218 protein-coding genes, 1 tRNA gene and 1 riboswitch (2 of these 220 cut by a window edge) are annotated in these 223,733 nt (G+C 67.3%); of the genes, 113 read left to right on the top strand and 106 right to left on the bottom strand.

Translation table 11 applies throughout. The annotated features are described in order from the left end of the window. The 3 genes from HNP52_RS18940 to HNP52_RS18930 all read right to left on the bottom strand — a co-directional run. Positions 1–768: the 5' portion of an inorganic phosphate transporter gene (locus HNP52_RS18940; RefSeq protein ID WP_184169155.1), read on the bottom strand. It extends 246 nt beyond the left edge of the window; only the first 768 of its 1,014 coding nucleotides appear in the window; its start codon is at positions 766–768; the stop codon falls past the left edge of the window. Between the two features lie 14 nt (positions 769–782). Further along, entirely contained in the window at positions 783–1,838 is a 1,056-nt protein-coding gene (locus tag HNP52_RS18935; protein ID WP_311768518.1) for a DUF47 family protein, read from the bottom strand. A gap of 346 nt (positions 1,839–2,184) precedes the next feature. Then, a complete protein-coding gene (locus tag HNP52_RS18930) occupies positions 2,185–3,063 on the bottom strand; it encodes a hypothetical protein (protein WP_184169154.1) in 879 nt (292 codons plus the stop codon). Positions 3,064–3,378: 315 nt separating this feature from the next. Here HNP52_RS18930 and HNP52_RS18925 point away from each other — a divergent pair, with 315 nt between their 5' ends. The 3 genes from HNP52_RS18925 (at position 3,379) to HNP52_RS18915 (ending at position 5,478) form a co-directional block, all read left to right on the top strand. After that, the gene (locus HNP52_RS18925) at positions 3,379–4,410 is read left to right on the top strand and encodes a hypothetical protein (RefSeq protein WP_184169153.1); all 1,032 of its coding nucleotides are present in this window, start codon (positions 3,379–3,381) and stop codon (positions 4,408–4,410) included. 91 nt (positions 4,411–4,501) lie between these two features. Then, a complete protein-coding gene (locus HNP52_RS18920) occupies positions 4,502–4,999 on the top strand; it encodes a superoxide dismutase family protein (protein WP_260396214.1) in 498 nt (165 codons plus the stop codon). Positions 5,000–5,016: 17 nt separating this feature from the next. Beyond that, positions 5,017–5,478: a low molecular weight protein-tyrosine-phosphatase gene (locus tag HNP52_RS18915; protein WP_184169151.1), complete on the top strand. Its 462-nt coding sequence runs from the start codon at positions 5,017–5,019 to the stop codon at positions 5,476–5,478. 3 nt (positions 5,479–5,481) lie between these two features. On the opposite strand, the gene HNP52_RS18910 is transcribed toward HNP52_RS18915, so the two are convergent. Beyond that, positions 5,482–6,213, bottom strand: a complete 732-nt coding sequence (locus HNP52_RS18910; RefSeq protein WP_184169150.1) for a DUF6683 family protein — start codon at positions 6,211–6,213, stop codon at positions 5,482–5,484. A gap of 330 nt (positions 6,214–6,543) precedes the next feature. Here HNP52_RS18910 and HNP52_RS18905 point away from each other — a divergent pair, with 330 nt between their 5' ends. Next, positions 6,544–7,923 (top strand): Ig-like domain-containing protein, encoded by a 1,380-nt coding sequence (locus HNP52_RS18905; protein WP_184169328.1) that lies wholly within the window; start codon positions 6,544–6,546, stop codon positions 7,921–7,923. Here HNP52_RS18905 and HNP52_RS18900 read toward each other — a convergent pair. After that, positions 7,920–8,774 carry a DUF2306 domain-containing protein gene (locus HNP52_RS18900; protein ID WP_184169149.1) on the bottom strand — a complete coding sequence of 285 codons (855 nt, stop codon included), beginning with the start codon at positions 8,772–8,774 and terminating at the stop codon, positions 7,920–7,922. The two genes, HNP52_RS18905 and HNP52_RS18900, sit on opposite strands and share 4 nt — an antisense overlap. A 146-nt stretch (positions 8,775–8,920) precedes the next feature. Between HNP52_RS18900 and HNP52_RS18895 the strand changes: the two genes are divergently transcribed. Continuing rightward, on the top strand, positions 8,921–11,224 hold the full coding sequence (locus tag HNP52_RS18895) for an ATP-binding protein (RefSeq protein ID WP_184169148.1): 2,304 nt from the start codon (positions 8,921–8,923) through the stop codon (positions 11,222–11,224). Positions 11,225–11,364: 140 nt separating this feature from the next. Here the strand turns inward: HNP52_RS18895 and thpR are convergent, their stop codons facing one another. After that, positions 11,365–11,901, bottom strand: a complete 537-nt coding sequence (gene thpR / locus HNP52_RS18890; RefSeq protein WP_184169147.1) for an RNA 2',3'-cyclic phosphodiesterase — start codon at positions 11,899–11,901, stop codon at positions 11,365–11,367. Between the two features lie 95 nt (positions 11,902–11,996). Here thpR and HNP52_RS18885 point away from each other — a divergent pair, with 95 nt between their 5' ends. From HNP52_RS18885 to HNP52_RS18855, 7 genes are all read left to right on the top strand, one after another. Then, complete coding sequence (locus HNP52_RS18885; protein ID WP_184169146.1) at positions 11,997–12,755, top strand: Bax inhibitor-1/YccA family protein; 759 nt, start codon at positions 11,997–11,999, stop codon at positions 12,753–12,755. A gap of 141 nt (positions 12,756–12,896) precedes the next feature. After that, entirely contained in the window at positions 12,897–13,247 is a 351-nt protein-coding gene (locus HNP52_RS18880) for a hypothetical protein (protein WP_184169145.1), read from the top strand. Positions 13,248–13,256: 9 nt separating this feature from the next. Continuing rightward, positions 13,257–14,207 (top strand): cation diffusion facilitator family transporter, encoded by a 951-nt coding sequence (locus HNP52_RS18875; RefSeq protein WP_184169144.1) that lies wholly within the window; start codon positions 13,257–13,259, stop codon positions 14,205–14,207. A gap of 172 nt (positions 14,208–14,379) precedes the next feature. Beyond that, positions 14,380–14,553, top strand: a complete 174-nt coding sequence (locus HNP52_RS18870; RefSeq protein WP_184169143.1) for a hypothetical protein — start codon at positions 14,380–14,382, stop codon at positions 14,551–14,553. Then, entirely contained in the window at positions 14,550–14,834 is a 285-nt protein-coding gene (locus HNP52_RS18865; RefSeq protein ID WP_184169142.1) for an antitoxin Xre/MbcA/ParS toxin-binding domain-containing protein, read from the top strand. Before HNP52_RS18870 ends, HNP52_RS18865 begins: the two co-directional genes overlap by 4 nt. After that, positions 14,828–15,037, top strand: a complete 210-nt coding sequence (locus tag HNP52_RS18860; RefSeq protein WP_184169141.1) for a cold-shock protein — start codon at positions 14,828–14,830, stop codon at positions 15,035–15,037. The genes HNP52_RS18865 and HNP52_RS18860 overlap by 7 nt, the downstream gene beginning before the upstream one ends. Continuing rightward, positions 15,034–15,627, top strand: coding sequence for a hypothetical protein (locus HNP52_RS18855; protein ID WP_184169140.1), 594 nt, complete (start codon positions 15,034–15,036; stop codon positions 15,625–15,627). The genes HNP52_RS18860 and HNP52_RS18855 overlap by 4 nt, the downstream gene beginning before the upstream one ends. Here the strand turns inward: HNP52_RS18855 and HNP52_RS18850 are convergent. Next, positions 15,542–16,417 carry a LysR family transcriptional regulator gene (locus tag HNP52_RS18850; RefSeq protein ID WP_184169139.1) on the bottom strand — a complete coding sequence of 292 codons (876 nt, stop codon included), beginning with the start codon at positions 16,415–16,417 and terminating at the stop codon, positions 15,542–15,544. The genes HNP52_RS18855 and HNP52_RS18850 overlap by 86 nt on opposite strands. A 66-nt stretch (positions 16,418–16,483) precedes the next feature. Between HNP52_RS18850 and HNP52_RS18845 the strand changes: the two genes are divergently transcribed. From HNP52_RS18845 to dmeF, 4 genes are read left to right on the top strand one after another with little or no spacing between them, the layout of a single operon-like run. Next, positions 16,484–16,762, top strand: a complete 279-nt coding sequence (locus HNP52_RS18845; RefSeq protein WP_184169138.1) for a DUF1294 domain-containing protein — start codon at positions 16,484–16,486, stop codon at positions 16,760–16,762. A gap of 55 nt (positions 16,763–16,817) precedes the next feature. After that, the gene (locus HNP52_RS18840) at positions 16,818–17,219 is read left to right on the top strand and encodes a hemerythrin domain-containing protein (protein ID WP_184169137.1); all 402 of its coding nucleotides are present in this window, start codon (positions 16,818–16,820) and stop codon (positions 17,217–17,219) included. Between the two features lie 48 nt (positions 17,220–17,267). After that, on the top strand, positions 17,268–17,543 hold the full coding sequence (locus HNP52_RS18835) for a metal/formaldehyde-sensitive transcriptional repressor (protein ID WP_184169136.1): 276 nt from the start codon (positions 17,268–17,270) through the stop codon (positions 17,541–17,543). Between the two features lie 8 nt (positions 17,544–17,551). Beyond that, positions 17,552–18,475, top strand: a complete 924-nt coding sequence (gene dmeF / locus HNP52_RS18830; protein ID WP_184169135.1) for a CDF family Co(II)/Ni(II) efflux transporter DmeF — start codon at positions 17,552–17,554, stop codon at positions 18,473–18,475. Between the two features lie 7 nt (positions 18,476–18,482). On the opposite strand, the gene HNP52_RS18825 is transcribed toward dmeF, so the two are convergent. From HNP52_RS18825 to HNP52_RS18815, 3 genes are all read right to left on the bottom strand, one after another. Beyond that, a complete protein-coding gene (locus tag HNP52_RS18825; protein ID WP_184169134.1) occupies positions 18,483–18,803 on the bottom strand; it encodes a multidrug efflux SMR transporter in 321 nt (106 codons plus the stop codon). Between the two features lie 117 nt (positions 18,804–18,920). After that, positions 18,921–19,307 (bottom strand): NAD(+)--rifampin ADP-ribosyltransferase, encoded by a 387-nt coding sequence (gene arr, locus HNP52_RS18820; RefSeq protein WP_184169133.1) that lies wholly within the window; start codon positions 19,305–19,307, stop codon positions 18,921–18,923. A 200-nt stretch (positions 19,308–19,507) separates the two neighbouring features. Further along, a complete protein-coding gene (locus HNP52_RS18815) occupies positions 19,508–20,815 on the bottom strand; it encodes an amidohydrolase (protein ID WP_184169132.1) in 1,308 nt (435 codons plus the stop codon). Between the two features lie 85 nt (positions 20,816–20,900). On the opposite strand from HNP52_RS18815, the gene HNP52_RS18810 reads away from it, so the two are divergent. Then, a complete protein-coding gene (locus tag HNP52_RS18810) occupies positions 20,901–21,440 on the top strand; it encodes a hypothetical protein (RefSeq protein ID WP_184169131.1) in 540 nt (179 codons plus the stop codon). Here the strand turns inward: HNP52_RS18810 and HNP52_RS18805 are convergent. From HNP52_RS18805 to HNP52_RS18795, 3 genes are read right to left on the bottom strand one after another with little or no spacing between them, the layout of a single operon-like run. Continuing rightward, positions 21,437–22,066 (bottom strand): DUF4893 domain-containing protein, encoded by a 630-nt coding sequence (locus HNP52_RS18805; RefSeq protein WP_184169130.1) that lies wholly within the window; start codon positions 22,064–22,066, stop codon positions 21,437–21,439. The genes HNP52_RS18810 and HNP52_RS18805 overlap by 4 nt on opposite strands. A 31-nt stretch (positions 22,067–22,097) precedes the next feature. After that, the gene (locus HNP52_RS18800; protein WP_184169129.1) at positions 22,098–22,883 is read right to left on the bottom strand and encodes a 3-hydroxybutyrate dehydrogenase; all 786 of its coding nucleotides are present in this window, start codon (positions 22,881–22,883) and stop codon (positions 22,098–22,100) included. Positions 22,884–22,892: 9 nt separating this feature from the next. Beyond that, a complete protein-coding gene (locus HNP52_RS18795; protein WP_184169128.1) occupies positions 22,893–24,032 on the bottom strand; it encodes a patatin-like phospholipase family protein in 1,140 nt (379 codons plus the stop codon). Between the two features lie 117 nt (positions 24,033–24,149). Here HNP52_RS18795 and HNP52_RS18790 point away from each other — a divergent pair, with 117 nt between their 5' ends. The 8 genes from HNP52_RS18790 to HNP52_RS18755 all read left to right on the top strand — a co-directional run bounded on the left by HNP52_RS18790 (position 24,150) and on the right by HNP52_RS18755 (position 29,971). Continuing rightward, positions 24,150–25,046, top strand: a complete 897-nt coding sequence (locus tag HNP52_RS18790) for a neutral zinc metallopeptidase (RefSeq protein ID WP_184169127.1) — start codon at positions 24,150–24,152, stop codon at positions 25,044–25,046. Positions 25,047–25,254: 208 nt separating this feature from the next. Then, on the top strand, positions 25,255–25,989 hold the full coding sequence (locus HNP52_RS18785; protein WP_184169126.1) for an alpha/beta hydrolase: 735 nt from the start codon (positions 25,255–25,257) through the stop codon (positions 25,987–25,989). Beyond that, complete coding sequence (locus HNP52_RS18780; RefSeq protein WP_184169125.1) at positions 25,974–26,729, top strand: tetratricopeptide repeat protein; 756 nt, start codon at positions 25,974–25,976, stop codon at positions 26,727–26,729. Before HNP52_RS18785 ends, HNP52_RS18780 begins: the two co-directional genes overlap by 16 nt. Positions 26,730–26,832: 103 nt before the next feature. Further along, the gene (locus HNP52_RS18775) at positions 26,833–27,288 is read left to right on the top strand and encodes a VOC family protein (protein WP_184169124.1); all 456 of its coding nucleotides are present in this window, start codon (positions 26,833–26,835) and stop codon (positions 27,286–27,288) included. Then, positions 27,282–28,310, top strand: coding sequence for a nitronate monooxygenase family protein (locus HNP52_RS18770; RefSeq protein WP_221416491.1), 1,029 nt, complete (start codon positions 27,282–27,284; stop codon positions 28,308–28,310). Before HNP52_RS18775 ends, HNP52_RS18770 begins: the two co-directional genes overlap by 7 nt. A gap of 81 nt (positions 28,311–28,391) precedes the next feature. After that, positions 28,392–29,117 carry a hydroxyacylglutathione hydrolase gene (gene gloB, locus HNP52_RS18765; RefSeq protein ID WP_184169123.1) on the top strand — a complete coding sequence of 242 codons (726 nt, stop codon included), beginning with the start codon at positions 28,392–28,394 and terminating at the stop codon, positions 29,115–29,117. A 51-nt stretch (positions 29,118–29,168) separates the two neighbouring features. After that, positions 29,169–29,558 carry a hypothetical protein gene (locus HNP52_RS18760; protein WP_184169122.1) on the top strand — a complete coding sequence of 130 codons (390 nt, stop codon included), beginning with the start codon at positions 29,169–29,171 and terminating at the stop codon, positions 29,556–29,558. A gap of 11 nt (positions 29,559–29,569) precedes the next feature. Beyond that, on the top strand, positions 29,570–29,971 hold the full coding sequence (locus HNP52_RS18755) for a DUF6491 family protein (protein ID WP_221416489.1): 402 nt from the start codon (positions 29,570–29,572) through the stop codon (positions 29,969–29,971). A gap of 45 nt (positions 29,972–30,016) precedes the next feature. Here HNP52_RS18755 and hslU read toward each other — a convergent pair whose 3' ends face one another. The 3 genes from hslU to HNP52_RS18740 all read right to left on the bottom strand — a co-directional run bounded on the left by hslU (position 30,017) and on the right by HNP52_RS18740 (position 33,564). Next, positions 30,017–31,309: an ATP-dependent protease ATPase subunit HslU gene (gene hslU / locus HNP52_RS18750; RefSeq protein WP_184169121.1), complete on the bottom strand. Its 1,293-nt coding sequence runs from the start codon at positions 31,307–31,309 to the stop codon at positions 30,017–30,019. Between the two features lie 61 nt (positions 31,310–31,370). After that, positions 31,371–32,495, bottom strand: a complete 1,125-nt coding sequence (locus HNP52_RS18745; protein WP_184169120.1) for an FAD-dependent oxidoreductase — start codon at positions 32,493–32,495, stop codon at positions 31,371–31,373. A gap of 244 nt (positions 32,496–32,739) precedes the next feature. Further along, complete coding sequence (locus tag HNP52_RS18740; protein ID WP_184169119.1) at positions 32,740–33,564, bottom strand: 23S rRNA (adenine(2030)-N(6))-methyltransferase RlmJ; 825 nt, start codon at positions 33,562–33,564, stop codon at positions 32,740–32,742. Positions 33,565–33,680: 116 nt separating this feature from the next. On the opposite strand from HNP52_RS18740, the gene HNP52_RS18735 reads away from it, so the two are divergent. Further along, on the top strand, positions 33,681–34,001 hold the full coding sequence (locus HNP52_RS18735; protein WP_184169118.1) for a hypothetical protein: 321 nt from the start codon (positions 33,681–33,683) through the stop codon (positions 33,999–34,001). Positions 34,002–34,077: 76 nt separating this feature from the next. On the opposite strand, the gene HNP52_RS18730 is transcribed toward HNP52_RS18735, so the two are convergent. Together HNP52_RS18730 and hslV are read right to left on the bottom strand one after the other, a co-directional pair. Continuing rightward, positions 34,078–34,446, bottom strand: coding sequence for a hypothetical protein (locus HNP52_RS18730; RefSeq protein WP_184169117.1), 369 nt, complete (start codon positions 34,444–34,446; stop codon positions 34,078–34,080). Between the two features lie 19 nt (positions 34,447–34,465). Continuing rightward, a complete protein-coding gene (gene hslV, locus HNP52_RS18725) occupies positions 34,466–35,017 on the bottom strand; it encodes an ATP-dependent protease subunit HslV (RefSeq protein WP_184169116.1) in 552 nt (183 codons plus the stop codon). 260 nt (positions 35,018–35,277) lie between these two features. Here hslV and HNP52_RS18720 point away from each other — a divergent pair, with 260 nt between their 5' ends. After that, positions 35,278–38,217, top strand: a complete 2,940-nt coding sequence (locus HNP52_RS18720) for a TonB-dependent receptor domain-containing protein (protein ID WP_311768515.1) — start codon at positions 35,278–35,280, stop codon at positions 38,215–38,217. Between the two features lie 77 nt (positions 38,218–38,294). Continuing rightward, positions 38,295–40,100: a family 43 glycosylhydrolase gene (locus HNP52_RS18715; protein ID WP_184169115.1), complete on the top strand. Its 1,806-nt coding sequence runs from the start codon at positions 38,295–38,297 to the stop codon at positions 40,098–40,100. 152 nt (positions 40,101–40,252) lie between these two features. Here HNP52_RS18715 and HNP52_RS18710 read toward each other — a convergent pair whose 3' ends face one another. Together HNP52_RS18710 and HNP52_RS18705 are read right to left on the bottom strand one after the other, a co-directional pair. After that, positions 40,253–41,686, bottom strand: a complete 1,434-nt coding sequence (locus HNP52_RS18710) for a glucoamylase family protein (protein WP_184169114.1) — start codon at positions 41,684–41,686, stop codon at positions 40,253–40,255. 171 nt (positions 41,687–41,857) lie between these two features. Continuing rightward, the gene (locus tag HNP52_RS18705) at positions 41,858–42,874 is read right to left on the bottom strand and encodes a LacI family DNA-binding transcriptional regulator (protein ID WP_184169113.1); all 1,017 of its coding nucleotides are present in this window, start codon (positions 42,872–42,874) and stop codon (positions 41,858–41,860) included. A 206-nt stretch (positions 42,875–43,080) separates the two neighbouring features. On the opposite strand from HNP52_RS18705, the gene HNP52_RS18700 reads away from it, so the two are divergent. Further along, entirely contained in the window at positions 43,081–45,366 is a 2,286-nt protein-coding gene (locus HNP52_RS18700; RefSeq protein WP_184169112.1) for a glycoside hydrolase family 3 N-terminal domain-containing protein, read from the top strand. 39 nt (positions 45,367–45,405) lie between these two features. On the opposite strand, the gene HNP52_RS18695 is transcribed toward HNP52_RS18700, so the two are convergent. After that, positions 45,406–46,755 (bottom strand): MFS transporter, encoded by a 1,350-nt coding sequence (locus HNP52_RS18695; RefSeq protein WP_184169111.1) that lies wholly within the window; start codon positions 46,753–46,755, stop codon positions 45,406–45,408. A gap of 171 nt (positions 46,756–46,926) precedes the next feature. On the opposite strand from HNP52_RS18695, the gene HNP52_RS18690 reads away from it, so the two are divergent. Further along, positions 46,927–48,315: an exopolysaccharide biosynthesis polyprenyl glycosylphosphotransferase gene (locus HNP52_RS18690; protein WP_184169110.1), complete on the top strand. Its 1,389-nt coding sequence runs from the start codon at positions 46,927–46,929 to the stop codon at positions 48,313–48,315. 282 nt (positions 48,316–48,597) lie between these two features. On the opposite strand, the gene HNP52_RS18685 is transcribed toward HNP52_RS18690, so the two are convergent. From HNP52_RS18685 to HNP52_RS18665, 5 genes are read right to left on the bottom strand one after another with little or no spacing between them, the layout of a single operon-like run. Then, entirely contained in the window at positions 48,598–49,992 is a 1,395-nt protein-coding gene (locus tag HNP52_RS18685; protein WP_184169109.1) for an HlyD family type I secretion periplasmic adaptor subunit, read from the bottom strand. Further along, positions 49,989–52,142: a type I secretion system permease/ATPase gene (locus HNP52_RS18680; protein ID WP_184169108.1), complete on the bottom strand. Its 2,154-nt coding sequence runs from the start codon at positions 52,140–52,142 to the stop codon at positions 49,989–49,991. Before HNP52_RS18680 ends, HNP52_RS18685 begins: the two co-directional genes overlap by 4 nt. Positions 52,143–52,162: 20 nt before the next feature. Further along, positions 52,163–53,164, bottom strand: a complete 1,002-nt coding sequence (locus HNP52_RS18675; protein ID WP_184169107.1) for a polysaccharide pyruvyl transferase family protein — start codon at positions 53,162–53,164, stop codon at positions 52,163–52,165. Further along, the gene (locus HNP52_RS18670) at positions 53,161–54,642 is read right to left on the bottom strand and encodes a lipopolysaccharide biosynthesis protein (protein ID WP_184169106.1); all 1,482 of its coding nucleotides are present in this window, start codon (positions 54,640–54,642) and stop codon (positions 53,161–53,163) included. Before HNP52_RS18670 ends, HNP52_RS18675 begins: the two co-directional genes overlap by 4 nt. Next, complete coding sequence (locus HNP52_RS18665; protein WP_184169105.1) at positions 54,632–55,393, bottom strand: glycosyltransferase family 25 protein; 762 nt, start codon at positions 55,391–55,393, stop codon at positions 54,632–54,634. Before HNP52_RS18665 ends, HNP52_RS18670 begins: the two co-directional genes overlap by 11 nt. Positions 55,394–55,617: 224 nt before the next feature. Here HNP52_RS18665 and HNP52_RS18660 point away from each other — a divergent pair, with 224 nt between their 5' ends. From HNP52_RS18660 to HNP52_RS18640, 5 genes are read left to right on the top strand one after another with little or no spacing between them, the layout of a single operon-like run. After that, complete coding sequence (locus HNP52_RS18660) at positions 55,618–56,487, top strand: glycosyltransferase family 2 protein (RefSeq protein WP_184169104.1); 870 nt, start codon at positions 55,618–55,620, stop codon at positions 56,485–56,487. Then, positions 56,487–57,440: a glycosyltransferase family A protein gene (locus HNP52_RS18655; RefSeq protein ID WP_184169103.1), complete on the top strand. Its 954-nt coding sequence runs from the start codon at positions 56,487–56,489 to the stop codon at positions 57,438–57,440. The genes HNP52_RS18660 and HNP52_RS18655 overlap by 1 nt, the downstream gene beginning before the upstream one ends. Beyond that, complete coding sequence (locus tag HNP52_RS18650) at positions 57,437–58,354, top strand: endonuclease/exonuclease/phosphatase family protein (protein ID WP_184169102.1); 918 nt, start codon at positions 57,437–57,439, stop codon at positions 58,352–58,354. The genes HNP52_RS18655 and HNP52_RS18650 overlap by 4 nt, the downstream gene beginning before the upstream one ends. Beyond that, positions 58,351–59,649: an outer membrane beta-barrel protein gene (locus HNP52_RS18645; protein ID WP_184169101.1), complete on the top strand. Its 1,299-nt coding sequence runs from the start codon at positions 58,351–58,353 to the stop codon at positions 59,647–59,649. The genes HNP52_RS18650 and HNP52_RS18645 overlap by 4 nt, the downstream gene beginning before the upstream one ends. 13 nt (positions 59,650–59,662) lie before the next feature. Further along, positions 59,663–64,459, top strand: coding sequence for a hypothetical protein (locus HNP52_RS18640; RefSeq protein ID WP_184169100.1), 4,797 nt, complete (start codon positions 59,663–59,665; stop codon positions 64,457–64,459). On the opposite strand, the gene HNP52_RS18635 is transcribed toward HNP52_RS18640, so the two are convergent. Genes HNP52_RS18635 through HNP52_RS18625 form a run of 3 tightly spaced genes read right to left on the bottom strand, consistent with a single transcriptional unit; the run spans position 64,435 to position 66,925 of the window. Next, positions 64,435–65,172, bottom strand: coding sequence for a serine O-acetyltransferase (locus tag HNP52_RS18635; RefSeq protein ID WP_260396211.1), 738 nt, complete (start codon positions 65,170–65,172; stop codon positions 64,435–64,437). The two genes, HNP52_RS18640 and HNP52_RS18635, sit on opposite strands and share 25 nt — an antisense overlap. Then, a complete protein-coding gene (locus HNP52_RS18630; protein WP_184169099.1) occupies positions 65,172–65,735 on the bottom strand; it encodes a polysaccharide biosynthesis/export family protein in 564 nt (187 codons plus the stop codon). The genes HNP52_RS18635 and HNP52_RS18630 overlap by 1 nt, the downstream gene beginning before the upstream one ends. Then, positions 65,732–66,925: a glycosyltransferase gene (locus HNP52_RS18625; protein ID WP_184169098.1), complete on the bottom strand. Its 1,194-nt coding sequence runs from the start codon at positions 66,923–66,925 to the stop codon at positions 65,732–65,734. The genes HNP52_RS18630 and HNP52_RS18625 overlap by 4 nt, the downstream gene beginning before the upstream one ends. Positions 66,926–67,123: 198 nt before the next feature. Between HNP52_RS18625 and HNP52_RS18620 the strand changes: the two genes are divergently transcribed. Further along, the gene (locus HNP52_RS18620; RefSeq protein ID WP_184169097.1) at positions 67,124–68,293 is read left to right on the top strand and encodes an acyltransferase; all 1,170 of its coding nucleotides are present in this window, start codon (positions 67,124–67,126) and stop codon (positions 68,291–68,293) included. A 116-nt stretch (positions 68,294–68,409) separates the two neighbouring features. Here the strand turns inward: HNP52_RS18620 and HNP52_RS23320 are convergent, their stop codons facing one another. The 4 genes from HNP52_RS23320 to HNP52_RS18600 all read right to left on the bottom strand — a co-directional run bounded on the left by HNP52_RS23320 (position 68,410) and on the right by HNP52_RS18600 (position 74,676). After that, positions 68,410–70,596 carry a calcium-binding protein gene (locus HNP52_RS23320; RefSeq protein ID WP_184169096.1) on the bottom strand — a complete coding sequence of 729 codons (2,187 nt, stop codon included), beginning with the start codon at positions 70,594–70,596 and terminating at the stop codon, positions 68,410–68,412. Positions 70,597–71,093: 497 nt separating this feature from the next. Beyond that, on the bottom strand, positions 71,094–72,236 hold the full coding sequence (locus HNP52_RS18610) for a glycosyltransferase family 4 protein (protein WP_184169095.1): 1,143 nt from the start codon (positions 72,234–72,236) through the stop codon (positions 71,094–71,096). Between the two features lie 77 nt (positions 72,237–72,313). Further along, positions 72,314–73,327, bottom strand: coding sequence for an NAD-dependent epimerase/dehydratase family protein (locus HNP52_RS18605; RefSeq protein ID WP_184169094.1), 1,014 nt, complete (start codon positions 73,325–73,327; stop codon positions 72,314–72,316). Beyond that, a complete protein-coding gene (locus tag HNP52_RS18600) occupies positions 73,324–74,676 on the bottom strand; it encodes a UDP-glucose/GDP-mannose dehydrogenase family protein (RefSeq protein ID WP_184169093.1) in 1,353 nt (450 codons plus the stop codon). Before HNP52_RS18600 ends, HNP52_RS18605 begins: the two co-directional genes overlap by 4 nt. 312 nt (positions 74,677–74,988) lie before the next feature. Between HNP52_RS18600 and HNP52_RS18595 the strand changes: the two genes are divergently transcribed. The 5 genes from HNP52_RS18595 (at position 74,989) to HNP52_RS18575 (ending at position 82,067) form a co-directional block, all read left to right on the top strand. Continuing rightward, positions 74,989–76,269, top strand: coding sequence for an aldehyde dehydrogenase family protein (locus tag HNP52_RS18595; protein WP_184169092.1), 1,281 nt, complete (start codon positions 74,989–74,991; stop codon positions 76,267–76,269). Positions 76,270–76,337: 68 nt separating this feature from the next. Further along, complete coding sequence (locus HNP52_RS18590) at positions 76,338–77,273, top strand: hypothetical protein (protein WP_184169091.1); 936 nt, start codon at positions 76,338–76,340, stop codon at positions 77,271–77,273. A 398-nt stretch (positions 77,274–77,671) separates the two neighbouring features. Then, positions 77,672–78,529 (top strand): UTP--glucose-1-phosphate uridylyltransferase GalU, encoded by an 858-nt coding sequence (gene galU / locus HNP52_RS18585; RefSeq protein ID WP_184169090.1) that lies wholly within the window; start codon positions 77,672–77,674, stop codon positions 78,527–78,529. Position 78,530: 1 nt separating this feature from the next. Then, positions 78,531–80,714 (top strand): polysaccharide biosynthesis tyrosine autokinase, encoded by a 2,184-nt coding sequence (locus tag HNP52_RS18580; protein WP_184169089.1) that lies wholly within the window; start codon positions 78,531–78,533, stop codon positions 80,712–80,714. 12 nt (positions 80,715–80,726) lie between these two features. Beyond that, positions 80,727–82,067 carry a hypothetical protein gene (locus HNP52_RS18575; RefSeq protein WP_184169088.1) on the top strand — a complete coding sequence of 447 codons (1,341 nt, stop codon included), beginning with the start codon at positions 80,727–80,729 and terminating at the stop codon, positions 82,065–82,067. Positions 82,068–82,093: 26 nt separating this feature from the next. Here the strand turns inward: HNP52_RS18575 and HNP52_RS18570 are convergent. Beyond that, positions 82,094–82,170: transfer RNA gene (locus HNP52_RS18570), tRNA-Pro, on the bottom strand. A gap of 144 nt (positions 82,171–82,314) precedes the next feature. Between HNP52_RS18570 and yajC the strand changes: the two genes are divergently transcribed. The 5 genes from yajC (at position 82,315) to HNP52_RS18545 (ending at position 86,846) form a co-directional block, all read left to right on the top strand. Continuing rightward, positions 82,315–82,656 (top strand): preprotein translocase subunit YajC, encoded by a 342-nt coding sequence (yajC, locus tag HNP52_RS18565; protein WP_184169087.1) that lies wholly within the window; start codon positions 82,315–82,317, stop codon positions 82,654–82,656. Then, positions 82,656–84,248, top strand: a complete 1,593-nt coding sequence (secD, locus tag HNP52_RS18560) for a protein translocase subunit SecD (protein ID WP_184169086.1) — start codon at positions 82,656–82,658, stop codon at positions 84,246–84,248. The genes yajC and secD overlap by 1 nt, the downstream gene beginning before the upstream one ends. A gap of 14 nt (positions 84,249–84,262) precedes the next feature. Further along, positions 84,263–85,213, top strand: a complete 951-nt coding sequence (secF, locus tag HNP52_RS18555; protein ID WP_184169085.1) for a protein translocase subunit SecF — start codon at positions 84,263–84,265, stop codon at positions 85,211–85,213. A 4-nt stretch (positions 85,214–85,217) separates the two neighbouring features. Next, positions 85,218–85,589, top strand: a complete 372-nt coding sequence (locus tag HNP52_RS18550) for an Mth938-like domain-containing protein (protein ID WP_184169084.1) — start codon at positions 85,218–85,220, stop codon at positions 85,587–85,589. Between the two features lie 138 nt (positions 85,590–85,727). Further along, on the top strand, positions 85,728–86,846 hold the full coding sequence (locus HNP52_RS18545; RefSeq protein WP_221416487.1) for a DUF3089 domain-containing protein: 1,119 nt from the start codon (positions 85,728–85,730) through the stop codon (positions 86,844–86,846). A gap of 3 nt (positions 86,847–86,849) precedes the next feature. On the opposite strand, the gene HNP52_RS18540 is transcribed toward HNP52_RS18545, so the two are convergent. From HNP52_RS18540 to HNP52_RS18520, 5 genes are all read right to left on the bottom strand, one after another. Further along, positions 86,850–87,476, bottom strand: coding sequence for a TMEM175 family protein (locus HNP52_RS18540; RefSeq protein WP_184169083.1), 627 nt, complete (start codon positions 87,474–87,476; stop codon positions 86,850–86,852). A gap of 41 nt (positions 87,477–87,517) precedes the next feature. Continuing rightward, positions 87,518–88,213: a hypothetical protein gene (locus HNP52_RS18535; RefSeq protein WP_184169082.1), complete on the bottom strand. Its 696-nt coding sequence runs from the start codon at positions 88,211–88,213 to the stop codon at positions 87,518–87,520. Positions 88,214–88,290: 77 nt separating this feature from the next. Beyond that, on the bottom strand, positions 88,291–88,449 hold the full coding sequence (locus HNP52_RS18530; protein ID WP_184169081.1) for a hypothetical protein: 159 nt from the start codon (positions 88,447–88,449) through the stop codon (positions 88,291–88,293). A 62-nt stretch (positions 88,450–88,511) separates the two neighbouring features. Continuing rightward, positions 88,512–89,687: a glycosyltransferase gene (locus HNP52_RS18525; RefSeq protein ID WP_184169080.1), complete on the bottom strand. Its 1,176-nt coding sequence runs from the start codon at positions 89,685–89,687 to the stop codon at positions 88,512–88,514. Positions 89,688–89,788: 101 nt separating this feature from the next. Continuing rightward, positions 89,789–90,148: a glycine zipper 2TM domain-containing protein gene (locus tag HNP52_RS18520; RefSeq protein ID WP_184169079.1), complete on the bottom strand. Its 360-nt coding sequence runs from the start codon at positions 90,146–90,148 to the stop codon at positions 89,789–89,791. Positions 90,149–90,254: 106 nt separating this feature from the next. Here HNP52_RS18520 and HNP52_RS18515 point away from each other — a divergent pair, with 106 nt between their 5' ends. Beyond that, the gene (locus HNP52_RS18515) at positions 90,255–90,692 is read left to right on the top strand and encodes a cupin domain-containing protein (RefSeq protein WP_184169078.1); all 438 of its coding nucleotides are present in this window, start codon (positions 90,255–90,257) and stop codon (positions 90,690–90,692) included. A gap of 1,121 nt (positions 90,693–91,813) precedes the next feature. On the opposite strand, the gene HNP52_RS18510 is transcribed toward HNP52_RS18515, so the two are convergent. The 11 genes from HNP52_RS18510 to HNP52_RS18460 all read right to left on the bottom strand — a co-directional run bounded on the left by HNP52_RS18510 (position 91,814) and on the right by HNP52_RS18460 (position 97,051). Continuing rightward, a complete protein-coding gene (locus tag HNP52_RS18510; RefSeq protein WP_184169077.1) occupies positions 91,814–92,239 on the bottom strand; it encodes an OsmC family protein in 426 nt (141 codons plus the stop codon). A 77-nt stretch (positions 92,240–92,316) separates the two neighbouring features. Beyond that, positions 92,317–92,721 carry a glycine zipper 2TM domain-containing protein gene (locus HNP52_RS18505; RefSeq protein WP_184169076.1) on the bottom strand — a complete coding sequence of 135 codons (405 nt, stop codon included), beginning with the start codon at positions 92,719–92,721 and terminating at the stop codon, positions 92,317–92,319. Positions 92,722–92,788: 67 nt separating this feature from the next. After that, a complete protein-coding gene (locus HNP52_RS18500) occupies positions 92,789–93,199 on the bottom strand; it encodes a hypothetical protein (protein ID WP_184169075.1) in 411 nt (136 codons plus the stop codon). A gap of 92 nt (positions 93,200–93,291) precedes the next feature. Then, a complete protein-coding gene (locus tag HNP52_RS18495) occupies positions 93,292–93,825 on the bottom strand; it encodes a DUF3617 domain-containing protein (RefSeq protein WP_184169074.1) in 534 nt (177 codons plus the stop codon). 181 nt (positions 93,826–94,006) lie between these two features. Next, a complete protein-coding gene (locus HNP52_RS18490) occupies positions 94,007–94,162 on the bottom strand; it encodes a hypothetical protein (protein ID WP_184169073.1) in 156 nt (51 codons plus the stop codon). Beyond that, complete coding sequence (locus HNP52_RS18485; protein ID WP_184169072.1) at positions 94,159–94,368, bottom strand: hypothetical protein; 210 nt, start codon at positions 94,366–94,368, stop codon at positions 94,159–94,161. The genes HNP52_RS18490 and HNP52_RS18485 overlap by 4 nt, the downstream gene beginning before the upstream one ends. A gap of 98 nt (positions 94,369–94,466) precedes the next feature. Next, on the bottom strand, positions 94,467–94,679 hold the full coding sequence (locus tag HNP52_RS18480) for a cold-shock protein (protein WP_184169071.1): 213 nt from the start codon (positions 94,677–94,679) through the stop codon (positions 94,467–94,469). A 180-nt stretch (positions 94,680–94,859) separates the two neighbouring features. Continuing rightward, complete coding sequence (locus HNP52_RS18475) at positions 94,860–95,306, bottom strand: hypothetical protein (RefSeq protein WP_184169070.1); 447 nt, start codon at positions 95,304–95,306, stop codon at positions 94,860–94,862. Continuing rightward, complete coding sequence (locus HNP52_RS18470; RefSeq protein WP_184169069.1) at positions 95,291–96,397, bottom strand: hypothetical protein; 1,107 nt, start codon at positions 96,395–96,397, stop codon at positions 95,291–95,293. The genes HNP52_RS18475 and HNP52_RS18470 overlap by 16 nt, the downstream gene beginning before the upstream one ends. Positions 96,398–96,606: 209 nt before the next feature. Continuing rightward, positions 96,607–96,756 (bottom strand): type II toxin-antitoxin system RelE/ParE family toxin, encoded by a 150-nt coding sequence (locus HNP52_RS23165; protein WP_260396264.1) that lies wholly within the window; start codon positions 96,754–96,756, stop codon positions 96,607–96,609. A 124-nt stretch (positions 96,757–96,880) separates the two neighbouring features. Beyond that, entirely contained in the window at positions 96,881–97,051 is a 171-nt protein-coding gene (locus tag HNP52_RS18460; protein ID WP_184169068.1) for a stability determinant, read from the bottom strand. A 239-nt stretch (positions 97,052–97,290) separates the two neighbouring features. Here HNP52_RS18460 and HNP52_RS18455 point away from each other — a divergent pair, with 239 nt between their 5' ends. Together HNP52_RS18455 and HNP52_RS18450 are read left to right on the top strand one after the other, a co-directional pair. Then, positions 97,291–98,295, top strand: a complete 1,005-nt coding sequence (locus tag HNP52_RS18455; RefSeq protein WP_184169067.1) for a hypothetical protein — start codon at positions 97,291–97,293, stop codon at positions 98,293–98,295. Beyond that, positions 98,292–98,972, top strand: a complete 681-nt coding sequence (locus HNP52_RS18450) for a hypothetical protein (RefSeq protein WP_184169066.1) — start codon at positions 98,292–98,294, stop codon at positions 98,970–98,972. The genes HNP52_RS18455 and HNP52_RS18450 overlap by 4 nt, the downstream gene beginning before the upstream one ends. A gap of 152 nt (positions 98,973–99,124) precedes the next feature. On the opposite strand, the gene uvrA is transcribed toward HNP52_RS18450, so the two are convergent. Beyond that, positions 99,125–102,079 carry an excinuclease ABC subunit UvrA gene (gene uvrA, locus HNP52_RS18445; RefSeq protein ID WP_184169065.1) on the bottom strand — a complete coding sequence of 985 codons (2,955 nt, stop codon included), beginning with the start codon at positions 102,077–102,079 and terminating at the stop codon, positions 99,125–99,127. A gap of 222 nt (positions 102,080–102,301) precedes the next feature. On the opposite strand from uvrA, the gene HNP52_RS18440 reads away from it, so the two are divergent. Then, the gene (locus HNP52_RS18440; RefSeq protein WP_184169064.1) at positions 102,302–103,993 is read left to right on the top strand and encodes a hypothetical protein; all 1,692 of its coding nucleotides are present in this window, start codon (positions 102,302–102,304) and stop codon (positions 103,991–103,993) included. On the opposite strand, the gene HNP52_RS18435 is transcribed toward HNP52_RS18440, so the two are convergent. Both HNP52_RS18435 and HNP52_RS18430 read right to left on the bottom strand, forming a co-directional pair. Further along, positions 103,990–104,442, bottom strand: a complete 453-nt coding sequence (locus HNP52_RS18435; protein ID WP_184169063.1) for a vgr related protein — start codon at positions 104,440–104,442, stop codon at positions 103,990–103,992. The genes HNP52_RS18440 and HNP52_RS18435 overlap by 4 nt on opposite strands. 31 nt (positions 104,443–104,473) lie before the next feature. Further along, positions 104,474–105,112, bottom strand: a complete 639-nt coding sequence (locus HNP52_RS18430) for a hypothetical protein (protein ID WP_184169062.1) — start codon at positions 105,110–105,112, stop codon at positions 104,474–104,476. Between the two features lie 157 nt (positions 105,113–105,269). On the opposite strand from HNP52_RS18430, the gene HNP52_RS18425 reads away from it, so the two are divergent. Together HNP52_RS18425 and HNP52_RS18420 are read left to right on the top strand one after the other, a co-directional pair. Next, on the top strand, positions 105,270–106,844 hold the full coding sequence (locus tag HNP52_RS18425) for an ABC-F family ATP-binding cassette domain-containing protein (protein WP_184169061.1): 1,575 nt from the start codon (positions 105,270–105,272) through the stop codon (positions 106,842–106,844). Between the two features lie 81 nt (positions 106,845–106,925). After that, the gene (locus HNP52_RS18420; protein WP_260396210.1) at positions 106,926–107,603 is read left to right on the top strand and encodes a CDP-alcohol phosphatidyltransferase family protein; all 678 of its coding nucleotides are present in this window, start codon (positions 106,926–106,928) and stop codon (positions 107,601–107,603) included. A 38-nt stretch (positions 107,604–107,641) separates the two neighbouring features. Here the strand turns inward: HNP52_RS18420 and HNP52_RS18415 are convergent, their stop codons facing one another. The 5 genes from HNP52_RS18415 to HNP52_RS18395 all read right to left on the bottom strand — a co-directional run bounded on the left by HNP52_RS18415 (position 107,642) and on the right by HNP52_RS18395 (position 112,131). After that, positions 107,642–108,178: a PH domain-containing protein gene (locus HNP52_RS18415; RefSeq protein WP_184169060.1), complete on the bottom strand. Its 537-nt coding sequence runs from the start codon at positions 108,176–108,178 to the stop codon at positions 107,642–107,644. A gap of 198 nt (positions 108,179–108,376) precedes the next feature. Next, positions 108,377–109,096, bottom strand: a complete 720-nt coding sequence (locus HNP52_RS18410) for a TadE/TadG family type IV pilus assembly protein (protein WP_184169059.1) — start codon at positions 109,094–109,096, stop codon at positions 108,377–108,379. Further along, a complete protein-coding gene (locus tag HNP52_RS18405) occupies positions 109,093–109,692 on the bottom strand; it encodes a TadE/TadG family type IV pilus assembly protein (protein WP_311768514.1) in 600 nt (199 codons plus the stop codon). Before HNP52_RS18405 ends, HNP52_RS18410 begins: the two co-directional genes overlap by 4 nt. Further along, positions 109,689–111,416 (bottom strand): TadE/TadG family type IV pilus assembly protein, encoded by a 1,728-nt coding sequence (locus tag HNP52_RS18400; RefSeq protein WP_184169058.1) that lies wholly within the window; start codon positions 111,414–111,416, stop codon positions 109,689–109,691. The genes HNP52_RS18405 and HNP52_RS18400 overlap by 4 nt, the downstream gene beginning before the upstream one ends. A gap of 274 nt (positions 111,417–111,690) precedes the next feature. Then, positions 111,691–112,131, bottom strand: coding sequence for a copper chaperone PCu(A)C (locus tag HNP52_RS18395; protein WP_184169057.1), 441 nt, complete (start codon positions 112,129–112,131; stop codon positions 111,691–111,693). Positions 112,132–112,292: 161 nt separating this feature from the next. On the opposite strand from HNP52_RS18395, the gene dnaK reads away from it, so the two are divergent. Then, the gene (gene dnaK / locus HNP52_RS18390) at positions 112,293–114,203 is read left to right on the top strand and encodes a molecular chaperone DnaK (RefSeq protein ID WP_184169056.1); all 1,911 of its coding nucleotides are present in this window, start codon (positions 112,293–112,295) and stop codon (positions 114,201–114,203) included. Positions 114,204–114,275: 72 nt separating this feature from the next. After that, the gene (dnaJ, locus tag HNP52_RS18385; protein ID WP_184169055.1) at positions 114,276–115,397 is read left to right on the top strand and encodes a molecular chaperone DnaJ; all 1,122 of its coding nucleotides are present in this window, start codon (positions 114,276–114,278) and stop codon (positions 115,395–115,397) included. Between the two features lie 67 nt (positions 115,398–115,464). On the opposite strand, the gene HNP52_RS18380 is transcribed toward dnaJ, so the two are convergent. Continuing rightward, the gene (locus HNP52_RS18380) at positions 115,465–116,328 is read right to left on the bottom strand and encodes a hypothetical protein (RefSeq protein ID WP_184169054.1); all 864 of its coding nucleotides are present in this window, start codon (positions 116,326–116,328) and stop codon (positions 115,465–115,467) included. Positions 116,329–116,594: 266 nt separating this feature from the next. On the opposite strand from HNP52_RS18380, the gene HNP52_RS18375 reads away from it, so the two are divergent. Continuing rightward, positions 116,595–116,984: a glycine zipper 2TM domain-containing protein gene (locus HNP52_RS18375; RefSeq protein ID WP_184169053.1), complete on the top strand. Its 390-nt coding sequence runs from the start codon at positions 116,595–116,597 to the stop codon at positions 116,982–116,984. Positions 116,985–117,057: 73 nt separating this feature from the next. On the opposite strand, the gene HNP52_RS18370 is transcribed toward HNP52_RS18375, so the two are convergent. Continuing rightward, a complete protein-coding gene (locus tag HNP52_RS18370; RefSeq protein ID WP_221416483.1) occupies positions 117,058–117,633 on the bottom strand; it encodes an NADPH-dependent FMN reductase in 576 nt (191 codons plus the stop codon). A 158-nt stretch (positions 117,634–117,791) separates the two neighbouring features. Here HNP52_RS18370 and HNP52_RS18365 point away from each other — a divergent pair, with 158 nt between their 5' ends. Continuing rightward, positions 117,792–118,115 carry a helix-turn-helix domain-containing protein gene (locus HNP52_RS18365; protein ID WP_184169052.1) on the top strand — a complete coding sequence of 108 codons (324 nt, stop codon included), beginning with the start codon at positions 117,792–117,794 and terminating at the stop codon, positions 118,113–118,115. A gap of 1 nt (position 118,116) precedes the next feature. On the opposite strand, the gene HNP52_RS18360 is transcribed toward HNP52_RS18365, so the two are convergent. From HNP52_RS18360 to purB, 3 genes are all read right to left on the bottom strand, one after another. Further along, positions 118,117–118,923: a hypothetical protein gene (locus HNP52_RS18360; RefSeq protein ID WP_184169051.1), complete on the bottom strand. Its 807-nt coding sequence runs from the start codon at positions 118,921–118,923 to the stop codon at positions 118,117–118,119. Between the two features lie 168 nt (positions 118,924–119,091). Continuing rightward, positions 119,092–121,644: an HWE histidine kinase domain-containing protein gene (locus tag HNP52_RS18355; RefSeq protein ID WP_184169050.1), complete on the bottom strand. Its 2,553-nt coding sequence runs from the start codon at positions 121,642–121,644 to the stop codon at positions 119,092–119,094. A gap of 240 nt (positions 121,645–121,884) precedes the next feature. After that, positions 121,885–123,195 carry an adenylosuccinate lyase gene (purB, locus tag HNP52_RS18350; protein ID WP_184169049.1) on the bottom strand — a complete coding sequence of 437 codons (1,311 nt, stop codon included), beginning with the start codon at positions 123,193–123,195 and terminating at the stop codon, positions 121,885–121,887. 244 nt (positions 123,196–123,439) lie between these two features. Here purB and HNP52_RS18345 point away from each other — a divergent pair, with 244 nt between their 5' ends. Both HNP52_RS18345 and HNP52_RS18340 read left to right on the top strand, forming a co-directional pair. Further along, the gene (locus tag HNP52_RS18345) at positions 123,440–123,988 is read left to right on the top strand and encodes a calcium-binding protein (RefSeq protein ID WP_184169048.1); all 549 of its coding nucleotides are present in this window, start codon (positions 123,440–123,442) and stop codon (positions 123,986–123,988) included. Between the two features lie 229 nt (positions 123,989–124,217). Next, a complete protein-coding gene (locus tag HNP52_RS18340; protein WP_184169047.1) occupies positions 124,218–125,012 on the top strand; it encodes an OmpA family protein in 795 nt (264 codons plus the stop codon). Between the two features lie 63 nt (positions 125,013–125,075). Here the strand turns inward: HNP52_RS18340 and radC are convergent, their stop codons facing one another. After that, positions 125,076–125,756: a RadC family protein gene (gene radC / locus HNP52_RS18335; protein ID WP_184169046.1), complete on the bottom strand. Its 681-nt coding sequence runs from the start codon at positions 125,754–125,756 to the stop codon at positions 125,076–125,078. A 174-nt stretch (positions 125,757–125,930) separates the two neighbouring features. On the opposite strand from radC, the gene HNP52_RS18330 reads away from it, so the two are divergent. The 6 genes from HNP52_RS18330 (at position 125,931) to HNP52_RS18305 (ending at position 130,254) form a co-directional block, all read left to right on the top strand. Then, entirely contained in the window at positions 125,931–126,233 is a 303-nt protein-coding gene (locus HNP52_RS18330; RefSeq protein WP_409372648.1) for an AtpZ/AtpI family protein, read from the top strand. Next, entirely contained in the window at positions 126,230–127,003 is a 774-nt protein-coding gene (locus HNP52_RS18325; RefSeq protein WP_184169045.1) for a F0F1 ATP synthase subunit A, read from the top strand. Before HNP52_RS18330 ends, HNP52_RS18325 begins: the two co-directional genes overlap by 4 nt. Before the next feature lie 63 nt (positions 127,004–127,066). Continuing rightward, positions 127,067–127,282, top strand: a complete 216-nt coding sequence (locus HNP52_RS18320) for a F0F1 ATP synthase subunit C (protein WP_086130767.1) — start codon at positions 127,067–127,069, stop codon at positions 127,280–127,282. An 18-nt stretch (positions 127,283–127,300) separates the two neighbouring features. After that, positions 127,301–127,795: an ATPase gene (locus tag HNP52_RS18315; protein ID WP_184169044.1), complete on the top strand. Its 495-nt coding sequence runs from the start codon at positions 127,301–127,303 to the stop codon at positions 127,793–127,795. Further along, a complete protein-coding gene (locus tag HNP52_RS18310) occupies positions 127,788–128,339 on the top strand; it encodes a hypothetical protein (protein ID WP_184169043.1) in 552 nt (183 codons plus the stop codon). Before HNP52_RS18315 ends, HNP52_RS18310 begins: the two co-directional genes overlap by 8 nt. A gap of 55 nt (positions 128,340–128,394) precedes the next feature. Continuing rightward, on the top strand, positions 128,395–130,254 hold the full coding sequence (locus tag HNP52_RS18305) for a CHASE3 domain-containing protein (RefSeq protein WP_184169042.1): 1,860 nt from the start codon (positions 128,395–128,397) through the stop codon (positions 130,252–130,254). Between the two features lie 27 nt (positions 130,255–130,281). Here HNP52_RS18305 and HNP52_RS18300 read toward each other — a convergent pair whose 3' ends face one another. Next, positions 130,282–130,737, bottom strand: a complete 456-nt coding sequence (locus HNP52_RS18300; protein ID WP_184169041.1) for a surface-adhesin E family protein — start codon at positions 130,735–130,737, stop codon at positions 130,282–130,284. Positions 130,738–130,808: 71 nt separating this feature from the next. Between HNP52_RS18300 and HNP52_RS18295 the strand changes: the two genes are divergently transcribed. Beyond that, the gene (locus HNP52_RS18295) at positions 130,809–131,000 is read left to right on the top strand and encodes a hypothetical protein (protein WP_184169040.1); all 192 of its coding nucleotides are present in this window, start codon (positions 130,809–130,811) and stop codon (positions 130,998–131,000) included. A gap of 113 nt (positions 131,001–131,113) precedes the next feature. On the opposite strand, the gene HNP52_RS18290 is transcribed toward HNP52_RS18295, so the two are convergent. Next, a complete protein-coding gene (locus HNP52_RS18290) occupies positions 131,114–131,863 on the bottom strand; it encodes a class I SAM-dependent methyltransferase (RefSeq protein ID WP_184169039.1) in 750 nt (249 codons plus the stop codon). A 98-nt stretch (positions 131,864–131,961) separates the two neighbouring features. Between HNP52_RS18290 and uvrC the strand changes: the two genes are divergently transcribed. The 7 genes from uvrC (at position 131,962) to HNP52_RS18255 (ending at position 141,866) form a co-directional block, all read left to right on the top strand. After that, positions 131,962–133,884, top strand: a complete 1,923-nt coding sequence (uvrC, locus tag HNP52_RS18285; protein WP_184169038.1) for an excinuclease ABC subunit UvrC — start codon at positions 131,962–131,964, stop codon at positions 133,882–133,884. A gap of 104 nt (positions 133,885–133,988) precedes the next feature. After that, a complete protein-coding gene (locus HNP52_RS18280) occupies positions 133,989–136,778 on the top strand; it encodes a DUF3857 domain-containing protein (protein ID WP_221416481.1) in 2,790 nt (929 codons plus the stop codon). A gap of 62 nt (positions 136,779–136,840) precedes the next feature. Then, complete coding sequence (locus tag HNP52_RS18275; RefSeq protein WP_184169037.1) at positions 136,841–137,797, top strand: polysaccharide deacetylase family protein; 957 nt, start codon at positions 136,841–136,843, stop codon at positions 137,795–137,797. Between the two features lie 5 nt (positions 137,798–137,802). After that, entirely contained in the window at positions 137,803–138,744 is a 942-nt protein-coding gene (locus HNP52_RS18270; RefSeq protein ID WP_260396262.1) for a GNAT family N-acetyltransferase, read from the top strand. A gap of 190 nt (positions 138,745–138,934) precedes the next feature. Continuing rightward, entirely contained in the window at positions 138,935–139,666 is a 732-nt protein-coding gene (gene recO, locus HNP52_RS18265; protein ID WP_184169036.1) for a DNA repair protein RecO, read from the top strand. A 47-nt stretch (positions 139,667–139,713) separates the two neighbouring features. Further along, positions 139,714–140,766, top strand: a complete 1,053-nt coding sequence (leuB, locus tag HNP52_RS18260; protein ID WP_184169035.1) for a 3-isopropylmalate dehydrogenase — start codon at positions 139,714–139,716, stop codon at positions 140,764–140,766. Continuing rightward, positions 140,766–141,866: a glycosyltransferase family 2 protein gene (locus HNP52_RS18255; protein ID WP_184169299.1), complete on the top strand. Its 1,101-nt coding sequence runs from the start codon at positions 140,766–140,768 to the stop codon at positions 141,864–141,866. Before leuB ends, HNP52_RS18255 begins: the two co-directional genes overlap by 1 nt. A 65-nt stretch (positions 141,867–141,931) precedes the next feature. Here HNP52_RS18255 and HNP52_RS18250 read toward each other — a convergent pair whose 3' ends face one another. Continuing rightward, positions 141,932–143,233, bottom strand: coding sequence for a phospholipid carrier-dependent glycosyltransferase (locus HNP52_RS18250; protein ID WP_184169034.1), 1,302 nt, complete (start codon positions 143,231–143,233; stop codon positions 141,932–141,934). 237 nt (positions 143,234–143,470) lie between these two features. Between HNP52_RS18250 and HNP52_RS18245 the strand changes: the two genes are divergently transcribed. Genes HNP52_RS18245 through HNP52_RS18230 form a run of 4 tightly spaced genes read left to right on the top strand, consistent with a single transcriptional unit; the run spans position 143,471 to position 146,413 of the window. Beyond that, positions 143,471–144,679 carry a PLP-dependent aspartate aminotransferase family protein gene (locus tag HNP52_RS18245; protein WP_184169033.1) on the top strand — a complete coding sequence of 403 codons (1,209 nt, stop codon included), beginning with the start codon at positions 143,471–143,473 and terminating at the stop codon, positions 144,677–144,679. Then, positions 144,679–145,077, top strand: a complete 399-nt coding sequence (gene apaG, locus HNP52_RS18240) for a Co2+/Mg2+ efflux protein ApaG (protein ID WP_184169032.1) — start codon at positions 144,679–144,681, stop codon at positions 145,075–145,077. Before HNP52_RS18245 ends, apaG begins: the two co-directional genes overlap by 1 nt. Continuing rightward, positions 145,074–145,865 (top strand): LysR family transcriptional regulator, encoded by a 792-nt coding sequence (locus tag HNP52_RS18235; protein ID WP_184169031.1) that lies wholly within the window; start codon positions 145,074–145,076, stop codon positions 145,863–145,865. The genes apaG and HNP52_RS18235 overlap by 4 nt, the downstream gene beginning before the upstream one ends. Further along, the gene (locus HNP52_RS18230) at positions 145,862–146,413 is read left to right on the top strand and encodes a GNAT family protein (RefSeq protein WP_311768513.1); all 552 of its coding nucleotides are present in this window, start codon (positions 145,862–145,864) and stop codon (positions 146,411–146,413) included. Before HNP52_RS18235 ends, HNP52_RS18230 begins: the two co-directional genes overlap by 4 nt. A 4-nt stretch (positions 146,414–146,417) precedes the next feature. On the opposite strand, the gene HNP52_RS18225 is transcribed toward HNP52_RS18230, so the two are convergent. Next, on the bottom strand, positions 146,418–147,608 hold the full coding sequence (locus HNP52_RS18225; RefSeq protein WP_184169030.1) for a hypothetical protein: 1,191 nt from the start codon (positions 147,606–147,608) through the stop codon (positions 146,418–146,420). 104 nt (positions 147,609–147,712) lie between these two features. Here HNP52_RS18225 and HNP52_RS18220 point away from each other — a divergent pair, with 104 nt between their 5' ends. Both HNP52_RS18220 and HNP52_RS18215 read left to right on the top strand, forming a co-directional pair. Further along, on the top strand, positions 147,713–148,546 hold the full coding sequence (locus HNP52_RS18220) for a TIGR00266 family protein (protein WP_184169029.1): 834 nt from the start codon (positions 147,713–147,715) through the stop codon (positions 148,544–148,546). Further along, positions 148,543–148,806, top strand: a complete 264-nt coding sequence (locus HNP52_RS18215) for a hypothetical protein (RefSeq protein WP_184169028.1) — start codon at positions 148,543–148,545, stop codon at positions 148,804–148,806. The genes HNP52_RS18220 and HNP52_RS18215 overlap by 4 nt, the downstream gene beginning before the upstream one ends. Positions 148,807–148,920: 114 nt before the next feature. Here HNP52_RS18215 and HNP52_RS18210 read toward each other — a convergent pair whose 3' ends face one another. The 4 genes from HNP52_RS18210 to HNP52_RS18195 form a co-directional block, all read right to left on the bottom strand. Continuing rightward, complete coding sequence (locus HNP52_RS18210; RefSeq protein ID WP_184169027.1) at positions 148,921–150,249, bottom strand: serine hydrolase; 1,329 nt, start codon at positions 150,247–150,249, stop codon at positions 148,921–148,923. A gap of 160 nt (positions 150,250–150,409) precedes the next feature. After that, the gene (gene parE, locus HNP52_RS18205; RefSeq protein ID WP_184169026.1) at positions 150,410–152,392 is read right to left on the bottom strand and encodes a DNA topoisomerase IV subunit B; all 1,983 of its coding nucleotides are present in this window, start codon (positions 152,390–152,392) and stop codon (positions 150,410–150,412) included. Positions 152,393–152,579: 187 nt separating this feature from the next. Then, complete coding sequence (locus HNP52_RS23315; RefSeq protein ID WP_184169025.1) at positions 152,580–154,106, bottom strand: methyl-accepting chemotaxis protein; 1,527 nt, start codon at positions 154,104–154,106, stop codon at positions 152,580–152,582. Next, complete coding sequence (locus tag HNP52_RS18195; RefSeq protein ID WP_260396208.1) at positions 154,103–154,417, bottom strand: hypothetical protein; 315 nt, start codon at positions 154,415–154,417, stop codon at positions 154,103–154,105. The genes HNP52_RS23315 and HNP52_RS18195 overlap by 4 nt, the downstream gene beginning before the upstream one ends. 262 nt (positions 154,418–154,679) lie before the next feature. Between HNP52_RS18195 and HNP52_RS18190 the strand changes: the two genes are divergently transcribed. Next, positions 154,680–156,413 carry a phospholipase D-like domain-containing protein gene (locus tag HNP52_RS18190; protein ID WP_184169024.1) on the top strand — a complete coding sequence of 578 codons (1,734 nt, stop codon included), beginning with the start codon at positions 154,680–154,682 and terminating at the stop codon, positions 156,411–156,413. Positions 156,414–156,580: 167 nt separating this feature from the next. Here HNP52_RS18190 and HNP52_RS18185 read toward each other — a convergent pair whose 3' ends face one another. Next, positions 156,581–157,252, bottom strand: a complete 672-nt coding sequence (locus HNP52_RS18185) for a GcrA family cell cycle regulator (RefSeq protein WP_184169023.1) — start codon at positions 157,250–157,252, stop codon at positions 156,581–156,583. 55 nt (positions 157,253–157,307) lie between these two features. Between HNP52_RS18185 and HNP52_RS18180 the strand changes: the two genes are divergently transcribed. From HNP52_RS18180 to queE, 9 genes are all read left to right on the top strand, one after another. Next, complete coding sequence (locus HNP52_RS18180) at positions 157,308–158,147, top strand: ABC transporter permease (RefSeq protein WP_184169022.1); 840 nt, start codon at positions 157,308–157,310, stop codon at positions 158,145–158,147. Positions 158,148–158,457: 310 nt separating this feature from the next. Beyond that, complete coding sequence (locus HNP52_RS18175; RefSeq protein ID WP_184169021.1) at positions 158,458–159,654, top strand: aspartate aminotransferase family protein; 1,197 nt, start codon at positions 158,458–158,460, stop codon at positions 159,652–159,654. Next, positions 159,647–159,871 carry a hypothetical protein gene (locus tag HNP52_RS18170; RefSeq protein WP_184169020.1) on the top strand — a complete coding sequence of 75 codons (225 nt, stop codon included), beginning with the start codon at positions 159,647–159,649 and terminating at the stop codon, positions 159,869–159,871. Before HNP52_RS18175 ends, HNP52_RS18170 begins: the two co-directional genes overlap by 8 nt. Further along, a complete protein-coding gene (gene argF / locus HNP52_RS18165) occupies positions 159,868–160,788 on the top strand; it encodes an ornithine carbamoyltransferase (RefSeq protein WP_184169019.1) in 921 nt (306 codons plus the stop codon). Before HNP52_RS18170 ends, argF begins: the two co-directional genes overlap by 4 nt. 10 nt (positions 160,789–160,798) lie before the next feature. Next, a complete protein-coding gene (locus tag HNP52_RS18160; RefSeq protein ID WP_184169018.1) occupies positions 160,799–161,212 on the top strand; it encodes a hypothetical protein in 414 nt (137 codons plus the stop codon). 100 nt (positions 161,213–161,312) lie between these two features. Next, the gene (locus HNP52_RS18155) at positions 161,313–162,239 is read left to right on the top strand and encodes an Hsp33 family molecular chaperone HslO (protein ID WP_184169017.1); all 927 of its coding nucleotides are present in this window, start codon (positions 161,313–161,315) and stop codon (positions 162,237–162,239) included. A 69-nt stretch (positions 162,240–162,308) separates the two neighbouring features. Then, positions 162,309–162,719, top strand: coding sequence for a hypothetical protein (locus HNP52_RS18150; protein WP_184169016.1), 411 nt, complete (start codon positions 162,309–162,311; stop codon positions 162,717–162,719). Between the two features lie 163 nt (positions 162,720–162,882). After that, the gene (queC, locus tag HNP52_RS18145) at positions 162,883–163,566 is read left to right on the top strand and encodes a 7-cyano-7-deazaguanine synthase QueC (RefSeq protein WP_184169015.1); all 684 of its coding nucleotides are present in this window, start codon (positions 162,883–162,885) and stop codon (positions 163,564–163,566) included. Position 163,567: 1 nt separating this feature from the next. Continuing rightward, positions 163,568–164,200: a 7-carboxy-7-deazaguanine synthase gene (gene queE, locus HNP52_RS18140; RefSeq protein WP_184169014.1), complete on the top strand. Its 633-nt coding sequence runs from the start codon at positions 163,568–163,570 to the stop codon at positions 164,198–164,200. 179 nt (positions 164,201–164,379) lie between these two features. Here the strand turns inward: queE and HNP52_RS18135 are convergent, their stop codons facing one another. The 3 genes from HNP52_RS18135 to lipB all read right to left on the bottom strand — a co-directional run bounded on the left by HNP52_RS18135 (position 164,380) and on the right by lipB (position 166,248). Further along, the gene (locus HNP52_RS18135) at positions 164,380–165,060 is read right to left on the bottom strand and encodes a hypothetical protein (protein ID WP_184169013.1); all 681 of its coding nucleotides are present in this window, start codon (positions 165,058–165,060) and stop codon (positions 164,380–164,382) included. A gap of 192 nt (positions 165,061–165,252) precedes the next feature. Next, positions 165,253–165,489 (bottom strand): hypothetical protein, encoded by a 237-nt coding sequence (locus HNP52_RS18130; RefSeq protein ID WP_086131019.1) that lies wholly within the window; start codon positions 165,487–165,489, stop codon positions 165,253–165,255. Positions 165,490–165,603: 114 nt separating this feature from the next. Next, positions 165,604–166,248, bottom strand: coding sequence for a lipoyl(octanoyl) transferase LipB (lipB, locus tag HNP52_RS18125; RefSeq protein ID WP_184169012.1), 645 nt, complete (start codon positions 166,246–166,248; stop codon positions 165,604–165,606). Positions 166,249–166,341: 93 nt separating this feature from the next. On the opposite strand from lipB, the gene HNP52_RS18120 reads away from it, so the two are divergent. Together HNP52_RS18120 and HNP52_RS18115 are read left to right on the top strand one after the other, a co-directional pair. Beyond that, on the top strand, positions 166,342–167,175 hold the full coding sequence (locus tag HNP52_RS18120) for a glycerophosphoryl diester phosphodiesterase membrane domain-containing protein (RefSeq protein WP_184169011.1): 834 nt from the start codon (positions 166,342–166,344) through the stop codon (positions 167,173–167,175). Further along, positions 167,172–167,912: a hypothetical protein gene (locus HNP52_RS18115; RefSeq protein ID WP_184169010.1), complete on the top strand. Its 741-nt coding sequence runs from the start codon at positions 167,172–167,174 to the stop codon at positions 167,910–167,912. Before HNP52_RS18120 ends, HNP52_RS18115 begins: the two co-directional genes overlap by 4 nt. Here the strand turns inward: HNP52_RS18115 and HNP52_RS18110 are convergent. The 3 genes from HNP52_RS18110 to HNP52_RS18100 all read right to left on the bottom strand — a co-directional run bounded on the left by HNP52_RS18110 (position 167,876) and on the right by HNP52_RS18100 (position 169,909). Beyond that, positions 167,876–168,475: a GNAT family N-acetyltransferase gene (locus HNP52_RS18110; protein WP_184169009.1), complete on the bottom strand. Its 600-nt coding sequence runs from the start codon at positions 168,473–168,475 to the stop codon at positions 167,876–167,878. The two genes, HNP52_RS18115 and HNP52_RS18110, sit on opposite strands and share 37 nt — an antisense overlap. A gap of 142 nt (positions 168,476–168,617) precedes the next feature. Further along, positions 168,618–169,460 carry an oxygen-dependent coproporphyrinogen oxidase gene (gene hemF, locus HNP52_RS18105; protein ID WP_184169008.1) on the bottom strand — a complete coding sequence of 281 codons (843 nt, stop codon included), beginning with the start codon at positions 169,458–169,460 and terminating at the stop codon, positions 168,618–168,620. Continuing rightward, on the bottom strand, positions 169,457–169,909 hold the full coding sequence (locus HNP52_RS18100; protein ID WP_184169007.1) for a tRNA (cytidine(34)-2'-O)-methyltransferase: 453 nt from the start codon (positions 169,907–169,909) through the stop codon (positions 169,457–169,459). The genes hemF and HNP52_RS18100 overlap by 4 nt, the downstream gene beginning before the upstream one ends. A 202-nt stretch (positions 169,910–170,111) precedes the next feature. Between HNP52_RS18100 and petA the strand changes: the two genes are divergently transcribed. The 4 genes from petA (at position 170,112) to HNP52_RS18080 (ending at position 173,414) form a co-directional block, all read left to right on the top strand. Beyond that, positions 170,112–170,660, top strand: coding sequence for a ubiquinol-cytochrome c reductase iron-sulfur subunit (gene petA, locus HNP52_RS18095; protein WP_184169006.1), 549 nt, complete (start codon positions 170,112–170,114; stop codon positions 170,658–170,660). A 12-nt stretch (positions 170,661–170,672) separates the two neighbouring features. Then, entirely contained in the window at positions 170,673–171,932 is a 1,260-nt protein-coding gene (locus tag HNP52_RS18090) for a cytochrome b/b6 (protein WP_184169005.1), read from the top strand. A gap of 15 nt (positions 171,933–171,947) precedes the next feature. Then, on the top strand, positions 171,948–172,784 hold the full coding sequence (locus tag HNP52_RS18085) for a cytochrome c1 (protein ID WP_184169004.1): 837 nt from the start codon (positions 171,948–171,950) through the stop codon (positions 172,782–172,784). Between the two features lie 99 nt (positions 172,785–172,883). Further along, on the top strand, positions 172,884–173,414 hold the full coding sequence (locus tag HNP52_RS18080) for an adenine phosphoribosyltransferase (RefSeq protein ID WP_184169003.1): 531 nt from the start codon (positions 172,884–172,886) through the stop codon (positions 173,412–173,414). Positions 173,415–173,463: 49 nt separating this feature from the next. Here HNP52_RS18080 and HNP52_RS18075 read toward each other — a convergent pair whose 3' ends face one another. Both HNP52_RS18075 and HNP52_RS18070 read right to left on the bottom strand, forming a co-directional pair. After that, positions 173,464–173,913, bottom strand: coding sequence for a MaoC family dehydratase (locus tag HNP52_RS18075; RefSeq protein ID WP_184169002.1), 450 nt, complete (start codon positions 173,911–173,913; stop codon positions 173,464–173,466). A gap of 173 nt (positions 173,914–174,086) precedes the next feature. After that, positions 174,087–175,385, bottom strand: coding sequence for an ectonucleotide pyrophosphatase/phosphodiesterase (locus HNP52_RS18070; protein WP_184169001.1), 1,299 nt, complete (start codon positions 175,383–175,385; stop codon positions 174,087–174,089). Between the two features lie 129 nt (positions 175,386–175,514). Between HNP52_RS18070 and HNP52_RS18065 the strand changes: the two genes are divergently transcribed. Continuing rightward, a complete protein-coding gene (locus tag HNP52_RS18065; protein ID WP_184169000.1) occupies positions 175,515–176,969 on the top strand; it encodes an alpha/beta hydrolase in 1,455 nt (484 codons plus the stop codon). On the opposite strand, the gene HNP52_RS18060 is transcribed toward HNP52_RS18065, so the two are convergent. Next, positions 176,938–177,552 (bottom strand): hypothetical protein, encoded by a 615-nt coding sequence (locus tag HNP52_RS18060; RefSeq protein WP_184168999.1) that lies wholly within the window; start codon positions 177,550–177,552, stop codon positions 176,938–176,940. The two genes, HNP52_RS18065 and HNP52_RS18060, sit on opposite strands and share 32 nt — an antisense overlap. Positions 177,553–177,676: 124 nt before the next feature. On the opposite strand from HNP52_RS18060, the gene HNP52_RS18055 reads away from it, so the two are divergent. Continuing rightward, on the top strand, positions 177,677–178,996 hold the full coding sequence (locus tag HNP52_RS18055; protein ID WP_184168998.1) for an acetamidase/formamidase family protein: 1,320 nt from the start codon (positions 177,677–177,679) through the stop codon (positions 178,994–178,996). A gap of 41 nt (positions 178,997–179,037) precedes the next feature. On the opposite strand, the gene ychF is transcribed toward HNP52_RS18055, so the two are convergent. Then, positions 179,038–180,135, bottom strand: a complete 1,098-nt coding sequence (gene ychF, locus HNP52_RS18050; RefSeq protein WP_184168997.1) for a redox-regulated ATPase YchF — start codon at positions 180,133–180,135, stop codon at positions 179,038–179,040. 269 nt (positions 180,136–180,404) lie between these two features. Here ychF and HNP52_RS18045 point away from each other — a divergent pair, with 269 nt between their 5' ends. From HNP52_RS18045 to HNP52_RS18035, 3 genes are all read left to right on the top strand, one after another. Further along, complete coding sequence (locus HNP52_RS18045) at positions 180,405–181,430, top strand: transferrin-binding protein-like solute binding protein (protein WP_184168996.1); 1,026 nt, start codon at positions 180,405–180,407, stop codon at positions 181,428–181,430. 170 nt (positions 181,431–181,600) lie between these two features. Further along, positions 181,601–182,788: a JmjC domain-containing protein gene (locus tag HNP52_RS18040; RefSeq protein ID WP_184168995.1), complete on the top strand. Its 1,188-nt coding sequence runs from the start codon at positions 181,601–181,603 to the stop codon at positions 182,786–182,788. Between the two features lie 61 nt (positions 182,789–182,849). Then, positions 182,850–183,245, top strand: a complete 396-nt coding sequence (locus tag HNP52_RS18035; RefSeq protein ID WP_184168994.1) for a hypothetical protein — start codon at positions 182,850–182,852, stop codon at positions 183,243–183,245. Positions 183,246–183,304: 59 nt separating this feature from the next. On the opposite strand, the gene pth is transcribed toward HNP52_RS18035, so the two are convergent. The 5 genes from pth to HNP52_RS18010 form a co-directional block, all read right to left on the bottom strand. Further along, entirely contained in the window at positions 183,305–183,874 is a 570-nt protein-coding gene (gene pth / locus HNP52_RS18030) for an aminoacyl-tRNA hydrolase (RefSeq protein WP_184168993.1), read from the bottom strand. Between the two features lie 81 nt (positions 183,875–183,955). After that, a complete protein-coding gene (locus HNP52_RS18025; protein WP_184168992.1) occupies positions 183,956–184,573 on the bottom strand; it encodes a 50S ribosomal protein L25/general stress protein Ctc in 618 nt (205 codons plus the stop codon). Positions 184,574–184,822: 249 nt separating this feature from the next. Beyond that, positions 184,823–185,299: an SRPBCC domain-containing protein gene (locus HNP52_RS18020; RefSeq protein WP_184168991.1), complete on the bottom strand. Its 477-nt coding sequence runs from the start codon at positions 185,297–185,299 to the stop codon at positions 184,823–184,825. After that, entirely contained in the window at positions 185,296–185,625 is a 330-nt protein-coding gene (locus HNP52_RS18015; protein WP_184168990.1) for a helix-turn-helix transcriptional regulator, read from the bottom strand. Before HNP52_RS18015 ends, HNP52_RS18020 begins: the two co-directional genes overlap by 4 nt. 191 nt (positions 185,626–185,816) lie before the next feature. Further along, the gene (locus HNP52_RS18010) at positions 185,817–186,716 is read right to left on the bottom strand and encodes a TraB/GumN family protein (protein WP_260396206.1); all 900 of its coding nucleotides are present in this window, start codon (positions 186,714–186,716) and stop codon (positions 185,817–185,819) included. Between the two features lie 81 nt (positions 186,717–186,797). Between HNP52_RS18010 and HNP52_RS18005 the strand changes: the two genes are divergently transcribed. The 3 genes from HNP52_RS18005 to ppdK all read left to right on the top strand — a co-directional run bounded on the left by HNP52_RS18005 (position 186,798) and on the right by ppdK (position 192,986). Then, the gene (locus HNP52_RS18005) at positions 186,798–187,691 is read left to right on the top strand and encodes a glycine--tRNA ligase subunit alpha (RefSeq protein WP_184168989.1); all 894 of its coding nucleotides are present in this window, start codon (positions 186,798–186,800) and stop codon (positions 187,689–187,691) included. Continuing rightward, on the top strand, positions 187,688–190,039 hold the full coding sequence (gene glyS, locus HNP52_RS18000; RefSeq protein ID WP_184168988.1) for a glycine--tRNA ligase subunit beta: 2,352 nt from the start codon (positions 187,688–187,690) through the stop codon (positions 190,037–190,039). The genes HNP52_RS18005 and glyS overlap by 4 nt, the downstream gene beginning before the upstream one ends. Positions 190,040–190,319: 280 nt before the next feature. Beyond that, positions 190,320–192,986, top strand: a complete 2,667-nt coding sequence (gene ppdK / locus HNP52_RS17995) for a pyruvate, phosphate dikinase (protein WP_184168987.1) — start codon at positions 190,320–190,322, stop codon at positions 192,984–192,986. Positions 192,987–193,001: 15 nt separating this feature from the next. On the opposite strand, the gene HNP52_RS17990 is transcribed toward ppdK, so the two are convergent. The 10 genes from HNP52_RS17990 to HNP52_RS17945 all read right to left on the bottom strand — a co-directional run bounded on the left by HNP52_RS17990 (position 193,002) and on the right by HNP52_RS17945 (position 202,898). Further along, positions 193,002–194,234 (bottom strand): serine hydrolase domain-containing protein, encoded by a 1,233-nt coding sequence (locus HNP52_RS17990; protein WP_184168986.1) that lies wholly within the window; start codon positions 194,232–194,234, stop codon positions 193,002–193,004. A gap of 219 nt (positions 194,235–194,453) precedes the next feature. Next, positions 194,454–194,963 carry a hypothetical protein gene (locus HNP52_RS17985; protein WP_184168985.1) on the bottom strand — a complete coding sequence of 170 codons (510 nt, stop codon included), beginning with the start codon at positions 194,961–194,963 and terminating at the stop codon, positions 194,454–194,456. A gap of 12 nt (positions 194,964–194,975) precedes the next feature. After that, positions 194,976–195,551, bottom strand: a complete 576-nt coding sequence (locus HNP52_RS17980) for a hypothetical protein (RefSeq protein ID WP_184168984.1) — start codon at positions 195,549–195,551, stop codon at positions 194,976–194,978. 67 nt (positions 195,552–195,618) lie between these two features. Further along, the gene (locus HNP52_RS17975) at positions 195,619–196,626 is read right to left on the bottom strand and encodes a type II secretion system F family protein (RefSeq protein ID WP_184168983.1); all 1,008 of its coding nucleotides are present in this window, start codon (positions 196,624–196,626) and stop codon (positions 195,619–195,621) included. 4 nt (positions 196,627–196,630) lie between these two features. After that, positions 196,631–197,611, bottom strand: coding sequence for a type II secretion system F family protein (locus tag HNP52_RS17970; protein WP_184168982.1), 981 nt, complete (start codon positions 197,609–197,611; stop codon positions 196,631–196,633). Between the two features lie 51 nt (positions 197,612–197,662). Continuing rightward, positions 197,663–198,955: a pilus assembly protein CpaE gene (locus tag HNP52_RS17965; RefSeq protein ID WP_184168981.1), complete on the bottom strand. Its 1,293-nt coding sequence runs from the start codon at positions 198,953–198,955 to the stop codon at positions 197,663–197,665. Further along, positions 198,952–199,578 carry a CpaD family pilus assembly lipoprotein gene (locus tag HNP52_RS17960; RefSeq protein WP_311768512.1) on the bottom strand — a complete coding sequence of 209 codons (627 nt, stop codon included), beginning with the start codon at positions 199,576–199,578 and terminating at the stop codon, positions 198,952–198,954. The genes HNP52_RS17965 and HNP52_RS17960 overlap by 4 nt, the downstream gene beginning before the upstream one ends. Positions 199,579–199,607: 29 nt before the next feature. Beyond that, complete coding sequence (locus HNP52_RS17955; protein WP_184168979.1) at positions 199,608–201,329, bottom strand: type II and III secretion system protein family protein; 1,722 nt, start codon at positions 201,327–201,329, stop codon at positions 199,608–199,610. 1 nt (position 201,330) lies between these two features. Beyond that, entirely contained in the window at positions 201,331–202,362 is a 1,032-nt protein-coding gene (cpaB, locus tag HNP52_RS17950) for a Flp pilus assembly protein CpaB (protein ID WP_184168978.1), read from the bottom strand. Positions 202,363–202,424: 62 nt separating this feature from the next. Further along, positions 202,425–202,898, bottom strand: a complete 474-nt coding sequence (locus HNP52_RS17945; protein ID WP_184168977.1) for a prepilin peptidase — start codon at positions 202,896–202,898, stop codon at positions 202,425–202,427. Between the two features lie 49 nt (positions 202,899–202,947). On the opposite strand from HNP52_RS17945, the gene HNP52_RS17940 reads away from it, so the two are divergent. The 3 genes from HNP52_RS17940 to HNP52_RS17930 are packed head-to-tail and all read left to right on the top strand — an operon-like array spanning position 202,948 to position 205,185. Further along, positions 202,948–203,892 (top strand): alpha/beta fold hydrolase, encoded by a 945-nt coding sequence (locus HNP52_RS17940; protein WP_184168976.1) that lies wholly within the window; start codon positions 202,948–202,950, stop codon positions 203,890–203,892. Further along, positions 203,892–204,977, top strand: coding sequence for an FAD-binding oxidoreductase (locus tag HNP52_RS17935; RefSeq protein ID WP_184168975.1), 1,086 nt, complete (start codon positions 203,892–203,894; stop codon positions 204,975–204,977). Before HNP52_RS17940 ends, HNP52_RS17935 begins: the two co-directional genes overlap by 1 nt. Before the next feature lie 34 nt (positions 204,978–205,011). Beyond that, positions 205,012–205,185, top strand: coding sequence for a DUF1508 domain-containing protein (locus HNP52_RS17930; RefSeq protein WP_184168974.1), 174 nt, complete (start codon positions 205,012–205,014; stop codon positions 205,183–205,185). A gap of 268 nt (positions 205,186–205,453) precedes the next feature. Here the strand turns inward: HNP52_RS17930 and manD are convergent, their stop codons facing one another. Then, on the bottom strand, positions 205,454–206,665 hold the full coding sequence (gene manD / locus HNP52_RS17925; protein ID WP_184168973.1) for a D-mannonate dehydratase ManD: 1,212 nt from the start codon (positions 206,663–206,665) through the stop codon (positions 205,454–205,456). An 87-nt stretch (positions 206,666–206,752) separates the two neighbouring features. On the opposite strand from manD, the gene HNP52_RS17920 reads away from it, so the two are divergent. The 4 genes from HNP52_RS17920 (at position 206,753) to HNP52_RS17905 (ending at position 213,807) form a co-directional block, all read left to right on the top strand. Then, entirely contained in the window at positions 206,753–207,523 is a 771-nt protein-coding gene (locus HNP52_RS17920) for a FadR/GntR family transcriptional regulator (protein WP_184168972.1), read from the top strand. Positions 207,524–207,593: 70 nt separating this feature from the next. Continuing rightward, positions 207,594–209,471: a hypothetical protein gene (locus tag HNP52_RS17915; protein WP_221416473.1), complete on the top strand. Its 1,878-nt coding sequence runs from the start codon at positions 207,594–207,596 to the stop codon at positions 209,469–209,471. Between the two features lie 114 nt (positions 209,472–209,585). Continuing rightward, on the top strand, positions 209,586–212,504 hold the full coding sequence (locus tag HNP52_RS17910) for a TonB-dependent receptor (protein ID WP_184168971.1): 2,919 nt from the start codon (positions 209,586–209,588) through the stop codon (positions 212,502–212,504). A gap of 181 nt (positions 212,505–212,685) precedes the next feature. After that, a complete protein-coding gene (locus HNP52_RS17905; RefSeq protein WP_260396205.1) occupies positions 212,686–213,807 on the top strand; it encodes an alginate lyase family protein in 1,122 nt (373 codons plus the stop codon). Positions 213,808–213,851: 44 nt separating this feature from the next. Here the strand turns inward: HNP52_RS17905 and HNP52_RS17900 are convergent, their stop codons facing one another. From HNP52_RS17900 to HNP52_RS17890, 3 genes are all read right to left on the bottom strand, one after another. Then, complete coding sequence (locus HNP52_RS17900) at positions 213,852–214,793, bottom strand: DUF4861 family protein (RefSeq protein WP_184168969.1); 942 nt, start codon at positions 214,791–214,793, stop codon at positions 213,852–213,854. A 9-nt stretch (positions 214,794–214,802) separates the two neighbouring features. Beyond that, positions 214,803–215,978: a glycoside hydrolase family 105 protein gene (locus HNP52_RS17895; protein WP_184168968.1), complete on the bottom strand. Its 1,176-nt coding sequence runs from the start codon at positions 215,976–215,978 to the stop codon at positions 214,803–214,805. Between the two features lie 87 nt (positions 215,979–216,065). After that, positions 216,066–216,764 (bottom strand): hypothetical protein, encoded by a 699-nt coding sequence (locus HNP52_RS17890; RefSeq protein ID WP_184168967.1) that lies wholly within the window; start codon positions 216,762–216,764, stop codon positions 216,066–216,068. A 179-nt stretch (positions 216,765–216,943) separates the two neighbouring features. Between HNP52_RS17890 and HNP52_RS17885 the strand changes: the two genes are divergently transcribed. Then, a complete protein-coding gene (locus HNP52_RS17885; protein WP_184168966.1) occupies positions 216,944–217,354 on the top strand; it encodes a thioesterase family protein in 411 nt (136 codons plus the stop codon). A gap of 102 nt (positions 217,355–217,456) precedes the next feature. After that, positions 217,457–217,813: an STAS/SEC14 domain-containing protein gene (locus HNP52_RS17880; RefSeq protein WP_184168965.1), complete on the top strand. Its 357-nt coding sequence runs from the start codon at positions 217,457–217,459 to the stop codon at positions 217,811–217,813. A gap of 31 nt (positions 217,814–217,844) precedes the next feature. Here HNP52_RS17880 and HNP52_RS17875 read toward each other — a convergent pair whose 3' ends face one another. The 4 genes from HNP52_RS17875 to ispH form a co-directional block, all read right to left on the bottom strand. After that, complete coding sequence (locus tag HNP52_RS17875) at positions 217,845–219,203, bottom strand: 50S ribosomal protein L11 methyltransferase (protein ID WP_311768511.1); 1,359 nt, start codon at positions 219,201–219,203, stop codon at positions 217,845–217,847. Positions 219,204–219,267: 64 nt separating this feature from the next. Further along, positions 219,268–219,708 (bottom strand): ribonuclease HI, encoded by a 441-nt coding sequence (gene rnhA / locus HNP52_RS17870; RefSeq protein WP_184168964.1) that lies wholly within the window; start codon positions 219,706–219,708, stop codon positions 219,268–219,270. Further along, positions 219,705–220,661: a homoserine kinase gene (gene thrB / locus HNP52_RS17865; protein WP_184168963.1), complete on the bottom strand. Its 957-nt coding sequence runs from the start codon at positions 220,659–220,661 to the stop codon at positions 219,705–219,707. The genes rnhA and thrB overlap by 4 nt, the downstream gene beginning before the upstream one ends. A gap of 82 nt (positions 220,662–220,743) precedes the next feature. Continuing rightward, positions 220,744–221,697 carry a 4-hydroxy-3-methylbut-2-enyl diphosphate reductase gene (ispH, locus tag HNP52_RS17860; protein WP_184168962.1) on the bottom strand — a complete coding sequence of 318 codons (954 nt, stop codon included), beginning with the start codon at positions 221,695–221,697 and terminating at the stop codon, positions 220,744–220,746. A 108-nt stretch (positions 221,698–221,805) separates the two neighbouring features. On the opposite strand from ispH, the gene HNP52_RS17855 reads away from it, so the two are divergent. Further along, positions 221,806–222,453 (top strand): hypothetical protein, encoded by a 648-nt coding sequence (locus tag HNP52_RS17855; RefSeq protein WP_184168961.1) that lies wholly within the window; start codon positions 221,806–221,808, stop codon positions 222,451–222,453. An 89-nt stretch (positions 222,454–222,542) separates the two neighbouring features. Continuing rightward, positions 222,543–222,635: riboswitch (glycine riboswitch) on the top strand. Between the two features lie 160 nt (positions 222,636–222,795). Continuing rightward, positions 222,796–223,733: the 5' portion of a glycine cleavage system aminomethyltransferase GcvT gene (gcvT, locus tag HNP52_RS17850; RefSeq protein WP_184168960.1), read on the top strand. The gene runs 226 nt beyond the window's last position; only the first 938 of its 1,164 coding nucleotides appear in the window; it begins with the start codon at positions 222,796–222,798; its stop codon lies off the right edge, out of view.

Genomic DNA, 223,733 nt, shown 5'->3' with positions numbered 1-223,733 from the left:
GAGCTTGGTGATGCGGCTGCCCATCGTCTCGATGATCTTCCAGCCGCCGCTCAGCGTGCCGAGCGCGATCGCGATGTAGCAGGAGATCGCCACCCAGTGCGGCACGTGGAACTCGCCGTGGAGATAGCCGGTCGAGTAGAGCAGCACGGTGATGATGCCCATCGTCTTCTGCGCGTCGTTGAGGCCGTGGCTCAGCGAATAGGCGCCCGAGGAGACGAGGTGCAGCATGCGGAAGCTGCGCTCGGCGGTGCGCGAGGTGGCGCGCATGAACAGCCAGGAGGTGATGAGCATCACCAGCATCGCCAGGATCATGCCGATCGTCGGCGAGAGGACGATGGCGATGAGGGTCTTGTTGAGGCCGGTCCACTTGACGCCGGTGAGGCCGGCATGGGCGACGCCCGAGCCGATCATCCCGCCGACGAGGGCGTGGGAGGAGGAGGACGGGATGCCCTTGAGCCAGGTGACGACGTTCCAGAACATCGCGCCGACCAGCGCGCCGAAGACGACCGCGGGGGTGATGAAGTTCTTGTCGATCAGGCCCTGGCCGATCGTGTCCGCGACCTTGTGGAGCGCGGGGAAGGCGATGGTCAGGAAATAGGCCGCGAAGTTGAACACCGCGGCGAAGGCGACGGCGTGGACCGGCTTGAGGAGGCGCGTCGCCACGACGGTGGCGATCGAGTTGGCGGCGTCATGCAGGCCGTTGAGGAAATCGAACGCGAGCGCGACGATTATCAGGCCGATGAGCAGCGGTAGGGCGAGTTCGTGCATCGCTCTGGGCTCTATCAGGCGTGGTCGATGACGATGCCGTCGATCTCGTTCGCGACATCCTCGAACGCGTCGACGATGCGCTCGAGATGCTTGTAGACTTCGCGCTGGACCGAGAAGTTGAGCGCGTCGATCGGGCCGAGCTCCTTGAACGCGCGCTTGAGGCCGTCGCGGTGGATCTCGTCGGCATGGCTCTCCATGCGGACCAGGCGCTCGGTGAGCTCGTGCAGGCGCGCGCCGTTGCGGCCGACGTCGCGGAGCAGCGGCATCGCCTCGACGACGAGGCGCGAGGCATCGACGATGATCGCGACCATGTCCTGCATCTCGCGCTCGAACTTGCTCACTTCGTAGAGGTCGATCGCCTGGACGGCGGCCTGCATCTCGTCGATCGCGTCGTCCATCGAGCCGATCAGCGAGGTGATCGCGCCGCGGTCGAACGGCGTGAGGAAGGTCTCGCGGACGGTGCGCAGCATCTCGCGGATGATCTCGTCGGCGTCATGCTCGCGCTCGATGACTTCGCGGACATGGTCGCGATTGCCGTCCTGGACCAGCCGGGCGAGCGCCTCGGCGCCGGCCGCGACGGTGACGGCATGCGCTTCGAAGAGCTCGAAGAAATTGCCCGTCTTGGGGAGCAGGCGCTGGAACCAGGCGAACATGGACTTCACTTTCGATTTTTCGGCGACAGCGGCGAGGATGCCGATGCGCTGGGTGGCTGCCTTGAACTCGGAGGGGCCGAAGGAGCGGATGAGGTCGCGCAGATCCTCCTCGTCGACCGCCTCGGCGGCTTCGGCGAGGCTGAACCAGCGGCGCTCGCGCTGCGACTGCTCCTTCCAGGACGAGAGTTCGGCGGTGACGGCGAGGGGGAAGACCTCGACGTCGAACATCAGCGAGGCGCCGTTGGGGCGCTTCTTGCGGTAGCGATAGGTGCCGAGCGTGGTCGGGCAGACGAGGCCGAGCACGCCGGCCTCCTCCTTCGCCTCGAGCGCGGCGGCGCTGTGGAGGGCGATGCCGGCGGGCGGGTTGCCCTTGGGAATCACCCAGCGGCCGGTCTCGCGCGAGGTCACCAGCATCACCCGCACGGGTGCGTCGATCGCGGTCCCCTCGGTGCGATAGGGCAGGGCGGCAATCTGGCGAATGGCGTCGGCTCCGGGAAAAGGCTGGCGAGCGCGTTACAAGTTCATGACTGGTACGCGCAAGTAAACATCGGTGGGGGCTGGGCCATTAGGGCGCGGGCGGGAGAGCCCGCGCCCACCGATGGGTACCGCCGGAGGGAGCCGGCGGACCTGCCTGACCCCCGCATTGGGACGAGGGCCATGCGACATGGGGCGAGGGTGAGTCGCCCGAGTCCGTTGATTTCGGGGCGCTATTGGCGTGCGGGACACCGTCCTCAAGCGGGACGTTGCCCATTTTGGCGGAAGTCTAGTCGAATGCGACGGGTGCCGGCCGGCCGGCGATATAGGCCCGCGCCGGATCCTCCAGCGGGAAACCGTTTACACCCAGGCGGGCAAGCAGAAGCCGGACGGTGGAGAAGCTCTGGATGCTGGTCGCCACCGACTCGGGACGATTGAGCCAGGCCTCGGAGACGAGCAGCTTCTTGCCGTGCCGCTCGACCCGGCCATCGGCGAGCAGGCGGGCGAGGCGGCGGCGCACCGTCGCCTCGGGCAGGCCGAGCGCGCGGGCGACGGCGCTGGTCCGCACCGGCACGCGCAGCGACAAAGGCGGCTCCTTGCGGCCATCGGCATAATGCCAGGCCAGCTCGCGATCGGCGTTGAGCAGCCGCGAATTGGCGGCATAGATCGTCGAGAACAGCACCAGCTCGAGCCAGTCGGCATGGGTGCGCCGGTTGGTATCGACCACCGCGAGCATCAGGTCGATCGCCGCCTGGACCCCGGCGGCATGATGATAGGACCGGGCCATGCCGACCGCGGGCATCTGCACCCCGGCCCGCGCCATGTCGGCGACGAAGCGCACGGCGGCATCGTGGATCAGGACGAGCAGCGCCGCGATCTCGGGCGAGCGGAGCTCGGCATGGCTGGCGCGCACGCCATCGGGGCCGCGCTCGCACCAGCCGGCATCGACCAGCGCGTGGACGTGGCGACGCACCGTCTCGTACGGCCGCGACAGCGACATGGCGAGCGAATGGGCCGAGACGCTCTGCGCCAGCCCCTCTCCGGCATCGAAGGAATAGGTGTCGCGGGTGATGACCGAGAAGATCGTCACGCGATCGAGATCGCCGTCGAACAGCCGGATCGCCCGGGCCAGCACTGTCGTCTGCAGCTCGGCAAGCAAGCGAGTCATGAGCCGGATCGGCGGGGGATCATGAGGCAGGCGGATCGACATGCTCTGCGCGCGACCTTCGCCGCTCGCGACGCGAACAGCTACCCCGGGGATTCCCTATTTCGCCATTTTGAGTAGAAGGAAATGTCGGTTTCCGTTAGGGAATTCGTCTTCAAACGCCGGAACGGGTAACCATGTTTGCTCCCGCACCCCTTAGGATGGCGGCATAGGCCTGGAAGCTATCCGAAGCGGACAGCTCCGTGCGATCGGCTAGGCTGACTGCCGGTTCGGGCGAGGGGGAAGGCGATGCGGGTTCTGGCGAGTCTGGCGACAGCGATGGCAATGCTGGTCGCCTTGCCCGTGGCGGCGCAGCAACAGGCTGCCCCGCCCGCGACGGCCGCCGCCCCGGCCCAACCCGCTCCACCGCGCCCATCCTGCCGGCCGGTGGGCGATGTGCCCGTGCTGGTGATCGATCCCGACAGCACCGCGCGGCTCGGCGCGATCGGGCTCGATCGGGCGGCGATCTTCGCGCAGATGCACGAGACCTCGATCCCCGAGACCTCCGGCTGCTGGGCCGAGCCGGCGGGCAATTTCGACAGCCAGCTCGTCTCGGTCGGCATGTCGCAGTGGAATTTCGGCACGGGTAGCCTGCAGCCGCTGCTCAAGCGCTGGAAGAAAGGGCAGCACGGCCGGTTCGGCCGCCAGCGCAAGGCGCTGCTGCCGGTCTATGGCAAGACGATCTTCTCGCGCGATTGCCTGGCGGTGCCGGTAAAGGCCAAGTGTCGCGAGAAGATCCTGGCGGCGCACGGCGCCGACGGGAAGCTCAACCCCGTCATCTGGGGCGAGTTCAACGCGCTGTTCGAGAGCGACGCGATGCTGCAGGTGCAGCTCGACGCCTATCTGGTGCTGCTCGAAGCGGTGCGGCAGGACCTGCTGCGCGTCTTCCCCGGCCAGACGATCACGCTGCGCAAGGTGCGCTGGGCCGTCGATACCAAGGTGCAGCAGGGCGGCTTCCCGCTCGACGAGGACCTGGCCCGGCTGCGGCGCAAGCTGGCGGCGATGCCCGAGGCCGACCGGCGCGACCGGCTGGCGGCGATCTTCGCCTGGTATGGCGCGCTGGCCCGCAGCATCGACCAGGACGGGGTGCAGCGCGACTGGGCATGGAATCTCGATCGCTGGGGGTGCATGCTCGACACCGGCCGGATCGACCCTGAGCAATATGAGATGCTGCACCTGACCTTCCTGCGCAGCCGCACCGCGATCGGCAATTCCGGGCGCTGGCAGGCGCTTACCTTCGAACGGCGGGCCAAGATCATCCTTGGGGTGGGCAGCGTCTCCGGCAGGACGGACGGAGAATGTTTGCGCTGACCCCTTGGAACTGCCGGCCCCGACAGCCATTACGTGACGGGAACATTTATCCGGAGTGCGGGCAATGCGCGGTTTGCTGATTGTTGCGAGTATGTTGGCGGTGGCGGGTTGCGCAAAGCCCGAGAAGAATGCGCGCTACATGGCCGGCCATTTCCGCGCCCAGGCCGACCTGAAGATGGCCGATGGCACCGATGTCGGCAAGGCGATCGCCGAGGAAGTGGACGGCACGATCCGCGTGATGGTGGAAGTGCACGGCATGACCAAGGGCGTGCACGGCACCCATGTCCACACCGTCGGCAAGTGCGAGGGGCCGGACTTCGCCAGCGCCGGCGGCCATTGGAACCCGACCGCGCACCAGCACGGCAAGGACAATCCCGCCGGCCCGCATGCCGGCGACATGCCGAATCTTTCGGTGGGCGAGGATGGCCGCGACCGCACGATCTTCGTGCTGCCGGGCGGCACCTATGAAGGGCTGATGGACCAGGATGGCGCGGCGTTGGTCGTTCATGCCAATGCCGATGACTACAAGAGCGATCCGTCGGGCAATTCGGGCGGGCGCATCGCCTGCGGTGTTTTCCACGCGATGTGACGCGTGCAGAGGGCAAAGTGACGTCGGTTCTGTTTGTATGCCTGGGCAATATCTGTCGCTCGCCGCTCGCCGAAGGCGCGTTGCGGGCGGCGGCGGCGCGTGCCGGGCTGGAACTGACGGTCGATTCGGCCGGCACCGGTGGCTGGCACGCCGGCGAGCGGCCTGACCCCCGGGCGCAGGCGGCGGCGGTGCGGCACGGCACCGACATTTCGGGGCAGCGCGCCCGGCAGGTGCGGCCCGAGGATTTCCGCCGCTTCGATCATGTCTTCGCGCTCGACCGGCAGAACCTGCGTGACCTGCAGGCGATCCTGCCGGCGGATGCGACCGCCGAGCTGGGATTGCTGATGGACCTGGTGCAGGGCCGCGAGGGCAGTTCGGTGGCCGATCCCTATTATGGCGAAGACAGCGATTTCGACGTGACCTGGGACGATGTCAGCGCCGCGGCGGATGTGCTGGTGGCGCGGCTGGGCGGGCGCTAGGCTTCAGTCCGCGAAGCCCGCCGGCGTCAGGCGCAGGCGGCGCAGGTCGAGCTTGACGTCCGTCTGGAAGCGGGCCGCGGCGGCGTCGGACAGGCGCGTGGCGTGCGCCGCGTCCTTGCGGGCCATCGCGTCGGAAAAGGCGCTGCCCTGCGCAATGAAATTGAGCATATAGGTCTCGGCCAGTTCCTGCCGGGCGGCATCGTTCATCCGCGCGAAACCGGGACTGGTGCCGAGTGCGCCGGCGATCTGGCTGCGCACCGCCTGCACTTGCGCGCGGCTGGTGAAGGGGACCTTGTTGGCTATCTGCCAGTTCTGGACCCAATAGGCAGTCATCGCATCGGCGACGTCGCCGCGACGCAGGCCGTCGGTCGCGACATGCCGTTCCCACAGGCCGAGCAGATCGTTCCGCTGGATCACCTGGCGCAGGCGCGCGGCATTGGCCGGATCGGCCCTGGCCACGAAATCGGCGAACCGGGCGCGCACGCGCACCGAGATCGCGGGGGACGGCTGGTAGCGCGTGCCGGAGACAGCTTTTGGGGCGGGCGGCCTGACCGTAGCGCGGCGTTCGCCGCCGCGGCTCCGCACCGTCGCGCCCAGCACGTTATTCATCTGCCCGACCGAGGCCATGGACGCGCCGAAGTCGATATATTGACCGCCGATGGCAGGGAAATCCTGCGCTGCCGCCGGCGCAGCAGCGAGAAGCAGGGCAGCGAGAATGGCGAGGCGCTGTTGCATTGCGGATGCTCCTGTCTTTGCAGCAAGTCTGGCGGGCGACCGTGACATTGGGAAGCCGCGCGACAGGGCGTGAGGGTGCGGCTGGGCGGGCGCGTGCCACGTTCTGCCGCTTGTCGCGCAGATACCCTCCGCGACGCTGGGGGTGGCACCTGCCTCGGATGAGGGAGGTAAAGGGCGACGCCGCTGCCGGCTCTGGTCGTTGCGCCGGCCCGGTCAGGGGCAGGCAGGTTTTCTTCGACAAACGAGGGAGATATGCGCCGTCCTGGATACGATCGCGCTTGATCGGCGCGACCGGGACAAGATACGGTTCCGCCCAAGGGGGAACATCACATGTATTTCGGGACCGGGTTGCGTACGGGCGCCTTGCTGGCGGCTGCTTGTCTGGCAGGGTGCAGCGGCGGCGGATCCGGGGGCGGCGGCAGTGTCGGCACACCGACGGCGACGACACCTACGCCAACCCCCAGCCCGACGGCGACCCCGACGCCCGCCGCCACGATGTTCAGCGCGGTCGGCATCGGCACGCTTTACGCGACCGTGACCTTCGACACCAATGGGAGCGGCAATCCGTTCGACGCGGGCGATTCCTCGACCGCGACGACCGCCGGAGGCGAGTTCGGCCGGGATTCGGGACTCGATCCCCGCTGGACATCCGGAACGGTGCCCGCGACCGCGAGCATGGCCATGCAGGCCTGGGGCCGCGACAGCGTTACCGGGCTTCCGCTCACCATCATGAATGCTCCCGCGGGCGCCACGGTGATCTCGCCCTATAGCGCGCTGGTGTTCGCGCATGGCAATGAGGCTGCGGTCCGCAGCGCGCTCGGGCTCGCCAGCGGGACCGACGCGATCCGCGCGACGATGAACCCGCTGACGTTCAACCCGGCGCAGAATCTCGCGAACAGTGATGCCGCGGTGGCGCGGGACGCGGCGCGGATGACGTCGGTCAATCTGCAGCTGTTCGTGATGGGCATCCTGGGCAAGGCGACCAATGGTGACCGGCCCGATACCGCGGGGCCCATCGACCTGTCGTCGCGCTATCTTGCCGAGCTGGTTCGCGAGGGCGTCGGGCTGCGGCTTACCGACCGGGCGGTGATCCTCGCGGCGCTGCGCAAGAGCGCCTATAAGGTCTCGAGCGACGAGCGGCTCGGCCGGATGGCGGATTATATCTCGGCCTATTTCCGGGCGATCCCCGCCTTGCTCGGCAACCCCGCCGAAGCGCGGGCGTGGATGCACGCCTTCCAGTTCGGGGTGCTGGCGGACATCCAGGCGCCGGGCTTCTCGGCTCCGGGGCTGGTCGTGCCTGACGAAGCCGCGATCCGGGCCACGGCCGCCAGCTTCATGGACGCGCCGGCACCGGTCGGCACGGCATTCTTCACGACGACGGACTATCGCGAGCTCAGCAACAACCCGATCGCGGCGATGGACTATCGCGCGGTCCTCACGGGCTGCAACAGCCATCTGGCGCTTCCGACCTGCAATGATTCCGAAGGGTATCTCGGAATGAACATCGTCGATGGGCAGCCGGTCGCCCGGGTGACGGCGGTTGCCCCGAAAGACCCGGCGGTGCTCTCCGTCACCGTCAATGCGGACGGCAGCATGACCATTGCGCGGGTGGGCGGTTTCACCGGGCTGACCTGGTTCAGCTATACCGCGCAGATGCCGAATGGCGCGACAGCGACCGGGCGGGCCTATGTACGGATGCGGCCCTTCTAGGCTCCGCCGAACGCTTCGAGGCCCGTCGCCATGCCGGGCAGCCACATCTTGGTGGTGAACTGCCAGGTGGCGAGCAGGATGAAGGCGCTGGCCGCCAGCAGCGCGACGACGGCGCCGATGCGCAGCGCCGGGGCGGCATCGGCACGGCGGGCGCGGATGAAGGCTTCGGCGACGGCGAGGTTGGGCAGGTAGAAGGCGAAGTCCATCACCATGTCGAAGCCGCCGCGGAAATCGGCGGTGTGGCCGAACTTGCCGAAGCACAGGAACCAGAAGCCATATTCCATCCGGTATAGCCAGGAGCCGATCGCCAGCGCGAACAGGCGGATGGCCCAGGCGCGGTGGGTCTCGAAGCGGCGGGCGCGGGCGTTGGTGAAGGCGAGCGCGGCGCACAGCACCATCAGCGCGCCGTAGAGGCCGAAGCCGATGTCCATGGCCGGGCCGCCGACGGTGCCCTTGGCCAGGATGAAGCCGAGCCCGCCCAGCCCGGCGATCGCGGCGGCGGTGACGTAGAGCCGGCCGAGCCAGCGGTGGAGCGCGGGGATGCGGGCGCGGATCGCGGCGATCAGCTGGACCGGGCCGAGCAGCAGCAGGATGCCGCCGGTGACGAAATGCGCGCCGATCGCGATCGTGGCGAAGGGCGTGGCGGCCTCGTGCAGCCGGGGCAGGCTCTCGTTCCAGCGATCGGGCGCGCCGCCCGCCAGGGTGCCGCCGTAGAAGGCGAGGATATAGGCGCCGAACAGGGCTGCGCTCAGCCAGCTTGCCGCGACAAGCAGGACCGATGCGCCGCGCAGGGCCTGGGTGCCGGTGCCCGGCGGATCCTGCGTCGATATGCCTTGCGCCAGTGTCGCCATGTCCGGGCCTCGCTTGTTGCGCGGGGAGTAGAGCGCGATTGCGGCGCGGGCGCCAGCTGTCGCTTGTGATGATTTCGCGCCTGTCTTTTCCCCGGGAAACAAGCCTGTATAACCCTGCCCAGGGCGGGGGCCCATGGGGAGCATGGATGGCCGACGCCGACACCGCCTGGCCAAGCCACGGCGGGGAAACAGGGGAGAGACTGCGCGCGCCCGACTTCGCGGTGCCCGAGCTCGGGCCGGTGGCGGAATGGCCGGGCGAGCTCAAGGTCGCGCTCGACCTGATGCTGGCATCTCCCCAGCGCGCCTTCGTCACCTGGGGCGCGGACTATCTGTTCTTCTACAACGACCGGATCCTCGAGGCCTATCGCGACGAGAATGCCCGGATCTTCGGGCGCTCCTACAACAAGAGCTGGCCGCAGGTCTGGGAGAAGGTGGGGCAGCATTTCGAGCGGGCGCTGGGTGGCGAGGCGGTGGTTCGTCCCGGGCTGCACGTGCAGGCAGTGCGCGGCAATGGCGAGAAGGTCGATATCCGCGTCGACCTGGCGATGACGCCGATCCGGGGGGCGGATGGCGCGGTGCTCGGCATCTTCGGGACCAGCGCCGACCGGACCGAGCATTATGAGACGGCGGAGCGCGAACGCGAGGCGCGCGGGGCGCTGGAGGAGAAGACGCGGACGCTCGAGGTGGTCAACCAGGCGGGCGTGGCGATCACCGGCGAGCGCGACAGCGCGCGGGTGGCGCAGACTGCGGTGGATGCGGGCGTGGCGCTGATCGGGGCGAAGTTCGGCGCGTTCTTCTACAACCATGTCGATGACGACCAGGCCGAGGCGTACATGCTCTACGCGCTGGCCGGAGCGCCGCGATCCGCCTTCGAGAAATTCCCGATGCCGCGGATCACGCGGCTGTTCGAGCCGACCTTTGCCGGCACGGGGATCATCCGGGTGGACGACGTCACGCTCGACCCGCGCTATGGCGACAACGCGCCGTTCCGCGGCATGCCGGAGGGGCATCTGCCCGTGCGCTCCTATCTGGCGGTGCCGGTGCGCACGCCCTCGGGCGATGTGATCGGCGGGCTGCTCTATGGCCATCCCGAGCCCGGGCGGTTCAGCGAGGCGGCCGAGGCGAGCCTGGTCAGCCTGGCGGGGCAGGCGGCGCTGGCGATGGACAATGCCCGGCTGTTCGAAGCGGTGGAGCGCGAGCTGCATCGCCGCGCCCAGGCCGAGGAAGAGCTGCGCGTGCTCAACGAGGGGCTGGAGATCCGCGTCGCGGAGGCGGTGCTCGAGCGCGAGGCGGTGTTCGCGGCGCTCCAGCAGGCGCAGAAGATGGAGACGATCGGCAAGCTGACCGGCGGCGTCGCGCACGACTTCAACAACCTGCTCCAGGTGATCTCGGGCAACCTCCAGCTGCTCGCGCGCGACGTGCAGGGCAATGACAAGGCCGAGCGCCGGGTAGCGAACGCGCTGGCCGGCGTGCAGCGCGGATCGAAGCTCGCGAGCCAGCTGCTCGCCTTTGGCCGGCGCCAGCCGCTGGAGCCGCGGGTACTCAACGTGGGCAAGTTCCTGGGCGGGATGGAGGACATGCTCCGCCGCGCGCTGGGCGAGGCGATCGCGATCGAGGTCATCACCTCGGGCGGGCTGTGGAACTGCCAGGCCGACCCCACCCAGCTCGAGAATGCGATCCTCAACCTGGCGATCAATGCGCGCGACGCGATGCAGGGCACGGGCAAGCTGACGATCGAGGCGGCCAATGCCTCGCTCGACGACGACTATACCCGTCAGCTGGAGGATGTGCCGCCCGGACAATATGTGATGCTGGCCGTGACCGACACCGGCAGCGGCATCCCGTCCGAAGTGATCGAGCAGGTGTTCGAGCCGTTCTTCTCGACCAAGCCCGAGGGCCAGGGATCGGGCCTGGGGCTGTCGATGGTCTATGGCTTCGTCAAGCAGTCCGGCGGGCACGTGAAGCTCTATTCGGAAGTCGGCCACGGCACGACGGTGAAGCTGTACCTGCCGCGCGTGCGCAAGCGCGAGGAAGTGCTGGTCGCCTCGCACGAGACGGTGGCGATGCGCGGCGGCAGCGAGACGATCCTCGTCGCCGAGGACGATCCCGATGTGCAGGCGACGGTGGTCGAGCTGCTGACCGAGCTGGGCTATACCGTGCTGCGCGCCAACGACGCGCAAAGTGCCCTGAGCGTGATCGAGAGCGGGGTGGCGATCGACCTGCTGTTCACCGACGTGGTGATGCCCGGTGCGCTGAAGAGCCCCGAGCTGGCACGGCTGGCGCGGGCGCGGCTGCCCGAGCTCGCGGTGCTGTTCACCTCGGGCTACACCGAGAATGCGATCGTCCATGACGGCAGGCTCGATGCCGGGGTGGAGCTGCTGTCCAAGCCGTACACGCGCGAGCAGCTGGCGCGGAAGGTGCGCGCGGTGATCGAGGGGAAGCGGGGGTAGCGCCTTATCCGTCATCCCGGCGAAAGCCGGGATCTCGTGCGACTCCTTCTCCGCGCCTTCGCCTGAGATCCCGGCTTTCGCCGGGATGACGGTTTGACGCCGGGGTGACGGGGTTTGGGTGGAGTGACGGGTTCGGAGTCTCAGCCGTTCAGCGGATAGCGTGCCACGGCGTCGTAGCGCGCACCTTCGTGGCCGAGGCTGCTTTCGAACAGGAAGAAATGGTCGAGGGTGAAAGGGGTGCTGGCGAGGCCGCCATGCGCCTCGACGAAGCGTTCGACGACCTCGGTGGGGCTGTTCATCCGGGCGAGGGTGATATGCGGCAGATAGGCGCGGCCTTCCGGCGGCTGGCCGGCGCGGACCAGCGCCTGGTCGATCTTGCGGTGGAGCGCGGCGAGCGGCTCCTTCGGACGCACGCCGGCCCAGACCGCGTTGACCCGGCCGCGCTTTTCGAACGCGCCGACGCCTTCGAGCGTGAGCTCCAACGCCGGCCAATGGACACCCGACAAGGCAAGCGCCGCATCCTCGGCGGCGCGCTCGTCGACATCGCCGATGAAGCGCAGCGTGATGTGGAGCTGGTCGTCATCCTGCCAGCGGGCACCGGGGATGCCGCCCATCAGGCCGAGCAGCTTGGCGCGGATCGGGGCGGGAGGACGCAGGCCGACGAACAGGCGGATCATACTCAGGGCTGATAGCCCCGGTTTTGCTTGAAAACACCCCGTATGAGCGCGATATTACACCATGACCGGCAGGTGCCGGACAAAGGAGTTTTGCAATGGCTGATTGGTCGGATCCCCGGACGGGTACCTATGGGACCGCCGGCGCGGGCGTGGAAGCGCGCGACGCGGGGCTCAGGTCGTACATGCTGTCCGTCTACAACTACATGGCGTCGGGCGTGCTGCTGACGGGCATCGTCGCGCTGCTGTTCGCCAAGAGCGGCGCGATCGACGTGCTGTTCGCGCTGCAGCAGACCTCGCGCGGGGTCGGCTATGCGCCGACGCTGCTCGGCTGGGTGGTGATGCTGGCGCCGCTGGGCATCGTGCTGCTGATGAGCTTCGGCCAGATGCGCCTGTCCACCCCGGCGATGCAGGCCCTGTACTGGGTCTATGCCACGGTGATGGGCCTGTCGCTGTCGACGATCTTCCTCGTCTACACCGACACCTCGATCGCCCAGGTGTTCTTCGCAACGGCGGCGGGCTTCGCGGGCCTCAGCCTGTGGGGCTACACCACCAAGCGCGACCTGTCGGGCTTCGGCACGTTCCTGATCATGGGCGTGGTCGGCCTGATCGTCGCCTCGCTGATCAACCTGTTCCTGCAGTCGGGCCCGCTGGCCTTTGCGATCAACGTGGCCGGCGTGCTGCTGTTCGCGGGCCTGACCGCCTATGACACGCAGAAGATCAAGAGCATGTACACCTATGTCGCCGGCACGGACATGATGGGCAAGGCAGTGGTGATGGGCGCGCTGACGCTCTATCTCGACTTCATCAACATGTTCCTGTTCCTGCTCCGCCTGTTCGGCAGCCAGCGGAACTAAGTTCCCGGCAGGTAAAAGAAATTGCGGCCCGGCGGGGAAACTCGCCGGGCCGTTTTCTTTTGCGACCGCATGGTTTCCGGCACGGGAACGCGAATCGAATTGCGTTCGTTACAACTTGGCAACGCTCAGGAGAGTGAAGTCATGAATGCGAACCCGATCGACCCGGCGCTGGACCGCATGTCGGTGGCACCGGGCCCAGACGAAGAAACCGTGCGTACGACGGCCCAGTCCGCGGACGCAGGCACCGACGAATCGATTGCCGAGCGGCTCTACCGCAACCCGGAGAGCAAGGAAGCGCGGCTCGACCGCGGGCTCGACGAGTCGATGGATGCGTCGGACCCGCCGGCATCCACCCAGCCGGTGCACAGTCACAGCCATAGCGATCTGCCCGAAAGCTCGGGCTATGATCCGAAGGCCGAGGCCAAGCTGGCCAAGGCCGGCGAAGACAAGGGCGTGATCGGCAATATCCTGTCGAAGATCGGCCTCGGCTAAGCCCAGGCAATGGCGGCCTCGCCCGCGTCGGGATGGCGCGCCAACATCGTCATCTACGCGGCGCTGGCCGCCAATCTCGGAATCGCGGTCGCCAAGTTCGTGGCGGCCGCGATTACCGGTTCCTCCTCGATGCTTACCGAGGGGGTGCACAGCCTGGTCGATACGGGCAATCAGGGCCTGCTGCTCTACGGGCAATATCGGGCAAAGCGCCCGCCTGATCGCGATCATCCCTTCGGCTATGGCCGCGAACTCTATTTCTGGGCGTTCGTCGTCGCGATCCTGATCTTCGGGCTGGGCGCCGGCGTCTCCATCTATGAGGGCTGGCTGCACATCCGGTCGCCCGAACCCCTGCGCGACCCGCTGCCCAACTACGTCGTACTCGTCATCGCCTTCGCGCTCGAAGGCACCAGCTGGTGGATCGCGATGCGCGAATTCGCCGCCAGCAAGGGCGATTGCGGCTGGTGGAAGGCGATCAAGGAATCGAAGGATCCCTCGGGCTTCATCGTGCTGTTCGAGGATACGGCGGCGCTCGCCGGGCTGATCGTCGCCGGCATCGGCATATGGGCGAGCCATCACTGGGGCGATCCGCGGATCGACGGCTGGGCGTCGATCGTGATCGGCGTGATCCTGGCGGCGGTTGCGGGCCTGCTCGCACGCGAATCCAAGGGGCTGCTGATCGGCGAGCGCGCGAACCTGGACATGGTCGCGCGGATCCGGGCGCTGCTCGAGGCCGAGCCGTGCATCACCCATGTGAACCATGTGCGCACGATCCACACCGCGCCCGACCGCATCTTCGTGGCGATCAGCGCCGACTTTGCCGACACGCTGCCGATGGGCGAGGCGGAGACGTTGATCGAGCGGATCGAGCACCGGCTGAAGGCGCAGGAGCCTAAATTGAGTTCGATCTATATCCGGCCCGAGAAGCGCGAGGATGCGGTGGACGCCGTGGCGATGGGGTGAGCTTGCCCCGGGGAGAGGATCGGGCCCGGGCAATCTCGCACGGCCGGTGCTATCGTGCTATCGCCGGTCTCGTCGCCGTGCTAAAGCTCGGGCATCGCGAGCAGTTCCGACATGTAGGCGCCCGCGGCTGAGAGACTTGTGCGCTCCCGCTTACGAAATGCGGAGGCACATCATGGATCTCAATTATCTCTTATATCGCCATCAGGTTTCGCTGGTACGCGCCCGCGACGCCGCGTCATCGGAAGCACGCTGCGCGCATCAGGGACTGGTGCGGGGCTATGCGCGTCGGATCGCCGAACTGCGTGACGCGCTGGATGCGCCGCTGCCCATGGTGGCGAGCCTATGAGCGAGGCGAGCGTACCGGCGTCGACGCCCGAAGAACGGCCGCAGACCCGGCCGTTCCGCAGGCAGTTCACTGCGGCGCGGCTTGATCCGCAGTCTGCCGAGCGCCAGGGCCGCGCGGCGCGCATCGCGTTCGAGGCGCTGGGCCGCGAGGAGGCGACGCTGTTCCTCAACGGCCATGACGCGGCGCTGGGCGGGCGGCCGCTCGACCTGGCTGTCGCCAGCGCCGAGGGGCTCGCCGCGGTGGAGCAGGCGATCGCGGCGCGAAAGGCGGCTCCATGCTGAGTGGCACGGTGTTCTTCTACCACACCGCCGGTGGCTTCGGCGTGATCCAGCCGGACAGGGGCGGCGACGACGCCTTTGTCCATGCCAGCGCACTCGCCGCTTCAGGGCTGGACCGGCTCGAATCGCGCCAGCGCGTTACCTATGCGCTGCGCACCGACAGCCGGGGCCAGACCTGCGCCCATGACCTGAAGCTCTGCGATTGACCGGACGTGACCGCGCCGAGCTGGCGCGGGCCCATGCCACCCTGCAGCGCGGCGCCGATTTCCTGGCGCAGGGGCTGGCGCGTGAGGGGCCGCCGCGTGCGATCGAGGGACGGTATCGTGCCCGGGTGCTCGGCAACGGGCTGCGCGAGCTCGATCGTTTCCTGAGTCTGCTGATCGATGCGCTGGCCGGCGCCCGCGGAATCGCAATGCCCGCGGGCGAGCGCGCCACCGCCAGCAAGCTCGCCTCGTTGCGCGCGATGACCGGTGCTCCGCATGGCGACCACGCCCGATTGATCGCGTTGGCGCGCAGCCGCGACTGCCTGTTCCACTGCGAGGGGCTGGTGCGCCGGGGCGATCGGCGGGGCGACATCAGCATGACGGTCGGCTGGCCGATGCGGGACGGCGTGGCGCTGCCCCGCGTCGCGATCGGCGAGCGGCTGAGCATGTCGGGCGCCGAGCTCGACGAGATATGCGGCTATTACCGGGCGATCGCCGCGCAGCTGTTCAGCGAGACGGGGCTGCCTGTGCCGCTATCCACTCCCGGAACGCCGCCATTGCCGGGCTTGGCGTGCGCGACTGGAGCCAGGTGAGCCAGTAGCGGCCGGTGCTGACTTCGAGGTCGAAGGGGCGAACGACGCGGCCTTCCTCGAGGTGGCGGGCGAGCATCGCCGGTGGGGCGAGCGCGACGCCGATGCCCTGTACCGCCGCCTCGGCCATCGCCAGCGAGCTGTCGAACACCGGGCCGCGCAAAGGGACCGGCGCGATGCCGGCCTCGGCCAGCCAGCGCGGCCATTCATCGGCGCGGTAGGAGCGGAGCAGCGGCAGCGCGAGCAGGTCGGCGGGGGTTGAGAGCTTCTCTGCCAGGGCCGGCGTGCACAGCGGGGTGAGCGGGGTCTCGATCAGCGGCACCGCTTCCGTGCCGTGCCAGGCGCCGGCGCCGAAGCGGATCGCATAGTCGAGCCCTTCGCCGGCGAGATCGACGCGGTTGTTGTTGGTGAACAGGCGCAGGTCGATCCGCGGGTGCGCGGCGTGGAAGGCCGGCAGGCGCGGCAGCAGCCAGCCGGTGGCGAAGGTGCCGACCGCGGCGACCGAGAGGAGCTGGGCCGCCGTGCCGCTGGTGATGCCTTCGACCAGCTCGGCGATGCGATCGAAGCTGTCGCCGAGCGCGGGGAGCAGGGCGAGGCCTTCGTCGGTGAGCGCCAGGCCGCGCGGCAGGCGGCGGAAGAGCTGGGCGCCGAGCCGCTCCTCCAGCCCCTTCACCTGGTGGCTGATCGCCGCCTGGGTGACGCAGAGCTCGATCGCGGCGCGGGTGAAGCTGAGGTGGCGGGCCGAGGCTTCGAAGGCGCGCAGGGCATTGAGGGGGAGGTGGGGGCGGACCATGCAGGCCGGAGCATAAGTTTATCTCATGCATGGCGCCAGATGGGGACGAGCGGATAAGGCGGGGCGATGCTTGCCGCTGCGCTTCTCTGGCTCGTCGCCATCAATCTCTGGACCCTGTTGCGCTTCTGGCAGGACAAAAGGCGCGCGATCGCCGGCGGACGGCGTATTCCCGAACGTGACCTGCTCGGCCTGGCGCTGCTCGGCGGATCGCCGGGCGCTTTCGCCGCGCGTCGGCTGTTCCGCCACAAGACGCGCAAGCAGCCTTTCTCGCTCTACCTGGTGCTGATCGTCCTGGTCCAGATGAGTGCCGCGATCGGCCTGCTCATGCTCGCTGTGCGCGCCTGAGCGGATCGCAGCTGACCGCAATGCGTTGATCGAGCAGGTCAATTGAGGGGATGGCATGCTGGCGGAGCTTCGCGCGGCACATGAGGCATTGCTCGCCGGAATCCAGGAACTGGAGGACGCGACGCATGCGGCCGCGCCCGATGCGAGCGCGCTGGCCGCGATCCGCTGGCGGCTGAGCCGGGCGAGCAGCCGGCGTCGGCGGCTCGTCGATGAGGCCAGCGCGCGGCTGCGCGAGGGCAACGCGCCGGAGGTGGTGGCGGAGATCGACCGGCTGCGCGAGAACAGCGCCGAGATGCTCTCCAGCAGCAGCCGGCATGTCGGCGAGTGGACGATCGACCGCATCGTCGCCGACTGGGATGGCTATCGAGCGGCATCGACGGCGATGCGCGCCTCGATGCGCCGGCGCATCGCCCGCGAGAAGGCGATCCTCTATCCGCTGCTGGAAGCGATGCGCTGAACGCGACGGGGTTTACCTGCTCTCCATATACCTATAGGGGGTATGGGTATGGCGCATCTTTCCCATGACAACAGCGCGTTGCTCGCCCGCGTGCGGCGCATCGGCGGGCAGGTCGGCGCGGTCGAGCGGGCGCTGCAGGGCGAGGCCGGCTGTGCCGAGGTGCTGCAGCTCGTGGCGGCGGTGCGCGGCGCGGTGAACGGGCTGCTCGACGAGATCATCGCCGAGCATCTCGAGGCGCATGTCGCCGCACCCGGGCTCAGCGATGCCGAGCGCGCGCAGGGCGCGGAAGAGCTGCTGGCGGTGATCCGCCGCTATTCGAAATAGGATTTTCCATGGCGACGCTTCCCGAGATCGACGCGCTGGCGCACGAGCATGTGTTCCTGGGTGCCGCGCACGACGAGAATGCCCGGCGGACGCTGTGGGTGGTCGCGCTGACCGCGGTGATGATGGTCGGCGAGATCGTCGCCGGCTACTGGACCGGATCGATGGCGCTGCTCGCCGACGGTTTCCACATGGCCACGCATGCCGGTGCGCTGGCGGTGGCCGCGATTGCTTACGGCTATGCGAAGAAACATGCGCGTAGCACCGCCTACAGCTTCGGCACGGGCAAGGTGGGCGACCTGGCCGGCTTCGCCTCGGCGATGGTGCTGGGGCTGATCGCACTGGGGATCGGCGTGGAATCGGTGCTGCGGCTGTTCGAGCCGATCACCGTGGCGTTCGGTGAGGCGACGATCGTCGCGGTGCTGGGGCTGGCGGTGAACCTGGTGAGCGCGCTGCTGCTCTCGGGCGGGCATCATCACCACCACGGGCATGATCATCACCATCACGATCATGAGCATCATCATCACCATCACGGCCACGACAACAACCTCCGCTCGGCCTACGTCCATGTACTGGCCGATGCGCTGACGTCGGTGCTGGCGATCGCGGCGCTGCTCGCCGGGCGCTATCTCGGCTGGGCGTGGATGGATCCGGCGATGGGGATCGTCGGCGCGGTGGTGATCGCGCGCTGGTCCTGGACCTTGATGCGCGACACCGCCGCCGTGCTGCTCGACCGGACCGACGACCATGTCGCTGGGGAAGTGCGCGAGCTGCTTGCCGAGGGCGGGGTGCGGATCACCGATCTGCACGTGTGGCGGGTCGGGCCCGAGGCGCGGGCGGCGATCGTCAGCGTGGTGGGGGCGGATGCTGATACCGTCCGCGCGCGGCTGGCGCCGGTGCACGAGCTGGCGCACCTGACCGTGGAGTGCCGCTGAGCCCGGCTCAGGACGTGGTGGACAGCTTCATCAATACGAGGCCGGAGACGATCAGCGCGGCGGCGCCGAGCCGCATCAGACTGACCTGCTCGCCGAGCACCACGATCCCCACCGCGAAGGCGCCGACCGCGCCGATGCCGGTCCACACCGTATAGGCGGTGCCGAGCGGCAGGGTGCGCATCGACAGCGATAGCAGGCCGAAGCTGGCGCCCATGGTGACCAGGGTGACGATCGAGGGGACAAGCTTCGTGAAGCCTTCGGACTGCTTCATGAAGAAGGCCCAGACGACTTCGAGCAGACCGGCAATAACGAGAATGAACCAAACCACGGCAGCCTCCTGAAAAGGACTGCCGGGCCGTCCCGGTCTTGAACCTCCGCATGGGAGACGGGAACGTGGTCGCCGCGCCGATCATCTAGGGCGGCGCGGCGACCGGATCAAGGCGGGTCAGTCGATGGCTTCGATGCCCTGCGCCTTCAGCCGCGCGAGCGCGTCCTTCATGTGCTGCAATTGCTCCGGCGAATGGCCCTGCCATTGCTCGATCTCGCCGGTGACGCGCAGCGGCTCGTGCGAACGGTAGGAAAGCGTGGGATTGCCCGGGAATTTCTTGTCGGTGAGGTTGGGATCGTCGACGAACGCGCCGGTCGGCTCGACCATGTAGATGCGCGCCCGGCCTTCGCCCTGCGCCAGCTCGGCGCCCCAGACCGCGGCTTCGAGCGTGCCAGCGAAATAGACCCAGCTGGCCTGTTTCCGCGCGCCATAGTTGGAGGCGTATCCGGCGGCGATCAGGTCGCCGGGGCGAAGGTCCGCGCGGGTGCCGTGATAGTAGATCATGTGCCGTTGCTCCTCGTCTGCGAATCGAGGGCAGCTACATGCAACAGGTACCCCGGCTTGCCGCAATCCCGGTTCCGGGTTAGACAATGATAGTGGGAAGAGGCCGCGCAGACTCGCCGGCGCCCCGCGATCCGGAACCACTGTTCTGAAGCCCGTTCCCCGGCTTTCGCCGGGGAGCAGGTGCTCTCAAGAGCCGCCGCCTATTTCTTCAGGATATCCAGCGCCGCCGACGTCATCGCCTCGGTCGCGGTGCCGACCACGGCTTCGGCATCGGGCGCCCAGAAGGGGCTGTGGAGCGAGGGCAGGGGCTTCTTGCCATTGTCCGATGCGGCCCATTTGTCCGCCGGTACGCCGCCAACCCAGAAGATCAGGCTCTGGATCGAATTGTCGGCCAGCCAGTAGCGGCTGAAATCCTCGCCGCCCATCACCGCCTTGGTCTCGACCACCCGGTCCTTGCCGAAGCGCGCGGTCCACAGCGCCTGCATCCGGCTGGTGATCGGCTGGGTGTTGAAGGTGGCGGGCGTGAAATTGTCGCGGACCTTCACCTCGGGCAGGCGGTCGTCGGGCACGCCCGCCGCGATCGCCTCGCCCTTCGCGATGCGGGCGATGCCGTCGAGCAGCAGCTTGCGCACCTCCGGCTTGAAGCTGCGCACGGTGAGCAGCATCGTCACTTCGCTGCTGATGATGTTGTGGGTGGAACCGCCCTTGATCATGCCGACAGTGACCACCGCGGCTTCCTGCGGATCGACTTCGCGGCTGACCAGCGTCTGCAGCGACGTGACGATACGCGCGGCGAGGACGATCGGGTCCTTGGTCGTCTGCGGATAGGCGCCGTGCCCGCCGACGCCCTTCACGATGACGTCGACCGAGTCCACGTTCGCCAGCGCATAGCCGGCGGTGATGCCGATCTGGCCGGCGGGCTGGCCGGCGCTGTCGTGGAAGGCGAGGGCATATTGCGGCTTGGGGAAGCGGGTGAACAGCCCGTCGTCGAGCATCGCCTTGGCGCCCATGCCGCGCTCCTCGGCAGGCTGGGCGATCATGATGACGGTGCCGTGCCATTTGGACTTCATCGCGGCGAGGTTGCGCAGCGTGCCGATCCAGCTCGCCATGTGCGTGTCATGGCCGCAGGCATGCATCACCCCGGTCTCGATCCCTTCGTCGCTGGTGGTGCGCACCTTGGACGCGAAGGCGAGGCCGGTCTGCTCGGTGACCGGCAGGCCGTCCATGTCGGCGCGGATCAGCACGACCGGGCCGGGGCCGTTTTCGAGCACCGCGACCACGCCGGTGCCGCCGACCTTCTCGGTGACCTTGAACCCGGCCTTGCGCGCTTCCTCCGCCAGCTTGGCGGCGGTCTTCACTTCGTGGAGGCTGAGCTCGGGATTGGAATGGAAGTCGCGGTAGAATTCCATGAGCTGGGGGAGCGCGGCCTGGGTCGCGTCGTGCACCGGATCGGCAAGAGCGGGCGTGGTGAAAGTCATCGCAGTTGCGAGAAGAAGCGACCGGAGCATATGGTTCCCCCCTATGGAGGCGCGAATGTCGCTTGGGTGCCGGAACCTGTCAAACCTCTCGCGCAGGGAGGTGCTTGCCGGAGCGGTGTTGCTGGGCCTGCCGGCGCGCGCATGGGCCGCGGAAGACTTTGCGATCGACTGGCAGGGCGGCGAGCAGACGCCCGAGATCGCTGCCTCGCTCGCCGCGCAGATCGCGCTGGTGAAGGCGCTGCAGGTCTCGGACGAAGCGCGCGATTTCTTCGCGGCACAGGTTATCACGGTGGACCGTGAGGCCGGGACCAAGACGCGCGCCGGGCCGCGCGGGGTGTTCTTCGCCCGGGTGGTGCAGCCGGTGGAGAATCCGGTGCTGCTCCACGAGCTGATCCATCGCTGGCAGCTGCTGAAGATGCCGGGCGGGCAGCAGAATCCGGACGTGCAGCGCTTCTACCGCGAGGCGGTGGCGAGCGGGCGCTGGCCGGCACAGGCCTATATGCTGACCAACGCCTTCGAATTCTTCGCGATGACCGCCAGCGTGGTGCTGCACGGCGACGCCGCGCGGCCGCCGTTCCGGCGGGAGAATGTGCGGGCCAAGGCGCCCGAACTCTATGCGTTCATCGTGAAGACGTTCGGGCTGCGGACTGGCTAGCCCGCCGGCACGAGCTCGATCACGTCGAGCTTAGACTCGAAGCCCGGATAGGGAAGCACCAGCCGCCAGCGCTTCTCGCCGATGCGCTCGACATAGCCGATCATGTCGCGCTTGCGATCGACGCCGTAGCGCAGCGGCGCGGTCTCGTCGCCCAGCACCATCACGCCGATGAACATCGAGCGGGCATTGGTATTGGGGTAGAGCAGCCCGTCCGGGCGCTGCTGGCCGTCGAGGCGGACGAAATGGATTTCCGGGCCCTGCACCGTGATCCGGCACTGCCCGGCCGGATAGGCGGCGTAATAGGGCGTCAGCGGCTGCTGCGAGCCGAGCTTGACGGTGCGGCAGCGATAGTCGCCGGCCGGCGGCATCGCGCCGCCGAGCGCGACGTCGGGGTCGAAGAGCTGGGGATCCGCCGCGATCGCCGCGGGATTCGCCGCCCTGGCCGGTGCGAGCGCGTCGTCCCAGGCGCGGCGCCACTGGCGGATGCGATCGGCGTCCGCCGTGGTCATCACCTTGCGCCAGCTCCAGCCGGCGGGCGGGCGCGTGGCGGTGGCGTCGCGATAGACGCTGCACCCGGTGGTGAAGCCGATCGCGAGCAATGCCGCGGCGGCGGGGATCCCCTTCATGCCTCTTCCCTTCTCCAGGCGCCAAACCGCCTTAGGCAGCGGTCCAGCCGCCGTCGATCGAGTAATTGGCACCGGTAATCTGTGCCGCCTCGTCCCGGCAAAGGAAAAGCACCAGCGCGGCGACCTGTTCCGAGGTGACGAACTGCTTGGTCGGCTGCGCATCGAGCAGCACGTCGTTGATCACCTGCTCGCGGGTGAGGCCGCGCGCCTTCATCGTGTCGGGGATCTGGTTCTCGACCAGCGGCGTCCAGACATAGCCCGGCGAGACGCAATTGACGGTGACGCCGTGGGTGGCGACTTCGAGCGCGATCGTCTTGGTGAGGCCGGCAATGGCGTGCTTGGCCATCACGTACGCCGACTTGTTGGGGCTGGCGACGAGGCTGTGCGCCGAGGCGGTGGAGATGATCCGGCCCCATTTCTGCGCCTTCATGAACGGCACCGCGGCGCGCATCATGTGCCAGGCCGAGGACTGGTTGATCGCGATGATCGCGTCATATTTCTCGACCGGGAATTCGTCGATCGGCGCGACATGCTGGATGCCGGCATTGTTGATGATGATGTGCGGGCCGCCGAGCTCGTCATGGCAGCGCTGGACCATCGCCGCGATCTGGTCGGGCTTGGTCATGTCGGCGGCGTCGTAGAGCGCCTTCGCGCCGCTGGTCGCCTCGAGCGCGGCGCGCTCCGTCTCGATCGCGGCGGCGTCGCCGAAGCCGTTGATCACCACGCTCGCGCCCTCGGCGGCGAGTGCCTTGGCATAGGCGAGACCGATGCCCGAGGTCGAACCGGTGATGATGGCGGACTTGCCCTTGAGGAACATCGAATACTCCTAACGCTGGGTGAGGTCGAAGGCGGCGGTGTGGCCGTCCAGGATATTGCGGGCGACGATCTGGGCGTTGGCCATGGTCTCGGCCACGTCGGTGCGGCCGGCCTGCCAATGCTCGTGCATCGAACGCGCCGAGAATTCGAAGTCGCGCGCGCCGCCTTCCCAGGCATTGGCGCGGTAGATCAGCTGGACGAGGCTGACGGGAAATTCGGAGACGCGGGCACGGACCGCCTGGACGTCGGGATCGTCCTGCAGCTCGGGCGGCAGCTTGTCGAGCAGGCGGCAGACCATCTGGCGCTCCTGGCGCAGGCGCATCCGCTCGTCCGACACGGCGCGGGTGCGGCTGGAGAAGCGGATCTCCTTCTCGCGCGCGATCACGTCGGTCATCGTGCGCGGCAGCTCGTCGATCGACGGGAAGAGGTCGACCTGGAAGATCAGCGTCTCGGCATATTGCCGGTCGAGGACATGGGTGAGCGGCGTGTTCGAGACGAGGCCGCCGTCCCAATACCAGCAGCCGTCGATCTCGATCGGCGGCAGGCCGGGCGGCAGCGCGCCCGATGCCATGATGTGGCGCGCGTCGAGCGTCTCGTCATGCGTGTCGAAATAGCGGAAATTGCCGCTCTGGATATCGACCGCGCCGACCGAGAGGCGGACGGGACCGTTGTTGAGCAGCTCCCAGTCGATCAGCCGGTCGAGCGTCTCGCGCAGGGGCGAGGTATCGTAGAAGCTCAGCGCCTCCGGCGTGCCGGGGACGGCGAAGGCGGGCGGCAGCAGGCGCGGGCGGAAGAAGCCGGGCACGCCGCCGAGCATGACCATGCCGGCGGCCCATTCATGGCTCAGCTCGCGCGCGGCATCGTGCATCGGCAGCGAGAAATCGGGCAGCGCGGCGGTGGCGTCTTCCCAGAAGGTGCGGATCGCGGCGAGGCGCTTCTCGGGCGGGTTGCCGGCGAAAAGGGTCGCGTTGACCGCGCCGATCGAGATGCCGGCGACCCAGTCGACTTCGATCCCGGCGGTGTGGAGCTCGTCGATGACGCCGGCCTGATAGGCGCCAAGGGCACCGCCGCCCTGCAATACCAGCGCGACCGTATCCGGCAGCGGAAGGCCGGTGGCTTGGCGGCGGGGACGTGACTCGGCGTCTGCCATGGCCCTGCCTTGGCCGAAAGCCGGGGCCGAGGGAAGTGCACATTTTGGTATGGCTTGGCACGTGCAACGCAACGCCGGTTCGGGCATTGTTGCGATGGCTAAATAAAGAGGAACGCCATGCGGCTCGACGATATCGACCCAACCGACCACGCCCAGGACCTGGGAAGCGGAGGCGGCGGAGGCGGCGGCGGTTTCGGATTGCTGGGGCTGCTGCCCCTGTTGCTCGGCCGCGGCATGGGCTGCGGCAGCATCGCGATCATCGGCCTGATCGCCATCGCCTATTTCGCGATGAGCGGCGGCGGAGGCGGGATGCTGGGCAGCACCGGCGGCGGCTCTACCGGCCAGTCGCCGACCGCGGGGCAGAGCGGGCGGCAGGTGTGCCAGGGCGACCTGCGGCTCGAATCGTGCCGGGTGATGAAGCTGGCCGACGATACCTGGGCGACGATCTTCAAGGAATCGAACGCGCAGTATCGCCCGGCGACGATCAAGTTCTACCAGGGCAATGTCCAGTCGGGCTGCGGCGCGGCGAGCTCGGCGGTCGGGCCCTTCTACTGCCCGGCCGATGACGGCGTATATCTCGACACCAGCTTCTTCCAGGAACTGGAGCAGCGCTTCGGCGCCAAGGGCGACTTCGCCCGCGACTATGTGATCGCGCACGAGATGGGCCACCATATCCAGAACCTGCTCGGCACCTCGGACAAGGTCTCGCGGCTGCAGGCGCGGGCGAGCCAGGCCGAGGGCAATGCCCTGTCGGTGCGGCTGGAGCTGCAGGCGGATTGCTATGCCGGCGTCTGGGCGGCGCGCAACAAGGACCGGATCGAGCCGGGCGACATCGAGGAAGGCATGACCGCGGCGAACGCGATCGGCGACGACACGCTCCAGCGCCAGATGCAGGGAACGGTGGTGCCGGAAAGCTTCACCCATGGCACCTCGGCGCAGCGTATGGCCTGGCTCAAGAAGGGGCTGGAGACCGGCGATCCCGGCCAGTGCGATACGTTCTCGGGGAATATCTGACCTAAAATCCCTCTCCCGCTTTCGCGGGAGAGGGAGGGAGCCGCGAAGCGGCGGAAGGGTGAGGGGCTGTGGGAGCCGCAAGCGGTGTGCTTGCCTCTCGCACTGGCCCTCACCCTGGCTCCCCCGGCTTTCGCCGGAAGAGCCGTCCCTCTCCCGCAAAAGCGGTAGAGGGTTTTAAGCACCTTCGCCGACGGCTATCCCGCCGCGTATGACTGAAGCGCCTCCACCTCCCAACCTCGCCTATCACCACACCCCCGGCGCCGGGCCGACGGTGATGTTCCTGTGCGGCTATGCGTCCGACATGAACGGCAGCAAGGCGCTGCATCTGGAGGCATGGGCGAAGGCGAACGGCCGGGCGTTCCTGCGCTTCGATTATGCCGGCTGCGGCGAGAGCGAAGGCAATTTCGAGGACGGGACGCTGGCCTCATGGCGCGATGATGCGCTGCGGATGATTGACGAGGTGGTGAAGGGCCCGGTGGTGCTGGTCGGCTCGTCGATGGGCGGCTGGATCATGGCGATGATCGCCAAGGCGCGGCCGGAAGTGGTCGCCGGCTTGGTCGGCATCGCCGCGGCGCCGGACTTCACCGACTGGGGCTTCACCATGGAGCAGAAGATGGCCCTGCTCCAGCAGGGTCGGCTCGAGACGCCGAACGACTATGGCGACCAGCCGACCGTGACGACGCGCGGCTTCTGGGCGTCGGGCGAGGCCAATCGCGTGCTCGTCCAGCCGATCGCCTGGGGCGGGCCGGTGCGGTTGCTCCAGGGCCAGAAGGACAGGGAAGTGCCCTGGGAATATGCCCCGCGGCTGGCGGCGATGATCCGTTCAGACATGGTGCAGACTCTGCTGGTCAAGGACGCGGAACATCGTTTTTCGCGCGAGCAGGACCTGGCCCTGATCGTGCGTGCGCTCGAGGAAGTGCTCACCCTATGCTCCCCATCCTGATCCTCGCCCTCCAGACCGTTCCGATGCAGGAGGCGACGGCGGCGCCCAAGGAACCGCCGCGCTTCACCCAGTGCATGGACCTGGCGACGACCGACCCCGCCAAGGGCGTCGTCGATGCCGGGCAGTGGCGCACCGAGGGGGGCGGCGTGCTGGCGCGCCAGTGCCTGGGCGTGGCCTATGCCAATGGTGGCAAATGGGCGGCGGCGGCCGGCGCGTTCGAGGATGCGGCGCGCGAGGCGGAGACCGCGAAGGACCCGCGCGCGCCGCAATATTGGGCTTCTGCCGGCAACGCCTGGATCGCGGCGCAGCAGCCCGCCAAGGCACGTGCGGCGATCGACGCGGCCCTGGCGACCGGCGCGCTGGCCGGGCTCGATCTGGGCGAGGCGCATCTCGACCGGGCACGGGCGATGGTCGCCCTGGGCGACACGGAGGCGGCGCGCAGCGACATCGACCGGGCGCTTACCTATGCCGACAAGGACCCGCTCGCCTGGCTGCTCTCGGCGACGCTGGCGCGGCGCGCGGGCGACCTGCCGCGCGCGGCACATGATATCACCGAAGCGCTGCGGCGCTCGGGCGACGATCCCTCGGTCCAGCTCGAGGCGGGCAATATCGCGGCGGCAAGCGGCAATGAGGCGGATGCACGCACCGCCTGGGCACGCGTGATCGAGCTGGCGCCGGGCACCGGCCTGGCCAGCGCGGCGCGCAAGGCGCTGGAGCAGTTCTCGGCGACGGAGAAGTGATCCCTTAAGTCCCTCCCCCTCGGGCGAGGGGTTTGGGGTGGGGCCTATTCGCGGGCGTCGGTAGGGCTGGCGCTTCCCTCTGCCCGCCCCTATCTCGCGCCGCATGCGCTATCTCCACACGATGATCCGCGTGACGGATCCCGACGCCACGATCGCCTTTTTCGAGCTGCTGGGCCTCAAGCAGGTCCGGCGGATGGACAGTGAAGCGGGGCGGTTCTCGCTGATCTTCCTCGCCGCCGACGAGGACAGCAAGGGTGAGGGCAAGCGCGCCGATGCCGAGGTCGAGCTGACCTATAACTGGCCGGCCGAGGACGGCAGCCCGGCCGAGGTATACACCGGCGGCCGCAATTTCGGGCACCTGGCCTACCGCGTCGACAATATCTACGAGACCTGCCAGCGGCTGCTGGACGGCGGCGTGACGATCAACCGCCCGCCGCGCGACGGCAACATGGCGTTCGTCCGCACCCCCGACAACATCTCGATCGAGCTGCTCCAGGCGGGCGATCCGCTGCCGCCGGCCGAGCCCTGGGCGTCGATGCCGAACACGGGGCAGTGGTAGGCTTTCTCGAGACGATCGGGGCCCGCGCCCCGATCATCCAGGCGCCGATGGCCGGTGCCGGCGGGCCCGGGCTCGCGATCGCGGCGATGCGGGGCGGAGCGGTCGGATCGCTGCCCTGCGCGCTGCTGACCCCCGAACAGCTCGCCGCACAGGTCGCCGAGGTTCGCGCCGGCGCGGTGGGACCGCTCAACCTCAATTTCTTCTGCCATCATGTGCCCGATCCGGCGCCGGACGAAAGCGCCTGGCGGGCGTTGCTCGCGCCCTATTATGCCGAGGAAGGCGTCGCCCCCGGCACGCCGCCGCCGCTGCGCCGGCCGTTCGACGATGCGCTGTGCGCGGCGGTCGAGGCGGCGCGGCCGGAGGTCGTCAGCTTCCATTTCGGGCTGCCGGACGACGCGCTGCTTGCCCGGGTGCGGGCTGCCGGGGCGCTGGTTCTCGGCAATGCGACGACGCGCGCGGAGATGCACTGGCTCGCCGAGCGCGGTGTGGATGCGGTGATCGCGCAGGGGTCGGAAGCGGGCGGGCATGCCGGCTGGTTCCTGGGCGATGCGCATGCGCCGGTGCCGCTTGCCGAGCTGCTGGCCGAGAAGATCGCCGTGCCGGTGATCGCCGCGGGCGGGATCACCGACGGCGCGGACATCGCCCGGACGCTTGCGGCGGGGGCGAGCGCGGTGCAGCTGGGCACCGCCTTCCTGGCGGCGGATGAGAGCAGTATCTCGGCACCGTTCCGCGTGCTGCTCGGCACCGGGGTCACGACGCAGTTCACCAACCTGTTCTCGGGCCGGGAGGCGCAAGGTATCCGCAACCGGCTGATGCGCGAGCTGGGGCCCATCCGCACGGAGGTGCCGGCCTTCCCTTATGGCTCCAACGCGCTCGCGCTGTTGCGCGCGCATGCGGAGGCCGATGGCCGGGGCGATTATTCGCCGCTCTGGGCGGGGACGAGCGTGGCGCGGGTGCGGGCGATGGGGGCAGAGGCGCTGGTGCGCCGGCTGGTCGAGGAACTCCGCGCGGCGCGGCGTTGAATCTGCACGATCGCGCAGCAAAATTGCGCGGAATTGGTGTAAAGTCTGGTTAAAGGCCTAAAAGGAAAGCGGAAGGGTATCATGGCACTCGAGATCGTCCGCATTCCAGCGCTCAGCGACAACTATATCTGGCTGATCCACGACAAGCGCGCGGACAAGACCGCCGTGGTCGATCCGGGCGTTGCCGCGCCGGTGCTCGAGGAGCTCAAGCTGCGCGGGTGGAAGCTCAACGCGATCCTCAATACCCATTGGCATCCCGACCATACCGGCGGCAATGCGCAGCTGAAGGCGGAGACCGGCGCGGTGATCATCGCGCCTTCGGGTGAGGGCACGCGCATCCCGGGCGCCGACTGGCTGGCGGGGTCGAACAACAAGATCAAGGTCGGCCAGCATGTCGCGCAGGTGGTCGACGTGCCGGGGCATACCGCCGGGCACATCGCCTTCCATTTCGCGTCCGAGGGCATCATCTTCGTCGGCGACACGCTGTTCGCGATGGGCTGCGGCCGGCTGTTCGAGGGGACGGCGGAGCAGATGTTCCGCAACATGCGGTACTTTGCGACGCTGCCGCCCGAGACAAAGGTCTATTGCGCGCACGAATATACCCAGGCGAACGGCCGTTTCGCGCTCAGCGTGGAGCCGGAGAACGAATCCCTCCGCTTGCGCATGGCGGAGGTGGATTCGGCCCGCGAAGCCGGCGAGCCGACCGTGCCGACGACGATCGGCGCCGAGCTGGCGACCAACCCCTTCCTGCGCGCGGAAAGCGTCGAGCAGCTTGCCGAGCGGCGCGCCGCGAAGGATGTTTTTTGATCGACGCGGGCGTATAGTCCGGACAGTGTCGGGGGCGACGGGAGACAGATGATGATCCGCTTCGCCACACCGCTTCTGATCCTCGCTGCCTGCGCGGCCAATACCGCGCTGCCCCAGAAGGGCGCGAGCAGCGACGATGCCAAGATCGCCAAGCGCCTTGCCGGGCTTACCCCCGGTGCGCCGGTGGATTGCCTGCCGCCGCAGCGGACGAGCGAGATGCAGGGCTATGCCAATACGATCCTCTATATCGGCGGACGCAACAAGGTCTGGCGCAGCGACCTGATCGGCTCCTGCCCTGGCCTGTCGCGCGGCGACCTGCCGGTGATCACCAGCGTCAGCGGGCGGGTCTGCAGGGGCGATACCGTGCAGACACGGGCGCGGATCGGCGGCATGTGGACCGGATCGTGCGCGCTGGGGCCCTTCGTGCCCTATAGCAAGTGAGGAGAGCGGCGATGCGTGCTTCGATGCTGATCGCCGCGATCGGGCTGGCGGGCTGTACCGCGAGCAGCGAGATGATGGCCTCGCAACAGGCCGAGGCGCAGAAGGACCTGGCTTCGGCGCTGGGCGACCGGGTGGCCGGGGCACCGCGGGACTGCATCTCGGTGACCGACAGCGACGGGCCGCAGATCATCGACGACCATACGATCCTCTACAAGCCGCTGGGCCGCACCTTGTGGCGCAACGACCTGGGCAGCTCGTGTCCTGGACTGCGGCCCTACACCACGCTGATCGTGGAGGTGCACGGGTCGCAGATCTGCCGGAACGACCGGTTCCGGGTACTCGATCCGGGATCGAGCATCCCGAGCGCCTATTGCATGTTCGGCAAGTTCACGCCGTACGAGAAGGCCAGGTAACTCCAAAAAATCCTCCCCCGGCGCGGCGGGGGAGGGATTCGAACTTCACAGCACGTAGCGGCTGAGATCGGTGTTGCGCGCCACCGCGGCGAGCTGCTTGTCGACATAGGCGCCGTCGATCACCAGCGTCTCGCCCTTGCGGTCCTCGGCACCGAAGCTGATGTCCTCGAGCAGCTTCTCCATCACCGTCTGCAGACGGCGCGCGCCGATATTCTCGACCTCGGCATTCACCTCGGCAGCGATGCGCGCCACCGCGCGGATGCCGTCCTGGGTGAAGTCGATGCTGACCCCCTCGGTGCCGAGCAGGGCGGCGTACTGCTGCACCAGGCTCGCCTTGGTGTCCGACAGGATCGCGACGAAATCCTCCTCGGTCAGGCCCTTCAATTCGACGCGGATCGGCAAACGGCCCTGCAGCTCGGGGAGCAGGTCGCTCGGCTTGGCGACATGGAACGCGCCCGAGGCAATGAAGAGGATGTGATCGGTCTTCATCGGGCCGTACTTCGTGGCGACGGTGGTGCCCTCGATCAGCGGCAGCAGGTCGCGCTGCACGCCTTCGCGGCTGACCGAACCACCCCGCACGTCGCTCACCGCGATCTTGTCGATCTCATCGAGGAAGACGATGCCGTTCGCCTCGGCATCGGCCAAGGCAACCCGACTCACCTCGTCCTGGTCGAGCCGCTTGTCGGCCTCTTCCTCGACCAGCTTGGTCCAGGCGGCGCGGACGCTCATCTTGCGGCGCTTGAGCGGGGTGCCGGCAAGGCCCTTCATCATCTCGCCCAGGTTGATCATCTGCGGCGCGCCGCCCGGGATGTCGAAGGGCATGGCCTGGGCCTGCTCGACTTCGATCTCGATCTCGGCATTGTCGAGCGTGCCCTCGGCGAAGCGCTGCTTGAAGGCTTCGCGCGTGGCGGTGGACGAGTCCTTGCCGGTGAGCGCGTCGAGCAACCGGCCCATCGCCGCTTCCTCGGCCTTGTCCTTCACCGCGGCGCGGCGGCGCTCCTTCTCGAGCCGGATCGCTTCCTCGACCAGGTCGCGGGCGATCTGCTCGACGTCGCGGCCGACATAGCCGACTTCGGTGAACTTGGTCGCCTCGACCTTCACGAACGGGGCGTCGGCGAGCTTGGCGAGGCGGCGGCTGATCTCGGTCTTGCCGCAGCCGGTCGGCCCGATCATCAGGATGTTCTTCGGCGTGACCTCGTCGCGGAGATCGGCCGAGAGCTGCTGGCGGCGCCAGCGGTTGCGCAGCGCCACCGACACGGCGCGCTTGGCATCCTTCTGGCCGATGATGTGCGCATCGAGAGCGGCGACGATCGCCTTGGGCGTGAGATTCTCGTTCATTGGGGGATTGGATACTCTGGCTTCGTTTCGGACCCCGATGTTGGGGGCCGCCCCGTCCGCTTCAAGCCGTACAGTGAAAGCCGGAGAAGAAGTCCCGCTGGCGTTCGAGGATCTTCGCGATCCGTTCGGGCTGGGGCGTCGGATCCCATTCGCCATGCTCGAAGGTGCCGCCGCAGATAATCCCGTCGGCGCGGGGGAACATATAGCCCATGCGCCCGGCAAAGGCATATTGCACCTCGCCCTGGGGGAGCAGCACGGCGAGCTGGCCGCGCACCGGCTCGATCCCGGTATCGCCGAACAGCTTGCCGGCGCCGAGGCCGGTGCAGTTGAAGACAAGCGTTTCGGGCAGCGCGAGGATGTCGGCCGGGGTGGCGAAGTCGCGGATGACGAACCTGCCGCCGGCGATCTGGATGTCGCGCATCAGCTGGCGCAGCAGATGGCCGCTCTCGGCATACATGGTGCTGAAGCGGCGGACGCGCCGGACCGGGAAGGGATGCTCGCCGGGGCCGAGGATCACCCGGTCGGCCTCATAGGCGCCGGAGAGATCGGGCTCGGCCGGATCCTCGGCCGGATCGTCGCGCATCTGGAGATAGGTCGGCACCCAGCGGATGCCGTATTCCTCGCCGACCATGATCTGGAAGCGGCGCCAGCTATAGTCCATCGCCAGCTTGAACTGGGCGATCCATTCGGGGGTGACCTGATCGGGATCGTAGAGGCTGGCCGGGTGCCACTGGCCGCCGGCGATGTTCGACGTGGTGTGGGGCGGCAGCTGCGCGGCGTAGAGCGTGACCTGGCGTCCGGCTTCCTGGAGCAGCCGCGCGGTGGTGAGCCCGACAATGCCGCAGCCGAGCACCGCGACCGGGCCGCTATGGCCGGGCAGGCCGAGATCGACCGCGAGGCGCGAGGTGCCCCAGCTCAGCGTGATGCCGGCGCCGCCATGGCCGTAATTATGGACGAGGCGCTTGTCGCCCAGCGCCTCGGCGCGGACGACGAAGCCTTGCGACCGGTAGGGGCGCAGGCCCGCGATCGTGCGGATGACGCGGCTTGGCGCGACATTGACGATCGGCAGGCATTTCGGGCCGCGGGTGGTGCTGGCGCTTGCGAGCCGGGGCCGCGGCGCGGTCGTCGTGCAGGCGGGGAGGGCGAGCGCGGCGGAGGCGATCAGCGGGCGGCGGGCGATCTGCATGATTGCAGGGTAGGGCGCGCGGGGCCGCGCTCAACCTGGTTTTGGTTGGGGGAGGCATGAGCTGGGCTCATGGGTGTGTGTTCGTCATCCCGGAGCCGATCCGTCTCGCTACGTCAAATCCGTCATCCCGGCGAAAGCCGGGATCTCGGGAGATGGCGCTGGGAAGGAGTCGCCTGAGATCCCGGCTTTCGCCGGGATGACGATTAGAGAGCGGATGATCGTGACCCCAGATCCGGGACCAGGCTTACAGCCAATCGGCCGTGATCTCGCCCCTATGCCCTTCCGGTGCCAGTGCGGCGCGGAGGGCTTCCAGCAGGGGCGGCAGCGCCTGGGTGAAGGCATAGGGCGGGTTGACGATGAAAAGCCCCGCGCCGTTATAGATGCCGGGCTGATCGGCATCATAAATCCAATGCTCGACGACCAGGAACTTCGGGATGCCGAGCCTGCGCAGATCGCCCTTCCACCGCTGATGCGTGGCGCGGTCCTTCAGCGGATACCAGATCACCGTCACGCCATGCGCCCATTTGCGGTGCGCCGCGGCAAGGGTGGCGGTGATGCGGGCGCGTTCGTCGGTCTGCTCGTAGGGCGGATCGACCACCACCACGCCGCGCGGCGTTCGGGTCGGGAGCATCGCCAGCCAGAGCTCATAGGCATCGCGCTCGTGCACGGCAGCGGGCGTGCCGCGCATCGCGCCGCGCAGGGCATTGGCGTCCTCGGGATGCTTTTCATTGAGGATCAGCAAATCCTGCGGGCGCAGGAGCTGCGCCAGGAACTGCGGCGAGCCGGGGTAGAGCTGCGGCTCCGTCCCGACATTCACCGCCTGAACGGCGGCGCGATAGTCGTCGAGCAAGGGGTTCGCGTCGGCAAAGGCACGCAGCACCCCTTGCGCGGCTTCGCCGGTGCGCTGGGCCTGCTCGCCGCCAAGGTCGTAGATCCCGCAGCCGGCATGGGTGTCGATCAGGGTCAGTGCGCCCTGTTTCTGCTGCAAGGCCCGGACAAGGGCGATCAGCAGGCTATGTTTCACGACATCGGCGCTGTTGCCGGCATGGAAGGAATGGCGATAATTCATTGGAACCCAAAACCCTGCCGGTTTGCCTTTGCATGCGCCAGATGCAGGCGTCGCCTGTACCCGGGGCATGAACCCGCCCCGTGCTTCGCCACGGCTGGTATGCTAGTGCCGGCCATATGTCGAACTCCCGTGGCAATGCCGGCACCGTAAATGTCGATGGCGTATCCTATGATTGGCACCTTCAGCGCGAACCGCATCTGTCGGATGACCAAGGCTGGAAGGGAATGACGATCTCCATTCTCCAGCAGGATGCCAAGCGCGAAGCATTGGTGGAATTTCCGCCGCCCAAGCGGCTGTTGAAGGGGTTGCCACGCGGTCGTCTCCAGCTCGATGACGCCACGATCTCGCGGTGCGTGCGCGCCGCCCTGTCGGCTGGCTGGGAGCCGATGTCGCGCGGGCGGCCGATGGTGTTCATGGTCGACGCCGACGGCAATTGAGGCGCTCGCCGCGCCTGACCAGCTGCGTTGAGACTGGGCCCCGGCCTTCGCCGGGGAACCAGGAAGGGGCCGAATGTCAGCGCGCTTCCGCGAGCCAGGCTTCGGCTTCTTCCATCGTCATGAAGATCCGCATCCGGGGGTGCGTCTGGGTGCGCTCGGCCTGGAGCTTGTTGAGGTGGCTGCCGACCACCGAGGCGGCGCGGCCCGAGGTGAGGGTGAGGCCGGCCTCGGCGATGCTGGGCAGCAGGTCGGCGACGTCGTTCGCCTGGACCGGGAAGTCGCGCGAGTCGATCAGCACGTCGTAATCGTTGCGGATCGCGAGGACTTCCTGGGCCTTGGCGCCTGCCGCCGCCGCGAATTCGCGGACGGTCTCGATCGTCCAGAAATCGCGGATCTCGACCAGGATGCGGTTGCGGGCGGCGTCATAATCCATGCGGAACTTCATGCCGCCGCCGATGCGATGGTTAATTGGCGCTGTCCAGCGTTTCGACCGTGAGGCGATCGTTGGTGTAGACGCAGAGCTCGCCGGCGATCTTCATCGCAGCCCGTGCGATCTTCTCGGGATCGCTTTCGTAATCGACCAGCGCGCGGGCGGCGGCGAGGGCGAAATTGCCACCCGAGCCGATCGCGGCGACACCGCCTTCGGGCTCCAGCACGTCGCCATTGCCGGTGACGACAAGCGTCACTTCGGCGTCGGCGACGATCAGCATCGCCTCGAGGTTGCGGAGATATTTGTCGGTTCGCCAGTCCTTGGCGAGTTCGACCGCGGCGCGGAGCAGCTGGCCGTTATGACGCTCCAGCTTGGCCTCGAGCCGCTCGAACAGGGTGAAGGCGTCGGCGGTGGCGCCGGCGAAGCCCGCGATCACCTTGCCATCGCCCAGCGGCCGCACCTTGCGGGCATTGGGCTTCATCACGGTGTTGCCGGCGGAGACCTGCCCGTCGCCTGCAATCACCACTTTGCCGGATTTGCGCACGGAAAGGATCGTCGTGCCGTGCCACGCGTTTGTTTCGCTCATGGCGCAGATATGGGGAACACCCCGCATGCGCCGCAAGAGGGACTCCCGATGACCGGTCGATCGCGCCAGCCAGGGACGAGTGTTGCATGCGGGACACATCGCACCGCAGCAAAATGCGCTCCCGACAACGCTGACGCAAACATGGGATTGACAGTTTCATGTAACCGGTTCCAGGGGGCGTTTCTGTCCGCGCATAAAAACAAGACCAATGCGGATCCGAGTTTGTAACCGATTACAGCCTTGGGCTGGGGAGGATTAGAGTGGCGATTTCCAATTCGAAGCGTCGTGTCCTGACACGTGGCATCTCGGCGACGGCAATGGCCGCCGCTACCCTGCTTGCGGGCGGCGCAGTGATGCTGCCGACGCTGGCATCCGCCCAGGTGAGCACCGCCAGCCTGAGCGGCCAGGTGACCGGCGCCGACGGCAGTGCCGCCGCGGGCGCCCAGGTGACCGCGCGCAGCATCGCGACCAACCAGACCTTCCGCGCGGTGAGCGACGCCAATGGCGGCTATGCGCTGAACGGCCTGCGCCCCGGCGAATATGAAGTGACCGCGACCGCCGGCACCGAGACGGTGAGCCAGAACATCGTCGTCGGCGTCGGCGAGGCGGCCAGCCTCGACCTGGCGGTGGGCGGCGCCGCAGCGACCGCACCGACCGAGGGCAGCCAGATCGTGGTGACCGGCACCCGCCTGCGCGAGACGCGCACCAGCGAAGTCGCCACCAACGTCAGCACCACCCAGATCGAGCGCCTGCCGCAGACCGATCGCAACTTCCTGGCCTTTGCGGCACTCGCCCCGGGCGTGCGCTACAATGACAGCGAGACCGACAAGGGCATCACCTCGGGCGCGTCGACCGCGAGCCAGGTCAATGTGTTCATCGACGGCGTCAGCCTGAAGAACCAGCTGCGCGAGGGCGGCATCGCCGGCCAGCAGAACAGCCGCGGCAACCCGTTCGGCCAGCTCGCCGTGCAGGAATTCCGCGTCCTGACGCAGAACTACAAGGCCGAGTATGAGCAGGCCGGCGCCGCGATCGTGACCGCGATCACCAAGTCGGGCACCAACGAGTTCCACGGCGAGATCTTCGGCCAGTACACCGACAAGAGCCTCAGCGAGAAGTCGTACCTCGACAAGCGCAACAACCGCGCCGAGCCGGCGTTCGAGCGCAAGCAGTACGGCGCGGCGCTGGGCGGCCCGATCATCAAGGACAAGCTGTTCTTCTTCGGCGCCTATGAAGGCAACGACCAGGACCGCGCGTTCAACGTCGTCGCCGGCGGCACGCCCGCGCTGCGCGCCGCGGCCTCGGCTTCGCTCGGCCGCGACATCAGCACGCTCGAGGGCGCGTTCGTCAGCCCGTTCCGCAGCGACTTCTACTTCGGCAAGCTGACCCTGACCCCGGACGATCGCCAGACCTTCGATCTGTCGTTCAGCCGCCGCGACGAGTCCGACATCCAGGGCTTCGGCAACCAGACCTCCTATGAGGCGGCGGAGAACAAGAAGAACCGGGTCGACACCTACCAGTTCAAATGGGCGTATAACGGCAGCAACTTCGTCAACGAGTTCAATGCCAGCTACCTGAACTACACGTTCAACCCGACCTCGCTGCACCCCGAGCTGCCGCAATATGAATATGCCGGCGTGATCATCGCGGGCGGCAAGGACTCGACCCGCCGCGAGACGCAGAACAGCTACACGTTCCGCAACGACTTCACCTATTCGGGCATTGCGGGCCATGTGTTCAAGGCGGGCGTGCGCGTCCAGGTGACCGACATCACCTTCGACAACCAGGCCTATGTCCAGCCGCACTACACCTTCGTCAGCGACCCCGGGAACAACCTCAGCTTCGCCTTCCCGAGCGAGGCGCGCCTGGGCCTGGGCAATTCGCTGATCCAGGCATCGAACACCCAGGTCGGCGTCTATGTGCAGGACGACTGGAACCTCACCCCGCGCCTGCAGCTCAACCTGGGCGTGCGCTGGGACTATGAGACCAACGGCTTCAACAACGAATATGTGACGCCGGCCAGCGCCGCCGCCGCGCTGCGTTCGCTGCCCAAGACCTATTATTTCGACCCCGAGAACTACATCACCGACGGGCATGACCGTAAGCCGTTCACCGGCGCCTTCGCGCCGCGCGTCGGCTTCTCCTATGACCTCAAGGGCGATCGCTCGACGGTGATCTTCGGCGGCTGGGGCCGCTATTACGACCGCAACAACTTCAACAACACGGTCGACGAGCTGTCGCGCGTGCTCAACCCGATCGGCGTGTTCCGCTTCTCGACCAATGGCGCGCCGCGTTCGGGCCTGCCGACCGTGGCGTGGAATCCGTCCTACCTGACCCGCGAGGGCCTGATCGCGCTGCGCGCCAGCGCCGCAGGGGCGGGCCTGCCCGAGCTGTTCGCGGTGAAGAACGATGCCAAGCCGCCGGTCAACGACCAGTTCAGCCTCGGCGTGCGCCAGCGTATCGGCGTGTTCCAGGCCTCGATCACCGGCTCGTACCAGCGCGGCCGCAACGGCTATACCAACCTGTTCGCGACGCGTCAGAACAACGGCCTGGGCAATTGCTGCAACACCTCGACGGTGGTGCCGTACGGCTATGCCAACGTCCTGATCGGCTATGACGGCCTCGACACGCGCTACAAGGCGCTCTTCGTCACGCTCGACAAGAACTACACCAAGTCGTCGGGCTGGGGCCTCAACATCGCCTATACGCTGTCCAAGGCCGAGCAGAACGGCAACGACCTGTTCAGCCTCGATGGCATCACGCCGGATGCCTATGGCTGGCGTGCCCGTCCGGGCGACGAGCGTCACCGGGTGGTGATCTCGGGCATGGTCGACCTGCCGCTGGGCTTCTCGTTCTCGACGGTCACCCAGCTGGGTAGCGGCCAGGCCTATCAGGTCACCGACGCCACCCAGGGCTTCGACACCGGCAAGCTGCGCATCACCTCGGCCTATCCGGAGAAGAACTGCATCGAGGGGCTCTTCGCCTTCTGCGAAGTCAACCTGACGCTGGCGAACCGCTTCAAGATCAACGGCATCGGCCAGGTCGAGGCCGCGGTCGACATCCTGAATGCGTTCAACAACAAGAACTTCAAGGACTTCGACGGCTTCTTCAGCGCGACCGATCCGCTCGATCCGGGCCGCATCGGCAACAACACGATCACGCTGCCGCGGCGCATCCAGTTCCGCCTGGGCTACAAGTTCTAAGCCCGGTTCGAACGGACAATTTCGGGGGGAGGCGAGCCTATCGGCTTTCCTCCCCCTTCTTATTCGGGGAAGTGAAGATGCGTATCGGATTCGTGCTGGCCGGGCTGGGAATGGCGGGGAGCGCGCAGGCGCAGGCGGTGCGCCAGACCTATGCCAATCCGATCGACATCGACTACCGCTACAATTTCGAGCAGGTGAACCAGGGCGTCTCGTATCGCACCGGCGCGGACCCGGCGATCGTCACCCACAAGGGGAAGTACTACCTCTTCCAGACGCTGGCGGACGGATACTGGTCGTCGAGCGACCTGGTCCACTGGACCTTCATCAAGCCGAGCCGCTGGCCGTTCAATTCGATCGTCGCGCCGGCGGTGTGGAGCGACGGCGAGCGCATCCTGATCCAGCCGTCGATGACGCGGGCGGAATCGATCCTGTCGACCACCGATCCGGACAGCGGCCAACTCGACTTCTTCGTGCGCAGGATGCCCGAGCTGGTCGATTCGGTGGGCGAGGGGCATGTGCCGGCGCCGGGCGAGGACAAGGTGCCGCCCGGTCCCTGGGACCCCGCGCTGTTCAAGGACGACGACGGCAAATGGTACCTGTACTGGGGCTCGTCGAACGTCTTCCCGCTCTACGGCATCGAGATCGCATTCGAGGACGGCAAGCTCATCTACAAGGGCAAGCCGAAGCCGATGCTGTCGCTGCATCCCGACCAGCATGGCTGGGAGCGGTTCGGCCAGGATCATTCGGGCACCCTGCCCAACGGGACGCCGATCCAGCCCTTCATGGAAGGCGCCTGGATGACCAAGGTGAACGGCCGCTACTTCCTCCAGTACGGCGCGCCGGGCACCGAATATAACGCCTACTCCAACGGCACCTATGTATCGGACAAGCCGCTGGGGCCGTTCGAATACGCGCCGTGGAACCCGGTCGCCTACAAGCCCGGGGGCTTCGTGCAGGGGGCCGGGCATGGCTCGACCTTCCAGGACGTCAACGGCAATTGGTGGAACACCGGCACGCCGTGGATCGGGTACAACTGGACCTTCGAGCGCCGCATCGGGATGTGGCCGGCCAGGTTCTGGGCGGACGGGCAGATGGCGGTGTCGACCCGGTTCGGCGATTTCCCGCACTATGCCCCGACCGGCAAGGTCGAGGACCCGGAGAGCCTGTTCACCGGCTGGATGCTGCTTTCGTACAAGAAGCAGGCGGTGGCTTCGTCCACCCAGGGCGAGTTCGCGGCGAACCGCGCGACCGACGAGGATCCGCGCAGCTTCTGGGTCGCGGGCGCGAACAAGCCCGGCGAGACGCTGACAGTGGACCTGGGCGCGGCGAAGACGCTGCGCGCGGTGCAGGTCAACTTCGCCGACTACAAGGCCGGGCGCTTCGGCGACGCGCCGGACATCTATACCGAGTTCGAGCTGCAATCCTCGCTCGACGGGAAGAACTGGACGCCGCTGGCGAAGACCGAGGCGCCGCGCCGCGACCGGCCCAATGCCTATTTCCAGCTGCCGGCGCCGGTGCAGGCGCGGTACGTGCGCTATGTGCACGGCCATGTCGGCGGCCGGAACCTGGCGATCGCCGACCTGCGCGTGTTCGGCTCCGCCGGCGGCAAGGCGCCCGCGGCGCCGGGCGGCGTGACGGCGAAGCGCGACAGCGATGCCCGCAATGCGCATGTGGCGTGGAAGCCGGTGCCCGGCGCGGTCGGCTACAACGTGCTGTGGGGCGTGCGGCCGGACCGGCTGACGCTGACCTATCAGCGCTGGGCCGACCAGGGCGCGGCGCTCGACATCCGCGCGCTCAATGTCGGGGTGGATTATTGGGTCGCGGTCGAGGCGTTCGACGAGAATGGGGTTTCGCGGCGGACCAAGGCGGTGCGGATACGCTGACCTCCATCTCCCCTCCCTGCAAGGGAGGGGTCGGGGGTGGGTTGCGAGCGAAGCGAGCCCTGCGGGCCGGTCAAAGAAAAGGCCGGGCGTCGAGCCCGGCCTTTTCTAACCCACCCCTAGCCCCTCCCTTGCAGGGAGGGGAATTTAACGGGCTAGACCAACCACCCCCCGGTGAACCCGGCGGCCTTCAGGCCCTTCCGGACGGGTGCGCAGCCTTGCATGCGCTTCCAGACGAAGTCGTTTCGGTAGTTCGCCGCCTGGAGCAGGATCGGGCCCTGGTCGATGCCGATATAGTCGGTGTCGTACCAGCCCTTCACCGGATCGACGCGGCCGTTCGACAGCTTCTTGTCGGTCCAGCGGAAGCTCGGGTTGAACGAATCGAAGAAGCCGTACTTGCCGTAGAGCAGGTCGCCATGTTCGCGGCGCATCGCCTCTGCGGCCGGGATCACGATCTCGGGCGCGAAGGGCAGCGAGCCGAGCGCCGCGGTGGGTGCCAGGGTGCCATCGTCGCGGCCGTCGGGCTGGCCGAGCGGGCCGCGTGCCGAATAGCCGAAGAAGTCGGTGGGCTTGCCCTTGAAGTCGAGCTTGAAGCCGCCGGGCCCGTCACAGGCGGTGAGGCCCCAGATATCCTTCGACCAGCCGTCCCAGCCCTGCGGATTGGCGATGCAATAGGCGCGGCTGGCATAGGTGGCGCGGCGGCTGTTCTCGAAATAGTCGAACCCGGCCTCGCGCATCACCTTGTCGCGGATGCCGCGGAAATCGATCCAGCACTCGCTATACTGGTGGCCGAACAGCGGCGCGAAGGCGATGTGGCGGGTAGGGCCTTCGCCGCGCCAGCTGCGCGGATAGGTTGCGGTCCACACGTCCCAGCTGTCGGCCGGGAGCGGATGCTCCGGCGCGCCCAGGCCGAGGATGTAGACGAACATGCCCTCGTTATAGCCGGTCCAGCTGCTCGGGATCAGGCCGCGCTCCGGATGCCAGCCCATCGACACGGGCTTGCGGCCGTCCGAGCGGAAGAAGTTCCAGTCGGCCCGGGCATAGAGCTTGTGGGCGAGATCGCGGATCTCGCGCTCCTTCGCATCGGCGCGGTCATAATATTGGCCGGCGAACAACACGCCCATCAGCAGCAGCGTGGTATCGACGCTGGACAGTTCGGTGCGGCCGAAGCGCGCGCCGCTGATCATGTCGATGAAGTGATAATAGAAGCCCTTGTAGCCGATATTGCCGCTCGGCTCCGGGCCCTGCGGCGCTTCCCAGAAGAAGCGCAGCGTGGTGAGGGTGAGGTCGCGTGCCTCGGCGCGGGTGATCCAGCCGCGCTCGACGCCGACCGGGTAGGCGGTGAGCGCGAAGCCGACCGAAGCGATCGAGCAGAAGCTGGGCGAGGGGTAGCGATCGGGCACCAGGCCGTTGTCGCGCCGCGCGGTTTCCCAGAACCAGCGGAAGGTGCGGTACTCGATGTCCTCGTAGAAGGCGGGCAGCGTGCGGACGCCCGCGCCCTTGCGCGACTGGGCCGCGGCGGCGCCGGGCACTGCCGTGGCCGCGAGCAGCGCCGAAGACTGCGAGAGGAGCGCGCGCCGGTCGATCATGTCCAAAGCCTCATACACGATAAGAGAGAGTGAAGGGTCCACCCCGGGCCGGAGTTCCGGCCGGAAAAATTGGGGGCAGCGCATGAGGTGCCGCCCCCGAGGGGGGTGTATCCGCGGAGATTGGCTCTGGAACCGGTTACATCCCAGGCCGAAAAAGGGACGGAGCCGCGGTCACGCATGCGCGGCTCCGTTGGGGTGAGCGGTGCGCGGCGCCGTGGTGGCGCGCGTAACCAGCTCGGGGGGGAGGGTCTCGCTGGCACGGGTCAGGTCCTTGCCTTCGAGCAGGTCGATCAGCCGGGCGACGGCGCGGGCGCCCATCTCGGCGATGTTCACCCGGATCGTGCTGAGCGAGAGATACCGGGCGAGCGGCACGTCGTCGAAGCCGGCGACGGCGATCTGCTCGGGCACCTGGGTGCCGGCGGAACGCAGGGCGTGGAGGCAGCCGATCGCCATCATGTCGTTGGCGGCGAACACCGCGTCGGTGGGCGTGCTGCTCGCCAGGATCTCGCGCGCGGCGGCTTCGCCGGCTTCCTCGTTGAAGTCGCCGGGCAGGATGCGCGCGGGCAGGGCGTGGCGGGCGCAGGCGGCGAGATAGCCATCGGCGCGCTGGGCGGCGTCGAGATTGCCCTCGGGCCCGGCGATATGGACGATGTGGCGATAGCCATTGGCGACGAGATGATCGACCATCGCCTCGGCGCCGGCGCGGTTGTCGAAGCGCAGCGCCGGGCGGCCGGGCAGGTCGGCATGGCTGTTGAGCATCACCGAGGGGAGCGCGGGCGGGATCGCATGCTCGAGCGTCTCGGGCGCGATGTGCGGTGCCATGACCAGCAGCCCGTCGACCCGGCCGCGCATCGCGCGCAATGCCACCGCCGCCTGGTCGCTGTCGTCATGCATATTGGAGAGGAGCAGCAGATAGCCGCGCCGGCTGGCTTCCTTGTCCATGCCGCGCACGCATTCGGAGAAGAACTCGCCGTGCAGGTCGGGCAGGACGACGCCGATCGCATGGGCGCGGGCCAGGCTGAGGCTGCGCGCGCCGGCATGCGGGACATAGCCGAGCTCGTTCGCGGCCTTGATGACCTTTTCGCGGGTCTCGGCACGGACATTGTCCAGGCCGTTCAGGGCGCGCGACACCGACGCGACCGATACCTCGGCGCGGCGCGCGACATCCCGGATGGTGGCCTCGGCCATTTCAGTCCCTTCCTCCCTCGGCCCCCCAAAAGCTTGGGCGCATGTTTCCTGCGTTTCAGACCGCTTCGGCGATTGCAATGCAAGCCGTGTGCGAGTTATGTAACCGGTTACGGACGGTTGCGACAAGCAAAAAAGTTTCGCGACCGGATATGGTTGAGACAATGTCCGTTGGTGGTTGGCCAGGGGCGCACAGGAGAGGAAACACGATGTTCGACACCAGGATTTCGCGGCGCGCGGCTCTGATGGGCGCAGGCGCTGTCGCGGCCTGGGCCGCGAGCCCGGCGCGCGCGATGCTGCAGGCGGCCGGCCAGATGCCGGCGCCCGCCTTCATCGATTCGCTGATCGCCAAGATGACGGTGGAGGAAAAGGCCGGGCAGCTGACGCTGCTGCCGGCCGCCTGGTCCGGTACCGTCGCGACTGCGCTCAATCCGCCGACCAATGGTCCGAGCTTCGACGGGCAGCTCGCCGAGGTCGAGAAGGGGCGCCTGACCGGCGTGTTCAACGGCAATGGCGCCGAAATGGCGCGGCGGATGCAGACGGTGGCGATGACCAAGTCGCGCCTCAAGATCCCGCTGCTGTTCGCCGCCGACGTGATCCATGGCCACCGCACGATCTTCCCGGTTCCGGTGGGCGAGGCCGCGGCCTTCGATCCCGACCTGGCCGAGCGCACCGCGCGCATGGCGTCGTACGAAGGCGCCGCGGCCGGCATCGACTGGACCTTCGCGCCGATGGTCGACATCGCGCGCGACCAGCGCTGGGGCCGCACGATGGAAGGCGCGGGCGAGGATACCTTGCTCGGCGAACTGATCGCGGCGGCGCGCGTGCGCGGCTTCCAGGGCAAGGACCTGAAGGCGATCGATTCGATGCTGGCCTGCTTCAAGCACTTCGCCGCCTATGGCGCGGCCGAGGCGGGGCTCGACTATAACAGCGTCGACATGTCCGAGCGGACGCTGCGCGAAGTCTATCTGCCGCCGTTCAAGACGGCGATCGACGCCGGTGCGCTCACCGGCATGGCCTCGTTCAACGAGATCTCGGGCATTCCCTCGACCGGCAATGAATGGCTGATGCGCACGCTGCTGCTCGACGAGTGGAAGTTCGATGGCTTCGTCGTCTCGGATTACACCGGCGACATGGAGATGATCGACCATGGCTTCGCGGCGGACGCGCGCGAGGCGGCCAAGCTCGCCTTCCTGGCCGGCGTCGATATGAGCATGACCAGCGGCTATTACCGCGATCACCTGCCCGACCTGGTCGCCAAGGGCGAAGTGCCGATCGCGCGGGTCGACGAATCGGTGCGCAAGGTGCTGGTGATGAAGGCCAGGCTCGGCCTGTTCGAGGATCCGTTCCGCCGCATCGACGCCAAGCGCGAAAAGGCGCGCTCGCGCACCAAGCAGGCGATCGCGCTGTCGCGCGAGGCCGGCCGCAAGTCGATCGTGATGCTCAAGAATGACGGCGACCTGCTGCCGCTGCCCAAGAGCGGCAAGAAGATCGCGATCATCGGCCCGTTCGCGGAAGGGCAGCACGACATCAACGGGCCCTGGGTGGTTTACGGCGACAACAAGCTAGCGATCGATCTGGCGACGGGCGTGCGCGGCGCGGTGGCCGACAGGAATGCGGTGAGCGTGACGCTCGGCTCGAAGGTCGAGGAACCGCTGGCCGGCGGGATCGAGGCGGCGGTGGCCGCGGCGAACGCGGCGGACGTGGTGATCCTGGCGATCGGCGAGAGCGAGAACATGTCGGGCGAGGCGCAGTCGCGCGCCGAGATCGTCATTCCCGCGCCGCAGATGGAACTCGCGGAAGCAGTGGCCAAGACCGGCAAGCCGATCGTGGTGGTGCTCAAGAACGGCCGCGCGCTGGCGCTCGAGGGCGCGGTGCTCAATGCACCGTCGATCCTGGTCACCTGGTTCCTGGGCTCGGAAGGCGGCAACGCCACCGCCGATGTGCTGTTCGGCGACTATAGCCCGGCCGGCCGCCTGCCGTGCAGCTTCCCGCGCTCGCCGGGGCAGCAGCCCTTCTACTACAACCACAAGCCGACCGGCCGTCCGAACCCGGAAGGCGCGCTGCAGCCCTACAAGGCGCATTATCGCGGCATCCCGAACTCGGCTTTGTTCCCGTTCGGCCATGGCCTGACCTATGGCAAGGTCGGCTATTCGGACCTCGCGGTGCCGGCGAACCTGGCCTGGGACGGCGAGATCAGCGTCTCGGCGAAGATCACCAATTCGGGCGCGCATGCGATCGAGGAAGTGGTCCAGCTCTATATCCGCGACCGGGTGGCGAGCGTGACCCGGCCGGTGCGCGAGCTCAAGGCGTTCCGCAAGCTGGCACTGGCGCCGGGGGCGAGCGAGACGGTGACCTTCAAGCTCAAGCGCGAGCAGCTGCTGTTCATTGGCCGCGACAACAAGCCGACCGTCGAGCCCGGCCTGTTCGACCTGTGGATCGCACCCTCGGCCCAGGCCGACGGGGTGCATGCCCAGTTCACGCTGGTGGCGTGATCCAACGGAAAGGCCGGGGCCGGTGCTCCGGCCTTTCCGCTAGGAGGCGCGGTCCTCCAGGTCCCTGACGATCTTCGCATGCTCGCCGCGGCCGAGCGGGTTGAGCCACATCAGCACCACCGACAACGCCAGGAAGGCGAGCGGCACCAGCGCGATGGTGAAGCGCATTGTCGCCAGCGTCGCCTCGCTCTGGCGGACATTGGCGACGAAGCCGGCGGAGTCGAAGCCGGCGGCGAGCAGCAGCGTGGCGACGCCGATGGCGATGCGCTGGAGCAGGGCGGCCATGCCGAACACCGCACCCTCGACCCGCAGGCCGGTGGTCTTCTCGCCATATTCCACCGTGTTGGGCAGCATCGCCCAATAGGCGAAGTGGAGCCCGACGATCACCGCCTGCATCGTGACGAGGAAGAGCTGCATCGGGCCGGCCTTGTCGATATGGATGCTGCTGAACAGCAGCAGCCCGGCCATGCAGAAGGCGGCGGCGAGGAACCAGAGGCTGCGCGTGCCGAGCAGGCGCTGGAGCAGCATCCACAAGGGTACGGCGGCCGCGCCGACCACGCCCATCCAGGCCAGCGCGCTCTGCCCGGCCACGGCGTCGCCGACGAAATACTTGAAATAATAGAGCACTGACTTGTTGAGGATCGTCACCGCGACGATCATCGCCATCATCGCCAGGTTGAGCGTGACGAAGGCGCGGTTGGCGGCGAGGCTGCGCAGGCTCGCGGCGATCGAGGGCGGCTGGGCGCGGACGGGCACGACCTGCTCGCGGTAGCTGGCGCCGACCAGCATGAGGATGCCGGTGCCGAGGACGGCGAACAGGATCGCGGCGCCGAGATAGGCCTGGGCGGGCACCGTGCTCCCGGCGATCCACGCGCCGAAGGGCAGTGTGCCGCGGGCGACCAGCACCGCCGCCATCGTGCCGAACACCATGCGCATGCCGGCGAGGAAGGCGCGGTCGCGGCTGTCGCTGCTCACCCGCGCGCTCATCGCCAGATAGGGCACGTTGACCGCGGCATAGGCGGTGCGGAACAGCAAATGCCCGAGGAAGACCGTCGCCAGTCCCCACCAGCCGGTGGCGAGCGGGGGGAGATAGGTGAGGACGAAGGCGAGGCCGAGGGGCACGCTGCCCAGCATCAGGAACCGGCCATAGCCGCGCCCGGGCTCGCGCCTGTCCGCCACCGCGCCGGCGAGGAAATTGGCCAGCCCGTCCCAGACCGAGGCGACGGTGTAGATCGCCGCGGCGGTCGCCACCGGCAGGCCCAGCGCCTCGGTATAGTAGAAGAGCAGGAAGAGCATGATGCTCTGCCAGTAGAGATTGAAGGCGAAGTCCCCGAAGGCGAAGAACAGCAGCCGGATGCGCGCCGGCGCGGCGCCGAGACGGGCGATCATGGGGGCTTTCTAGCGCGGCTCGCCCCCGTCAGTCACCGCCTTATCTCACACCGGAACGGATCGTCTCGTATCCGGCACGTACCCGCGCTGGCCGCTTGTGTTCTCTAACCTCCAAGTCATGTTGCGTCGCAACAAGCTCGCGTATTTGAGCTCAGGGAGTATCGGTGGCCCATGTCCAAGATCGACTTGGCGATCCAGGGGGTTCCAACCAGAACGCCGCTTGCGAAAGTGGCGCGGCGCAACGCCAAGATCTGGCTCAGTTTATCGCTGATCGCGTCCGACGCGCTGGCCTTGGCGCTGGGCTTCGCCGTGGCGCTGGTGATTGAAGAACCGCGCCATATCTCCGACGAATTGTGGACCGCGATGGCGGGGCTGCTGTTCGTCCATGCTGCGATTGCGTTCCAGAACCAGGCCTATAACCCGCGCTGCCTGACCAAGCCGAGCAAGAGCGTGCGCCAGGCTTTGCTCTCCTTCGCCACGACCCTGCTCGTCTTCCTGTTCGCCGCCTTTGCGCTTCGGGTGACCGGCAAGGTGCCGCGCTTCGCGCTGGGCATGGCGATGGTCACCGCGCTGACGCTGCTGCTCGCCCAGCGGCTGCTGATCTGCCACATGGTTCGCAAGGCTTTCGGCCAGCTCAGCGTCGAGCTGGTGATCACCGACGGGGCGATGGCGCCGCGACCCTATCGTAACCGGGAAGTGCTCGATGCGCGGCTCGCCGGGCTGCGTACCGATCTCGACGATCCGTACATGCTCGATCGCCTCGGCACCGTGCTGCAGGACTATGACCGGGTGGTCATCGCCTGCGCGCCCGAGCGCAAGGCCGAATGGGCGCGGGCACTGAAGGGCGTCAACATCGTCGGCGAGATCGTGGTGCCCGAGATCGCCGAGCTGGGCCCGCTGACCACGCGCCAGCGCGACGGCGTGACGACGGTGGTGGTCTCCTGGGGCCCGCTCAACCGCGCCAATCGCGTGAAGAAGCGCGCGCTCGACCTGGCGATCACGATCCCGGCGCTGCTGATGCTGCTGCCGGTGCTGGTGATGGTCGCGATCGCGATCAAGCTCGATTCGCCGGGGCCGGTGTTCTTCCGCCAGGAGCGGATGGGGCGCGGCAACCGGATCTTCCAGATCCTCAAGTTCCGCAGCATGCGCGTGGAGACCAGCGACGCGACCGGCGCGCGCTCGGCCAGCCGCGACGACGACCGGATCACCAAGGTCGGCCGGCTGATCCGGATGACCAGCATCGACGAGCTGCCCCAGCTGATCAACGTGCTGTTCGGCGAGATGAGCCTGGTCGGCCCGCGCCCGCATGCGCTGGGATCGACCGCCGGGGATGAGCTGTTCTGGCGGGTCGACCGGCAATATTGGCATCGCCACGCGCTCAAACCCGGCATCACCGGCCTGGCGCAGATCCGCGGCTTTCGCGGCGCGACCAATACCAGGCGCGACATCATCGACCGGCTCGAAGCGGATCTGGAATACCAGCATGGCTGGTCGCTGCTGCGCGACATCTCGATCCTGGTGCGGACGGCGCAGGTGCTGATGCATCACAACGCGTATTGACCGCGTCCTACAGCGGGGGCGGCGGCTATCCAAAGTTCTCGAAGTTCGCGACACCCTAGCCGTCATCCCGGCGAAAGCCGGGATCTCGTGCGGCTCTTTCCCCGCGCCTTCGCCTGAGATCCCGGCTTTCGCCGGGATGACGATTGGGGAGAAGGGCCTTGTTCTAACCCTTCGTCATCCCCGCGAAGGCGGGGATCCAGAGTCACAAGGGACGCCGCTCTGCCATCCTGGATCCCCGCCTTCGCGGGGATGACGAGTGAAGGTTGGGAACTAGGGTAAGGGCTACCGCTCCCGGCCGGCGGTCGTGCGGATCTCGTCGATCGGGCTCAGCAGATAGGAAGCGAGCGAGCGGCGGCCGGTGCGGATGTCGGCGGTTACCGCCATGCCGGGGGTTAGCTTCACCAGGGCGCCATCGCGCTGGATCGTCGCGCGGTCGAGGGCAATGCGGGCGGTGTAGATCAGGCCCTGTTTCTCGTCCTGAACCGCGTCCGAGCTGATCTGCTCGAGCTTGCCCGGCACCGCGCCATAGCGGGTGAAGGGGAAGGCCTCGATCTTGAGCGCGACCGGCTGGCCGGCAGTGATGAAGCCGACATCCTTGTTGGCGATCGCCACTTCGGCAATCAGCTTCCCGCGGGCCGGCACGATCACCATGATCGGCTTGGCCGCCTCGACCACGCCGCCGACCGTGTGCACCGCGAGCTGGGTGACGGTTCCGTCGACCGGGCTGACCAGGCGCTGGAGGCTCGAGCGTTTTGTGGCCTTGGTCAGCTCCTCCTTGCGCAGCCGGGCGTCGCTCTCCGCCTTGGCGAGATCGGCGAGGATCCGGGCGCGCGCCTCGGCGGCGGACTGGCTGGAATTGCCGCCGGCGACGGCGATCTGGGCCTGGGCCTTGCGCGCGGTGGCGAGCGCGGCGTCGCGGTCGCGCGCGGCGGCGAGGCGCTGGCGGCGCATCTCGATCACCTTGAGCTTCGAGACATAGCCCTTCTCGAGCAGCTTCTCGTTCGCTTCGATCTGCTCGTCGAGCAACGGTAGCGTCTCGCCGAGCTTGGCGGCCTGGATTTGCGCCTCGGCGCGGGCGGCGCGGGCGGCTTCGGTGTCGGCGGCGCGAGTCTGGGTGCCGGCCTGGATCTCGGCGAGCTGGGCGCGGGCGAGCGCGACCTGGGTGGCGGCGACTTCGGGCGTGGTGCCGGCGGGCGGCGTGAAGCGCAGGCCCTGGCCGTCGAGCCCGGAGAGGATCGCGCGCAGCCGGGCGGCATCGAGTTCGGCGGCCTCCAGCGCCTTGCCGGCCTGGGCGGCATCGGCATCGGAGACGGTAGGGTCGAGCTCGACCAAAGGCTGGCCGGCGCGGACCTGCTGGCCGTCGCGCACGAGGATGGCGCGGACCACGCCACCCGCGCCGGGCTGGATCAGCTTGACGTCGTCGGCGGGGACGAGGCGGCCGGGGGCGGAAGCGACGACATCGACGCGGCCGAGGAACAGCCAGAGCAGGGCGACGACGAGCAGGCCGAGCAGCACCCAGGCGGTGATCCGCGCGGTGGGCGAGACCGGGCGCTCGACCACTTCGAGCGCGGCGGGAAGGAAGTCGGTCTCCTCTGTGCGCATCGCGGTGCGGGCGCGGGCACGCTCATTGTCGAGTGCGTCGCGGATCGCGGTCCAGTGGTGGGTGATCGCGTTCATGCCGCCGCGCCTGCCTGCACGCCGATCTGGCGGTGGTGGAGCGCGGCATAGCGGCCGTCGAGGCGGAGCAGCTCGTCATGCGTGCCGCTCTCGACGATGCGGCCCTTGTCGAGCGTCAGGATGCGGTCGCACTGGCGGATCGCGGAGAGGCGGTGGGCGATGATGAGGACGGTGCGGCCGGCGGCGATCGCCTTGAGGTTGCGCTGGACGATCTCCTCGCTCTCGGCATCCAGCGCGGAAGTGGCTTCATCGAGGATCAGGATGCGCGGGTTGGCGATCAGCGCGCGGGCAATGGCGAGGCGCTGGCGCTGGCCGCCGGAGAAGTTGACGCCGCGCTCCTCGACGATCGTGTCGTATCCGTGCGGGAGGGCGAGGATGAAGTCATGCGCGCCGGCCAGCCGCGCGGCGGTCATCACCCGGTCGATCGGCAGCGCCGGATCGGCGAGTGCGATATTGTCGCGGATCGAGCGGTTGAACAGGACATTCTCCTGCAGCACCACGCCGATCTGGCGGCGGAGCCAGGCGGGATCGATCTGGGCCAGGTCGACGCCGTCGATCAGCACGCGGCCGCTGGCCGGCAGATAGAGGCGCTGGAGCAATTTGGTCATCGTCGACTTGCCCGAGCCCGAGGCGCCGGCGATGCCGAGCGTGGCGCCGGCGGGCAGATCGAGATTGATGTCGTCGAGCGTCCAGGGGCCGTCGGCGGCATAGCGGAAGCGGACATTCTCGAAATGGATATGGCCGTGGAGCGCCGGGAGGGTGGTGCGCGAACCGGCGCCGGGCTCGGGGCCGGCGTTGAGGATGTCGCCCATCCGCTGGACCGAGAGGCGGACCTGCTGGAAGTCCTGCCAGAGCTGGGCCATGCGGATCACCGGGCCGGAGACGCGCTGGGCGAACATGTTGAACGCGACCAGCCCGCCGACGGTGAGCGCGCCGGCGATCACCTGTTGCGCGCCGAAGAACAGGATCGCGGCGAGGCTGAGCTTCGAGATCAGCTGGACCGCCTGGCTGCCCGAATTGCCGAGGTTGATAACGCGCTGGTTGGCCGCGCTGTATGCGGCGAGCTGGCGCTCCCAGCGATCCTGCCAGAGCGGCTCGACCGCGGCGGACTTGAGCGTCTGCATGCCCGAGACGCTCTCGACGAGCAGCGCGTTGTTGGCGGCGCCGCGCGCGAACTTCTCGTCGAGGCGGCGGCGCAGCGGGCCGGTGACGACGAGCGAGACGATCACATAGGCGGGCAAAGTGAGCGCGACGATGATGAAGAGCAGCGGCGAGTAGAGCCACATCGCCACCAGGAAGACGATGGTGAAGAGGGGATCGACCAGCACGGTGAGCGAAGCGCTGGTCATGAACTCGCGTACCGTCTCCAGTTCGCGGACGCGGGTGACGGTGTCGCCGACGCGGCGGTTCTCGAACCAGGCGAGGGGGAGGCGGAGCAGGTGGCGGAAGAGGCGGCTGCCGAGCTCGACGTCGAGCTTCTGGCTGGTCTCCGAATAGAGGCGGGTGCGCAGCCAGCCGAACGCGACTTCCCAGAGCGAGACCAGCACCAGCCCGATCGCCAGCACCTGCAGCGTGGCGAGGCTGTTATGCGCCAGCACCTTGTCGACGACATTCTGGAAGAAGAGGGGGGCGGCGAGCCCGAGCAGGTTGAGCGCGAGGGTGATCAGCAGCACCTCGCCGATCAGCCGGCGGTATTTGACGATCTGGGGGATGAACCAGGTCATGTCGAAGGCGGGCGCGGCGACCTGAGCGGACTCGCGGGTGGTGACAAGGAGCAGCTCACCCGACCAGTTGGCGGTGAGCGCGGCGCGGTCCCAGCGGGCGATCGGCTCGCCGGGGCGCTGGACGGCGGCGGCATCCTCGCCGACCCGGCCGATCACGAACCAGCCCTGCGGGCCGCTGGCGAGCACCGGCATCGGCAGGCGGCGGAGGCGATCGAAATCGGCTTTGGTCGCGCGGGCGCGGACGCCATCGATGCGCTTGGCCAGGCGGAGCAGGTCGCGCGTGCCGACGGGATCGCCGTGCCCGAGATCGTGGCGCAGCTCGGCCGGGTCCGCGGCGACGCGGTGCATGGCGAGGATCAGGGCGAAGGCGGCCAGCGCGTTGTCCGGCGCGGGGCTGGCCGGCTCGAAGCTCAGGTCCTGCTGCATGGGCGCCTCCTGCCGGGCTCCTAGCCGTTGACGATCTGCGGGGTTCGGCAGGCGAGCGCGGTGGCGAAGCCCTGGGGCCGGCTGGTGGCGCGCAGCAGGCCGGCATAGTCGGCCGTCCACTGGTCGGCGAAGCCCGCGACCTTGCCGTAGCTGTTGTCGAGCAGCACGTGCGGGATATCGAGCAGCAGCGACAGGATATGCGCGTGCAGCCGATCGGTGACGACGATCTCGCCGGTGGAGAGCATCGCCAGGCCGCGCTGGAAGCGCCATTCGGCCAGTCGGCGCTGGCGGGTGGCGCGCTGCGCCATCGGGTCGCGGTTGAGCAGCCGGTTGAGCTTGAGCGAGAGGCGGAGATGGCGCTTCTGGGCGGGATCCTCGATCAGCCAGTCATCCGCGACCACGCCGGCCGGGAGCGCTTCGTCGGTGCCGGCGGCGCGCTCGTGATCGGTGCGGAGCAGCGCGAAGACCGGCGAGGTCGCGGGGGCGCGCTGCTGGCGGCCGAGCATCAGCGCGGCATCGGGGCAGAGATGGATCGGGCAATCGAAATGCTCGCGGGCAAAGGCGAGCGAGCGGGCGTCGCGGACGAGCAGGGTGAACTTGCCGTGCGCGCGGATCGCCTCGGCCATCTCGCGCGCTGCCTCGGGATCGGCATAGTGGATCGATTCGGGCATCTGGATGATCGGATGGCCACGGTGGGTGCGTAGCAGGTGGAGGCGGAAGGATTCGTGCTTCGGCCAGAGCGTGCCCATATTGCCGCCGCCATGGATCAAAATCGGGCCGCCCCCGATCGCGGCGCGGCAGGCGGCATCGTCGAAATCGGTGATCGCCGAATAATAGACAGGCAGGCGGCCGCGCTTCTTGAGATAGGCCATCTCGCCGAGCCAGATGGCGGAATCGCCGACATTGGAGTGATCGGGGAAATCGACCAAAGCGATGCGGCCCGCGGGCAGCACGCTGTCGAGCACCTGGGCAAAACGCTGGGCGAGTTCGCCGATGAGCTGGTCGGCAGTCTTGGTGGTCATATCCGGCCCTTTCTGAGGCGTCTGGACAGGGACAGGAGACGGCCGCGCCACGGCCGCGAGATGGCGAGAAGCAGGGCGCCGTAGAAAAGCGCGCCGAGCCCGGTGAGCAGGAGCAGCACGCTCCAGCCCGAGAGATGCGTGTCGAGCAGCCGCATCGCGACCGCGAGCGCGACGCCCATCGCGGTAGAGGCGATCAGCGGGGCGCCGACCGCGCGCCAGGTATCGACCGGGCGGATGCCCGAGGCGCGGCGCAGCAGCAGGATCTGCATCGGCAAGGTGAGATAGGCGCGCCCGACATAGGAGACGGCGACCGCGAGCAGGCCATAGGGCAGCGCGGCGAGGGTGAGGATCACGCCGAGCACCAGCTGGGTGGTCGACAGCGACATCAGGCTGCGCGAGGCGCCGAGCACGCTGAGCGAGGGCGAGGCGAAGAAGTTGAGCGTGAAAGGCACCGCCATGAAGGCGAAGATCTGGGCGAGCTGCCCGGCCTCGTCCCACTTCGCGCCGAACACGGTGGGGATGGCGACGGGGGCGAGCGCGCCGAAGCCGACCAGCGCCGGGAAGGAGATCGCCGAGGCCTGGGCGATCATCCAGCGATAGGCCTGGCGCAGCTCGGCCGGCTCGTCCTTGACGCGGGCGAGGGTCTGCACCGCGACCTGGGTGAAGGGCTGGATCGCGCCGCGGCCGATCAGCTCGACGGTACGCCAGGCGGTGCGGTAGACGCCGACCGCGGCGAGGCCGATGCCCGCGCCGATCGCCATTTCCTGGACGCGCACGGTCGCGAGGAAGACCAGCTGGACATAGATCAGGCTGGCGTTGAGCATGAGGTTGTCGCGCAGGATGCCGCGATCGAACTTCCAGCCCGGCTTCCAGTCATAGGACATGCGCGACAGGATCGCGCCGGCGATCTCGGTGACGAGGCGCTGGACGACCAGGCTCCACAGGCCGAGCCCGGCGAACGCCGCGACCACCGCGCAGGTGCCGCCGATCAGCCCGCCGACCACCGAGCGCAAGGCCGTGGTCTTGTGGCCGAACTCGCGCAGGCGCAGCGCGAGATGGGTGCCGCCGAAGGAGGAGATCGGCAGGACCAGGCTCATCACCGCGAGCGGCAGCGCGATGTTCGGCGCGCCCATCAGATCGGCGATCGGCTGGGCGAGCGCGACGATCAGCGCGGCGGAGAGGAAGGAGAAGCCCTGTTGCGAGCGGTAGATGGTGTCGAGGAAATGCGGCGTGATCTCGCTGCGCCTCGCGATGGTCTGGACGAGCCCGGCGGTGGCGATGATCCGGAACGCCTCCGCCGTCACCGCCATCACCGCGAACGCGCCGATGTCCGCGCGGGTGAGCAGGCGGGCGAGGATGACGAAGACGATGAAGGAGAAGAGCTGATCCGACAGGAAGCGCGTGACCGTCCAGCCGATCGAGCTGCGGCTGCGGGCGCGCAGCCCGTCGTCGAAGCGGTTGGGAAGCTCAGCGTTCAAGCAGGCGCCTCGCTTTCAGCATGCGCATGCGGGTGCGCTCGGCGTGGCGCCAGATCTTCTGCCGCAGCGAATGATAGAGCGGATCGGTCTTGGGCCCGAAACGCGCGGCGCCGATGTCCGACACCACCGCCGCCTCGAGGATCGGCGCGGGAAACAGCGCGAGGTTGGGCAGGCCGTGCGCCCAGCTGCGGTCCATCTCGTCGTCCACGGGACGGCGGACGATGCGGCAATGCTCGACCAGGCGGCGCGCGCCCTCGAGCGTGATCGCATAGCCCTGGGTGCCATAGGCGGGGCCGACCAGCTCGACGATGGTGCGCGAATGCTGCAGGAAATCGCGCCGTACCACGCGCTGCCAGGTGGGGCGCTTGGCATAGAGACGCAGATAGTCGATCCCCTGCGCCCGCAGATCGGTGCGGGCGAGCGGCTCCAGATAGTCCCAGTCGACGACGGTATCGTCTTCCAGCACGATCGCCTGGGGCACGCCGCGCACGACCATGTCGAGCCAGATCGAGAAATGGCTGGCATAGCAGCCGATCTCGCCCTTGCTCATCGCGCGCCCCTTGTTGGCGCGGATCGCGGGTTCGTCGAGAGTCATGCCCGGCGCGGGGCCGGTGCACGCATCGAAGAAGCGCCAGACGAGCGACGTGCCCGTCGCCCGCGCGGCAAATGCCGCACGACGCGCTTCAGCAGTTTCGAGCGACACCACCAGAACTTCGGCGGCGTCCCCCAGTTCGGGCAGGGACTCACCCATTAAGCACACGCCTCCTGCTCATGTTCCCACCTGCATGATGCAGTGCAACAACATTGAATCGTCCGGCGCGATCCTTGGTAGCGGGCAAATCTTGAGGCGCGAAGGCGGGTTTGGCTCCGGTCATCCGGACAAAGGGGCAGCTCGTCTTCGCAGGTGCGACATGCGGTTGACCCGGGCGCTGCGCCGGGCTGTCTGAAGCCTGACTGCACTGAACAGGCGTATCTATGTTTCAAGTAGCTGTCGTCATACCCGTGTGGAACGGAGAAGCGGTGATCGGCCGCTGCCTGGAGGCGTTATCCCGGCAGACCATCCCGCGTGACGCATATCAGATCATCGTCGTCGATAATGGATCGAGCGATTCGACCGCCGAGATCGCGCGCGGCTTCGCGGGCGTGGAGGTGATCGCGGAGACGCGGCCCGGCTCCTATGTTGCGCGCAACCTGGGGATCGGGCGCGTGGATGCGCCGATCACCGCCTTTACCGATGCCGATTGCACGCCGGTGCCCGACTGGCTGGAACAGGTGCTGCGCGCGGCGGCTGCCCATCCGGGCTTCGGCGTGCTCGCCGGCAAGATCGAGCTGTTCGACGAGATCGCACAGGAACGCGAAGTGTTCGGCGACTATGAGCGGCTGTTCAGTTTCCCTCAGGCGCATGCGGCGCGCGGCAATTGCGCCACCGCCAATTGGGCGAGCGAGACGGCGGTGCTCAAGCAGCTGGGCGGGTTCGATGCCGCGCTCAAATCGGGCGGCGACCGGCAGATGGCGCTGCGCATCCGCGAGGCGGGGTATCCGCTGGTCTATGTGCCCGAGATGGTGGTGCGCCACCCGGTGCGCGCGAACCGGGCCGAGCTGGTGCGCAAGCGGCAGCGGCTGAGCGGCGGGCGCTGGGATCGCACGGCGAAGCGCCCGAGGCTGGCGCATGTGCTGGGCGTGACCGCGGTGGACACGGTCCGCCGCCTGCGGCGCGCGGCGGTTTCGCGCGAATTGTCGCTGCGCCGCCGGCTGGCGGTGATGCTTCTGACGATCGAGCTCGCCGGGGTGGCGGTGGGCGAATTCTTCCATCTCGCCGGGGGGCGAAAGGCAGCACGCGACTGATGACGTCCCCGAATTTCTCCGTGGTGATGCCGCTCTTCAACAAGGCCGGGCATGTCCGCGCCGCGATCGACAGCGTGCTGGCGCAGCGCCTGCCGCCCCAGGAGGTCGTGGTGATCGACAACCGCTCGACCGATGGCGCGCGCGCGCTGGTCGCCGCGATTGACGATCCGCGCATCCGGCTGCTCGACCTGCCGATCCCGGGGCCGGGCGGCTATGCCGGGCGCAACCTGGGCATTCGCGCGGCGGAGGGCGACTGGATCGCCTTCCTCGACGCCGATGATCTCTGGGCGCCCGAACATCTCGCCCAGCTTGCCGAGGGGATTGCGGCCGATCCGGCGGTGTCGGCGGTGGCGACGCGGTTCGACCATGTCTTTGCCGATCGCAGCCAGCCGCAGCGGATCTCGCCGTCGCTCGCGCAGCCGGTGACGCTCGACCTGGCGGGGTTCCTCGATGCCTGGCTGGCGGTGCGCGAATGCCCGATGTGGACCGGGGCGATCGCGATCCGGCGTGACGCATTGTTCGCCGCGGGGTTGTTTCCCGAAGGCAAGGCGGTACGCGGCGGCGACAAGGATTTGTGGCTGCGCGTGCTGGCGCGAGGGAGGCTGCGCTACGATCCGCGGGCGAGCGCGGTGTTCCACCGTGATTCCGAGAACAAGGTGAGCAAGTCGACCACGACGTTGGGGCTGCCCTGTCTCGTCGATACCGCGCGCGGACTGATCGATGGGGCGGGGCCGCGCGAAGCGGCGCTGCTGCGGCGGCTGGTTAACCAGGAGATCGCGCATTACGCCCGCTATGCGATGAAGCATCCGGGGCGCACCGCGATCCGGGTGGGCGATGTCTATCTGCCCGAAGGCGCCGGCACCGCCGCGCTGCTGCTCGCCGCCAAGCTGATCCCGGCACCGCTCCGGCAATCCGGCCATGCCCTGCGTAACCGGCTGCTTGCCCGCGCGTGAGGCTGGTCCGCATCCTGGGCGCCCTGCTGATCGCGGGGGGCAGCCTCGCGGCGTGGGTGTCCTATGCAGGCGCCTTCATGCCGATGCTCGACGCGTTCGCTTCCTTCATGCCCCTGTTCGGGCTGATGATCCTGATCGGACTCGCGCTGGGCCGGCGGCTGGGACTGTGGGCGATCGCGGCGGCATTGCTCGGGCTGGCGCCGGTAGCATTGCGCGTGGTGCCCGAGTTGACCCGCGACGTGCCGCGCGCGCGATCGGGCATGCAGCAGGTGCGGGTGCTCAGCCACAATGTCTGGGTGAAGAACAGCGATCCCGCCGAGACCGCGCAGACGATCCTCGACGCCCGGCCCGATGTGGTGATGCTGCAGGAACTGGACGGCAATTTCCGCCCGATGCTGGCGGCGCTGCGCCAGAAATTGCCTTATGGCACCGATTGCCCAAAGGGCTGCGGCATGGCGATCCTGTCGCGCTGGCCGATCGACGACAGCGGCTATCTGCTGCGGGACGAAGCTGGGCGGAAATTCGGGCCGCCCCTGACCTGGGCACGGATCATCGGGCCCGACCAGCGCCCCTTCACCGTGATTACCCTTCACTATCCGCATCCGACCATGCGCGACCAGGCGGTGCGGATACGCGACATGGCGCAGGCGCTGGCACGGATCGATCGCGAGGGGCTCATCGTTGCAGGCGACATGAACCTCACCCCCTGGGCCGCTGCGATGCATGCGCAAGACCAAGGCTTCGCGCCGCTCACCCGCATGACCCGCGCGCTGCCGAGCTGGCCGCGCGTCCTCCCCGTGCTGCCGATCGACCAGCTCTATGCCGGACCCGACTGGGGGCTGGTGTCGGCCGAGAAACTTCGGGCGACCGGATCGGACCACCGGCCGGTGCTCGTCACGCTGGGACGCCGATGAAGCGCGCGGCCTGGACCCTGCTGCTCGGCGGCTGTGCGCTGGCGACGCCGGCGCTCGCCCAGCAATCGGACGCGACCGACGGGCTCGGCTCGGTGGCGAGCGAGAATCCGTTCGGGCGCGACCGCAATGTCGGCGTGCTCGAGCGGCGGCGGCCGGATTACACGCCCGAGCCGATCCATGTCGGCACGCTCGAGCTGATGCCGCGCGTGGCGATCGGTGCCGGCTATGACGACAATCTCTATGCCCAGCCCGACGACCGGACCGGCGATGCGTATCTGCGTATCCGGCCGAAAGTGTCGCTGGTCCGGCCTTCGCCGACGCTCAAGCTAAGCCTGGACGGCGAGCTCGACCTGTTGCGCTATGCGAAGCGGGCGAGTGAGAATGCTACGCAATATGCGGTGAACGCGAGCGCGCTCTACACGATCAGCAAGTCGGACACGTTCAACCTGGCGCTGCGCAACGGGCGCTACAGCCAGGAGCGCGTTTCGCCCGACTCCCCGACCCAGGCGACGCGGCCGATCCGCTTCACGCTGAGCGAGGGGACGGCGACCTACACCCATGTCTTCAACCGGTTGCGGGTGCGCGGCGTGTTCGATGTCGAGAACCGCAATTATGCCGACAGCGTCACGCCTTCGGGCGCGGCGATCGACCAGGATTTCCGCGACCACACGACCTATACCGGCACGGCGATCGGCGAATATGCGCTGAGCCCGAGCATCGCGCTGTTCGTCGCCGGATCGGTCAACCAGCGCGACTATCGCGAGCGGACCGGGCCGGTGCCGGCGCGCGATTCGAGCGGCTTCGAACTGGCCGGCGGCGCCAGCTTCGAGCTGGGGCGCAAGGCGCGCGGCGCGCTGCGGCTCGGCTATATCCGGCAGGACTACAAGCCGGCGCAGTTCCATGACATCTCCGGCTTCCTGGTGCGCGGCGAGCTTGCCTATTTCCTCACGCCCCTGGTGACGATCACCGGCACGATCGATCGGGGCATCCGCGAGACCGGCGTCAACGGCGCAACCGGCTATCTCGCGACCAACATGACGCTGCGCGCCGATTACGAGCTGCTGCGCAACCTGATCCTGGGCGTGGGCGGCGAACTGGAGAAGCGCGACTTCAACAATATCGACCGGAGCGACGATCGCTGGACCTGGCGGGCCAGCGGTTCGTACCTGGTCAGCAAGCGGATGGCGCTGCGGCTCGACCTGCAGCGGCGGACCCAGGCAAGCTGGGGTGTAACGGCGGGGCGCCGGTTTACCGACAACCGGATTTCAATGGGGGTGACCTTCTCGGGCCTATGAGGAAACTCCTGCCATGCCGACGCTGTATATCTCGCCGACCGGAAGCGGTTCGGGCGACGGATCGAGCGCTGCCAACGCCGCGACGCTGAAGGACCTGCCGAAGCTGATCGCCGCGGCCGGGCCGGGCGGGCAGGTGCTGATGCTGGCCGACCAGGGTGCCTATACGGCGCCGAGCGAGGCATTGGCGATCGTGGCGGGCGGCTCGGCGAGCGCGCCGGTGACGATCCGGGGCGTCGACAGCGCCGGCAATGCGATGGCGGCGACCATCGTCGGGACGCGGGCCGATCCGTTCGATCCGGCCGGCGCGGATGGCGAGGAAGTGTTCCGGCTGCTCGGCGGGGCGAACAATCTGAAGTTCAGCGACATCGCCTTCGAGAATGTCGGCACGGGCTTCCGGGTGGGCGGCGACCTCAGCAACCTGGTGATCGAGCATGTCGAGGCGCGCAATGTGATGCGCTTCTTCGACAATATCGCCTCGGGCGCCAATGCCGGGGCGAGCATCACCGGGCTGACGATCCGCGATGTCGCGGTGGACGGCTATTCCAAGGGCGTGATCCGCGTCCAGTACAACAGCAGCAACGTGCTGATCGAGGATGTGCGCGGCGACAGCCAGCTGCAGGACGGCGACAATTTCGCGATCGGCGTGCATATCGACGGCACCGCGCATGACGTGGTGATCGACCATGTCGCGATGCGCAACGCGCTCGACACGGTGAACGATTACCGAAACGGCGACGGCTTCGCGACCGAGCGCGGCACCTACAACATCACGCTGCGCGACGTGATCGCCACCGGCAACAGCGATGGCGGGCTCGACCTGAAGAGCGACAACATCGTGGTCGATGGCGCGATCGTCTCGGGCAATGGCCGTAACATAAGGCTGTGGGGCGACGGGGCGGTGCTCAGCAACATCGTCAGCCTCGACGCGGGAGCCTCCACGCCCGGCGGCAATCGCGAGCATATCTGGCTGGCCGAAGGCGCGAGCGCGACGATCGACGGGGCGTTCTTCTCCGATCCCGGTTCGCCGACCCTGTTCAACCTGGCCGAGAAGAACGGCGCGCTGACGGTGAACGACTATGCGCTCGCCACCGGGACGGGCACGGTGGTCTCGAAAAAGGGCACCGGCTCGGTGCTGACCCTGAACGGGCAGCAGGCAGTGGTGGCCGCGGGTACCGCGGGTGACGACAGGATCGGTGGCACGGCGGGCGCGGACGCGCTGCTCGGTGGCGCGGGCGACGACATGCTTCTCGGCAATGCCGGCGACGATGTGCTGAGCGGCGGTGCGGGGGCGGACATATTGGTCGGCGGCGCGGGGCGCGACCTGCTCAGCTATGCGGGTAGCGCCGCCGGGGTGCAGGTCGATCTGGCGCGGCTGACGGCCGCCGGCGGCGATGCGGCGGGAGACCTGTTCGACGGGTTCGAGGATGTCGAGGGATCGGCCCTTGCCGATGTGCTTGCCGGCGATGCGGGGGCGAACCGGCTGTTCGGAGGCAATGGCGACGACAGGCTTTCGGGCGGCGCGGGCGACGATCTGCTCGATGGCGGCGCGGGCGCGGACCTGCTCGATGGCGGCGCCGGGATCGACCGGGTGGATTATGGCAGCAGCGCCGCGGGCGTGACGGTCGACCTCGCCAATGGCGCGGCGAGCGGCGGCGAGGCGGCGGGCGACCGGCTGATCGGGATCGAGGCGGTGGAAGGCTCCGCCTTTGCCGATACGCTGTCCGGCACCGACGGCGCCGACTGGTTCGGCGGCGGCGCGGGCAATGACCGGATCGACGGGCGCGGCGGTGACGATCTGCTGGTTGGCGGAGCGGGAGGTGACGCGCTGATCGGCGGCACGGGGTTCGACAGCGCGGACTATTCGGGCAGCGGCGCGGCGGTGACGGTCGATCTGGTCGCGGGCACCGGCAGCGGCGGGGATGCGCAGGGAGACGTGCTGTCGGGGATCGAGCGGCTGGTCGGCTCGGGGTTCGACGATGTGCTGAGCGGCGATGCGTTCGACAATGTGCTGGTCGGCGGTGCGGGTGCGGATCGGCTGACCGGCGGCGGGGGCATCGATACCGCCGATTATTCGACCAGCGGCGCGGCGGTGACCGTGACGCTGGGCGGCACCGGCAGCGGCGGCGACGCGCAGGGCGATGTGCTTTCGGGGATCGAGAATCTGGCCGGCTCGGGCTTTGGCGACGTGCTGGCCGGGGATGGCACGGCCAATGCGCTGTCGGGCGGTGCCGGCAATGACCGGGTGGTCGGCAATGGCGGCGCGGATCGGCTCGACGGCGGGGCCGGAACCGACGCGGCGGACTTTGCGAGCGGCGCGAGCGGCGTGACGGCGGACCTTGCCGCGGGCACCGCTTCGGGTGGCGTGACCCTGGTGGCGATCGAGGACCTGATCGGCACGGCCTTCGCCGATATGCTCTACGGCGATGCCGGCGCCAATCGTCTGGCTGGCGGCGCGGGCGCGGACCTGCTCGACGGGCGCGACGGGTTCGATACGGCGGATTATGCGGACTCGGCCATAGCGGTGCGGGTCGATCTCGCGCTGGCGGTGCAGGCGGATGGCGATCGGCTGGTGAGCATCGAGTCGGTGATCGGCTCGGGCTTTGACGATGCGCTGGCGGGGACGGGCGGCGGCGAGGCGCTCTACGGCGGTGCGGGTGCGGATCGTCTCGAAGGGCGGGGCGGTGACGATCTGCTCCAGGGCGGCGCCGGCGCGGACACGCTGATCGGCGGCGATGGCGTGGACACGGTCGACTTCAGCGCCAATGCGAGCGCGATCTCGATCAACCTGCAGACCGGCATCAGCACCGGCGGCGATGCCGAGGGCGATCACTTCGACGGGGTCGAGCGCTTCATCGGCACCAGTTTCGCCGACACGCTGATCGGCGATGGCGGCGACCAGATCCTGGTCGGCGGTGCAGGCGGCGACCGGATCGATGGGGCGGGCGGGTTCGATACGCTGGTCTATGCGGGCAGCGCCGCGGCGGTGAAGGTCAACCTGGCGACGGGTGCCGTGTCGGGCGGCGATGCGCAGGGCGACAGCATCTCGGGGATCGAGGCAGTGGTCGGCAGCGGCCTTGCCGATACGCTGACCGGCGACGCCAACGCCAACCGGCTCGACGGCGGCGGCGGCAATGACACGATCGATGGCGGCGCAGGCGCGGACGTGATGATCGGCGGCGGGGGCGACGACAGCTATGTTGTCGATAATGCCGGTGACCAGATCATCGAGGCGGCCGAGGGCGGAACCGACATCGTGCGCACCAGCCTGTCCGCGCTGGCGCTGGCCGATGGCGTCGAGGATCTGAGCTATACCGGCAGCGGCAGTTTCACCGGCACCGGAAATGCGCTCGGCAACAGCATCTACGGCAAGGCGCTCGACGATGTGCTTTACGGGCTCGACGGCGACGACAAGCTGGTCGGCGGCGCGGGTGCGGACCTGCTCGATGGCGGGGCCGGACGTGACCAGGTCGACTATACCAAGTCGACCGCGATCACCGTGAACCTGGCCACCAATATCAATCATGGTGGCGAGGCCGAGGGCGACCGGCTGGTGAGCATCGAGACCGTGATCGGTTCAAACTATGCCGATAGCATCACGGGCAGTGACGATTCGCTGGCCGGCGACATGCTCTATGGGCGCGGCGGCGACGATGTGCTGATCGGCGGCGCGGGCGACGACCAGCTCGACGGCGGCGCCGGTAACGACGTGCTGCGTGGTGGCACCGGCAACGACCTCTACATCGTCTATGAGGCCGGCGATCAGGTGATCGAGGCGGCGGGCGAGGGGCGCGACCGGGTCCGCACTGCCGCGAGCAGCTATACGCTCGGCGCCAATCTCGAGGAGCTGGTCTATACCGGCACGGTCGGCGCGACGCTGACCGGCAATGCCCTCGACAATTTCCTGGTCGGTGGCGGGGGCGAGGATCGGCTCTCGGGCGGTGACGGCGCCGATGTGCTGCGCGGCGGCTCGGGCGGCGATGTGCTTGATGGCGGAGCAGGCGCGGACACCGTCGAATATGCCGGCTCGCTCGGCGGCGTGCTGGTCAATCTGCGCACCCAGGCCGCGAGCGGCGGCGATGCTACCGGTGACAAGCTGACCAGCATCGAGAACGCGCAAGGCTCGGCCTTTGACGATACGCTGCTCGGCAGCACCGGGGCCAATGTACTGACCGGCGGCGATGGCGCCGACACGCTGTCGGGCGATGACGGCAATGATACGCTCTGGGGCGGGCTCGGCGCCGACCGGCTGGACGGCGGCAAGAATGAGGACCTGCTCTACGGTGAGGACGGGGCCGACACACTGTACGGCGGCCAGCAGACCGACCGGCTCTATGGCGGTGCGGGCAACGACCTGCTGGTCGGCGACAGCGAATGGGTGTCCTCGCTGGCGGCGAAGGATACGCTTGATGGCGGGGACGGCGATGACGTGCTGGTCGGCGACGGGATGAGCATGACTGCGACCGGGATCGGCGGGGCGGATACGCTGATCGGCGGGCTCGGCAGTGATGTGCTGTACGGCGACGCGATCACCATGGCGGTCGGCGCCAAGGGCGGCAACGACAAGCTGACCGGTGGGGGCGGAAGCGACCGCTTCGTCTTCGCGCGCGGTTCGGGCCAGGACGAGATCACCGACTTCACCCGTGGCGGCGCCGAGGCCGACCGGATCGACCTCAGCGCCTTCGACATCGCCTATGAGGCGCTGCGCTTCACCACCAGCAGCGCCGGGGTGACGATCCAGCTCGGCGGCACCGACACCATCCTGGTGCGCGGCGTCACGTCACTGGATCAGAACGACTTCGTCTTCGGCTGATCCTGAACCCAGCCGTGCAGCGCGCCTTCGCAGGCGGCGAGCAATTCGGGCGGGGCCAGGCGGTTGATGTAACCGTCCGAGCCCTGGTCCGAGAGCAATTTGGCGGGGATGCCGCCGACGACGCCGCGATCCGGCACGTCCTTGGTCACCACCGCATTGGCGCCGATCGCCGCTTCCGCGCCGACCTGGATTCCGCCGATCACCTTGGCCCCCGAGCCCAGGAAGGTGCGGTCGCCGATCACCGGCGCGCCGCGCTTGGCGCCGCGGTTCATGAAGCCGAGCACTACGCCGTGCGTGATGTTGACGTTGCTGCCCAGCACCGTGTCGCCATGGAAATAGAAACCGCCGAACCGGTTGAGGAACAGGCCCGGGCCGATCTCCATATATTCGGGGATGGCGAAGCCATATTTGTAGCGGGCGCGCAGCAGCAGCCATTTGGCGAGCGGATAGAAGCCGAACGCCTTGGCCGGCTTGAGCTTGAGCCAGCCGGCGGTGCGCATCAGCACCGTGTATTTATAGCCTGGCGTGAAGGCATAGTGCTTGAGGAATGCGCCCGTGCTGACCCGGCCCGCATAGCGGTACAGGTCGGCGGCGAGCAGCGCCTTCAATTTGGCGAAGCTGACCGGGCAGCCGCGCAGATGGGGCTTGCCGGTTTCGGGCAAGGGTTCAGCGAGCGCCGGATCGGGCGCGAAGCCTGTCGTGGCCATGTCCATCAGAAATAGCGCTCCCCGAAGCGGATCGTGTCACCGGGCAGCACGGCGAAATCGGCGCTAAGCGGATAGGCGCGCTCGCCGGGCTCGCCGGCGCGCTTGAGGAAGACGCGCTTCTCGTTCGCCCGGTAGGTGAAGCCGTCGGCCTTGGCGACGGCGCCGCGGATGGTGAGGCCCTGGGTATAGGGATATTCGCCCGGCTTGTTGACCTCGCCCAGGATATAGACCGGGCGGAAGCTGGCGACCTGTACCGAGACCTTGGGCTGGAGCAGATAGCCTTCGCGCAGCTGGGTCTCGATCGCCTTGGAGAGCTGGTCGGGCTCGAGTCCGGCCGCCTTGACCTCGCCGATCAGCGGGAAGGCGATGGTGCCGGCCGGGGTCACTTCGAAATCGCCGCTGAGCGCGACTTCGCCGTAGGTGGCGACCTTCACCTTGTCGCCGGGCGAAAGGGTGAAGGCGGCGGCGGCCGGCGGCGGTGCGCCCGTGCCGGCAAGCGGGGCCTGGCCGGCGCAGCCGGCGAGCATCGCAAGCGCCCCCGCCAGCGCGATCTGCATGTGCCACTTCATGAGGTTACTCCCTGACGCAGACGTACATTGTCGTTGAGGCTGGGCGCCGGGGCGGGCGGCGCGGCGAGCGCGGCCTCGATCCGGTCCCAGTAGTTGGTCGCGGCCCGTTCGACGCCATAGTCGAGCGAGCGTGCACGGGCGGCAGCGCCACAGGCAGTGCGGCGCGGCTCGGACAGCACCCGGCGCAGGGCCGCGGCAAAGGCGTTGACGTCATCGGTGGGAACCAATGCCCCGGCCTCGACATCGATCCCGGCATTGATCGCATGCCGGGGGCTGCGCGCCAGAATCTCGGACGGGCCGGAGGCGCAGTTGGTGGCGACCACCGGCACGCCGCAGGCCATCGCCTCGACCAGGCCATTGGGGAAACCCTCGGCATTGGACGGCATCGCATAGGCGCGGGCGCGGGCGAGCAGCGCATAGGGATTGGCGATGAAGCCGGGCATGTCGATCCGGTCGGCGATGCCCAGCGAGGCGGCGAGCGTGGCAAGCGCGGTGCGCTCCGGCCCTTCGCCGAGGATCAACAGCCGTTCCGAGAGGTCGGCCCTGGCATAGGCGCGCAGCAGCAGGGCGAAATTCTTGTTGGGCACCAGCCGGCCGGCGGCGACGATATAGGGACCGGCGGGGACAAAGGCCGGTTCCTCGGCGGCGAGTCGGACGATCGCGTCATGATCCACCGGGTTGGCGATCGCCGACATACGGGCGCGCCGGACGCCGAAATTGTCGGCGAGATCGTCGACCACCCCTTCCGATACCGCGATGACATGGGCGGCGCGGGGATAGGCGAAGCGGACCATCGCCCGGGCGGCATGGGCCGAGACATTGCTGCCGAGATGGGCGCTGGTGTTGACCCGCTCGCTGATCAGCCAGGGCTTGCCGCGCCCGGCCATCGCCCAGGCATTGGCGACATTGGCGCGGGTGAGGAAGCTGAGCGTCGCATCGGGCTGGAGCCGGCCGAGCAGCCCGCGCAGCTGGGTGAGGCTGGGCAGCAATTTATGCCCGGCATCGAGCTGATGCACCTGCACCCAATCGGGCACCTGATAAGCACGCTCCTCATCGTCGAGCAGTGCCAGGTGAATATCGTAACGGTTGCGCCACGGTGCGGAGCCACCGAGCAAAGTCGTGAGCACGCGCTCGGCACCACCGCCGGCGAGTGAATTGATCGCGAATACTATTCGCTTGTTGTTCGGCATCGTCCCTCGCTCGCTTTCGCGCGAAATACGGCCCCCTTGCGACAAGGCGTACCACGGCGATTTGCTGCATTGCACCACGCTGCGTACCGCCCTGCCGCCCGGGCGGGGCAACTGGCCGAATAGAGGGCGCCGCGAGGTGGTCTTGGCCCGCCATGCGGGTCATCAGCGGGCTTCGACGAACGACACGAAAGGTGCGCGATGGGCCTGGAACAAGGCGGTATTCGCCGGGTCGAATGCCTTGACGGGTTGCGCGGGCTGGCGGCGCTGTGGGTGCTGATCGGGCACATGATGATCCTCACCGGCTTCCGGCTGCCGCTGCTGAGCAAGCCCGATCTGGGCGTGGACCTGTTCATCCTGCTCTCGGGCTTCCTGATGGTGTTCCAGTATCAGCTGCGCAGCGGCAGCGAGGACTGGAACGCGCCCGGCACCTGGGCGAGCTTCTGGGCGCGGCGCTTCTTCCGGCTGGCGCCGCTCTTCTATGTGACGCTGGCGGCGGCGCTGATCGCCGGGCCGGCCATCTATGAGAGCCGGGTGGCGATCGACAGCTTCCTCGGCCAGGGCCTCCAGCCGGCCGAGCGCTATACCGACGCCAGCCTGGCCAATGTCGCGGCGCATCTGAGCTTCGTGTTCGGGCTGTTGCCCGATTACGCCTTCCGCACCCCGCTGCCTGACTGGAGCCTGGGGCTCGAGATGCAATTCTACGCGGCCTTCCCGTTCCTGGTGCTGCTGGCGCGGCGGACAGGCTGGGTGCCGGCGGCGCTGATCGCGGCGGGCATTGGCGTGGGGCTGGCACTGGCGGCGGGAGCCGCGGGGCTCGACTGGCCGATGCCGAGCTTCCTGCCGCTCAAGCTGCACCTTTTCCTGTGCGGCATGCTGATCGCCGCCGACCCGGGGTCCGGCAAGCGGATCTGGGTGCATCTGGTCGCGGCGGTGCTGCTTGCGGCGATTCCGATCGGCGGCGAGCAGGATGTGCTGCACTTCGTCGTGCGCGAGGGCGTGGTGCTCGGCTTCTTCGCGCTGGTCCATCTGCGCAGTCTGGGCGCGATCGACGGGGTGGCGCGCTTGCTCGGCAACAAGCCGTTCCACTGGCTGGGCGAGCTCAGCTACGGCACCTATCTGATCCATTTGCTGATCCTGCAGCCGGTCGCAGGCGCAGTGATCGGGCATTTCGGCACCGGGCTGGGGGCGCTTGGGCGCTTCGTGCTGACCGGGGCAGTGGTGGTGCCGCTGACCTATGCGCTGGCATTCGTCACGTACAAGCTGGTCGAGTTGCCGGGGCAGCGGCTGGGCAAGGCGGTGATCCGGCGCGTGACGGGCAGCGCCGGCCGCGCGCGGCAGACCGTGCCGGAGGAACTGGCGGCGCCTTGAGTTTCTCTTTCCCTCTATTTCGTCATCCCCGCGAAGGCGGGGATCCAGAGTCGCAAAGGGAATCGCTCTGTTACCCTGGATCCCCGCCTTCGCGGGGATGACGGGAAGAGGGTGGGTCAGCCAAATACAAAGTCGTTGGGGCTGAGACTCTGGGTGCCGCGGACGAAGATCGTGTCGGTGCCGATGCCGACGCGGATGCCGTCGGCGCCGGTGGCGAAGCTCAGTTGCTCATAGGCGATGTCGAAGGCGCTGAGATCGATATGGTCGCCTTCGCTTGCCGCGAAGTCGCTGATCTCGTCGCTGCCCGAGCCGGGGGCGAAGACGAACCAGTCGGCGCCGGCACCGCCGACGAGCAGGTCGTTGCCGCCGCCGCCGATCAGGTGATCGGGGCCGGGGCCGCCATAGAGCTTGTCGGCGCCGCCGGTAACGTTGCCGCTCATGTCGCGGCCATCGCCATAGAGCCAGTCATTGCCGTCGCCGCCCTCGAGCGTGTCGGCGCCGCCCCGGGCGTCGTCCTTCATCACGTCGCCGTCGCCGATCAGGATATCGTCGCCGGCGCCGCCGACCAGCCGGTCGCTGCCGCCCTTGCCGCTGGCATAGAGGTTGGTCGCGTCGCCGATCAGCAGATCGGCATCGTCGCCGCCGTCGAGCTGGTCGTTGGCGCCCTGGCTGCTCAGCCATTCCTGGTCGCCGACCAGCCGGTCCGCGCCGGTGCCGCCGATCAGCGTATCCGATTGCCAGCCGCCGAGCAGGCTGTCGGCGCCGGCCTGGCCCTGGAGCAGGTCTTCGCCATTGCCGCCGGTGAGCGTATCGGCACCGGTGTTGCCGGCGATCATGTCATTGCCGTCGAGGCCGGAAAGCGTGTCGCTGCCCGCGCCGCCGATCATCGAATTGGCGAGGGCATTGCCGCTGCCGGTGAAGTCGGCAGCGCCTCGGCGGATCAGGTCCTCGATATTGGCGCCGAGCGTGTAGCCGGCGAGCGTGGTCTCGACGCGATCGAGGCCGGCGCCCGCCGCCTCCGTGATCCGGTCGCCCGTGTTGTCGACCAGGAAGATGTCGTCGCCCGTGCCGCCCGTCATCGCATCGGCGGTGGCGGTCGCAGGGAGCGGGAGCAGCGCGATATAGGAAGTCGCACCCGGGGAGGCGCTGCCCTGGTCCACGGTCAGCGTCTCGCGGATCGTGTTGGCGCCGCCGAGGCCCGGGAGGCTGGCCTGGGTCGCGAGGGTCGCCAGCTCCGAATGGGTGATCTCGGTACCGCGGAGCATCAGCTTGCCGCTCGACGAGATCACCTTAGTGCGCGAGCCGGCATCGTCGAAGCGGCCGCCGATCACGGTGACATTGGCGGCGGTATCGAGCCAGAGCTGGTTCTGCTCGGAGATGCCGCCGCGCAGCACCGGGTTGAGCCCGACCGGGTCGATCAGCGTTGCCTCGCCCCATAGCCGATAGTTGCGGCCATTCTCCTCGCTGAGCGCGCGGACCAGCACGGTGCCGTTCGACTTGAGGTCATAGCCGCCATCGCTGTTGCCGCGCGCTTCGGTATCGATGAAGCGGATGTCATAGGCGCCGCGCTCGGTGGCGAAGCCGTCGCCATTGTAATAGGCGCCGGCGGTGCTCTGGACATTCTCCATCACGACCTGGTTGAGCGTGACGTTGTGGACGGTGCCGTCGAGATGGACACCGGCGGGCAGATCATCCCCGAGTTGCCCGGCCATGTCGGCGCGGACATTGTCGATCAGGACGTTGCTGGTGTCGTACTGGAGGCGGATCGCGGTCTTGGAGAAGCCCTGCACGTCGATGTCGCGCAGCGTCAGGCCGGTGATCGTCGCGGTGCCCGAGGCGGCACTGGAATAATCCTCGAAGAAGCGGCGGACATTGTTGGCATCGACGCCCTCGATCCGCAGGTTGCTGAGGTCCGCAGTGACGCGGAAGGCGGTGCCGACATTGTCGATCTGGAGGTCGCGGAACACCAGGTTGTTCGCGCCGGTGCCGAGCTTGAACAACTCGTTGCCGGCGACATCGCCCGCCTGCCAGTTTTCGGGGCGCGATCCGGCGAACTGGGCCTGCATCGGGTTACCGGCGGAATCGATCCCGCGCACGGTCACCGGATTGCCGTCGGTGCCGCCGCGCGTGATGCCGAGGATGCCGGTGACGTTGTAGTCGCCCTGGTCGGCGACGAGCAGCACTTCGCCGCCGGGGCCGGCTTTTCCGATCAGCGTGTTGAGCGAACCGATCGACGCTGCGTTGTTGATGTCCCGGCCGCTTTTGTCTCCGGATCCGGCTGGCGAGATGTACAGGCTAGGCATGGCAGCGATCCCTTGCTGTTCTTGGCCCGGCTAACATCGATCAAGATCGCTTCCGTGTTGCGTCGCAGCATGGTTAAGCGCGGATTATGCTGATTACCGGAGAGGTTGTTGCGATGGACCGTCGCGGACTTATCGTTTCGATTGCGGGACTTGCAGCGGGAAGTGCATGCACTGCACGGGAGCCGGCCAGTGGGGCTGCCGGAAGGCCGCCGCTTTCTATCGATGCGGCGGGGGATGGGCGCTGGCGGGTGCGGAGCTGGCAATGGCACGGGGACGCGTGGCGACCGGCGATCGCCTGGGCAAGTGTTGGGGCTGCAGGGATTGCGGTTTCGGGGGAGATCGACGCGTTGAGCCGGGCGGAGGTTCTGGCTCGGTTGGCTGGTTAGGCGATCTCCAGCGCGCTTGCTCCCCGGCGAAAGCCGGGGCCCAGGGTCACAAGCGGGTCGGCAGAGAAACTCTGGGCCCCGGCCTTCGCCGGGGAACTGAAAAGTTGCAGCTTAGCCCTCGACCGTTCCCGGCAGCCCGGACGCCCGCGACTTTGCCCGCCCCGGGGCAAGCGCGCTGCGATAGACTGCCAGCGTGTCCTCGGCCGCGCGATCCCAGCTGAAGCGGGCGCGGACGGTGTCGCTGTCGATCCGGAAGGCGGCGCGGTCGGTATCGAGCAACTCGGTTAGCGCGGCGACATCGCCGACCGGGAAATAGTTTCGCGGTTCCAGGCCGATGTCGAGATTGGCGGGGATGTCGCTGAGCAGCATGGGCGCGCCGCAGCTTGCGGCTTCGAGCGCGGCGATCGGCAGCCCTTCATGATGGCTGGGCATCACGAACAAGGCGCAATTCTCATAGAGGCATTTGAGCGTCGCGCGCGACTGGACTCCGGCGAAGATCACCCGGTCGCCGGCGCGGGCCATGAGTTCGCGGGCATAGTCGCTTTCATGATCCGCGGCACCGGCGATGACCAGCCTGGTGGTGGACCTGGAGGCGTGCAAGGCGTCGATCAGGTCGTGCAGGCCCTTTTCGGGGACCAGCCGGGCGACGGCGAGCAGGTAGCCGCCGCGTTCCACCCCGATCCGCTCCAGCACGAGATCGGGATCGGCATCGCCGGGCAGGTCCGAAGTGCCGTTGGGGATGTAGCTGATCCGCTGCGCGCGCGCCGGGAACCGGCGCTTGAGCTGGGTCGCCAGCGACGGCGAGACGGCGATCACCCGGTCGGCGAAGTTGAGCGCCAGCCATTCGCCGGCGCGCAGCGCGGTGCGCGCGACCTTGCCCCATTTGGCGCGGTGATAATCGGTGCCGTGATGCGTCACGATCACCTTCAGGCCGAGCAGCTTCGCGAAAGGGGCGAGCAGGCCGGGGCCGATCGCATGGATATGGACCAGGTCGGCGCCGCGCTTGCGGGCGGAAAGCACCGCGAGGAAGGTCGAGACGATCGCTTCGAGATGCTGGGAGCGCGGGCAGGGGATGCCGATGATCTCGACGCCGCGATGCTCGTTATGCGCGGCGGGCAGATAGGGCGCGCGGCCGAGCACCACCGAGCGGTGATCGGGCCACAGCGCCTTGATCCGCGGCAGCAGCTCCTCGCAATGGCTTTCGATCCCGCCCATCACATGCGGGAAACCGCGCAACCCGGTCACGCAGATCATGGGGGCGTCGCCCACAGGCGCGCTTGTCCGTTGCAGCATGTTCTTTACTCCGTACACGCCCGGCCGGTTCTCCCGGCTCAGGCCACCGCTGCCATCGGTCCTCTTCCACCCTGTTCTATTTCGCTGAGATACCAGTCGACGAACCGCTCGATGCCCTGTTCGAGCGCGACTTTGGGGCTGTATCCGGTGAGATCGCGGATCGCCGAGATGTCGGCATAGGTCGCGGTCACGTCGCCGGGCTGCATCGGGCGCATCAGCTTGACCGCCTGGCGGCCGAGCGCGCGCTCGAGCGTCGCGATCATGTCCATCAGGCCGACCGGATTGCAGTCGCCGATGTTGAGGAGGCGATGCTCGCCATCCGCCGGGGGCTTGTCGAGCACGCCGACCACCCCGTCGACGATATCGTCGATATAGGTGAAGTCGCGCGCCATCTTGCCCTCGCCATAGACCTCGATCGGCTGGCCGAGCAGGATCTTCTGGGCGAAGCCGAAATAGGCCATGTCGGGCCGGCCCCAGGGGCCATAGACCGTGAAGAAGCGTAGGCCGCTCATCCTGAGGCCGTAGAGCGTGGCATAGCTCTGGCTCATCAGCTCGCAGCTGCGCTTGGTCGCCGCATAGAGCGAGACCGGCGCGGTGCAGGGCTCGTCCTCGCGGAAGCCGCTGCCGCCGAGCGGGCGCTCGCCATAGACCGAGCTCGACGAGGCATAGACGAGATGCTCGACATTGCCCGCCTGGCGCGCCGCCTCGAGCACCGCGAGGTGGCCCTTCAGGTTGCTGTGCTCATAGGCGAAGGGGTTCTCGATGCTGTAGCGCACCCCTGCCTGGGCGGCGAGGTGGACGATGCGCCGGACGCCATTCCCCGCCACCAGCTCGGCGAGCAGCTCGGGGCTGGCGATGTCGCCGCGGACCAGCCGGAAGTCGAAATTGTCGACCAGCCGGGCAACCCGCGCCTCCTTGAGCGCGACGTCGTAATAGTCGGTGAAATTGTCGAGGCCGATCACGCGCTCGCCGCGCGCCAGCAGCCGCTCGGACACCGCATGGCCGATGAAGCCAGCGGCGCCCGTCACGAGGACGGGGCCGCCGACCGTCACGCTGCCTGCCTCTCGTTCGAGGTCTCGGCATCCTCCTCCAACTTGCCCGGCCGGCCGACGCTGACATAGCGCAGGCCCGCTTCCTCCGCCCGGGCGGGCGGGTAGATGTTCCTGAGGTCGACCAGCAGCGGATCGGCCATGATCCCTGCGAGGCGCTTGAGGTCGAGCGCGCGGAACGCATCCCATTCGGTGACGATCACCGTCGCCGCCGCCCCTTCCGCCGCTTCATAGGCGGAGCCGGCATATTCGACATTGTTCAGCACGGCCTCGGACGCGGCCATGCCCTCGGGGTCATAGGCGCGGACCTTCGCGCCGGCATCCTGCAGCGCCTGGATGATCGCGATCGACGGGGCGTCGCGCATGTCGTCGGTGTTGGGCTTGAAGGTGAGGCCGAGCACCGCGACCGTGCGGCCGCGCACCGGGCCCGCAATCGCGTTCAGCACCTTGCGGCCCATAGCGCGCTTGCGCTGGTCGTTGACCGCGATCGTCGCCTCGATCAGCCGGAGCGGCGTCTCGTAATCCTGCGACGTCTTCATCAGCGCCAGCGTGTCCTTGGGGAAGCAGGAGCCGCCATAGCCGGGGCCGGCATTGAGGAACTTGGAGCCGATCCGGTTGTCGAGCCCGATGCCGCGCGCGACTTCCTGGACATCCGCGCCGACGCGCTCGCACAGTTCGGCGATCTCGTTGATGTAGGTGATCTTCATCGCGAGGAAGGCGTTGGCGGCGTACTTCGTCAGCTCGCTCGTGCGCCGCCGGGTGAACAGGACCGGCGCCCGGTTGAGCGAGAGCGGGCGATAGACTTCCTCGAGCGGCGCGCGGGCACGCTCGTCCTCGATGCCGATGACGACGCGGTCGGGGCGCTTGAAATCCTCGATCGCGGCGCCTTCGCGCAGGAACTCGGGGTTCGAGGCGACGGCGAACTCGGCGACCGGATTGCACTCGCGGATGATCCGCTCGACCTCGTCGCCGGTGCCGACCGGCACGGTCGACTTGGTGACGATCACGGTGAAGCCGTCCAGCGCGGCGGCGATCTCGCGGGCGGCGCCGTGGACATAGGAGAGGTCGGCATGGCCGTCGCCACGCCGGCTGGGGGTGCCGACCGCGATGAACACGACATCGGCGGCGCCGACCGCTTCGGAAAGCTCGGTGGTGAAGGACAAATTGCCCGCCGCGACATTGCGCGCGACCAGCTCGTCCAGCCCCGGCTCATAGATGGGGATGCCGCCGGCCTTGAGGCGGGCGATCTTGTTCGCGTCCTTGTCGACGCAGGTCACGTGATGGCCGAAATCGGCAAAGCACGCGCCCGAAACCAGCCCGACATAGCCGGACCCGATCATCACGATACGCATTACGCACTGCTCCCTGTACGCGGAGACGCAAGTTTTCTTTTGCGTGTGCGAACACTCTTCTTGCGCGCTCGTGCCGTCAACTTGCCAGCTTTGAGCTGAGGGAAATCGGCGGCGAAATGAACTGGCCGTCATTTTGGGGCTAAATTGCGCTGCGACGCACAAATATTGCGAATTCGCAACGAATGGCTCGCGCCTGCACTAGAACGAGGGCAAGGCAATTCGGCTCCGCCGGTCGCAAACGCTTCGGCCTGATCTTGCCACGCATTGGCGGCAGAGTAGGATCATCTGCGACAAGCCGTGGGAAGATTGAGGATGCTCGAAGCGCAACGGGCGGCGTTTTTCGCCGAGTTGCCGGTTTTGCCGGCCGTCCGCCGCGACCGGCTGCGCCGCGCCGCGCTGATGCTCGAGCAGAATGCCCGGGGGCTGGCCGAATCGCTCATGCGCGACCAGGCGACCCAGGATGCCGAGTCGGCGATGCGCGACGAGGTGGTGCCGGGGCTGCTTGTCCTGGGCGAGGCGCGGCAACAGGTGGCGGACTGGATACGGCCCAAGGCCGGGCGCGGGCTGCTTGGCGGGCTGTGGCCAGGCGGCGACAGGCTGGAATATCAGCCGGTCGGCGTGGTCGGCATCATGGCACCGGCCGCGCTGCCGCTGATGCGAACCGCCTGCCTGCTCGCCGGCGCGCTGGCGGCGGGAAATCGCGTTATGCTGCGGCTGGACGCCGCTTCGTCGCATCTGGAGGTGATGCTGCGCGAACTGGCCCCCCGATATTTCGATCCGCGCGAGCTGGCGGTGATGCCCGGTGACGTGGATGAGGCCGGCCTTGACCTGTTGGTCTCCGGCGAGCCGGCCGGGGAGCCGGCGGGCGCGCTTCCGGCGCGGACGGGCAAATCCGCGGTTATCCTCGGGCGGTCGGCGAAATTCCCGCGGGCGGCCGGCGAGGTCATTGCCGCCAAGCGGTTCGACGGCGGCCGGGCGTTGCTGGCACCTGACATCATGCTGGTGCCGGCGGAGCAGGAGGAAGCGATCGCTGGCTGGCTGTGGCGCGCGGCGATGCAGGCGGGAACCGACCAGGCGCCGCCGCTTTCGGCCGAGGCATGCGACCGGCTGGCGGCTCTGTTGGAGGACGCACGCGCGCGAGGCGGCGAGGTGATGAGCGCCGAGCCGCGTGGCGCGGGCATGCCGCTGCACATCGTCCGCCACGCCACGCCGGACATGCGGGTGATGCGCGAGGAGATTGCCGGGCCGATCCTGCCACTCAGCAACTATGCGCGGATCGAGGACGCGATCGCCTGGACGAACCGCCTGCCGCCCGCGCCCGCGCTCTATTATCTGGGACAGGACCCGGCCGAACGCCGGCGCGTGGCGCAGGGGACATTGTCTTCGCTCTTCGCCACGGATGGACAGATACGCGCGGCAATGCGGGGTTCGGCCGGCATCCCGGAGATGCCGTTGCCTGCTGGCGAGGCCGAAGCGGGGTTCCGGCGGTTCAGCCGGGTGCGCCGGACCTGCCGCCGGTCCTGGCCTGGATCTGGCGGCTCTCCGGTTCGCGAGGTCGAGGCACTGGGCGGCGCCGAGCCTGCGTTGCGCTGAGCCCGGCAGGGCCACGCTGCATCGCAACCGGCTGGCGGGGCCGCGCATCGCGCGACTAGCCCGGTGGCATGACCGACAGGCCGCTTCGCTTCGCTCCTTCGGTCCGGATCGCTGCCGAGGGCGAGCCGGTCTATGTCGTGCGCTCCGGCGCAACCTATCGCGGCGTGCATGCCCGCGATGTCGGCAACGGGCTGTTCGTGATCCGCGACTCGGTACGCGGCGTACGGATCGCCGACATCGAAGTCGCGGGCGGCTACCGGGTGATCGAGAATAGCTCCGTCCCGCGCACGGCGGGTGCCGATTGCGTGGGGCTGCGCGTGCGCGGAGCCAGGGCGACCGATCTGCGACGCAGCTTCGCCCGCATCCGCTATGCCAGCCATGACGGGGTGATCGAGGATGTGACCGCCACCGGCACGCTCACCACCGGGGCGCATGACCTGCCGGTCGGCATCGGCTTCCAGGACACCGCGCATGACTTCCGGCTCGAGCGCTGCACGATGCGGGGCTTTCGCTGGAAGCGCGGGGACAACAAATATTGGAACGGCGACGGCTTCTCGACCGAGCGCGGCAATGCACGGTTCGTATTCAGGCAATGCGCGGCCTGGGACAACAGCGATGGCGGGTTCGACCTGAAATCGAGCGAGACCCTGCTCGACGACTGCACCAGCGGCCGCAACGCGCGCAATTTCCGCCTTTGGTCGAGCATCCGGGCGACCCGGCTGACCAGCGTGGATCCGCAGAAGATCGGCGGGATCGGCGACACCAATCATTTCGCGATCATGGCGGCGCAGGGCGTGCGCGAGCCGCTGGTGATCCGCATCGAGCATCTGGCGGTGAAGAGCGACAAGGCATGGCCGATCTTCGATGTGCATGACGGCCCCGCGCACATCATCATCGGCTCGCACGACATCCAGGTGCCGCCCGGCACGCCGCTGGTCCGTCCGCGCGGCAAGGGATCGGTGCCCGGCGGCATCTCGTTTGCGGGCGCCCCGCCGAAGCTCTGAGTCTGTTTGGAAATGCGCGAAAGAGCGCATTTCCAGGCGGTGCCACCCTCCGCAGCCTTTCCAACGATGCTGCGCATCGCTGGAGCCTTGGGCTGTTCCGCCCGCTCCCCCACCCGGCCACCCATAGAATACTGCCGTTGGGTGGCCGGGTGGGGGAGCGGGCTGGCACCGCAATGCGCCGAGAGGCGCATTCTAAAACGGGGTCCGGGCGCGCTTTGGCCACGCTTGGACGCCGGGCTCTTGCTGCAACGCAGCGTAATGGCCCAGCATCATCAAGTCAGGCGAGGTGATCGAGTTCGCAGATCCGACTGGCGTGTTGAGTATCTGCGAGGTCGTCTTGCCCTGATGGTTGATGCTGGTCTTTCCGGGGGGACCCAGCAACCATGAAAGGGTGGAAGATGCGAAGAGTACGCAAAGCAGTTTTCCCGATTGGTGGCCTCGGAACCCGGTTCCTGCCCGCCACCAAGTCGATGCCCAAGGAAATGCTTCCGGTCGTTGACCGGCCGCTGATCCAATATGCTGTCGATGAGGCGCGCGAGGCAGGAATTGAACAGTTCATTTTCGTGACGAGTCGCGGGAAGAGCCTGATCGACGACCATTTCGATCATGCGTTCGAACTCGAAGAGACGATGACGCGGCGTGGCAAGTCGCTCGATATTCTTGACGGTACCCGGACTTCGCCGGGCGACATCACCATCGTGCGCCAGCAGGAGCCGCTTGGTCTTGGCCACGCGGTGTGGTGCGCGCGGCGGATCGTCGGCGACGAGCCCTTCGCGGTACTGTTGCCCGACGACCTGATGATGGGCGAGCCGGGCTGCCTGAAGCAGATGATCGATGCCTATGCCGAGCTGGGCGGCAACCTGATCTGCACCGAGGAAGTCGCGGCCGAGGACACCCGGAAATACGGGATCGTCACGCCGGGCGCGCGATCCGGCGCGATCACCGAAGTGAAGGGACTGGTCGAGAAGCCGGCGCCCGATGTCGCGCCCTCCACGCTGGCGGTGATCGGCCGCTACATCCTGCAGCCCGAGGTCATGGACCTGCTGGCCAGCCAGGAAGAGGGCGCGGGCGGCGAGATCCAGCTCACCGATGCGCTGGCGCGGATGATCGGCCAGCAACCGTTCCACGGCGTCACCTTCCAGGGCAAGCGCTATGATTGCGGCGACAAGAGCGGTTTCGTGACCGCGACGCTGGCAATGGCGCTCTCCCGGCCGGACCTTGCCCCGGCGGTGCGCGCCTTCATGGCCACGGCGTGACATGGACGCGATCACGAGGCGCCTGCCGCCGCCGCGCCCTGATGCCGATCCGCAGGTCGATCGCGGTGCGCTGATCGACCTGCGGCATGTCGGCGCCGTCCTGCGACGGCGCTGGTTGATCCTGTGCGCGGCGATGGCCACCGCGATCGTGGTGGCCGCCGCGGCCTGGCTGGTCGCGGAGCCGCGCTATCAGGCGACCGCGCAGGTCGCGCTGGAGCGCACCGCCGAGCGCGTGATCAACGTCGATTCGGTGGTGCCCACCACCGATCCCGATTCGGCGGCGGTCGATACCGAGGTGCAGGCGCTGCGCTCGCCCGAGCTGCTCGGACGCGTGGTCGATCGCCTGCATCTCGACCGCGATCCGGCGTTCAACAAGGCCGTGGAGGCCGGGCAGCCGGTGCCGGCGCAGCCCGACCTGATCGGGCGGCAACGCGCGATCGGCACGTTGCTCGGCGGGCTGACGGTGAAGCGCGACGGGCTGTCCTATGCGATCAGCGTGACCTTCGAGGGCAGCACGCCGGTGCAGGCCGCGCAGATCGCCAATGCCGTGGTCGACGATTATATTTCGGGCCAGACCGGCTCCAAGGCCGATGCGACACAGCGCGCGCGCAAGTTCCTCGAGCAGCGGATGCAGCAGCTTCGCGTACAGGTGCAGAATGCCGAGCGGGCGGTGGCCGATTATCGCGCGGCGCATGCGCTGTTCGCGGTCTCCAATTCCTCGACGGTGACGCAGCAGGAGCTGTCGGGTCTGTCGACCCAGCTGGCCCAGGCCAAGGCGGAGAATGCCGCGGCCCAGGCGCGGCTCTCGGCGGCGAAGTCGCAGCTGCAGCGCGGACGGAGCGGCGAGGAGCTGGGCGATTCGCTCGATTCGCCGGTGGTGAGCCAGCTGCGCTCGCAGCGCGCCGAGGTGGCGCGCGAAGTGGCGGCGCTGGAGAAGCGCTACGGGCCGCGCCATCCCGAGCTGGTTCGTGCGCAGAGCCAGCTCCGCGTCGCCGACCAGGCGATCGCGGCCGAGGTGCAGCGCATCGTCGCCAATGTCTCGATCCAGGCGAATATCGCCAACCAGCGCGCGGCATCGCTCGCCGGTTCGGTGGCGCAGTCGCAGGGCAAGCTGGCGAGCGACAATGAAGCATCGGTCCGGCTGAACGAACTGGAGCGCAACGCCGAATCGGCGCGGACGCTCTACCAGGCGTTCCTCGACCGCTATCGCCAGACGGTGGCGCAATCGGGCCTGGAGCGCAGCGATTCCTATATCGTCAGCCGTGCCCGGGTGCCGGGTGCGCCGAGCTCGCCCAACAAGCTGATCTATGCGGCGATGGCCGTGGTCGGCGGGCTGGGCGTGGGCGTGCTGCTCGTCGTGCTGCTCCAGTTGCTGGAGCGTGGCATGGAAAGCGGCGACGCGATCGAGAAGATGCTGGCCCTGCCGACGCTGGCGAGCATCCCGGACGCGAACACGCTGCCGGGCTATCGCAAGACCGGGCCGCCCGCGCCGCCGGCGGAGCTGCTGCTCAAGCGACCGCAATCGACCTTTGCCGAGGCGTTCCGGACGCTGCGGACCTCGATCCAGTTCGCCGAGGCGACCAAGCCGATCCGGGTGGTGGCGATCACCTCCTCGGTGCCGGGCGAGGGCAAGACGACCACCGCTATGGGCCTGGCCCGCGCGGTGGCGGCGGCGGGCGGCAAGGTGCTGCTGATCGATGCGGATGCGCGGCGGCGGGCGTCCAGCCGGCAGTTCACCGACAATGTGAAGCTGGGGCTGGACGAAGTGCTGGCCGGGCAGGCGACGCTCGAGCAGGCGATCGTCAAGGACAGCCTGTCCAATGCCTGCCTGTTGCCGCAGCGGCTCGATTCGAAGGGCATCAGCCTGGCCGAGAGCCCGAGGCTGGCCGAGCTGCTCGAGCAGGTGCGCGAGCGCTATGACCTGGTGATCCTCGACACGCCGCCGGTGTTGCCGGTCGACGAGGCGCGGGTGATCGCCAGCATGGCGGACGGCGTGGTGTTCCTGGTGCGCTGGCGCAGGACGCCGTCCAAGGCGGCGTCGGTGGCGTTGCGGCGGCTCTACGATGTCCATGCCGAGATGCTGGGCGCGGTGCTGACTTTGGTCGATGTACGCGAGCAGGAGCGGGCCGGATACGAGGATGGCGGCACCTTCCTGAAGACCTACCGCCACTATTATGCGGATTGATCGCCCGGCCCCGTGAACACCGAATCCCTCCCCTACGGCCCCGCCTTCGGGCTCGGTATCCTGTTGCCGGTCACGGCGCTGCTGCTGGTGCCTCTGGTCATTGGCGCGCGGCGGGCCGGCAGCATGGCCGGCGCGTTCGTCGTGGTGGCGCTATGGCTGCGCTACATCGCCGGCGCCTATCACCTCTACATGTTCAAGCCGCTGGCGGCGGGGCTTTCGGGCAATGCGCTGCTTTCGATCGGTGTGACCGCGTTCGGGCTGCTGTTCGTGGTGCGGCCGGCCAATCTCGCGCTCAAATGGCTGTTGCCGGTCTATCTGCTGGTGGTGCTGGCCTTGCTGAGCGCCGTGCTGAACGGCGATCCGGCGGGCGGGATCAATGCCGGCGTCAAATATGCCTATCTGATCGTGATCGCAATCGCGGTGTTCCAGGCGTTGCGCATCGATCCCGAGGCGCGGTTCCTGAGCTGGGCGATGATATCCTTCCTGCCGCTGCTCGTCTTCCAGGCACTGTCGGTGGTGCTTCACCTGCCCAAGGGGTCCGAGGATGGCGACGGGCTGGTCTGGATCGGCGGCTACAACCACGAGGCGGCCTTCTCGGTCGCGCTGATGACCGGCTTCCTGGTCGGCGCCTTCGCCAAATCGGCGCCCAGGGCGGTGCGATTCGGCTTCCTGCTGGCGATCCTGATCGGCATCGTGCTGGCGGGGTACCGCACCACGATCCTCGCGCTGGCTCCGCTCGCATTGGCGACCTTCCTCAGCGGGCTGACCCTGAGCGTGCGACGCGACCAACGCGCGCCGATGGCGGTGACAGCGGCGGTGGCGGGCTTCCTGCTCGTGTCGGTGGCGGTGCTGCTCTACAGCGCCAAGTTCGCCGATCTGGGGGCGTTCCTTTCGGATCCCACCGCCCTCATCAAGCCGCCGCGCGACTTCGACTATCTCGAGCGCCAGGTGATGTCGGCCCGCCCGCTGATCTGGAGCAGCTATATCTATGCCTGGGCGGACGGCACGCCGCTCCAGCATCTGATCGGCTTCGGGCCGGAAAGCTGGGTGGGGCTGTTCAAGGTCTATCCGCACAACACGCTGGTCGGCACGCTCTACGACCTGGGCTGGTTCGGCGTGGCGGCGATGCTCGGGCTATGGGTGACGATGTTCGCGGCGGCGATCTCGGCGCGGGGCGAGCGCTTCAAGCTGGTCGCGGCGCATTTCGCCTTCTTCCTGCTCAATATGGCGACGATGCCGTTCTGGCAGGTGGAGGGACTGGCGCTGTACGGGGTGCTGTGCGGCTACACGATCTACGCGGCGCGGACGGCGGCGATGCCGCGGCCGGCGCCGCTGCGCCTTGCCTGGCCCTGAGGGCGTATCCGGCGATTTTGTTGTAATGGTCGGGGCGACAGGATTCGAACCTGCGACCCCCACACCCCCAGTGTGATGCGCTACCAGGCTGCGCTACGCCCCGACCGAGGTTGGGGCCTCTAGGCCGGTCCGGCGCGGGATGCAAGCCATTGGCGACAATAGTTGCGCCGACCTGTGCCGCATGTTAGCGCGCCGCGCTTGAACGGAGGCGGATTCCACCGCCCACGATAGCTATAATCAGGATCCCATGCTCATCACGCCAGCACATGCACAGGCCGCAGGCGCGGCAGGACAAGCCAACCCGATGGGCGGAATCCTCGGACTCGCGCCGCTCGTCCTCATTTTCGTCGCCTTTTACTTCCTGATGATTCGCCCGCAGCAGAAGCGGATGAAGGATCTTCAGAACGCAGTGAACGCCGTGAAGAAGGGCGACCAGGTCGTCACCGGTGGCGGTCTTGTCGGCAAGGTCACCAAGGTCGACGAGACCGAGGTCGAGATCGAACTCGCCCCGAACGTGAAGGTCCGCGCGATCAAGGCCACGCTCACCAGCGTGATGCCCGCCGGTGGCGCCAAGCCCGCGAACGACTGATGCTCGACTTTCCCCGCTGGAAGATCATCACGATCCTCACCGGCATCGCGATCATGATCGCGCTGTCGGTGCCGAGCTTCTTCCCGAAGAGCGCGCGCGACCATTGGCCGAGCTGGGTGCCCAAGCCCGCGATCAACCTCGGCCTCGACCTGGCCGGCGGCAGCTTCCTGCTGTTCGAGGCGAACACCGATGACGTGCGCCAGGCCAAGCTGACGCAGATGCAGGATCAGGTCCGCGCCGAGATGCGCAAGGACCCCAAGGTCGACATCGGCGACATCTCGGTGCAGGGCGGCAAGGTCAGCTTCATGGTGCGCGACCCGTCCAAGGTGGACGCGGCGCGCGAGAAGCTGCTTGCGATCACCGGCACCGGTGTCGGCACCACCGGCCAGCGCCAGTGGGACGTCGCCGTGGTCAACTCGTCGCAGTTCGTGCTGACGCCGACCGACGCGGGGATCAAGGAAGCGATCGACACCGCGATGGGCGATGCCCGCGAAGTGATCGAGAACCGCATCAACGCGCTGGGCACGGTCGAGCCTACCGTGGTGCGCGAAGGCAGCAACCGTATCGTCGTGCAGGTCCCCGGCCTGCAGGATCCGACCGCGCTCAAGGCGCTGATCGGCCAGACCGCGGTGCTTGAGTTCCGCCTGGTCGACGTCAACGCCGACCAGAACGCCGTGCAGCGTGGCGAAGCACCCGCCGGCGATGTGATCCTGCCCTATCAGAACGGCGCCAAGGTCGCCGTGCAGCGGCAGGTGATGATCAGTGGCGACATGCTCGTCGACGCCAAGCAGACCTATGACCAGCAGACCGGCGCCCCGGGCGTCACGCTGCAGCTCAACGGCGCAGGCTCGAAGCGCTTCGCCAAGGTGACGCAGGAGAATAGCGGCAAGCCGTTCGCGATCATCATCGACGGCGTCGTGATCTCGGCGCCGAACATCAACGAGCCGATCCTCGGCGGCAGCGCCGTGATCAATGGCGGCTTCACCGTGGAGAGCGCCAACCAGCTCGCGATCGCGCTGCGTTCGGGCAAGCTGCCGGTGAAGCTCAAGGTCGTGCAGGAATCGACGGTGAGCCCCGAGCTCGGCGCCGACTCGATCCGTGCCGGCATCACCGCCTCGATCATCGCGGTCATCGCCGTGATCGCCTTCATGATCCTCACCTATGGCCGCTTCGGCATCTATGCGACGCTGGCAGTGGTCATCAACGTGCTGGTCATCCTGGCCGTGATGGGTCTGCTCAACGCGACGCTGACGCTGCCCGGCATCGCCGGCTTCGTGCTGACCATCGGTACGGCGGTGGACGCCAACGTGCTGATCAACGAGCGCATCCGCGAAGAGCGGCGGCGCGGGCGGACGGTGACCCAGTCGATCGAACTGGGCTACAAGGAAGCCAGCCGCACGATCTTCGAGGCTAACGTGACGCACGCCATCGCCGGTGTCATCATGATGATCCTGGGCTCCGGCCCGGTGCGCGGCTTCGCGGTCGTGCTGCTGATCGGCATCGCGACTTCGGTGTTCACCGCTGTCGTGTTCACCCGCATGCTTGTCACGATCTGGTTGCGCCGTAATCGGCCGACCGAAATCAACATTTAAGGAAGCGACGCGCCATGCGGCTCCTCAAGATCATCCCAGACAACACGAACATCGGGTTCGTTCGCGTCCGCCATATCGCCTTTGCCATCACCGCGTTCCTTACGGTCGCGGCGGTTGCACTGGTCGGGATCCACGGCCTCAACATGGGCGTCGACTTTGTCGGCGGCGTGTCGATCGAGGAGAAGTTCCCCAGCGAGCCGCACCTCGACCAGGTGCGCTCGACGGTGAACCACCTCGGCTTCGGTGAGGCCGCGCTCCAGCAGCTGGGCGACAAGACGACGGTGACCGTGCGCCTGCCGGTGCCGGAATCGAGCGATCCGGCGGCGACGAACACCATGGTGGAAGCGGTGAAGGCCGCACTGAAGAGCAAGTTCGGCGCCGAGTTCACCAACTACTCCACCGTGTCGGGCAAGGTCTCGGGCGAGCTGGTGCAGAACGGCATCCTGGCCGTGCTGCTGGCGATCGTCGGCATCGCGATCTTCTCGTGGTTCCGCTACGAGTGGCAGTTCGGCATCTCGACCGCGGTGGCGATCATCCACGACGTGCTGATGACGCTGGGCTTCTTCGCGCTGACCCAGCTGGTGTTCGACCTGAACATCGTCGCGGCGGTGCTGACGATCATCGGCTACTCGATCAACGACAAGATGGTGATCGACGACCGTATCCGCGAGAACATGCGCAAGTACCGCAAGATGGGGATGAGCGAGCTCATCGACCTTTCGGTGAACGAGACGCTGCCGCGTACCGTGATGACCTCGTTGACGATCATGCTCGCGCTCGCGTCGCTGCTGATCTTCGGCGGTGAGGTGCTGCGCGGCTTCACTGCGGCGATGATGCTGGGCATCGTCGTCGGCACCTATTCGTCGATCTATGTCTCCTCGTCGCTGCTGATCACGCTGGGCCTCAAGCCCGGCCCGCGCGAGGAAAAGCCGAACGCCGCGAGCGGCGCAGAGCGCGTCGGCTAAACGGATGGAAGTGAAGCGCGCCAGCGCGGAGGGGCCGGTGATCTCCGGCTTCTCCGGGCGCGGGTTCCGCGTCGACGAAGGCGTGTACGAGGGCCTGCTGATTACCCCCGAGCGCGCCGATGGCTGGACGCCGCCACCGATCGCCGAACTGACCGAAGCCGATCTGGCGCCGGTGCTCGGGCTCGATCCCAAGCCGGAATTCCTGGTGCTGGGCACGGGCAAGTCGCTGGTTCGCCCGCCGCGTGCGCTGACCGAGGCGCTGGCTGTGAAGGGCATCGGCGTGGAGGCGATGGACAGCCGCGCCGCCGCCCGCGCTTGGGGCGTTCTGCGCGCCGAGCTGCGCTGGATCGCCGGGGCGCTCTACCCGCTGGATTGACGCTGTCATGCTGGACTTGTTTCAGCATTCAATGTGCGACGGGCGATATCCGCCCGACCTTGGACCCTGAAACAAGTTCAGGGTGACGAAGGTGCGGAGGCATGGGTAAGCTCCCTCCAAACAGGGGAGGATGCACGCATGATTCTCGCGCTTGCGCTGGCGATGGCTGCCGGGTCGGATACGCCCGACTATCGCAATGAGGCCAACTGGCTCTGCCGCCCCGGGCGCCAGGATGCGTGCACCGCCGATCTCTCCGCCACCGTGGTCGCCGCCGACGGCAAGCGCACGCTCGAGCCGCTCAAGCCGGCAAAGGCCCCGAAGTTCGACTGTTTCTACGTCTACCCGACCATCTCGGTGGATGCGACGCCGAACAGCGACCTGGTGCCGGGGCCTGAGGAGAAGCGGGTCGCGCAGTTCCAGGCGGCCCGGTTCGGGGCCAATTGCCGGGTGTTCGCTCCGGTCTATCGCCAGGTGACGCTCACGGCGTTGCGCAACCTCATCGGGGGCGGTCAGCCTGCCATCGACCGGGAGCTCGCGTTCAACGACGTGAAGGCGGCCTGGGACGATTACATGGCCCATGACAACAAGGGCCGCGGCGTCGTGCTGATCGGGCACAGCCAGGGCTCGCTGATCCTCACCCGACTGGTCGCCACTGCGATCGACGGCAAGCCGGCGCAGAAACAACTGGTGTCGGCGATGCTGATCGGCAGCTCGGTGCCGGTGCCGATCGGCAAGACGGTCGGCGGCGTGTTTCCGACCGTCCCGCTGTGCCGCAGCGCCGACCAGGCGGGCTGCGTGGTCACTTATGCGAGCTTCCGCGCCGATTCCCCGCCACCGCCCAACACGCGCTTCGGCAAGGGCGATCGGCCGGGCGTCGAGGCCGGCTGCACCAACCCGGCGGCGCTGGGTGGCGGCAAGGCGGTGGCGCATGCCTATCTCAACGCCGGCGGCAACATGATGGTGCAGGGGGCGGCCGAGGCGTGGAGCAAGGACGGCCCGCCGGTGACGACGCCGTTCGTCAGCGTGCCCGGCCTGCTATCCGCCGAATGCGTCAGCAGGGACGGGTTCAACTATCTGGCGGTGACGGTGAATGCCGATCCCAATGATCCACGCACCGATACGATCCAGGGCGATGTGAAGCTGGGCGCTACCATCCTCAAGGACTGGGGCCTGCATCTGATCGACATGAACCTGATGCAGGGCGATCTGGTCGATCTCAGCGCCCGGCAATATCGCGCCTGGGCGAAGCAGCGCTGAACCTCAGCGCGACGGCGCCAGCCGGGCGATCAGCAGCCGCCAGAGCGGGATGGTGATCAGCGCGACCTGGCCGAGCGGCGGCACGAACAGGCTGGTGACGAAGGCGGTCAGCGAGCCGAGCAGCGCGGCCAGCCCGCGCTGGCGGATCATCCGCGGCTGCTCGGCGGGCAGGTGCTCGTCGATCACCGGCGGGGCAGTGAGGATGCGCTGGACCAGGATGTTGAAGATCGAGATCACCACCATCCAGCCGCAATAAAAGGCGGCCGGCACGCGGTGGCCATAATATTCGGAGGAGAAGGCGGTAAAGAAGGGCATCGCCGCGATCGAGCAGAGCAGGAAGAGATTGGGCGCGAACAGCTTCGGGCTCCAGTGCCGCGCACAGGCGAAGGCGCGGTGATGCCCGATCCAGAACAGGCCGATCGCGAAGAAGGAGACCAGGAAGCCGATGAAACTGGGGGTGAGCTTGGCCAGCCCTTTGAGGAACGCCTCGTCGGTATAGGGTGCCTCGATATGCGGCACATGGATCTCGATCACCAGCAGCGTGATCGCGATCGCGAACACGGCGTCTGAAAAGAACGCCATGCGCTCCAGCCCGTGCGCCGGCCCCGCGGCGTGCGGCTTGTCTTCCATCATTACCCCCTGTTTGATCCGGCGCGTGCCCTAGCAGCCGATCAGCGCGTCGTCTTGGGCGATGTCGACTTGGTGCGGCGCGTCGTGGCGCGCGGGGTGGCAGCCGGTGCCTTGGCGGCGGCGGGCTTGCGCGGCTTGGGCGCGGGCTTTTCCGCCTCCGCGGCAGCGGGGGCAGCTGCGGGCTTAGCCGCTGCAGTCTTGGGCTTGGCTGCGGCCTTGGTCGCCGCAGGCTTCGTTTCGGGCTTGGCGGCGGGTGCCTTGGCCGTCGCAGCCTTGGCGGCCGGCTTGGGCGCTGCGGACTTGGCCGGGGCCTTCGTCGCTGCCGGCTTGGCGGTGGCCGGTTTTGCCGGGGCCTTGGCGGGTGCCTTTTCGGCAGGTTTGGCCTCGGTCTTCGCGGGAGCCTTGGCAGCGGGCTTCGCGGCGGTGCTCGCCGGCTTGCGCACGCGTTTCGCCACCGGCTTGGCCGCTGCGGTTGCCGGCGCGGGCGCAGCGACCGGTTCAGGCGCTGGCGCCGGAGCGGCTTCCGCTGCCGGCTCGGCCTTCTCACTCGGCTTGAGCTTGGCGGCGAGCGCCACCAGGCCCGCGGCGAGCAGGTCGTTCACCACGGGGTGCTTCGCGAGCGCATCGAGCTGCTTGCGCAGTTCCTTGGGCAATTTCATCCCGGCGATGCTCTTCGGGAGAAAGCCCTTCTTCTCCGGCTTGGTCTCGCCGGCCTTCTTGTCCTTCTTGCCCGCCATCACTCGGTCTCCGCCGCTGGTAACTTGACTGTCATGAATGTCAGGGAGCGGCGCGGGCTAGTCAACGCGGAAATGGCTCATTCGTCGTCGGCGTCCGAATCGGCTTCGAACTCGAATTCGATCTCCAGGTCGCCGGGGCCGATCGGGGCCTCGGCATCCTGTTCGGGCGGCAGGATATAATAGACGAGCGGCGGCGCATCGGCGGCAGGCTCGGGCAGGGTACGAAAGGGGTTCATCGTCTTTCTCTCTCCGTCATGCCCCGGGCACGAACGGTGGGCACGGCAAGGCGGTTCCCTCGCTAGGCGACGCGTTGGTCTGCGAGGCGACGGAGAAAGGCGTGGAGGCGGGCACTGTTGGCGGCCCAGGTGAAGGGCGCGGCGATGGCGCGGGTGTCCGCGGCATGCGGCGGGGCGGCGATCAACGCGCCCAGCGCGCTGGCGAAGGCGGCGGGGGTGCGTGCGACGATCCGGCCGGCGACCGGGCTGGTCACGACCTGGCGGGCGCCCCCCACATCGGGGATGACGACGGGCGTGCCGCTCGCCAGCGCCTCGAGCCAGGCATTGGCCAGGCCCTCGCGCTCCGAGGCAAGGGCCATCGCATCGGCGGCGGCGAGCGCAGCGGCGACGCGGTCCGGCGGGACCGAGCCGAGCAGCTTCACCCGGTCGCCCAGGCCCAGCCGCTCGACCTGCGCCTCTAGCCGCTTGCGGTCGCCGCCTTCGCCGGCGATCCACAGGGTGACGTCGGGCAGGGTGGCGACGGCGTCGATGACGATGTCGTGCCCCTTGATCGGGATCAGTGCGCCGACCGAGAGGACGAGGGGACCGGAGACGCCCAGCGCCGCCTTGGCCTCGGCGCGGTCGCGGGGGGTGAAGCGGGTCAGGTCCACGCCGGTGGTGATCGTCTCGATCTTCTCTCCCGGCACCCCCATGGCAATCATGTCGTCGCGCATCGCTTCGCTGACCGAGAGCACGCCGTCCGCTGCCTGGCCGGCGGCGATGACCTGCTTGCCGATACCGGGGCGGCGGCCCCAGTCATGCATGTCCGATCCGCGCGCCTTGATCGACACCGGCACATGGAAGCGGCGGCCGAGCAGGATGGCGGCGGGGCCGTCGGGGAAGAAGAATTCGGCCGAGATCACGTCGAAGGGGAAGTCCTTGCGGATCTCCCGCAGCAGCGGCGTCAGCGCGGCGGCCATGGCACGGGCGTGGAAGCGGCCGCCGGTGCCGGGCAGGTTGAGGAAGCGGGGACGGTCGACCGTCAGCCCCTTCCACTGCTCCCGGGCCGGCTGGGCGGCGAGGCGGGCATAGCGGCCGAGCCAGGCCAGCGGGCCGGGCGGTAGGCCACGCGGCGCGACGACACGGACTTCGACATCGCTCCGCTCGGCCAGCGACAGCGTCTGCCGCTCGACGAAGATGCCGAAATTCGGACGCGACGCATCGGGAAAGAGCGTGGAGAGGACAAGTACGCGGAGCATGGCTCCCGTTCTAGCAGACAGGAGTTAACAGGCCGGTTCCCATAGGAAACGGCCCGCCCGGCGCATGCGCCGGGCGGGCCGTCATCCGCTCCATACGGAGCTTAGCGGCACTTGCGGCTGCCGCTCCGCTCGATCTCGCGGCCGGCGACGGCACCGGCGGCGGCGCCGAGCAGCGTGCCGACGGTACGGTCACCACGGGTATCGATGGTGCGGCCGACCAGCGCGCCGGCCACGCCGCCGACCACCAGGCCGGTGGTGCCGTCGGGCTTGCGGCAATAGCGCTTGCCGTCACGGCCCTGCCACTCGCGATAGGCATAGCGCTTGCGATAGCGCTGCTGCGGCGCGAAGTCGCTGCCGATGCCGGCCTTGGCGGCCGGTGCGGCGTTGGCCGCGATGGGAAGGACACTGGCCGTGGGCACCGCCACGGCAAAGGCGCCGAGCGCCAGAATCAGTTTACGCATGTCTCACTCCTGCTGCACTTATGGATAAACCGGCAACGTAACGTTCCTGATCCAGATCAGGTTTCATGAACGCAAAACTACGTGCCGTTCATCGGAAAGGAAGGCAATGGATCCCGCCAAGGCGATCATCGAAAAGCTCGGTTTGATGCCGCATCCCGAAGGGGGCTGGTACCGCGAGACCTGGCGGGCCGCGCCCGGCAGCGATGGTCGATCCAGGGGCACCGCCATCCATTTCCTGCTCGAGCAGGGGCAGCGCTCGCACTGGCACCGGGTCGACGCCGAGGAATGGTGGCTGTGGCACGCCGGCAGCCCGCTCGATCTCCACATCGCCGACGCCGCCGATGAAAATCCGGTGACGACCCGACTTGGCGGTGACCCCATCCAAGGCTATGCGCCCCAGTGCCTGGTCCCGGCGAGTCGCTGGCAGGCGACCGAAGCGCCGCATGGATGGGCGCTGGTGAGCTGCATCGTCGTGCCGGGCTTCGATTTCGCCGGGTTCGAATTGGCCCCTCCCAACTGGTCTCCGCGCAATATTATTACCTAGTTGTCCACGTTATCCACAGTTTGCACAAGTCTGCAGGCCTGTTTTCCACTTTGCGCGACTCGGGTTCGATGACACCATCATAACTGTAAGCGGAACAGTCCGGCGGCGGGAAACCAAAGCAAGATCAGAAGCTTACACGGATCGGAAACGGTGCTGGTGCCTTCGGGAAACCGCATTCGGGAACGGTTCGGGGATGCGAAGCCCCGGAAAGTTGCAGGATCGAAGTGCCGCCCAGGCGCTGCCGAGACCCTGAGGGACGCCGGAGCCCGGATCGACCGGGAAACGGAGTATGTTGCGCAAGCAGGATACGACGTGGAAGCCGAGAGCGGCACGCAAGTGTGGCTGGAGGCGAGCACGGAAAGTGGCACGCAAGTGCTGGTGGAAGTGCGAGTGACGGGTCCATGCAAATGGGCTCCGGAGCGGAAGCGGAAGGCGGTGCGCAAGCATGGCCCGATGCGGACGGGCGAGACGGAAAGGGTGCGGAACCCTGGTTCGCGGAGATGGGCGCGCAAGCGGCCGGATCCGGGAACGAAGGAACGGACCGCCGGGAGATTTGGCCAGCCGGAAGTCCTGCGCAAGCAGGGTGGAAGGACGGAGCGGATCGAGCGGAGCAACAGCATCCGAACATTGCTTCCGATTTCCGGTCCCGGCCGGAGAAACGAAGCGGGCCGCCGAGGCTGGTAACCGCAGCGCTTCCTTCGGGATGCGTGGAGAACGGCCAGCCTCGACGACCGGACCGAAGCTCGCTTGCCCTTGCCGGCGCGGGCCGAGGAGCCGCCGAAACCATGCCGAAGATCCGTCCGGGTCCACGGCAGCAGTCCGGCGACACGGGGCCTGGCAGCAATGCCGGGCCCCTTTTGCGTTTGGGGATGGGCGCCGATCTGGGATTTGCGCGCGGCTGGCGCTGCGCTCCCATTGTTTACCCGTTCCCCGGCTAAAGCCGGGATCCAGAGTCACAAGCGATGCGGCAGAGAAACCCTGGCCCCCGGCTTTCGCCGGGGAACAGCTATCGGCACGCCGACGTCGCGTCCGCGTCGCGCAAAAGCCCAGGGAATGAGATCGGACCGGCTGCTCCACCGCCATGGTGGAGCAGCCGAAATCCTACATTGCAAGCAGCCCGATCAGACCAGGGTAGCGTCGAGCTTGCTCTCGGCCTTGAGCAGCTTGGAGACCGGGCAATTGGCATGGGCGCCGGCGGCCAGGGCCTCGAACTGTTCCTGGGCCAGGCCCGGGACGCTGGCCTTGAGCGTCAGGTCCGAGCGGGTGATGGTGAAGCCGTCGCCATCCTGTTCGAGCTTCACGGCGGCGCTGGTCTCCAGCGAGCCTTCGCTGAACCCGGCCCGGGCCAGGGCGAAGCTGAGCGCCATGGTGAAGCAGCCGGCATGGGCAGCGGCGACGAGCTCTTCCGGATTGGTGCCGGGTTCATCGCCGAAACGGGTGTTGAAGCCGTAGAACTGGTCGGTCAGCACCCCGGACTGGGTGGTGATGTGGCCCTTGCCTTCCTTGCCGAAGCCTTCGTAGCGGGCAGTCGCGGTACGGGTCGTCATCTTCTCGGTCTCCCTCTTAGCCGGACCCCCAATCTAGGGCGTCGGGGGCCCGGCTTGAAGGCTACCCTTTCGAGTAATCAGCGGCAGCGGACCTCGCCCTTGTCGACCGAGGTGCCGACCGCGCCACCGGCCGCCGCGCCGATCAGTGCGCCGAGCACTTCCGAGCCGCCGGGGGCAATGATCGCACCGAGCACGCCGCCGGCCGCCGCGCCGACCACCAGGCCGGTGGTGCCGTCCGAGCGACGGCAGTAGTAGCGGCCGTCCTGGCCCCGATAGACCCGGTCGTTCCGGCTCAGTCGCTGCTCGCGATAGTTGCGGCCCTCGCGGTAATATCGGTCGGCATAATAGCCGTTATAGGCGGGATCCGGGCGGTTATAGTCATAGTCCCGATAGCCCGAATAGCCGCTGCCGGGGCCGGCGCCATATTCGGTGCAGCCGGCCAGCGCCGTCGCCGCGGCGAGGCCGAGGATTAGGGTGCGCATCTTGTCTCTCCTCCATGAACCCGCTCGCTTGCGGAATGCATGGGAAGGCCGAAAAGTTTCGCCTGCATCATGAGTTTACGTCCATCCCGGCGGTAGCCAGGGCGGGGCGGAACTGCTCGCGTTCCGAGGCCGGCACCGGGGCGGTGGGATCGGGGCGGAAGGCGTCGATGGCCCGCTCCGACCCGTCGGGATGCGTGTCGCCGAGCAGGTCCGTCGGGACGATGCCCTCGCTCGGACGGCGGAGGATGCGCCATGCCCCGAAGGCGGCTGCGCCCAGCACCGTGACGGCGAGCGCGCCGATGGCGGCGATGCCGGCGGTGTGGGCCGAGCGGGGCGCCGATGCCTGGGCCGGGGCCTTCGCCGCCGGTGCCTTGGCCTTGCGGGCCGCGGGCTTCTTGGCGGCGGTAGTGCTGCTTCGCTTTGCCGGAGTGCGCTTGGCTGGCGTCGGATTGCTGCTCGGTTTGCGGGTGGTGGCCATTGAAATTCCTCGTTTCATCAAGACGTTTCGGCCAGAACGGGCGGACGGGGCGACTGTTCCGAGGCCCCGCCGACCCAAACCAAAACCTCCGCTCAGCTCTTCTCCTTGCCCGTGCACTCGCCGGTGCGCTTGGCGTCGATGGTCGACGACATCTTGCCCATCGGGCCGGCCTCCGCCGTGGATTCGATGTGGTAGCTGTCGGCCGAATAGGTGCCCTTGACCGTCATCACCCGCTTCTGGCCCTGCGCCTCGCAGGTCAGCTTTGCGTCGATGGTGCCGCCGGCCATGGTGTAATGGTCATAGCGGCAGCTCTTGTCGCCGCCGAACATCCCCGCCTTGGGCGACTTCACATCGGCTTCGGTGACGCAGGTGGTCGCCTCGACCCCCTTGCTCGCCGCTTCCTTCATCTTCTGCACGGTCTCGGGCGGCATCTTGTCCATGCCCGGCATCTCGAGATTGACGGTGGCCTTGCTGGTCCACTGGCCCGGCCGGATGAAATTGCCGGACCCTTGCGCCGCCGCCACCTTGTTCGAGACTTCCTCGACCGAGGCATTGGTTGCGGTGACGCTGGGACCGGAATTGCAGGCTGCCAGGATCACCGGCAGCAGAACAGCGATACGCTTCATGGACATCCCCTTGTTACTAGGATTTGCCCCGCCCCGGGCCGGAACATAGGCGCCATGGGGACGGGAGCGAACCACCGCTGCGCTCGGCTGGTCGCGGTCTGAGACCGGACGGGCGGATGCGCCGGGGACGAAGCGAATGCTGGGCGGGGCCGGTCGAGGGCCCCGGAAAATGCCGGCCTGGTTAGCCGAGCACCTCGAGCACCGCGGCGCGGGCAATGGCGCGCTGACGCTTGGCATCGAGGGGGAAGAGACGGCGGTGGAGCGGGACAAAGGCCTCGAAAGGCTTGCTCGCACCGCGGGTAATCTGAGTTTCGTGTACGCGATTGAAAAAGTTCATGTAGTTTCCTGTGTTATTGTCTGGACGGCCGGACTTGCCGCCTCTCGTGCAATGCGCGAGCGGGCGACCTGTTCCTGGCGGAGCGCCATATCGAGCCAGGCCGCCTCTGCCCGCAGCCGCTGTTCGCGGACATTGTCGAGCGTCGCTGCCTCGGCCTCGGCACGGCATTTCGCCGCCTGAGCCCGGTAATCGGGTTGGTTTGCCACTTGTGCGTTCTCCAAGAGAGGACGTGGGGTGGCGGCGCCCCCTAAAGGGGGACTTTGGGGACGCCGCCGGACGGCCGAGGCCGCCTGTTCGGTGTCCGTTATTCAGCCGGCGACAGGTTCGCTGCCGATGCCCGGCCGCGCTTGTCGTTCTCCAGCTCATAGTTCACGCGCTGGTTCTGGCTGAGCGTGCCCAGGCCCGAACGCTCGACGGCGGAGATATGGACGAAATGGTCCTGGTTCCCGCCGTCCGGCGTAATGAAGCCGAAGCCCTTGACTGCGTCGAAGAACTTGACGGTTCCGGTGTGGCTCATGCGATTCTTCCTTGTATTATCGGCCGCGCCCAGTGCGAGCGGACCTCGCGCTGCAAGGGGCAGAAGGAAGGAAGAGGGGCCGCAAAGCGCCGAAAACCGTCGATGTGCGACTGTAGCAGATGTTAGATGGGGTGCCGGCGCCGCAATACAAGGGGCGGCTTTTTCTTCCCCGTGCCATGCTCAATAGCCGTCGAGCATTTCCGCGAGGAAGGGATTGGACTGTACCAGCGCCCAGAACGGCCCCTTGAGCAGCGCCCAGGCAAGGCTGAGCACCAAGGGCGCCAGCACCGCCGCCACCAGCAGGATACGCAGCCGTCGTCCCTCGAACTCCCAGCCATTGGGCAGCGTGAGCCGGCCGCGCAGCCAGATGCCCGCGGCCAGGACGAGCGCCACCATCACGAACGGCATCGCCGGCCAGATCCAGGCGGTGAAGCGTGCCGGCAGATGGCCGAGCCAGATCGCCAGCAGCGGATAGATCAGGAAGGGGAAGCAGAAGACGAAGCAGATCACCGCGTACATGACCTTTGCGCCGGCGATCCCCTCATTCTCGCGCGCCGCCTGCTCCGCGGTCTCCGCCTCGATCCGCGCGATGCGCTCGAGATCCTCCGGTGTCAGCTGCTCGGGCATGTGCCTGTCCCCTCTTCCCCGGGGCCAGTGTAGCCGGTGACGGCGGCGGCGCCAGAGGCATGCACATGCGGCGTGGCGAGCACGGCGAACCAGCGATCGCGGGCTGCGCCTTCGGCCAGGCGCTGGGCGGCGATCTCGGCGCGGCGCGGAGCCTCGACCAGTTCCTCTTCCTCGACGGTCAGCTCGCGCGAATAATCCTCCTCGCCATAGTCGCCGTCCTCCTCGCCGTGGAAATCCGCGGGCGGCGGGAAATCGGTGCGCCACTTCTCGTCGTGGTTGTCCCACCAGACGCGGGGGTCGTCCTCGGGCGTGTCGGGGGCCTCGGGGAAATCTTGAATCGCTTGAATGTCCATGCGTGCGGGCGCGGGGGCGAGCGCGACCAGCCCGACGGCCTCGGCGCGGGCCCAGTCGGCGGCGGACCACTGGTCGCGGGCGGCGGGATCGAGATCGTCCACGGACAAGGCGAGGTCGGTGTGGGTGCGCAGCCAGTGATCGGCGCGGGCGAGGGTGCGGATCGGCGCGAGATCGTCCTCGCCGGCCGGCTCGATCCGCTGCGCGAGGAACAGGCCGGCGCGCGCCGGGCCCATATCCTGGCCGAGCAGCTCGAGATAGGCATCGAGCTCCTGCGCGACGAGGCGGGCGGCGGCATGGGTGGCTTCCCGCGCCGCCTTGTCGGCCAGGCGATCGAGCCGGCTGAGCATCGCCATGCCGAGCCGGTTGTCGAAGCGGTGGCGCTCGACCTCGCTGCCGTCGGGGCGGGTGATCGTCTCGATATTGCCGTGGAGCGCGCGCTCCATCAGCGCATCGGCCAGCACGTTGCGGGCATGGAGCGCGGCGGCTTCCCAGCCGAGCTTGAACTGCGCGCCGCGCGTGGAGAGGCGGAAGGCATAGGCCGATTGCTGGCTGAGCCCGACCAGCCGGCACGCCTGGCCGACCGTGGCCCCCTCGGCGATCGCGCGCAGGAACTTCGCCTGGCTGGCGCCGGACCAGCCGGCGATCCGCTGCGAGGGGGATTTGGTGTACTCGTCGACGGGCAGGGCGATCACGTCCGGATCGCCATAGGGCGGCAGGAATTCCTGGTGCTTGGTCATGGTGGCGGTCCTCTCGGTTTGGTTGAGGACTCGCCAGATATGCTGGAAGGGGGGCTGTAGGACAGCGGTTTGTTTTTGGTTTGTTCTTTTTGGTGGAGGAGTGAGGTGGCACTGTTGTTCCCCGGCGAAAGCCGGGGCCCAGGGTAACAAGCGGAACGGCAGAGAAACCCTGGGGCCCGGCTTTCGCCGGGGAAGCGAAGGGGGTGCGTCTACGGATAGAGCTGGCGGGCGTGGATGATCGCGAGGACTTCGATGGCGCTCGGAAGGGCGCGATAGATCAGGATATAATTGGGGTGGACGACCGCCTCGCGCGTGCCGGGGATGCGGCCTGGGCGATGGAGTTCCGGATGCTGGGGCAGGGGATCCGCCGCGTGCTTGAGTGCTGCGTACAGGCGTAGCGCGCCGCCTTGTTGCGCGGGGCGATATAGTCGAAAATCTCAAGCAGGCTTGCTTCGGCCGCCGCGTCCCAGACGACCGGCAGCGTCACTTGTGCCGGTCTAGGATCGCCTCGACCTTCGCCATCACTTCCGCATGCGGGATGCGCGGTGCGGTGGAGGCGAGCGCCTTCTCCACCTTGGCGCGGAACCACGCGTCATGCGCTTCCTCCTCCTCCGTGGAGGCGAATTCCGAGACGATGGGCGAGAGCTTTGCCATGCGGGGAATATAGCGGTTCGGGGAAGGTGGGGGAAGGCGGGCGAGCGGAACCATGTCCGGAATGGAGAAGGTCAGTTCAGGAGGGGCCTTTCAAGACCGACAAGAAGGATTCTCGCGTGGTTGGGTCTGCCCGCGCACTTTGTGCGGATGTTGGAAGATGAAGATGCACTCCTTCCTGCTCGAACGTATCGCATTATTATTTGATTTTGCTAATCAAGGCTTCGGGAAGGGGAGGCATTGTGAGGCAGAACGACCTATCGCTAGCCAATTTTATCTTACGATTCGGGCCTGATGAGGTTTTACTCGATCATGCCGAGGAAATTGTCGTGCCAGCGTTCACTCAGGATGGAACGGTTCGAACGCGAGGTGAGACGACATATCGATTCCATAAAGTCGTTATTTCCAAAGTTGGAGAGGAGAAGTCTGGTCCAATTTTGGCCATTTCGGGGCACTTCGTCAAAGATACAGTTCTAATTCGGCAGCAGATATTCAGAAGAGATATTGGAATTGTCGAAGATGTCAGAACAATGGAGTCTGCTCCATCTGCATTTTTTGTGCTATTGTTAAATAATCACCGTTTGTTGTATTTTGCTGAGACTGTGGCAGCCCCGAGTTTGGAATCCTTTCGGGCGACAGCGGAATATCTACTGCGCGAGCAGTGGCACCGATATATTCGGCAAAGATACGAGAGTGATAACGTAACGAGGCGTGGTGTGGATCGTCTCACAATTAAGGATTTGCAGCGTCGGGTTCCTCCACCGGTGTTGGCTGTAGTGCCAGTAGCCGGTGAGGAAGAAATCACCGACGTTATCCAACGCTTCAAAAAGATAAAGCAGGTGAAGTTTCGGCTGATGGAGCCGAATGACGAGCTCGATGCTTCGGCTGCCATCGCCGCAGTCGAGCATTCATTCCGGCCACTCCGTCCGACGCGTTTGGAGGTGCTGGCTAGCGATCCGCGTGGTATGAATAAAAAGGAGGCTGAAGCCAAAATCTCCGAGGTCGCGGAGGGTCAGAACACCCACATCGAGATCGAGGGCGAAGATGCCGCTGGTTTCCGATTGAAAGTCGACAACGATGAGTTCGCGTTGAGTATTCCAATAGGGGAGCCTCCGGCGAACGACGCTGATCTCAGAAAAGAGCTTGTCGATGTATATGTGAAGTTAGGCGACGAAGGTAAAATTCGTCGAATTCCGACCGCGCCAGGTGTAATGGAGAAAATTCTGCGCCTAATGAGATTTTTATGATTGTAGACTGGAAGGTTGATCTAGTAAAGGAAAAGAGCCTGTGGCAGGTCTACAGGGCTAGTACGAAGCTGACAAAATCGAAGTTTAATCAATACACCTATCTTGTGCTGTTCGTAATAAATGGATTCATTTCAGCCAATTGGGCTATAAATGTTCAGTGCGATCAGGCTTACAAGGCTGTATTATTGGCATCTGACATAGGGTTTAACCTTTCTGTTCAGATACTTGGGTTTTTGATTGGTGGATTTGCGATATTTGCCACGGTAACAGATCATAAATTAATGATAAAACTTGCCACCGTCCCTATGGGGGGTGAAGGTATTTCTGTATTCAAGAACGTATTCTTTAATTTTCTGTCGGTTTTTTACATTTTTCTAATTACTTTATCTGTTTCAGTAGTCGTTAAAATTGTTGGTGGCGTCGAGCTTTTTAAAATTAACATCAATTTTTCAAGTGATGGTTTGAATATAATTAAAACGCTCGTGAATTGCTTTTCTTTTTTTATCGTTTCTGGGTTGGTGGCTTTTTCAATAATTAGGCTAAAATCTTTTATATGGAATATATATCAGGCATTTATAACATTTTTAGCTGTTAGTGAGCTTATGGATAAGGAAAAAGAAAGAAAGTTAAGGCGATGTAGGCCATTGCGTAAAAAGTATGGCTTTCCGCGAAGGTAGTAAGTCTAATTTTTATCTATAAAATTCTTATTCGACAAACCTGCGAGATCTCATTGGCCTAATTGATGAGATGAAAGGAAAATTAGTCGAATTTTCCAATCATGAGAGCTAGTGGGTCTTATCTTCGCGTACGGGAAGCGAGGGGAGGCAACCTACTCCGCCGCCACGCTCTCCCCAACCGGACGCTTCCTCAGCAACGGCGCCAGATACTTCCCCGTGAAGCTCCGCGGTTCCTTCACCACCTCTTCCGGCGTGCCTTGGGCGACGATCTCGCCGCCCTTGACGCCGCCTTCGGGGCCGAGGTCGAGGAGGAAGTCGGCGGTCTTGATGACGTCGAGATTGTGCTCGATCACCACCACGGTGTTGCCCTGCTCGACCAGCGCGTGGAGCACTTCCAGCAGTTTCCGCACGTCCTCGAAGTGCAGGCCGGTGGTCGGCTCGTCGAGGATGTAGAGCGTGTTGCCGGTGGCGCGGCGGGCGAGTTCCTTGGCGAGCTTGACGCGCTGCGCCTCGCCGCCGGACAGGGTGGTCGCCTGCTGGCCGACCTTGACATAGCCCAGGCCGACTTCGGCGAGCATCGCCATCTTGTCGCGGATCGGCGGGACCGCCTTGAAGAACTCGACCGCGTCCTCGACCGTCATGTCGAGCACATCGGCGATGCTCTTGCCCTTGAACTTCACTTCGAGGGTTTCGCGGTTGTAGCGCGCGCCGTGGCAGACGTCGCAGGTGACATAGACGTCGGGCAGGAAGTGCATCTCGATCTTGAGCACGCCGTCGCCCTGGCACGCTTCGCAGCGGCCGCCCTTGACGTTGAAGCTGAAGCGGCCAGGCTTGTAGCCGCGCGCCTGCGCCTCGGGCAGGCCGGCGAACCAGTCGCGGATGCTGGTGAAGGCGCCGGTATAGGTCGCCGGGTTCGAGCGCGGGGTGCGGCCGATCGGCGACTGGTCGATGTCGATCACCTTGTCGAGGTGCTGGAGGCCGGTGATCTTGTCATGCTTGCCGGCGAGCAGGCGGGCGCCGTTGAGCTGGCGCGCGGCGGCGGCATAGAGCGTGTCGATCGTGAAGCTCGACTTGCCCGAGCCCGAGACGCCGGTGATGCAGGTGAAGGTGCCGAGCGGGATGCTCGCGGTGACGCCGCGCAGATTGTTGGCGGTGGCGTTCTCGACGGTGAGCTTCTTGCCGGTGCCCTTGCGGCGCTTCTTCGGCACTTCGATCTGGCGGGTGCCGTTGAGATAGTCGGCGGTGACGCTGCCCTTGGTGTTGAGGATCTCGTCCAGGGTGCCGCGCGCAACGATCTCGCCGCCATGGACGCCGGCGCCCGGGCCCATGTCGAGGATATAGTCGGCGCTGCGGATCGCATCCTCGTCATGCTCGACGACGATCACGGTGTTGCCGAGGTCGCGGAGGCGGCGGAGGGTGGCGAGCAGCATGTCGTTGTCGCGCTGGTGGAGGCCGATGCTCGGCTCGTCGAGGACGTAGAGCACGCCGGACAGGCCGGAGCCGATCTGGCTGGCGAGGCGGATGCGCTGGCTCTCGCCGCCGGACAGGGTGCCCGAGGTGCGGTTCAGGTTGAGATAGTCGAGCCCGACATTGTTGAGAAAGCCGAGCCGCTCGTCGATCTCCTTGAGGATCGCGCGGGCAATCTCGCGCTGCTGATCGGTGAGCGTGGCGGGGAGCTTCTCGAACCAGGCGAGCGCGTCGACCACCGAGAGGCGGGTGGCGTGGCTGATGTCCTCGCCGGCGATCTTCACCGCCAGCGCCTCGGGCTTGAGGCGGGCGCCGTGGCAGACCTCGCAGGGGTGCGCGGCCTGGTACTTGCTGAGCTCCTCGCGCATGAACGCGCTCTCGGTCTGCAGCATGCGGCGGTTGAGATTGCCGATCACGCCCTCGAACGGCTTGCGGACGTCGTAGCTCTTCTTGCCGTCGATGAAGGTGAGGGTGACCGGCTTGCCGCCGGTGCCGTGGAGGATGATCAGCTGGACCTCGCCGGGCAGCTCGCGCCACGGCGTGTCGAGGCTGAAGCCGAACTCGCGGGCGAGGCTGCCGAGCACCTGCATGTAATAGGGCGAGGGCGGGTTGGACTTGGCCCAGGGCACGACCGCGCCCTTCTTGATGCTGAGCTCGTGGTTGGGGACGACGAGATCCTCGTCGAACACCAGCTTCTCGCCGAGGCCGTCACAGGTGGGGCAGGCGCCCTGGGGGGCGTTGAACGAGAAGAGGCGGGGCTCGATCTCGGGGATGGTGAAGCCGGAGACCGGGCAGGCGAACTTCTCGGAGAAGACGATGCGGTTGTCCGGGATGCCGGTGCCCTTCATCGCGCCGCCGGTGACGTTGAACTCGGCACGGGCCTCCGCCACGCGGGCGCCGGTGGCTTCGGCGACGGTCGCGTCGACCAGGTCGACATAGGCGAGGCCCTCGGCCAGCTTGAGCGCGGTCTCGAAGGACTCCGCCAGGCGGGTGGCGATGTCGTCGCGCACGACGAGGCGATCGACCACCACTTCGATGTCGTGCTTGTACTTCTTGTCGAGGGCGGGGGCTTCCTCGATCAGATAGGTCTCGCCATCGATGCGGACGCGCTGGAAGCCGGCGCGCTGCCACTCGGCGAGCTCCTTGCGATACTCGCCCTTGCGGCCGCGAACAACGGGGGCGAGCAGGAGCAGGCGGGTGCCCTCGGGCAGCGCGAGGACGCGGTCGACCATCTGCGACACGGTCTGCGCGCTGATCGGCAGGCCGGTGACCGGGGAATAGGGCACGCCGACGCGCGCCCAGAGCAGGCGCATGTAATCGTAGATCTCGGTGACCGTGGCGACCGTCGAGCGCGGATTGCGCGAGGTCGTCTTCTGCTCGATCGAGATGGCGGGGCTGAGCCCCTCGATATGCTCGACATTGGGCTTCTGCATCAGCTCGAGGAACTGGCGCGCATAGGCCGAGAGCGACTCGACATAGCGGCGCTGGCCCTCGGCATAGATGGTGTCGAAGGCGAGGCTCGACTTGCCCGAGCCCGACAGGCCGGTGATCACCGTGAGCGTGTCGCGCGGGATATCGACGTCCACGCCCTTGAGATTGTGCTCGCGCGCGCCGCGGACGGAAATGGTGGTAAGTGCCATGCCGAGGGTTCTAGCTTTGTTCTGTTGGGGTTTCTAGTGGGATGTAGGAACTGACCCATTGCGGTGCCACCCCGGATTGACCGCTTGATGCGGCGCCGTGCCAACTGCCCGAGGAACGGCGGCTGGCGTTCGCCGCTTCCTTTCGCAAAGCTGCACGCACATTTCACCCGCCGTTCAGCGCCCGGGGTGGAAATTTGCGCGGACATGCAGGAGGGATGGGCGATGCGGTTCGAGAGGATGTTCCGGCTGGGTATGCTGGCGGGCGTGGCGTTGGCCATGCCCGGCCTGGCGATGGCGGCGGCGCCGGTTGCGAAGGCGGCGGGACAGGCCGGCCCTCAGTCTGCCGAAGACTATCAGTGGATCGATCGGGCCGATGCGCTGTGGGACGCGATCGGCGACTCGCCGCCCGACTTCGCCTTTCCCTTCGAAGGCGCCGAGCCCTGGGCGTGGCAGACGACCGACGGCTACACGATCATCGTCGAGGATGCGGGCGAGGGCGGCATCCGCAGCTATTATTTCGCGCCCGGCGCGCGCGGGCCGTTCCTGGCGGTCGAGCCGGGGATGAGCTTCGCCTATGAGAGCGGGCGACTGGCGATGGTCTATGACGCCGATGGCGAGGCCGCGCCGCGCGGCGAGTTCGGCGATTATGACGATGCCGCGGGCGACCTGTACGACCGTGCGCTGCGGCTGCGCGACGCGATGTCGGGGCGCGACTATCGGCCGGTCGATGCCGATGTCTGGATCGATACCAGCCCGCTGATCTTCAGCTTCATCCAGAGCTGGGACATCGGCCGCAGCCGCTATCCCGGCTGGGCGCGCTACCATGCGCGCAGCGACGCGGCGGCGTGGCGCCGGCGCTTCGACACCGAGCAGCGCCGCCGGCGCGACCAGGCGCTGCGCTTCCGCCACTGGCGCGACGGCGGCTTCCAGGGACCGCCGCCGGGCCGCTTCCACCGGCCGGACGGGCCGGGCACGCCGGGCGCGGGAAGGCCGAACCAGCCGGGATCGGGCTGGTCGCGCCCGCCGGGCGGCGGACGGCCCGACCGGCCGGGCTGGGGCGGGCGCCCCGGCACCACGCCCGACGCACCGGGGGGCGGCACCCGCCCGCCGGTGACGCGCCCCGACAATTTCCGGCCGGACGGCACGCCGGGCTGGCGGCGCGGCCGGCCCAGCCTGCCGGCGCCGAGCGATGTCGCGCCGGATACGCCGCCGGCACCCGATGCCACGCGCCCGCCGCGCCCGCTGCCCGATGGCAGCGGCACGGGCTGGCGGCGGCCTTCGCAGCCGGGCTCGGGCAATCCGACCTGGTCGCGGCCGTCGCGCCCCGAGGGGGGCTGGCAGCGGCCCAATCCGCCGGTGGTGACGCCCACGCCGGCACCGGGTGCGCCCTCTACCGGCGAAACCGCGCCGAGCCGGCCGGGCTGGAACCGCCCCTCGCGGCCCGAAGGCGGCTGGCAGCGGCCGAACCCGCCGGTGGTGACGCCTGCGCCGGCACCGGTGACACCCCCGACCGCCGAAGCCGCGCCGTCCCGGCCGAACTGGAATCGGCCATCCCGACCCGAAGGGGGCTGGAACCGGCCCGACCGCCCCGAAGGCGGCTGGCAGCGACCTTCGGCACCGAGTGCGACGCCTGCGCCGGCGCCGGCAGCGCCCCCGGCGGCGGGCAATGCGCCGAGCCGGCCCAGCTGGTCGCGGCCCTCGCGTCCGGAAGGATGGCAGCGTCCGGCCGCGCCGAGCGCGGCACCGCAGCCGAGCGCCGCGCCGCGGCCGAGCTACAGCCCGCCGCCCCAGGCCGCTCCGGCGCCGCGCCCGAGCTATACCCCGCCGCCGCCGCGCACCGCCTCACCGCCGCCGCCCCGGTCCGCGCCGCCGCGCCCGGCCAAGCTGCCCGACAGGAACCTGAGCGTCGACTAGAAGGGCAGCAGCGCTTCGTAGAGGCTGAGCGGCGCGATGCCGGGGAGATCGGCGCCGCGCCGCAGCAGGAAGGCGTGGCGGACGATCTCGGCCTGCTGCTCGATGCCGTAGCGCCCGAAGGGGCGGCCAGGCTCGAGGATATAGTCGTAGCGGCAGAAGGGATGGCGCTGGAGCGGCAGGAACAGGCCCGACTGGTGCTGCCAGACATGGGCGAGTTCGTGGATGAACAGGCCCTGCAGCCCGAGCGGGGCCTGGGCGAAATCCTCGCGGTAAAGCCCCGAGGCCGGGTTGAAATGGATCGTGCCGAGCGGCGCCATGGTGGTGTTCCGCGGCTGGAAGAACGCCCATTTGCGGTTCGCCACCGCCGCCCGGGCGGGATCGAGCGCGTCGCCGAACACGCTGCGGGCGAGCTCGGCTTCGCCTGGGGTCAGGGGGCGGGATCGGGCCATGTGCTCTAGATGGCGGGTGGCCGGCGGCTTGTCACCAGCGGGGTGCGGCGATGCCGGGCGGGCAGCGGACCAGGGTGCCGCGCGGCAGGGCGCCGCGTTCGAGGTCGATGATCCGCAGGGCATGGGCGGATTTCTGCAAGGTGACGCGGGCGCAACGGCCGCGTGGGCGGACCTGCTCCGCTTCGCCAAAGGCGCTGGCATAGTCGGCTTCGTCGACGGTGAAGTTCCTGGAATAGTCGCGGAGCGTGATCTCGTAGCGGCCGGACTTGCCGCGGAGGAACACCGCTTCCGCGATTGCCAGATCGGCCTGTTTCTGGCGCAGCGGGCCGCGGCTGAACTCGGCGCGCTCCTGGAACCGGTCGAGGGCGAGCAGCGTCGCGGCCATGGCAAGCAGGGCAGTGAATATCGGGAGGAAGAAGGCTGCCGCCAGGGTCTTCCAGCTCCGCGGCCTGACACCGAGCAGCGTGAGCAAGCTGAACAGCCAGGATAGCAGCCCCATCGCGGCCGGGCCGATGATGCTGGTCTGCGGATCGGAGGCGAGGATTTCGCTGGTGGCGGTGCCCCTGAGCAGGACCGCGCCGAGCCCGAAGAAGCACAGGGGCGAAATGGCGATCAGGCCCAGCCGGCTGTTGCGTTTCCGGCGGCGCGCCTCGTCCTGCAATGTCGTCACCTGGTCCCTCCTGGGGGCAGGCTAGCGTGCGGGTCCGGGCTTGTCATCGATCGCCCCGCGCGCCAGATAGCGCGCTCGCAGTCCAACGGAGTACCCATCATGCGCCAGGAAATGACCATCGTTCGCCCGATCGTCTCGTCCTGTCTGCAGGTGCCCCATGTCCTTCGTAACCCTGGATTCGCTTTCCGCCGCAACGCCTGAGGGCAATCGGCTCTTCGACAATCTGACGCTGGCGCTGGGGCGGGAACGCACCGGGCTGGTCGGGCGCAACGGCAGCGGCAAGTCCACCCTGCTGCGCATCGTCGCGGGCGAGATTGCGCCCGCGGGTGGCAGCGTGGTGCGGGCGGGCAGCGTCGGGGTGCTGCACCAGGCCTGGCCGGGCGACTGGCGCCTCGACGAAGTGCTGGGCGTGCGCGCGGGGCTGGCGCGGCTGGGCCGGGTGCTGGCCGGCGAGGGCAGCGAGGCGGATCTCGCCGAAGCGGACTGGACGCTGGAAGAGCGCGTCGAGGCGGCGCTGGCCGGCGCGGGGCTGGGCGCGATGGCGCTCGACCGGCGGGTGGCGACGCTTTCGGGCGGCGAGCGGACGCGGGTGGGGATCGCGCGGCTGCGGCTCGATGCGCCCGACCTGCTGCTGCTCGACGAGCCGACCAACAATCTCGATGCCGAGGGGCGGGCAGCGGTGACGGCGCTGGTCGAGGGCTGGCGCGGCGGCGTGCTGGTGGCGAGCCATGACCGGGCAGTGCTCGAGACGATGGACCGGATCGTCGAGCTGACCCCGCTGGGCATACGCGTGTTCGGCGGTGGCTGGTCGGGCTTTGCCGAAGCACGCGAGGCCGAGCGCGGGCGGGCGGCGGCGGAGCTGGAGCGCGCGGGTGACGCGCTGCGCGGGGCCGAGGCCGGGGCGCAGCAGGCGCGCGAGCGGCAGGCGCGGCGGGATCGCGCGGGGCGGACCTATGCCGCCAGCGGATCGGCGCCGAAGATCCTGCTCGGTCGGCAGAAGGAACGGGCGGAGAATTCGGCCGGGCGCGGGGCGGGCTTGGGCGAGCGGCTGGTCGGCGAGGCCGGGGAAAGGCTGGCGGCGGCGCGGGCGGGCGTCGAAGTGGTGACGCCCTTGGTGATCGACCTGCCGGCGACCGGGCTGCCAGCGAACCGGCGGCTGCTGGCGTTCGAGGATGTCGTGCTGGCGCGCGGCGAGCGGCGGTTCGGGCCGTGGCGCTTCGAGATCACCGGGCCCGAGCGGGTGGCGGTGACCGGGCCCAATGGCGCGGGCAAGACCAGCCTGCTGCGGATTGCCGCGGGAGAGCTGGCGCCGACGGGCGGCACGGTGCTGCGCGCCGAGGGGCGGGTGGCGATGCTCGACCAGCATGTCGCGCTGCTGGAGGACGCGGCGAGCGTGCTCGACAATTTCCGGCGGCTGCATGAAGGCGCGACCGAGCGCGAGGCCCATGCGGCGTGCGCGCGCTTCGCCTTCCGTAACCGGGATGCGCTGAAGCCGGCCGGGGAGCTCAGCGGCGGCGAGCGGCTGCGCGCGGGGCTGGCCTGTGTGCTGGGCGGGGAGGTGGTGCCGCAATTGCTGCTGCTCGACGAGCCGACCAACCATCTCGACATGGAATCGGTGGAGATATTGGAGGCGGCGCTGGCGGGCTATGACGGGGCGCTGCTGGTGGTGAGCCATGACCGCGCGTTCCTGGACGCGATCGGGGTGCGGCGGGAGATTGTGGTGGCGCGGTGAGGCGCTCCCCATTCGGGACATGTGACGCTTCTGTTACGACTATTCGTTTGCCGGGGGGGCGGCCATGCCGCATAGCGCGCCATGGCAACGCCCCCGAGTAACAGTGCCGCGCTGACGCGCATTCAGGAAAACTGGCTGGCACGGCACGAACGCCGCCTGCTGATCTGGCTCTGCTCGAAGATGCCGCCCTCGGTGACTCCGGACAAGCTGACCGCGCTGGGCATGGTCGGCGCGGCCATGGTGTTCCTCGGTTATGTCGCGAGCAACCTGTCCTCGTCGTGGCTGGTGCTGTCGCTGGCGGGCTATGCGGTGCAGTGGTTCGGCGACTCTATGGACGGCAGCCTGGCGCGGTTCCGCAAGATCGAGCGGCCCTCCTATGGCTATTTCATCGACCATAGCTGCGACGGGCTGGCCAACCTGATGATCGTGGCGGGCATCGGCCTGTCGCCCTTCGTGACGATGGACATCGCGATGATCGCGCTGGCGGGGTATCTGCTGATGTCGGTCCATGCCTTCCTCTCCGCCCGGGTGACCGGCGAGCTGCGGCTGTCCTATGTCGCCGCCGGGCCGACCGAGCTGCGGCTGATGCTGATCGCGATGACGGTGGCGATGCTGATAGTCGGGCCCGGCCGCGACCATATCGGCCCGGTGCCGGCGTTCGATACGTTCGTCGGCGCGATCGCGGCGATCCTAATCACGCTGTTCGTGGTGCAGACCGCGATCATCGGGCGGCGGCTGGCGGTGCTGGAGAAAAGGTGAGGGCACTCTAACCCTCTCCCGCAAAAGCGGTAGAGGGATTAGTTCACCGGCGGCTCGCCGAGGTCTTCGTGGACCATGTCGATCTCGCGGACGCCGCGGTTGCGCCGCGCGGTGTTGACCAGTTCGCGCAGCTTCTCGCGGCGGGCGCGGGCCTGGGCCACGTCGCGGATCACCAGCGGGGCATCGCGCGTGGTTTCGTCGGACGAGGCGATGGTGATCGTGCCGATATCGGCCAGCTGGTTGATGATCGAGAAATCGATGCGGACGTCCTTGACCCGGTAGAGCTCGATCTCGTCGATCGACTTCTGGACGATGCCCTTGTGGAGGATCAGCCGGTCCTCGGTCACCGCATAGGCGATGCCGAGATTCTCGAACCATTTGAGGATCAGCACGACGATCGCGACGGCGAGCAGCAGCGGCGCGACCCAGGCGGCGCCGACCAGGGTGCCCTGCGCCAGGAAATAGAAAGTGCCGGCCAGCCCGAGCAGGAACAGGAAGCAGGTGCCCCAGCCGGCGATAGTGCCGATCAGCCAGCCGAGCGTGGAGGAGCGGAAACGATCCAGGACTTGCGGCATTCAGGCACTCCCTCGCTGTATTGGGCGAGGATAGCGCATGACGGCGGCGAGTGAAGCCTAATCCTCCCCCGGAGGGGGAGGGGGACCGCCGGCGCAGCCGGTGGTGGAGGGGTAGCGTGCCTCAGGCGACATAGCTCGTGGAGAATACCCCTCCACCAGCCTGCGGCTGGTCCCCCTCCCCCTCCGGGGGAGGATTACTCACGTCGTGTATTTGTCGCAGGTCGAGCGGGTGGCGGCGGGCGAGGGGTTGTAGAGCTGGGCGAAGTCGCGGCGGTCGCGGACGATGAACGAGGCGACGTAGCGGAGCTTGGCGGGGCCCATGAAGGTGGAGCCGAACAGCCGCTGATAATCGTAATTCACTTCGACGAAGATCAGCCCGGAGCCGCTTGGGGCGGTGACCACGGCGCCGGGATCGCCCATGCCGGTGACGGTGGTGCCGGCATTGGCCTTGGTCGCGTCGGTGCCGGCGGTCGCACTGGTGGTGCCGTAGCTCGAATCATAGCCGGTGCCGCTCTTCTTGCCGAAGCAGCGTTGCCAGTGGATGCGCATCACCGGGGCGGTGTCGTAGCTCTGCTGGATATATTCGAGGCTCGACAGGATCACCCGGCCATTGTTGCCGATGTCGAGCGAAGCGCCCTGCAGGCGCGCGGCCTGGAGCGCGTTGTTGAGATCGAGCTCGCGCAGCTGGACGACCGAGCTGGTGCTGCTCATCAGCCCCATGCGCGAGCCGTTGTCGGCGAGGTTCGAGGCGAGCTGGCTGACGCGCAGATTGGCGATGGCGAGGTTGGCGGTCTCGACCCCGTAGCAGCCGAGCACGAGCACCACCGGCAGCGCCAGCGCGAATTCGAGCATCGCCACGCCCCGGGTGGCGGGCGCGAGCCGGCGGAGCAGCGCGGGAAGGCGGAGGCGGAGCTTCATGTGCAGATCGTCGCGGGCGAGGGGATGTTCTGGGTGGCGTAGGGCTGGTTCATCAGCGTGGTGGTGGCGCTGAGCGTCGCGCTGCCCGACCAGCCGAGCAGCTTCACCACCGGGAACAGCCGGTTATAGGTGATCTGGGCGGTGAATACGGTCACGTCGTTGGCGCCGCCCTGGCCGGTGCGGCCGGCATCGGCGTCCCATTGGCCGTTGCCGTTGACATCGGTGTAGCACTCGCCGGTCTCGCGCGTGCCGTTGCCGTTGGTATCGACGAACGGCTCGGGCGCGATCGCGCTGAAGTTGGTATAGCTTTTCCGGGTCGGATAGCCGGTGGCATAGGCCGCGCTGGGGGCCGCCGACTTGATCTGCGAGAGCACGCGCGCATCGATCGTGGCGGCGGTGGCGCCCTGGATGCCGCTGTCGCGCCCGGCCTTCTGCACCGCGCCGGTGACCACCGACTGGACATAGGCCTGATAGCCGAGCTCGCACATGCCCATCATCAGCACGAGCATGACCGGCAGCACGAAGGCGAACTCGACCACCGTCACGCCGCGGGCGTCGCGGGCAAGCCGCGGCAGGAGCCGGCGGATACGCGTCACTGCGACACGCGGAGCATCGCCACCTGCTTGGCGATCGCGGCGAAGGCCGTGGACAGGCCCGAACCGGTGGTGGTGTAGAGCGCCTGGCTGGTGGTGGTCGCGCAGGACTTCATCTCGGTCGTCGCCGAGGAATCGATCGTGACGGTCCACACCTGGATGTTGCGCGCCTTGGCCGCGCTGCATTCCGCCAGGAAGCGCGCGTTGTGATAGGCCTTGAGGTTGGTGAAGTCGCCGCCGCTCACCCGGCGATCATAATATTCATTGCCGTACATGCCGTAGACGCCGGTGTTCGGCGACATGTCGCCATCGGTGAGGAACACGATCACGCGGTTGGGCGCCTGGCGGCCGGGCCAGGCGGCGGTGTCCGCCTTGAACAGGCCGGTCGGCGAGAGCAGGCGGGTGCCCCAGATCATGCCCGTATCGTGATAGGTGCCGCCGATCGGGCGGAAATCGGCGGCGTTGACATAGTTCGACACATCGGTGCGCGACATGGTGTCGAGCCGCGCGACCGGCTTGCCGCACGAGACATAGCCCGCCTGATAATAGGCGGTGCTGCCGATATTCGGGTTGCTCGAATTGTCGCCGGTCGAGGTCGAGCTGCCGGTGCTGGTGTAGTTGTTGCGGGCGTAGAACAGCTCCGGCCACATCGGCTTCCACTGGGTGTCGATGTTCGAATTGGGCACCAGATCCGGATCGAGATCGGGCGGCAGCGACGCCTGGCTGAAGCTCGTCGTGCCCGCCGTGGTGTTCCGCTCCTCGATGCAGCCGGTCCAGCGATTGGTGGCGCCGGTGGTCTTGCTGGGATCGGTGACGGCGCTGCCGGAAACGAAGTTGCGCACGTCGAAGGCGAGCTGCTGATAGCGCCAGGTCGGCTGGCCGTTGGACGTGCCCGTCTGGTAGCGCGATTCATAGTTCCACTGGGTGTTCGCGCTGCCCGTGCCGCCGACCATATAGGCGGGCGACAGCGAGATGATCGCCTTTCCGGCGTTCACCGTCGAAGTGTAGGTGACGAAGCCGTAGCGGATATGGGTGGACGGGTCCGCGGCCGAGGCCATCGCGTCATAGAAGCTGAGCACCGCCGAGCGCAGCGCCGCGATGCGCGAGCCGCTCTTCTCGGGGACGTAATAGGCGGTGCTGCCCGGATAGCCGGCGACGCTGTCATTGCCGCTGGCGGTGCCGTCGGCCGGGCGGCTGTAGCTGGTCGTGCCCGCCGCGCCGACATAGGCGTTGCAGGTGGTCTCGTCGTCCTGCGGCAGGCAGGCCATCGAGCCGGTGGTGTCGAGCACGAAGATCACGTCGGTATCGGCGATGTCGTAGCTCGCCTCGCAGGTGACGGTGATGGTCTGGCTGGTCATGCCGAAGATCGACATGATCGTCATCGGCACGGTCGACTGGGCGGTGCCGGCGACCTGGGCGTTCGAGGTCTTGGTCGGCGTGAAGGTGGCGGTGGCGGTCTTGAACCAGCCGGTGCGGAAATTGTTGGCGAAGAAGGTCTGCGCCTGGGCCGATGCGGTCGAATCGAGCGTGGTGTTGCTGAGCGAGGTGTCGGTCATGAACTTGCGCCCGGCGAGCACGCCCGCGTCGCAGGCCTGCTGGAGGCGGGTCTTCACGACATAGAGGCGGGCGGTGTCGATCGCGACGCCGCAGAAGCCGGCCAGCGGGATCAGCATCGCCGCCATCATCGCCAGCGTGTTGCCGCGACGATCGCGCGCGAGGCGCGTCATGAACCGCGATGCCTGCCGATCTTCCATTACGCGACCACTCCGACCCGCAACCCGACGCGGGTCACCCAGTCTTCTGGGCCTTGCCACCATAATGGGGGAGAAGTGGTTTACGGAGGGTTACGGAGAAACACGCATCCGTGCAACTACAGTAGCTTAACCTGTCCTGCCGTTCATAAATCGGGCCGGATGGCTGTCCCGACATTCAACGCATCCGCTCCCCGGCGAAGGCCGGGGAACTGTAGGCCCGATGACGTTCGCCGCATGCCGATATGGCTCAGCTTCCGGGCGCCGGATCGCCCGCGCCGACCACCTGGGCGTCGATTTGCAGCGTCTTGCCGCTGGCGAAGGACAGCTGGAGCGGCACCTTCTGGCCCGCCTTCACCGCCGGGCCGATCGAGAAGAGCATGACGTGGCGGCCGCCGGGGGCGAATTCCAGCTTGCCGCCGGCGGGGACGGCGACGTCCTTGAGCGGTTCCATGGCCATCATGCCGTGGTCGCCCTTCATGCTCTCGTGCAACTCGGCCTTCAAAGCGGCGCGCGAGGAGACGGCAAGGAGGGTGTCGGCGGTAGCGCCGCCCTGCACGGTGAAATAGGCGGCACCCGGCTGGCCGGCTACAGCGGGCAGGCGAACCCAGCCATTGCTCGCGGAAAGCTCACCCTTGGGCGCGCAGGCGGAAAGTGCCACTATCGTAACGATCGCTGAAAACCGCCGCATCCGCCATACTCCCATTTCGGGAAAGCCCTTAGAAAGCCCTGCTTCTTGCGGCAAGCGTGCGCGCACCTATATCCGGCAACGTGATCGGTTCTCCGCGCTGCCTCCTAGCAGGGGCGTTGGGGGCCAAGTGTTTGAATTTTACTGGGGGCCAACGAGGGACCATGGCTAAAGTTATCGGTATTGACCTGGGGACGACCAACAGCTGCGTCGCAGTGATGGAGGGCGGCAAGCCCAAGGTAATCGAGAATGTGGAAGGCGCGCGTACCACGCCTTCGATCGTCGCCTTCGCCAAGGACGGCGAGCGTCTGATCGGTCAGCCGGCCAAGCGCCAGGCAGTGACCAATCCGGACAACACGGTTTTCGCGGTGAAGCGCCTGATCGGCCGCCGCTTCGACGATCCCGTCACCAAGAAGGACACCGAGCTGGTGCCCTACACCATCGTGCGCGGCTCCAACGGAGACGCCTGGGTGCAGGCCGGCGGCGAGGATTATTCGCCCAGCCAGATCTCGGCCTTCATCCTGCAGAAGATGAAGGAAACCGCCGAGGCCTATCTTGGCGAGAACGTCACCCAGGCGGTGATCACGGTTCCGGCATATTTCAACGACGCGCAGCGCCAGGCGACCAAGGACGCCGGCAAGATCGCGGGCCTGGAAGTGCTGCGCATCATCAACGAGCCGACGGCGGCCGCGCTGGCCTATGGCCTCGAGAAGAACGACGGCAAGACGATCGCGGTCTATGACCTTGGCGGCGGCACGTTCGACATCTCGGTGCTCGAGATCGGCGACGGCGTGTTCGAAGTGAAGGCGACCAACGGCGACACCTTCCTGGGCGGCGAGGACTTCGACGCCAAGCTGGTGCAGTTCCTGGCCGACGACTTCAAGAAGGCCGAGGGCATCGACCTGACCAAGGACAAGCTGGCTCTCCAGCGTCTGAAGGAAGCCGCCGAAAAGGCGAAGATCGAGCTTTCGAGCGCGCAGACCACCGAAGTGAACCTGCCCTTCATCACCGCCGACGCCAACGGGCCGAAGCACCTGGTGAAGACGATCAACCGCGCCGAGCTGGAGCGCCTCGTCGAGGACCTGATCCAGCGCACGCTCGAGCCGTGCCGCAAGGCGCTGGCCGATGCCGGCGTGAAGAGCGCGGCGATCGACGAAGTGGTGCTGGTCGGCGGCATGACCCGCATGCCGAAGGTCCGCCAGATCGTGAAGGAGTTCTTCGGCAAGGAGCCGCACACCGGCGTGAACCCGGACGAAGTCGTCGCCATCGGCGCGGCGATCCAGGCCGGCGTGCTCCAGGGCGACGTCAAGGACGTGCTGCTGCTCGACGTGACCCCGCTGTCGCTGGGCATCGAGACGCTGGGTGGCGTGTTCACCCGCATGATCGACCGCAACACCACGATCCCGACCAAGAAGAGCCAGGTCTATTCGACCGCTGACGATGGTCAGCAGGCCGTGACGATCCGCGTCTTCCAGGGCGAGCGCGAAATGGCGGCGGACAACAAGCTGCTCGGCCAGTTCGACCTGGTCGGCATCCCGCCGGCGCCGCGCGGCGTGCCGCAGATCGAAGTGACCTTCGACATCGACGCCAATGGCCTGGTCAACGTGTCGGCCAAGGACAAGGGCACCGGCAAGGAGCAGCAGATCCGCATCCAGGCCTCGGGCGGTCTTTCGGACAGCGACATCGAGCAGATGGTCCGCGACGCCGAGAGCTTCGCCGAAGAGGACAAGAAGCGCCGTGCCGCGGCCGAGGCGAAGAACAACGCCGAGAGCCTGGTCCACACGACGGAGCGCCAGCTCGCCGAGAATGGCGACAAGGTCGATGCCGGCCTGAAGGCCGAGATCGAGGCCGCGCTGGCCGAGACCAAGGCAGCGATCGAAGGCGGCGACGCCGACGACATGCAGGCCAAGAGCCAGAACCTCGCCCAGGTGGCGATGAAGCTCGGCCAGGCGATCTACGAGAAGCAGCAGCAGGCCGAGGCTTCGCCCCAGGCCGGTGCCGCTGCCGGGAACGAAGCGGGCGGCGAGGAAGTCGTCGATGCGGAGTTCTCCGAGGTGGACGACAACAAGGCGTAACTACATGTCTTTCCCCGGCATTCCCGACAGTGCGTCGGGAGTGCCGGGTGAAGGCGGGGGCCAGTGCTTTAAATGACCACCGAAGTCGATTTCTACGAGCTGCTCGAAGTCGAGCGCACCGCGGACGAGGCCACGCTCAAGTCCGCCTATCGCAAGCTCGCGATCAAGTATCATCCGGACAAGAACGCCGGCTGCAAGGACAGCGAAGGCAAGTTCAAGGCGATCAACGAAGCCTATGACTGCCTGAAGGATCCCCAGAAGCGCGCGGCCTATGATCGCTTCGGCCATGCCGCCTTCAAGAACGGCATGGGCGGCGGTGGCGGCGGCGGGCCGCAGGATTTCGGCGCGTTCAGCGACATCTTCGAAAGCGTGTTCGGCGAGTTCATGGGCGGCGGGCGCGGCGGTCCGCGCCAGCAGCGCCGCGGCGCCGACCTGCGCTACGACATGGAGATCACGCTCGAGGACGCGTTCCACGGGACGACCACCGAGATCACCGTCGACGTCTCCGGCCATTGCGAGACCTGCGACGGCACCGGCGCCAAGCCGGGCACCAAGGCGACCCAGTGCAAATATTGCGGCGGGCACGGCAAGGTGCGCGCGCAGCAGGGCTTCTTCATGGTCGAGCGCGCCTGCCAGCATTGCCACGGCGCCGGCGAGATCATCGACGAGCCGTGCCGCGACTGCCGCGGCGAGGGCCGGGCGGACAAGACCAAGACGCTCAAGATCAACGTGCCCCCCGGCGTGGACGAAGGCACGCGGATCCGCCTGCAGGGCGAAGGCGAGGCGGGCGCGCGGGGCGCGCCGGCCGGCGACCTCTACATCTTCCTGCACGTGAAGAAGCACGGGCTGTTCGACCGCGAGGGCACGAACCTGTTCGCGCATGCGCCGATCAGCTTCACCACCGCGGCGCTGGGCGGCGAGATCGTCATCCCCGGCCTGGACGGCGAGAAGCATGTCGTGAAGATCGCGGCGGGTACGCAGAGCGGCCGCGAAGTGCGCCAGCGCGGCGCCGGCATGCCGGTGCTCCAGGGGCGCGGGCGCGGCGACCTGGTCGTCGAGCTCGTCGTCGAGATGCCGAGCAAGCTGACCGCCAAGCAGCGCGAGCTGCTCGAGGCGTTCCGCGAGACCGAGACCGGCGAGGAATGCCCGCAGGCGACCGGCTTCTTCGCCAAGCTCAAGGCGGCGCTGGGCTGAGGCCCGGTTCAGCAGCGAGGAAATAGGCCCCCTTCGCCCCGCGCGGAGGGGGCTTTTTTCTGGGCGTCTATCGCGCCGCGCTCATCCGCCGGGTGACGTCGGTCCAGTCGGTCATGAACAGTGCGGCGAGCAGGCGCGGCACCGGGCCGTCGGGCGGGGAGGTGCCGTTCCACAGCGCGTCGCGGCGGTGATTGTCGTAGATCACCATGCCGGACACATATTGGATCTCGCTGCCCGGCCGGGCGGGATCGTAGAAATTCGGGTTCCAGTCGTCCTGCGGGCGGCCCTTGTAGTCGCAGCAGGTGGCGATGAACGGATCGCGGCCATTGGTGGCGACATGGAAGAAGGGCTCGCCCTTGGCCTCGCCGGTGAGGGCGCCATTGTAGCGGCCGCGGCGCACCGGGGTCTCGTTGAGCCATAGCTGGCCATGGTTGATCCGTACCCGCAGCTCGGGTGCCTCGTCCGGGGTGTAGTAGCGCCCGGCGACGTTGGTGGTCTGCGGATTGGCCAGCCTGATCCGCGGCGCATAGATGCTGAGCGTGGCGGAGAGCCTGCCGAAGCGGTCGCGCGAGATCATGATCCGCGGCCTGACCGCATAGCCATGCGGGTCGCGCAGCGAGGGCTGGGCGAGCAGCGCATCGAGTGCGATGCGCGCCTTGCGCTCGAACAGCGCGCGCTCGGCGGCGGGGATCGGGCGCCCGTCCGTGCTCAACAGGGCCGGCAGCACCCGGCCCGGCGCGCGCTCGTCGGCGGTCTCGCCCAGCGTGGTACCCGGCGGGGATTGGCGCCAGAAATTGACATAGCGATGGAAGCGGAATTCCGTGCCGTCGGCCCAGCGGCCGGTGCGGGCGGCATCGTCCTGGGCGTGGACGGGCGATGCCGCCAGTGCCAGTGCCAGGCCGGCGATGCCGGGCATGAACTTGGCGATCATCGAGCGTTCTCCTCCAGGGCGCATAGAGGCATGCGGCGAACGCACGCGGCGGCAAGCGGCGCGCGACCAAGGTGGATTCCGGCAGGGCGAGCGCCGCCACGACACGGGTCGCACCGATGCGCGGGAAGATGCTTCCGGGGGCGTAAGGGCATATCTCGTTACGTTAACGTAAGCTGCAAACCCAGTTCAGCATCGCCTCAGCGCGACTCGCATAGAACCACCTCATCCCCGGTGCTCAGGCACCGGCCAGAAGAGGAGTTGAGATTATGCGCAAGACGCTTCTGGGCCTTACGGCCATGGCCGTTGCCCTTCCCGCCCTGTCGACCCCGGCTGCCGCGCAGCGCTACGGGTATGACGGCTATCGCGATCACGGCCGCTACGAGCGCAGCTACGACAATCGCGGCTACGACCGGGGCTACAACGACCGCGGCTATTACAACGGCCCGAGCTGGCGTGGGCGCGACGGCCGCAACTATTGCCGCCGTTCGGATGGTACCACCGGCCTGCTGATCGGCGGTGTCGCCGGCGCCCTGGTCGGCCGCAGCATCGACCGCTACGGCGATCGTGCTCCGGGTACCCTGCTCGGCGCGCTGGGTGGTGCCCTGCTCGGCCAGGCGATCGACAAGGACAACAGCGGCGGCCGTCGCTGCCGCTAAAGTCCCGACGGACTTCAAGCAGGAGGCAGGGGCCCGGTGGAAACGCCGGGCCCCTTCTCTTTGTGGACGGGGCTCAGGCGGCGCGGGCGGCCTTGAGCGCATTGCCCCACCAGGCGATCTCGTCGAAGACCGTGGTGCGCGCGGCGGCGAGGTGGGGATAGTCGTCGAGCGTCTTGCCCTGCTGGAGGATGCCGAGGAACGGCTCCATCCCGATATTCACCTCGGCCTTGATCGGCGCCATGTGCAGCTCGACCGCGACGCCGCGCAGCTGCTCGATCGCACGGGCGCCGCCGACGCCGCCATAGCCGACGAACGCCACCGGCTTGCGGCGCCATTCGAAGGTCGCCGAATCGAGCGCGTTCTTGAGCACGGCGGTGGGACCATGGTTGTATTCGGCGGCGGTGATGATGAACCCGTCATACTTCCCGATCTTCTGGCGCCATTCCTCGGCCAGCGGATTGGAATAGACGCCCTGCGTCCAGGCCGGGGCGACCGGCTCCTCGAACAGCGGCAGCTTCTGGTCGCGCAGGTCGAGGATATCGAGGTGGAAGTCCTGGCGTTCGGCGGCGCCGGCGGCGACCCACTGGGCGGGAATGTCGGCGAAGCGCTGGGGGCGGGTGCTGCCGATGATGAGTGCGAGATTGAGCATGGAAATTGAGACCCTTTCCGGTTACGAATCGTAACCTAGGATCAAATGATGCGGTGGTCGCATCGCCACAAGGAGGCACATTTCTGGAACCCAGGCACATCCATGTAAGCGAGGGGCACGCAGGCGGCGGGCATGAGAGCTGCATCCCGGTCCGCGCGATGCTCGCCAAGATCGGCGACAAATGGAGCATCCTGACGATCATGATGCTGAGCGACGGGACCAAGAGGTTCAGCGAGCTGCAGCGCGGGATCGACGGGGTATCGCAGCGGATGCTGACGCTCACCCTGCGCGGGCTGGAACGCGACGGGCTGGTGACGCGCGAAGTGTTCCCGACGATCCCGCCGCGGGTGGAATATACGCTGACTCCGCTCGGGCGCTCGCTGCAGGTGCCGGTGATCGCGCTGGGGCAGTGGGTGACGGCGAATTTGCCCGAGCTGGAAGCGGCGCGGCGGCGGTTCGACGCGGCGGCGGAGGAAGCTTGAATTACCGCCCGTCGTCGCTCCAGTGCGGCGGGTCGCTGAGCAGCTTGATGAGGCCGTAGCCGGCGCCGAGCTTGTGGAGATCGGTATTGGTATCGCCCGCACGGGGCGTGCCGATCTCGCGGGTCTTGCCGGCCTTGTCCTTGATCTTGAGCGTGCCGGTCCAGCCGATCGTCATGTCGATCGCGCGGCCCTCGATATGGCGCGAGGTGAGCGAGGGCTCGAAGGCGATCTGGAACAGCTTGACCATCTGCTGCGCGGCGGCTTTCGACTTGGCCAGGTCGCCATGGTCCCATTGGATGGCGAGGCCGGGCAAGGCGGGGACCTTGTTCGGCGCGACCGAACCGTTCGCCACGCGCCAGCTGTAATGCATCAGGTGCGCGCGCGTCGCGTTGCGGCGGGTGGAGGAGACGGCAACGGTCGCGCCGGCGTCCTTCAGCGCCTTGAGGAAGGCGGCGACATTGTCGCGGAAGGGCTGGACGAGGTCGGCGACCGCGGCGCTGTTCGGATATCTGGCCTGGTTGGCATTCCACCAGTCCGCGCCCGAGAGTGGTGGGCGGGCGCCCTGGCCGGCGGCGAGCGCGGTCCAGGTCCTGCCGCCGGGCGAGATCAGTCCGTCGGGGGCGGGCATGGCGAGGGCCTTGCCCTGATAGCCGGTGATCGCCGCGACGGTGAGCGTGCCGCATTCGCCGGTGGTTGGCAGCAACTTCTGGCCGGTGAAGCCCAGCCAGGCGTTGAGCAGGTGCTGGACGACAAGGACGTCGGCCAGGTCGTTGACGCCGTTCTTCCCCACCGATGCGCCGATTGGCATGCCGATATTCTCCTTGAAATTCCCCTCCCTGGAAGGGAGGGGTTAGGGGTGGGTAGATGCGCGCGTTACGGCAGCCACTAGTTGGCCGATGCCGTATCGTCAGGACGCGACCCACCCCCAGCCCCTCCCTTCCAGGGAGGGGAGCTGCGAGTCGTATCGGTTGAAATCCTACATTGAAAGCAGGCTGGTGAGCGCGCGGGAGATGCTGGCGAGGGTGTAGGGTTTCTGCGTCACCAGCGCCTCGGCATGCTCGGGCGGGAGCTTCAATTGCTCGCCATAGCCGGTGGCGAACAGGAAGGGCACGCCGGCGGCGGCAAGGTCGTCGGCGAGGGGCAGGCTGGTCTCGGCGCCGAGATTGACGTCGAGCACCGCGGCCTGGAACGCCTCGCGGCCGATCTCGTCGCGGGCCTGGGCGAGGGTGCCGGCGGTGACCACGCGGCGGGCGCCGAGCCGGGTGAGGATGTCCTCCGCATCCATCGCGATGATCAGGCTGTCCTCGACCAGCAGCACCACGCCGGAGAGCAGCTTGGCGACGTCCTCGCCGGCAGTCGGCTGCGGCGTGGGAGCGGGGCCGAGCACACGGCTTCCGTCGATCTCGATATGGCGCGCGGGGACGCAGAAACTGGCCTCGAGGCCGGTGAGCGGATAGCAGACGTCCGCCCGGCCGCCGAGATCATAGGGGATGGAGCGGGTGATGATCGTGGTGCCGAAGCCCTGGCGCTTCGGCGGCTGGACGGCCGGGCCGCCGCGCTCGAACCACTCGATCTCCAGATCGCCCTCGCGATCGAGCTGCCAGACGACGTTGACGGTGCCGTTGTCGGAAAGCGCGCCATATTTGGCCGAATTGGTCATCAGCTCGTGGAAGACGAGGGCAAGCGTGGAGAAGGCCTGGGGGTGCAGCATCACCGCCGGCCCCTCGATCGACACGCGGCCGGCCTTGCCGCCGAGATAGGCGGCGGCTTCGGTCTCGATCAGGCGGGAGAGCGGGGCGGCGGACCAATTGTCCTGGGTGATCTGGTCGTGCGCGCGGGCCAGGCTCTCGATCCGCCCTTCGAGCAGATGGATGGTATCGCGCTTGTCCGTCTCCGGATCGAGCGACTGGCGGACCAGCCCGCGGATCAGGCTCAGGATGTTGCGGACCCGGTGGTTGAGCTCGGCGATCAGCAGCTCCTGCCGCTCGGAAAAGCGGCGGCGCTCCTCCTGGGCATCGTCGCTGAGGCGCAGCACGACTTCGATCAGCGAGGCGCGCAGCATCTCCGCCACGCGCAGCTCGGCGTTGCTGAACGGCTCGGAGCGGCCGCGGACCTCCTGCGACCAGAGCTCGAAGCTTTTCCGGGGCGTGAGGCGCGGCCCGTTGGGGCCGAGCTGGGCGGGCTTGTGCGGATCGCCGGCCCATTTGACCGTGCGAATCTTCTCCTGGCGGAACAGCAGGACATAGTCGCGCGGGCGGCGCGAGATCGGGATCGCCAGCATGCCGGCGGCGACATCGTCATAGTCCGAGGCGGTCGGCAGCGTGTCGGCCAGGCGATCGGTCGAGAAGATCTTGCCGGCGGCCATCGCGTTGAGCCGGCGGGTGATCGCGCTGAACGCCTCGGCCGGCGGGGTCATGCCCGAATAGGCGACCTTGCCGTCGAGCCAGATCGCGACGCCGTCGCACGGCACCGTCTCGCGCATCGTCGTGCCCAGCCATTCGGGATTGTCGAGCAGCGTCGAATCGCCCGCGACCGCGGCGAGCAGCCGGTCGCTGGAGAAGCGTGCGGCCATCTCGTACGCGGCCAGCTCCTTGCGCTCGCGGCTTTCGAGCTTGAGCGCGAACATCTGGCCGAACAGCTCGGCGATCGAGCGGCGCTCGAAGCTGGGGCAGCGGGCCGAATAATGGTGGCAGGCGAACAGGCCCCAGAGCTGGCCCTCGACGATGATCGAGATCGACAGCGAGGCGCCGACGCCCATGTTCTTGAGATATTCGATATGGATCGGCGAGACCGAGCGCAGCACCGAGAGCGACAGGTCGATCGGCGCCCCGGTCTCGTCGAGCCGGGGCAGGACGGGAACCGGCTCGGCATTGACGTCCGCGATGATGCGGAAGGGCGTGCGGACATAGAGCTTGCGCGCCTGTTGCGGGATGTCGCTGGCGGGATAGCGCAGGTCGAGGAAGCTGCCGATGCCGGCACGCGCGGCTTCGGCAACCACCACGCCCGAGCCGTCGCGATCGAAGCGATAGACCATGACGCGGTCGAAGCCGGTAAGCGCGCGGACCTGGCGGGCGCCCTCGCGGTAGAAGCTCGCCGAATCGCTGGTCTCGTCGAGCCGGGCCATCATCGCGCGGATCGCCGAGCCGACATCGGTGGTGGCCTCGTCGCGGCTTTCCTCGCCTTCGAGGACGATCGTGTCGCCGATCATGTGGAGCGCGAAATCGAAGCTGCGGCCGCTGGCGATCTTCAGTCCGAAGACGCGTTCCACCGCGTCATTGCCGCGGAGCATGGCAAGGCGATTGCGCAGCGTGTGGACGGCATGCTCGCCAAGCAAGGGCACCGCGGACGTGCCGAGCAGGTCGTCGGCAGGCGTGCCGAGATATTGCTCGGCGTTGGCGGAGACGCGGCGGATCAGCCAGTCGACCGAGAGCGCGAGCAGGAATCCGAAGGGCTGGACGGCGCCCAGCTCATGAATGGGTTCACGATCGCAATTGGTGAGATCGACCTCGAAATTACTGTCCGTCGCCAATCTCTGCCCTTCTCCAGTTGACCGCTGAACGCTCGAAGGCCGCAAAGGTCGCAGGTGCCGCGGCGATTGCGGTCTCCGGCGCTGCCGGGCTGCGCAGGAGACGGTCTATAGCCATCCGTAGTTGCTGCCACTGCCCGGCGCGCTGATCTGCATCAAGATGGGCGCGGGGAAATCCGGCGGGCAGGTGCCGGGGGAGGCGCGTCATCCCGGCAATGGGCCGGGATGACGCAAATTGCCGGATCAGGCGAAGACGCGATCGAAGATCACGTCGACATTCTTGTAATGATAGCCGAGGTCGAACTTGTCCTCGAGCTCCTGCACCGAAAGCGCCGCGGTGACTTCGGGATCGGCCTTGAGCAGTTCGAGCAGCGAGAGCTGGCCGTCCGATTCCCAGACCTTCATCGCGTTGCGCTGGACGAGGCGATAGCTGTCCTCGCGGCTGACGCCGGCCTGGGTGAGCGCGAGCAGCACGCGCTGCGAATGGACGAGGCCGCCCATCTTGTTGAGGTTCTTCAGCATGCGCTCGGGATAGACGAGCAGCTTGTCCATCACGCCGGTGAGGCGAGCGAGGGCGAAGTCGAGCGTGATCGTCGCGTCCGGGCCGATATAGCGCTCGACCGAGGAGTGCGAGATGTCGCGCTCGTGCCACAGGGCGACATTCTCCATCGCCGGGACAGTCGCGCTGCGCACCATGCGGGCGAGGCCGGTCAGGTTCTCGGTGAGCACCGGGTTGCGCTTGTGCGGCATCGCCGACGAGCCCTTCTGGCCGGGCGAGAAATATTCCTCGGCCTCGAGCACTTCGGTACGCTGGAGGTGGCGGACCTCGACGGCGAGGCGCTCGATCGACGAGGCGATCACGCCGAGCGTGGCGAAGAACATCGCGTGGCGATCGCGCGGAATCACCTGGGTCGAGACCGGCTCGACCGACAGGCCGAGCTTGTCGGCGACATGCTGCTCCACGCGCGGATCGATATTGGCGAAGGTGCCGACCGCGCCCGAGATCGCGCAGGTGGCGATGTCCGCGCGGGCGGCGAGCAGGCGCTCCTTGTTGCGCTTGAACTCGGCATAGGCCTCGGCGAGCTTGAGGCCGAAGGTGACCGGCTCGGCATGGATGCCGTGGCTGCGGCCGATCGTCGGGGTGAGCTTGTGCTCATAGGCGCGGCGCTTGAGCACTTCGAGCAGCTGGTCGAGATCGGCGAGCAGGATGTCCGACGCACGCGCCAGCTGGACCGCGAGGCAGGTGTCGAGCACGTCCGAGCTGGTCATGCCCTGGTGCATGAAGCGCGCTTCGTCGCCGACCTGCTCGGCCACCCAGGTGAGGAAGGCGATCACGTCATGCTTGGTCACCGCCTCGATCGCGTCGATCGCGGCGACGTCGATCGCCGGGTTGGTCGCCCACCAGTCCCACAGCGCCTTGGCGGCGCTCTTCGGCACCACGCCGAGTTCGGCCAGCGCCTCGGTCGCGTGCGCCTCGATCTCGAACCAGATGCGGAAGCGCGCTTCGGGGGACCAGATCGCGGTCATCTCGGGGCGCGAATAGCGGGGGACCATGGATTTTCCTTTCTCGGGCCGGCGCGGCCGTTGCAGGCGCGCCACAGGGCAAATCAAATGCGACGAGGCGGCACCTAGCAGGGGTGGGCTGAGGCTGCAACGGCTGAAATTCGGAACAACATCCCCAGATGGATTGTTGTTACCGTGAATGGATCAATAGATCTAAAGCTGGGCGGTTATACTAATCGTCCAAAACAACAGAGGAGAAATGCAAATGTTGAAGCCGATGCTTCTTGCTACTTCTATGCTGTTTGCTGTTCCGGCTTTCGCGCAGGAAACGCCTGCGCAGGATAATAGCCAGCCGCAGCAGACTGCGCCCGCTTCGGAACAGGCGACTCCGCCTGTAACCGATGACAAGGCGCCGGGCGCGCCGGCGCAGGCGGCCACCGCACAGGCGAATCCGGCTCCGGCCGATCCGTCGACGCAGCCGGCTCAGCCTGCCCAGGGCGTCGCCCAGGATAACGGCGCGGCGGCTCCGGCTCAGCCTGCCACGGGCGTAGCGGAAACCGCGAATCCCGAAGCGACTCCGGCCGCGACCCAGGAACAGGTCGCCCAGGCGGTGGGCCGCGACTTCGGCAGCTATGACAAGGATGCCGATGGCAAGCTGAGCCAGACCGAGTTCGCCGACTGGATGGGCTCGCTCCGCAAGGCTTCGGAGCCCAGCTTCCAGCCGGGTACGGCCGAGGCGACCAGCTGGTCGAGCCAGGCCTTCACCAGCGCCGACACCGACAAGAACGCGTCGGTGAACAAGCAGGAGCTGACGGTGTTCCTGACGCCGAAACAGCCCGGCTAAGACTTTCGTCGCGCCGCCATACGCATGGCGCTTACTCCCGAACGGCCGTCGGACTTGCCTCCGGCGGCCGTTTGGTTTGGGCGGCGTGCTTGGTTGCGGATTCGGTCCGCCGGTCAAGGGGTGGCGATCGTCGTTGGCGTGGGGCGAATTAATCTGGATTAGTATCGCGATTGCCTTGTTGCTCTCGCTATGCTGACATCGCCTGAATTTCCGGGGGGGAGATTATCGGATGCGCGCAATATTGCTTCCCGCGCTTTTGCTCATGATGCCTGGGCAAACCGTGTCACGCAGTTGGGTGGTATTCTTGGAGCCCAATTCCAGGACGCTGCCCGACTATACTGGGCAGACCATGGCTGAAATTAGAAATGCCCTGAAGGCAAATCCGAACGCATGGTTGCGGATATCGGGGCATACGGATCGTGTTGGTACGGAGGCGGCCAACATGGTGAAGAGCCGTAACATGGCCAATATCGTGGAGGGGTCTCTTAAAGTCGGTTTTGATCCAAGCCGGTTCAAAGTCTTTGCATATGGGGAGTCGCGACCGTCTGTGATGACGAAAGACGGCGTGCGGGAGATCATGAACCAACGCGTTGTGGTCGAATTGATGACTTCGCCGATGCCGGTTGTGAAGCTGGCGCCCCCAATTGCCGGGCGACAGCCCCCGCCAAGTGCGGCGTCCCGCCCGAAGGCGGTCACCGGTTTGGGGAAGGAGCAAAGATTGGCTCTGGCTCAGAAGTGCTTTTCTGTCGTTGGTCTGGGTGGGACTCAATACTCATGGGGTAATAGAGACATGGGGTCGGTCTACGATACAAGATTGGTGTATCGGCCGGGAGGTGTGTGCGGAAATCGTGCCAAATTGGTTGCCGTGCTTGGATGGCAAGGGGTGTTTGGAGGGTGCGATACCAAATACGAGCGCACATATATAAATAAGGAGTTTTTCGGTGGCTCCAAGGCAACTGAGCAGGCTTATAGCGCCGATCACGTAAACTGCATTGCCGCTGTTGATGTCATTGAACTTCATTGAGCCGATGAGAAGTGGGGCGCAGTGCGGTCGGTGAACATGGCGTGACGCCATGCGTGGGCGGAATCAGATCAGCCCCTGTCCCCGCAGCGACGCATGCCCGTCGCGGCCGATGATGATGTGGTCGTGCACCGATATCCCCAGTCCCTTGGCGGCGGCGGCGATCTGGCGGGTTATCTCGATATCGGCGCGGCTGGGGGAGGGGTCGCCCGAGGGGTGGTTGTGGACCAGGATCAGCGCCGCCGAGCCCAGGTCGATCGCGCGGCGGATCACTTCGCGGATATAGACCGCGGCCTCGTCGATCGTGCCTTCGCTCATCAGCTCGTCGCGGATCAGCATGTTCTTCGAATTGAGGTGGAGGACGCGGAAGCGCTCGGTGCTGTGGTGCGCCATGTCGGCGCGGAGATAGTCGAGCAGCGCCTGCCAGTTGGACAGCATCGGCCGCTCGGCGACTTCGGCGCGCAGCAGGCGGAGCGCGGCGGCCTGGGTGGCCTTCAAGGCGGCGACGCTGGTCTCGCCCATGCCCTTCACCCGGGCGAGTGCCTCGGCATCGGCGGTGAACAACCCCGCGATGCCGCCGAATTCGTGGAGCAGCGCCTTGGCCAGCGGCTTGGTGTCCTGCCGGGGAATCGCCAGCGCGAGCAGATATTCGACCAGCTCGTGATCGAGCAACGCGTCCGGCCCGCCCTCGAACAGGCGGCGGCGCAGGCGCGCGCGGTGACCGCTATTGTCCGGGGCCTCGGGCATCCGCGATTTGTTCCTGCAAATCCACAGTTATTCAAGGCGAGGATTTCGCCGATTTGGCGTTAGAGTTGACTCGCCCGGCCAGCATTCCTAAAGCGCCCGAGCAACGCGGCTGAAACAGTCGGCGATGCTCAATGTCGCCGCTCTCTCGGCGGCTTTTTTCATATCTGGAACGCCTTGACCGCCTTGACCCAAGACCGTGCTCCGAGCGACCTGGACCGCCGCATCGCCGATGCCAAGGCGGCCGAGGCTGCGCGCACCGGCCAGGTCGTCAAGGCGCCTGCCGATGCCAAGGGCTACAAGCAGGGCTCGCGCGTGCTGATGGACCTGATCGGCATGCCGCTCGGCGGTGGTATTCTGGGCTATGCGCTCGACCATTGGCTGGGTACCAGCCCGTGGCTGCTGCTGACCCTGCTCGTGCTGTCGATCGCGGCGGCTTTCCGAAACATCTACAAGATCTCGAAGGAGCGCGTTGAGTGAGCGCCGGCGCAATCAATCCGATGGAGCAGTTCGAGGTCGGCAAGCTGATCAAGTTCGATCTGCTTGGCTACGATCTCTCGTTCACCAACTCGGCCCTGTTCATGTTCGTCGTGGCGGGCCTGCTGTTCGTGTTCATGCTGGGCGGCATGAAGCGCTCGCTGATCCCGGGCAAGTGGCAGCTGATGGCCGAAGGCGCGGTGGGCTTCATCGATTCGATGGTGAGCACCAGCATCGGCAAGGGCGGCAAGAAGTTCGCCCCGTACATCTTCTCGCTGTTCTTCTTCATCCTGTTCGCCAACCTGGTGGGCATTCTGCCGCTGGCGGTGGTGCCGGGGCTGCACACCTTCGCGGTGACCAGCCACATCACCGTGACCGCGGTGCTGGCCTTCTTCTCGTTCGGCATCGTCCTCGCGGTCGGCCTCTGGAAGCATGGCTTCAAGTTCTTCGGCCTGTTCGTGCCGCACGGCGCGCCGCTGTGGCTGATGCCGGTCATCATCCCGGTCGAGTTCATCTCGTTCATGGTGCGTCCGTTCTCGCTGGGCCTGCGACTGTTCGTCGCGATGACCGCCGGGCACATCCTGCTCGAGGTGTTCGGCAGCTTCGCCGTGCAGGGCCTCAACGCGGGCGGCATCGGCTATGGCGTGTGGTTCGCGTCGATGCTGATGATCATCGGCGTGAGCGCGCTCGAACTGCTGGTCTGCGCGATCCAGGCCTATGTGTTCGCGCTGCTGACCTCGCTTTATCTCCACGACGCGGTGCACCTGCACTAAGTCGCGCTGTTCGTTTGGTTTATTGGATTACGTAGGGAGCTAGAAATGACTGACGTTGGTGCAATGTACATCGGTGCCGGCCTCGCGGCGATCGGCATCGGCCTGGCCGCGCTCGGCGTGGGCAACGTGTTCGGTTCGTTCCTCGAGGGCGCGCTGCGCAATCCGGGCGCTGCTGACGGCCAGCAGGGCCGCCTGTTCATCGGCTTCGCCGGTGCCGAGCTTCTGGGTCTTATCGCGTTCGTCGTCGCGATCCTGATCCTGTTCGTCGTCAAGGGCTAAGGTTCAAGGACAGCCAAGATGCCGCAGCTATCCCAAATCCCTGAGATCTACGCGTCGCAGCTCTTCTGGCTCGCGATCGTGTTTGCCCTCATCTATTTCGGGATCGGCAAGGCGATGGTTCCGAAGATCGAGCGTACGGTCGAAGACCGCAACGCCCGCATCGCCGGGGACCTCGCCGCGGCTGAGGCTGCCCGAGATGCTGCCCATGCGTCCGACGTGGCATATGAGTCCGGGCTGGAATCGGCCCGGACCACTGCCCTCGCGACGGTGACCAAGGCCAAGGACAAGGCGACCGCCAAGTCCGAGGCCGAGGTGAAGAAGGGCGATGCCGTGTCCGAGGCGAAGATCGCCGAGGCTACCGTGCGCATCGAAGCGACCAAGACCCAGGCGCTGGGCGAAATCGAGGCCGAGACGGTGGACGCCGTTCAGGACATCGTCGCCAAGCTCTCGGGCGTGAAGGCCGACCGTGCGTCGGTTACCAAGCAAGTGAAGGCGGCGCTGGCCAATGGCTGAACAACCTCATGGCATGAAGGCGGAGACCGGCACCGTGGAACTTCATCATGAGCCGTCGGCGTTCGGCATCACTGCGCCGGGCTTCGTCGCCATCGCGATGCTCGTGGTGGTCGGCATCATCCTGTGGAAGCGCGTGCCGGCGATGATCGGCAAGATGCTCGACGCCAAGATCGATTCGATCCGCCAGCAGCTCGACCAGGCAACCGCGCTGCGCACCGAGGCGGAGGCCGAGCTGGCCGCGGCCAAGGCGCGCAATGCCTCGAGCGAGGCGGATGCCGCCGCGATCGTCGCGCATGCCGAGGCGGAAGCCGCTGCACTGCTCAAGAAGGCCGAGGCGGACGCCAAGGAACTGACCAAGCGCCGCGCCAAGATGGCCGAGGACAAGATCGCCGCCGCCGAGCGCGCCGCGATCGCCGAAGTCCGTGCCAAGGCCGCCGATGCCGCCGCCGCGGCTGCCGGCGCGATCATCGCCGAGAAGCACGGCGCCGAAGCGGACAAGGCACTGGTCGACAAGACCATCGCCGGGCTCGGCCGACTGAACTGAGGTGCCGGAAGGGCGCGATTCCAGTTCGGCCCTTCCCCCCGCTATCGGCAGCGCATTGCCGCGCGCGCCGCGTGATCCCGGGCTTGTCGCCCTCCTGATTTCCTTCGCGCTGCTTGCCGCCGCGCTGATCGGCGCGGTGTTCCTGGTGCAGGGGCAACGGCAGTCGCAGCGCTGGGTGGCGCACACCCTCGAGGTGGAAGAGCAGCTGAGCAGCGTGCTTTCGGTCGTGCAGCAGGCCGAGACCGGCCAGCGCGGCTATCTGATCACCGGCAACGAAGCCTATCTCGAGCCGTTCACGCTTGGCCAGCAGGGCCTGCGCAGCGAGCTCGACGAGCTGCACCGGCTGGTGGCCGACAGCCCGGTTGAATCCGAGCGCGCGGCCAGGCTCGATACGCTCGCCACCGAACGGCTTGCCCGGCTCTCCCAGTTCATCGAGATGATCCGGCGCGGGGATGCCGCCGGCGTTACCGCCGGGGTGAAGACCGGTGTCGGACTCAACCAGATGCGGCAGATCCGCGCGCTGATCCTCGAGATGCGCGCGCATGAGGCGGCCTTGCTCGCCGAGCGCAACCGCCATGCCGCGCTGCAGACCAACCTGCTGCTGCTGTGGCTGGCATTGACCGCGATCGGCGTGGCGGTGGTCGCCTTCTTCGTCACGCGTACGGCGATGCGGCGCACCCATGCCGCCGTGCTGGCCCGCGATGCCGCGGAGGCGGCGCACGACCAGCTGCTCGCGGAGACCGAGCAGCGCGAGGCCGCCGAGGCGCAGCTCCGCCAGCTCGGCAAGATGGAGTCGATCGGCCAGCTGACCGGCGGTATCGCGCACGACTTCAACAACATGCTGGCGATCGTGATCGGATCGCTCGACATGGCCAAGCGGCGGATCCTCAAGGATCCCGCCAAGGCGGCCCAGTCGATCGACAGCGCGCTGCAGGGGGCCGAGCGCGCCGCGCAGCTCACCTCGCGCCTGCTCGCCTTTGCCCGCCGCCAACCGCTGGCCCCGGCCGCGCTCGACGTGAACCGGCTGGTCGCCGGCATGTCCGAGCTGCTGCGCCGCACGATCGGCGAGACGATCCGCTTCGAGACGGTGCTGGCGGGCGGGCTGTGGCCGGCCTTCATCGATGCCGGGCAGCTCGAGAACGCGCTGGTCAATCTCTGCGTCAACGCGCGCGACGCCATACCCGAAGGCGGCCGGCTGACGATCGAGACGGCGAACACCCATCTCGACGACGCCTATGCCTCCAGCCACAATGAGGTGGTGCCTGGGCAATATGTGATGGTCTCGGTCACCGACAGCGGCAGCGGCATGCCCGAGGAAGTGATCGAGCGCGCCTTCGATCCGTTCTTCTCGACCAAGGAAGTGGGCAAGGGTACCGGACTGGGGCTCAGTCAGGTCTATGGCTTCGTCAAGCAGTCCGGCGGCCATGTGAAGATCTATTCCGAGATCGGCCATGGCACGATTCTCAAGCTCTATCTGCCGCGCCATTTCGGCGAGGAAGACCGCCGCGCGGTGCCGGCGCCCGAGGCCGAGCTGCCGCAAGGCAAGGGCGAGATCATCCTGGTCGTCGAGGACGAGGAGCAGGTGCGGATCATGTCGGTCGATGCGCTGCGCGACCTGGGCTATGTCGTCATCCACGCCTCGGGCCCGACCCAGGCGTTGGCGATGCTCGACGATCATCCGAGCATCGACCTGCTGTTCACCGATATCGTGATGCCCGACATGACCGGCGCGACGCTGGCCGGGCGGGTGCGCGAGCGGCTGCCGCAGGTGCCGGTGCTCTACACCACCGGCTATACCCGCAACGCGATCGTGCATAACGGGATGCTCGACCATGACGTCGACTTCCTCGCCAAGCCGTTCAGCATCGGCCAGCTTGCCGCCAAGGTGCGGCAGGTGCTCGACCGCGAGGATTGAGCGGGGCGGGCCCGTGCCCGCCCGCGCCTAGAACTGGGTCGGCGCGTGGGTGAACGGGTTGGCCACCGCGGTGCCGCCCTTGCGCAGGCAGGCGAAGTCCATGATCGACTCGTTGATGCTGTTCGGCTTGGGCGTCTTGATCTCGTTCAACGTTTCCGACGGCTCGGTGCGGAGGAATTTGCCGCCCGGCGCGTAGAAGCTGTATTCGAGCGTGCGGAAGGTCTTGGCCTGGCAATTGAACTCGGTGCGGATCCTGGCGGCGATGATGCCCTCGCCGATCGGCTGGATATAGACGCTCTCGACATCGCCGATGATCTTGTCGGCGAGCGGGCGCAGGCTGGCCAGGTCGACATAGCTCTGCGTGTTGTCGTTGCCGCCGACATGATACCATTGCTGGGCAGCAGCGGGCGAAGCGAGCGGCAGAAGTGCGGCGGCCGCGAGCAGGATGCGCATGACGATTTCCCCCAGTTTGCGTGGCGCCATGCTGCCATGACTCCATTCCGGTGCAAAGGGCCGGGATGGCCGGGCCGGGCCGGGGACGCTAGGGTGAAGGCATGACCATTCAACGCTGGCTCCAGCTCGCCACCGCGCTCACTGCCCTGCTGCTCGTCTTCATGATCGGGGTTGCATGGCGCAGCGCGGTGGAGGAGCACCGCCGGGCGAACAACATCGGCGCGCGGACCGAGGCGACGATGCAACGCATCGAGGCGCGGGCGAACGCGCTGGAGAATGAAGCGGGGCGGTAGAAAGCAAATGAGGCTTCCTGTTCCCCGGCGGAAGCCGGGGTCCAGGGTTTCTATGCCGGTTCGCTTTTTGACCCCGGGCCCAGGCTTCCGCCGGGGAACAGCATTGTCTGCGATCAGCCTTTCGGCTTGCGGAACTTGTAGATGAACTGGTCGGTCTTGCCGCGGATCTCCGGGGTGAAGACGTTCGCCGTATGCGGGTCGGCCGGGTTGCGCAGCAGCGGCAGTTCGCCTTCGAACTTGAAGCCGACGCTCTCGATCTCGGCGCGGGCGGCGGCGGGATCGATGCGGTGCAGCGTCTGCGGCGCGGCGAAGTCCGGATCGGCGTTGGCGACATGGTCGACCACCAGCAGCACGCCGCCGGGCTTGAGCGAATCATAGAGCTTCTTCGCGATCGCCTTGGCCGAACCCGCGGGCCATGCCTTGAGGTGCATGTCGTGCCAGTTCTGCACCGTCACGATCGCGTCGAGCGGCTCGGGAAAGGCGAAGCTCTGCAGGCTGTCGCTCGACGGCACGACATTGGCGCGGCCTTCCACGGCCGCCTTCTGCTCGTCGGCATAGGCCGCGCGGAACTTGATGAACTCGGCGGGCTGATAGGCATAGACCTTGCCCTTCGCGCCGACGGTGGGGGCGAGGATGCGCGTCCAATAGCCGCCGCCCATGATGAAGTCGGCGACCTTCTCGCCCGGTGCGACTTCGGCAAAGGCGAGGATCTCGCCGGGGTGGCGGGTGGCGTCGCGATCCTTGTCGGCCTGCGGGCGGCCGGCATCGGCGAGCCCCTTGGCGATCGGGACGGGGACGGTCTGGGCGTGCGCGGCGAGCGGGCCGGCCAGCGCGAGCAGCGCGGCGGACAGGGCGAGTTTCATCGGACGACTCTCCTCCATGTGTTTGAGGCGAGCATGACACATTGATGTGGCCGTTCAAGTTGCCCGCGACGAAAGCGGACCCTAAATCCCGTGCGACGATGTCCGATCCCAACTCGCCCAATCGATTCAACGAAGAGACCGCCACCTTCGCCGTGCGCGGCGTCGATGCGCCTGACCTCGAGGCGGGCGTCGCCGCGATCCGCAACGTACTGAAGACGCTGCCGGCGCGGCCAGGCGTCTACCGGATGCAGGATGCGCGCGGCGACGTGCTCTATGTCGGCAAGGCGCGGGCGCTCAAGAACCGGGTGACCAACTACACTCAGGTCATGCGCCTGTCGAAGCGGCTGCAGCGGATGGTGGCGCAGACGCGGTCGATGACGATCGTCACCACCAACAACGAAGCCGAGGCGCTGCTGCTCGAGGCGCAGCTGATCAAGCGCTTCCGCCCGCCGTACAACGTGCTGCTGCGCGACGATAAGTCGTTCCCGTTCATCCTGCTGCGGCGCGACCACGATTTCCCGCGCATCCAGCTCCACCGCGGCGCGCGCAAGGTGAAGGGCGATTATTTCGGCCCGTTCGCCGGCGCCGGCCAGGTGCGCAAGACGCTCAACGCGCTGCAGAAGCTGTTCCTGCTCAGGAGCTGCACCGACAGCTTCTTCAACACGCGCGACCGGCCGTGCCTGCTCTATCAGATCCGCCGCTGCTCGGCGCCCTGCGTCGATCGCATCGCGCCCGAGGCCTATGAGGAGTTGGTCGACGACGCGCGCGACTTCCTGATGGGCAAGTCGACCAAGGTGCAGGCCAAGCTCGGCGCGCAGATGCAGGATGCGGCCGAAGCGCTCGATTTCGAGCTGGCGGCGATCCTGCGCGACCGGCTGAAGGCGCTGACCTTCATCCAGGGCAGCCAGGCGATCAATGCCGAGGGGGTGGGCGACGCGGATATCTTCGCGCTTGCCAGCAAGAGCGGCGTGATGGGTATCCAGGCCTTCTTCATCCGCGGCGGCCAGAATTGGGGGCATCGCAGCTTCTTCCCTGCGCACACCAACGAGGTGTCGGAGGACGAGGTGTTCGCGGCGTTCCTGATGCAATTCTACGAGGAAGTGCCGCCGCCGAAGACGATCTTCGTCGATCGCGACCTGGAGGAAGCGGCGCTGCTCGCCGAGGCGCTGCGCGAGCGCGCCGGGCACAAGGTGGCGCTGGGGGTGCCGCAGCGCGGGCCGCGCCGGCGACTGCTCGACCAGGCCAAGCGCAACGCGGTGGAAGCGCTCGACCGGCGGCTGGCCGAGGGCACGACCCAGGCCAAGCTGCTTGCCGAAGTGGCGGACCTGTTCGAACTGCCCGAGCCGCCCGAGCGGATCGAGGTGTACGACAACTCGCATATCCAGGGCACCAATGCGCTGGGCGCGATGGTGGTGGCGGGCCCCGAAGGCTTCCAGAAGAACCAGTATCGCAAGTTCAACATCAAGCGTCCCGAGACAGTTGCGGGCGACGATTACGGCATGATGCGCGAAGTGCTCAGCCGGCGCTTCGCCCGCGCGGTGGAGGAGGATCCGGACCGGCAGGGCGGCACCTGGCCCGATCTGGTGTTGCTCGACGGCGGGCGCGGCCAGCTGAATGCCGCGCGCGCGGTGCTCGAGGAGCTGGGCATCGAGGATGTCTGCCTGGTCGGCGTCGCCAAGGGGCCGCATCACGGGCGCGAAGGGCGCGAGGTGTTCCACCTGATGGATGGGCGCGAGCTGATGCTGCCGGTCAATTCGCCCTTGCTGTTCTATCTCCAGCGGCTGCGCGACGAGGTGCACCGCTTCGCGATCGGCGCGCACCGCGAGAAGCGCGCCAAGGCGATCGGGGCGAGCCCGCTCGACGAGGTTCCGGGTATCGGCCCGGCGCGCAAGAAGGCGCTGCTGATGCATTTCGGTACGGCCCGCGCGGTGCGTTCGGCGAGCCTGGAGGACCTGCAGAAAGCGCCGGGGGTCAGCGCCGGCGTGGCCCAGCAGGTCTATGATTATTTCCACGCGCGCTGAGCTGGAAACACTAAAGCACCATTTCTGCACAGATAATCCGCCCATCCTCGCTTGTGGCGGCAAGGCGGCGCGCTAGATTTCCCATCAAATTCGGGGGGATCATCTTGCGTACCATTCTGTCGTCGTTCGCGCTCGCCCTGCTGGCGGGCACTGCCCATGCCGGCGACCAGCCGCTCTACCAGCCGGCGCCCGCCTGGGTGCAGCCGGCCCCTGTGATCGACATCAAGGCGGTGACCGCCGACGATCCCATGATCCTGCGCATCGACCAGCAGCAGAAGCTGCAGGGCGACGAAGTCTGGGCCTATGCCGACATGATGCTCCACATCGCATCGCCGGAGGTCCTCACCCAGGCGGGCACGCTGCAATTCCCCTGGGAGCCGACCAGCGGCGAGCTGATCGTCCACAGCGTCGAGATCCTGCGCGGCGGCGAGACGATCGATGTGCTCAAGGCCGGGCAGAAATTCACCGTGCTGCGCCGCGAGCAGATGCTCGAACGCGCGCAGATGAACGGACTGCTCACCGCGACCATGGCGGTGGAGGGCCTGCGCGTGGGCGACGTACTGCGCGTCGTGATCTCGACCGTACGGCGCGATCCCGCGCTGGGCGGCCGGCTGCAGACCATGGCACCGCTGATCGCAGCACCCGCGCCGGTGAAATATGGCCATCTCCGGGTGATCTGGCCCGAGGCGATGAAGGTGAACTTCAAGTCGCAATATCTGCCCGACACCTTCGTGCCGATCAGCCATGACGGCTTTCGCGAGATCGGCGTGCTGATGCCGTTCCCGGAACCGGAGGAAGTACCGAGCGACGCACCGCTGCGCTTCCGCCCCCTGCCGCTGTTCGAGGCGACGACCTTCACCGGCTGGGAGGAAGTGTCGCGGACAATGGCGCCGCTCTACAAGACCGAGGGCACGATCGCGCCCGACGGCCCGATCGCCGCCGAAGTGGCGAAGATCGCGGCCGCTTCCAGCGATCCGCGTACCCGTGCGGCGATGGCGCTGCAGCTGGTGCAGGAGCAGGTGCGCTACCTCTATCGCGGCATGGACGGCGGCAACTATGTGCCGCAGACGCCGGCCCAGACCTGGACGCTGCGCTATGGCGACTGCAAGGCGAAAACGCTGCTGCTGACCGCGATGCTGCGCGCGCTGGGGATCGATGCCGAGCCGGCGCTGGTCAATGCCACGCTGGGCGACAATGTGCCCAACCGGATGCCGGCGCCGTCCGCGTTCGATCACGTGATCGTCCGCGCGACGATCGGCGGGCAGGTGCTGTGGCTTGACGGCACGGCGCTGGGCAGCCGCCAGGCCGACCTCGACGACGTGCCGCCGTTCCGCAACGCGCTGCCGCTGCGGGTGGCGGGCGCCGGGCTGGAGAAGATGCCGCTGCGCGCCAATACCCGGCCCGATGCCTCGGTCGAGGTCGAGCTGGACGGGCGCGCCGGCGTAAACCTGCCCGCGCCCTTCACACTGCGCGCCGAGCTGCGCGGCCAGAGCGCGATGATGCTCCGCTTCTCCGCGCAGATGGGCAAGGACAAGGCCGCCGAGATGGCGGATGCCACGGTCGGCCAATATGTCGCCAACGCCCAGGTCAGCGAACGCAATGTGCGCTATGACGAGGCGAGCGGCGCGACGATCCTCACCGCCTCGGGCATCTCCTCGCCGGGCTGGACGAAGGAGGATGGCCGTTATCGGCTGGGCCTCGATACCGCGGTGAGCAGCGTCGAGTTCGCCCCCGATCGCAGCAAGCCCGAATGGGCCGCGATCCCGGTGAGCAGCGGCGATCCCGGCAGCACCCGCGTTCGCACCCGCATCCGCCTGCCCGGAAGCGGCGCCGGCTTCGTGCTCGAAGGCGACCAGACCCTGCCCGCCAGCCTGGCCGGCGCGGCGCTGAGCCGCAGCACGCAGCTGGCCGGCGAATGGGTGACGGTGGAAGACCGCGCTACCACCGGCGTGCGAGAGATCGCGCCGGGCGATATCCCCACGGTGCGCGCGCAGGTCGATGCCGCCAAGCTGCGCCTGCTCAAGCTCGATGCGCCCGAGGATACGCCGCCTTACTGGAAGGCGATCGCGCCGGCGCGGGCGGGCAAGCTGCTCGATCCGGTGCTGGCGGTCTATGCCAAGCGCATCGCCGACAAGCCGAAGGAGGTTGAGGGCTATTCGGTGCGCGCGACCTTCCTTGAGGGCATCTATGACCGCAAGGCGGCGCTGGTCGATGTCGACAAGGTGATCGCGCTGGCACCGACCGCCGACAATTATCTATGGCGCGCGCGGCTGCGCATCGCATTGAACGATGACGTCAAGGCGCTGGAAGACATCAGCAAGGCGCGCACGCTGGAGCCGGGCTCGGCCGCGGCACTCGATAGCTATGCGCGGTTGCGCGCCGATCATGGCGGGGCGGTCGAGGCGCTGGCGCTGGTCGCCGAGCGGATGAAGACCGCCGGCAAGGACAAGAACGACCTGATCATGCTCCAGTCGAGCCTGCTCGGCGATGCCGGCAAGCCGGCCGATGCCGTCGCGGCACTGGATGCGGCGATCAAGGCGACGCCGGGCAATCCCACGCTGCTCAACCAGCGCTGCTGGATCAAGGGTACGCTCAACGTCGCGCTCGAAACCGCGCTCAAGGATTGCACCAAGGCGATCGAGCTGGCCGACTCTTCGGCGGCCATCCTCGACAGCCGCGGGCTGGTCTATTTCCGGCTCGGGCGGATGGACGACGCGATTGCCGATTTCGACGCGGCGCTCGACCAGGCGCCGGGCATGGCGGCGAGCCTGTACATGCGCGGGGTGATCAGGACGAAGACCGGCGCACCCGGTGCGGCCGACGACCTCGCCGCCGCGCGGATGATCTCGCCGCGCATCGACGAGGATTATGCGAAGTACGGGATCAAGCCCTGATGCGGCCCAGGATGCGGCGGGGCGTTGGCTAAATCTTCACGCCCCTGCGTTAAAGGGGCGGAATGGCTACCCGGGTCTTCATCACGATCGACACCGAGATCATGTGGCGGCACCATGTCGCCGGTCTCGATGTCGATACGATCGTCCAGCGTTCGCTGGAGCCCGCCAATGTGGGGGTCGGCTGGCAGCTGGAGCAGCTGGCGAAGCATGGGCTCAAGGCCTGCTTCTTCGTCGATCCGATGCCGGCGCTGGTCTATGGCCTCGACCCGATCAAGCGCGTGGTCGGCGCGATCCTGGAGGCGGGACAGGAAGTGCAGCTGCACCTCCACCCCAACTGGACCGGCGCGCATGCCGGCGACGGCGGCGCGACCTATGGCGCGTTCGAGCTGATCGACTACAGCTTCGAAGAGCAGGTGAAGCTGATCGAAGGCGCGTCCGACATGCTGGTCGCGGCGGGTGCGCAGGAGCCGGTGGCGTTCCGTTCGGGCAGCTATTCGGCGAGCGACGACACGCTGGGCGCGCTGGCGCAGCTCGGCTTCGTCTATGACAGCAGCCATAACGGCTCCGAGCATCCCTGGCCGAGCGCGATCAACCTGGGCTCGCGCCAGATCGCCCCGATCGAGCATCGCGGGATCGTCGAGGTGCCAGTGACCCTGATCGAGGATCGCGCCGGGCATCTCCGCCATTTCCAGATCTGCGCGCTCTCGGCCGGCGAGATGCGTGCCGCGCTCGACCATGCCGTGGTCCGCAGCCATTCGGCAGTCACGATCGTCAGCCACGGGTTCGAGCTTGCAAATCGCGCCGGGACGCGGCCTAACGCTGTCCATGTACGGCGCTTTCAGGCGCTGTGCCGCATGTTGGCCAGCCGCCGGGGGGTGTTGGTGACCGAACATTTCGCAGACCGTCCGCGCATGGCGCTGGGCCAGGACGATGCACCGCTCGGGCCGAACCTGCTCCGCACGCGTTGGCGCCAGGCCGAGCAGCTCTGGTCGAACCTGGTCGAGGAGCGCGCCGCGTGAACGCGATGAGCGAAGTCACCGCCGAAATGCCGCAGGCAAAGCCGACCAGCCTCAAGTTCGAGATCGGCGCGCGCACGCTGGCGACGATCCAGCGCGCACTGGTGCGCCTGCCGCTGACGCTCGACGAGGCCCGGGCGGATCGCCTGCCGGTGCTGCCCCAGCTGCCGCGCGAGGCGCATGGCTATGTCGTCACCTCGCTGCCCGAGCATCTGGTGCCGGGGCTGGTGAAGGCGTCGGGCGACATGCTGCCCTTCGTCCGCCAGCGCTATACGCGCTACTTCACCGAGTTCGGCATCGGCTTCGATGCGTGGTGGAACGGGCTGTCGTCCAATGCCCGCCAGGGCATCAAGCGCAAGGCGAAGAAGATCGCGGCCGAGAGCGGCGGCGAGCTCGATGTGCGTGCCTTTCGCGAGGCGCATGAGCTGGAGGCGTTCCATGACGTCGCCCGGCGGATCTCGCTGCGCACCTACCAGGAACGCCTGCTCGGCTCGGGCCTGCCCGACAGCGCCGAGTTCATCGCGACGATGCTGGCGCAGGGCGCGGCGGGGCAGGTCCGCGCCTGGCTGCTCTACATCGCGGGCGAACCGGCGGCCTATCTCTATTGCCCGGTGATCGAGGGCGGCGTGGTGATCTATGCCTATGTCGGCCATGATCCGGCGTTCAACGACCTGTCGCCGGGCGCCGTGCTCCAGCTCGAGGCGATGCGCGACCTGTTCGAGGAAGGCACGTTCGCGCGCTTCGACTTCACCGAGGGCGAAGGCCAGCACAAGCGCCAGTTCGCCACCGGCGGCGTGGACTGCGTCGACCTGTTCCTGCTGCGCCCCTCGCTTGCCAACCGGGTGACGATGGCAGCGCTGGGCGGGTTCAACCGCGGCGTCGCCGGGGTGAAGGCGCTGGTGAAGCGCGCGGGGTTGGAGAAAGCGGCGAAGAAGGTACGGCGGGGTTGAACCCTAAAAAGCCCCTCCCCTTCAGGGGAGGGGTTGGGGTGGGGCCTGTTCGCGTGTTCTGGTCTCGGTGAGACACCTTCCCCACCCCCAACCCCGAACCGGGAGAACAGCGCCCCGCGCTGTTCAGGCCATGCCGGGGGCATGGCCGACCCGGGTCGCCTGAAGGGGAGGGGCTTGCTATCTGGTCCCCATGCATCTCCGCGCCGAAGCCATCATCCTCTCCGTTCGCGCGCATGGCGAGCATGGGGCGATCGTGCGGGCGTTCACCGAGAATGACGGTGTGCAGCCCGGCTATGTCCGGGGCGGGCATGGCCGGACGCTGCGGCCCGTCCTCCAGCCGGCCAACCTTGTCCATGGCGAGTGGCGCTCGCGCACCGAGGACGCGTTGCCCGGGCTGACGGTGGAACTGCTCCACAGCCGCGCGGCGATGTTCTCCGAAGCCTTGCCCGCCGCCGCCTTCCAATGGGCGACCGCGCTCAGCGCCTTCGCGCTGCCCGAGGGGTTGCCCTATCCGCGGCTCTATTCCGCGCTCGACGGCGTGCTGGCGGCGATCGAGGCGGCACCGGCGGCGCGCGGCTGGGCGGTGGCGTTGGTCCGCTACGAGCTGCTGCTGCTCGCCGAGCTCGGCTTCGGTCTCGACCTCGAGCATTGCGCCGCCACCGGCCGCAACGACGACCTCGCCTATGTCAGCCCCAAGAGCGGCATCGCGGTCAGCCGGCTGGGCGCGGAGGGCTATGAGAACCGGCTGCTCCGCTTGCCGCGCTTCCTGGTCGAGGGCGGCGAGGCGGGATGGGGCTATATCCTCGACGGATTGAAGCTCACCGGCCATTTCCTCGAGCGCGATGTGCTGATCGGAAAGGGTGCCGAGCTGCTTGCCGCCCGCGCAAGGCTGGTCGACCGGTTGAAGCGCGCTGTTGCCTAAGCGCCACAACAGCGGCAAAGCGGGCGCCGTAGACGTGGGAGCTTGCATTGCCGCTGATTGCTGTTCTTCCCGGTGACGGGATCGGTCCGGAAGTTACGCGCGAGGCGCGCCGGGTTCTGGAAGCCTTGGCCCTGGGCCTCGATTTCGAGGAGGCGCCCGTCGGCGGCGCGGCCTATCTGCTCACCGGACGGCCGCTCCCCGAGGAAACCCTCGCCCTCGCCAAGAAGGCCGATGCCGTGCTGTTCGGCGCGATCGGCGATCCGCGCTTCGAGGCGCTGGAGCGCCGCCTGCGCCCCGAAGCGGCGCTGCTCGGCATCCGCCGCGAGCTTGGCCTGTTCGCCAATATCCGCCCGGCGACGCTGTTCCCGGCGCTGGCCGACGCCTCGCCGCTCAAGCCCGAAGTGGTGGCGGGGCTCGACCTGGTCATTGTCCGCGAGCTGGTCGGCGACGTCTATTTCGGCGAGAAGGGCCGCCGGCAGACGGCGGAGGGCCTGCGCCAGGGCTTCGACATCATGAGCTACAATGAGGTCGAGGTGGAGGCGATCGCCCGCGTCGGCTTCGAAATGGCCAAGCGCCGCAAGAAGAAGCTCTGCTCGGTCGACAAGGCGAACGTGCTCGAGACCTCGCAGCTGTGGCGCGACGTGGTCAACGAGCTGTCGACCGAATATCCCGACGTGCAGCTGACCCACATGTATGTCGACAATGCCGCCATGCAGCTGGTCCGCGCGCCCGCGGCGTTCGACGTGATCGTCACCGGCAATCTGTTCGGCGACATCCTTTCCGACCAGGCGAGCATGTGCGCCGGCTCGATCGGCATGCTGCCCTCGGCTTCGTTGCGTGCGTGGAGCGGCGACAACGGCATGTACGAGCCGATCCATGGCTCGGCACCCGACATCGCCGGGCAGGGCAAGGCCAATCCGTGCGGCGCGATCCTCTCGGCCGCGATGCTGCTGCGCCATTCGCTCGGCAACGAGGAGGCGGCGCTCAAGGTTGAGCGCGCGGTCGGCGAGGCGCTCGCCAAGGGTGCGCGCACGGCCGATCTGGGCGGGTCGATGTCGACCGCCGAGATGGGTGACGCGGTGCTCAAGGAGCTTGTGTGATCCCTGCGCAGCTCGAGCTTGCGGTCGTCATCCCGACGTTCAACGAGCGGGCGAACGTGCCGTTGCTGATCGAGAAGCTCGATGCGGCGCTGGCGGGACGGAATTGGGAAGCGATCTTCGTCGACGACAACAGCCCGGACGGGACGGCGGATGCCGCCCGCGAGCTGGGGCGGCGCGATCCCCGGGTACGGGTGATCCAGCGGATCGGCCGGCGCGGGCTGTCGAGCGCGTGCATTGAGGGGATGTGCGCCACCGCCGCGCCGTTCGTCGCGGTGATCGACGGCGACCTGCAGCATGACGAGACGCTGCTGCCCAACATGCTCGACGCGCTGGAAGGCGATGACGCGCTCGACGTGGTGATCGGCTCGCGCTTCGTCGATGGCGGCGGCACCGGCGAATGGGATGAGGAGCGCGTGGCAAAGTCGGCGCTTGCGACCAGGCTCTCGCGCAAAGTGCTCAAGGCCGACCTGTCGGACCCGATGAGCGGCTTCTTCATGATCCGCACCGGCATCGTGCGCGACCTGGTGCCGACGCTCTCGGCGATCGGTTTCAAGATCCTGCTCGACATCATGACGGCGTCGCACCGGCCGCTGAAGTTCCTGGAGCTGCCGTACGTGTTCCGCACCCGGGCGCTGGGCGAGTCCAAGCTCGATTACGTCGTGGCGATGGAATATCTCATCGCGCTGTACGACCGGATGTTCGGCAAGGTCGTGCCGGTGCGCTTCGTGATGTTCTCCGGCATTGGCGCGCTGGGCGCCGGCGTGCATTTCCTGGTGCTGGCGCTGTTCTTCCGCGGGATGGCCTGGCCGTTCGTCGGCGCGACGATCCTGGCGACCGTGATCGCGATGACCTTCAACTTCTTCCTCAATAACGCGCTCACCTATCGCGAGCAGCGGCTGAAGGGGGCGGGGCCGCTGCTGGCCGGCTGGGCCAGCTTCTGCGTAGTGTGCGGCGTGGGTGCGGCGGCCAATGTCGGCGTCGCGGCGTTCCTGCATAACGTCCAGCATGGCGACTGGCGCTTCGCGGCGCTGGCCGGGATCGCGGTGGCGGCGGTGTGGAACTTCGCGCTGTCGTCGCGCTTCGTCTGGGGGCGGTACTAGTCCGATCCTTCACTGTTCCCCGGCTTTCGGCGGGGAACAGGAAGTGCCGGGATGACGGATTGGCGCTATCGCCAGCTGCCCAGCCACATCCAGTGGGTGAACCCCTGGCTGTCGGCCAGCGGCGCGCCCGAGAGGATCGGGTAGAAATAGCCGAACACCAGCAGCGACAGCGCGGCGAACCATTCCTCCCAGCCGCGGTTCCGGCCGCGATCGAAATGCTGGAAGGCGATCGGGATCGCCATGCACAGGAAGATGCTGCTCGGATGGTAATAATAGAAGAAGCCGATCGACTTGGGGATCACGACATAGATCGCCAGGCTCCCGGTCCATAGCAGCGCCACCGACAGCGGCTTGATCGCCTTGTCCCGGAACCACGCCCAATAGCAGGCGGCGACCGCGACCAGCCCGCCCCACAGGATCAGCGGATTGCCGATCAGCAGAACGCCGCGCTGGGCGCCGCGATCCCATTCATAGAAATACCAGATCGGCCGCAGCATCAGCGGCCAGCTCCACCAGCTCGACTGATAGGTGTGGTGCGGCAGGATCTGGGTCTGCATTTGCCACATGTGGATCTGCTGGCTGAACAGGCCCCCAAGCGAAGTCAGCGGATCGGTGGTGTAGAAGAAGGCGGGCGTGAAGGTGAGGAAATAGGTGACCACGCTCACCACGCCCATCGCCAGGATCGCCGGGATGGCGGGCAGGCCGGCCCAGTGGCGCTGGTCCTTGCCCGAAAGTGCCGAGAGGATCGGTTTCTTCGCCAGCCGCGCGTCGCGGGCGCGGATGACGAGGAAGGAGAGGGCCGCGAGCACGATATAGGGTACGCCCGCCCATTTGACCGCGGTCACGCAGCCGAGCAGCGCGCTGCCCGCGATCCAGCGCCACCAAACCGCCTTGCCTGTGCCCTGCATCGACCAGAGCAGCATCACGATCGCCCAGACGAGGAAGGCGCCGAGGAAGATGTCGAGCATGCCGGTGCGCGCCTGGACGTACACCGTCTGGTTGAGCATCGTCAGCACCGCGCCGACCACCGCCGCGCGCATGTTGCCGACGAGCAGCCACAGGAAGGCGAACACGCCGAGCACGGTCGCGGTGCCGAACAACGTCGAGGCGATGCGCCAGCCGAACGGGTTGTCACCGAGCAGCGCCATGCCGGCGGCGATCAGCTCCTTGCCGAGCATCGGATGCTCGACATTGCGCGGGCCTGACAGGTCGAGCAGCGCCTGCGCCGCGGGCAGATAATGCACCTCGTCGAACATGATGACGCTGGGCTGGTCGAGATGGACCAGGAACAGCGCCTGGGCGACAATGGCGAGCAGCAGGGCGACGAGCCAGGGGCGGGTGCCAAGGGCCTTGAGGCGATCGAGCATGGCGCGTTGGATAGCCGACCGTTTCGTGGCCGTCATGCTGAACTTCGCACCCGTATTTGATCGCTCCCCGGCGAAAGCCGGGGGCCAGGGTTTCTCTGCCGGATCGCCCGTGACCCTGGGCCCCGGCTTTCGCCGGGGAACGGCCCTGGCCAGAAGCGGAGGTTGGGCATCCCAAACAAGTTACGATGACGACCGGTGTTGACGCCTCGTCCCCCCAGACGCAAAGCATGCCGCACTATGAAGCGTCGTACCGGACAAGACCGCAGCGTAACCCGCAACTGGAAACCCGCCACCCAGGCCGTGCGCGGGGGCACCGCCCGTTCCGAATGGGGCGAGACCAGCGAGGCGATGTTCCTCACTTCTGGTTACGCCTATGACTGCGCCGGCGACGCCGCCGCGCGCTTTGCCGGCGAGCAGGCCGGCATGACCTATTCGCGCCTGCAGAATCCGACGGTGGAGATGCTCGAGGAGCGGATCGCGCTGCTCGAGGGCGCCGAGGCCTGCCGCACCATGGCGACCGGCATGGCGGCGATGACCGCCGCGATCCTCTGCCAGGTGAGCGCCGGCGACCATATCGTCCAGGGCCGCGCCGCTTTCGGCTCGTGCCGCTGGCTGACCGACAGCCTGTTGCCGCGCTTCGGCGTCGAGACGACGATCGTCGATGCCCGCGATCCCCAGCAGTTCCAGGATGCGATCCGCCCGAACACCAAGGTGTTCTTCTTCGAGACGCCGGCCAACCCGACGATGGACGTGGTTGACCTCGAGGCGGTCTGCGCGATCGCGCGCAAGCACGGCATCACCACCGTGGTCGACAATGCCTTCGCCACGCCCGCTCTCCAGCGCCCGCTCGAATTCGGCGCGGACGTGGTGGCCTATTCGGCGACCAAGATGATGGACGGGCAGGGCCGTGTGCTCGCCGGCGCCGTCACCGGCTCGTCGGCGTTCATCAACGACGTGCTGCTGCCCTTCACCCGCAACACCGGCCCGACGCTGTCGCCGTTCAACGCCTGGGTGGTGCTCAAGGGCATGGAGACGCTCGACCTGCGCATCCACCGCCAGAGCGAGAATGCGCTCAAGGTCGGCAGCTTCCTCGAGAAGCGCGTGCCCAAGGTGAACTTCCCGGCGCTGCCCAGCCACCCGCAGCACAATCTGTTCATGCGCCAGATGGCAGCGGCCGGGCCAATCTTCTCGTTCGAGGTCGATGGCGGCCGCAAGCAGGCGCACGCCCTGCTCGATGCGCTCGAGCTGGTCGACATCTCGAACAATATCGGCGATTCGCGCTCGCTGATGACGCATCCGTCCTCGACCACCCATTCGAGCGTCGCCGAGGAGAAGCGCTTGGAGATGGGCGTGACCGAGGGCATGCTGCGGCTCAATGTTGGGCTGGAGGACGCGGAAGACGTGATCGCCGATCTCGACCAGGCGCTGAGGGCCGCCGGATTGTGATGGACGCCTTGTTCACCGATGCGGAGGAAACGCGCGGGATCACCGTGCGCGTATCGGTGAGCTATCTTCCCGAGCAGAGCGAGCCCGATCGCGGCCGCTGGTTCTGGGCCTATCACATCCGCATCGAGAACAATTCCAGCGTGATGGTGCAGCTGCTGACGCGGCACTGGATCATCACCGACGGACGCGGCGCGCGTCATACCGTGGAGGGCGAAGGCGTGGTCGGCGAGCAGCCGATGATCGCGCCGGGGGCGAGTTTCGACTATGTGTCGGGCTGCCCGCTGACGACACCCATCGGGAACATGCAGGGCAGTTATCACATGATTGGGGAAGACGGTTCGGCGTTCGACGTCGCGATTCCGAAGTTCGCGCTGACCGCGCCGGCGGTGGCGGAATGAAGCGCACCCATCTCCCGCTCAACGGCCTGCGCGTGCTCGATGCCGCCGCGCGTCACCTGAGCTTCACCCGCGCGGCCGATGAGCTGGCGGTGACGCCCGCCGCAGTCGGCCAGCAGATCCGCGCGCTGGAGGATACGCTGGGCGTCGTCCTGTTCCGCCGCACCACCAAGGGGCTGGAGCTGACCCCCGAGGCGGAGGCCGGCCTGTCGGCGCTGCGCGCGGGCTTCCTCCAGTTCGAGGAAAGCGTGCGCGCGATGCAGGCGGGGCAGTCGTCCAAGTCGCTGACCATCGCCGCGCCGCGCGACCTGACCGCGAAGTGGCTGATGCCGCGCCTCGCCGAGATCGCCCGCATCGACAGCGACCTGCGCTTCGTGCTGGTGCCCGCCGACGACGCACTCGACTTCACCGAGGCCAATCTCGATCTCGCTATCCGCTGGGGCGAAGGTCCGGGCGAGCATGAGGGCGAGGCGCTGGAAAGCGACGGCATGGTCACGATCGAGCGGCCGGGCGGCGGCATCGATGTGCGCATCTCCTGGCCGGGCTGCATGGCCGAGGACGCCGGCTCGCTGGTTCGCGTTGCCGATGCCGGGCTGGCGCTGGAGGCGGCGGCCGAGGGGCTGGGCCGGGCGACCGTGCCCGAATTGCTCGCGCGCAGCGATATCGAATCGGGCCGCGTCGTCGTGGTCGGCGAGCCCAAGAGTTCGAAGCTTGGTTACTGGCTGGTCGCGCCGCTGCCCCAGTGGCGACAGAAGAAGGTGAAGGCGCTGGTCGACGCGCTGGCGCTGTGAGCCGGCCGGCCGAGCTGGTCCGGCGTGAGACGCTGGTGCTGGAGACGGCGCGTCTCCGCCTGCGCCCGCGTACTCCCGACGATGCCGAGGCGCTGTTCCCGAGCCTGTCGGATCCCGAACTGATGCATTTCTGGTCGGGGCCGCCGCATGCGAGCGTCGAGCAGACCCGGGCGGATTTCGCGCGGGGGGCGCCCGAATGGCGCTCCTGGGCGATCACCCTGCAGGGTGACGACAGCGCGATCGGCTTCGTCGCCGCGGGGGAGAAGCGCCAGGGCAATGTCTCCGAGATCGGCTATATGCTCGCTCGTCCGCATTGGGGCGGCGGCATCGCCGTCGAGGCGGTGAGCGCGGTGATCGACCAGCTCTTCGCCGAGGGGCAGCGCCGCGTCTTCGCCGATACCGATCCCGAGAACCTGGCCTCGCGCGGGCTGCTCGAGCGGCTGGGCTTCAGGCTCGAAGGCATGCTGCGCGCCGAATGGGAGACCCATATCGGCGTGCGCGACACCGCGCTCTACGGTTTGCTACGCGAGGACTGGCGGCGCAGCTGACCGTTCAGAATGGCGCGCGCGGCGGCACGTAGGACGCGGGCGGAATGCTCGGCGCCGGCTGGTCGGGCGTGATGTCGAGCCAGGTCAGCCGTCCTTCGCTGGCGCGTGTGGCCATGTTCGAGCCGGTGGCGTCGCCCGCGTCGAACACGAGCGTGAACCGCTCGATGCGGATCTTCCCGTCCGATCCCGGCGGCAGGCGCAGCGGGGCATAGCGCCGCGTTGCGACGGTCTTGCGCACCCGGTTGGCCCAGTCCGCCGAGATCTCGGGGGAGCGGCGGACCTCCTCCAGGTCGCGGACGCGGCCATCGGGGGCGACCCGGAAGCGAAAATCCACCCATTCGGGATCGGAGTCGATCTGCTTGCGGATCGCCGCCTTCGCGCCGTCGCGAAGCGGCACATCCTCATAGACCAGCACGGGTTCGGTGAAGCCGGCATCGACCAGATTGGCGATCGCCCGGTCCATCGCGTCGCCGCTGCCGGCTAGCCCGGTGAGGCGGGCGCGCAGCACGCGAGCCGCGATGCGGACCTGTTCGAGCTCGGGTTGGGTGGTCCGCTCGATCCGGGCGATCCGTGCCCGCGCGGTGCTGCGGAAGATCGAATCCTGCGATGCGAGGAAGGTGTACATCGCGGCGGAACGGAGCATCGCGATGCCCGCGACCTGCGCTTCGCCGGCCTCGCGCGCCTGCTTCTCGACCCGGCTATAGGTCTCATCGGCGGCATCGGTTCGGCCGACCAGACGGAAATCGTCCCCGGCCGTCAGGCGCTGGATCAGGACGCGCGTGTCCTTGCCGTCCAGCGCGCCCTTGAGCGTGTCGAGCGCATCGACCTGCGCGATGCGGGCCCGGTCCGGGAACCCGTCGAGGTCGGTCATCCGGCCATAGCTGCGTTCGAGATCGGCGACCGCTACCGGATAATCCTTGCGGTGGTCGCCATTGCGATCGCGCGCCGCCGCGAGCGTGGCGCGCGCCTTGCGATAATCGCCGGCAAGCAGCTGGTTCTCGGCCAGGGTGATGCTGGCATCGATATCCTCGGGCGGAGCGCATTTGCGCGCGAGGCATTGTTCGAGCTGGCGGGCCGAATCGGCCAGCCCATTGCCGGTGACGACGATCGGTGCCGGGGGGTGGCTCGCGCCATTGCCCTGCGCCCAGCATGGCAGCGCCACCAGCAGCGCCATGCCCGTCAGAATGCTTCGCATCGCGCTCTCCCGCTCCGCCTGTCGCGCCTTTCGCCGATACGGGAACTTGGCGCGGGGCGGTCCGAAGCGCTAGGGCAGATGCAACCGAGATGGAGGACACCGAGATGCCGCAGAGTCCGTGGAGCCACAGCCGCAGCGCCGGCGTGTCCGACGATATCGATTTCGAGATCAAGGGGCAGGAGCTCCAGTTCGTCGAGATCGAGCTCGATCCGGGCGAGAGCGCGGTGGCAGAGGCGGGCGCGATGGTCTGGAAGGATGCTTCGGTGGGGATGACCACCGTGTTCGGCGACGGCAGCGGCCAGCAGGGTGGCGGCTTCATGGGTGCGTTGCTCGGTGCCGGCAAGCGGCTGGTCACCGGCGAGAGCCTGTTCACCACCGTCTTCACGCACAATGGCTCGGGCAAGGCGCGCGTGGCGTTCGCCGCGCCGGTGCCGGGCGCGATCGTGCCGCTCAAGCTCGACAGCCTTGGCGGCACGCTGATCTGCCAGAAGGACGCGTTCCTCTGCGCCGCCAAGGGCGTGTCGATGGGCATCGCCTTCCAGCGCCGGATCATGACCGGCCTGTTCGGCGGCGAAGGCTTCATCATGCAGAAGCTCGACGGCGATGGCTGGGTGTTCGTCCAGTTCGGCGGCATGGTCGTCGAACGCGAGCTGGCGCCGGGCGAGGAACTGCATGTCGATACCGGCTGCGTCGCCGCCTTCACTCCCTCGGTGGAGTTCGACCTGGTCGGCGCGGGCGGGGTGCGCAGCGCGATCTTCGGCGGCGAGGGGCTGTTCTTCGCGCGGCTGCGGGGTCCCGGCAAGGTGTGGATCCAGTCGCTGCCCTTCTCGCGCCTGGCCGGGCGGATGATGGCGGCGGCCTCGTCCTATGGCGGGCAGAATCGCGGCGAGGGTTCGGTGCTCGGCGGCCTGGGCGACCTGATCGGAGGCAATCGTTGAGCCGTCCGATCCCCAATCTCAACGATCCCGAGGAACGCCGCGCCTATCGCCGCGAGCTGCTTGGCGTGGCCAAGGGGCTGCGGCGCAGCGGCGTGGCATTGGCGGTGCTGGGTTCGGCGCTGATCCTGGTCAACGCCTATTGGACGCCGATCCCGAACCTCCTCACGCTGGCGGCGATCGTCGGCGGCTTCGCGCTGATGCTGATGGGGATCGGCGCGCGGACGAAGTACCACAAGCGCCGGATGCGCGGGGAGATTTAGGGTCGGGGCTAGCCACTGTAGTTCCCCGGCGAAAGCCGGGGCCCAGGGTTTCTCTGCCGCCCCGCTTGTGATCCTGGGCCCCGGCTTTCGCCGGGGAACAGTTCAGTCATGTGCCTAAGGAGCAGGCGGCGCGCTCAGCTCCGCCGCCTTGCCCATCAGGCCGGCGAAGCGGCCCTGCTCGACATCGCGCTGCAGGTCGTTCCAGCTGCCGGTGACGGCATACCAGTCGCCGTTCCGCGCCTGGAGCAGGTAGGTCATGTTCATCACCCCGGGCTCGGAGCCGCCCTTGTAGCCCACCCATTGCCACTTGCCGCGCGCATCGGGGCCGAGGCCGGCATTCTTCGACAGCACCGCGCGCGCATCGGCGCCGGTGGGTCCGTCCGTATTGCGGCGCAGCCAGTCCATCACCCGCACCAGGTCGTTCGGGCTCTCGAACCATTCGAGCGTGTCGATGCGGTTGGGGATCTTCTTCTGGAAGCTGGTCTGGTCGATCAGGATCAGCGGAAGGCCCGCGACTTCGCCGTCGAGCAATGCCCGGCGGCCCGCTTCGTCCAGCGCGAGATATTTGTCGGCCAGGCCGGGGACGCCCTTCAGCTTGAACATGTCGAGCGTCGACAGGAACGGCCGATTGCGCGCCGGATCGGCGATGCCGAGCACCGGCATCATCGCTTCCACCTTCTGGCGGCCCAGCGTCTTGAGCAGCACGTCGGTCGCGCTGTTGTCGCTGATCGAGATCATCTGCGTCGCCAGCTCGCGCAGGCTCACCTGCGTGCCCTTGGGCTGCCGCATATAGCCGCCGCTCGGCAGCGGGCTGCCGTCGAGCGTGACGAGATCGTCCCACTTGCGCTCGCCGGCATTGGTGGCGCGGACCAGCTCGGCCAGGATCACCAGCTTGAAGGCTGAGCCGATCGCATAGGGCTTGTCGGCGTTGCGGCCGGCGATCAGCTGCGGCGTGCCGGTGCCGAGCCTGGCGATCGCATAGCCGGTATCGCCGTGCAGCGCAGCGAGCGCGCGCTCCACTTCGGGCAGCGTTTTCTCGGCCGACTCGAAGCCGCGGACGACCAGGCCGGCCACCTGGTGTGGCGCCGCCGGATCGATCGTGAGTTGCATCAGCGCCACGCCCGAGGCGAACTGGACGCGCACCACGCCCTGCCACGGCGTCGCCTGCGCCACGCCCAGGATCGCGCTCGGCTTGCCGTTGCTGGCGATCAGCCGCGCGGTGGTCGCGTCGAACTTGTCCTTGGGCACATTCGCCCGGAAGCCGGGGGCGAAGAACGAAGCATAGTCGCCGGTGCCGTTGAGGATGCCGAGCAGTTCGCCCAGCCGTGCGGTGAAGGCGGGATCGGCCTGGGCAGGCTGGCTGGCCGGCGCGGCGGGCTGGGTCTGCGCGGCTGCGGCGGGCGCGAGCAGCAGGGCGGAGAACGCGAACAGGACAGGGCGCATGTGGGAGCTCTTTTCGATTACAGTTGTAGTCGTATTACTCGCCTAATACACTTGGCTCGAGAATCGTCAACCTTCGTTGCGCAGCCGTCATAGCGCGCAATAATCATGATATCAACATTTATGGAGCTGTCATCATCCCGGCTTTCGCCGGGATGATGGCTCAGGCGTCGATCACTTCCTCGTCGAGCCGCGCCGCATTCTCCTGGATGAAGGCGAATCTATGGGCGGGATTATTGCCCATCAGCCGGTCGACCAGGTCCTTCACCCCGGCGCGCTCCTCATATTCCTGGGGCAGGGTGATGCGCAGCAGGCCCCGGGTGGCCGGGTCCATCGTGGTTTCCTTGAGCTGGTTCGGGTTCATCTCGCCGAGACCCTTGAACCGGCTGACCTCGACCTTCTTGCCCTTGAACGCGGTGCTCTCGATCTCGAGCCGGTGCGCGTCGTCGCGCGCATAGAGCGACTTGGAGCCCACGGTCAGGCGATAGAGCGGCGGCTGGGCGAGGTAGAGATGCCCCTGGCGGACTAGGTCGGGCATTTCCTGGAAGAAGAAGGTCATCAGCAGCGTGGCGATATGCGCGCCGTCCACGTCTGCGTCGGTCATGATGATGATCCGCTCGTAGCGCAGGTTGCTCGGATCGCAGTCCTTGCGGGTGCCACAGCCCATGGCGAGGATCAGGTCGGCGATTTCCTGGTTGGCCAGGATCTTGGCCGAAGTGGCCGAGGCGACGTTGAGGATCTTGCCGCGGATCGGCAGGATCGCCTGGGTCTTGCGGTCGCGCGCCTGCTTGGCGCTGCCGCCTGCCGAATCGCCCTCGACGATGAATAGCTCGGTGCCGGCGGGATCATCCGCGGAACAGTCGGTCAGCTTGCCGGGCAGGCGGAGCTTGCGCGCGCTGGTCGCGGTCTTGCGCTTGACCTCGCGCTCCTGCTTGCGGCGCAGGCGATCGTCCATCCGCTCGAGCACATAGCCGAGCAGCGCCTTGCCGCGGTCCATATTGTCGGTGAGGAAATGGTCGAAATGGTCGCGCACGGCCTTTTCGACGAGCGCGGTCGCCTCGGGCGAGGTCAGCCGGTCCTTGGTCTGCGACTGGAATTGCGGCTCGCGGATGAACACCGAGAGCATCAGTTCGCTGCCGGTCATCACGTCGTCCGCCGTGATGTCCTTGGCCTTCTTCTGGCCGACCAGCTCGGCGAAGGCGCGGATCGAACGGGTCAGCGCCTGGCGCAGGCCCTGCTCGTGCGTGCCGCCATCCGGGGTCGGGATGGTGTTGCAATACCAGCTGTACGAGCCGTCGCTCCACAGCGGCCAGGCGACCGCCCATTCGACCCGGCCGTTATTCTCGCCCGGGAAATCCTGGTTGCCGGCGAAGAAGTCGGCGGTCGCGCATTCGCGGGTGCCGATCTGCTCCTTGAGGTGATCGGCCAGGCCGCCGGGGAACTGGAACACCGCTTCGGGCGGCGTATCGTCGCTGATCAGCTCGGCATCGCACTTCCAGCGGATCTCGACGCCGGCGAAGAGATAGGCCTTGGAGCGGACCAGCTTGTAGAGCCGGGCCGGCTTGAACAGCATCTCGCCGAAGATCTCGGTATCGGGAATGAAGCTGACCGAGGTACCGCGCCGGTTGGGCGTGCCGCCGACATGCTCGAGGGGCCCGAGCGTCTTTCCCTGGCTGAAACGCTGGCGATAGAGCTGCTTGTCGCGCGCGACTTCCACCGTGGTGTCGATCGACAGCGCGTTGACCACCGAGATGCCGACGCCGTGCAGGCCGCCCGACGTGGCATAGGCCTTGCCAGAGAACTTGCCGCCCGAGTGGAGCATCGAGAGAATCACCTCGAGCGCCGACTTGTCGGGGAATTTCGGGTGCGGGTCGATCGGCATGCCGCGACCATTGTCGATGATGGTGATGCGGTTGCCGACCTCGAGCGTCACTTCGATGCGGTTGGCATGGCCGGCGACGGCCTCGTCCATCGCATTGTCGAGGATCTCGGCGGCGAGGTGGTGCAGCGCGCGCTCGTCGGTACCGCCGATATACATGCCCGGCCGGCGCCGGACCGGCTCCAGCCCCTCAAGGACCTCGATCGAGGAAGCGTCATAGGTTCCGGAGGGCACGCCCGGCGCGGCGAACAGGTCTTCAGCAGCCATGGAGAACGTATAGGGGGTGCGAGGGGAAGGGTGCAAGGCCAGTTCCCCTCTCTGGAAGGGGAAGGCCTGGAAGGGGAAGGGCGTCTCGATATGGGGGACGGCTGGCATAGCTGTTCCCCGGCTTTCGCCAGGGAACTGAGAGCGCTGAATGTCGAGACGCCCTTCCTCTTCCAGGGAAGGGAGGTTTCTACGCCGCCTTTAGCTGCGCGATGAACCGGTCGGTTGCCGTTTCCAGCGCCATCGCGGCTTCGGACAGGCCGGTTGCCGCGCTCGAGACGCGGTCGGAGAGTGCCTCGGTGTCGCTCGCGACGCTGGCGACGGCGCCGATTCGCTCGGCCATGCGGGTGGCGCCAGCGGCGGTGTCGTGCGCGGTCGCCTCGATCATGCCGGCGGCATAGCGCTGGCCATCGACTTCGCTGCGGATCGCCTCGGCGGCGGCGGCGACTTCGGCGACGGTCGCGGCGATCTCGTCGAGCGCGTCATGCGCTTCGCTCGCGCCGCTCTGGACGGTGCCGGCCAGGTTGCGGATCTCCTCGGTCGCGTGCCCGGTCTGGTTGGCGAGCGCCTTCACTTCGTGCGCCACCACCGCGAAGCCGCGCCCGACATCGCCGGCGCGCGCGGCCTCGATCGTCGCGTTGAGCGCGAGCAGGTTGGTGCGCGCCGCGATCTCCTGGATCGATTCGGCGAAGACGGTGATCGTGTTGGTCCGGTCGGCGAGCACGCGGACGGCATTCTCGCCCGAGCGCGAGACGCCGCGCGCCGCGCCGCTCAGCGTCGCCTGCTGGTCGACGCTCGAGGCAATCGCCATGATCGAGGCGCTGAGCCGGCGCACGCCATCGGCCAGGCCGCCGGCAGTGTCCGATGCCTGGGTGGCGATATGTGCCGTCGCCGCGATCTCGACATTGGCGGTGTGGGCCAGCGTGTTGAGCGCGTGTGCCGATCGATCGAGGTCGGCGGCGGCGCGGGTGACATCGCGCACCGTCTCGGCGACTGATTCCTGGAAGCCGGTGGCCAGCGCGAGCATCTCGCGGCGGCGCTCGTCGGCCGCGCCGCGCTCGCTCGCCTCGCGTCGCTCGCGCTCGGCGCGTTCGCGCGACTCCGCGGCGCGCACGGCACGCAATGCCGCTTCGGCCTCGTCCCGGCGCGCGGTCGCATCCTCGGCGAAGCGGTCGCTCTGGGCCCGGGCGATCTCCTGCCCCTCGATCAGCCGGCAGAGCTGGGTGGTCAGATAGGCGAGCACAGTGAACTGGAGCAGCACCGCCACGGCGTGGAAGATCACCCGCCCGAAATCGCCGCCGCCCTCGAACACCCAGGCGGGCAAGGCGAGCTGGAAGATGATGTGGTGCGCGGCGATCAGGCCGCAGGCGAGCGCGATCGGCTTCCAGTCGTAGAGCAGGGTCAGCCCGGCCAGCGCGACGAAGAAATACATGTGCGCGTCCATCTGCCAGGCATGGCCGGTCAGCGCATAGACCGCGAGCGCGGGCTGGATCGCGGCGAGCGTGCCGACGATCATCCGTGCGGAGGAATCATAGCGGTGGCGCAGCGCGACGATGGTCGGGGCGATATTGGCCGCCGCGCCGAGCAGCAGCGTGATCCATTCGCGCTGGCTGCCGCGCAGCAGCAGGCCGAGGACGAACACGACGAGGACGGTGGCCCAGCTCGCCACCACCAGCAGCTCGACGCCGCGGCGGCGCAGGCGGTCGATCTCGGTCATGCGGCGGGTCCTCCGCACAGCACCGGCGGCGCGGCGAGGATCAGCACCGCCTTGCCGCGCAGCGCGACGGCGAGCGCGGCATGCGCGCCGGTGACGACCATGCTGCCGGGCAACGGGCCGCTGCCGAGCAGCTGCGCGCCGCCGTCGATCGCGCGCACCAGCATCGGGTTCGCGGCGCCGGGAAGCATCGGGACAAGGAGCATCCGCCCCTGGCTTGGCGGCCAGAAGGCAGCGCAGACCAGGGCCATGCCGACCAGCGCCAGCTGCGCGGCAAGGGCATGACGGCCGAGCTTTACTCCGAAACGGTTCATTCCCCGGGCCTAGCGCGGAGCCGGTTAGCAACGCGTAAACCACGGCCCGCAAATCCCCGGATATGCGTATTTTTGCGGGGTTCCGGCCTGCGTTTCGAGCAGGCCGGACGGGCCCTTAGCCACCGTTTCGGCCGGATCGTTTCTGGGGCGCACCCACCGGCCATGCTAGGTCTTGCCCGCCGGTCCACGGGCATGTGCGAGGCCCTTTGGCGCCTCCCGTCCCCTGGCCCGCGCGCCGTCGGGGAACTTGGGGGATCTTGCGATGACGATGGATTGGCAGGTTGAGGGCAGGAACGCAGTCGCGCCCTTCACGTTGAAGCTGCACCGCGGCGAGGGCATGGTCCTGATCGCGATGAACTGGCGGCACGGCGAACCGCCGCTCGATTTCGTCGGCTTCGCGGTCGAGTATCTCCCGCCCGATGGCGACCGCTTCTATGCGATCAAGAACCGCATCGCCTTTCCCGGCCGCCACAAGCCGACCGAGGACGGCGCGCCGCCCGAGCAATATCCGACGACCGAGGCGCCGCTCCAGTCGTTCCGCTGGATCCATTTCCCGCGCATCGCCAATGTCCACGGCCTGTTCACCTACCGCGTCACGCCGATGTTCATGAACGCCGCCGGCGAGTTGTCGCGCGGGCTGGCGCAGGAGGCGCAGATCTCGCTCTATGCCGAGACGCTGCCCGGCAAGATCAATGTCGCCTTCACCCGCGGCTATGTCTCGTCGCAGAGCTTCGTCGACAGATATGGCGGGGCCGAGGGCTTCAAGCAGCTGATCCCGGCCAGGGCGGACGAAGGCAATGATTTCGACTCGAAGCATCCCAAGGCGAAGGATGCCTATGCCTGGATGGGGTTCGAGGCGCGGGCGCGGATCGTCGGCCTGCTCGACGCCGCGATCAAGGACGAGGAGGCGGAGGTGATGGTCGTCGCCTATGAGCTCAACCTGCCCGAGCTGATCGAGCGGCTGGCGAAGATCGGCGAGAGGCTGCGCATCATCCTCGACGACAGCGGCAGCGGCGAGAAGGACAAGGGGCTGCCCCATTCGGCCGAGAGCCGCGCCGCCGCCGTGCTGCGCGCCGCGGGTGCCAAGGTGGTTCGCCAGAAGATGGGCAACCTCCAGCACAACAAGATGATCGTGGTCGACGGGCCGACGGTGCAGCAGGTCGTGCTCGGCTCGACCAACTTCTCGTGGCGCGGCTTCTATGTGCAGGCGAACAACGCGCTGATCGTCACCGGCAAGGCGATCGTCGCCCAGCAGCGCGACGCGTTCGAAGCCTATTGGACCGGCACTGCGGCCAGCTTCGCCGCGAGCGGCGCGGCGACCTGGCGTCCGCTGCAGGTGGAGGGGCTCGATGCGGAGATCGCGATGAGCCCGCACAATGCGGCGCGCTCGACGCAGAAGAGCATCGCCCAGGCGATCGACGGCGCCCAGTCGAGCCTGTTCTACTCGCTTGCCTTCCTCAGCCAGACCAGCGGGGCGGTGACCGACGCGATCCTCAATGCGACCGAACGCGCCGACCTGTTCGTCTATGGCATCGCCAATGCGCCGGTGGGCGCGACCGAGGAGATGCAACTGCGGCAGCCGGACGGCAATCTTGCCTCGGTCTCCCCGGCCGCGCTCACCAAGGGTGTGCCCGAGCCCTTCCACAGCGAGGCGAGTGGCGGCAGCGGCATCAAGATGCACCACAAGTTCGTGGTGATCGATTTCAACAAGCCGAACGCGCGGGTCTACACCGGCAGCTACAATTTCTCCTACCCGGCCGACATGGAGAATGGCGAGAACCTGGTCGTGATCCGCGATCCGCGCTTCGCCACCAGCTATATGGTCGAGGCGCTGCGCATCTTCGACGCCTATCAATACCGCCTCGCCGCCAAGACCCAGCAGGCCCATGGCAAGCGCAAGGAGCTGAAGATCCCGCCCACCAACGGCACGGACCCCTGGTGGAAGAAATTCTACACGGTGCCGGTCAAGATCCGCGACCGCGAGCTCTTCGCCTGAAGCTGGGGCGTGTTGCACTTCAGGCTGTAACATCGGACTGGAAGTTCCCCGGCGAAGGCCGGGGCCCAGTCTCGACGCATCATCGACGGCGCCGGAGACTCTCGAACGACGTCGCAACTGGACCCCGGCCTTCGCCGGGGAACAGGGAAAGCGGAATGCCGGACGGCTTAGCGGACGCGCGGGCCGCCAAAGGGCAGCGGCGGCGGCGGGCGACGGTCGCGGCGCGGCAGCTGCGCCTGATAGGCATGGCCGCAATGCTCGACGCAGTACGGGAAGCCCGGATTCACCTTGTCGCCGCAGAAGTGGAAGTCCGGCTCGCCCGGATGGCCGAGCGGCCACTTGCAGATCTTGTCGCTCAGATCGAGCAGGCTGGTCTTGCCCGCGATTGCGTCGCTCGGCTTGGCCGGCACCAGGCGGCGCGGCGGGGCCGGCGAGATCGGCGGAGCCTGCTCGCCCGGATTCTGGCGGACGAAACCGCCGGGGCCGACCGAGCGGAGGACCGGACCTTCGCGCTTGGGCGCAGCGGGCTCGGCCGAGTCGTCACCGGCCGATTCGGGCGCCGGCGCGGGTGCGGCGGCACGCGGTGCGGGGGCCGGAGCCGGCGTGGGGGCGGGCGCAGGTGCTGCGGCGCGCGGCGCGGGCGCCGGCTTGGGCTCGGCCGCGGCCTTGGGCTCGTTGGGCTTCACGGGCGAGGGACGCGACGGCAGGCCCAGGCGGTGCGCCTTGCCGATCACGGCATTGCGACTCACCCCGCCAAGCTCCTCGGCGATCTGGGTTGCGGTCAGGCCGCTGTCCCACATCTTCTTCAGCGTATCGATCCGCTCTTCGGTCCAGCTCAAAACTTCTCTTCCTTCACCTTGCCGTCGGCTCGTGCAGCGGTTACGCGAACGCGCGATGAGCAGCCAGCCTGAATTCGGTCAACAGCTCCCCGAGCCCGGCGTTCCGGTTATCCGCAACGTCAACTGGGGAGGTTTGCGCACCCTCTATATCAAGGAGGTGCGTCGTTTCTTCAAGGTGCAGCTCCAGACGATCTGGGCACCGGCGGTCACGACGCTGCTGTTCCTGGTGATTTTCACCGTCGCCTTGGGCGGCGGCGGACGGATGGTGAGCGTCCAGCACCACGAGATTCACTTCGCCGAATTCATCGCGCCCGGCCTGATCGTGATGGGCATGCTGCAAAATGCCTTTGCGAACGCCAGCTTCTCGCTGCTCGTCGGCAAGATCCAGGGCACGATCGTCGACTATCTGATGCCGCCGCTCTCCACGCTCGAGATGCTGACCGCGCTGGCCGGCGGCGCCGTCACCCGCGCCTTCTGCGTCGGCGGCACGGTCTGGCTCGCGATGGCCTTGTGGGGCGTCGATGTCTGGCCGCAGCATCTATGGGCGGTGCTGTGGTTCGGCTTCCTCGGCTCGCTGTTCCTGTCGCTGATGGGCGTGATGACCTCGATCTGGGCGGAGAAGTTCGATCACGCCGCGGCGGTGACCAACTTCGTTGTCGCCCCGCTCGCCCTGCTCTCGGGCACCTTCTACTCGGTCGAGCGGCTGGCCCCGACCTTCCAGGCGATCAGCCACGCCAACCCGTTCTTCTACATCATCTCGGGCTTCCGCTACGGCTTCATCGGCGTCGCCGATTCGCCGATCCTGGTCGGCAGCCTGGTGATCCTCGGCCTCGACGTGGCGCTGGGCTTCGCCTGCTACGCGCTGCTGCGCCGCGGCTGGAAGATCAAGAACTGACTTTCAAAATTCCCCTCCCTGCAAGGGAGGGGTTAGGGGTGGGTTAGAAAAGGCCGGGCTCGATGCCCGGCCCTTTCTTTTCACGGCTACCGTCGCGCCGAGCTCGCTACGCTCGCCACCCACCCCCAGCCCCTCTCTTGCAGGGAGGGGAATGGAAAGCCCGATAACGCTCCGGCATGCCCTTCGCCCAAACGATTATTGACCTCTCCCGGCCACCCCTCGTAAACACCCGCCTCGGGCGGTCCCGATAGGCCGCCCTTTGTCGTTTCTGGAGTCTCGTTTCGAGCTTTTCCTAGAGGAGTATGTTCCCATGACTATCACCCCGCTCATGCCCGTTTACCCGCGGTGCGCTGTGCGGCCGGTGCGAGGCGAGGGCGTGTATCTCTATGGCGAACGAGGCGAGCAGTATCTGGACTTCGCCGCGGGCATCGCGGTCAACGCGCTCGGCCATGGCCATCCGCACCTGACCAAGGTGCTGCAGGACCAGGTCGCCACGCTGATGCACGTGTCGAACCTCTACGGCTCGCCCCAGGGCGAGGCGCTGGCCCAGCGGATCATCGATGTCAGCTTCGCCGACACGGTGTTCTTCACCAATTCGGGCGTCGAGGCGATCGAGTGCGCGATCAAGACCGCGCGCCGCTATCACTACGTCAACGGCAACCCGCAGCGCCACAAGCTGATCACTTTCAAGAACGCCTTTCACGGCCGTTCGATCGGCGCGATCTCGGCGACCGACCAGCCCAAGATGCGCGACGGCTTCGAGCCGCTGCTGCCGGGCTTCGACTATGTGAAGTTCAACGATCTGGAGGGCGCGCTCGCCAAGATCGACGGCGAGACCGCCGGCTTCCTGGTCGAGACGGTGCAGGGCGAGGGCGGCATGACCGCGGGCACCCAGGAGTTCATCCAGGGCCTGCGCAAGGCGTGCGACGAGCATGGCCTGCTGCTCATCCTCGACGAGATCCAGTGCGGCTATGGCCGCACCGGCAAGATGTGGGCCTATGAGCATTACGGCATCACGCCGGACATCATGACCGTGGCCAAGGGCATCGGCGGCGGCTTCCCGCTCGGCGCCTGCCTGGCGACCGAGGAAGCGGCCAAGGGCATGGTGATCGGCACCCACGGCTCCACCTATGGCGGCAACCCGCTCGCCATGGCGGCGGGCCAGGCGGTGCTCGACGTGATGCTCGAGCCCGATTTCCTGCCGCATGTCGAGAAGATGGGCGACCGCCTGCGCCAGGCGTTCGAGCAGATGATCCCCAACCATGATCACCTGTTCGAGGAGATCCGCGGCAAGGGCCTGATGCTCGGCATCAAGATGAAGGACACGGTGGTGAGCCGCGATTTCGTGGCGCATCTGCGCGACAATCACGGGCTGCTGACCGTGGCCGCCGGCGAGAACGTCTTCCGCGTGCTGCCGCCGCTGGTGATCAACGAGGATCACATCGCCGAGTGCATCGAGCGCCTGAGCGAAGGCGCGCGCAGCTTCGGGGTGCCGACCGATGCCTAGGCCGGGTCTGCGCGATCTTGCCGCGAGCCTGATGCTGCTCCTCGGCCTGGCGGCGCTGTCTCCGTTCCTCTTCCTGCTCGGCACGACGATCGTGTCGGGCATCGATCCCTATGAAGGCATGTTCTTCCTGCTGCTCTTCGCCAGCTCAGCGGCTGGCGGAGCGCTGCTGGTGGGGTCTGCCTGGGTGTACACTTCTTCTCTCAGGGCGAAGCTTTGATGCGCCATTTCCTTGATCTGTCCGACGCCGGCACCGCCGGCATCCAGGCGATGCTCGACGACGCAATCGCCCGCAAGCAGGCCCGCGCCGGCTGGCCCAAGGGCAAGGTCGATGCCGACGCCCCGCTCGCCGGCCACGTCCTCGCGATGGTGTTCGAGAAGAACTCGACCCGGACCCGCGTCTCGTTCGACATGGCGATCCGCCAACTGGGCGGCACTTCGATCGTGATGGACGCGGGCTCGATGCAGCTCGGGCGCGGCGAGACGATCGCCGATACCGCGCGCATCCTCTCGGGCTATTGCGACGCGATCATGATCCGCACCGACGATCACCAGAAGGTGGTCGACATGGCGAAATACGCCTCGGTGCCGGTGATCAACGGCCTCACCGACGCCTCGCATCCCTGCCAGATCATGGCGGACATGGAGACGATCCTCGAGGCCGGCTTCGCGCTGCCGGGGCTCAAGGTCGCCTGGCTGGGCGACGGCAACAATGTCCTCGCCTCGATCATGGAGGCCGGTGGGCTGATGGGCTTCGACGTGGTCGCCGCCTGTCCGCAGGGCTATCAGCCGACCGACGAGGACCTTGCGCGCGGCAAGGGCCGGGCGAAGGTCGTCGGCACGCCGCAGGAAGCGGCGGAAGGCGCGGACATCATCGTCACCGATACCTGGATCTCGATGGGCCAGGCCCATGCCGAGACCAAGCTCGCCGCGATGATGCCTTTCCAGGTGACCGAGGCGCTGATGGCCGCCGCCAAGCCGAACGCGAAGTTCCTCCACTGCCTGCCCGCGCACCGCGGCGAGGAAGTGGTCGACGCGGTGATCGACGGGCCGCAGTCGCTGATCTGGCAGGAAGCGGAAAACCGTCTCCACGCGCAAAAGGCGGTCCTGCGCTGGTGCTTCGGCCAGATCGGCTGAGGTGCTGGCCGTGACCGCGATCCGGATCACGGCCGCGCTTCTGCTGGTGGCGCAGCTTGTCCGCTGGGCCTGGTTCCTGCTCGGCGGGGTGCCGCTGGCGCGGGCGCTGGCCCATATCGAGTTCAACTGGGACGGTGGTGCGTTGGCGCCGCTGGCGGTGCTCGTGCTGACGCGTTTCGATCGCCGTGGAAGCTGGGTGCAGCGGCTGGGGATCTGGCTTGTCCTGCTCAGCTCGGCCTGCTCGCTGGTCGTCTGGGTTACGCGGCCCGACTATGTCCCGAACTATCCGGAGATCGACGACCGCGTCCTGATCGGTGCCGGCGCGTGGCTGCTGGGCATGTTGGCGCTGGCGGTCGGCGTGGCGCTGGTGAGCGGCGATTGGTTGACGCGGTTCATGCACTGCGAGCGCGGGCAGGCCGGCTGAGTTGCTTCGGCGCCGCGGCGCCCTACATAGCGCGCAACTTCCAAAAATACGTGCCACATGCGGCATCCCGGCCTATGCGCCGGGCAGCGAGGATTTCGACGTGACCAACACCGCCCCCACCACCGACCTCGATCGCGCGGTCGGCTTCACCATTCCGGCTCGCCACACCCGTGGCCGCGTCACGCGGCTGGGGCCGGCGCTGGACGAGATCCTGGCGGCGCATGCCTATCCCCCGGTGATCGAGCGGCTGCTGGCCGAGGCGCTGACGCTCGCCGCGCTGCTCGGCACGACGCTCAAGGACGCGCAGGGCCAGTTGACGCTCCAGGCGCAGACCCAGGGCGGAATCGTCAACCTGTTGGTGTGCGATTACAAGAATGGCGACCTGCGCGGCTATGTGCAGTTCGATTCCCTCCGCTTGTCCCAGCTGGGCAAAAATCCGTCGCTGTTCGCCCTGTTCAACAAGGGCCATCTGGCGGTGACTTTCGACCAGCCGGCCACCAATGAGCGCTACCAGGGCATCGTGCCGCTCGATACCGCCTCGCTGGCCGAGGCGGCGCAGAGCTATTTCCTCCAGTCCGAGCAGATCCCGACCGTGGTCCGCCTGGGTGCCCAGCGTGACAAGACCAGCGGCCAGTGGGTCGCGGGCGGCCTGTTCCTCCAGCATCTGCCGGAGGGCGAGGCCGGGCGCGAGCGGCTGCATGCGCGCATGGATCATCCCGAGTGGGAGCATGTCGAGGCGCTCGGCATGACCATGGGGGTGGACGAGCTCGCCGATCCGGCGATCCCGCTCGAGTCGCTGGTCTGGCGGCTGTTCAACGAGGAGGAAGAGGTGCGCATCCTCTCCGATTCGACGCTCGCCAACAATTGCCGCTGCGACGGGGATTATATCACCCAGGTGCTCTCCAAGTTCCCCGAGGAGGAGCGCGCGGAAATGGCTGACGAGAACGGCGTGATCACCGTCGACTGCGCATTCTGCTCCAGCAAGTTCTCGATTCACCTCAGCGATTTCGTTCCACCGGCGTTGTAATTCGCTGCAACACCGCCATATCGGTGCGAAGGGCGCGGGCCTTCGGGGCCGTGACGGGAGGACCTTGTGATGGTGTTCAGGCGTATGATGTGCGCGGCACTTGCCGGCGCGTCACTGTTGATGGTCGGGGATGGCTCTGCGGTGGCGCATCGCGCCGCAGCCCAGTCGGTCCTGACGCAGATCGAGCGTGGCCAGTGGCTGCTCAAGGAGCGGCTGGGCACCGAGCGCAAGGTCTGCTTCACCAATCCGAACAGCTTCATCCAGATCGCCCATGGCCCGGCGCCGTGCGAGCAGTTCATCGTCAGCCAGGACACGCACCAGGCGACGGTGGTCTATACCTGCACCGGCCGCGGCAAGGGCCGTACCACGGTAACCGTGGAGACGCCGCGGCTGGTCCGCATCGAAACCCAGGGTGTGCTGGATGGCGCACCCTTCGAGCAGGAATATGAAGGGCGTCGCGCGCCCGGCAGCTGCGGCTGAACCGGGCTTAACGCTTCTTTCACAGCTGCCTGGCTACCGTGGCATCGCTCCTCGTGAGCACTTTCCTCTCTGGCATGGGTTTTCCCAATAAACTGGGCCGCTCTCGGGCGGCCCATTTTGCGTCGTTTTTGCCATGCAGCAAAAACCGGAGTAGGTCGCGTCGATGACCGACAGCGTTGCAATTGTACTGGTTTCCGGCGGACTTGATTCGATGATCTCGGCCGCGCTCGCGCGCGAGGCGGGACATCGCCTGTTCGCGCTTTCCTTCGACTATAACCAGCGTCACCAGGTCGAGCTGGCCGCCGCGCGCCGCATCGCCGCCACCCTGGGCGCCGAGCGCCATGTGGTGATGCCGATGGACCTGCGTGCGTTCGGCGGTTCGGCGCTCACCGCCGATATCGACGTGCCGAAGGACGGTGTGGGCGACGATATCCCGGTCACCTATGTGCCTGCGCGCAACACCATCTTCCTCAGTCTCGCGCTCGGCTGGGCGGAGGCTTCGGGCGCGCGCGACATCTATATCGGCGTCAACGCGCTCGATTATTCGGGCTATCCCGATTGTCGCCCCGAGTTCATCGAAGGCTTCGAGAAGCTTGCCGAGCTGGCGACCAAGGCCGGGGTGGAGGGCGAGCCCTTCCATATCCGCGCGCCGCTCCAGCACATGACCAAGGCCGATATCGTCCGCGAGGGCACGCGGCTCGGGCTCGACATGGGGCTCAGCTGGTCCTGCTACGATCCGGCGCCGGGCGGCGTGCATTGCGGCCTGTGTGACAGCTGCCGGTTGCGGTCCAAGGGATTCGAAGAGGCGGGCATCGCCGATCCGACAAAGTATGCAACGAGGGCCTGACGTGACCTATAGCGTCAAGGAAATGTTCCTCACGCTGCAGGGCGAGGGGGTAAATGCCGGTGCCCGCGCGGTGTTCGTCCGCTTCGCCGGCTGCAATCTGTGGACCGGCCGCGAGCAGGACCGCGCCAGCGCGATCTGCCAGTTCTGCGATACCGAGTTCGTTGGCACCGACGGGCTAGGCGGCGGCAAGTTCGCCACGGCCGATGCGCTGGCCGATGCGGTGCTCGGCTTCTGGGGCGAGGGGGCGGAGAAGCGCTTCGTCGTGCTCACCGGCGGCGAGCCGATGCTGCAGGTCGATGATGCGCTGGTCGATGCGCTCCACGCCCGGGCTTTTCGCATCGCGATCGAGAGCAACGGCACGCTTCCCGCGCATCCCGGCATCGACTGGGTGTGCATCAGCCCCAAGGCGGGCAGCGAGGTCGTCCAGCGCTCCGGCGACGAGCTCAAGCTGGTCTGGCCGCAGCCGGGCACCGATGTCGCGGCGATCGAGGGCTGGGACTTCGCCAATTTCCTGATCCAGCCGATGGACAGCGCAGCGGCGCAGGAGAATATCGAGGCCGCGATCGCCTTCGCGATGGAACGGCCGAAATGGCGCCTGACGCTGCAGACGCACAAGATGCTCGGGCTGCGGTAGGGGGTTTGATTGTCATCCCACTTCTGTCTCCCCTCCCTGCAAGGGAGGGGTTGGGGGTGGGTTGCGAGCGTAGCGAGCTTTATCCACCGGCCGGCAAAACAGAAAAGGCCGGGCATCGAGCCCGACCTTTTCTAACCCACCCCTGGCCCCTCCCTTGCAGGGAGGGGAAGCTCGATGCCTCAATTCAGCAGCAGCGGCCCGCACTTCTTGACCTGGTACTGGCCCTTCTTCCAGCACTTGTCGTTGCCGAAGGGCGGCAGCTTCACGCCGTACATGCCGGTGACGACATAGCCTGACGGACGATACTGCTCGCCCCAGGGGCCCAGGCTCGCGCGCAGTTCCTTGATGCGCTCCTGCGCCAGTTCGCTGAACTTGCCAGGCTTCACGAACACCGCATCATGGCCGATTGCGGCGGCAGTCTGGCAGAAAGAAAGCTGGCCCTGAACAGTCGAGAAGCCCGAGTAGATGCGGGTACCGTACTTGTCGAGTTCAAGCTGGCCCTGCTTCTTGTTCTTGTACGTTCTTGCAAAATATTTCTCGAGCGTAGCGTATGAGTCCCGCAGCTCGATCGCGTGATCCTTGATCAGCGAATTGTAATTGTCGACCGAAAGCAGCGTCGGTTCGAACTGGCACTGGAGCGCGGCGACGTTCAGCGCGGCGCGCAGGTTCCAGGCGAGCGCGGCCTGCAGCTCGACCGGGGTGGCGCCAGGCAATGCCGGGCCGGTCATGCCCGGCTCGGAACCGTTCACGCGCCCGCTCTCCAGATTGGCGGGCTTGAGGAAGAACTGCGCCGAAGCCGGTGCGGAAACGAACAGGCCGATCCCCCCGGCCAGCATCAATGCGATACGCGAAGCAAACATGCTGCCCTCGAAAACTACCAGTTAACCCCGTGGCAACGGGTTACGGTGTTCCGAGTCCGCGTTGAAGCCCCTTTTTGCCGTCCATCCGTGCCATCGCGGCATTTCATCGCAAAAGCATAGGAAAAGCATAAAGAAAAAGGCCGCCCGGTTGCCCGGACGGCCCTTTCGTCAAACACCCTAACGGGCGCGCTATTAGTGCGCGTTGGTGGTGTTGGTCTCGACGGTGGTGGTGTTCTCGACCACGGCGCCGTTCTCGGTGGCAGCGGCGTCGATGTTGGTGACCATCGTGTCGGTGGTCACGTTCTCGGTCGGAACGACTTCGGTGGTGTTGGTCACGTTGGTCGACTCGTTGCTGGTGCACGCCGAGGCCAGGAGGGCCGCGCCGGCGATCATCGAACCTGCAACGATCTTCGAAATGACTGCACGCATGTAGAAAGCTCCCTAGATTATGGATCTGGATTACGGATACGCCGTTTAATACCCAAACCGGAGTGGACATTAGACGGTTCGGGCAAACCCCTCAAGACTCGATTTGACCTGCGCTCAGGAGAGAGCGTTCAAAAATGGCAAAAATGTGGCCCGCAGCGCCGAATCGAATTGCTCGGGCGTAACCGGTCTGCCGAGCGCCTCGGCGCTGGTGACCGGGAAATCGGGGATGCCACAGGGTACGATCCCGTTGAAATCATTGAGGTTCGGCGACAGGTTGATCGCAAAGCCGTGCATCGTCACCCATTGCCGCAGCCGCACGCCGATCGCGCCGATCTTGGCTTCCTGGCCGGTCTGGTCGAGCGTCCAGATGCCGATCCGCCCCTCGGCGCGGAACGCCTCGATCCCCAGCTCGCCCAGCGCGGCGATCACCCAGCCCTCGACGGCATGGACATAGCCGCGCACGTCGCGCTTCCGGTCGCGCAGGTCGAGCATCAGGTATCCGATGCGCTGGCCGGGGCCGTGATAGGTGTAGCGCCCGCCGCGCCCGGTGCGGAACACGGGGAAGCGCGCCGCGTCGACCAGCTCGCTGTCGTCGGTGGCGCTGGTGCCGGCGGTGTAGACGGGCGGATGCTCGAGCAGCCAGATCCGTTCGGGAGCGGTGCCGGCGGTCAGCGCGGCGACATGCGCCTCCATTTCGGCGAGCGCGGCGCCATATTCGATCGGCTCCGGCGCGACCCGCCATTCGATATCCTTGGTCATGCGTGCGAATTGCGCATCCGCGGGCGATTCCGCAAGCATTGGCAATAAACTGCGCGCGGGCTAACACCCCGGCAAAGGGAGGACATCGGGCGCATGGCGAAGATGGGCACCGTCTGGGATCGGACGGCGGAGTTTCTGAGCGACAATCTGGGGGCGATCCTGCCGGTGGCGCTGCTCGCCTTTTTCGTGCCCGCCTCGATCGAGGGCAGCTTCCAGGCGGCCAAGGCCAGCGCCGGCCCCGGGCTGGTCCTGTCGCTCTACCTCGTCCAGCTTGCCTTCGGCATCCTGTCGCTCTGGGGATCGCTTACCGTCACCGCGATGGCGCTCGACATGGCGGAGGCGCGCGGCGCCGGCGCGATCGGCCGGGCGCGGCTGCTGCCGGCGCTGATCGTATCGGTAGCGCTGTTCGCCGGCATGTTCGTGCTCGCCATGCCGATCCCGATCGCGCTCCAGCTCGCCGGCTATGACATGATGGCGATCGCGCGGGGCGAACTGACGTCGCTCAGCACCCAGATGGCCGGCGGCATCGCGCTGTACCTGCTGGTGCTGGTCGCGCTGGTCCTGTGGCTCGGCGCGCGCCTGTTCGTCACCAATGCGGTGATCGTGCGCGAGAAGCGGATGTTCTCGGCGCTGCGCCAGTCGTGGAAACTCACCCGCGGCAAGACCTGGGCGCTGATCGGAGTGATCCTGCTCTACGCACTGGTCTCCTGGGTCTCGATCCTGGCGGCCAACATGGTGTTCGGCAGCATCTTCACCCTGGTCGCCGGCGGGGCGGCCGACGGCATCTCGCTGGCCGGGGTGCTCACCTCGATCGTCGTCGCCGCGGTGCAGACCGGCTTTACGGTGCTGGTCCCGGCCTTCGCCGCCAAGCTCTATCTCGCGCTCACGGCCGAGGCCGGGCTTCGCGAGGGTCTGATCCTCGCATGAGCCTCACCAGCCGCGGCATCTTCCTCGATGCCGTCTCCCTGTTCCGCGCCGAGCGCGAGTTGCTGATCGCCCTGGCGGGCATGTTCTTCGTCGTCCCGATGCTCGGCGCGGTGCTGCTCGTCTCGGGACTGCAGCTGCCCGCCACCCAGGACGCCGAGAAGCTGCGCGAGGCCATCATGGCCTTTTACGACGCCAATCTGCTGACCATCCTGGCGATCAGCCTGGTGATGGATTTCGGCAGCTTCGCGATCTTCAACCTGTTCCTGCGCGGTGACGGCCGCACGCTCGGCCAGGTGCTGCTGCTCGCGCTCAAGCGCTTCGGCGCCTTCTTCGTGCTCAACACGATCGCCGGGCTGCTCTTCTCGTTCGGCCTGTCGCTGTTCGTGATTCCCGGCCTCTACATGCTGGTGCGCACCTGGCTGGCCGGCCCGGCCTTTGCCGCCGATCCCGCGATCGGAATCCTGGGTGCCTTCCGCGAAGGCTGGCGGCGCAGCGCCGGGGTGACCGGCTTTGCGCTGCTCGGCCTCGCCTCGATGATCTTCTTCCTGGCGCTGGGGCTGGTGCTGATCGCCGGGGGGATCCTCGGCACGATCGCCGGCCTGATCGGCGGCGTGCAGGCGATCGCGCCGGTATCCTGGCTGGTCAGCGCGCTGATCGGCGGGGCGGCCTGGGCCGCGCTCGCGCTGATCCGCGTCGCCGCCTATCGGCTCGGCGGAGCGCCCAGGCAGGGGATCTGAGGCGCGGCATCCGCCGCCAGCACGCCCGCCAGCCGCGGATCGGCGAAGGTCTCCACCGTGCGCTTGTAGGGCACGAAGCCATGCTTGCGGTAGAAGCCGAGCGCGCCGGGCGAATCAAGCGTGCAGGTGTGCACCCAGACGCGCGTGACCTCGGGCGTCCAGGCGAGCATCAGTGCATGCGCCATCAGCCAGCTGCCATGGCCCTTGCCGGCCAGCTCGGGAACGAGGCCCACGAACCCCAGCTCGCAGGTCGCCTCGGCCCGGAAATCGAGCTCGAGCATCCCGACCTCGATGCCCGCACGGTCGACCACCGCGAACACATGCACCTTCGGGTCCTGGATGATCGAGACCAGCCGGTCCTCGTCCATCACCAGCCGCGAGAACCACAGCCAGGGCTCGCCGACCCGGCGGAACAGCGCGCGGTACTTGGCGGGATCGGGCGCCGGCCAGCGCACCAGCCGCAGCGGCGAATCGGGCAGGGGGCGGGGCCGGGGCCGCGCCAGCATCTCGAGCGCAGTGACCACCGTGGCGATCTGGTCATTGGCGACCGGGATCAGGCCCATGGCTTCACCCCTGCGCCATCCCCCCACACTCCGTCATCCCCGCGAAGGCGGGAATCCAGAGTCACTAAGGGCGCCGCTTTGCCACCCTGAATCCCCGCCTTCGCGGGGATGACGGGAAAAGGAGAGGGCGCGGAAAGAGAAATCACGACCACGCCGCCATCGGGGGCAGGCTCATCAGGATTGCGTCGATATTGCCGCCGGTCTTGAGCCCGAACAGCGTTCCCCGGTCATAGATCAGGTTGAACTCGGCATAGCGGCCGCGCCATTCGAGCTGGCGCTGCTTGTCCTCGGGCGAGAAATCCATCCCCATCCGCTTGCGGACGATGCGCGGATAGGCATCGAGGAACGCCCGGCCGACATCCCGGGTGAAGGCGAAGTCCGCCTCCCAGTCGCTTTCCAGGTGATCGTAGAAGATTCCGCCCACCCCGCGATGCGTCTTGCGGTGGGGGATGTAGAAATACTCGTCCGCCCAGGCCTTGAAGCGCGGATAATGCTCGGGGTCATGCGCGTCGCACGCCGCCTTGAGCGCGGCATGGAATTCGGCGGTGTCCTCGTCGTACGGGACGGGCGGATTGAGGTCGGCCCCGCCGCCGAACCAGCGCTTGGTCGTGGTCAGGAAGCGCGTGTTCATGTGCACCGCCGGCACATGCGGATTGGCCATGTGCGCGACGAGGCTGATGCCGGTGGCGAAGAATTTCGGATCCTCGCCGGCGCCGTGGATCGACTTGGCGAAATCACCCTCCAGGCTGCCGCCGACGGTGGAGACGTTCACGCCCACCTTCTCGAACACCTTGCCCTTCATCACCCCGCGCACCCCGCCGCCGCCCGGCTCGCCCGAGGGATCGGTACGGTCCCAGGCGATATATTCGAACCTGGCGTCCGATCCGGCCTCGGCCTCGATCGCCTCGAATTCGGTGCAGATCGCGGTGCGCAGTTCCTCGAACCAGGCGCGGGCGCGCTGCTGCTGCTCGTCGGGTGCGATCATTGCGGGGGGAATCCATCGGTCTGGCGCAGCGCCTCGGCGAGCGAGATGCCCGCGGACACGGCTAGGTTGAGCGAGCGCAGGCCCGCGCGGATCGGGATGCGCACCGCGAGATCGGCGCGTTCATGGACGTAATCGGGGGCGCCGCGACCCTCGGAGCCGAACAACAGCGTGTCGCCCGGCTCGAACCGCGCCTGGTTGAGCGGAATCGATCCGCGCGTGGTGAACAGGATCACGCGGCCCGGCAGCTTCTCGGCAAAGGCGTGGAAATCGGCGTGGCGCACGACATCGGCCTGGCCGCCATAATCCATGGCGGCACGGCGCAAGGCCGCGTCGTTCCACGCGAATCCCATCGGCTCGATCAGGTCGACGGGCGTGTCGAAACACGCGCCAAGTCGCAGCACGGCGCCAACATTGCCGGCAATATCGGGTTCGAACAGGGCTAGTCGCATGGCCTTGCTCCTAGCGTTCTATTCCCTTGCGTAACAAGCCGCTGAAAAAGGCTGTTGCGGAAGCGCGCAGCCGCCGTCTATCACCTCGGCTGGCCTATTCGGGGGACATCGAAGGGCAACGAGGGGGCCCTTAGCGCCCGTGTTGAGCTTTACGTTCTGTCCGCGCGTTCGCCGCGGCAAGTCCGAAGTGCAAGGGGTAAACATGGCAATTGAAGCCGATCTGGCCGGTCCCGAGAATCCCCGTCGTCGCGATTATCTCCAATATGCCGCCGTTTCGGTCGCGGCAGTGGGCGCGGGCGTCGTGGTTCTGCCGCTGGTCAATTCGATGAACCCGTCGGCCGATGTGCTCGCGCAGTCCACCACCGAGGTGGACCTGTCGAAGATCGAGCCGGGCATGGCGATCAAGACCAGCTTCCGCAAGCAGCCCTTGTTCGTGCGCAACCTGACGCCGGCCGAGATCGCCGCCGCGGACGCGGTGCCGGTCTCGTCGCTGCGCGATCCGCAGACGCTCGAGCAGCGCACGGCGAAGGACCACACCAACTGGCTGATCACGCTGGGCGTGTGCACCCATCTCGGCTGCGTGCCGCTGGGCGCGGGCGAGGGCGAGAATCGCGGGCCGTTCGGCGGCTATTTCTGCCCCTGCCATGGCTCGGCCTATGACACAGCCGGTCGCATCCGCCAGGGCCCGGCGCCGAAGAACCTCGAGGTTCCAAAATATAACATCAACGGCGCTATCGCCGTGGTTGGGTGAGGATAGAGCGCGATGAGCTTTCCCTGGGCCAAGCATTATGAGCCTAAGAACCCGGTGATGCAGTGGGTGGACTCGCGTCTGCCCCTGCCGCGCTTCGTCTACAACGCCGTCGGCGCCGGCTATCCGGTGCCGCGCAACCTCAATTACTGGTGGAACTTCGGCGTGCTCGCCGGGGTGGCGCTGGTCTGCCAGCTGATCACTGGCATCGTGCTGGCGATGCACTTCCACTCCTCGGCCGCCGGCGCGTTCGAGAGCGTGAACGTGGGCATCATGCGCGACGTGAACGCGGGCTGGTTCCTGCGTTTCGCCCACGCCAACGGCGCCTCGATGTTCTTCGTGGTGATCTACATCCACATGTTCCGCGGCCTCTATTACGGGTCGTACAAGGCGCCGCGCGAGATGGTGTGGCTGCTCGGCGTGGTGATCTTCCTGCTGCTGATGGCCACCGCCTTCATGGGCTATGTGCTCCCCTGGGGGCAGATGAGCTTCTGGGGTGCGCAGGTGATCACCGGCTTCTTCTCGGCGATCCCGGTGGCCGGCGACTGGATCCGCGTATGGCTGCTCGGCGGCTATGCGCCGGACGATGCCGCGCTCAACCGCTTCTTCTCGCTCCACTATCTGCTGCCCTTCGTGATCGCCGGCGCCGTGATCCTCCACATCTGGGCGCTCCACATCCCGGGTTCGTCGAACCCGACCGGCGTGGAAGTGAAGGGCGAGCAGGATACCGTGCCGTTCCACCCGTACTACACGGCGAAGGACGGCCTGGGCGTGGTGGTGTTCCTGATCCTGTTCTCGGTGCTGATCTTCTTCGCGCCGGACTATCTGGGCCACCCGGACAATTACATCCCGGCCAACCCGCTCTCCACGCCGGCGCACATCGTCCCCGAATGGTATTTCTGGCCGTTCTACGCGATCCTGCGCGCCTTCACCGCGGACTTCATCCTCCCGGCGAAGCTGTGGGGCGTGCTGGCGATGTTCGGCTCGATCCTGCTGCTGTTCTTCCTGCCCTGGCTCGACAAGTCGCCGGTGCGCTCGGGCGCCTATCGCCCGATGTACAAGGTGGCATTCTGGGTGCTGGTGTTCGACGTGCTGGTGCTCGGCTATTGCGGCGGCTCGCCGGCCGAGCCGCTCTACGTGATCGTCAGCCAGATCGCGGCTGCCTATTACTTCGCACACTTCCTGATCATCGTGCCGATCATCTCGAGCATCGAGACGCCGAAGCCGCTGCCGGGCTCGATCACCGAGGCCGTGCTGGCCAAGACCGGCGCGTAAGGGGGACCAGGAACCATGACTTCGCTGTTCATCAAATCGATCAAGTTCCTGGTCGGCGGTGCCTTCATCGTCGTGCTGCTGATCGCGCTCTACGGCTCGGTCCGCGGCGTCATCAAGGAACCGCCGGCGGAAACCGCCGAGCACGCCATGCACAAGCATCCGGAGGAGCTGAAGCTCGCCTCGGACGGGCCGTTCGGCAAGTTCGACCGCGCTCAGCTCCAGCGCGGCTTCCTCGTCTACAAGGACGTCTGCTCGACCTGCCACTCGCTCAACCTTGTCTCCTTCCGCAACCTGAAGGACCTGGGCTACAGCGAGGCCGAGGTGAAGAAGATCGCCAAGGACTGGGGCACCAAGCAGCCGGTGTTCGACGAGAAGGGCGGCACCTGGGGCGAGCGTGACAACGTGCCCTCGGATCGCTTCCCCAAGGTCTATTATCCGGGCACCGGCACGCCGCCGGACCTCAGCCTGATCACCAAGGCGCGGCATGACGGCGCGGCCTATGTCCACTCGCTGCTGACCGGCTACGACAAGAAGCCCTCGGCCGAGGCGCTGGCCAAGTTCCCGGAATTCGCCAAGACGCCGGACGGCATGCACTTCAACCCGTATTTCGCGAACCTCAACATCGCGATGCCGCCGCCCCTGACGCAGGACGGCCAGGTGCAATATTCGGACGGCACCCGCGCCACGGTCGACCAGATGTCCAAGGACGTCTCGGCCTTCCTGGTGTGGACCGCGGAGCCGACGCTCGAGACCCGCCGCCAGGCCGGCTTCGCCGTGCTCGGCTTCCTGATCTTTGCCGCCTTCCTGACCTATGGCGCCTATCGCTCGGTGTGGGCAGGCGTTAAGCACTGATCCCGCTTCGGCGGTACAAGACGAAGCAACGCGATCCCGCCCTGGCTCGGCCCGGGCGGGATTGCTGTGTTCAGATCAGTGTTCGAAGGGTCCGTTTCGATGAATGACGATATCCGGCAGCGTATCCGGACCATCCCCGATTTCCCCAAGCCGGGGATCATGTTCCGCGACATCACCACCTTGCTGCTCGATGCCGAGGGGCTGGCGCTGACGATCGACCGCATGGCGGCGGCCGTTGAAGGCAAGATCGACCTCGTCGCGGGCATCGAGGCGCGCGGCTTCCTGTTCGGCGCGGCGCTGGCGGTGAAGCTCGGCGCGGGCATGCTGCTGGTCCGCAAGGACGGCAAGCTGCCGGGCGCGACGATCGCCGAGGATTATGCGCTGGAATATGGCACCGACCGGATCGCCATCCATGCCGACGCGCTGGCCCCGGGCGCCCGCGTGCTGCTCGTCGATGACCTGATCGCCACCGGCGGCACCGCCCGCGCGGCGGTGCGCCTGTTGAAGAAGGCCGGCGCCGAAGTCGTCCAGGCCTCGTTCGTCGTCGACCTGCCCGAACTCGGCGGCGCCGACGCGCTGCGCAGCGACGGCATCGCGGTGCATGCGCTGGTGGCGTTCGACGGGCATTGATCCTCTGAATTCCCCTCCCTTGCAGGGAGGGGAGTAGAAGAGGGCGGGCCTACGCCGCCGGCCGCCGCCGCATCAGCACCAGCCCGGTGAACCGCAGCACCGGCTCGTCATGCTGGTTGAAAGTGGTGGTCTGGTTCTTGAAGCTGCCCATCTCCGGCCGGCTGCGCGAGGGCGTCACCTCCAGCACCTCGGTTTCCACCCGCAGCACGTCGCCCGGATAGACCGGCTTGAGCCAGCGCAGCTCGTCGATCCCCGCCGCGCCCAGGCTCGCCTGCGGCACCACCGACATCTCGGCGACGGTCATCGCCATGGTCATCGCGCAGGTGTGCCAGCCGCTCGCCGCCAGCCGCCCGAAATGCGTCTGCGCCGCCGCATCGTCGTCGAGATGGAAGGGCTGGGGATCATATTTGCGCGCGAATTCGAGCACCTCCTCGCGCGTGACCTCATAACGGCCGAAGCTCCGCTTCTTGCCGACCTGCATGTCTTCCCAATAGAGCATGCAATCAGTTTCGGATGAAAACCGATCTGGTGCAAGCCCTCCTTTGTGAGAGGGGCTGCATCAAGTCCCTTCAGTTCCCCGGCGAAAGCCGGGGCCCAGGGTTTCTCTGCCGTGTCGCCTGTGACCCTGGGCCCCGGCTTTCGCCGGGGAGCAGCCAGGCCGAAGGCGCGAACCTACCGAACCAGCGCATCCCGGAACGGCGCGTCATTCCCGTCCACGCCGGTCTTGGGCGGCAGGCCGATCAGGTCGCGCAGCAGCGGATAGATGTCGACATTGACGAAGGGCTGCACCGTCGTTCCCGCCCGGAAGGCCGGGCCATTGGCGACGAATAGCGCGTTCATCTCGGGCGAGAGATTGTCGAAGCCGTGATTGCCGCCGACCTGGTCGGGGTCGACATCCTTCTCGCCGACCTGCCAGCCGGTCTCGGCCAGGCAGAAGATCGCCGGAACGCGCGGATTGGTGCCGTAGTGGAAGCGCGCCGGGATCTCGGCCTTGCGCCAGCATTCGAAATGCTCGTGCTTGCCGAGCAGGGCCTTCTCGACCACCGCTTCGCGCCCCGGGGTCGGGATCAGGCTCAGATAGGGGCCGGATTCGACCAGATGGTAATCCTCGGCCTTCACCAGGTTGTTGATCGAGATGGCGCGCTTGCCGCTCACCTGCGCCATGCCGTGGTCGGCGACGATCACCAGGTTCGCCGGCTGGCCCAGGGCGGCGAGCCCGTCGACCAGCTCGCCGATCCGCTTGTCGACATCGGCGGCGGCGGCCGTCGTGCGCTTGTCGTCGGGGCCATAGCTATGGCCGGCGCTGTCGACCGTGTCGAAATAGAGCGTCAGGAACTTCGGCCGGATCGCCGCGGGCCGGCGCAGCCAGTCGAGGATCGCGTTCACCCGCTGCTCGCCGGTGATGACCTGGTTGAACTGGGCCCAGTCGCTCGGCCGCGTGCCGCCCTCGATCTTGTACGGCCATTTGTCGGCCTTCACGCCGCCGACCGCGACGTTCGAGCCCGGCCAGAACTCGGTGCCGGTGCGGATGCCGGCCTTTTCCGCGTCCACCCAGATCGGCATCGCTTCGTTCCACCAGAACGGGTCGTCGCTCTGCATGGTGAAGACTTCCTTCGGCCGCGCGCTATCCTCCATCTTGTTGGCGGTGATGCCGTGATGGTCGGGATAGAGGCCGGTCACCAGCGTCCAGTGATTGGGGAAGGTCTTGGACGGGAAGCTCGGGTGCATGATCCCGGTCACGCCGCCAGCCGCCAGCCGCGACAGGTTCGGCGTCACCCCGCGATCGAGATAGTCGCTGCGGAAGCCGTCGATCGAGACGAGGATCGTCACCGGTGCACGCTGCTCGACCGCGACCGGCGCGGCGGCGGGCGGCGGCGCGGCGACGGGCGGCGGCGCGGCGACGGGCGCCGTGGCACAGGCCTGGAGGACGGCGGCAAGGGCCGCGGCGGCGATCTTCGAATACCAGCGCATGTCGGGCCCCCTGACAGCAAAATGTTGCGGCGGTAAGTCGTATCATCGACGGGACGGGACGAGCAAATCGCCGGCTAACCTCCCGTTCATTTTGGCTGCGTCACGATGCTCGAAACAGGGGAGGGATGGATGCGGCTGCTGCTCGGATTGGTCTTCGCGCTTGGCCTGGCGGCGGCACCGCCCGCGGCGGCGCAGAGCCCGCTCACCCTCACCCCCGGCACCGAGACCGCCTCGGACGGTAGCCCGGTCCGCTACGAGGTCGGGGCGATCACCGTTCCCGAGAATCGCGTGAAGCCCGACGGCAAGCGCATCACGGTCGGCGTGCTGCGGATCAAGGCGACGAAGCCGAGCAACCAGCCGCCGATCTTCCTCCTCGTCGGCGGCCCCGGCGTCACCCTGCTCGACACGCTCGGCGATGCCAGCCCGCGGGCGAAGCGCCGGCTGCGCATGTGGCTCGACCATGCCGAGACCAACGACCTCGTGATCGTCGAACAGCGCGGCTACACGCTGCGCGGCGACATGCTCGAGCTGCGCTATCCCGCCGCGCCGCTCGACCGGCCCGGCCGGATCGAGGACGAGATCGCGGTCACCCGCAAGCTGGCCGAAGGTGCGGCGGCCGCCAATCCGGGGCACGATCTCGCCGGCTACACGATCGCCGAATGCGCCGATGACGTGGACGCGGTCCGCCGCGCGCTCGGCTATGACCGGATCAGCCTCACCGCCGCGAGCTTCGGCTCGCAATGGGCCTTTGCCGTGCTCAAGCGCCATCCGGGCACAGTGGCGCGCGGGCTGATCTCCTTGGTCGAGCCGCTCGCCAATGGCTATGACATGCCTGCCCATGTCTTCGCGGTGATGCAGCGCGTCGCCTTCGAGGCCGAGCAGGATCCCGCGCTCAAGCCGTTCATCCCCAAGGGCGGGCTGATCGCGGCGGCGCGCACGGTGCGCGATCGCTTCGCCGCCGCGCCGGTTACCGTCGAGGTGCCCGGCACCGGCAAGGTCGTGCTCGGCCTTGGCGACTATCAGCGCGCGCTGTTCAGCCATGTCGTCGATGCCAGCAAATGGCCGGCCTTCGTGATCGACGCCTATCATGGCCGCTACCAGGCCTGGGCCGCCGAGGAAGTGGAGAGCCGCAAGGCCAGCACCGCCGCGCTGATCGGCCCGCTGATCGACACCGCCACCGGCGTCACCGCGGCGCGCTGGGCGCAGCTTCAGGCCGATCCCGCGCTCGACATGCTCGGCCCGTGGAATTTCGCTTCCTATGCCGCCACCGCCGATGCCTGGCCCACCGCCGATCTCGGCGACGCCTTCCGCCTGCCGGTGCGCGACGAGACGCCGATCCTGTTCGTCCAAGGCGACTGGGACGCCAACACCCCGGTCGAGAATCTGGTCGATGTGCTGCCCTGGTTCCCCAATGCCCGCGCGCTGATCGTGCATCGCGGCCAGCACAATGGCCGGCTGCTGCGCGAGCATCCCGATCTCGATGCGGCGACGATGCGCTTCCTGCGCGACGGGACGATGCCGGCGCTGCCCGGCCGGGTCGATGCCGCGCCGGTCAGCTTTGCGCTGCCGGCCGCCACCGGCTGAACCAGCGCGCGATCAGCGCTGCCGCGATCGGGAATAGCAGCGCATAGCCGATCACCCCGATCATCCGCAGCGGCATCACCCCGCTCAGCGGCCCGAGCAGTCCGAGCAGCGCCAGCGCGCCGCTGCCGAGCAGCAGGCGATGGATCGTTGCCTCGCCGCGAAATGCCGGCGCCATCAGCAGCACGGCAACCGCGAAGAAGCCGTCCCAGGCGAGGATATCGAGCATATAGGGCAGGCTCGGCCAGGCGAAGGCGTCCTCTACCCCCAGCGCCAGGATCGACAGATGCACCACGCTGGTCAGCGCCAGCGCGGCGGCCATCAGGGGCAGAGCGGGCCGGGTGAAGCGCGGCGCCAGCCCGGTGCCGCGCACGGCGGTGGTGAGCCCGAGCAGGAACGGCACCAGCAACAGGATCAGTATTTCCATCGCCCCGAACCAGGGCTGGCCGATCGGCGCGCCGCGGGCGGGCAGCGTCGCCAGCCCGATCGCCAGCACCAGCAGATAGGCCAGGCTCAGTCCCGCCACCGCGAAGCCCGAGACGATGCCCAGCTGGCGAAGGACGGGGACGGGGGAGGGGCGGCGCATATGCATATCTGGCCCGCGTGCCGCCGCAAGCGCAAGCCATGCCGTCGCGAACCGGCCCGTGGTTCATTTGAAGTTCAGTCTTCAAACCATTGCTTCATCGAAACGAAGTCGCAGGGAGGGCGATATGCGGGGTGGTTTGTGGAGTGCGGCGGCGCTGGCGTGCGTGATGCCGGCGGTGGTGCAGGCACAGGAGCAGGTCGCTGGGCGCTGGATCGTCACGGTCGATTATTTCGGCACGCCCACCGTCTGGACGCTCACCCTCAAGCAGGACGGCGCGACGATCACCGGCGACCTGACCGGCGACGTGCTCACCGGTACGGTGAAGGGCAACGAGATCCGCTTCCTCGCCAAGGACACGGTGGGCGGCTCCGAGGACGTCACCGCGCGGTTGGTAAAGGGCAGGATCACCGGCGAGATGCTGCTGGTCGACGGTAGCGAACCCACGCGCACGCCCCACCGCCTGGCCTTCACCGCCGAGCGTCCGCCCGAGCCGGCCAGCCGGCCGCCGATGCGCCACGAATTCGTGCCGACCCGCTTCTACCGGCAATTCTCGCCGTCCAATCCGCCGGCGCTCCACGTCAATCCGGGCGACACGATCCACACCAGCACGATCGACGCCGCCGGCATCGATGCCGAGGGCGTCCGTCGCGCCGCGCCCGGCAATCCGCAGACGGGTCCCTTCTATATCGACGGCGCGATGCCCGGTGACACGCTGGTCGTCCGCATCCGCAGGCTCCGGCTCAACCGCGATACCGCGATCAGCACCAACGGCATGACCGAGCGTGGCCAGGACGCGCGCACCGCGGTCCGGATGGCGGGGACGGGCAAGCCGGTCACCTGGCGGCTCGACCGCGACAAGGGCATCGCCATGCCCGAGGCGCCGGGCGATGCGCTCAAGGGCTATTGGGTGCCGGTCCGGCCGATGCTCGGCGGTATCGGCGTCGCGGTCGATGCCCGCCCGCCCGCGCCCGGCTCGGGCGATGTCGGCCGGTTCGGCGGCAATATGGACTTCAACGAGATGGGCGAGGGGACGACCGTCTATCTCCCCGTCGCGGTGCCCGGCGCGCTGCTCTATTTCGGCGATGCACATGCGGCGCAGGGCGACGGCGAGACCACCGGCGACGCGCTCGAGACCTCGATGGACGTCGAGGTCGAAGTCGATCTGGTCCGCGGCAAGAGCGCCGGCCAGGTCCGGATCGAGACGCCGGCCCACCTCGTCGCGATCGGCATGGAAGGCTCGCTCGACGCGTCGTTCCGCGCCGCCTCGTCGAGCATGTTCGGCTGGCTGTCCGCCGACTATGGCCTGGCGCCCGCCGACATCGCCCAGATCTACGGCACCGCCGCCGAATATCGGGTCAGCGCGCTCCCCGGCCGCGCGGCGGGCATGGTCCTCAAGATCCCCAAGGCCCGCCTCGCGACGCTGCCGGGCGCGAAGAAGCCCTGAGGCCACCCTTCTCCCCTCCGTTCCAGGGAGGGGAGACAGAATCAGCTGTGCAGGAAGTGCATCACGTCGCCGTCCTTGACGATGTACGCCTTGCCTTCCGCGCGCAGCTTGCCGGCCTCGCGGGCCTTGGCTTCGCCGCCCAGCGCGACGAAATCGTCATAGGCGATCGTCTCGGCGCGGATGAAGCCCTTCTCGAAGTCGCTATGGATCACGCCGGCGGCGTTCGGCGCGGTGGCGCCTTCGTCCACCGTCCAGGCGCGTGCTTCCTTGGGGCCGACGGTGAAGAAGGTCAGCAGGTGCAGCAGCTTGTAGCCGGCGCGGATCACGCGGGCGAGGCCGGTCTCCTCCAGCCCCAGCTCGCCGAGGAACTCGGCGCGGTCCTCGACCGGCATCGTCGCGATGTCGGCCTCGATCGCCGCGGAGACGACCACCGCCTCGGCGCCTTCGGCCTTGGCCTTGGCGAACACCTTGGCCGACAGTTCGTTGCCGTTCGCCGCGTCTTCCTCGTTGACGTTGCACACGTACAGGACCGGCTTGCCGGTGAGCAGCTGCGCCTGCTTGAACACGCGCTCCTCGTCGGCGTCCTTCGGCTCGGTGAGGCGGGCGGGCTTGCCGTCGCGCAGCAGGTCGAGCGCCTGGCCGAGCACGCTCGCGCCGACCTTCGACTCCTTGTCGCCCTGCGCCGCCTTCTTCTGCAGGTTCGGGACGCGCTTCTCGAGGCTCTCGAGGTCGGCGAGCATCAGCTCGGTCTCCACCGTCTCGGCATCGGCGATCGGATCGACCTTGTTGTCGACATGCTGGATGTCGTCGTTCTCGAAGCAGCGCAGCACATGGACGATCGCGTCCACCTCGCGGATATTGCCGAGGAACTGGTTGCCCAGGCCTTCGCCCTTGCTCGCGCCGCGCACCAGGCCGGCGATGTCGACGAAGCCGAGCTGCGTCTCGATGATCTTCTGCGAACCGGCGATCTCGGCCAGCTTGTTCAGCCGGGGATCGGGCACGGCGACATTGCCGACATTCGGCTCGATCGTGCAGAACGGATAATTCGCCGCCTGCGCCGCCGCCGTCTCGGTCAGCGCGTTGAAGAGCGTGGACTTGCCAACGTTCGGAAGCCCGACGATGCCGCAGCGGAAACCCATGTGAAGCCTGTTCCAGTGAATTGGGGAAAGGCGCCCGATAGAGGCAAAGCGCCGCTTTTGCCAGCACGGGCTTGCGGAACGCTCGCTGCGGCTCCGTCTCCGTCATGACGGAGGACGAGCACCGCCATGCGCGGTTTCGTTTTCCAAGGCCCTCAAAGCGCCGTAATGGGTCCGGATTAGCCGGAACCGGCATGGCTTGACTGAGGGCCATTCATCTGGGGTACAGGGGCAAACCCCTTTCGGTGCCCGTGTGTTTTGAGGAGCAGGGAATGATTCGCCGTCACATGTTCATGAGCGCGCTTGCCGCGACGGTTGCGCTGTCGGGCTGCGGTGGCGGCAACGATTCGACCGCGACTCCGACGCCGACCGCCACGCCGACCCCGACGCCGACCGCGTCGCCCACCTATGCCAGCTTCCCGCTGACCGCGCCGACCGAGTTCTACACCTTCAGCGCCGCGACCAGCTACACCGGCGATCCGGCGACCAGCGCGGTCACCCTCGGCGCCGCCAACACCGAGACGCTGTCGAGCCGCGTGCGCCTCGCCACCGATACCGCGATCGCGACCGGCACCTATGTGATGCGCGAGAACACCGAGGAAGCGCGCTTCTGCGTGCCGACCGGCCAGACCTGCACCGCGACGCTCTCCGCCAATGCGGTCCCGGCCAACACCGAGTTCGTCTTCCGCCGCGACGACACCACCACCGCGGGCAAGTTCGACCAGGTCGAATATCTCAACAACGTGGTCACCGCCGTGTCGAGCACCGGCGTCGGGCCGACCAGCGACACCGCCCTGGCGCTCAGCCGCGTCAGCTGGGCCAATTGGTGGCGCGGCGATTCGACCGCGGGCCAGAAGCGCCTCGCCTACACCGCCTGGGGCTTCTCGACCGCGACGTCGGACATGCCGACCACCGGCACCGTGTCGTATACCAGCCGCATGACCGGCCGCCTGGTCAGCACCAGCGGCACCAGCACCGCGATCAACAAGGTCAGCGGCACGGTGACCACCAGCGTGAACTTCGCCACCGGCGTGGTCGACATGACCTTCACGCTCAGCACCATCCCGGCTGGCGGCGGCACGCCGGTCGCCTATGCCAACTTCACTGCCCAGGGCGCGATCCCGGTCGGCCAGAACCAGTGGACCGGCAGCTTCACCAACACCAGCCCGCTCACCGGCACGCTGGCGGGCGGCTTCTTCGGCTCGCAGGGCGAGCAGGTCGGCGTGGTCTTCTCGGCCTCGGGCACGATCGGCGGCGCCCAGCAGCGCCTGATCGGCGTGGTCGTCGGCAAGAAGTAAGCCGGCAACGCTACGAAAACAGGAAAGGGGCTCCGGTTCGCCGGGGTCCCTTTTTGTTTGTCCTCAGCTCTCCGTCACCCCGGCCTTGAGCCGGGGTCCCGCTTCTTCTTCGTCAAGCAAGCCGGCCAACGGCATCGACAAAGGGCGTCCGCTCCCGCTAGCGTCGCCCGGTGGAACTCGCCGAGCTGATCGCGCCGCTGGCGCCCGAGCACTTCCTTGCCGACTATTGGGGCCGCAAGCCGGTCCATATTCCCGCGCCCGCGGGATCGGGCCGCGCGGCCGTCATCGGCTGGGAACGGCTCAACCAGCTGCTCGGCGTGCGGACCCATTGGGGGCCGGAGCATATCAAGCTGCTGCTCAACAGCGCGCCGGTCGCGCCTGATTTCTACATGGATGCGGTTCCGGGCCGCGGCGGCACCCGCCGGTTCGCCGATCCGGCCAAGATCGAGATGTTCCTGGCCATGGGCGCCAGCCTCGTCGCCGATGCGGTCGAGCAGGTCGCGCCCGAGGTTCGCGCGCTCACCGATGCGCTCGCCCGGCAATTCTCGGCGCGGGTCGAGGCCAATCTCTATTGCTCCTTCCAGGGCATCCAGGCCTTCGCCTCGCACTGCGACCTGCACGAGGTGTTCGCGATCCACTGCGTCGGCGAGAAGCGCTGGCGGATCTACGCCAATCGCGCCGAGAATCCGCTCGAGCCGCTGACCGGCGACGATGCCCAGGCGCGGATCGATGCCGCCAAGGGGCCGGTGCTGATGGACGTCACGCTGCGCCCCGGCGATGTGCTCTACATCCCGCGCGGCTATTTCCACGATGCGCTGGCCAGCTCCACCGAATCGCTCCACCTCACGCTCGGCATCACGCCGCATTCGGGCAAGCTGCTGTTCGAGCTGCTCCAGGACATGGCGCTGCGCGAGCCGGCCTTCCGCGCCTATCTCGCCGATGCCCGCATCGAGGGCGGGCAGGCGCTTGCCGGCCAGCTCGCGGCGCTTGGCGCGCGACTCTCCGAGCTCGCCCGCAGCCGCGCGCTGCTCGAGGAAGTGACGCTCCGCCAGCGCCAGCTCGCAGCCCCTGGCCGCGACCTCGCGCTGCCCGAGCGGCCGATGCTCGATTTCTACGCGCGCACCGATCGGGCCGCCTCGGTCGCCTGGCTGGAGACGGGCGCGACACTGCGCACCGGCGCCGGCGATCAGCTGCTCGGCCCGATCGCCGATGCCGCGGACTATGCGCTGTCCCGCCCGGCCGTCAGCGTCCAGGAACTCCGCGCCCGCTTCGCGCATCATCCCGAAGCCGAGATCGGCGCATTGCTCGCCCAGCTGGTCCGGCTGGGCCTGCTCCAGCCCTATCGGCCGGAGCTCTGATCGCGGCTCAGTCGCCGGCATATTTGCCGAATCTTCACGCCCGCGCCGGCATGTTCGCGTCATGGACGAGGGGAAGAAGTTCATCATCGGCATGGTGACGATCCCGATCGTCTTGATGCCTGTCTTCCTGTTCTTCGTGCTCGACTATTACATCCCCAGCGCCGCGCTCCAGGCTGCGGTGCAGGGTGCGAGCATCGATCAGGCGGAGGACCGGCTGTACCAGCTCCTGCGCGGCTGCCGCCGTGCCCGCATCGGCAGCAGCCACGATTATCCGCGCGGCTCGATCGGTACCCATACCCGCAGCTTCCCCTCGATCCGCAACGACAAGGGCTGGCTGGCGGGCACCAAGGTGCATTGCAGCGCCACCGGCTGCGACGTCACCTCGAGCGCAATGATCCCCGCCCCGCGCGAAAGCGCCTCCTGCCGCATGTGGAAGACCTTCGCCGACGACCGCTGACCATCTTTGCTGACTTCCGTCACCCCGGCCCTGAGCCGGGGTCCCGCTTTATCCGCCAATCAGTCCTGCAGCCGCATCGCCACGTCGTTCATGAACCGCACATCGTCCCCCGCCGCCAGCCAGTTCGCCTCGGCCGCGATCGCGCCGAGCATGTCGGCCAGCGGGTCCAGCTCGTTCTTGGCGTAATTGCCCAGCACATAGCCGTGCACCCGGTCCTTGTGCCCGGGATGGCCGATGCCGATCCGCACGCGGCGGAAGTCCGGCCCCAGATGCTTGTCGGTCGAGCGCAGGCCGTTATGCCCCGCGGTGCCGCCGCCGCGCTTCACCTTCACCTTCATCGGCACCAGGTCGAGCTCGTCGTGGAACAGCGTCACGTCCTCGGGCGTCAGCTTGTAGAAGTCCATCGCCGCGCGCACCGAACGGCCGCTCTCGTTCATGAAGGTGCCCGGCTTGAGCAGGATCACCTTCTCGCTGCCGATCCGCCCCTCGCGGGTCCAGCCCTGGAACTGCTTCTTCTCGGGCGTGAAGCCATAGGTCTCGGCAATGGCGTCCACCGCCATGAAGCCCACATTGTGCCGGTGCATCGCATATTGCGGGCCCGGATTGCCCAGGCCGACCCACAGCTGCATCACTTGTTCCTGAAAACGAAAATCGCCTCCGCACCTAGGATGCGGAGGCGATTTTTTGAACCGGTAAGTTCGAGGGGGCGATTACTCGCCGGCTTCCTCGCCTTCGGCTTCGGTCTGGGTCGTGTCGCCTTCGCTCGACTTGAGCGCCGACGGAGCAACCACGGTCGCGATGGTGAAGTCGCGGTCGGTGATCGCCGAGGTCGCACCCTTCGGCAGGGTCACTGCCGAGATGTGCAGCGAATCGCCGACTTCGAGGCCCTTGAGCGAAATCGTGATCTCGCTGGGGATCTCGGCGGCGTCGACGACCAGGTCGAGCTCGTGACGGACGACGTTCAGCACGCCACCGCGCTTCAGGCCCGGAGCGAGCTCTTCGTCAGCGAAGACGATCGGCACGTTCACGTGCACGGTCGCGTGCTCGCTGATGCGCAGGAAGTCGGCGTGCACCGGACGATCGGTGACGGGGTCGAAAGCCACGTCCTTGGGCAGGGTGCGCTCGCCATTGATCATGACGACCGAATTGAAGAAGTGCCCGGTCATCAGCAGACGATAGAGCTCGCGCTCCTCGACGTGGATGCTCTTCGGATCCTGCTTGTTGCCGTAGATCACGGCGGGGACGCGGCCATTACGACGAAGCTCGCGGGAGGCTCCCTTGCCAACCTGCTCGCGCGTCTCGGCCGACAGCGTAAGCGTATCGCTCATGTGTCGTTCCAATCAGCTAAAGTTAGTTCAATCCGGCCAGGCCTCCAGGGATGACCCTGGCACGGAAGGCGCGCGCATAGCGGAGGGGGCAGGGGAAAGCAAGGTTGTGTGTGGTGATGCGCACAATAACCGTCACCCCCGCGAAAGCGGGGGGCCATCTCCCGGACCGTCCGCAAATACAACCGATGTAAGTTGCTGCTCGGGCAGGAGATGGGTCCCCGCTTTCGCGGGGATGACGCATAGTTGTCCCTAAAGTTGGCGCAACAGCGTTTCCAGCTTCTCGAAGCTCTGGCTCCACCCTTCGCGCATCCCGTCGAGCGCCGGCAGCAGCGCCTCGCTCACCTGCAGTACCACCGTCGACATCTGCATGCGGGTGCCGCCCCCCGGTGCGTCGGTGAAGACCATGGTGGTGCGGTGCTCGATCCCCCAGCTGCCGTCCTCGCCGGGAAAGCCGCGCAGCACCATCACCAGCCGTTCGGGCCGGTCGACCGCCTCGAACTCGCCCTGCACCGGGTTGGTACCGTACGGTTCCGGTCCCCGCATATCGATGCGCACTTTACCACCCGGGCGGGCATCGCTCTCGCAGAACGGCACGTCGAACCCGTGCGGGCCCCACCATTTTTCGAGGTGCTCGCTCCGCGTCATGCAATCGAAGACCAGTTCGCGCGGCGCCGCAAAGACGCGGTCGATCGTCACTTCGCGGCCAATGCCAACATTCGCGTTCATTCCGTCTCTCCCGTCTGCAGTTTCGCCAGATAGGCGTCGAGGTCGTCGAACTTCGCGTCCCAGAAGCGGCGATATTCGCCCAGCCACTCGCTCGCGGCCCTGAGCGCCTCGGGCTCCAGCTTCGCCGGCCGCTGCTGCGCCACCCGGCTGCGCGAAATCAGCCCGGCCTGTTCGAGCACCTTGAGATGCTTGGTCACCGCCGGGCCACTGATCGCAAAGGGCTGGGCCAGCTCCCCCACATTCGCTTCCCCCAGCGCCAGCCGCGCCAGGATCGCGCGGCGGGTCGGGTCGGCCAGGGCGGCAAAGGTGTTGCTCAGGGCGTCCATATCTAACCTTTTGGCTATATAACCTACTAGTTAAATATGAGTCGGCCCGGAGTCAAGCCACGGCGCAACCTTTGCGCACTTCGGCGTATGATGTGTGCAGTCGTCATCCCGGCGAAAGCCGGGATCTCAGGCGAAGGCGCGATACGGCACGAGATCCCGGCTTTCGCCGGGATGACGGTTATGGGCTGGGCTCAATACCGAACCCGCTCCACCTTCAGCCCGCGCTTGGCCAGCTCCGCCTGCACGCTCTGGTCCCCCGCCAGATGCCCGGCTCCCACGGCGACGAACACCGTGCCAGGCTGCCCCATTCGCTGGGAAATCCAGTCCGCCCAGTTGCGGTTGCGGCGAACCAGCAGCGCCTCGGTCACTTCGGGGGCGGAGGCCATGTCGGCATTGACCAGCCGGGCCAGCCCATCGGCATCGCCCTTGCGCCAGGCGATGACGGCCTGGTCGATCTTGCTGCCGGCCTCGGGCAGGTCGTCGATCGTCTCGACCAGCAGCTTGCGCTGGGCGGGCAGGGGCAGCGCGTCGAAATAGCCCAGCTGCTGCCGCGCGGTCTCCAGCCCCTCCAGCTTCTTGCCCGCGGCCTTGGCGGCATTGGTCAGGGTCAGCTCGGCGCCCTGTTTGTCGTCATATCCCAGCTGCTTGAGCGGCAGCACCGACAGGAGCGTCGCGGCCAGCCACGGCTCGGCCCGGTCGAGCGAATCGGCGGCCATGCCGAGTTTGGGCAGCGCCGCGCGCATCTTCCCGGCCTCGGCGGCGGGCAGCTGCTCGGTCAGCGGCGGGCCACCGGCGGCGGTGCCCAGCTCGGCGACGATCGCCTGCATCTCGGCATCGGGCGGCATCACCAGTTCGAGCACCAGCGTGTCGGCCTTGTCGAACGCCTGCTTGAGCCCGCCCTGGAACCAGTTGATGCCGGGCTTGAGGACATGGACGGTGCCGAACAGGTAGATGGTGGTGTCGTGGTCCTTGACCACCCACAAAGCCGGATCGGCCTTCTCGGCCGGGGCAGGCGCCTTCTGCCCGCAGCCCCAAAGGGTTAGCGCCATCAGCGCGGGGATCAGGCGGCGGATCACTTGGCTACCGGTCATCCCGAAGCGGTAGCCGCGAAAGCCTGCACGATCCAGCACCGGCATTGACCGTCAGGAGAGGAGACGCCAAAGCGCAAGGCTATGGCACAGCCTCTCAGCTTCCAGCGCATGATCCTCACGCTCCATGACTATTGGGCGGAGAAGGGCTGCGTGATCCTCCAGCCCTATGACATGCGCATGGGCGCGGGCACCTTCCACCCGGCGACGACCTTGCGCGCCCTCGGCCCGGAGCCGTGGAACGCCGCCTTCGTCCAGCCCTGCCGCCGCCCGACCGACGGCCGCTATGGCGAGAACCCGAACCGGCTCCAGCATTACTACCAGTATCAGGTGATCCTGAAGCCGAGCCCGAGCGACCTGCAGAACCTCTATCTGGGCTCGCTCGCCGCGATCGGCATCGACTTCACCAAGCACGATATCCGCTTCGTCGAGGACGATTGGGAATCGCCCACGCTCGGCGCCTGGGGCCTGGGCTGGGAAGTCTGGTGCGACGGCATGGAGGTGACCCAGTTCACCTATTTCCAGCAGATGGGCGGCTTCGACTGCAAGCCCGTCGCCGGCGAGCTCACCTACGGGCTCGAGCGCCTGGCGATGTACATCCAGAATGTCGACAGCGTGTACGACCTCGCCTTCAACGACCAGGGCGTGAGCTATGGCGACGTGTTTCTCGAGAACGAGAAGCAGATGTCGAAGTACAATTTCGAGGTCGCCGATACCGAGACCTTGTTCGAGGGCTTCCGCAAGGCCGTGGCCGAATGCGAGAACTGCCTGGCCAACAACGTGCCCATCGCCGCCTATGAGCAGGCGATCGAGGCCAGCCATCTGTTCAACCTGCTCCAGGCCCGCGGCGTGATCTCCGTCGCCGAGCGCCAGGCCTATATCGGCCGCGTGCGCGACCTCGCCAAGGGCAGCTGCGAAGCGTGGATCCAGCACATGACGCCCACCTGGCAAGCCAAGTATCCGGAGTGGACGGTATGAGCGCGCAGATTGACGGCACTCCGAACACGGGCGCCTCGACCGAAGACTTCCTGCTCGAACTCCGCTCGGAGGAAATTCCCGCGCGCATGCAGGAAAAGGCGCGCGCCGATCTGGCCGCGCTGTTCGAGGCGCGGCTCAACGCGCTCAACCTGCCGTTCGCCAGCATCGAGAGCTACGCCACCCCGCGCCGCCTCGCGCTGATCGTCCGCGGCGTCGCGGCGATGACCGCTGCCGCCAGCGAGGAGCGCAAGGGGCCCCGCGCCGATGCTCCGGCCCAGGCGATCGAGGGCTTCCTGCGCTCGACCGGCCTCAGCCGCGAGCAGCTCGTCGAGCGCGACGACGGCAAGGGCAACAAGGTGCTGTTCGCGGTGATCGACCGCCCCGGCATCGTCGCCGGCTCGGTGCTCGCCAGCGCGATCACCAGCGCGATCACCGCCTTCCCCTGGCCCAAGTCGATGCGCTGGGGCGCTGCCTCCTCCTCGACCGAAAGCCTGCGCTGGGTGCGTCCGCTCCAGGGCATCATCGCGCTGCTCGGCGACAAGCTGGTCCCGGTCGAGATCGCCGGGGTGAAGAGCGCCTCGGTCACGGTCGGTCACCGCTTCCACCACCCGGGCGGGATCACGATCGGCTCGGCCGCCGATTACATCGAGAAGCTGCGCGCCTGCCACGTGATCGTCGACGGTGCCGAGCGCCGCAACATCATCGCGCTGGGCGCCAAGATGGCTGCGCAAAAGGCGGGCCTGACGCTGATCGAGGATGAGGGGCTGCTCTACGAGAATGCCGGCCTCACCGAATGGCCGATGCCGCTGCTCGGCCGCTTCGACGAAGCCTTCCTCGACGTGCCGCCCGAAGTGATCCAGCTCACCGCGCGCGTGAACCAGAAGTATTTCGTTTGCCGCGATGCTGCGGGCAAGCTCGCCAACGCGTTCGTCTGCGTGGCCAACATCGACGCCGCCGACGGTGGCGAGAAGATCGTCGAGGGCAACCAGAAGGTCCTCGCCGCTCGCCTTTCGGACGCGCGCTTCTTCTACGAGACCGACCTCAAGACCCGCCTCGAGGACCTCACCCCCAAGCTCGAGAAGATCGTCTTCCACGAGAAGCTGGGCACGGTGGCCGACAAGGTCGACCGCGTCGCGAAGCTGGCGCGCTGGCTGGTTGAATCCAATATCGTCACCCCGGCGAAAGCCGGGGTCTCAGGCGATGGCGCGGGACAGGAGCCGCACGAGATCCCGGCTTCCGCCGGGATGACGGAATTGGCGGATATGGCCGAGCGCGCGGCGCGCCTCGCCAAGGCCGATCTCGTCACCGGCATGGTCGGCGAGTTCCCCGAGCTCCAGGGCCTGATGGGCGGCTATTACGCCGCCGCGCAGGGCGAGCCCGCAGCCGTCGCCGAAGCGATCCGCGACCACTACAAGCCGGTCGGCCAAGGAGATGATGTCCCCACCGCGCCGGTGACGGTGGCGGTGAGCCTCGCAGACAAGCTGGATACGATTGCCGGATTTTTCCTAATCGGCGAGATGCCGACTGGGTCGCGCGATCCGTTCGCGCTTCGACGGGCGTCCTTGGCGGTAATCAGGACGATTGAAGAAGCTGGACTAAGGCTCGCGTTGAATTCTGCCGTGGTCGAAGCAACGAAGTTGCATGCCCGGAACTACGGTACCCGGCTTGCGGTCATACGCCAAGCCGTTGCCAGTAAGGCCGCGAGAGCAATAGCCAGCACGCCTCAGCAGCAGCAGGAAATCGAAGCCGCTATCGTAAGTAGCCCCTCTTTCCGCCCAAGCGAAGAGGATGAGTCGATAGCTGTATTTGTAAGTGCGGCCGCCGAAACCCCTCCGAACGTGCTCGACTTCTTCGCCGACCGCCTCAAGGTCCAGCAGAAGGAAGCCGGCGTCCGCCACGACCTGATCGACGCGGTGTTCGCGCTGGGTGGCGAAGACGATCTCGTTCGATTGCTCGCCCGGGTGAAGGCGCTCCAGTCCTTCGTCACTTCGGAGGACGGCCGCAACCTGCTCGCAGGCTACAAGCGCGCCGCCAATATCCTCAAGAAGGAGAGCTGGGCGCCGGGCGAAGTCGCGGACAACGAGATCTACGAGGCCGAGCCCGCCGAGGCCGCGCTGCGCGAAGCGCTCGACGCTGCCGAGCCCAAGGCAGAAGCTGCGGTAGAGGCCGAGGATTACGAAGCGGCGATGGCTGCGCTCGCCTCGCTCCGCGCGCCGATCGACAAGTTCTTCGACGATGTCACCGTGGTCGATCCGGACGAGTTCAAGCGCGAGATGCGCCTGGGCCTGCTCGCGCGCATCCGCGACGCGGTGAACAACGTCGCCGACTTCTCGAAGATCGAGGGCTGATCCGAGCGGCGTTCCGTTGGCTGATCCCCGGCGAAAGCCGGGGCCCAGGGTTTACCTGCTACATCGCTTGCGACTCTGGGCCCCCGGCTTTCGCCGGGGATCAGCGGGTGATGCTTACTCATTGGCGCACGGTGCAGAAGTGATTTATCTTACGTAACCGGTGTCTTGCCGTGATTTGATCACGGCCAAGCAAAACTTGCCTTCTGACAACGTAGTCAGCGGGTTTCCCCTTGTTCGCACCTGCGGTACGCGCCTGCCCAAGCCTTAAGAAGGGACGGGAATGACGCAGTACGTGTACCGCTTCGGCGGGAGTGTGTCGGACGGAGGCAAGGGCGACAAGAACCTGCTCGGCGGCAAGGGTGCGAACCTCGATGGCATGGCCTCGATCGGCCTGCCGGTGCCTCCGGGTTTCACGATCAGCACGCCGATGTGCGCGGTCTATTACGACCAGGGCGGGATCTTCCCCGAGAGCGTGAAGGCCGAAGTCGCCAACGGCATCGCCCATATCGAGGGCATCACCGGCAAGAAGTTCGGCGACGCGGCCGATCCGCTGCTCGTCTCGGTCCGCTCCGGCGCGCGCGCGTCGATGCCGGGCATGATGGACACGGTGCTGAACCTCGGCCTCAACGACACCACCGTCGTCGGCCTTGCCACGATCAGCGGCGACGAGCGCTTCGCCTGGGACAGCTATCGCCGCTTCATCCAGATGTATTCCGACGTGGTGCTCGAGCTCGATCACGGCCGCTTCGAGGAAGCGCTGGAGATCGCCAAGGAAGACCGCGGCTATAATCTCGACACCGAGCTGACTGCCAGGGACTGGCAGGCGCTGGTCGCCGAGTACAAGGCGATCGTCGAGGAGCTTTGGGGCAAGCCGTTCCCGCAGGACGTGCACGACCAGCTCTGGGGCGCGATCGGCTCGGTGTTCGGCTCGTGGCAGTCGGAGCGCGCCAAGGTCTATCGCCGCCTCAACGACATCCCCGGCGACTGGGGTACCGCGGTCAACGTCCAGGCGATGGTGTTCGGCAATATGGGCGACACCTCGGCGACGGGCGTGGCCTTCACCCGCGATCCCTCGACGGGTGAGAACGCATACTATGGCGAGTTCCTGATCAATGCCCAGGGCGAGGACGTCGTCGCCGGCATCCGTACCCCGCAATATCTGACCCGGGCCGCCCGCGAGAAGGCCGGCGCCAAGCCCGCCTCGATGGAAGAGGCGATGCCCGAGGTCTATGCCCAGCTCGCGGCCGTCTTCGAGACGCTCGAGAAGCACTATCGCGACATGCAGGACATCGAGTTCACCGTCGAACGCGGCAAGCTCTGGATGCTGCAGACCCGCTCGGGCAAGCGCACCGCCAAGGCCGCGCTCAAGATCGCGATCGACATGGCGAACGAGGGGCTGATCACCCAGGAGGAAGCGATCCTCCGCGTCGATCCGGCGGCGCTCGACCAGCTGCTCCACCCGACGCTCGACCCCAATGCGGTGCGCGATGTGCTGACCAAGGGGCTTCCGGCGTCGCCGGGCGCCGCTTCGGGCATCGCGGTGTTCGACAGCGACACTGCCGAAAAGCGCGCCAATGCCGGCGACAGCGTGATCCTGATCCGCGTCGAGACCAGCCCCGAGGACATTCACGGCATGCACGCCGCCAAGGGTATCCTGACCGCGCGTGGCGGCATGACCAGCCACGCCGCGGTGGTCGCGCGCGGCATGGGCCGGCCCTGCGTCTCGGGCGCCGGCAGCCTGGCGATCAACGCGCGCGAGAAGCTGCTGCGCGTCGGCAGCCGCGAGGTGCGCGAAGGCGATCTCGTCACGATCGACGGCTCGACTGGCGAAGTGATGCTCGGCGCGGTGCCTACGGTGCAGCCCGAGCTCGCCGGCGATTTCGGCACGCTTATGGTCTGGGCCGATGCCAAGCGCCGGCTCAAGGTGCGCACCAACGCCGAGACCCCGCTTGATTGCCGCACCGCGCGCGATTTCGGCGCCGAGGGCATCGGGCTTTGCCGGACCGAGCACATGTTCTTCGAGCCGTCGCGCGTCACCGCGGTGCGCGAGATGATCCTCGCCTCTGACGAGGCCGGGCGCCGTGTCGCGCTGGAGAAGCTGCTCCCCGAGCAGCGCAGCGACTTCGTCGAGATCTTCGAGGTCATGGCCGGGCTGCCCTGCACGATCCGCCTGCTCGATCCGCCGCTCCACGAGTTCCTGCCGCACGAGGAAGCCGAGTTCGCCGAAGTCGCGGCGGCCGCCGGGCTCGACGTCGAGACGCTCAAGCGCCGCGCCGCTGAGCTGCACGAGTTCAACCCGATGCTCGGCCATCGCGGCTGTCGCCTGGGCGTGACCTATCCCGAGATCTACGAGATGCAGGCCCGCGCCATCTTCGAGGCGGCGTGCATCGTCGCCGAGAATAGCGGCGAGGCGCCGATCCCCGAGATCATGATCCCGCTCGTCGCCACCGCCAAGGAACTCAGCCTGATGAAGGCGGTGGTCGATCGCGCCGCGAAGGACGTGTTCGAAGAGCAGGACCGCACGATCGAGTATCTGGTCGGCACGATGATCGAGCTGCCCCGCGCCGCGCTGCGCGCCGGCGAGATCGCCGAGGTCGGCGCCTTCTTCTCGTTCGGCACCAACGACCTGACTCAGACGACGCTCGGCGTCTCGCGCGACGACGCGGCCAAGTTCCTCACCACCTATGTGGAGAAGGGGATCTACGCCAAGGATCCGTTCGTCAGCCTCGATGTCGAAGGCGTGGGCGAGCTGATCGCGATCGCCGCCGAGCGCGGCCGGGCGACCCGGCCCGACATCAAGCTCGGCATCTGCGGCGAGCATGGCGGCGATCCGGCTTCGATCGCGTTCTGCGAGGAGACCAGGCTCGATTACGTGTCGGCCTCGCCCTACCGCGTACCGATCGCGCGGCTGGCGGCGGCGCAGGCGGCGTTGCGAAACCCCGCCTGAGCCGCCGCGCGCGGTTCAGGGCATCACGGCTTTCACGGCGGCGGCCAGTTCCCCGCCAAAGTCGCCATTGTAGCGCGAGTTGATCACCGCGCCGATGGTGATGCCGTTGCTGTAGGTGATGATCAGCGTGTTGATCTCGCCCTTGTTCCAACCGGCCGGGTGGTAGCCGCCATGGTAATAGGCGGTGAGGCCGCCGCCATAATCGGCGTAGAACATCCCCAGATTGCCGTCGCGCATCTGGTCCACCGTCGCCTGGGGCAGGATCTTCTCGGTCAGCATCAGGTCGTGCATGAACCAGGCGAGCTCGCGCGAGTTCAGGTTCCAGCCCTGCGACCCGCACACCGCGGTCATGTCCCCCCAGTCCTGGCCGGGCAGCACCGTGGTGAAGTCGAAATTGTCGGCATTATACGCGCCCGAGCCATTGTCCTTGCTCGACTTGTAGCTCAGCGCCGGGCGGGGTTGGGGCGACTTGCAGGTGAGGAAGGGCATGCCCGCGCTGTTGAAGGTCTGGCGATTGACGATCAGGTGATATTGCTCGCCATAGTCCGCGCCGCTGCTCGCGGTGATGCCGTACATGCGGACCAGCATGACGCGCTGGAAGGCGTAGTTGGTATTGGCGTAGCGATAGGCCTTGTTGATGTTCGGCGCCTTGGCCGCGCAGGCCTTGAGCGTGTCGAAGCCGATCCCGCAATTATCGTCCCAGATGCCGCTGGTGTGGCTCAGCAGCTGGCGAATGCTGACTTCCTTGAACTTCGCGTCGAAGGTCCAGTCGCTCGGCAGGTACTTGTATGCCTTGTCATCGAGCGTGACGTTCTTCTGCGCCATCACCCGCATCAGCGTGGCGGCGGTGATCGTCTTGCTCACGCTGGCGATGGTGATGCGTTCCTGGTCGCTCATCGCGCGCGGGCTGGGGTCGGGGGCACGGCGCGCCGAACCGCCCGCGGCGGTCGCCGTCGCGCCGCCGGGGGCCATTACCGTCACCGACCAGCCGACCGCCTTGCCGGCGAACTGGGTCTTCACCTTCTGCGCGATCTGCGCGACGGCGAGTGCTTCCTGGTTGATCTTGATGCCGCCCTTGGGGAGCCAGCTGCCCGAGCTTGCGGGGCGCAGCTTGTAGGGGCGGCTGACCGGCTGGTCCTGCGCCGGAAAGCGCTGGCGCAGTTCGCGGGGGGAGACCTGGCGAAGGTCCTGGGCGGTTACCTGGAGCTGCGGGCGGACGGTAACCTGGCCCAGGGCCGGCGCCGCCACGCCAAGAAGGGGAATCGCTACGAGGACGTGCTGCAACTTCACGGCTCTTCTCCGAAAGACAGAGGCACTGGGCTGGTGCGCGCCAAGCCGGTCCGATTCGGGCGATCGATGCCGGCGACGAAAGAGCGATCCCGCGCACGCCTATAGCCGATGCCGGGCCAATCGGCATCGTAAAAAAACCGTTCAGTACCTATGCTTGGCGAAGAAAGTCGCGGGCGATCAGCCGAACTTCTCCGCATGCGCGCGCTCGTTGCCGGCGGCGAGCAGCGCGGCCTGTTCGCGCCAGCCCTGTTCGGCGATCGTGCCGGCGGGCAGCTCGAGTCGCTGCTCCAGCGCCGCCTCGTCGGCGGGCGCCATCTTCTCGATCTCGCGATAGGTCTTGATGCCCAGCTCGTTGAGCCGCTTCGCCTGGGCGTCGTCGATGCCCTTGATCCGCACCAGATTGTCGCGGCCCCAGCCGAACCAGCCGCGCCAGGCGGCACCCGGCTTGTCGTCGGCGACGACCGGCGGGGCAGGGACCTGGCCACGCAGCGCCTTCACTTCGGCCTGGAGCGCGCGGATGCGTTCCTCGGCCTCGTCGCGGGTGCGCGCGTGCTCCAGTTCCTCGTCCTGATAGCGCTCGCGCCACTTCGCCCCGCCCGAGCGGCTGGCCAGCCCCAGGAACCAGCCGGCGACCAGAGTCAGTCCCAGCGCCGCAAACTGCGTCGCGGTTTCGAACGGAAGCGGCATTATCGAACGATCCTAGTGGGCGTGCTCTGGGTGTGCGGGCTCGGCGGCTGCCGGCTCCGCATGCGGGGGCTCGTCATGCGCCACCGGCTCGGCGGGGGCAACGGCAGCCGGCGCTTCCTCGACATGCACGGGTTCGGCGTGCGCGACGGGTTCCGGAGCGGGTGCCGGCTCGGCGGGAGCCGTTTCGGCCGGCGCGGCCGCTTCGTGCGATTCCACCGCATGGGTGACCGCGGCGCCGGCAACGGCCCCGGCGACCGCGGCTGCAGCCACGGTTGCGGTCGAATGGCCTTCGGGCTGGGGTGCGGGTTCCGGCGCGGCGGCGACGGCGACGGGCTCGGCCACCGGTGCCGCTGCAGTTGCCCGCAGCTTGGCGTTCTCGGCTTCCAGGTCGCGGATGCGGCGGGCGGAGTCGCGCAGGTCGCTCTCGGCGCGGTCGCGATAGCCCGCGTTGTCGATCTCTTCCTCCTCGAGGCGCTGGCGCCATTTGCGGCTGCCGCTGTGGCTGGCGAGCCCCAGGAACCAGCCGGCGATCAGCGTCAGACCCAGCCCGGCGAGCTGCGTGATCGTCTGGAACGGCAAATCATGCATCGAGTCGACCTCCCCTTAGTCGGGCGGGAAGCTATCCCGCCCGGGCAGGTCGCGCTACCGAAATTGGTTAAGGGCCCTTGGAGATCAGTGCGTCGTTGATCGAGCAGGCCGCCGGGCCAAGGATCACGATGAACAGCACCGGCAGGATGAACAGGATCAGCGGCACGGTCATGATCGCGGGCAGGCGGGCGGCCTTTTCCTCGGCGCGCATCATGCGCTCGTTGCGGAATTCGGCCGAGAGCACACGTAGCGCCGAGGCGAGCGGCGTACCGTATTTCTCGGTCTGAATCATCGTGGTGACCACGCCGCGGATCGAGTCGAGGTCGATGCGCTCGGCGAGATTCTCGAAGGCCTGGCGGCGATCGGTGAGGAAGCCCAGCTCGATCGCGGTCAACTGGAACTCCTCGCCCAGCTCCGGATAGGCCTTGCCCAGTTCCTTGGAGACGCGCGCGAAGGCGGCGTCGACGGTGAGTCCCGCTTCGGCACAGATCACCAGCAGGTCGAGCGCGTCGGGCAGGCCCTTGCGGATCGCGGCGCTGCGCTTGGTGATCTTGTTCTTCAGGTAGATGTCGGGGAACTTGTAGGCGAGGATGAAGCTGCCGGCGACCAGGCCATAGGCCTTCATCGGGCTCCAGTCCGCGAACATCTCGGTGCCGTAGACGAAATAGAGCATCGGCCCGCCGATCACGATCGGCAGGACCAGGCGGCCGAAGATCACCGCGACCGCGAATTCCTTGCGACGGATGCCGGCCTGGAGCAGCTTGGTCTGCGCCTGCTTGACCTGGCTGTCCTGCAGGACCTTCATCGAGGAAAGCAGCGAGCGGATCCGGTCGGTGGTCTCGCTCTTCTGGACCAGCTTGGCGCGGCGCTTCGACGTGGAGGCGGTGATACCCGCCTTGAGCTGCTCGCGGCGCTCGTTGAGCGACTTGACGCGCTTGGCCATCGGGTCGCGCACCGTGGTGGCGGCGTAGATCGCCAGCAGCACCGCGAAGGCGGCGACGGCCGACAGGATCGAGGCCACCCAGATGATGTCGATGCCCATGATCGTCGGGCCGGAAGGAGGTGCGCCGTTCATCGCATCAGATCTCGAAGTTGACCATCTTGGCCATGATGAAGGCGCCGAGCCCCATCCAGATCAGGCCGCCGCCGCCGATCATCATCAGCCGCTCGTCCTGGAAGAAATTGGCCATGTAGTTGTTGTTGATGAACCACACGAGCGTGAACACGATGAAGGGCAGGGCGCCCACGATCAGTGCCGACGCCTTGGATTCCGAGGACATCGCCTTGATCTTCAGCTTCATCTGGGCGCGCTTGCGCAGCACGTCGGCCAGGTTGGCCAGCGTCTCGGCCAGGTTGCCGCCGGTCTCGCGCTGGATCTGGATGGTGATGGTGAAGAACTGGAATTCGGGCGTGCCGAGCCGGTCCGCGGTTTCCTGCAGCGCGGTGTCGAGCGACTTGCCGATCTTCATCTTGTCGCTGACCGCGCGGAATTCCTCGCCCACCGGGCCTTCGACTTCCTGCCCGACCACGCCCATCGTCTCGGTGATCGGCAGGCCCGAGCGCAGGCCGCGCACGAGCAGCTCGATCGCGTCGGGAAACTTGGAGGTGAACTTGGCGACGCGGCGCTTGATGAAGAAGCCGACCACGAAGTGCGGAAGGCCGACGCCCAGGAACAGGCCGACGCCCAGCGCCAGCAGGATCGGCAGGCCCTGGAGCAGGATCAGGCCGGCGGGCACCAGCGTGAGGCCGGCGCTGACCATCATGTACTGGCCAAGCGTCCATGGCTTGCCCGTCATGTTCAGGCGCTTCTGGAGCAGGGCCGGATTGGGCAGGAAGCGGGCGGCGGTCGCGTCCATCTTGGTCGCGCGGGCGGCGGCCACCCGGCGCATCTGCGCTTCCATCGCGTTGGCGCCGACGGCGCTCACCACGTGGCGCTCGCGCATCGTCTTCACGCGGCGCGCGCCTGCGCGCTCGGCGGATGGGCCCGAAAAGGCGAACACCATCAGCACGAGCACCAGGAAGGTGCCTCCAGCGAGCATCAATACCGGCAGCATGTCCACGCCGCGCTAACTCCGCCTGTGTGATCCCCGCGCAGCCTGGCTGCGCAAAGGTTACTTCCTTGCCTTGACCGGCATCTTCACCTTGAACTTCTCGAGCAGCGAACCGCCGCCCTTGGCCGGCTTTCCGCCCTTGGCCTTCGCCTTGGCGCCGCCGTCATCGGTGCCCGAATCGGCGATGCCGACGATGCGCTGGGCAAGGTCACCCAGCGGTGCCACGCCCTTGTTGCTCCGGCCCACCTCGGCAAGCGGCTTGCCCAGCTTGGCCGATTGCGATGCCAGCTTGGCGTCGAACGGCAGCAGGAAGTCGATCTTGCGCTCGATCGAGCCTTCGAAGTCCTTGCGGCTGATCTCCAGAACGCCCGCCTGCTGGATTTTGTTCGCGACCACGATGACCTGGGTCTGCGGCGCGTTCGATTTGAACCAGCTGAGGATGCGGATCGCGTCACGCGCGGCGGCGAGCGTCAGCTCGGTCACCAGCACGGCCACCTGCACATCGGTGATCAGGTGCGGATGGTTGACCAGCATCGAGCGCGGCAGGTCGACCACGGTGCACTCGAAGGCGGTGCGGATCTCTTCCTGCAGCTGATAGAAGGCCGCGCCGTCGGTCATGATCGGCGAGTGGATCGGCGCCTCGGCGCTGAGCACCGCGAGCCGGTCCGACGCGCGCACCATCGCGCGCTCGATGAACAGGCCGTCGATGCGGCTCGGATTCTCGATCGCGTCGGTCAGGCCGCGGCCGGGTTCCAGGTCGAGCGCGAGCGCGCCCGTGCCGAAATGCACGTCGAGGTCGAGCAGCGCCGTGGTGCGGCCCTGCTTCTCGCCCATCAGCCAGGCGAGCGAAGTCGCGATCGTCGAAGCGCCGGCGCCACCGCGGGTACCGATCACCGCCACCGCGCAGTGCGTGCGCTCGGCGCCGGTCTCGGCGGCCTTGGGCGCGTTGAGCGCGGTCTGCGCCTGGGCGAAGGCATCGCGCAGCGCATCCGGGTTCAGCGGCTTGAGCAGATAGTCGTGGATGCCGCTCGCGACGAGGTCGCGATACAGGCGCACGTCATTGACCTGGCCCGATGCGATCACGACCGTGCCCGGCTCGCAGACTTCGGCGAGCGCGTTGATGTCGTTCAGCGGATCGCCGCTCTCGGACAGGTCGACGAACAGGATGTTCGGGCTGGCCGAGACCGACAGGGTCTGGACCGCGTTGCGCAGGCCGCCCTTGTTGACCTTTTCCGGCGACCAGCCGAGCTCGACGGCGATCGGACGCAGGATCTCCGCCGTCGCCTCGTCGCAGACGAAGGCAACGAACGGATCGCGATGCCCGGTGCGGGCGGGATTGAAGGGCGCGTTCACTTCGGCGTGCTCCCACCAGAGTTCAGCGTGGCGCCGCCGGCGCCCGAGGGCGCTGCCGTGCGGAAGGCACCGATCGCCTTGGCGCTGGTCGCCGGGTCGCCGGTGGGCGAGCCGGGGGCGCCGCGGACGAGATCGGCCGGATCGGCGATCATCGCGGCGAGGTTGGCGTTGGTGGAGCAGCCATAGTTGGAGCTGGTGCTCGCCTCGAACGTATATTCGGCGGGGCGCGAATTGTCGGGGCAGCCCGGCACCGCGGCGGTCATCCGGGTAACGACCACGCGGATCGTGCCCGGCGCGATCTGGCCGGCGGTCACCGGCGCGCGATCGGCGAGGATCAGGCCGTAGCGGCCCGCCTCGGCGGCGATTTCCTGGCGGCCGGTGGTGCCGGCGGCGCCGTCGTCGATCGCCACGCGGTCGCCGTAGCGCAGGTTCATCGCCGACATCCAGCCGGCCAGGCGCTGGCTCTCGCCCGCGGCCAGGCCATAGCCGGTGGTCTGCAGGTCGAGCACATAGTCGTTACGCTGCACGACCGGCTGATGCACCGATTCGACGCCGCCATTATAGGTGCCGCAGCCTGCGAGCAGCAGCGCCGGGACGAGCAGGGGAGTGAAGCGCGGAAGCACGGGCGATCTCCTCGTCAGTCGCATCGGGATCAGAAGCCGAAGCCGGGGGCCGCGGAGCCACCCTTCTTCTGCTTGCGGTTGTTGTTGGGAGCCGGCGCGACCTGGACGGGCGCGACGGGCTGGTTGGTCGGCGCGGGCGAGAAGGCGCCCACCGCGGGCTGGCCATCGGCCGGCGCCATGCTCGGCTTGGGACGATCGTTGGTCTTGTCCTTGCCGGACAGCGAGCCCAGGAGCACGCGCTCCAGGTCGTTCGGCGCACGGTAGCCGTCGGTCGGCAGCACGATCTGGTTCGCGTTGACCGGCTTCACCAGATACGGGGTGATCACGATCACCAGCTCGGTCTCGTTGCGCTGGAAGCCGTTGGAGCGGAACAGCGCGCCGAGCACCGGCACGTCGCCCAGGCCGGGCGTCTTGGTGACGGTGTTGTTGTGGCTGTTCTGCAGCAGGCCGCCGATCACCATGCTCTCGCCCGAACCGAGCTCGACCGTGGTCTCGCTGCGGCGCGTGCTGAGCGCGGGGATGGTGACGCCGTTGAGCTGCACCGCGCCGGCCGAGGTCAGCTGCGACACTTCGGGGCGGACCCGAAGCGAGATGCGGCCATCGCTCAGCACCGTCGGCGTGAACGCCAGGCTGATGCCGTACTGCTTGTACTCGACGGTGGTGGTGCCCAGGCCCTGCGCCACGGGGATCGGGATCTCGCCGCCGGCCAGGAAGTTGGCGGTCTCGCCCGAGCGCGCGGTCAGGTTCGGATTGGCCAGCGTCGTCACCTGGCCGATCGTCTCGCCGATGTCGATCGCCGAGAGCACGTCCAGGCCGAACAGCTTGCCGGCCAGGCCCATGGTGGCATTGTCCGAGCCGCGGGTGATGTCGGCCAGGCCGCTCGCGCGCGGGTTGAGGAACTGGCCGGTCGAGGGATCATAGGCGCCGGTGATGCTGACGCCGTTCTGCGTCATCGTCGCGACCGGATATTTGGCCAGGTCGGCGGCGGTGAACGAGCCCGGGCTGCGGCCCTGGGCCAGGCCGAACTGGAAGCCGCCGGTCGAGTCCTTGGTCGTGAAGTTCACGCCGATATTCTTGACGAAGCTGCGGCTCACCTCGGCGAACTTCACCTGCAGCTGCACCTGCAGCGGCGTGGCGGTCTTCAGCCGGTTGATCACCGCGATCTTCACCTGGGCGTTCGGATCGCTGCCGTTGACGCCCGGGTTGAGCAGGCTGGTGACCAGGCGCTGGGCCTGCTCGCTGTCCTGCGGGGACTTCACCGTGCCGTTCAGCACCGCGATCTGGCCGACCGTGGTCACCTGGATGTCGGCATCCGGCATCGCGACCTTGATCATCCGGTCGATCGAAGTGAGGTTCTGCGCGACGCGGACGGTGGTCGAGAACACCACCGCGCCCGAGGCGCTGGTGGCGAACACGGTCGCTTCGCCGAAGTCCTTGCCGAACAGGTGGATCTGGCGCGGATTGTTGACATAGACGTCCGCCACGCCGGGGTTCGACGTCCAGACGTTCGCTACATTGCCCGGCAGCGTGATCAGCTGGCCCTCGCCGATCGACAGCAGGATCTCGCTGGTCGGGCGCTGGGTGCCGGCCGGCAGGCTGGCGACGCCGACATTGGCGCGCGCCTGGCTGGGGCGGGTCTGGTGCGGGCGCTTGGCCTTGGCGGACTGGGCGAAGCCGGTCGCCGGCGCGCCGACCATCGCGGTCGACACGATCGCGGCAAGCGAGCGCTTCAGAAGAAGCTTGCTGGTCATCTTAGTTCTTGCCCCCCAGAGCAACGGCGGTCTCGGCATTGCCGCGAACGATGGTGACGACCGGGCCGCGCGGAGCGACCGCACCCGGATAGCCTTGGCCCGGTGCCGCGCCGGCCGGGGCACCGCCCATCGGGGCGGCGTCGCGCGGCTTGGCCGGAACGGTGCTGCGCTGGAAGCGCGACACGTCGGCGCCGGTGGCGAAGGTGGTCGCGCCCTCCTGGGGACGCGTCGCCACCTTGGCGATCATTTCCTTTTCCTTCTTCGGATCGGTCGGCACTTCGACGTCGCCCGCGGCGATCGCTTCCTCGAGCTCGCCCTGGTTGTCGGCGATCGAGCGCAGCGACAGCGAGAGCGTGCCGATGGTCTGTGCCACCGCGATCTTCTCGGCGATCTTCGGAGTCGCCTCGACCGTCACGGTCGAGAAGGTGTTGACGATGGTGTTGCCCTTGTCGTCGGTCTGCTTGTCGGTCTTCTGGTCGGTGGCGAGCACGCGCAGGTTGCGCAGGATCGTCTCCGAAGCCTTGAGCGGCGGGCCATCGCCACCGCCCGACACCGACTGGGTCAGCACCAGGTCGATCCGGTCGCCCGGGAAGACGAAGCCGGCAACGGCGCTCTGGGTCGAGACGGGCACGGTGACCGCACGCATGCCGGCGCCGAGCGCGGCGGCGAGGAAGCCGCGGTCGCCGGGCTTCACCAGCGCGCCCTGGGTCACCGGCTGGCCAGCGGGAATCGGGAAGCGGACCACGGTGCCGACCAGCTTGGCCGGATCCGATTCGCTCTTCACATAATAGGCGCCCTCGACCAGCTCCTTGGGCCAGGGGCGGAATTCGAGCGACTGGGCGTCGAGGATGGTGCCCACGGGCAGCTCGCGCTTGGCGACGAGCACCTCGGTGGTGTTCTGCGGCTGCACCGCGGCAGGCACGGCCCCGGCCTGGGGCGCGGGTGCGCCGCTCATCAGGCTGCGCGCCATGAATGCGGTAATTGCGGCCACGACCAGCGCACCGACGAGCAGGATCAGCTTGCGTGCATCCATTTCGCTATTCCCAAGCCTTCTCAAAAAAACGTCGGCGTTGTGGTTGCGCCAGCGTTAAGTATTCACCCGAACTGGTTAAAAATCGGTTCGCGAAGAACGAGCAGCGCTGCGATTGCGATGGCCACGCCATAAGGAATTTCCACAGGTCCCCCCCGGGCCGGCCGCAGTTTCTTCTCGATCACCATCACCAGGGTTAGCCCGCCGCCGATCAGCGACATCAGCACCAGCATCCACACCAGTGGCTGCATCGGCAGCCATAGTGCGAGCGCGCCGATCATCTTCACGTCGCCGCCGCCCATCTGCCCCAGCGCGAAGGCGCCCAGGAAGAAGCCGAAGACCAGCGTGGCGATGCCCAGCTGCAGTGCCATGTCCGGCCACAGGGCCAGCCCGTTCGCCCACCACCAGAGCGGCGCCATCAGCGCGATGGCCGCATTCTTCCAGTTGGCGATCTCACGGGTGCGCGCGTCCTGGATGCCCGCCGAGACGAGCAGCAGCGCGAGCGCAACAAGCAGCAAGGTGACGAACCACTCCCCCATAGGAGCAAAGTCCTAGACGGGACGGCTTATCAAAACGTAACCAAGCGATATGCGTGAAAATCCGGATATTCGCCGTACCCTCCCCGCCGGGGCCAAGGTCCACCACTGGACCGCGCCCGATGGCTGGCACCTGCGCGCCTTCGCCTGGCCCGCCGAGACCGCCACGCCGCGTGGCTCGATCCTGTTCCAGGGCGGCCGGGGCGACATCTTCGAGAAGTATCTGGAGGCGTTCCACCACTGGCACGAGCAGGGCTGGACGATCACTTCGTTCGACTGGCGCGGCCAGGGCGGTTCGGGCCGGCTCACCTCGCGCGCCAATTGCGGCGATATCGACAGCTTCGACAGCTTCATCGCCGATCTGCGCGCCTTCTATGCCGAATGGGAAGCCGCGACTCCGGGGCCGCATGTCGTGATGGGCCATTCGATGGGCGGCCATCTGATCCTGCGCGGGCTGGTCGAAGGCGCGATCCGTCCCGATGCCGCGGTGATCGTCGCACCGATGCTCGGCGTGAAGAGCGCGCTGGGGCCCTTTGCCGAGCGCGCCGCGCGCATCCTGGGCGGAGTCGGCGATCCCACCCGCCCGGCCTGGAAGAGCAACGAGAAGCCCTACACCACCGAGACCCGCGCCAATCTGCTCACCCATGATCGCGATCGCTATTCGGACGAGATCTTCTGGCAGCAGCACAATCCCGAGATCGTCACCGGCCCGCCGAGCTGGCGCTGGCTGATCCAGGCGTTCAAGTCGATGCGCGAGCTTGCCGGCAATCCCAGGCTCAGGAAGATGCCGGTCCCCGTGCTTGCGCTGGTCGCCAAGGCCGATGGGCTGGTCGACGCCAGGGCAGCGCTGAAGATCGTTCCCAGGCTGCCCGACGCCCGCATCGTCAGCTTCGGCAAGGAAAGCGCGCACGAGATCCTGCGCGAGGGCGACAAGGTCCGCAATCGCGCGATCGGCGAGATCGATCTGTTCCTCGCCGCCCGCGCCCAGCGCCGCTGATGGCCTATGACGTTGCGATCATCGGCGCCGGCATCGCCGGGGCCAGCCTCGCGGCCGAGATCGCGCCGCATGCGCGCGTGCTGCTGCTCGAGGCGGAAGACCGCGCCGGCTATCACTCGACCGGCCGCTCGGCCGCCTTCTGGTCCGAAAGCTATGGTGGCCCGGCGATCCAGCCGCTGACCACCGCCTCGGGCGCGCCCCTGCGTGACGGCGGCTATCTCGAGCCGATGGGCTCGGTCCATATCGGCCGCGCCGATGAGGCGGGCACGATCGATGCCTTCCTCGCCGAGTTCGAGGGCACCGGAGTCGAGTTGCGCGCCGTCGATCCCCAGGCGCTGATCCCGGGCCTGCGCCCCGAATGGACGCTTGGGGTACTCGAACCGAGCTGCGAATATATCGATGTCGGCGCGCTCCACGGCGACATGCTCGCCACGGCGAAGCGGGCAGGGGCGGTGCTCCACACCGATGCCGGCCTGCTCTCCGCCCGCCGCGAAGCCGGCCGCTGGCTGCTCGAGACGCGTGCGGGAGCGTTCGAGGCCAATGTGCTGGTCAATGCCGCCGGCGCCTGGGCCGATCCGGTGGCCGGGATGGCCGGTGTCACTCCGCTCGGCATCACGCCCTATCGTCGCACGATCATGCAGTTGAAGACCGATCCCGCGCCGGCGCCGCTCAGCCCGATGGTCGCGCATATCGGTGGCAGCTTCTACTGGAAGCCGGAGGCGGGCGGCCGGCTCTGGCTCTCGCCGCATGACGAGATCGAGACCCCGCCCTGCGACGCCCAGCCCGAGGATCTGGACGTCGCGCTGGCGATCGACCGGTTCGAGCATGTCGTCGACTGGCGGATCGAGAAGCTCGAGCACAAATGGGCCGGCCTGCGCAGCTTCGCGCCCGATCGCCTGCCGGTCTATGGCTTCGCGCAGGACGCGCCGGGCTTCTTCTGGTGCGCGGGGCAGGGCGGCTTCGGCATCCAGACGGCGCCTGCCGCCGCCCAGCTCGCCGCGGCGCTGCTGCTCGGCAACACGCCGGATCCGGCAGTCGCGGCTATTGACCCGGCCACCTATTCGCCTGCACGTTTCGGCGGCTAACCCAGGTTAGCGGTTTGAGTCCGGGAGAAAGCGAATGGCACACAAGTTCGTGATCGAGCAGAACAAGGCTGGCGAGTATGTCGCCAAGTTCAAGTACAACAGCGAAGTGATCTTCTGGACCGAAGGCTACACGACCAAGGCGAGCGCGAAGAACGCTATCGAGTCGATCCAGAAGAACGGCCCCGGCGCTCCGGTCGAGGAGGGCTGAGCTTCTTCCACTCCCGTTCCCCGGCTTTCGCCGGGGAGCGTCTCCATCGCTTGCAATGTAGGATTTCGCCTGCTTGGCTGGCGCGGTCAGGGCCCTTTCCCGACCGCTCTTTGCATCGTCGGATGAAATAGGATCACGCGCGCGCAATCTTGTTGCGCGCGTCCGTCACAACGGGGGCAAGGCCTCCCGCGAAAACCGCTCTTGGCGTGTACTTTGTGTACTTTCGCGAGTCGCCGGCGCCGCGCTGTAGGCGAGCGCCGGCACGGGCTCACCAGTTGAACATCGTCCCGTCCTCGAGCCGGTTCACCGGCAGATAGGCGCGCTTGTATTCGTACTTGGCGGCCAGGACCTCATCGATGTCCACGCCCAGCCCCGGCTTGTCGCCCGGGTGCATCAGCCCGTTGTTGAGGCTGTAGGCATGCGGGAACACCGCGTCGGTCTCCTCCGAATGGCGCATATATTCCTGGATGCCGAAATTGGGCACCGACAGGCCGAAGTGCAGCGCCGCAGCCATGCACACCGGCGACAGGTCGGTCGCGCCGTGGCAGCCGGTGCGCACCTGGTAGAGGTCGGCCAGTGCCGCCACGCGGCGCAGATGGGTGATGCCGCCGGCATGCACCACGGTCGCGCGGATATAGTCGATCAGCTGCTCCTCGATCAGCTGCTTGGCGTCCCAGATCGAATTGAAGATCTCGCCCACTGCCAGCGGCGTGGTGGTGTGCTGCCGGATAAGCCGGAAAGCGGCCTGGTTTTCGGCCGGCGTGGCGTCTTCCAGCCAGAACAGCCGATAGGGTTCTAAATCCCTCCCCAGCCGCCCCGCCTCGATCGGAGTCAGCCGGTGGTGGACGTCATGGAGCAGGTGGATGTCCCAGCCCAGCGACTCGCGGGCCTTGTCGAAAAGCTGCGGCACGAAGCGCATGTATTTCGACGTGCTCCACTGCGATTCCTCGGGCAGCGATCCCTTGGCCGGCTCGTAATAGAAGCGCTCGCCAGACACGCCATAGGTCGTGGCCATGCCCGGCACGCCGGACTGGAGGCGCACGGCCTTGTAGCCCTGCTCCAGATATTCATGGGCGCGCTCGATCGTCTCGCTGATGTCAGAGCCATTGGCATGGCCATAGACCATGCAGCCCTCGCGCGCCGCGCCGCCGAGCAGCTGGTAGACCGGCATGTTGGCCAGCTTGCCCTTGATGTCCCACAGCGCCATGTCGACCGCGGCGATCGCGCTCATCGTCACCGGGCCGCGGCGCCAGTACGCGCCCTTGTACAGATACTGCCAGATATCCTCGATGCTGTGCGCATCGCGGCCGATCAGGCACGGAATCACGTGATCGTTGAGGTAGCTGGCCACCGCCAGTTCACGGCCGTTGAGCGTCGCGTCGCCGAGGCCATAAACGCCCTCGTCCGTCTCGATCTTCAGCGTTACAAAGTTGCGGCCGGGGCGCGTCACGATAACGCGGGCGGCAGTGATACGTGGCAAGTGTAAACCCTCTCAAGTGGTCAGGCCAATATCCACTTGTATGACCTATCGTGTCAACCTACGAGGTTGTGTAAGGATGAGGACGGCATGAAGATCACAGGCAACAAGCTTTACCAGCGGGTAGCCGCTTCGATCACCGAAGCGATCGAGGCCGGGCGCTGGTCGCCGGGTTCGCGTCTGCCGGGCGAGCGCGACCTCGCCGAGGAATACAAGGTCAGCCGTCCGACCATCCGCGAGGCGATGATCGCGCTCGAGATGAAGGGCTGGATCGAGGCGCGGCATGGCTCAGGCCTCTATGTCACCAAGCGCGAGCATGGCAGCGGCGAGCGGGCGGATTCGCTCAATTTCGACGTCGGCGCCTTCGACCTGACCGAGGCACGCATCCTGTTCGAAGGCGAGGCGGTTGCCCTGGCCGCGGTGTCGATCACCGACGAGCAACTCGCCGAGCTCGAGGAATTGATCGAGGAAATGGCGGCCGACGACTCGAACGAGCCCTCGGTGATGGACGCCGATCACCGCTTCCACCTCGCCATCGCCAATGCCACCGGCAACGCCGCGATCCGCAGCGTCGTCGACTATCTCTGGGACCTGCGCGTCAACTCGCCGCTCGCCGCCAACATGTTCGCCCGCGCCAAGCGCGGTGGCATCACGCCGCGAGTCGAGGAGCACCGCCCGATCCTCGATGCGCTCAAGGCGCATGACCCGCATGCGGCGCGCAACGCGATGCGCCGGCACCTGCGCGGCGTGGTCGACGACCTGCTCGAGGCTACCGAGCTCGAGGCGATGCAGCGCGCGCGCAACGAGATCGAGACGCGCCGTGACAGCGTGGCACGGCGGTTGAAGATCGGCTCGGCCTGATCCCCCAAGCGAGTGGCTTGACACCGATTACCTGAAGTTTGATATTGGCCTGACCAAAAGGAGAGGCCAATTGAACAACCTGTCGCGTGCGCCGCTGGGTGCCGCCTGTCTCGCGTTGCTCGCCGTCCCTGCGGCGATGGCCCAGCCCGCAGCGCCTGCGCCCCATGGCCCCGTCTATGCGGTGGCGCCGCCCATGGATGCGACGATCGAGCGGCGGCTGATGCCCCAGCTGGCCGCGCTGCTCCACCAGTTGCTGCGCGAGAAGCGGGCCATGCGGCTCGACGGCGTGCCGGTGTTCGACAGCGGCGACAAGTTCCTTCCCGGCAAGATCGCCTCCGGTCTCAGCTATCTGCTGCTCGACACCCCGCGCACCGATCCGAAGCTGGCCGAATATCTCGCCGGCTACCGCGAGATCGCGGACCTGACGATCGACGACCCCAACGATACCTGGGGCATCTACTATTATATCTCGGCCCTCCATGCCCTGAAGCAGGCCGGCCTGCTCGACCAGGCGGTGCGCCCCGAAACGATGGCGCGGCTTCGCGAGAAGCTCGACTGGCGCCGCTTCGTCGATGCCAAGTCGCTCAACCTGCTCCACGACCTGCCCAACAATTATTACGGCGTCGCCTTCAGCGTGGCCCGCCTCCGCTACCTGCTCGGCTGGGAGGATGAGGCGGCATCCACGGCGTTGCTCCAGCGGATGATCGGGCATTATCGCAGCTATTCGGGGCAATATGGCTTTGCCGACGAGACCGACGGCCATGGCCGTTTCGATCGCTATTCGGTCCTGCTGATCGGCGAGATCGCCCAGCGCTTCATCGAAACGGGGATGACGCCGACCCCGCAGGTAAAGGCCTGGCTGCGCAAGTCGGCCGACCTGATGCTCCACCGCGCGACCGTGACCGGCGAAGGCTGGGAATATGGCCGCAGCATCGGCACCTATGGCGAGACCGCCTTCCTCGAAGTGCTCACCGCCGCGGCAAAGCTCGGCGTCCTCGACAAGCGGGAGCGCGACATGGCCTATGCGCTCTCGAGCCGGATCGCTGCGCGCTATGCCGATTTCTGGCTGAACCCGGCAACGGGATCGGTGAACCTGTGGGACGGTGGCCGCCGCACCGATGGCTATCGCGGCAAGCACCGGATCCTGGGCGAGAATCTCAGCCTCGCCCGCCAATATATCTATACCAACGCGCTGTGGAACGGCCTGGGTTACAAGGGCGCGGCGCCGTCGCCGGGCTATGCGGCCTGGCTCCGGACCTTGCCCGCCGCTCGCTTCACCTGGTTCGCGCGCGGCGACCATGACCGTGCGCTGCTCACGCTGCGCGATAAGGGGCATGTCATCGGCCTGCCGATCATCAACGGCGCCGAAGACCAGCATATGCACAATCCCTATTTCCCGATCCCCTTTGCGGGCGGGATGCTGCAGGGATCCGCGGACGCCGGCTTCCCGCAGCTTACCCCGCGCTTCGCGCTGGCGGACGGCAGCGTGTTGATGCCGCTGGCCTGGTTCCGCGGGATCAGCTGGAAACGGCAGGGCAATCGGACGATCGTCAGCTGGCGGCAGGATGCGATGGACCGGATGGGCGAGAATGCTCCGGTCGCCGACAAGCGCATCACCGCCGCCACCCGTTACGAGTTCACGCCCGGCAGGATCACGCGCACGGACACCTATCGTGCGGCTGGGCCGGTGGACCTGTCCGACGTTACGCTGGAATTCGCCAGCTTCTCCGGCGATGCGCGCAGCGCCGGGCCCGGCGCGGTGGCGTTCGGGGCAGGGGAGGTCACCGGCTTCTCCACCACCGGCTATCAGGGTTGCACGGTCGGCCCGGCGGAGGGCAAGGAGTATCGCGCGCCGACCGGCGCCTTCGCTTCGCTCGTCCGCTGTCGTCTCGGCGCCCGCCGCCTGTCCGGGCCGCTCACCTTGCGGTGGTCGCTCAGCTACCGCTGACGGCGCCCAGAAATCTCGAACTGGCCAATTGGGTTGACACCGGTGACAAATTGGCCTTACCAAGAAGTCCGACCCGAAAACGGGCGTGATAAGAATATATGCAGGGGAGTAGGTATGCCTGGGATCCGTTTTTCCGCTTTCGGACGTAATGCGCTGCGCCTGGCGCTGTTGGCATCGGCCTGTGCCGTGGTGCCCGCCTATGCGCAGGACACGACGGCCGATCCCGCTGCGGCGGCACCCCAGGAGGAAAGCCAGGCCATCGTCGTCACCGGCGCCCGCGCCGAGCAGCGCAGCTCGATCGACGTGAAGCGCAACGCCGACGTGGTGCTCGACGGCATCGTCAACGACGAGATCGGCGCGCTGCCGGACAACAGCGTGGGCGACACGCTCGAGCGCATCACCGGCGTCTCGGCCGATCGCTTCAAGGGCAATGCCAACGAACTGTCGGTGCGTGGCCTGGGTCCGACGCTCAGCTTCTCGACGTTCAACGGCCGCGAAGTCTCCACGGCGGGCGCTGACCGTTCGGTCGCCTTCCAGCAATTCCCGTCCGAGCTGGTCAACGGCGTGATCGTCTACAAGACGCAGCGTGCCGATTTCCTCGAAGGCGGCATCGGCGGCGTGATCGAGCTCAAGTCGATGCGTCCGCTCGACTATGGCAAGTCGCGCTTCCAGGCCGAGATCCGCGGATCCTATCTGCCCAAGGATGACGACATCATCGGCCGCGACGGCCTTGGCTACCGTGCCAATGCCAGCCTGGTGAAGCAGTTCAGCACCGGCATCGGCGAATTCGGCATCGCGATCGGCTATCAGCGCCAGGACGTCGCGGCGCCGGAAGACTATTACAACGGCAACTCGAACTTCGTGCCGTGCAACACCTCGGCGCTGAACGGCACGCTCGTCACCGGCACGACTGCCCAGCTCAATGCCGCAGGCGCCAATTCGAACTGCCAGGTCGGCACTGCGCCGCGCGCCGGCATCGGTGAGACGGTCGGCACCACCTATTACGCCACGCAGTCGCGCAACTTCCGCCAGCAGAACACGCGCGAACTGCGCAACGCCGTGATCGGCGCGCTCCAGTGGCGCCCCGCGCCCAATCTCGATATCGCGCTCGACGGCCAGTGGTCGAAGCGGGAATCGACCGAGGATCGCAACATCCTGTCGATCGCCGAGGCGCTGCGTGGCATCAAGCCGATCCTGATCGGCGACGGCACCAACGGCTACACCAAGGGCGCGCTGATCAAGTACAGCGGCAACTCGAACATCGAGAACCAGCTCGAGCTGCGCAACCGCAACGAGGAATATAAGGGCGGCGGCGCCACGGTCACATGGAAGCCGGGCAATTTCATCCTCACCGCCGATGGCAGCTTCTCGGACTCGCACCGCACCGAGACGCAGAAGGCCACCCGCATGCGCTCGACCACGCGCGTCGGCTATGAGCTGGACTATACCGACAGCCCCGACGTGCCCCGCGTCACCTTCCTCAACTTCGACGTGAACAATCCGGCGAGCTTCGGCGCGAACACCGCGACCGCGGTCTATGCGCGCAACCGCTTCGTCACCGATCGCAAGGACAATATCTGGGCGGGCCGCTTCGACGGCGAGTACAAGTTCGCCGAGGGCAGCTTCCTCACCGCGATCAAGGCGGGCGGTCGCTATTCCGAGCATCACCGCACGCTCGACAATAACCGCAACAACGATGTGAACACGATCCTGCCCTATGGCGGCCAGACCGTTGCGCAGATCATCAACGGCGCGAATGCCAATTGCCGCCGGGGCTTCCCGACCAAGGACTATTTCCCGAGCACCAGCACTAACCTCACCAGCTGGGCGACGTTCGACAACCAGTGCCTCTACAAGGCGTTCACCGGATCGGATGCGCTGCCGCTGCCGGCTGAGAGTCGCGACCCAAGCGACCTCGACATCCGCGAGCGGATCAAGGCTGCCTACGTCATGGCCAGCTTCCGGGGCGACCTTGGCGCGCTGCCGGTCAGCGGCAATATCGGCCTGCGCTATGTGAAGACCAACATCACCTCGGTCGGCTATCGCCTGCCGTTCAAGGTGACGATCGATACCGGCGCGGACAGCTACACGGTTGCCGCTGATCCCACCGGCGCGATCCAGACCGATACGCTCAAGGGCGAATATTCCTACTGGCTGCCCAGCCTGAACCTCAGCTTCGACCTGTCGGACAAGATCAAGCTGCGCACCGCCGGTTATCGCGCCCTGTCGCGCTCGCCGATCGAGAGCTTCGGCGCGGGTATCAACCTGAACCCGACCTCGGGCACCGGCGGCGCCTCCAGCGTCACCTTCAATCCGACCAGCGGCAATCCGAACCTGAAGCCGATGCGCGCCTGGAATGCGGACGTCAGCCTGGAATTCTATCCGAGCCGCGACACGCTCTTCTCGGTCGCCGGCTATTACAAATGGCTGCGCGGTTCGGTTATCTCGCGCTCGGCGGGGCTCCCGACGACGATCACGGTAACCACCCAGGTGGATGCCGCTGCGCCGACCCAGCAGAGCTACAATGTCAATCTGATCGCCCCGGCCAATGATCCGGATCTGCGCCACCTCTACGGCGTCGAGTTCACCGGCAGCCACAATTTCTCCTGGCTGCCCGGCATCCTGAGCGGCTTCGGCGTCAACGGTTCGCTCAACATCGCCTGGGCCAATTTCCAGTATCCGGACACCTCGGCGCTGGGCGCCTATCTCGATCCGGAGAACCTGATCGGCCTGTCGAAATACGTTGCCAACGGCACGGTCTATTGGGAGCGCAAGGGCTTCTCGCTGCGCGCGATGTATCGCTACCGCTCGCACTACTACAAGCCGAACGGCGGTACGAACCGCGGGGTGCAGGACGCGGGCTATCTGAACCTCTCGGTCCAGTATGACGTGACGAAGAACATCCAGCTCAAGCTGCAGGCGCTCAACGTCACCAATACCAAGGACGTGTTCTACAAGGGCGGATACGACTCGATCGCCGAAGTGAGCGAGAGCGGGCCGCAATATTATTTCGGCTTCCGGATCCGCTACTGAGCGCGAAGGAGAACATCCCATGCGCCGCAGTCCCATTCTTCTCCTAGTCCTGGCTGCGGCGTTCGCGCCGCAGGCTGCCTCCCATGCCGGGATCGCCTCCCCTGGCCAGAATACGCAGCAGCCGGTCTGCAACGGCGCGGAAGGATATTCCGCGGCGTTCGGTGGACGCAGGACCTTTTTCTTGGCGCCGGACGTGATGGCGCGGCTCAAGGCCGCGATCGCCACCGATCCGGCGGTGAAGGCAGCCTATGAGCGGCTGATCGCCCGCGCCGAGGCGGCGATGAAGCGGCCGCTCTATACGGTGACCGACAAGAGGACGATCCCGCCCTCGGGCGATCGCCACGACTATCTCAGCATCGGTCCCTATTGGTGGCCGGATCCCGCCACCAAGACCGGGTTGCCCTATATTCGCCGCGACGGCGAGATCAATCCGGACCGCAACACCGACAAGTTCGACGTGAGCGACCTGGAGGGGATGAGCTCGGACGTCGAGACGCTGAGCCTTGCCTATTATTTCTCCGACAACCCCCGTTACGCCGGCCGTGCGGCCAGCCTGGTGCGCACCTGGTTCCTGACGCCCGCCACGCGGATGAACCCCAACATGAACTATGCCCAGGCCGTGCCCGGGCGCGAGGAGGGCAGGGCGGAAGGCGTGCTCGACACCTCGCGGCTCGAGCGGGTGGTCGACGGCATCGGGCTGATCGGCCCGGCGGGCAAGCTCACCGCCGAGGAGCAGAAGGGCCTGGAGAAGTGGTTCTCCGACTATCTCGACTGGATGCAGTCGAGCCGGAACGGCAAGGCGGAGAATGCCGCGAAGAACAACCACGGCATGTGGTTCGACGCGCAGACCGCGCAATTCGCGCTGTTCGCCCGCCGGCCGGATATGACGAAAGCGGTGGCGGAGGCGTTTCCGAAGAAGCGCATCGCGCCGCAGTTCACGCCCGAGGGCAAGCTGCCGCTCGAACTCACCCGCACGCGCAGCCTCCATTATTCGATCTACGCGCTGCTCGCCGCCTATGACGTCGCGGACATGGCCAGGTGCGTCGGCATCGACCTTTGGAACTACCAGGACGGCGGCAAGGGCCTGCGCGGGGCCACCGACTATCTCAAACCCTATTACCGCAAGGTCGAGACCTGGCCGATGCCCGAGCTGCGCCCGTTGCCCGGCGAGCTGGACGAGCTGCTGCGCCGTGCACGCGGTGCCTGGGGCGACAGCTATCCGCTTGCGCCGGAGACCGAGCTGAAGCGCTATTTCGGGAACGGCTCGGGTGTGAGCGAGGCCAATCCCAAGCAAGATGGCTAAACACGCGGTTCCCCGGCGAGAGCCGGGGAGCCGTCAGAGCCTTTTCACTTCGCCGCGCAGGTCTTCTGCGCCGCACCAACCACATAGGGCTGGGTCGCCAGGTCGGCCGCCGTATCGTCCAGCCACTTGCGGAACTCGCGTTCGGTCTTCGGCGCGCCCGGCTCCTGCACCCAGGCGGCACCGAACGCGTAGCGAATGTTCCGCGGGTCGCAGAAGGTCACGTACAGCGTCTTGCCGTCGCTGCCCGTGCCCGCGGCCTCGTCGGCCGGATAGAAGAGCGCGATGCCCAGATCGTCCCCGGCCAGGCTCTGCTTGCCCCAGGTGGCGAAATAGCGCCACTTGCCGCGCTTCGGGCTCTCGATCTTGCTGACCCCGTCGTGCAGCGTCAGGCCCGCGATCATCTGCGGCACCTTGCCGCTCACCCGCGCCTCGACATTGGTCAGCCGCGAACCGGCGAAGATCCGGTAGGTGGTCGAAAGGTCGGCCGGCCCGCCTTCGCCGGGAAAGCCGACATTGTTGACCAGCACCGTCGCCGCGCGATCGGTGTTGAACACGCGGGCGCTGATCTTCGCCTTGCCGAGCTGGGTCGCCGCGCCGCCGCGCAGCACGCCGATCCCGCCCATGCCGAGCGACTGATCGACCTGGAAGATGTCCTGCCCCCAGGGCGCCATCGAATGGTAATTGTCCTGGCCCATGCCGATCGTCGGCAGCACGTTGCCGGGCAGCTTCTTGCCATAGATGTCCGGCACGTTCCGCTCGTCGAGGTACAGGCGATAGGCGACCTTGTCGCTTTCCCAGCCCGGCCCTTCCATCGCGATCATGCCGTCATGGATCTTGTGATCCGCCGGCACGTCGAACCGGTCGACCAGCTTGTAGCTGCCATCGGCCTGGCGGACGTTGAGCGTCGCCAGCGGGGCCGGCGGCGCACTGTCCTGCCCGGCCGCGACCAGCAGGGGGGCGGCGAGGAGCCAGAGGGCATGCTTCATATGTCTTCCTTACCTCGTCAGATCATGGACCGCGGCGCCGGCGAGCAGATACGCGCCCGTACCATAGAATTGCGCGTCCTCGGCCTTCACCACGTCCGGCCGGTCGCTCACCTGCTGTACCCAGCCCAACATTCCATTCGGCTGAACGGCTCTCTCAAGTGCCGCCCAACCCTTTGTAACCGCAGGAAGATAGGTCTTGCGATCGAGAAGACCAGCCTTGATCCCCCAGGCCATGCCATGGACGTAGAAGCCGGTGCCGCTCGATTCATCCTGCGAGCGCTCGGGATCGGCGAGCAGCGAGGGCGGCCAATAGCCATTGCCGCGCTGCAGCTTCACCAGCTTCGCCGCCATCTCCTTGAACAGCTTGACGTAATAGGGGCGGCGCGGATCCTTGGCCGGAATCTCGGGGATCATCCGGGCCAGGCCGGAGAACACCCAGCCATTGCCGCGGCTCCAGAACAGCTTCTCGCCATGGCTCCCACGCTGGTCGAAGAAGCGGCTGTCGCGGAAATAGAGGTCCTCGGACTTGTCGAACAGATAGTCGGTGGTCGCGCGATATTCCTTGTCGGCAAAGGCGGCGTAGCGCTTGTCCTTCGTGTCCTTGCTCAGCGCCCACAGCGTCGGCGGCGCCATGAACAGCGCGTCGCACCAGCACCAGCGGGTGGTACAGGTCGGGTCGCCCTTGCCGGGTTCGGGCGCGGTGAACAGCAGGTCATTGGTCTTGGGCGCGGCGAGTATCTGGTTGAAGCTCGCGCGCATCGGGGCGAGCGCCTGCACGCCCGCGCCGTGGCGGGCGGCCCAGATCCAGGCCGCGCCGATGATATGGTCGTCGGCATGATAAAGCCGGTCGCCCAACCGCCAGCCTTCCTCCTTGCCCTTGGCGAAGATCGCGTCCTTGTAGCGCACGCTGCTCGAACGGTCGGCGAGGTGCGTCAGCGCGACCCAGAAGGTCGCCTGCTGCCAGTCGCGGGCGCGCTTGGTGCTGGGGCGCGCGGCGGGCATGTAGCTGAGGTCGTCGAGATGGGTGAGCTGCCAGTCGGCGACGCGCTCCATCGATGCCATCACCTGCGCGCGGCTGGGCAGGGCGGGGGCAGCCGCCACTGCCGGCGCAAGCGGGCGGGCCATGCCGCTGCCGGCGGTGGTGAGTGCGACTCCGGCCAGAGCGGCGGCGAGCTTCAGTTTCATCGGACATCCCCATCATGCTACCGCTGTCATCGCGGCTATGCTGGGACGATGTTGGCCCGACGTTTTCGAGTCAAGTGGTAAGGCCAATTATTCCGACATCTCGCCGATCTCGGCATCGATGAACAGCGCCAGCGAGAGTGCGGCCGCCACCGCCGCTTCGCGCAACGCCGGGTCGCGGGGCAGAAGCACGCGCTTTGACCGACCGTTCAGGTCGACTCCGCCGATCACGTCGCCACCGATCGAGAAGACGTAGCCGAGCGGCATCGCCATCGGCAGGCCGCTGCCTGCAAGGCGATGCTCGGAGCGCAGGTCGATCCGCACGCCCTCCAGATCGATATGGCCGCGCCGCTCCTCGCGCATCAGCGCGCCGCGCTCGTCGAGCACGAGCCGTGCGGCGATTGGCTCGCGGTCGCGGGCATAGCGGCAGCGATAGGCCATGCCGCGCGTGCGGATGGTGATCGCACCGGTGCCGACATCGGTGGCGGAGGACCGGCATTCCGCGCTCAGCTCGCCCCGGATCTCTCCGCCGCGCACGATGAAGGCGGCACCGCCATCCAGTTGCACTGCTTCGCCGATCCCGTTGCCGAACCAGCGATAGCCGGCGCCGCGCACGAAGCTGCCGTCATATTCGGCCAGGGTGAATTCGCCGTGGTGATCGTCGCCAATGCCTTCGAGCACCGCCTGTTCGGTCCGCTCTGGGGAAGTGACGGGCAGGCGCATCTGGACGGGCGCACAGGCTGTTGCGGTGAGCAGGGCGAGCGCCGGCGCGGCGTGGCGGAGCTTCATGGGCGATTCCTTCCCGTGACTACCCGACGCGGGTTGGGACGGAGTCCGGGGAGCAAAACCGCATCTCTGAACCTGGCGGTTGCGCAATGACGCTACGGCAAGCGCCCTTTGCGCAAAAGCCGCAGTTTTCCGGGGATTTTAGTCGCTTCGAAACGCTTGATGCGCTACATTCCGGAAACATGTCCGGAACCGCGCTCCCCTATGAATTCCCGATCGACGTCGCTCAGGACGATATCGACTTCATGGGGCATGTGAACAACGCTTCCTATCTGAAGTGGGTGCAGGAAGCGGTGATCAGCCACTGGCAGGCGCTGGCGCCGGTCGAGGCGGTGGCCGAGCATCTCTGGGTCGCGCTCAAGCACGAGATCACCTATCGCAAGCCCGCCTTCCTCGAGGATGACGTGGTCGCCACGGTGCTGCTGGAAAAGGTCCAGGGCGCGCGCGCTTTCTACGAGACGGTGATCCGCCGTGGCGGCGAAGTGCTGGCCGAGGTCAAGTCGAGCTGGTGCTGCCTCGATGCCGAAACGCTGCGTCCGGCACGGCTGGCCCGCGAAGTGATCGACAAGTTCTTCGTCAAGGACGAAGGCTAGGCGCGGTAGCCGCGCGCGCTTCCCGGCGGCGTGCCCATGACAAATCGTTTCGCACTGGGCACGGTCTAGATTCCTTTAACCTTTGGCTGCAAGAGCGGCCACATGTACCGCGTTGCCTTCCGTAAAGAGCTGAATCTGCTCGATATCGAGTGGCTTGCGATGTTCGGGCCTGACGAAGTCGGCGACTATGCCCGCAAGCTGCGCGACCAGTTCGATGCCGAGGGTTTCGCGCCCGGCTATCTCCTGCGCATGGACATGCGCCGTAGCGGCGTGCAGGCGCAGGCCGCGGTGGCGGCCTTTCGCCGCCACTTCGCCGGCTTTCCGGTGGCCAGCCGTATCGCGATCGTCACCGAAAGCGCGATTGCCCGCATGCAGATCCGCCGCGAGATGACGCAACCCTATCTGCGCATCTTCGGGCGCGCCGAAACGGCGCTCACCTGGTTGCTGCGCCAAGGCTGAGGCGCAGCAGCATCTTCGCGCAGCTAAAGGGCTAGGCGAGCGGGAGCAGGATCAGCGTGATCCGGTCATGACCGACCGCGATGTCCAGCGTCTGGCCCGCCACCACATCGATCGGTTCGGGGAAGCTGTGCAGCAGCTGGAGCCAGCCGCCATCGGTATAGCGGTCGGGATGGTTGTCGAACGTCACGCCTTCCCACAGGTCGATATGCATCCACTGGACGATGCCGATGGCGCGTCCGCTCGCGGTGACCGGAATGCTCAGCCGCGCGAGCACGGCGTCATGCTTCTTCTGCGTCAGGTCGAGGCGAACGAGCTCCAGATCGTCCGACAGGCGATCCCATGCGGTCATCGTGCCGTGGATCGGCAGGCGCTGCGGCGCGAAAGCAGTGAAGGCGGAAAGATCGAACCCCGAAACCTCGCCGACAAAGGAATAGTCGGCCAGGTTCTCGCTCGCCACCAGGCACCCCATCGCACTCGCCGCACGCGGGATCACGATCGCATCGGGTGCGAGCAGCCGGCGATGCGCGTCCTCGAACGTGTCGAGCACCTTCTCGGTCAGCAGGTCGCTCGAGAGGATTTCCGAGACCAGAATATCGGCCGGCGCATCGAGTTCGGTGCCGATGGCGAGTTCGGTCGAGGGCTTGGCGTGCACCGTGACCCGATCGGCATAGCCGTTCTGGGCGACGATCCGCTGCGCCATGTCGGCGATCATCGGATCCATCTCGCACGCCACGACCTTCCTTGCCCCGGCACGCGCGGCCATCAGCGACAGCAGGCCGCTGCCCGCGCCGATGTCGAGCACGCGGGCGTCGGGGCCGGTCACGGCGATCGCCGCCTTGATGGCGTCCTCGAACGCGTCGTTGCGCGGCGCGTCGTTCATCATCGGGATGTGCCAGAAGGGCACCGATCCCGACCCCAGTCGTCGGACCTGATGGCGCAGGTGCAGATTGTCGGGCTGAAGCGCCAGCGCGCGGCGGAAATGCTGGAGCGCGTCGAGGTTTCGGCCGGCATCGGCCAGCACCACGGCCAGATTGCCGATCGCGATCGGGTTGTCGGGATCGACCGCGTTGGCGCGCTCGAGCGTCGCGATCGCGTCGCCGGTGCGGCCGAGCCAGTGCAGCGTCAGCCCCTTTTCATGCAGCGCCACGGCATGATCGGGCTCGATCGCGAGCAGCTGGTCCCAGGCGACGAGTGCATCTTCGGGGCGCGTCAGGCGGCCGAGCAGGCCCGCGAGCAACGGCAGCACGTCGGTCGGGCGATAGTCCTGCGCCAGCACCTTGCGATAGCCGGCTTCGGCGCCTTCGAGGTTACCCTGTTCGTGCAGCGCCATCGCTTCGGCGAGCGCGGCGCGTGCCTCGGTCATATGGTCGGTTGCAGCCGGATCGGTCACGTCGTCTTCCTAGAATATCGGTATCGGGGCGCGGTCCGTTCGATAGGCCAATCGCCGTCGCCGGTCACATTCCGATCGCGGCATCGCTCGCCAGCTTGTCGGCGCGCTCATTGTCGGGGTGGCCGGCATGGCCCTTCACCCACACCCATTTCACCTGGTGCGGCTTGGCGGCGGCGAGCAGTTCCTGCCACAGGTCGGCATTCTTCACCGGCTTCTTGTCGGCGGTCTTCCAGCCATTCTTCATCCAGCCATGGATCCACTTGGTCAGCCCGTCCATGACATAGCGGCTGTCGGTGGAGAGGGTGACCCGGCAGGGGCGCGTGAGCGCCTTCAGGCCCTGGATCGCCGCCATCATCTCCATGCGGTTGTTGGTGGTGTGCTTCTCGCCGCCCGAGAGTTCCTTCTCGGTGTCGCCCATGCGCAGCACCACGCCCCAGCCGCCCTTGCCGGGATTTCCCTTGCACGCGCCATCGGTGGCGATTTCGACATGTTGCAGTTCGCTCATGCGAACAGCGCGTCGCCCTTTGCAGCGTAGAAGTCCAGCCGGCGCATATAGGCGAGCGGATCTTTCCTGGTGACAAGCGCGTCCGCCGGCGTGTTGAGCCAGTCCCAGGCACGGGTCAGGAAGAAGCGCAGCGCCGCGCCTTCCGCCAGGATCGGCAGGGCGGCGCGCTCGGCAGCGGACAGGCCGAAGCTGGCAGTATAGCCCTCGATCAGCGCCGCACCGATCTCGGCGGAGAAATTCTCGCCCTTGCCGTCAAAGGCCCAGGCGCCGTGCATCACCGCCAGGTCATAGGCGCGGATGTCGGTGCAGGCGAAATAGAAGTCGATCAGCCCGGTCACCCGGTTGCCGAGCATCAGCACATTGTCGGGGAACAGGTCGGCATGGATCGCGCTGGTCGGCAGATCCTCCGGCCAGGCGGCGAGGATCGTGTCGAGCGCCTTGCCCGCGCGGTCGTACAGCCCCGGCGCGATGCCATCGAGGTCGCGGCCGCAGCGCTCGAACAGCGGCTGCCATTCGGCCACGCCCATCGAATTGGGCCGGTCGAGGGGGAAGTCCTCGGCCGCCTTGTGCAGCTTGCCCATCGCTTCGCCGGCGGCGCGCGCCTGGGCGGGGGTGGGGTGCGACACCGAAACGCCCGACAGGAACTGGATCAAGCATGCCGGGCGCCCCTCCAGCTGGTGGATCAGCGTGCCGTCGCGGTCCGGCACGGCGGGCGGCACCGGCAGGCCCTTGTCCGCCAGATGCTCGAGCAGCGCCATGAAATAGGGCAGGTCGCCCTCGGCCACGCGCTTCTCGTAGAGCGTCAGGATGAAGCGGCTCTTGCTGGTGTCGACGAGATAGTTGGAGTTCTCCACCCCCTCGGCGATGCCCTTGGCCGAGGCGAGCTCGCCCACATCGAACTTCGCCAGGAAGTCCGACAGCGCTTCCGCCGATACCTGAGTGTAGACCGCCACGCTGCCCCCTTATCCCCTCGAACGCGGCGACCCATCGCCCGTCGGGCGCGCCCGCACAACTTAGTTGTGCTTGGCTGCCCTATCAGGCGGCTTCCAGCCCGCGCGGCAGCTTGAAGACGACGTTTTCGGGCACCGTCTCCACTTCGCGCTCGCTCACTTCGAATCGCTCCGAGAGCTTGTCCACCAGCTCGCGCACCAGCAGCTCGGGGGCGGAGGCGCCCGCGCTCACGCCGACGGTGCCGACGCCTTCGAACCAGGCCCAGTCGATATCCTCGGCCCGCGGGATCAGATAGGCGGTCGTGCCCTGGCGCTCGGCGACTTCGACGAGGCGCAGCGAATTGGACGAGTTCTTGCCGCCGATCACCAGCATCAGGTCCACCGACGATGCGATCGCCTTCACCGCGCCCTGGCGGTTGGTGGTGGCATAGCAGATGTCGTTGGGGCCCGGCGCCAGGATCGTCGGGAAGCGGCGCTTGAGCACTTCCAGCGTCGCCGCGGTATCGTCCACCGACAGCGTCGTCTGGGTGAGGAAGGCGAGGTTCCCGGCATCACCCACCTCCACGCGTTCGGCATCCTCGGGCGTCTCGACCAGCGTCATCGCGCCTTCGGGCACCTGGCCGAAGGTGCCGATCACCTCGGGGTGGCCGGCATGGCCGATGAACAGGATGTGCCGCCCGGCATTGACCAGCCGCTCGGCCTGGCGATGCACCTTGGAGACGAGCGGGCAGGTCGCGTCGAGATAGTCGAGCCCGCGTTCCTCAGCCTTGGCCGGCACTGCCTTGGGCACGCCGTGGGCGGAGAACACCACCGGCACCCCGTCGGGTACCTGGTCGAGATCCTCGACGAAGATCGCGCCCATCGCCTTCAGGCTGTCGACGACATATTTGTTATGGACGATCTCGTGCCGCACATAGACGGGCGCGCCATATTTCTCGATCGCCAGCTCGACGATACGGATGGCGCGGTCCACGCCGGCGCAGAAGCCACGGGGGGCTGCGATCAGCAGCTCGAGCACAGGTTTCAGTTGGTCTGCCATAGTTCCGCCTCGCACCTACGCGATTGCTTGCGCGGGCTCAACGCGGTTCCTATGGTGCGCGCCGCTTTGGACCCCTTCTGGTCCCGTGTGTTTGAAAGGGTTTCCGTCTTGGTCCGCAAGCTTGCCGTTGTCGCCCTGATCCCGCTCGCGCTCGGCGCCTGCGCCAAAACCGGCGAGATCGACGCCTCCGGCGGCGGCGCCGGCATCACGGCGGTCCGCTCGGCTTGCCCGCATGTCGCGATTCCCGCGGGCACCGGCGACATCACGATCTTCAATCCGGCGAACAGCCGCGAAGCCAGCGCGATCGACGTCAACGCGGTGATGACCAACGTCACCTCGAAGTGCGACGATGCCGGCCCCCAGGTCGTCACCACGGTCAATTTCGACGTGCTGGCCCGCCGCCAGAACGCCGATGGCGCGCGCGACGTCAGCTTCCCCTATTTCGTCACGGTCGTGCGTGGTGGCAGCTCGGTGGTCGCCAAGCGGATCAACCGCGTGACCGTGCACTTCGAGCCCGGCCAGCTGCGCGCCCAGACCACCGGCACCGCCACCACCTATGTTGATCGCAGCGCCGCGACCCTGCCGGACGATGTCCGCAAGCGCCTGACCGAGAAGCGCAAGGCCGGTGAGCAGTCGGCGGCGATGGACCCGCTCGCCGATCCCTCGATCCGCGGCGCGGTTCTGTCCGCTACGTTCGAGGCGCTGGTCGGCTTCCAGCTGACCGAGGACCAGCTCAAGTACAACGTCACGCGCTGATTGCGTCCCGGGCGGCAACGCCCGACCACGCTTTGCAAGCAATGCAATTGACTCGAATCGAGGGGGCGGCCAAGGCTGCCTCCTGTCGATAGGCACGCGCGGGAGAGTGGTGATCTTCGGATCACCCGCCGAAGGAGCAACCGCCCCGGAATCTCTCAGGCACAAGGGACCGCGCGTACACGACACTCTGGAAAGCGGACGCGGCCCGGCCACGTCCCACCGAAGGGGTAAGCCAGGCGACTGGCGAAAGCTCTCAGGTTCCGTGACAGAGGGGGCGATGGAACGGCGCGCGAGGATTCCGCGCCCTTGCATCGTGTCCCTACTTGAATCCGGAGCGTGCAGATGAGCGAGCAAGTCCAGGACCAGACCCTGAGCGCCGATCCCGAGGGCGGGGAGGGCGAAGCCGAGCTGCTCAAGCTCCCGCTCGATGCCTGGCACCGCGCCCGCGGCGGCCGTATGGTCCCCTTCGCCGGCTATGAAATGCCCGTCCAGTATGAAGGCATCATGGCGGAGCATGTCTGGACCCGCGAGCATGCCGGCCTGTTCGACGTCAGCCATATGGGCCAGCTGACCTTCACCGGCGAAGGCGTCGAAGCCGCGCTCGAGACGCTGATGCCCGCCGATATCCAGGCCGCGAAGTTCTCGCACCCGGTCTATTCGCTGCTGATGGCCGAGAATGGCGGCATCCTCGACGATCTGATGCTCACTCGCATCCAGGAGGGCGAAGTCTATATGGTCGTCAACGGCGCCTGCAAATGGGACGACATCGCCCATTTCCGCGAGTTCCTGGCCGACGAGATCGGCCTCAATCACATGGAAGACCATGCCCTGCTCGCGTTGCAGGGGCCGGAAGCGGCCACGGCGCTGGAGCGGGTGATCTCCGGCGTCTCGGCGCTGGTCTTCATGCAGGGCGCCGCCTTCCAGTGGCAGGGCCATGACCTGTGGATCAGCCGCTCGGGCTATACCGGCGAGGATGGCTTCGAGATCTCGGTGCCCGCGGAGGCCGCCGAAACGCTGGCCGACGCGCTCACCGCCCAGCCCGAAGTCAAGCCGATCGGCCTTGGCGCGCGCGATTCGCTGCGCCTCGAGGCGGACCTGCCGCTCTACGGCCATGACCTCGATACCGAGACCACGCCGGTCGCCGCCCAGCTCGGCTTTGCGCTCAAGAAGCGCCGCCGCGAGGAAGGCGGCTTCCCCGGCCACGCGCGCATCATGCTCGAGCGTGAGAACGGCCCGATCCTCAAGCGCGTCGGCCTGATCGTCGAGGGGCGCCAGCCGGT

The organism is Sphingomonas kyeonggiensis (assembly GCF_014204495.1).
Classification (GTDB): Bacteria; Pseudomonadota; Alphaproteobacteria; order Sphingomonadales; family Sphingomonadaceae; genus Sphingomonas; species Sphingomonas kyeonggiensis_A.
Note: the sequence above shows the minus strand (reverse complement) of the source record. Positions and strands in the feature narration are given on the sequence as shown.

What these genes read in the sequence shown, in the direction of transcription:
- HNP52_RS18930 (WP_184169154.1), bottom strand. Translation starts at nt 3,063, where the DNA reads ATGACTCGCTTGCTTGCCGAGCTGCAGACGACAGTGCTGGCCCGGGCG.
- HNP52_RS18925 (WP_184169153.1), top strand. Translation starts at nt 3,379, where the DNA reads ATGGCAATGCTGGTCGCCTTGCCCGTGGCGGCGCAGCAACAGGCTGCC.
- HNP52_RS18920 (WP_260396214.1), top strand. Translation starts at nt 4,502, where the DNA reads ATGTTGGCGGTGGCGGGTTGCGCAAAGCCCGAGAAGAATGCGCGCTAC.
- HNP52_RS18910 (WP_184169150.1), bottom strand. Translation starts at nt 6,213, where the DNA reads ATGCAACAGCGCCTCGCCATTCTCGCTGCCCTGCTTCTCGCTGCTGCG.
- HNP52_RS18905 (WP_184169328.1), top strand. Translation starts at nt 6,544, where the DNA reads ATGTATTTCGGGACCGGGTTGCGTACGGGCGCCTTGCTGGCGGCTGCT.
- HNP52_RS18900 (WP_184169149.1), bottom strand. Translation starts at nt 8,774, where the DNA reads ATGGCGACACTGGCGCAAGGCATATCGACGCAGGATCCGCCGGGCACC.
- HNP52_RS18895 (WP_184169148.1), top strand. Translation starts at nt 8,921, where the DNA reads ATGGCCGACGCCGACACCGCCTGGCCAAGCCACGGCGGGGAAACAGGG.
- thpR (WP_184169147.1), bottom strand. Translation starts at nt 11,901, where the DNA reads ATGATCCGCCTGTTCGTCGGCCTGCGTCCTCCCGCCCCGATCCGCGCC.
- HNP52_RS18885 (WP_184169146.1), top strand. Translation starts at nt 11,997, where the DNA reads ATGGCTGATTGGTCGGATCCCCGGACGGGTACCTATGGGACCGCCGGC.
- HNP52_RS18880 (WP_184169145.1), top strand. Translation starts at nt 12,897, where the DNA reads ATGAATGCGAACCCGATCGACCCGGCGCTGGACCGCATGTCGGTGGCA.
- HNP52_RS18875 (WP_184169144.1), top strand. Translation starts at nt 13,257, where the DNA reads ATGGCGGCCTCGCCCGCGTCGGGATGGCGCGCCAACATCGTCATCTAC.
- HNP52_RS18870 (WP_184169143.1), top strand. Translation starts at nt 14,380, where the DNA reads ATGGATCTCAATTATCTCTTATATCGCCATCAGGTTTCGCTGGTACGC.
- HNP52_RS18865 (WP_184169142.1), top strand. Translation starts at nt 14,550, where the DNA reads ATGAGCGAGGCGAGCGTACCGGCGTCGACGCCCGAAGAACGGCCGCAG.
- HNP52_RS18860 (WP_184169141.1), top strand. Translation starts at nt 14,828, where the DNA reads ATGCTGAGTGGCACGGTGTTCTTCTACCACACCGCCGGTGGCTTCGGC.
- HNP52_RS18850 (WP_184169139.1), bottom strand. Translation starts at nt 16,417, where the DNA reads ATGGTCCGCCCCCACCTCCCCCTCAATGCCCTGCGCGCCTTCGAAGCC.
- HNP52_RS18845 (WP_184169138.1), top strand. Translation starts at nt 16,484, where the DNA reads ATGCTTGCCGCTGCGCTTCTCTGGCTCGTCGCCATCAATCTCTGGACC.
- HNP52_RS18840 (WP_184169137.1), top strand. Translation starts at nt 16,818, where the DNA reads ATGCTGGCGGAGCTTCGCGCGGCACATGAGGCATTGCTCGCCGGAATC.
- HNP52_RS18835 (WP_184169136.1), top strand. Translation starts at nt 17,268, where the DNA reads ATGGCGCATCTTTCCCATGACAACAGCGCGTTGCTCGCCCGCGTGCGG.
- dmeF (WP_184169135.1), top strand. Translation starts at nt 17,552, where the DNA reads ATGGCGACGCTTCCCGAGATCGACGCGCTGGCGCACGAGCATGTGTTC.
- arr (WP_184169133.1), bottom strand. Translation starts at nt 19,307, where the DNA reads ATGATCTACTATCACGGCACCCGCGCGGACCTTCGCCCCGGCGACCTG.
- HNP52_RS18815 (WP_184169132.1), bottom strand. Translation starts at nt 20,815, where the DNA reads ATGCTCCGGTCGCTTCTTCTCGCAACTGCGATGACTTTCACCACGCCC.
- HNP52_RS18805 (WP_184169130.1), bottom strand. Translation starts at nt 22,066, where the DNA reads ATGAAGGGGATCCCCGCCGCCGCGGCATTGCTCGCGATCGGCTTCACC.
- HNP52_RS18800 (WP_184169129.1), bottom strand. Translation starts at nt 22,883, where the DNA reads ATGTTCCTCAAGGGCAAGTCCGCCATCATCACCGGTTCGACCTCGGGC.
- HNP52_RS18795 (WP_184169128.1), bottom strand. Translation starts at nt 24,032, where the DNA reads ATGGCAGACGCCGAGTCACGTCCCCGCCGCCAAGCCACCGGCCTTCCG.
- HNP52_RS18790 (WP_184169127.1), top strand. Translation starts at nt 24,150, where the DNA reads ATGCGGCTCGACGATATCGACCCAACCGACCACGCCCAGGACCTGGGA.
- HNP52_RS18785 (WP_184169126.1), top strand. Translation starts at nt 25,255, where the DNA reads ATGACTGAAGCGCCTCCACCTCCCAACCTCGCCTATCACCACACCCCC.
- HNP52_RS18780 (WP_184169125.1), top strand. Translation starts at nt 25,974, where the DNA reads ATGCTCCCCATCCTGATCCTCGCCCTCCAGACCGTTCCGATGCAGGAG.
- HNP52_RS18775 (WP_184169124.1), top strand. Translation starts at nt 26,833, where the DNA reads ATGCGCTATCTCCACACGATGATCCGCGTGACGGATCCCGACGCCACG.
- gloB (WP_184169123.1), top strand. Translation starts at nt 28,392, where the DNA reads ATGGCACTCGAGATCGTCCGCATTCCAGCGCTCAGCGACAACTATATC.
- HNP52_RS18760 (WP_184169122.1), top strand. Translation starts at nt 29,169, where the DNA reads ATGATCCGCTTCGCCACACCGCTTCTGATCCTCGCTGCCTGCGCGGCC.
- HNP52_RS18755 (WP_221416489.1), top strand. Translation starts at nt 29,570, where the DNA reads ATGCGTGCTTCGATGCTGATCGCCGCGATCGGGCTGGCGGGCTGTACC.
- hslU (WP_184169121.1), bottom strand. Translation starts at nt 31,309, where the DNA reads ATGAACGAGAATCTCACGCCCAAGGCGATCGTCGCCGCTCTCGATGCG.
- HNP52_RS18745 (WP_184169120.1), bottom strand. Translation starts at nt 32,495, where the DNA reads ATGCAGATCGCCCGCCGCCCGCTGATCGCCTCCGCCGCGCTCGCCCTC.
- HNP52_RS18740 (WP_184169119.1), bottom strand. Translation starts at nt 33,564, where the DNA reads ATGAATTATCGCCATTCCTTCCATGCCGGCAACAGCGCCGATGTCGTG.
- HNP52_RS18735 (WP_184169118.1), top strand. Translation starts at nt 33,681, where the DNA reads ATGTCGAACTCCCGTGGCAATGCCGGCACCGTAAATGTCGATGGCGTA.
- HNP52_RS18730 (WP_184169117.1), bottom strand. Translation starts at nt 34,446, where the DNA reads ATGAAGTTCCGCATGGATTATGACGCCGCCCGCAACCGCATCCTGGTC.
- hslV (WP_184169116.1), bottom strand. Translation starts at nt 35,017, where the DNA reads ATGAGCGAAACAAACGCGTGGCACGGCACGACGATCCTTTCCGTGCGC.
- HNP52_RS18715 (WP_184169115.1), top strand. Translation starts at nt 38,295, where the DNA reads ATGCGTATCGGATTCGTGCTGGCCGGGCTGGGAATGGCGGGGAGCGCG.
- HNP52_RS18710 (WP_184169114.1), bottom strand. Translation starts at nt 41,686, where the DNA reads ATGATCGACCGGCGCGCGCTCCTCTCGCAGTCTTCGGCGCTGCTCGCG.
- HNP52_RS18705 (WP_184169113.1), bottom strand. Translation starts at nt 42,874, where the DNA reads ATGGCCGAGGCCACCATCCGGGATGTCGCGCGCCGCGCCGAGGTATCG.
- HNP52_RS18700 (WP_184169112.1), top strand. Translation starts at nt 43,081, where the DNA reads ATGTTCGACACCAGGATTTCGCGGCGCGCGGCTCTGATGGGCGCAGGC.
- HNP52_RS18695 (WP_184169111.1), bottom strand. Translation starts at nt 46,755, where the DNA reads ATGATCGCCCGTCTCGGCGCCGCGCCGGCGCGCATCCGGCTGCTGTTC.
- HNP52_RS18690 (WP_184169110.1), top strand. Translation starts at nt 46,927, where the DNA reads ATGTCCAAGATCGACTTGGCGATCCAGGGGGTTCCAACCAGAACGCCG.
- HNP52_RS18685 (WP_184169109.1), bottom strand. Translation starts at nt 49,992, where the DNA reads ATGAACGCGATCACCCACCACTGGACCGCGATCCGCGACGCACTCGAC.
- HNP52_RS18680 (WP_184169108.1), bottom strand. Translation starts at nt 52,142, where the DNA reads ATGCAGCAGGACCTGAGCTTCGAGCCGGCCAGCCCCGCGCCGGACAAC.
- HNP52_RS18675 (WP_184169107.1), bottom strand. Translation starts at nt 53,164, where the DNA reads ATGACCACCAAGACTGCCGACCAGCTCATCGGCGAACTCGCCCAGCGT.
- HNP52_RS18665 (WP_184169105.1), bottom strand. Translation starts at nt 55,393, where the DNA reads ATGGGTGAGTCCCTGCCCGAACTGGGGGACGCCGCCGAAGTTCTGGTG.
- HNP52_RS18660 (WP_184169104.1), top strand. Translation starts at nt 55,618, where the DNA reads ATGTTTCAAGTAGCTGTCGTCATACCCGTGTGGAACGGAGAAGCGGTG.
- HNP52_RS18655 (WP_184169103.1), top strand. Translation starts at nt 56,487, where the DNA reads ATGACGTCCCCGAATTTCTCCGTGGTGATGCCGCTCTTCAACAAGGCC.
- HNP52_RS18645 (WP_184169101.1), top strand. Translation starts at nt 58,351, where the DNA reads ATGAAGCGCGCGGCCTGGACCCTGCTGCTCGGCGGCTGTGCGCTGGCG.
- HNP52_RS18640 (WP_184169100.1), top strand. Translation starts at nt 59,663, where the DNA reads ATGCCGACGCTGTATATCTCGCCGACCGGAAGCGGTTCGGGCGACGGA.
- HNP52_RS18635 (WP_260396211.1), bottom strand. Translation starts at nt 65,172, where the DNA reads ATGGACATGGCCACGACAGGCTTCGCGCCCGATCCGGCGCTCGCTGAA.
- HNP52_RS18630 (WP_184169099.1), bottom strand. Translation starts at nt 65,735, where the DNA reads ATGAAGTGGCACATGCAGATCGCGCTGGCGGGGGCGCTTGCGATGCTC.
- HNP52_RS18625 (WP_184169098.1), bottom strand. Translation starts at nt 66,925, where the DNA reads ATGCCGAACAACAAGCGAATAGTATTCGCGATCAATTCACTCGCCGGC.
- HNP52_RS18620 (WP_184169097.1), top strand. Translation starts at nt 67,124, where the DNA reads ATGGGCCTGGAACAAGGCGGTATTCGCCGGGTCGAATGCCTTGACGGG.
- HNP52_RS23320 (WP_184169096.1), bottom strand. Translation starts at nt 70,596, where the DNA reads ATGCCTAGCCTGTACATCTCGCCAGCCGGATCCGGAGACAAAAGCGGC.
- HNP52_RS18610 (WP_184169095.1), bottom strand. Translation starts at nt 72,236, where the DNA reads ATGATCTGCGTGACCGGGTTGCGCGGTTTCCCGCATGTGATGGGCGGG.
- HNP52_RS18600 (WP_184169093.1), bottom strand. Translation starts at nt 74,676, where the DNA reads ATGCGTATCGTGATGATCGGGTCCGGCTATGTCGGGCTGGTTTCGGGC.
- HNP52_RS18595 (WP_184169092.1), top strand. Translation starts at nt 74,989, where the DNA reads ATGCTCGAAGCGCAACGGGCGGCGTTTTTCGCCGAGTTGCCGGTTTTG.
- HNP52_RS18590 (WP_184169091.1), top strand. Translation starts at nt 76,338, where the DNA reads ATGACCGACAGGCCGCTTCGCTTCGCTCCTTCGGTCCGGATCGCTGCC.
- galU (WP_184169090.1), top strand. Translation starts at nt 77,672, where the DNA reads ATGCGAAGAGTACGCAAAGCAGTTTTCCCGATTGGTGGCCTCGGAACC.
- HNP52_RS18580 (WP_184169089.1), top strand. Translation starts at nt 78,531, where the DNA reads ATGGACGCGATCACGAGGCGCCTGCCGCCGCCGCGCCCTGATGCCGAT.
- yajC (WP_184169087.1), top strand. Translation starts at nt 82,315, where the DNA reads ATGCTCATCACGCCAGCACATGCACAGGCCGCAGGCGCGGCAGGACAA.
- secD (WP_184169086.1), top strand. Translation starts at nt 82,656, where the DNA reads ATGCTCGACTTTCCCCGCTGGAAGATCATCACGATCCTCACCGGCATC.
- secF (WP_184169085.1), top strand. Translation starts at nt 84,263, where the DNA reads ATGCGGCTCCTCAAGATCATCCCAGACAACACGAACATCGGGTTCGTT.
- HNP52_RS18550 (WP_184169084.1), top strand. Translation starts at nt 85,218, where the DNA reads ATGGAAGTGAAGCGCGCCAGCGCGGAGGGGCCGGTGATCTCCGGCTTC.
- HNP52_RS18545 (WP_221416487.1), top strand. Translation starts at nt 85,728, where the DNA reads ATGATTCTCGCGCTTGCGCTGGCGATGGCTGCCGGGTCGGATACGCCC.
- HNP52_RS18540 (WP_184169083.1), bottom strand. Translation starts at nt 87,476, where the DNA reads ATGGAAGACAAGCCGCACGCCGCGGGGCCGGCGCACGGGCTGGAGCGC.
- HNP52_RS18535 (WP_184169082.1), bottom strand. Translation starts at nt 88,213, where the DNA reads ATGGCGGGCAAGAAGGACAAGAAGGCCGGCGAGACCAAGCCGGAGAAG.
- HNP52_RS18530 (WP_184169081.1), bottom strand. Translation starts at nt 88,449, where the DNA reads ATGAACCCCTTTCGTACCCTGCCCGAGCCTGCCGCCGATGCGCCGCCG.
- HNP52_RS18525 (WP_184169080.1), bottom strand. Translation starts at nt 89,687, where the DNA reads ATGCTCCGCGTACTTGTCCTCTCCACGCTCTTTCCCGATGCGTCGCGT.
- HNP52_RS18520 (WP_184169079.1), bottom strand. Translation starts at nt 90,148, where the DNA reads ATGCGTAAACTGATTCTGGCGCTCGGCGCCTTTGCCGTGGCGGTGCCC.
- HNP52_RS18515 (WP_184169078.1), top strand. Translation starts at nt 90,255, where the DNA reads ATGGATCCCGCCAAGGCGATCATCGAAAAGCTCGGTTTGATGCCGCAT.
- HNP52_RS18510 (WP_184169077.1), bottom strand. Translation starts at nt 92,239, where the DNA reads ATGACGACCCGTACCGCGACTGCCCGCTACGAAGGCTTCGGCAAGGAA.
- HNP52_RS18505 (WP_184169076.1), bottom strand. Translation starts at nt 92,721, where the DNA reads ATGCGCACCCTAATCCTCGGCCTCGCCGCGGCGACGGCGCTGGCCGGC.
- HNP52_RS18500 (WP_184169075.1), bottom strand. Translation starts at nt 93,199, where the DNA reads ATGGCCACCACCCGCAAACCGAGCAGCAATCCGACGCCAGCCAAGCGC.
- HNP52_RS18495 (WP_184169074.1), bottom strand. Translation starts at nt 93,825, where the DNA reads ATGAAGCGTATCGCTGTTCTGCTGCCGGTGATCCTGGCAGCCTGCAAT.
- HNP52_RS18490 (WP_184169073.1), bottom strand. Translation starts at nt 94,162, where the DNA reads ATGAACTTTTTCAATCGCGTACACGAAACTCAGATTACCCGCGGTGCG.
- HNP52_RS18480 (WP_184169071.1), bottom strand. Translation starts at nt 94,679, where the DNA reads ATGAGCCACACCGGAACCGTCAAGTTCTTCGACGCAGTCAAGGGCTTC.
- HNP52_RS18475 (WP_184169070.1), bottom strand. Translation starts at nt 95,306, where the DNA reads ATGCCCGAGCAGCTGACACCGGAGGATCTCGAGCGCATCGCGCGGATC.
- HNP52_RS18470 (WP_184169069.1), bottom strand. Translation starts at nt 96,397, where the DNA reads ATGACCAAGCACCAGGAATTCCTGCCGCCCTATGGCGATCCGGACGTG.
- HNP52_RS18460 (WP_184169068.1), bottom strand. Translation starts at nt 97,051, where the DNA reads ATGGCAAAGCTCTCGCCCATCGTCTCGGAATTCGCCTCCACGGAGGAG.
- HNP52_RS18450 (WP_184169066.1), top strand. Translation starts at nt 98,292, where the DNA reads ATGATTGTAGACTGGAAGGTTGATCTAGTAAAGGAAAAGAGCCTGTGG.
- uvrA (WP_184169065.1), bottom strand. Translation starts at nt 102,079, where the DNA reads ATGGCACTTACCACCATTTCCGTCCGCGGCGCGCGCGAGCACAATCTC.
- HNP52_RS18440 (WP_184169064.1), top strand. Translation starts at nt 102,302, where the DNA reads ATGCGGTTCGAGAGGATGTTCCGGCTGGGTATGCTGGCGGGCGTGGCG.
- HNP52_RS18435 (WP_184169063.1), bottom strand. Translation starts at nt 104,442, where the DNA reads ATGGCCCGATCCCGCCCCCTGACCCCAGGCGAAGCCGAGCTCGCCCGC.
- HNP52_RS18425 (WP_184169061.1), top strand. Translation starts at nt 105,270, where the DNA reads ATGTCCTTCGTAACCCTGGATTCGCTTTCCGCCGCAACGCCTGAGGGC.
- HNP52_RS18420 (WP_260396210.1), top strand. Translation starts at nt 106,926, where the DNA reads ATGGCAACGCCCCCGAGTAACAGTGCCGCGCTGACGCGCATTCAGGAA.
- HNP52_RS18415 (WP_184169060.1), bottom strand. Translation starts at nt 108,178, where the DNA reads ATGCCGCAAGTCCTGGATCGTTTCCGCTCCTCCACGCTCGGCTGGCTG.
- HNP52_RS18410 (WP_184169059.1), bottom strand. Translation starts at nt 109,096, where the DNA reads ATGAAGCTCCGCCTCCGCCTTCCCGCGCTGCTCCGCCGGCTCGCGCCC.
- HNP52_RS18400 (WP_184169058.1), bottom strand. Translation starts at nt 111,416, where the DNA reads ATGACGCGCCTCGCGCGCGATCGTCGCGGCAACACGCTGGCGATGATG.
- HNP52_RS18395 (WP_184169057.1), bottom strand. Translation starts at nt 112,131, where the DNA reads ATGCGGCGGTTTTCAGCGATCGTTACGATAGTGGCACTTTCCGCCTGC.
- dnaK (WP_184169056.1), top strand. Translation starts at nt 112,293, where the DNA reads ATGGCTAAAGTTATCGGTATTGACCTGGGGACGACCAACAGCTGCGTC.
- dnaJ (WP_184169055.1), top strand. Translation starts at nt 114,276, where the DNA reads ATGACCACCGAAGTCGATTTCTACGAGCTGCTCGAAGTCGAGCGCACC.
- HNP52_RS18380 (WP_184169054.1), bottom strand. Translation starts at nt 116,328, where the DNA reads ATGATCGCCAAGTTCATGCCCGGCATCGCCGGCCTGGCACTGGCACTG.
- HNP52_RS18375 (WP_184169053.1), top strand. Translation starts at nt 116,595, where the DNA reads ATGCGCAAGACGCTTCTGGGCCTTACGGCCATGGCCGTTGCCCTTCCC.
- HNP52_RS18370 (WP_221416483.1), bottom strand. Translation starts at nt 117,633, where the DNA reads ATGCTCAATCTCGCACTCATCATCGGCAGCACCCGCCCCCAGCGCTTC.
- HNP52_RS18365 (WP_184169052.1), top strand. Translation starts at nt 117,792, where the DNA reads ATGCTCGCCAAGATCGGCGACAAATGGAGCATCCTGACGATCATGATG.
- HNP52_RS18360 (WP_184169051.1), bottom strand. Translation starts at nt 118,923, where the DNA reads ATGCCAATCGGCGCATCGGTGGGGAAGAACGGCGTCAACGACCTGGCC.
- purB (WP_184169049.1), bottom strand. Translation starts at nt 123,195, where the DNA reads ATGGTCCCCCGCTATTCGCGCCCCGAGATGACCGCGATCTGGTCCCCC.
- HNP52_RS18345 (WP_184169048.1), top strand. Translation starts at nt 123,440, where the DNA reads ATGCTGTTTGCTGTTCCGGCTTTCGCGCAGGAAACGCCTGCGCAGGAT.
- HNP52_RS18340 (WP_184169047.1), top strand. Translation starts at nt 124,218, where the DNA reads ATGCGCGCAATATTGCTTCCCGCGCTTTTGCTCATGATGCCTGGGCAA.
- radC (WP_184169046.1), bottom strand. Translation starts at nt 125,756, where the DNA reads ATGCCCGAGGCCCCGGACAATAGCGGTCACCGCGCGCGCCTGCGCCGC.
- HNP52_RS18320 (WP_086130767.1), top strand. Translation starts at nt 127,067, where the DNA reads ATGTACATCGGTGCCGGCCTCGCGGCGATCGGCATCGGCCTGGCCGCG.
- HNP52_RS18315 (WP_184169044.1), top strand. Translation starts at nt 127,301, where the DNA reads ATGCCGCAGCTATCCCAAATCCCTGAGATCTACGCGTCGCAGCTCTTC.
- HNP52_RS18310 (WP_184169043.1), top strand. Translation starts at nt 127,788, where the DNA reads ATGGCTGAACAACCTCATGGCATGAAGGCGGAGACCGGCACCGTGGAA.
- HNP52_RS18300 (WP_184169041.1), bottom strand. Translation starts at nt 130,737, where the DNA reads ATGGCGCCACGCAAACTGGGGGAAATCGTCATGCGCATCCTGCTCGCG.
- HNP52_RS18295 (WP_184169040.1), top strand. Translation starts at nt 130,809, where the DNA reads ATGACCATTCAACGCTGGCTCCAGCTCGCCACCGCGCTCACTGCCCTG.
- HNP52_RS18290 (WP_184169039.1), bottom strand. Translation starts at nt 131,863, where the DNA reads ATGAAACTCGCCCTGTCCGCCGCGCTGCTCGCGCTGGCCGGCCCGCTC.
- uvrC (WP_184169038.1), top strand. Translation starts at nt 131,962, where the DNA reads ATGTCCGATCCCAACTCGCCCAATCGATTCAACGAAGAGACCGCCACC.
- HNP52_RS18275 (WP_184169037.1), top strand. Translation starts at nt 136,841, where the DNA reads ATGGCTACCCGGGTCTTCATCACGATCGACACCGAGATCATGTGGCGG.
- HNP52_RS18270 (WP_260396262.1), top strand. Translation starts at nt 137,803, where the DNA reads ATGAGCGAAGTCACCGCCGAAATGCCGCAGGCAAAGCCGACCAGCCTC.
- recO (WP_184169036.1), top strand. Translation starts at nt 138,935, where the DNA reads ATGCATCTCCGCGCCGAAGCCATCATCCTCTCCGTTCGCGCGCATGGC.
- HNP52_RS18250 (WP_184169034.1), bottom strand. Translation starts at nt 143,233, where the DNA reads ATGCTCGATCGCCTCAAGGCCCTTGGCACCCGCCCCTGGCTCGTCGCC.
- HNP52_RS18245 (WP_184169033.1), top strand. Translation starts at nt 143,471, where the DNA reads ATGAAGCGTCGTACCGGACAAGACCGCAGCGTAACCCGCAACTGGAAA.
- apaG (WP_184169032.1), top strand. Translation starts at nt 144,679, where the DNA reads ATGGACGCCTTGTTCACCGATGCGGAGGAAACGCGCGGGATCACCGTG.
- HNP52_RS18235 (WP_184169031.1), top strand. Translation starts at nt 145,074, where the DNA reads ATGAAGCGCACCCATCTCCCGCTCAACGGCCTGCGCGTGCTCGATGCC.
- HNP52_RS18225 (WP_184169030.1), bottom strand. Translation starts at nt 147,608, where the DNA reads ATGCGAAGCATTCTGACGGGCATGGCGCTGCTGGTGGCGCTGCCATGC.
- HNP52_RS18220 (WP_184169029.1), top strand. Translation starts at nt 147,713, where the DNA reads ATGCCGCAGAGTCCGTGGAGCCACAGCCGCAGCGCCGGCGTGTCCGAC.
- HNP52_RS18210 (WP_184169027.1), bottom strand. Translation starts at nt 150,249, where the DNA reads ATGCGCCCTGTCCTGTTCGCGTTCTCCGCCCTGCTGCTCGCGCCCGCC.
- parE (WP_184169026.1), bottom strand. Translation starts at nt 152,392, where the DNA reads ATGGCTGCTGAAGACCTGTTCGCCGCGCCGGGCGTGCCCTCCGGAACC.
- HNP52_RS23315 (WP_184169025.1), bottom strand. Translation starts at nt 154,106, where the DNA reads ATGACCGAGATCGACCGCCTGCGCCGCCGCGGCGTCGAGCTGCTGGTG.
- HNP52_RS18195 (WP_260396208.1), bottom strand. Translation starts at nt 154,417, where the DNA reads ATGAACCGTTTCGGAGTAAAGCTCGGCCGTCATGCCCTTGCCGCGCAG.
- HNP52_RS18190 (WP_184169024.1), top strand. Translation starts at nt 154,680, where the DNA reads ATGACGATGGATTGGCAGGTTGAGGGCAGGAACGCAGTCGCGCCCTTC.
- HNP52_RS18180 (WP_184169022.1), top strand. Translation starts at nt 157,308, where the DNA reads ATGAGCAGCCAGCCTGAATTCGGTCAACAGCTCCCCGAGCCCGGCGTT.
- HNP52_RS18175 (WP_184169021.1), top strand. Translation starts at nt 158,458, where the DNA reads ATGACTATCACCCCGCTCATGCCCGTTTACCCGCGGTGCGCTGTGCGG.
- HNP52_RS18170 (WP_184169020.1), top strand. Translation starts at nt 159,647, where the DNA reads ATGCCTAGGCCGGGTCTGCGCGATCTTGCCGCGAGCCTGATGCTGCTC.
- HNP52_RS18150 (WP_184169016.1), top strand. Translation starts at nt 162,309, where the DNA reads ATGGTGTTCAGGCGTATGATGTGCGCGGCACTTGCCGGCGCGTCACTG.
- queC (WP_184169015.1), top strand. Translation starts at nt 162,883, where the DNA reads ATGACCGACAGCGTTGCAATTGTACTGGTTTCCGGCGGACTTGATTCG.
- HNP52_RS18135 (WP_184169013.1), bottom strand. Translation starts at nt 165,060, where the DNA reads ATGTTTGCTTCGCGTATCGCATTGATGCTGGCCGGGGGGATCGGCCTG.
- HNP52_RS18130 (WP_086131019.1), bottom strand. Translation starts at nt 165,489, where the DNA reads ATGCGTGCAGTCATTTCGAAGATCGTTGCAGGTTCGATGATCGCCGGC.
- lipB (WP_184169012.1), bottom strand. Translation starts at nt 166,248, where the DNA reads ATGACCAAGGATATCGAATGGCGGGTCGCGCCGGAGCCGATCGAATAT.
- HNP52_RS18120 (WP_184169011.1), top strand. Translation starts at nt 166,342, where the DNA reads ATGGCGAAGATGGGCACCGTCTGGGATCGGACGGCGGAGTTTCTGAGC.
- HNP52_RS18115 (WP_184169010.1), top strand. Translation starts at nt 167,172, where the DNA reads ATGAGCCTCACCAGCCGCGGCATCTTCCTCGATGCCGTCTCCCTGTTC.
- HNP52_RS18110 (WP_184169009.1), bottom strand. Translation starts at nt 168,475, where the DNA reads ATGGGCCTGATCCCGGTCGCCAATGACCAGATCGCCACGGTGGTCACT.
- hemF (WP_184169008.1), bottom strand. Translation starts at nt 169,460, where the DNA reads ATGATCGCACCCGACGAGCAGCAGCAGCGCGCCCGCGCCTGGTTCGAG.
- HNP52_RS18100 (WP_184169007.1), bottom strand. Translation starts at nt 169,909, where the DNA reads ATGCGACTAGCCCTGTTCGAACCCGATATTGCCGGCAATGTTGGCGCC.
- petA (WP_184169006.1), top strand. Translation starts at nt 170,112, where the DNA reads ATGGCAATTGAAGCCGATCTGGCCGGTCCCGAGAATCCCCGTCGTCGC.
- HNP52_RS18090 (WP_184169005.1), top strand. Translation starts at nt 170,673, where the DNA reads ATGAGCTTTCCCTGGGCCAAGCATTATGAGCCTAAGAACCCGGTGATG.
- HNP52_RS18085 (WP_184169004.1), top strand. Translation starts at nt 171,948, where the DNA reads ATGACTTCGCTGTTCATCAAATCGATCAAGTTCCTGGTCGGCGGTGCC.
- HNP52_RS18080 (WP_184169003.1), top strand. Translation starts at nt 172,884, where the DNA reads ATGAATGACGATATCCGGCAGCGTATCCGGACCATCCCCGATTTCCCC.
- HNP52_RS18075 (WP_184169002.1), bottom strand. Translation starts at nt 173,913, where the DNA reads ATGCTCTATTGGGAAGACATGCAGGTCGGCAAGAAGCGGAGCTTCGGC.
- HNP52_RS18070 (WP_184169001.1), bottom strand. Translation starts at nt 175,385, where the DNA reads ATGCGCTGGTATTCGAAGATCGCCGCCGCGGCCCTTGCCGCCGTCCTC.
- HNP52_RS18065 (WP_184169000.1), top strand. Translation starts at nt 175,515, where the DNA reads ATGCGGCTGCTGCTCGGATTGGTCTTCGCGCTTGGCCTGGCGGCGGCA.
- HNP52_RS18060 (WP_184168999.1), bottom strand. Translation starts at nt 177,552, where the DNA reads ATGCGCCGCCCCTCCCCCGTCCCCGTCCTTCGCCAGCTGGGCATCGTC.
- HNP52_RS18055 (WP_184168998.1), top strand. Translation starts at nt 177,677, where the DNA reads ATGCGGGGTGGTTTGTGGAGTGCGGCGGCGCTGGCGTGCGTGATGCCG.
- ychF (WP_184168997.1), bottom strand. Translation starts at nt 180,135, where the DNA reads ATGGGTTTCCGCTGCGGCATCGTCGGGCTTCCGAACGTTGGCAAGTCC.
- HNP52_RS18045 (WP_184168996.1), top strand. Translation starts at nt 180,405, where the DNA reads ATGATTCGCCGTCACATGTTCATGAGCGCGCTTGCCGCGACGGTTGCG.
- HNP52_RS18035 (WP_184168994.1), top strand. Translation starts at nt 182,850, where the DNA reads ATGGACGAGGGGAAGAAGTTCATCATCGGCATGGTGACGATCCCGATC.
- pth (WP_184168993.1), bottom strand. Translation starts at nt 183,874, where the DNA reads ATGCAGCTGTGGGTCGGCCTGGGCAATCCGGGCCCGCAATATGCGATG.
- HNP52_RS18025 (WP_184168992.1), bottom strand. Translation starts at nt 184,573, where the DNA reads ATGAGCGATACGCTTACGCTGTCGGCCGAGACGCGCGAGCAGGTTGGC.
- HNP52_RS18020 (WP_184168991.1), bottom strand. Translation starts at nt 185,299, where the DNA reads ATGAACGCGAATGTTGGCATTGGCCGCGAAGTGACGATCGACCGCGTC.
- HNP52_RS18015 (WP_184168990.1), bottom strand. Translation starts at nt 185,625, where the DNA reads ATGGACGCCCTGAGCAACACCTTTGCCGCCCTGGCCGACCCGACCCGC.
- HNP52_RS18010 (WP_260396206.1), bottom strand. Translation starts at nt 186,716, where the DNA reads ATGACCGGTAGCCAAGTGATCCGCCGCCTGATCCCCGCGCTGATGGCG.
- HNP52_RS18005 (WP_184168989.1), top strand. Translation starts at nt 186,798, where the DNA reads ATGGCACAGCCTCTCAGCTTCCAGCGCATGATCCTCACGCTCCATGAC.
- glyS (WP_184168988.1), top strand. Translation starts at nt 187,688, where the DNA reads ATGAGCGCGCAGATTGACGGCACTCCGAACACGGGCGCCTCGACCGAA.
- ppdK (WP_184168987.1), top strand. Translation starts at nt 190,320, where the DNA reads ATGACGCAGTACGTGTACCGCTTCGGCGGGAGTGTGTCGGACGGAGGC.
- HNP52_RS17985 (WP_184168985.1), bottom strand. Translation starts at nt 194,963, where the DNA reads ATGCCGCTTCCGTTCGAAACCGCGACGCAGTTTGCGGCGCTGGGACTG.
- HNP52_RS17980 (WP_184168984.1), bottom strand. Translation starts at nt 195,551, where the DNA reads ATGCATGATTTGCCGTTCCAGACGATCACGCAGCTCGCCGGGCTGGGT.
- HNP52_RS17975 (WP_184168983.1), bottom strand. Translation starts at nt 196,626, where the DNA reads ATGAACGGCGCACCTCCTTCCGGCCCGACGATCATGGGCATCGACATC.
- HNP52_RS17955 (WP_184168979.1), bottom strand. Translation starts at nt 201,329, where the DNA reads ATGACCAGCAAGCTTCTTCTGAAGCGCTCGCTTGCCGCGATCGTGTCG.
- cpaB (WP_184168978.1), bottom strand. Translation starts at nt 202,362, where the DNA reads ATGGATGCACGCAAGCTGATCCTGCTCGTCGGTGCGCTGGTCGTGGCC.
- HNP52_RS17945 (WP_184168977.1), bottom strand. Translation starts at nt 202,898, where the DNA reads ATGGGGGAGTGGTTCGTCACCTTGCTGCTTGTTGCGCTCGCGCTGCTG.
- HNP52_RS17940 (WP_184168976.1), top strand. Translation starts at nt 202,948, where the DNA reads ATGCGTGAAAATCCGGATATTCGCCGTACCCTCCCCGCCGGGGCCAAG.
- HNP52_RS17935 (WP_184168975.1), top strand. Translation starts at nt 203,892, where the DNA reads ATGGCCTATGACGTTGCGATCATCGGCGCCGGCATCGCCGGGGCCAGC.
- HNP52_RS17930 (WP_184168974.1), top strand. Translation starts at nt 205,012, where the DNA reads ATGGCACACAAGTTCGTGATCGAGCAGAACAAGGCTGGCGAGTATGTC.
- HNP52_RS17920 (WP_184168972.1), top strand. Translation starts at nt 206,753, where the DNA reads ATGAAGATCACAGGCAACAAGCTTTACCAGCGGGTAGCCGCTTCGATC.
- HNP52_RS17910 (WP_184168971.1), top strand. Translation starts at nt 209,586, where the DNA reads ATGCCTGGGATCCGTTTTTCCGCTTTCGGACGTAATGCGCTGCGCCTG.
- HNP52_RS17900 (WP_184168969.1), bottom strand. Translation starts at nt 214,793, where the DNA reads ATGAAGCATGCCCTCTGGCTCCTCGCCGCCCCCCTGCTGGTCGCGGCC.
- HNP52_RS17895 (WP_184168968.1), bottom strand. Translation starts at nt 215,978, where the DNA reads ATGAAACTGAAGCTCGCCGCCGCTCTGGCCGGAGTCGCACTCACCACC.
- HNP52_RS17890 (WP_184168967.1), bottom strand. Translation starts at nt 216,764, where the DNA reads ATGAAGCTCCGCCACGCCGCGCCGGCGCTCGCCCTGCTCACCGCAACA.
- HNP52_RS17885 (WP_184168966.1), top strand. Translation starts at nt 216,944, where the DNA reads ATGTCCGGAACCGCGCTCCCCTATGAATTCCCGATCGACGTCGCTCAG.
- HNP52_RS17880 (WP_184168965.1), top strand. Translation starts at nt 217,457, where the DNA reads ATGTACCGCGTTGCCTTCCGTAAAGAGCTGAATCTGCTCGATATCGAG.
- rnhA (WP_184168964.1), bottom strand. Translation starts at nt 219,708, where the DNA reads ATGAGCGAACTGCAACATGTCGAAATCGCCACCGATGGCGCGTGCAAG.
- ispH (WP_184168962.1), bottom strand. Translation starts at nt 221,697, where the DNA reads ATGGCAGACCAACTGAAACCTGTGCTCGAGCTGCTGATCGCAGCCCCC.